The organism is Pseudomonas sp. RIT-PI-o, from assembly GCF_001297215.1.
GTDB classification, from domain to species: domain Bacteria; phylum Pseudomonadota; class Gammaproteobacteria; order Pseudomonadales; family Pseudomonadaceae; genus Aquipseudomonas; species Aquipseudomonas moraviensis_A.
In genome coordinates this window covers 399,947-608,615 of the sequence record NZ_LHPA01000011.1, presented here as the reverse complement: position 1 = coordinate 608,615, position 208,669 = coordinate 399,947, and the positions used below count along the sequence as shown (strand labels likewise).

Annotated in this window: 168 protein-coding genes and 4 pseudogenes (1 of these 172 only partly in view); 80 read left to right on the top strand and 92 right to left on the bottom strand. The window is 61.0% G+C overall.

The genetic code is table 11. The features are described 5' to 3' along the window. From AEQ63_RS27730 to AEQ63_RS05175, 7 genes and pseudogenes are all read right to left on the bottom strand, one after another. Window positions 1–68 (bottom strand): annotated as a pseudogene (locus AEQ63_RS27730) (Hcp family type VI secretion system effector); the annotation flags it as partial. A gap of 632 nt (window positions 69–700) precedes the next feature. Further along, complete coding sequence (gene hglS / locus AEQ63_RS05200; RefSeq protein ID WP_064362035.1) at window positions 701–2,089, bottom strand: 2-oxoadipate dioxygenase/decarboxylase HglS; 1,389 nt, start codon at window positions 2,087–2,089, stop codon at window positions 701–703. A gap of 88 nt (window positions 2,090–2,177) precedes the next feature. Beyond that, window positions 2,178–3,398 carry a glycolate oxidase subunit GlcF gene (gene glcF / locus AEQ63_RS05195; RefSeq protein WP_064362034.1) on the bottom strand — a complete coding sequence of 407 codons (1,221 nt, stop codon included), beginning with the start codon at window positions 3,396–3,398 and terminating at the stop codon, window positions 2,178–2,180. A gap of 2 nt (window positions 3,399–3,400) precedes the next feature. Further along, entirely contained in the window at window positions 3,401–4,450 is a 1,050-nt protein-coding gene (gene glcE, locus AEQ63_RS05190) for a glycolate oxidase subunit GlcE (RefSeq protein ID WP_064362033.1), read from the bottom strand. Then, complete coding sequence (glcD, locus tag AEQ63_RS05185) at window positions 4,450–5,949, bottom strand: glycolate oxidase subunit GlcD (protein ID WP_064362032.1); 1,500 nt, start codon at window positions 5,947–5,949, stop codon at window positions 4,450–4,452. Before glcD ends, glcE begins: the two co-directional genes overlap by 1 nt. Before the next feature lie 169 nt (window positions 5,950–6,118). Next, complete coding sequence (locus AEQ63_RS05180) at window positions 6,119–7,045, bottom strand: alpha/beta fold hydrolase (RefSeq protein ID WP_064362031.1); 927 nt, start codon at window positions 7,043–7,045, stop codon at window positions 6,119–6,121. Window positions 7,046–7,066: 21 nt separating this feature from the next. Continuing rightward, entirely contained in the window at window positions 7,067–8,521 is a 1,455-nt protein-coding gene (locus AEQ63_RS05175) for a flavin-containing monooxygenase (protein WP_064362030.1), read from the bottom strand. Window positions 8,522–8,709: 188 nt separating this feature from the next. Between AEQ63_RS05175 and AEQ63_RS05170 the strand changes: the two genes are divergently transcribed. The 3 genes and pseudogenes from AEQ63_RS05170 to AEQ63_RS05160 all read left to right on the top strand — a co-directional run. Beyond that, the gene (locus AEQ63_RS05170) at window positions 8,710–9,783 is read left to right on the top strand and encodes a diguanylate cyclase (RefSeq protein WP_064362029.1); all 1,074 of its coding nucleotides are present in this window, start codon (window positions 8,710–8,712) and stop codon (window positions 9,781–9,783) included. Window positions 9,784–9,996: 213 nt separating this feature from the next. Next, on the top strand, window positions 9,997–11,232 hold the full coding sequence (locus AEQ63_RS05165) for a M20/M25/M40 family metallo-hydrolase (RefSeq protein WP_064362028.1): 1,236 nt from the start codon (window positions 9,997–9,999) through the stop codon (window positions 11,230–11,232). A 450-nt stretch (window positions 11,233–11,682) separates the two neighbouring features. Then, window positions 11,683–11,886, top strand: a pseudogene (locus tag AEQ63_RS05160) (hypothetical protein); the annotation flags it as partial. A gap of 105 nt (window positions 11,887–11,991) precedes the next feature. On the opposite strand, the gene AEQ63_RS05155 reads toward AEQ63_RS05160, so the two are convergent. From AEQ63_RS05155 to AEQ63_RS05120, 8 genes are all read right to left on the bottom strand, one after another. Further along, window positions 11,992–12,861 carry an isocitrate lyase/PEP mutase family protein gene (locus AEQ63_RS05155; protein WP_024012471.1) on the bottom strand — a complete coding sequence of 290 codons (870 nt, stop codon included), beginning with the start codon at window positions 12,859–12,861 and terminating at the stop codon, window positions 11,992–11,994. Window positions 12,862–13,014: 153 nt separating this feature from the next. Beyond that, window positions 13,015–14,049 (bottom strand): arginine N-succinyltransferase, encoded by a 1,035-nt coding sequence (gene astA, locus AEQ63_RS05150; RefSeq protein ID WP_042609520.1) that lies wholly within the window; start codon window positions 14,047–14,049, stop codon window positions 13,015–13,017. Window positions 14,050–14,098: 49 nt separating this feature from the next. Beyond that, on the bottom strand, window positions 14,099–15,115 hold the full coding sequence (locus AEQ63_RS05145; protein WP_064362027.1) for an arginine N-succinyltransferase: 1,017 nt from the start codon (window positions 15,113–15,115) through the stop codon (window positions 14,099–14,101). A 118-nt stretch (window positions 15,116–15,233) separates the two neighbouring features. Further along, on the bottom strand, window positions 15,234–16,583 hold the full coding sequence (locus AEQ63_RS05140; RefSeq protein ID WP_042609522.1) for an APC family permease: 1,350 nt from the start codon (window positions 16,581–16,583) through the stop codon (window positions 15,234–15,236). 68 nt (window positions 16,584–16,651) lie between these two features. Further along, the gene (locus tag AEQ63_RS05135; RefSeq protein WP_064362026.1) at window positions 16,652–17,404 is read right to left on the bottom strand and encodes an N-formylglutamate amidohydrolase; all 753 of its coding nucleotides are present in this window, start codon (window positions 17,402–17,404) and stop codon (window positions 16,652–16,654) included. After that, window positions 17,388–18,719 (bottom strand): glutamine synthetase, encoded by a 1,332-nt coding sequence (locus AEQ63_RS05130; RefSeq protein ID WP_064362025.1) that lies wholly within the window; start codon window positions 18,717–18,719, stop codon window positions 17,388–17,390. The genes AEQ63_RS05135 and AEQ63_RS05130 overlap by 17 nt, the downstream gene beginning before the upstream one ends. Beyond that, window positions 18,716–19,360: an isochorismatase family cysteine hydrolase gene (locus tag AEQ63_RS05125; RefSeq protein ID WP_064362024.1), complete on the bottom strand. Its 645-nt coding sequence runs from the start codon at window positions 19,358–19,360 to the stop codon at window positions 18,716–18,718. Before AEQ63_RS05125 ends, AEQ63_RS05130 begins: the two co-directional genes overlap by 4 nt. Window positions 19,361–19,362: 2 nt before the next feature. Next, a complete protein-coding gene (locus AEQ63_RS05120) occupies window positions 19,363–20,217 on the bottom strand; it encodes a MurR/RpiR family transcriptional regulator (protein WP_042609526.1) in 855 nt (284 codons plus the stop codon). 320 nt (window positions 20,218–20,537) lie between these two features. Between AEQ63_RS05120 and AEQ63_RS05115 the strand changes: the two genes are divergently transcribed. Beyond that, a complete protein-coding gene (locus AEQ63_RS05115) occupies window positions 20,538–21,107 on the top strand; it encodes a histidine phosphatase family protein (protein ID WP_064362023.1) in 570 nt (189 codons plus the stop codon). Beyond that, window positions 21,107–21,862 carry a precorrin-6A synthase (deacetylating) gene (cobF, locus tag AEQ63_RS05110; protein WP_064362022.1) on the top strand — a complete coding sequence of 252 codons (756 nt, stop codon included), beginning with the start codon at window positions 21,107–21,109 and terminating at the stop codon, window positions 21,860–21,862. Before AEQ63_RS05115 ends, cobF begins: the two co-directional genes overlap by 1 nt. 220 nt (window positions 21,863–22,082) lie before the next feature. Here the strand turns inward: cobF and AEQ63_RS05105 are convergent, their stop codons facing one another. From AEQ63_RS05105 to AEQ63_RS05095, 3 genes are read right to left on the bottom strand one after another with little or no spacing between them, the layout of a single operon-like run. Next, complete coding sequence (locus AEQ63_RS05105) at window positions 22,083–23,264, bottom strand: acetyl-CoA C-acetyltransferase (RefSeq protein WP_042609529.1); 1,182 nt, start codon at window positions 23,262–23,264, stop codon at window positions 22,083–22,085. 11 nt (window positions 23,265–23,275) lie between these two features. Beyond that, entirely contained in the window at window positions 23,276–23,941 is a 666-nt protein-coding gene (locus AEQ63_RS05100) for a CoA transferase subunit B (RefSeq protein WP_039762320.1), read from the bottom strand. Window positions 23,942–23,965: 24 nt separating this feature from the next. After that, on the bottom strand, window positions 23,966–24,664 hold the full coding sequence (locus AEQ63_RS05095) for a CoA transferase subunit A (RefSeq protein ID WP_042609530.1): 699 nt from the start codon (window positions 24,662–24,664) through the stop codon (window positions 23,966–23,968). A gap of 299 nt (window positions 24,665–24,963) precedes the next feature. Here AEQ63_RS05095 and AEQ63_RS05090 point away from each other — a divergent pair, with 299 nt between their 5' ends. Beyond that, entirely contained in the window at window positions 24,964–25,884 is a 921-nt protein-coding gene (locus tag AEQ63_RS05090; protein WP_064362021.1) for a LysR family transcriptional regulator, read from the top strand. A gap of 59 nt (window positions 25,885–25,943) precedes the next feature. On the opposite strand, the gene AEQ63_RS05085 is transcribed toward AEQ63_RS05090, so the two are convergent. Continuing rightward, window positions 25,944–26,561 (bottom strand): DNA-3-methyladenine glycosylase family protein, encoded by a 618-nt coding sequence (locus tag AEQ63_RS05085; protein WP_042609532.1) that lies wholly within the window; start codon window positions 26,559–26,561, stop codon window positions 25,944–25,946. Window positions 26,562–26,619: 58 nt separating this feature from the next. Then, window positions 26,620–27,702, bottom strand: a complete 1,083-nt coding sequence (locus AEQ63_RS05080; RefSeq protein WP_042609533.1) for a bifunctional transcriptional activator/DNA repair enzyme AdaA — start codon at window positions 27,700–27,702, stop codon at window positions 26,620–26,622. 109 nt (window positions 27,703–27,811) lie between these two features. Between AEQ63_RS05080 and AEQ63_RS05075 the strand changes: the two genes are divergently transcribed. Further along, the gene (locus AEQ63_RS05075) at window positions 27,812–28,243 is read left to right on the top strand and encodes a VOC family protein (protein ID WP_064362020.1); all 432 of its coding nucleotides are present in this window, start codon (window positions 27,812–27,814) and stop codon (window positions 28,241–28,243) included. Here AEQ63_RS05075 and AEQ63_RS05070 read toward each other — a convergent pair. Next, the gene (locus tag AEQ63_RS05070) at window positions 28,225–29,343 is read right to left on the bottom strand and encodes a carboxylate-amine ligase (RefSeq protein ID WP_064362056.1); all 1,119 of its coding nucleotides are present in this window, start codon (window positions 29,341–29,343) and stop codon (window positions 28,225–28,227) included. The genes AEQ63_RS05075 and AEQ63_RS05070 overlap by 19 nt on opposite strands. Window positions 29,344–29,502: 159 nt before the next feature. Here AEQ63_RS05070 and AEQ63_RS28730 point away from each other — a divergent pair, with 159 nt between their 5' ends. The 4 genes from AEQ63_RS28730 to AEQ63_RS05050 all read left to right on the top strand — a co-directional run bounded on the left by AEQ63_RS28730 (window position 29,503) and on the right by AEQ63_RS05050 (window position 33,708). Further along, entirely contained in the window at window positions 29,503–29,781 is a 279-nt protein-coding gene (locus AEQ63_RS28730; RefSeq protein ID WP_064362019.1) for a hypothetical protein, read from the top strand. 196 nt (window positions 29,782–29,977) lie between these two features. After that, window positions 29,978–30,583 (top strand): biliverdin-producing heme oxygenase, encoded by a 606-nt coding sequence (locus AEQ63_RS05060; protein WP_064362018.1) that lies wholly within the window; start codon window positions 29,978–29,980, stop codon window positions 30,581–30,583. Then, entirely contained in the window at window positions 30,580–32,817 is a 2,238-nt protein-coding gene (locus tag AEQ63_RS05055; RefSeq protein ID WP_064362017.1) for an ATP-binding protein, read from the top strand. Before AEQ63_RS05060 ends, AEQ63_RS05055 begins: the two co-directional genes overlap by 4 nt. Window positions 32,818–33,120: 303 nt before the next feature. Beyond that, entirely contained in the window at window positions 33,121–33,708 is a 588-nt protein-coding gene (locus AEQ63_RS05050; protein ID WP_064362016.1) for a LysE family translocator, read from the top strand. 141 nt (window positions 33,709–33,849) lie between these two features. Here the strand turns inward: AEQ63_RS05050 and AEQ63_RS05045 are convergent, their stop codons facing one another. Then, window positions 33,850–34,683, bottom strand: a complete 834-nt coding sequence (locus AEQ63_RS05045) for a helix-turn-helix transcriptional regulator (protein WP_064362015.1) — start codon at window positions 34,681–34,683, stop codon at window positions 33,850–33,852. Between the two features lie 218 nt (window positions 34,684–34,901). Here AEQ63_RS05045 and AEQ63_RS05040 point away from each other — a divergent pair, with 218 nt between their 5' ends. Next, window positions 34,902–35,294 (top strand): GFA family protein, encoded by a 393-nt coding sequence (locus tag AEQ63_RS05040; protein WP_064362014.1) that lies wholly within the window; start codon window positions 34,902–34,904, stop codon window positions 35,292–35,294. 148 nt (window positions 35,295–35,442) lie between these two features. Here AEQ63_RS05040 and AEQ63_RS05035 read toward each other — a convergent pair whose 3' ends face one another. Continuing rightward, window positions 35,443–36,273, bottom strand: a complete 831-nt coding sequence (locus AEQ63_RS05035; RefSeq protein WP_039763251.1) for an alpha/beta fold hydrolase — start codon at window positions 36,271–36,273, stop codon at window positions 35,443–35,445. A gap of 248 nt (window positions 36,274–36,521) precedes the next feature. Between AEQ63_RS05035 and AEQ63_RS05030 the strand changes: the two genes are divergently transcribed. From AEQ63_RS05030 to AEQ63_RS05015, 4 genes are read left to right on the top strand one after another with little or no spacing between them, the layout of a single operon-like run. Next, on the top strand, window positions 36,522–36,977 hold the full coding sequence (locus tag AEQ63_RS05030; RefSeq protein WP_042609542.1) for a (2Fe-2S)-binding protein: 456 nt from the start codon (window positions 36,522–36,524) through the stop codon (window positions 36,975–36,977). 22 nt (window positions 36,978–36,999) lie between these two features. Next, the gene (locus tag AEQ63_RS05025; RefSeq protein WP_064362013.1) at window positions 37,000–39,162 is read left to right on the top strand and encodes a xanthine dehydrogenase family protein molybdopterin-binding subunit; all 2,163 of its coding nucleotides are present in this window, start codon (window positions 37,000–37,002) and stop codon (window positions 39,160–39,162) included. A 1-nt stretch (window position 39,163) separates the two neighbouring features. Then, window positions 39,164–39,742: a hypothetical protein gene (locus AEQ63_RS05020; protein WP_064362012.1), complete on the top strand. Its 579-nt coding sequence runs from the start codon at window positions 39,164–39,166 to the stop codon at window positions 39,740–39,742. Window positions 39,743–39,796: 54 nt separating this feature from the next. Further along, complete coding sequence (locus tag AEQ63_RS05015) at window positions 39,797–40,759, top strand: sensor domain-containing diguanylate cyclase (RefSeq protein ID WP_064362011.1); 963 nt, start codon at window positions 39,797–39,799, stop codon at window positions 40,757–40,759. A gap of 147 nt (window positions 40,760–40,906) precedes the next feature. Here AEQ63_RS05015 and AEQ63_RS05010 read toward each other — a convergent pair whose 3' ends face one another. From AEQ63_RS05010 to gloB, 9 genes are all read right to left on the bottom strand, one after another. Continuing rightward, window positions 40,907–43,708, bottom strand: coding sequence for a hypothetical protein (locus AEQ63_RS05010; protein ID WP_161806064.1), 2,802 nt, complete (start codon window positions 43,706–43,708; stop codon window positions 40,907–40,909). Window positions 43,709–44,178: 470 nt separating this feature from the next. After that, window positions 44,179–44,973 (bottom strand): enoyl-ACP reductase FabI, encoded by a 795-nt coding sequence (gene fabI / locus AEQ63_RS05005; RefSeq protein WP_003202751.1) that lies wholly within the window; start codon window positions 44,971–44,973, stop codon window positions 44,179–44,181. Window positions 44,974–44,992: 19 nt separating this feature from the next. Next, window positions 44,993–46,603 carry an ABC transporter ATP-binding protein gene (locus AEQ63_RS05000; protein ID WP_042609547.1) on the bottom strand — a complete coding sequence of 537 codons (1,611 nt, stop codon included), beginning with the start codon at window positions 46,601–46,603 and terminating at the stop codon, window positions 44,993–44,995. Between the two features lies 1 nt (window position 46,604). Next, window positions 46,605–47,624: an ABC transporter permease gene (locus AEQ63_RS04995; protein ID WP_042609548.1), complete on the bottom strand. Its 1,020-nt coding sequence runs from the start codon at window positions 47,622–47,624 to the stop codon at window positions 46,605–46,607. Window position 47,625: 1 nt separating this feature from the next. Beyond that, window positions 47,626–48,699 (bottom strand): microcin C ABC transporter permease YejB, encoded by a 1,074-nt coding sequence (locus AEQ63_RS04990; protein WP_016774154.1) that lies wholly within the window; start codon window positions 48,697–48,699, stop codon window positions 47,626–47,628. A gap of 4 nt (window positions 48,700–48,703) precedes the next feature. Beyond that, window positions 48,704–50,545 carry an extracellular solute-binding protein gene (locus tag AEQ63_RS04985; RefSeq protein WP_064362009.1) on the bottom strand — a complete coding sequence of 614 codons (1,842 nt, stop codon included), beginning with the start codon at window positions 50,543–50,545 and terminating at the stop codon, window positions 48,704–48,706. After that, window positions 50,542–52,374: an extracellular solute-binding protein gene (locus tag AEQ63_RS04980; RefSeq protein WP_064362008.1), complete on the bottom strand. Its 1,833-nt coding sequence runs from the start codon at window positions 52,372–52,374 to the stop codon at window positions 50,542–50,544. The genes AEQ63_RS04985 and AEQ63_RS04980 overlap by 4 nt, the downstream gene beginning before the upstream one ends. A gap of 312 nt (window positions 52,375–52,686) precedes the next feature. Next, window positions 52,687–54,150 carry a transglycosylase SLT domain-containing protein gene (locus tag AEQ63_RS04975; RefSeq protein WP_041480626.1) on the bottom strand — a complete coding sequence of 488 codons (1,464 nt, stop codon included), beginning with the start codon at window positions 54,148–54,150 and terminating at the stop codon, window positions 52,687–52,689. 99 nt (window positions 54,151–54,249) lie between these two features. Next, window positions 54,250–55,017: a hydroxyacylglutathione hydrolase gene (gloB, locus tag AEQ63_RS04970; protein WP_064362055.1), complete on the bottom strand. Its 768-nt coding sequence runs from the start codon at window positions 55,015–55,017 to the stop codon at window positions 54,250–54,252. Between the two features lie 66 nt (window positions 55,018–55,083). On the opposite strand from gloB, the gene AEQ63_RS04965 reads away from it, so the two are divergent. The 4 genes from AEQ63_RS04965 to AEQ63_RS04950 all read left to right on the top strand — a co-directional run bounded on the left by AEQ63_RS04965 (window position 55,084) and on the right by AEQ63_RS04950 (window position 58,288). Further along, the gene (locus AEQ63_RS04965) at window positions 55,084–55,842 is read left to right on the top strand and encodes a class I SAM-dependent methyltransferase (protein ID WP_064362007.1); all 759 of its coding nucleotides are present in this window, start codon (window positions 55,084–55,086) and stop codon (window positions 55,840–55,842) included. An 88-nt stretch (window positions 55,843–55,930) separates the two neighbouring features. Further along, window positions 55,931–56,401, top strand: coding sequence for a ribonuclease HI (gene rnhA, locus AEQ63_RS04960; protein ID WP_007910572.1), 471 nt, complete (start codon window positions 55,931–55,933; stop codon window positions 56,399–56,401). Window positions 56,402–56,605: 204 nt separating this feature from the next. After that, complete coding sequence (gene dnaQ, locus AEQ63_RS04955) at window positions 56,606–57,364, top strand: DNA polymerase III subunit epsilon (RefSeq protein ID WP_064362006.1); 759 nt, start codon at window positions 56,606–56,608, stop codon at window positions 57,362–57,364. A 309-nt stretch (window positions 57,365–57,673) separates the two neighbouring features. Then, window positions 57,674–58,288 carry a GNAT family N-acetyltransferase gene (locus tag AEQ63_RS04950; RefSeq protein WP_064362005.1) on the top strand — a complete coding sequence of 205 codons (615 nt, stop codon included), beginning with the start codon at window positions 57,674–57,676 and terminating at the stop codon, window positions 58,286–58,288. On the opposite strand, the gene AEQ63_RS04945 is transcribed toward AEQ63_RS04950, so the two are convergent. Beyond that, entirely contained in the window at window positions 58,254–59,147 is an 894-nt protein-coding gene (locus tag AEQ63_RS04945) for a LysR family transcriptional regulator (protein WP_064362004.1), read from the bottom strand. The two genes, AEQ63_RS04950 and AEQ63_RS04945, sit on opposite strands and share 35 nt — an antisense overlap. A gap of 85 nt (window positions 59,148–59,232) precedes the next feature. After that, window positions 59,233–59,463: a hypothetical protein gene (locus tag AEQ63_RS04940; protein ID WP_042609555.1), complete on the bottom strand. Its 231-nt coding sequence runs from the start codon at window positions 59,461–59,463 to the stop codon at window positions 59,233–59,235. A 183-nt stretch (window positions 59,464–59,646) separates the two neighbouring features. Here AEQ63_RS04940 and AEQ63_RS04935 point away from each other — a divergent pair, with 183 nt between their 5' ends. Together AEQ63_RS04935 and AEQ63_RS04930 are read left to right on the top strand one after the other, a co-directional pair. Further along, window positions 59,647–60,204: an NADPH-dependent FMN reductase gene (locus AEQ63_RS04935; RefSeq protein ID WP_042609556.1), complete on the top strand. Its 558-nt coding sequence runs from the start codon at window positions 59,647–59,649 to the stop codon at window positions 60,202–60,204. Between the two features lie 144 nt (window positions 60,205–60,348). Then, a complete protein-coding gene (locus AEQ63_RS04930) occupies window positions 60,349–61,632 on the top strand; it encodes an arsenic transporter (protein ID WP_064362003.1) in 1,284 nt (427 codons plus the stop codon). A gap of 106 nt (window positions 61,633–61,738) precedes the next feature. On the opposite strand, the gene AEQ63_RS04925 is transcribed toward AEQ63_RS04930, so the two are convergent. Next, window positions 61,739–62,689, bottom strand: coding sequence for a DUF1853 family protein (locus AEQ63_RS04925; protein ID WP_064362002.1), 951 nt, complete (start codon window positions 62,687–62,689; stop codon window positions 61,739–61,741). Between the two features lie 114 nt (window positions 62,690–62,803). Between AEQ63_RS04925 and AEQ63_RS04920 the strand changes: the two genes are divergently transcribed. From AEQ63_RS04920 to pepN, 6 genes are read left to right on the top strand one after another with little or no spacing between them, the layout of a single operon-like run. Beyond that, entirely contained in the window at window positions 62,804–63,694 is an 891-nt protein-coding gene (locus tag AEQ63_RS04920; RefSeq protein WP_041480619.1) for an NAD(+) kinase, read from the top strand. After that, on the top strand, window positions 63,694–64,665 hold the full coding sequence (locus tag AEQ63_RS04915; RefSeq protein WP_064362001.1) for a metallophosphoesterase: 972 nt from the start codon (window positions 63,694–63,696) through the stop codon (window positions 64,663–64,665). Before AEQ63_RS04920 ends, AEQ63_RS04915 begins: the two co-directional genes overlap by 1 nt. Continuing rightward, window positions 64,662–65,531, top strand: coding sequence for a rhomboid family intramembrane serine protease (locus AEQ63_RS04910; RefSeq protein ID WP_064362000.1), 870 nt, complete (start codon window positions 64,662–64,664; stop codon window positions 65,529–65,531). Before AEQ63_RS04915 ends, AEQ63_RS04910 begins: the two co-directional genes overlap by 4 nt. Before the next feature lie 34 nt (window positions 65,532–65,565). Then, window positions 65,566–65,826: a YeaC family protein gene (locus AEQ63_RS04905; RefSeq protein ID WP_064361999.1), complete on the top strand. Its 261-nt coding sequence runs from the start codon at window positions 65,566–65,568 to the stop codon at window positions 65,824–65,826. Next, window positions 65,823–66,653: a DUF2797 domain-containing protein gene (locus tag AEQ63_RS04900; protein ID WP_064361998.1), complete on the top strand. Its 831-nt coding sequence runs from the start codon at window positions 65,823–65,825 to the stop codon at window positions 66,651–66,653. Before AEQ63_RS04905 ends, AEQ63_RS04900 begins: the two co-directional genes overlap by 4 nt. Before the next feature lie 10 nt (window positions 66,654–66,663). Next, window positions 66,664–69,321, top strand: a complete 2,658-nt coding sequence (gene pepN / locus AEQ63_RS04895) for an aminopeptidase N (protein WP_064361997.1) — start codon at window positions 66,664–66,666, stop codon at window positions 69,319–69,321. Between the two features lie 264 nt (window positions 69,322–69,585). Here pepN and katG read toward each other — a convergent pair whose 3' ends face one another. Together katG and AEQ63_RS04885 are read right to left on the bottom strand one after the other, a co-directional pair. Further along, the gene (katG, locus tag AEQ63_RS04890) at window positions 69,586–71,862 is read right to left on the bottom strand and encodes a catalase/peroxidase HPI (protein WP_064361996.1); all 2,277 of its coding nucleotides are present in this window, start codon (window positions 71,860–71,862) and stop codon (window positions 69,586–69,588) included. Window positions 71,863–72,082: 220 nt separating this feature from the next. Beyond that, complete coding sequence (locus AEQ63_RS04885; RefSeq protein WP_064362054.1) at window positions 72,083–74,293, bottom strand: LTA synthase family protein; 2,211 nt, start codon at window positions 74,291–74,293, stop codon at window positions 72,083–72,085. A 328-nt stretch (window positions 74,294–74,621) separates the two neighbouring features. On the opposite strand from AEQ63_RS04885, the gene AEQ63_RS04880 reads away from it, so the two are divergent. Further along, window positions 74,622–75,638: an ABC transporter substrate-binding protein gene (locus AEQ63_RS04880; RefSeq protein WP_064361995.1), complete on the top strand. Its 1,017-nt coding sequence runs from the start codon at window positions 74,622–74,624 to the stop codon at window positions 75,636–75,638. Window positions 75,639–76,055: 417 nt separating this feature from the next. Here AEQ63_RS04880 and AEQ63_RS04875 read toward each other — a convergent pair whose 3' ends face one another. The 4 genes from AEQ63_RS04875 to AEQ63_RS04860 all read right to left on the bottom strand — a co-directional run bounded on the left by AEQ63_RS04875 (window position 76,056) and on the right by AEQ63_RS04860 (window position 79,527). Beyond that, window positions 76,056–76,535 (bottom strand): copper chaperone PCu(A)C, encoded by a 480-nt coding sequence (locus AEQ63_RS04875; RefSeq protein ID WP_064361994.1) that lies wholly within the window; start codon window positions 76,533–76,535, stop codon window positions 76,056–76,058. Further along, window positions 76,535–77,140, bottom strand: a complete 606-nt coding sequence (locus tag AEQ63_RS04870) for an SCO family protein (RefSeq protein ID WP_016774221.1) — start codon at window positions 77,138–77,140, stop codon at window positions 76,535–76,537. Before AEQ63_RS04870 ends, AEQ63_RS04875 begins: the two co-directional genes overlap by 1 nt. A 156-nt stretch (window positions 77,141–77,296) precedes the next feature. Further along, window positions 77,297–78,709, bottom strand: coding sequence for an efflux transporter outer membrane subunit (locus AEQ63_RS04865; RefSeq protein ID WP_330219469.1), 1,413 nt, complete (start codon window positions 78,707–78,709; stop codon window positions 77,297–77,299). A 23-nt stretch (window positions 78,710–78,732) separates the two neighbouring features. Further along, entirely contained in the window at window positions 78,733–79,527 is a 795-nt protein-coding gene (locus AEQ63_RS04860; protein WP_064361992.1) for a helix-turn-helix transcriptional regulator, read from the bottom strand. 474 nt (window positions 79,528–80,001) lie between these two features. Here AEQ63_RS04860 and AEQ63_RS04855 point away from each other — a divergent pair, with 474 nt between their 5' ends. The 5 genes from AEQ63_RS04855 (at window position 80,002) to AEQ63_RS04835 (ending at window position 111,009) form a co-directional block, all read left to right on the top strand. Continuing rightward, on the top strand, window positions 80,002–86,412 hold the full coding sequence (locus AEQ63_RS04855; RefSeq protein WP_064361991.1) for a non-ribosomal peptide synthetase: 6,411 nt from the start codon (window positions 80,002–80,004) through the stop codon (window positions 86,410–86,412). Window positions 86,413–86,573: 161 nt separating this feature from the next. Further along, window positions 86,574–99,539: a non-ribosomal peptide synthetase gene (locus AEQ63_RS04850; RefSeq protein WP_064361990.1), complete on the top strand. Its 12,966-nt coding sequence runs from the start codon at window positions 86,574–86,576 to the stop codon at window positions 99,537–99,539. Beyond that, window positions 99,536–107,833, top strand: a complete 8,298-nt coding sequence (locus tag AEQ63_RS04845; protein WP_064361989.1) for a non-ribosomal peptide synthetase — start codon at window positions 99,536–99,538, stop codon at window positions 107,831–107,833. The genes AEQ63_RS04850 and AEQ63_RS04845 overlap by 4 nt, the downstream gene beginning before the upstream one ends. Window positions 107,834–107,899: 66 nt before the next feature. Beyond that, window positions 107,900–109,048: a macrolide transporter subunit MacA gene (gene macA, locus AEQ63_RS04840; protein ID WP_042609572.1), complete on the top strand. Its 1,149-nt coding sequence runs from the start codon at window positions 107,900–107,902 to the stop codon at window positions 109,046–109,048. 2 nt (window positions 109,049–109,050) lie between these two features. Beyond that, window positions 109,051–111,009, top strand: coding sequence for a MacB family efflux pump subunit (locus tag AEQ63_RS04835; protein ID WP_064361988.1), 1,959 nt, complete (start codon window positions 109,051–109,053; stop codon window positions 111,007–111,009). A gap of 16 nt (window positions 111,010–111,025) precedes the next feature. Here the strand turns inward: AEQ63_RS04835 and AEQ63_RS27065 are convergent. Next, a pseudogene (locus AEQ63_RS27065) lies at window positions 111,026–111,742 on the bottom strand (helix-turn-helix transcriptional regulator); the annotation flags it as partial. 248 nt (window positions 111,743–111,990) lie between these two features. Here AEQ63_RS27065 and AEQ63_RS04830 point away from each other — a divergent pair. After that, window positions 111,991–112,917, top strand: a complete 927-nt coding sequence (locus AEQ63_RS04830) for a Gfo/Idh/MocA family protein (protein ID WP_064361987.1) — start codon at window positions 111,991–111,993, stop codon at window positions 112,915–112,917. A 130-nt stretch (window positions 112,918–113,047) separates the two neighbouring features. Beyond that, window positions 113,048–113,677: an isochorismate family cysteine hydrolase YcaC gene (ycaC, locus tag AEQ63_RS04825; protein WP_064361986.1), complete on the top strand. Its 630-nt coding sequence runs from the start codon at window positions 113,048–113,050 to the stop codon at window positions 113,675–113,677. Between the two features lie 47 nt (window positions 113,678–113,724). Here ycaC (AEQ63_RS04825) and AEQ63_RS04820 read toward each other — a convergent pair whose 3' ends face one another. Then, window positions 113,725–114,462, bottom strand: a complete 738-nt coding sequence (locus AEQ63_RS04820; RefSeq protein WP_064361985.1) for a Fic family protein — start codon at window positions 114,460–114,462, stop codon at window positions 113,725–113,727. Beyond that, window positions 114,459–114,722: a hypothetical protein gene (locus AEQ63_RS04815; protein ID WP_064361984.1), complete on the bottom strand. Its 264-nt coding sequence runs from the start codon at window positions 114,720–114,722 to the stop codon at window positions 114,459–114,461. Before AEQ63_RS04815 ends, AEQ63_RS04820 begins: the two co-directional genes overlap by 4 nt. Before the next feature lie 205 nt (window positions 114,723–114,927). Between AEQ63_RS04815 and ycaC (AEQ63_RS04810) the strand changes: the two genes are divergently transcribed. Next, window positions 114,928–115,557 carry an isochorismate family cysteine hydrolase YcaC gene (ycaC, locus tag AEQ63_RS04810; RefSeq protein ID WP_016774235.1) on the top strand — a complete coding sequence of 210 codons (630 nt, stop codon included), beginning with the start codon at window positions 114,928–114,930 and terminating at the stop codon, window positions 115,555–115,557. A gap of 151 nt (window positions 115,558–115,708) precedes the next feature. After that, complete coding sequence (locus AEQ63_RS04805; protein WP_016774226.1) at window positions 115,709–115,909, top strand: hypothetical protein; 201 nt, start codon at window positions 115,709–115,711, stop codon at window positions 115,907–115,909. A 34-nt stretch (window positions 115,910–115,943) separates the two neighbouring features. On the opposite strand, the gene AEQ63_RS04800 is transcribed toward AEQ63_RS04805, so the two are convergent. After that, the gene (locus AEQ63_RS04800) at window positions 115,944–116,570 is read right to left on the bottom strand and encodes a helix-turn-helix domain-containing protein (protein WP_064361983.1); all 627 of its coding nucleotides are present in this window, start codon (window positions 116,568–116,570) and stop codon (window positions 115,944–115,946) included. 46 nt (window positions 116,571–116,616) lie between these two features. On the opposite strand from AEQ63_RS04800, the gene AEQ63_RS04795 reads away from it, so the two are divergent. Next, window positions 116,617–117,312, top strand: a complete 696-nt coding sequence (locus tag AEQ63_RS04795) for a B3/B4 domain-containing protein (RefSeq protein ID WP_064361982.1) — start codon at window positions 116,617–116,619, stop codon at window positions 117,310–117,312. A 164-nt stretch (window positions 117,313–117,476) separates the two neighbouring features. On the opposite strand, the gene AEQ63_RS04790 is transcribed toward AEQ63_RS04795, so the two are convergent. After that, the gene (locus AEQ63_RS04790) at window positions 117,477–118,214 is read right to left on the bottom strand and encodes an SDR family oxidoreductase (protein ID WP_064361981.1); all 738 of its coding nucleotides are present in this window, start codon (window positions 118,212–118,214) and stop codon (window positions 117,477–117,479) included. Between the two features lie 127 nt (window positions 118,215–118,341). Next, a complete protein-coding gene (locus AEQ63_RS04785) occupies window positions 118,342–119,223 on the bottom strand; it encodes a helix-turn-helix domain-containing protein (protein ID WP_123418794.1) in 882 nt (293 codons plus the stop codon). Window positions 119,224–119,481: 258 nt separating this feature from the next. On the opposite strand from AEQ63_RS04785, the gene AEQ63_RS04780 reads away from it, so the two are divergent. Both AEQ63_RS04780 and AEQ63_RS04775 read left to right on the top strand, forming a co-directional pair. Then, window positions 119,482–120,246, top strand: coding sequence for an SDR family NAD(P)-dependent oxidoreductase (locus tag AEQ63_RS04780; RefSeq protein WP_064361979.1), 765 nt, complete (start codon window positions 119,482–119,484; stop codon window positions 120,244–120,246). A 174-nt stretch (window positions 120,247–120,420) separates the two neighbouring features. Further along, the gene (locus AEQ63_RS04775; RefSeq protein ID WP_064361978.1) at window positions 120,421–121,338 is read left to right on the top strand and encodes an AraC family transcriptional regulator; all 918 of its coding nucleotides are present in this window, start codon (window positions 120,421–120,423) and stop codon (window positions 121,336–121,338) included. A gap of 16 nt (window positions 121,339–121,354) precedes the next feature. Here the strand turns inward: AEQ63_RS04775 and AEQ63_RS04770 are convergent, their stop codons facing one another. Both AEQ63_RS04770 and AEQ63_RS04765 read right to left on the bottom strand, forming a co-directional pair. Beyond that, on the bottom strand, window positions 121,355–122,284 hold the full coding sequence (locus AEQ63_RS04770; RefSeq protein WP_064361977.1) for a LysR family transcriptional regulator: 930 nt from the start codon (window positions 122,282–122,284) through the stop codon (window positions 121,355–121,357). A 94-nt stretch (window positions 122,285–122,378) separates the two neighbouring features. After that, window positions 122,379–123,089, bottom strand: a complete 711-nt coding sequence (locus AEQ63_RS04765; RefSeq protein ID WP_064361976.1) for an SDR family NAD(P)-dependent oxidoreductase — start codon at window positions 123,087–123,089, stop codon at window positions 122,379–122,381. 363 nt (window positions 123,090–123,452) lie between these two features. Between AEQ63_RS04765 and ycaC (AEQ63_RS04760) the strand changes: the two genes are divergently transcribed. Further along, the gene (ycaC, locus tag AEQ63_RS04760; protein ID WP_064361975.1) at window positions 123,453–124,082 is read left to right on the top strand and encodes an isochorismate family cysteine hydrolase YcaC; all 630 of its coding nucleotides are present in this window, start codon (window positions 123,453–123,455) and stop codon (window positions 124,080–124,082) included. A 212-nt stretch (window positions 124,083–124,294) separates the two neighbouring features. On the opposite strand, the gene AEQ63_RS04755 is transcribed toward ycaC (AEQ63_RS04760), so the two are convergent. From AEQ63_RS04755 to AEQ63_RS04745, 3 genes are all read right to left on the bottom strand, one after another. Further along, on the bottom strand, window positions 124,295–124,993 hold the full coding sequence (locus AEQ63_RS04755) for a tRNA (adenine(22)-N(1))-methyltransferase (protein ID WP_042609584.1): 699 nt from the start codon (window positions 124,991–124,993) through the stop codon (window positions 124,295–124,297). Window positions 124,994–125,123: 130 nt separating this feature from the next. Continuing rightward, a complete protein-coding gene (locus AEQ63_RS04750) occupies window positions 125,124–126,173 on the bottom strand; it encodes an NAD(P)-dependent alcohol dehydrogenase (protein WP_064361973.1) in 1,050 nt (349 codons plus the stop codon). A 148-nt stretch (window positions 126,174–126,321) separates the two neighbouring features. After that, window positions 126,322–126,549 (bottom strand): hypothetical protein, encoded by a 228-nt coding sequence (locus tag AEQ63_RS04745; protein ID WP_042609586.1) that lies wholly within the window; start codon window positions 126,547–126,549, stop codon window positions 126,322–126,324. 165 nt (window positions 126,550–126,714) lie between these two features. Between AEQ63_RS04745 and AEQ63_RS04740 the strand changes: the two genes are divergently transcribed. Continuing rightward, window positions 126,715–126,924 (top strand): DUF2945 domain-containing protein, encoded by a 210-nt coding sequence (locus AEQ63_RS04740; RefSeq protein WP_064361972.1) that lies wholly within the window; start codon window positions 126,715–126,717, stop codon window positions 126,922–126,924. On the opposite strand, the gene AEQ63_RS04735 is transcribed toward AEQ63_RS04740, so the two are convergent. From AEQ63_RS04735 to AEQ63_RS04715, 5 genes are all read right to left on the bottom strand, one after another. Next, on the bottom strand, window positions 126,921–128,174 hold the full coding sequence (locus AEQ63_RS04735) for an NAD(P)/FAD-dependent oxidoreductase (RefSeq protein WP_064361971.1): 1,254 nt from the start codon (window positions 128,172–128,174) through the stop codon (window positions 126,921–126,923). The two genes, AEQ63_RS04740 and AEQ63_RS04735, sit on opposite strands and share 4 nt — an antisense overlap. Next, on the bottom strand, window positions 128,164–129,756 hold the full coding sequence (locus AEQ63_RS04730) for an aldehyde dehydrogenase (NADP(+)) (protein ID WP_064361970.1): 1,593 nt from the start codon (window positions 129,754–129,756) through the stop codon (window positions 128,164–128,166). The genes AEQ63_RS04735 and AEQ63_RS04730 overlap by 11 nt, the downstream gene beginning before the upstream one ends. A gap of 63 nt (window positions 129,757–129,819) precedes the next feature. Beyond that, on the bottom strand, window positions 129,820–130,767 hold the full coding sequence (locus AEQ63_RS04725) for a dihydrodipicolinate synthase family protein (protein ID WP_064361969.1): 948 nt from the start codon (window positions 130,765–130,767) through the stop codon (window positions 129,820–129,822). A gap of 54 nt (window positions 130,768–130,821) precedes the next feature. Beyond that, window positions 130,822–131,748: a 4-hydroxyproline epimerase gene (locus AEQ63_RS04720; RefSeq protein ID WP_064361968.1), complete on the bottom strand. Its 927-nt coding sequence runs from the start codon at window positions 131,746–131,748 to the stop codon at window positions 130,822–130,824. Between the two features lie 22 nt (window positions 131,749–131,770). Beyond that, entirely contained in the window at window positions 131,771–133,396 is a 1,626-nt protein-coding gene (locus tag AEQ63_RS04715) for an APC family permease (protein ID WP_064361967.1), read from the bottom strand. Window positions 133,397–133,618: 222 nt separating this feature from the next. Here AEQ63_RS04715 and AEQ63_RS04710 point away from each other — a divergent pair, with 222 nt between their 5' ends. Then, the gene (locus tag AEQ63_RS04710) at window positions 133,619–134,389 is read left to right on the top strand and encodes an AraC family transcriptional regulator (RefSeq protein WP_064361966.1); all 771 of its coding nucleotides are present in this window, start codon (window positions 133,619–133,621) and stop codon (window positions 134,387–134,389) included. Here the strand turns inward: AEQ63_RS04710 and AEQ63_RS04705 are convergent. Together AEQ63_RS04705 and AEQ63_RS04700 are read right to left on the bottom strand one after the other, a co-directional pair. Then, window positions 134,386–134,982 carry a LysE family translocator gene (locus AEQ63_RS04705; protein WP_064361965.1) on the bottom strand — a complete coding sequence of 199 codons (597 nt, stop codon included), beginning with the start codon at window positions 134,980–134,982 and terminating at the stop codon, window positions 134,386–134,388. The two genes, AEQ63_RS04710 and AEQ63_RS04705, sit on opposite strands and share 4 nt — an antisense overlap. 54 nt (window positions 134,983–135,036) lie before the next feature. Continuing rightward, window positions 135,037–135,873, bottom strand: a complete 837-nt coding sequence (locus tag AEQ63_RS04700; RefSeq protein WP_042609595.1) for an AraC family transcriptional regulator — start codon at window positions 135,871–135,873, stop codon at window positions 135,037–135,039. A 1,033-nt stretch (window positions 135,874–136,906) separates the two neighbouring features. Here AEQ63_RS04700 and AEQ63_RS04695 point away from each other — a divergent pair. Continuing rightward, a complete protein-coding gene (locus AEQ63_RS04695) occupies window positions 136,907–137,203 on the top strand; it encodes a hypothetical protein (protein WP_042609596.1) in 297 nt (98 codons plus the stop codon). 75 nt (window positions 137,204–137,278) lie between these two features. Here the strand turns inward: AEQ63_RS04695 and AEQ63_RS04690 are convergent, their stop codons facing one another. Genes AEQ63_RS04690 through AEQ63_RS04680 form a run of 3 tightly spaced genes read right to left on the bottom strand, consistent with a single transcriptional unit; the run spans window position 137,279 to window position 140,823 of the window. Continuing rightward, the gene (locus tag AEQ63_RS04690; RefSeq protein ID WP_064361964.1) at window positions 137,279–138,517 is read right to left on the bottom strand and encodes a nucleoside permease; all 1,239 of its coding nucleotides are present in this window, start codon (window positions 138,515–138,517) and stop codon (window positions 137,279–137,281) included. Between the two features lie 43 nt (window positions 138,518–138,560). After that, window positions 138,561–139,643 carry a sugar phosphate isomerase/epimerase family protein gene (locus AEQ63_RS04685; RefSeq protein WP_064361963.1) on the bottom strand — a complete coding sequence of 361 codons (1,083 nt, stop codon included), beginning with the start codon at window positions 139,641–139,643 and terminating at the stop codon, window positions 138,561–138,563. Continuing rightward, a complete protein-coding gene (locus AEQ63_RS04680; protein ID WP_064361962.1) occupies window positions 139,633–140,823 on the bottom strand; it encodes a Gfo/Idh/MocA family protein in 1,191 nt (396 codons plus the stop codon). The genes AEQ63_RS04685 and AEQ63_RS04680 overlap by 11 nt, the downstream gene beginning before the upstream one ends. Window positions 140,824–141,001: 178 nt before the next feature. Between AEQ63_RS04680 and AEQ63_RS04675 the strand changes: the two genes are divergently transcribed. From AEQ63_RS04675 to AEQ63_RS04630, 10 genes are all read left to right on the top strand, one after another. After that, window positions 141,002–142,024 (top strand): LacI family DNA-binding transcriptional regulator, encoded by a 1,023-nt coding sequence (locus AEQ63_RS04675; RefSeq protein WP_064362053.1) that lies wholly within the window; start codon window positions 141,002–141,004, stop codon window positions 142,022–142,024. Window positions 142,025–142,181: 157 nt separating this feature from the next. Then, window positions 142,182–143,228 (top strand): isopenicillin N synthase family dioxygenase, encoded by a 1,047-nt coding sequence (locus AEQ63_RS04670; protein ID WP_064361961.1) that lies wholly within the window; start codon window positions 142,182–142,184, stop codon window positions 143,226–143,228. A 27-nt stretch (window positions 143,229–143,255) separates the two neighbouring features. Next, window positions 143,256–144,065 (top strand): MetQ/NlpA family ABC transporter substrate-binding protein, encoded by an 810-nt coding sequence (locus tag AEQ63_RS04665; RefSeq protein ID WP_064361960.1) that lies wholly within the window; start codon window positions 143,256–143,258, stop codon window positions 144,063–144,065. Continuing rightward, window positions 144,062–144,862, top strand: coding sequence for a methionine ABC transporter ATP-binding protein (locus AEQ63_RS04660; RefSeq protein WP_123418523.1), 801 nt, complete (start codon window positions 144,062–144,064; stop codon window positions 144,860–144,862). Before AEQ63_RS04665 ends, AEQ63_RS04660 begins: the two co-directional genes overlap by 4 nt. Then, on the top strand, window positions 144,859–145,530 hold the full coding sequence (locus AEQ63_RS27705) for a methionine ABC transporter permease (RefSeq protein ID WP_042609673.1): 672 nt from the start codon (window positions 144,859–144,861) through the stop codon (window positions 145,528–145,530). Before AEQ63_RS04660 ends, AEQ63_RS27705 begins: the two co-directional genes overlap by 4 nt. Beyond that, window positions 145,527–147,095, top strand: coding sequence for a sugar ABC transporter ATP-binding protein (locus AEQ63_RS04650; protein WP_064361959.1), 1,569 nt, complete (start codon window positions 145,527–145,529; stop codon window positions 147,093–147,095). Before AEQ63_RS27705 ends, AEQ63_RS04650 begins: the two co-directional genes overlap by 4 nt. Further along, window positions 147,088–148,113, top strand: coding sequence for an ABC transporter permease (locus AEQ63_RS04645; protein WP_064361958.1), 1,026 nt, complete (start codon window positions 147,088–147,090; stop codon window positions 148,111–148,113). The genes AEQ63_RS04650 and AEQ63_RS04645 overlap by 8 nt, the downstream gene beginning before the upstream one ends. A 24-nt stretch (window positions 148,114–148,137) precedes the next feature. Further along, complete coding sequence (locus AEQ63_RS04640; protein ID WP_064361957.1) at window positions 148,138–149,193, top strand: substrate-binding domain-containing protein; 1,056 nt, start codon at window positions 148,138–148,140, stop codon at window positions 149,191–149,193. 81 nt (window positions 149,194–149,274) lie between these two features. Next, window positions 149,275–149,940, top strand: a complete 666-nt coding sequence (locus tag AEQ63_RS04635) for a sulfite oxidase-like oxidoreductase (RefSeq protein ID WP_064361956.1) — start codon at window positions 149,275–149,277, stop codon at window positions 149,938–149,940. A gap of 259 nt (window positions 149,941–150,199) precedes the next feature. Beyond that, window positions 150,200–152,581 carry a TonB-dependent receptor plug domain-containing protein gene (locus AEQ63_RS04630; RefSeq protein ID WP_064361955.1) on the top strand — a complete coding sequence of 794 codons (2,382 nt, stop codon included), beginning with the start codon at window positions 150,200–150,202 and terminating at the stop codon, window positions 152,579–152,581. A 227-nt stretch (window positions 152,582–152,808) separates the two neighbouring features. Here AEQ63_RS04630 and AEQ63_RS04625 read toward each other — a convergent pair whose 3' ends face one another. Next, window positions 152,809–153,270 (bottom strand): DUF3574 domain-containing protein, encoded by a 462-nt coding sequence (locus AEQ63_RS04625; protein WP_064361954.1) that lies wholly within the window; start codon window positions 153,268–153,270, stop codon window positions 152,809–152,811. A gap of 108 nt (window positions 153,271–153,378) precedes the next feature. Next, window positions 153,379–155,763, bottom strand: a complete 2,385-nt coding sequence (locus AEQ63_RS04620; protein ID WP_064361953.1) for a DUF3772 domain-containing protein — start codon at window positions 155,761–155,763, stop codon at window positions 153,379–153,381. Window positions 155,764–155,928: 165 nt separating this feature from the next. Between AEQ63_RS04620 and AEQ63_RS04615 the strand changes: the two genes are divergently transcribed. The 3 genes from AEQ63_RS04615 to AEQ63_RS04610 are packed head-to-tail and all read left to right on the top strand — an operon-like array spanning window position 155,929 to window position 156,891. Further along, window positions 155,929–156,438, top strand: a complete 510-nt coding sequence (locus tag AEQ63_RS04615) for a CinA family protein (RefSeq protein ID WP_064361952.1) — start codon at window positions 155,929–155,931, stop codon at window positions 156,436–156,438. Next, window positions 156,435–156,722 (top strand): hypothetical protein, encoded by a 288-nt coding sequence (locus AEQ63_RS27700; RefSeq protein ID WP_152972325.1) that lies wholly within the window; start codon window positions 156,435–156,437, stop codon window positions 156,720–156,722. Before AEQ63_RS04615 ends, AEQ63_RS27700 begins: the two co-directional genes overlap by 4 nt. Further along, the gene (locus tag AEQ63_RS04610; RefSeq protein WP_042609610.1) at window positions 156,664–156,891 is read left to right on the top strand and encodes a PLD nuclease N-terminal domain-containing protein; all 228 of its coding nucleotides are present in this window, start codon (window positions 156,664–156,666) and stop codon (window positions 156,889–156,891) included. Before AEQ63_RS27700 ends, AEQ63_RS04610 begins: the two co-directional genes overlap by 59 nt. Window positions 156,892–157,141: 250 nt before the next feature. Here AEQ63_RS04610 and AEQ63_RS04605 read toward each other — a convergent pair whose 3' ends face one another. From AEQ63_RS04605 to AEQ63_RS04565, 9 genes are all read right to left on the bottom strand, one after another. Next, on the bottom strand, window positions 157,142–158,323 hold the full coding sequence (locus AEQ63_RS04605) for an MFS transporter (protein ID WP_064361951.1): 1,182 nt from the start codon (window positions 158,321–158,323) through the stop codon (window positions 157,142–157,144). 109 nt (window positions 158,324–158,432) lie between these two features. Further along, on the bottom strand, window positions 158,433–159,782 hold the full coding sequence (locus AEQ63_RS04600) for an aminotransferase class V-fold PLP-dependent enzyme (protein ID WP_236705235.1): 1,350 nt from the start codon (window positions 159,780–159,782) through the stop codon (window positions 158,433–158,435). A 17-nt stretch (window positions 159,783–159,799) separates the two neighbouring features. Next, window positions 159,800–160,696 (bottom strand): EamA family transporter, encoded by an 897-nt coding sequence (locus AEQ63_RS04595; protein WP_064361950.1) that lies wholly within the window; start codon window positions 160,694–160,696, stop codon window positions 159,800–159,802. A 31-nt stretch (window positions 160,697–160,727) separates the two neighbouring features. Beyond that, window positions 160,728–161,954: an ATP-grasp domain-containing protein gene (locus AEQ63_RS04590; RefSeq protein WP_064361949.1), complete on the bottom strand. Its 1,227-nt coding sequence runs from the start codon at window positions 161,952–161,954 to the stop codon at window positions 160,728–160,730. 30 nt (window positions 161,955–161,984) lie between these two features. After that, window positions 161,985–163,316 carry an ATP-grasp domain-containing protein gene (locus AEQ63_RS04585; protein WP_064361948.1) on the bottom strand — a complete coding sequence of 444 codons (1,332 nt, stop codon included), beginning with the start codon at window positions 163,314–163,316 and terminating at the stop codon, window positions 161,985–161,987. Window positions 163,317–163,387: 71 nt separating this feature from the next. Continuing rightward, entirely contained in the window at window positions 163,388–164,728 is a 1,341-nt protein-coding gene (locus tag AEQ63_RS04580) for an ATP-grasp domain-containing protein (protein WP_064361947.1), read from the bottom strand. Between the two features lie 15 nt (window positions 164,729–164,743). Next, complete coding sequence (locus AEQ63_RS04575) at window positions 164,744–165,496, bottom strand: hypothetical protein (protein ID WP_042609616.1); 753 nt, start codon at window positions 165,494–165,496, stop codon at window positions 164,744–164,746. Between the two features lie 62 nt (window positions 165,497–165,558). Next, the gene (locus AEQ63_RS04570; RefSeq protein WP_042609617.1) at window positions 165,559–165,867 is read right to left on the bottom strand and encodes a 2Fe-2S iron-sulfur cluster-binding protein; all 309 of its coding nucleotides are present in this window, start codon (window positions 165,865–165,867) and stop codon (window positions 165,559–165,561) included. A gap of 97 nt (window positions 165,868–165,964) precedes the next feature. Beyond that, entirely contained in the window at window positions 165,965–167,221 is a 1,257-nt protein-coding gene (locus AEQ63_RS04565) for an MFS transporter (RefSeq protein WP_042609618.1), read from the bottom strand. A gap of 145 nt (window positions 167,222–167,366) precedes the next feature. Here AEQ63_RS04565 and AEQ63_RS04560 point away from each other — a divergent pair, with 145 nt between their 5' ends. Beyond that, window positions 167,367–167,822: a winged helix-turn-helix transcriptional regulator gene (locus tag AEQ63_RS04560; protein ID WP_064361946.1), complete on the top strand. Its 456-nt coding sequence runs from the start codon at window positions 167,367–167,369 to the stop codon at window positions 167,820–167,822. Window positions 167,823–167,945: 123 nt separating this feature from the next. On the opposite strand, the gene AEQ63_RS04555 is transcribed toward AEQ63_RS04560, so the two are convergent. Beyond that, a complete protein-coding gene (locus tag AEQ63_RS04555) occupies window positions 167,946–168,860 on the bottom strand; it encodes a LysR family transcriptional regulator (protein WP_064361945.1) in 915 nt (304 codons plus the stop codon). 201 nt (window positions 168,861–169,061) lie between these two features. On the opposite strand from AEQ63_RS04555, the gene AEQ63_RS04550 reads away from it, so the two are divergent. Both AEQ63_RS04550 and AEQ63_RS04545 read left to right on the top strand, forming a co-directional pair. Continuing rightward, window positions 169,062–170,402 (top strand): nucleobase:cation symporter-2 family protein, encoded by a 1,341-nt coding sequence (locus AEQ63_RS04550; RefSeq protein WP_064361944.1) that lies wholly within the window; start codon window positions 169,062–169,064, stop codon window positions 170,400–170,402. 33 nt (window positions 170,403–170,435) lie between these two features. Beyond that, window positions 170,436–170,945, top strand: coding sequence for a nucleoside deaminase (locus AEQ63_RS04545; protein WP_064361943.1), 510 nt, complete (start codon window positions 170,436–170,438; stop codon window positions 170,943–170,945). Window positions 170,946–171,090: 145 nt separating this feature from the next. On the opposite strand, the gene AEQ63_RS04540 is transcribed toward AEQ63_RS04545, so the two are convergent. The 6 genes from AEQ63_RS04540 to AEQ63_RS04520 form a co-directional block, all read right to left on the bottom strand. Beyond that, the gene (locus tag AEQ63_RS04540) at window positions 171,091–171,339 is read right to left on the bottom strand and encodes a DUF6555 family protein (protein ID WP_064361942.1); all 249 of its coding nucleotides are present in this window, start codon (window positions 171,337–171,339) and stop codon (window positions 171,091–171,093) included. A 16-nt stretch (window positions 171,340–171,355) separates the two neighbouring features. Then, a complete protein-coding gene (locus AEQ63_RS28590) occupies window positions 171,356–171,520 on the bottom strand; it encodes a hypothetical protein (protein ID WP_161806063.1) in 165 nt (54 codons plus the stop codon). Between the two features lie 53 nt (window positions 171,521–171,573). Continuing rightward, window positions 171,574–172,506, bottom strand: coding sequence for an MBL fold metallo-hydrolase (locus AEQ63_RS04535; RefSeq protein WP_064361941.1), 933 nt, complete (start codon window positions 172,504–172,506; stop codon window positions 171,574–171,576). A 40-nt stretch (window positions 172,507–172,546) separates the two neighbouring features. After that, window positions 172,547–173,749: an NAD(P)/FAD-dependent oxidoreductase gene (locus AEQ63_RS04530; RefSeq protein ID WP_064361940.1), complete on the bottom strand. Its 1,203-nt coding sequence runs from the start codon at window positions 173,747–173,749 to the stop codon at window positions 172,547–172,549. Between the two features lie 301 nt (window positions 173,750–174,050). Then, window positions 174,051–174,410 (bottom strand): DUF6124 family protein, encoded by a 360-nt coding sequence (locus AEQ63_RS04525; RefSeq protein ID WP_042609627.1) that lies wholly within the window; start codon window positions 174,408–174,410, stop codon window positions 174,051–174,053. Between the two features lie 113 nt (window positions 174,411–174,523). Next, entirely contained in the window at window positions 174,524–174,889 is a 366-nt protein-coding gene (locus AEQ63_RS04520; RefSeq protein WP_064361939.1) for a DUF6124 family protein, read from the bottom strand. Between the two features lie 1,143 nt (window positions 174,890–176,032). Between AEQ63_RS04520 and AEQ63_RS04515 the strand changes: the two genes are divergently transcribed. Continuing rightward, the gene (locus AEQ63_RS04515) at window positions 176,033–176,944 is read left to right on the top strand and encodes a hypothetical protein (RefSeq protein ID WP_064361938.1); all 912 of its coding nucleotides are present in this window, start codon (window positions 176,033–176,035) and stop codon (window positions 176,942–176,944) included. A gap of 144 nt (window positions 176,945–177,088) precedes the next feature. Here the strand turns inward: AEQ63_RS04515 and AEQ63_RS27690 are convergent, their stop codons facing one another. After that, the gene (locus tag AEQ63_RS27690) at window positions 177,089–178,393 is read right to left on the bottom strand and encodes a hypothetical protein (RefSeq protein ID WP_152972323.1); all 1,305 of its coding nucleotides are present in this window, start codon (window positions 178,391–178,393) and stop codon (window positions 177,089–177,091) included. Window positions 178,394–178,956: 563 nt separating this feature from the next. Between AEQ63_RS27690 and AEQ63_RS28915 the strand changes: the two genes are divergently transcribed. Further along, the gene (locus tag AEQ63_RS28915; RefSeq protein ID WP_236705234.1) at window positions 178,957–179,304 is read left to right on the top strand and encodes an abortive infection family protein; all 348 of its coding nucleotides are present in this window, start codon (window positions 178,957–178,959) and stop codon (window positions 179,302–179,304) included. A gap of 35 nt (window positions 179,305–179,339) precedes the next feature. After that, window positions 179,340–180,206, top strand: coding sequence for a hypothetical protein (locus tag AEQ63_RS04510; RefSeq protein WP_064361937.1), 867 nt, complete (start codon window positions 179,340–179,342; stop codon window positions 180,204–180,206). 68 nt (window positions 180,207–180,274) lie between these two features. Here the strand turns inward: AEQ63_RS04510 and AEQ63_RS04505 are convergent, their stop codons facing one another. The 3 genes from AEQ63_RS04505 to AEQ63_RS04495 all read right to left on the bottom strand — a co-directional run bounded on the left by AEQ63_RS04505 (window position 180,275) and on the right by AEQ63_RS04495 (window position 182,479). Next, window positions 180,275–180,799, bottom strand: a complete 525-nt coding sequence (locus AEQ63_RS04505) for a phage major tail tube protein (RefSeq protein WP_064361936.1) — start codon at window positions 180,797–180,799, stop codon at window positions 180,275–180,277. A gap of 84 nt (window positions 180,800–180,883) precedes the next feature. Then, window positions 180,884–181,270 (bottom strand): phage tail sheath C-terminal domain-containing protein, encoded by a 387-nt coding sequence (locus AEQ63_RS28845; protein ID WP_064361935.1) that lies wholly within the window; start codon window positions 181,268–181,270, stop codon window positions 180,884–180,886. A gap of 117 nt (window positions 181,271–181,387) precedes the next feature. Next, the gene (locus tag AEQ63_RS04495) at window positions 181,388–182,479 is read right to left on the bottom strand and encodes a hypothetical protein (protein ID WP_236705233.1); all 1,092 of its coding nucleotides are present in this window, start codon (window positions 182,477–182,479) and stop codon (window positions 181,388–181,390) included. Window positions 182,480–182,734: 255 nt separating this feature from the next. Here AEQ63_RS04495 and AEQ63_RS04490 point away from each other — a divergent pair, with 255 nt between their 5' ends. Further along, window positions 182,735–183,409 carry a hypothetical protein gene (locus AEQ63_RS04490; RefSeq protein WP_064361933.1) on the top strand — a complete coding sequence of 225 codons (675 nt, stop codon included), beginning with the start codon at window positions 182,735–182,737 and terminating at the stop codon, window positions 183,407–183,409. A 61-nt stretch (window positions 183,410–183,470) separates the two neighbouring features. Here AEQ63_RS04490 and AEQ63_RS04485 read toward each other — a convergent pair whose 3' ends face one another. The 4 genes from AEQ63_RS04485 to AEQ63_RS04470 form a co-directional block, all read right to left on the bottom strand. Beyond that, window positions 183,471–183,809: a DUF6572 domain-containing protein gene (locus AEQ63_RS04485; RefSeq protein WP_064361932.1), complete on the bottom strand. Its 339-nt coding sequence runs from the start codon at window positions 183,807–183,809 to the stop codon at window positions 183,471–183,473. An 18-nt stretch (window positions 183,810–183,827) separates the two neighbouring features. Next, window positions 183,828–185,024 carry an S-type pyocin domain-containing protein gene (locus tag AEQ63_RS04480; RefSeq protein WP_064361931.1) on the bottom strand — a complete coding sequence of 399 codons (1,197 nt, stop codon included), beginning with the start codon at window positions 185,022–185,024 and terminating at the stop codon, window positions 183,828–183,830. 298 nt (window positions 185,025–185,322) lie between these two features. Continuing rightward, entirely contained in the window at window positions 185,323–185,703 is a 381-nt protein-coding gene (locus AEQ63_RS04475; protein WP_064361930.1) for a response regulator transcription factor, read from the bottom strand. 97 nt (window positions 185,704–185,800) lie between these two features. Then, window positions 185,801–186,805, bottom strand: a complete 1,005-nt coding sequence (locus AEQ63_RS04470) for a GlxA family transcriptional regulator (protein WP_064361929.1) — start codon at window positions 186,803–186,805, stop codon at window positions 185,801–185,803. A gap of 199 nt (window positions 186,806–187,004) precedes the next feature. On the opposite strand from AEQ63_RS04470, the gene AEQ63_RS04465 reads away from it, so the two are divergent. Beyond that, window positions 187,005–187,676 carry a response regulator transcription factor gene (locus AEQ63_RS04465; RefSeq protein WP_064361928.1) on the top strand — a complete coding sequence of 224 codons (672 nt, stop codon included), beginning with the start codon at window positions 187,005–187,007 and terminating at the stop codon, window positions 187,674–187,676. Between the two features lie 77 nt (window positions 187,677–187,753). Then, window positions 187,754–193,222 (top strand): trifunctional serine/threonine-protein kinase/ATP-binding protein/sensor histidine kinase, encoded by a 5,469-nt coding sequence (locus tag AEQ63_RS04460; protein WP_064361927.1) that lies wholly within the window; start codon window positions 187,754–187,756, stop codon window positions 193,220–193,222. Window positions 193,223–193,324: 102 nt separating this feature from the next. On the opposite strand, the gene AEQ63_RS04455 is transcribed toward AEQ63_RS04460, so the two are convergent. Then, a complete protein-coding gene (locus AEQ63_RS04455) occupies window positions 193,325–194,092 on the bottom strand; it encodes a sulfite exporter TauE/SafE family protein (protein WP_064361926.1) in 768 nt (255 codons plus the stop codon). A 154-nt stretch (window positions 194,093–194,246) separates the two neighbouring features. On the opposite strand from AEQ63_RS04455, the gene AEQ63_RS04450 reads away from it, so the two are divergent. The 5 genes and pseudogenes from AEQ63_RS04450 (at window position 194,247) to AEQ63_RS04430 (ending at window position 199,030) form a co-directional block, all read left to right on the top strand. After that, window positions 194,247–195,113, top strand: coding sequence for a LysR family transcriptional regulator (locus AEQ63_RS04450; RefSeq protein ID WP_042609638.1), 867 nt, complete (start codon window positions 194,247–194,249; stop codon window positions 195,111–195,113). 183 nt (window positions 195,114–195,296) lie between these two features. Beyond that, window positions 195,297–195,857, top strand: a complete 561-nt coding sequence (locus AEQ63_RS04445; RefSeq protein ID WP_152972329.1) for a nucleotidyltransferase family protein — start codon at window positions 195,297–195,299, stop codon at window positions 195,855–195,857. A 478-nt stretch (window positions 195,858–196,335) separates the two neighbouring features. Continuing rightward, the gene (locus AEQ63_RS04440) at window positions 196,336–196,695 is read left to right on the top strand and encodes a DUF6124 family protein (RefSeq protein ID WP_064361925.1); all 360 of its coding nucleotides are present in this window, start codon (window positions 196,336–196,338) and stop codon (window positions 196,693–196,695) included. 138 nt (window positions 196,696–196,833) lie between these two features. After that, window positions 196,834–198,374: pseudogene (locus AEQ63_RS04435) on the top strand (T6SS phospholipase effector Tle1-like catalytic domain-containing protein). Continuing rightward, window positions 198,374–199,030 (top strand): DUF2931 family protein, encoded by a 657-nt coding sequence (locus tag AEQ63_RS04430; RefSeq protein WP_064361924.1) that lies wholly within the window; start codon window positions 198,374–198,376, stop codon window positions 199,028–199,030. Before AEQ63_RS04435 ends, AEQ63_RS04430 begins: the two are co-directional and overlap by 1 nt. Window positions 199,031–199,144: 114 nt before the next feature. Here the strand turns inward: AEQ63_RS04430 and AEQ63_RS04425 are convergent, their stop codons facing one another. Together AEQ63_RS04425 and AEQ63_RS04420 are read right to left on the bottom strand one after the other, a co-directional pair. Then, window positions 199,145–200,104, bottom strand: coding sequence for an EamA family transporter (locus tag AEQ63_RS04425; RefSeq protein ID WP_064361923.1), 960 nt, complete (start codon window positions 200,102–200,104; stop codon window positions 199,145–199,147). Window positions 200,105–200,272: 168 nt separating this feature from the next. After that, window positions 200,273–201,199, bottom strand: a complete 927-nt coding sequence (locus tag AEQ63_RS04420; protein ID WP_064361922.1) for a LysR family transcriptional regulator — start codon at window positions 201,197–201,199, stop codon at window positions 200,273–200,275. A 106-nt stretch (window positions 201,200–201,305) separates the two neighbouring features. Here AEQ63_RS04420 and AEQ63_RS04415 point away from each other — a divergent pair, with 106 nt between their 5' ends. From AEQ63_RS04415 to AEQ63_RS04395, 5 genes are all read left to right on the top strand, one after another. Continuing rightward, complete coding sequence (locus AEQ63_RS04415; protein ID WP_064361921.1) at window positions 201,306–201,899, top strand: NADPH-dependent F420 reductase; 594 nt, start codon at window positions 201,306–201,308, stop codon at window positions 201,897–201,899. Between the two features lie 134 nt (window positions 201,900–202,033). After that, complete coding sequence (locus AEQ63_RS04410) at window positions 202,034–202,336, top strand: ArsR/SmtB family transcription factor (RefSeq protein ID WP_024012559.1); 303 nt, start codon at window positions 202,034–202,036, stop codon at window positions 202,334–202,336. A 63-nt stretch (window positions 202,337–202,399) separates the two neighbouring features. Then, window positions 202,400–203,374: a zinc-dependent alcohol dehydrogenase family protein gene (locus tag AEQ63_RS04405; protein WP_064361920.1), complete on the top strand. Its 975-nt coding sequence runs from the start codon at window positions 202,400–202,402 to the stop codon at window positions 203,372–203,374. A gap of 29 nt (window positions 203,375–203,403) precedes the next feature. Further along, a complete protein-coding gene (locus tag AEQ63_RS04400) occupies window positions 203,404–203,754 on the top strand; it encodes an antibiotic biosynthesis monooxygenase family protein (RefSeq protein WP_064361919.1) in 351 nt (116 codons plus the stop codon). A gap of 170 nt (window positions 203,755–203,924) precedes the next feature. Then, window positions 203,925–205,070 carry a sensor histidine kinase gene (locus tag AEQ63_RS04395; protein WP_064361918.1) on the top strand — a complete coding sequence of 382 codons (1,146 nt, stop codon included), beginning with the start codon at window positions 203,925–203,927 and terminating at the stop codon, window positions 205,068–205,070. A gap of 39 nt (window positions 205,071–205,109) precedes the next feature. Here the strand turns inward: AEQ63_RS04395 and AEQ63_RS04390 are convergent, their stop codons facing one another. Further along, window positions 205,110–206,966, bottom strand: a complete 1,857-nt coding sequence (locus AEQ63_RS04390; RefSeq protein WP_042609649.1) for an ABC transporter ATP-binding protein — start codon at window positions 206,964–206,966, stop codon at window positions 205,110–205,112. A gap of 298 nt (window positions 206,967–207,264) precedes the next feature. Here AEQ63_RS04390 and AEQ63_RS04385 point away from each other — a divergent pair, with 298 nt between their 5' ends. The 3 genes in view from AEQ63_RS04385 to AEQ63_RS04375 are tightly spaced (each overlapping or abutting the next) and all read left to right on the top strand, a layout consistent with a single transcriptional unit that may run on beyond the window. Further along, window positions 207,265–207,915 carry a hypothetical protein gene (locus AEQ63_RS04385; protein WP_064361917.1) on the top strand — a complete coding sequence of 217 codons (651 nt, stop codon included), beginning with the start codon at window positions 207,265–207,267 and terminating at the stop codon, window positions 207,913–207,915. Next, window positions 207,915–208,343: a phage holin family protein gene (locus AEQ63_RS04380; protein ID WP_042609651.1), complete on the top strand. Its 429-nt coding sequence runs from the start codon at window positions 207,915–207,917 to the stop codon at window positions 208,341–208,343. The genes AEQ63_RS04385 and AEQ63_RS04380 overlap by 1 nt, the downstream gene beginning before the upstream one ends. After that, window positions 208,340–208,669, top strand: partial view of a DUF3618 domain-containing protein gene (locus tag AEQ63_RS04375; RefSeq protein WP_064361916.1) — the 5' portion only. It continues 483 nt past the right edge of the window; 330 of the gene's 813 nt are visible here — the first part of the coding sequence; its start codon is at window positions 208,340–208,342; the stop codon falls past the right edge of the window. Before AEQ63_RS04380 ends, AEQ63_RS04375 begins: the two co-directional genes overlap by 4 nt.

Below are 208,669 nucleotides of genomic sequence, written 5' to 3'. Positions count from 1 at the left end.
GTGAACGCGCCGGCAGTGATCAGGCCTTGTTTTTCGCCGGTAACCGACATGTACGCTGGTGTTGCCATGGGGTGCTCTCCTTGCGGATAAATTGAGGGTGCCCGGAGGCGAAATCGCCCGGTGGGTGACTGAGGGATATCAAGGAGCGTGCCAGGTTTGGAGAGGTGCCCGGGTGGCGGGGGCGCCATGGTGGTCGGTCATCTTTCGGGGCGATTTTCAGCGGAATAATCAGGAGAAAGTGCGCAAGAAGTTGCGCAGTACTGCGCAACTTCTTGCGCACTTGGCTGCAGGGCTTGCAGCGCCTGGGCTGCAGAGAATTTACCCCCTGAAATATTACGACCAACTGCGCAACTTCTTGCGCAGTTGGGGATTTGCCGGATCCGAGGTGTTGGCTTCGCGAGCAGGCTCGCTCCCACATGGAATTCGTGGATCGCCCTAAGGCTTGGGCCTACACCGAACCGGTGGGAGCGAGCCTGCTCGCGAAGGCGGCTGTTCAGGCAAATCATTGGCGACTGACATACCGCTATCGCGAGCAGGCTCGCTCCTACAGGGGGATAAGTGGTTTGCCCCGAAGTCGTGTTCATGCGCGAAACCTGTGGGAGCGAGCCTGCTCGCGAAGGCGGCTGTTCAGGCAAATCATTGGCGACTGACACACCGCTATCGCGAGCAGGCTCGCTCCTACAGGAGAGCGGCGTAAAACTCAGGTCAGGTTGATACCCAAAGTTTCGGCACATTCTTCAAGCGAACGCCGCTGCGTCTCGGCATACAACTCCAACTCATCAATGGTCGAGCGCCCCAGCGCCTGTTCGAATGCCTGGCGATTGGAATGTTCGGCGTAATGCGTCTGCGCAGAATCACCAAGGTTCGACTGAAAAATCCCCGCCGCGCTCACCGGCAGGAAATCTTCGTACACCAGCGGCTCCGCTTTCACGTAGCCATCGCGCAGCAAGTCCTCCAAGGACGACTCACCAAGTCCTCCAGCGGCCAAACCCTTTTCCGTGGCGAAATAACGAAAGTACGCCAGCCCCTGTTCGCGCATGCCCTCGACGCTGTCAGGAAATTCCGCAAAGTGTTGAGTCATCAGCGCGTTGTAACGTGCAGCATTGGCTTCGTTGGGAAAATCGCCCAGTTCATCGCGGGCGGCGTTCAGCAGGCGGTCATACAGCGCGCGCCCCTTGGGCGTCAGGGCAGCGCCGCGTTGTTCGATTTCGCCGAACCGGGCGCTGTGGCTGCCAAGGGTTTCAGGCTGGTCGGTGAAGGCGATCGGCTCGTCCAGCGCCTTGAAGCTGGTCTGGCGCAGCAGGATCGGGCACTTGCGGCGCGGTGGGCCTTCAATCACCGCTTTGGGGGTGATGCCATGGGCGGGCATCTGCTCCTGCACGGTGTCGATGTCCAGCGTACGTGGCGTAAGGTGATTGATGTGCGGGCCTTTGAACGCAACGACGTCGGCTACCAAGCGGTGCTGGGCGCTTAGTTTCTGGTACTGCGCGCCAGTGACGGTGGCGCTGTGGTGCCAGCGAAAAGTCTCCAGTGCCTGTCGGACAAATTCTGCGGCGTCAGCTTCGTTCAGCCCGCCCGCTGTTTCCGCCTGTTCAATCAGGCGCAACGCGGAGTCGGTAAAAATCGAACGACGGGCCAGCACCGACTCGGCAAAAGAACGCAGTTCAGGGGCTTCAATCAGCTCCAGGCGCAGAAACGAGGTGAACACACGAAACGGGCTGATTCGCAGCGCCTCCTCATGCACCGCGCGAAACGCCGTCGAATGCACCGGCACGCCCGCCGGCGTCAGGTCGTAATAACCCACCGGCTGCATGCCCATCACCGCGAACAGGCGGGCGAGGGTGGCCAGTTCGCTCGCCGTGCCGACGCGAATGGCACCGTGGCGTTCCATGTCCAGCCGCTCGATTTCGCCGGTGCGCCTGAGGTGCCCGGCAATCTCAGGCTGACGTGCCAGCACCTCGCGGTTGGTGTTCTCTACCAGTTCCATCAGCGCGCCGTACAGCGGCACCTCTTCGCGGTACATGTCGGACATCGCTCGGGAGAAGCGTTGGCGGATCAGGTCGGGGCTGACGAACGGCTGCACGGTCATGAAAAAAATTCCTGCCACGGTCACGGAATGGATGCCGGAAAAGATCGCAGCCTTCGCCCACGCGGGCAAACGAAGAATCCTACGAACTTCATTCTGCCAACGACTGATCCACCAGCTCGATCCAATGCTTGACCGCCGTGCGCCCGGCGCTGGCCAGATGGCTCTGACAACCGACGTTGGACGTGACGATCAATTCCGGCCGGCCACTTTCGAGCGCGTTGAGGCGCTGGTCGCGCAGTTGCCGCGCCAGCACGGGTTGGGTCAGCGAGTAAGTGCCCGCCGAGCCGCAGCACAAATGCCCGTCCGCTACCTGAGTGAGGTTGAAACCGAGGCGGGTCAGCACTGCTTCCACCGCGCCGCCGAGTTTCAGTGCGTGCTGCAAAGTGCACGGGCAATGCACGGCGATGCGCCGTTCGCTGGCGGCGCACACCTGTTCCAGCGGTTCCGCCGCGATGACTTGCACCAGATCCCGAGTCATTTCGCTGATCCGCCGTGCTTTCAACGCATAGACCGGATCGCCCGCCAGCAAATGCCCGTAATCCTTGATGAACGCGCCACAGCCACTGGCTGTCTGCACGATGGCTTCGGCACCGTTCTGCAGATGCGGCCACCAGGCATCGATGTTCTGTCGAGCGCGGTCGAGGCCTTTGGCCTGGGCGTCGAGGTGATAGTCGAGTGCGCCGCAACAACCGGCCTCGCTCACCGGCGTCACGCTGATGCCCAGACGATCGAGGACCCGCGCCGTCGCGTCATTGGTGTTCGGCGACAGCCCCGGTTGCACGCAACCTTCAAGCAACAACACCCGGCGCGCATGCCGTGGAGCGGGGCGCGTACTCGTAATGGCGGCGTGCTGCGGCAGTTTGCTTTCCAGCAGGCGTGGCAGCAGCGGTCGAAAGGTCGCGCCCATTCGCAGCAAGCCCTTGAACAAACCCGGATTCGGCGCCAGCGCGCGCAAGCCTTCGCGCAGCAAGCGCTGGGCTGCCGGGCGCGGCACCGCGTGATCAACCACCGCGCGGCCAATGTCGAGCAGGTTGTGATAATCGACCCCGGACGGACAGGTAGTTTCGCAGTTGCGGCACGACAGGCAGCGGTCCAGATGCAGCTGCGTCTGCTCGGTGGCCGGCGCGCCTTCCAGCACTTGCTTGATCAGATAAATGCGCCCGCGCGGCCCGTCGAGCTCATCGCCGAGCAATTGATAGGTCGGGCACGTCGCGTTGCAGAAGCCGCAATGCACGCAGGTGCGCAGGATTTTTTCCGCCTCGGCGGCGCGGGGTAATTGGCGCGATTGCTCGCTGAGCGTGGTTTGCATGGCTAGACCTCCGCGTACATTCGCCCGGGGTTGAACAGCCCTTGCGGGTCGAGTTGTGCCTTGAGTTGCCGGTGGTAGCGGAGCAAGGTCGGCGCCAAAGGTTGAAACGGCGAATCGGTGGCGCCGTGCGTAAAGCACGTCGCATGACCGCCAAAGGACTGGGCGAGGGCGTGAATCTCGGTGCTATCGGATTTGAGCCAGCGTTGTGCGCCCGCCCAGTCGATCAGTTGCTCGCCGGGCAGCTCGAGCGGGCCGAGATTGTTTGGCAATGACAGGCGCCACAGCGGCAAGCCTTCGTCGAAAAACCTCAGGCGCTGTTCGTTGTGATCGCGCCAGAAAACCGAATCCAGCGGTTCGCCGCCGAGGCGTTGATGCGCCGCCGTCACCGATCCTTCGCCACCTTCCAGGCGCAAATACAGACTTTGGCCGTCGTGACACGCGGCGCTGATCGGCAGCGGTTGCTGACCCCACTCGGCGAGTTTGCTCAAAGCGCGAACACACTCGATGTCGAGGCGAATGCTCAGGCACTGGCGTGGTTTCGGCAGGACTTTCAGCGACACTTCGGTCAGCACGCCGAGGCAGCCGAAACTCCCGGCCATCAGTCGCGACAGGTCGTAACCGGCGACGTTTTTCATCACTTCGCCGCCGAAGCGCAGATGCTGACCGAGACCGGTGATCACCCGCGTGCCGAGGACGAAATCGCGTACCGAACCGGACCACGGCCGGCGTGGCCCGGACAACCCTGCGGCGATCATGCCGCCGACCGTGGCACTGTCAGCGAAGGACGGCGGTTCGCAGGGCAGCATTTGCCCGGCGTCATCCAGCGCCGCGAGCAGCTCGGACAATGGCGTGCCGGCGCGCACCGTGACCACCAGTTCCGTCGGATCGTACTGGACGATGCCGCGATGGGCGCGGCTGTCGAGCACTTCGCCGGCCACCTCGCGGCCGAGAAACGCCTTGCTGTTGCCGCCCTGAATCTTCAGCGGCGTGGCATTGGCCCGCGCAGCATTCACTTGGTCGAGCAGGGCCTCGGCGGCATCGAAATCAGCCATCAGAATCGCTCCAGCTCGGGGAAGGGCAGTTGCCCGGCGTGGATGTGCATGGCGCCAAATTCGGCGCAGCGGTGCAGGGTCGGAATGTTCTTGCCGGGGTTGAGCAGGCCCTGCGGATCGAATGCGGCTTTGACCGCATGAAACAGCAGCAACTCGTCGCTGTTGAACTGCGCGCACATCTGATTGATTTTCTCGCGCCCGACGCCGTGCTCACCGGTAATGCTGCCGCCGACCTTCACGCACAGTTCGAGGATCTTGCCGCCCAATGCCTCGGCGCGATGCAGCTCGCCCGGCTGGTTGGCGTCGAACAGGATCAGCGGGTGCATGTTGCCGTCACCAGCGTGGAAAACGTTGGCCACGCGCAGGCCAAATTCCTCGCCGAGGCTGGCGATACCTTGCAGCACAGCGGGCAGTTCGCGGCGCGGGATGGTGCCGTCCATGCAGTAATAATCCGGCGACAACCGACCGATCGCCGGGAAGGCATTTTTGCGCCCGGCCCAGAAACGCACGCGTTCGGCCTCGTCCTGAGCCTGGCGTACCTCAGTGGCCCCGGCTGCTGTCATCACTTCGCGCACCCGCAGGCAATCGTCGTGCACGTCGGCTTCGACGCCGTCGAGTTCGCACAGCAGAATCGCCTCGGCATTGACCGGGTAACCGGCGTGGATAAAATCTTCGGCGGCGCGAATGGCCAGGTTGTCCATCATTTCCAGACCACCCGGGATGATCCCGGCGGCGATGATTTCGGCAACCGCTCGGCCGGCCTTCTCGACTGAATCGAAACTGCCGAGCAGGACCTTGGCGACTTGCGGTTTGGGCAATAACTTCACCGTGACTTCGGTGATGATCCCCAGCAGGCCCTCGGAGCCGGTAAACAAGGCGAGCAGGTCAAAACCGGCTGAATCGAGCGCCTCGGAGCCCAGTGTCAGGCGTTCGCCCTCGATGGTCAGCACTTCGATTTTCAGCACGTTGTGCACGGTCAGGCCGTACTTGAGGCAATGCACGCCACCTGCGTTTTCCGCGACGTTGCCGCCGATCGAACAGGCGATCTGCGATGACGGATCGGGCGCGTAATACAGGCCGAACGAAGCTGCGGCCTGGGAGATGGCGAGGTTGCGCACGCCGGGTTGAACCCGCGCGATACGTGCGGCGGGGTCGATATGCAGGATGTTGTTGAAGCGCGCCATCACCAGCAACAGGCCTTTTTCCAGTGGCAGCGCGCCGCCGGACAATCCCGTGCCGGCACCCCGGGCGACCACCGGCACATTGTTCCGATGGCAAAGTTTCAGCAGGGTTTGCACTTGCTCGATTCGCCGGGGCAGGGCGACCAGCATCGGCGTGGTGCGGTAGGCGGAGAGGCCGTCGCATTCGTAGGGCTTGAGTTCATCCTCGCGCCAGAGAATGTCCAGATCCGGCAGGGCCTGCTGCAGGGCCTTGAGCAGTTCGGCCTTGTCCACTTCGGGCAATGGACCGTCGAGGCGTTCGTCGTAAAGGATGTTCATCGCCCACCGCCGATGTCCTGTAGAAATACCCACCTGTGGTGAGGGTGCTTGCTCCCGCTGGGGCGCGAAGCGGCCCCTCTGCTACCAATGCGCGTCTGATTCAACGCGCCGGGATTGGGTCTGCTGCGCAGCCCAGCGGGAGCAAGCTCCCTCGCCACGAGGTAAGCGTTCATTTTTGCGATCCCAGGAATTGCTGATACCGCCGCGCCGTGTTCGCCGGCTGTTCGACCATCGGCATGTGCCCGACGTGATCCCACACATCCACTTCAAGGTTGGCAATGCCCTTGCTCCAGACCGGCACGCTGCTGACGTCGATCAAGCGATCCTTGCGCCCCCACAGCAGCAGCGCTGGACATTTGATGTCGGCCAGTTTCGGCTCCATCGGCGGGCTGGCATGGAAGTCGCGGAAGATTTCTTCGAGCTCGTCACGTTGTTGCTCGTAGCGCTGGGCGACGGCGTCCAGCACCAGTTTCGGCACCCACGGCGGCGACTCCATGGTCATGGCGTAGAAACGCTGGAATTCTTCGCGGGAGTTGATCAGGAACGGATTGTGCCCGCGTGCCAGGTGGCGCTCCATGTCGCTCGGCTCTGGTGCGGTGACGCCGGCCGGGTCGATCAAGGCCAGCGAAGCGATCCGCTCGGGATAGCTCGCCGCGAGCCACGCAGCGATGTAGCCGCCCATGGAGTTGCCGATCACATGGACTTTTTCCACGCCGCAGACATCGAGTAGCTGAATCATGCGTTTGGCCTGAACCGCGATGTCATACCCGCCTCCGGCCTTGAAGCCGGTTTCGCCGTGGCCGGCCAGATCCGGGATGATCACCCGATACTCGCGCACGAAATGCCGGGCGCAGCGCAGCCAGAGATTTTTGTCGGCGCTGAAGCCGTGCAGCATCAGAATCGTGCTGGACGCCTCGTATGGCCCGCCTTGCCAGGTCGACACGGTCATCTCGGCGATCGGCACTTCGATCTTGTGCAGTTTGTACAACCTGGCCTCGATGGCCATGGCCAGGTCGTACAGCCAATGGCCGACCGCTGGGTAACTCAACCAGCTCCAGGCCACGAAAACCGCGAGGGCGACAAACAGCAAAAGCATCGACGTCTTCCTTATACGTGTTCAGGACAAAATATGGTCGGCCGGTTTCAGCGCTCGGGTCAGCAGGTGATAGCTGAAACTGAAGCCGGGAAACATCGCGATCACATGGCCGCTCTTGCTCTGGTACCAACTGTGGCAACCGCCGGACTTCCACACGGTGCGCTGCATTTCCCGGTGGATCATTGCAGTGTAGGTACGTTCCGCGTCATGACGCACTTCGATGCTGCGCAGGCCTTTGGCCTGCACGGTGCGAATGCAGTCAAGGATGTAGTTCATCTGCGATTCGATGATGAACAGCGCCGAAGTGTGGCCAATGCCGGTGTTCGGCCCGGTGACGATAAACAGATTGGGGAAATCCGGCAGGCTGGTGCCTAGGTAGGCGCGCGGATATTCGGCCCAGACATCTCTGAGTTGCACCGCGTTCTTGCCGCTGACCGGGTAGGAAATCACCCCGTCGGTGGCGTCGTAACCGGTCGACCAGACGATCAGATCAACATCGACATGCTCGCCGTCCACCGTGTTGATCCCGCTTTCGTCGATCGACGCGATGCCATGCTCGCGACTGTGCAGCGTGACGTTGGCGCGGCTCAGCGCCGGGTAATACGTGCTGGACACCAGCACCCGCTTGCAGCCGATGGTGAAATCCGGGGTGAGTTGCTGCCGCAGTACCGGGTCTGGAACCTGGCGCTTGAGGAACCGCAGCGCATGTTGCTGGACCAGGTGAATCGCCGGTTTCGAGTATTTGAAGGCGATCACCCGGGTTTCGAATTGCCAGTAGATCAGCCAGCGCAGCAGCTTGTACGCCGGCTTCAAGCCGAGCAGCCAACGCTGGAAGCGGCCGAATTTGCGATCGGCACGTGGCAGCACCCAATGCGGCGTGCGCTGGAACACATGCAGGTGTTCGACCTGGGGCGCAATTGCCGGAATCACCTGGGCCGCGCTGGCACCGCTGCCGACAATCGCCACGCGTTTACCGCGATAGTCGTAGCTGTGATCCCAATGGTTTGTATGAAACGTCTTGCCTTGAAAGCGATCCATCCCGGGGAAGTGTGGGATGACCGGCTGACTTAACGGACCGGAGGCGTTGATCAGGAACTGCGCGTGAAAGATGCCTCTGGCACGGGTGTACACCGTCCAGCATTTATCCGCTTCGTCCCATTCGACGCGCTCGACATCGGCTTGCAGCTCCACGCGGTCGCGCAAACCGAACTGCTCGATCACCTGCTCGGTGTAGCGCTGCAGTTCTGCCTGTCCGGCAAACATCTGCGACCAGCGGTAGGGTGCGAACGAGAGCGAATACAGCGGCGACGGCACGTCCACCGCTGCCCCGGGGTAGGTGTTCTGGCACCAGGTGCCGCCGAAAAAGTCGCGTCGCTCCAGTATGCGAAAGTCATCGATCCCGGCCTTGAGCAGGTTGACCGCCGCGCACTGGCCGCCAAAACCGCTGCCGATGATCAACACATGGTAGGTGTGCATGGGTCCCCTTTTTATAGTTGTTTTTCCTTTTCCCTGTTTCATTTATAGCCAACTCTGGGCTTCGTGTGCGGCGCTGATAGCGCTCTATTCAGGCCGCTGGCCGGTGATGGCTATTTAGCGGCGCCCTGATAGACTCCGAACACATCCGTGTCGGGGTGAAACCATTGCAGCGCGCGGTCGAGGCCCTTATGGGAAATACGCGGGGAAAGGGACTTTCACTGGCCAGGAGGCTGTACAGGTCGCGGGTGTTCGGGCTGCTGCTCGGGCTCATGTGCGTCAGCGTGGCGATGTATTCCCTCGATCCGCCGCTGTGGGTGTGGGGCCTGATGCTGTTCAATGGCCTGATCTGGCCGCATCTGGCGTTTCAATGGGCGCGCCGCTCGAGCGTGCCGTTCCGCGCCGAACACCGCAACTTGCTGATCGATGCATTCATGGGCGGCTTCTGGGTCGCTGCCATGCAGTTCAATCCGCTGCCCAGCGCAACTACGATTTCGATGATGGCGATGAACAATGTCGCCATTGGCGGTGGCCGATTCCTGCTCGCCGGGACGGCGGCACAGCTATTGGGTATCGGCGTCGGGCTGGTGGTGTTCGCACCGGCGTTCATCCCGCCGACTTCGCCATTGCAGCTTTACGCCTGTTTGCCTTTGTTGTTGCTGTATCCGCTGGCGCTGGGCTGGATCTGCTTTCGTCAGGCCTCCACCCTGGGCCGGCACAAGCGTGAGCTGTTGGCGTTGAGTCGCACCGACAGCCTGACCGGGCTGCTCAATCACGGCGCGTGGAAGGATCAACTGAACCTCGCATTCCAGCGCTGTAAACGCCAGCAGCAAGGCGCGGCGATTGCGTTGATCGACATCGATCACTTCAAGGCGATCAATGACACCTACGGCCATGTCGCCGGCGATATCGTCCTGCGCCAGTTGAGCAAACTGCTCAAGCAGAATCTGCGCGCCACCGATGTCGCCGGGCGCTACGGCGGGGATGAGTTCTGCGTGATTCTGCCGGAACTGCCGCTGTTCAATGCCGCTCAGGCCATGGAAGCCTTGCGCGAACGCTTCGTGACGCTGGGCTATGAGCAGAATCCGGCGTTGAAGGTCAGTCTGAGCATTGGCCTGGCCGCGTATGACCCGAGCCATGCCGACGCCACGCGTTGGCTGGACGATGCCGATCAGGCCTTGTACGAAGCCAAGGCGGGTGGGCGCAATCGGGTCATCTGCAACAGCGACAACAAGCCGAGGCAGGCGCTGCTGGATTCGGTCTGAGGGACACCCCGCCGATTGAAACTGTAGGAGTGAGCCTGCTCGCGATAGCAATCTGTCAGTGATTTAAATGCTGACTGATACAACGCTATCGCGAGCAGGCTCACTCCTACAGGTTTGTTCGGTGTCGGTCTGGAGAGTGTCGCATTCGCTATAGAGCCTTGCGTCAATGTCGGTTACGGTTGAATCCCTCCGACACGAAACAAGGACTGCTTCATGACGTTCTCATTTCCCCGCTCTCTGCTGGCCGCCAGCCTCGGTCTGTCCCTCGCATTCTCGGCCGCAAACGCCGCCGAACCGCACAAACAAGTGCTAGCCGATGCCGAGCAGTATCAGCCCGAAGCCCTGAAATTGTTGGAGCGACTGGTCAATATCGACTCCGGCTCAGGTTATGAGCCGGGCCTGAAACAGGTCAGCGACATTGCCATCGATGAACTGAAAAAACTCGGCGCCACCATCGAACTGGTGCCCAACACCCCGGAAAAATCCAGCCACGTGCTGGCCACGCTCAAAGGCACCGGCAAAGCGAAGATCCTCCTGATGGCGCACATGGACACGGTGTTCAAGGAAGGCTCCGCCGCCGAGCGGCCTTTCCACATCAAGGACGGCCGCGCCTACGGGCCGGGTGTAATGGACGACAAGGGCGGCATCGTCGCCGGCATCTACGCATTGAAAGTGCTGAAGAACCTCGACTTCAAGGATTACGCGCAGATCACCTTCCTGCTCGACGCCAGCGAAGAAACCGGCTCGGACGTCGCCACCGACCTGATCAAGAAAACCGCCAAACAGCACGACGTCACCCTCAACCTCGAACCGGGGCGCCCGGCCGATGGCCTGGTGGTGTGGCGCAAGGGCAGTGCGACGGCGCTGGTCGAAGTCAAAGGCAAAGCTGCCCACGCCGGGGTCGCGCCAGAATTGGGCCGGAACGCGGCGATGGAAGCGGCGCACCAGATTCTGCAACTGGGCAAGCTCGGCGATGAGGCGAAGAAGACCACCATCAACTTTACCGTGCTCAAGGCCGGTGATCGCACCAACGTAATCCCGGACCAGGCCACGGCCAAGGCTGACGTGCGCGCGGCGGTGCCGGAAGAGTTCGATCGCATCGAGAAGGATCTGGCGCGGGTCTCGCAGGACAAGTTGATTGCCGAGACCGAGGTGAAAACCTCTCTGCAGCGCGGATTGCCGCCGATGCCGCAGACCGCTGAGTCCGATCGCTTGATGGCCATGGCTCAAGGCATTTACGGCGAAATTGGCCGCAAGCTCACCGAGGAGGGCAGTGGCGGCGCGGCGGATGCCAGTCTGTCCGCAGGCGTAGGGACGCCGACGCTGGATGGCTTCGGGATCGTCGGCGGCAATATTCACACGCCGGAGGAATATGCCGAAGTGGCGAGCGTGGCGCCGCGGATTTATCTGTTGTCGCGGATGATCATGGAGTTGGCGAAGCCGCGGTGATGGAATTGGTGGTGTGAATGTTTGGGGCGGGGTGTCAGTTGACTCGCCCCTCACCCTAGCCCTCTCCCCCAGGAGAGGGGACTGACCGCGTTGTTTTTAGTCAATGCGGCAAGCTTGAGATTTTCTGCTGAATTCAATTTCGCATTCAACACGGTCCACCACGTCGGCGCAGATCCTGAGCATCCCCAATCGGTTCCCTCTCCCCCAGGAGATGGGACTGACCGTGTTGTTTGTAGTCAATGCGGCAAGCTTGAGATTTTCTGCTGAATTCAATTTCGCATTCAACACGGTCCACCACGTCGGCGCAGATCCTGAGCATCCCCCAATCGGTTCCCTCTCCCTCCGGGAGAGGGCTAGGGTGAGGGGCTTTTATAGTCTCGGTTCGCAGATAACTCTGCGACGATGTTGGCCGGTCGAATACAGAACCTGACCTTTCTGGAGTGAACTCGGGCCGCCTGTGCGATGCACCGGTTTGTGGTCGTGCGGGATCTGGCCGATACCTTTGCCAGCCTTAACCTCAAGGGCATTTCCGATTGTGATCTGACGCGGGTGACCAGCGCGGTTCATCTGCTGATGCGCGAGGGCTGCGCGACTCTGAATGTGATTCAGGCGCGGGCGGCGCAGCGGGAGGAGGGGTATAAGACGCCGGTTTAGCGGTGCCGCAATAGACGCTTTCGCGAGCAGGCTCGCTCCCACAGGGGACCGCATTTCAACTGTGGGAGCGAGCCTGCTCGCGAAGGGGCCGGTGCAGCGTGTGCATCACTCCTTGACGCTCATGTACTCCTTGGCCCAGAGAATGTATTCCTCCGGCTGGGTATAGGTGTGCGTCAATTCGGTCGCGCTCAGGTCGGCGGCCTGGGTGAAGATCTGCCGCTGTTCGCGCAGGCTGTCGTAAGTCGCTTTGATCGCAGCGAAGTAGGCGCCGTGGCCGTCGATGGTCACGCGTACGCCGAGTTCGGCCAGGCGTTTGTCGTCGCGCAGGGCCGGGTTGCCGTAAGTGACCAGCATCAGCGGCACGGTGAGATGCTCGGCGATCTGTTCCAGTTGATCGAAGTCCTGCACGCCGACCATGCAGATACCGTCAGCGCCCGCCGCCTGATATTGGCGGGTGCGGCTGATGATTTCCTGGTTCGGCAGAATGCCGGCGTTGGTGCGGGCGATGATCGCCATTTCCGTGTCGACCCGCGCTTCCAGCGCCGCGCGGATCTTGCCGACGCCTTCGGCGACGGTGATCAGGTCGGTGGATTTGCGCCCGAATTGTGCGGGCAGCAGGGTGTCTTCGATGGTCAGTGCCGCGACGCCAGCGCGTTCCAGTTCGACGATGGTGCGCATGACGTTAAGAGCGTTACCGTAGCCGTGATCGGCGTCGGCGATCACTGGCAATTGGGCGACGCGGCCGATGCGCGTGGCCTGTTCGGCGAATTCGCTGAGGGTGATCAGGGCGAAGTCCGGGGCGCCGAGCACCTGCAGGGAGGCCACGGAACCGCCGAGGATACCCACTTCAAAACCCAGGTCAGCGGCGATGCGGGCGGACATCGGGTCGAACACCGAAGCCGTGTGATAGCAGGTGTCGGAGGCCAGCAACTGACGGAAATTACGGCGCAAATCTTGATGGGAAAGCCTGGTCATACGAGTTCCACCAATACATAAGGAATGGAGAGGCTTGAGCAAAGGTGTCAACGCCGAAGAATGAAAAGGCTATCACGCGAATGGGTCAGGAATCATGACGAATTTGCGCGGCAGGACTGGCGGCTGAAAGGTTAATCTCTCGCGCTGGGCATATCAGGCCGCCACGGCGTGTTGCTGTTGATGGGGCAGGAGCACCGCACGCACCGAATTACCCGGCTGAAGTTGCAGGCGTTTGGCGGTGAGACGATCGACCATCAGGCTGTTGCCCACCAGTCGCCCGGGGGCCACGGTGATGCGGCAGTTTTCCAGGCGACGGTTGTGAATCAGCCACAACGGCGCCTGCTCGTCCGGGATGCCGAGGCTCAGGGTCAGTTCGAGACTGTCACGCACCGTGCGAATGCTGCGGATCGGCGCTTCGATGACCGGGCCACCGTCGAAAATGTCGATGTAACCCTGGTGCGCAAAACCTTCAGCCTGAAGGATTTTCAATGCCGGTTGGGTATTCGGGTGAGTCTGGCCGATCGCCGCCTGTGCCTGTTCGGTCAGCAGGCAGGTGTACAGCGGCTGACGTGGCATCAGTTCGGCGATAAAGGCTTTGTTGCCCAGCCCCGACAAGTGATCGGCGTGGGTGAAATCCATCTGGAAAAAGTGTCGGCCAAGGCTGTCCCAGAACGGCGAGCAACCGTTTTCATCGGCACTGCCGCGCAGTTCGGCGATCATCTTCTCGCCAAACAGATGCGGAAACTCGGCGACAAACAGCAGGCGCCCCAGCGACAACAGGCGACCATTGCTGCCGCTGCGCTGGTCATGGCGCAGAAACAGCGAGCACAGTTCTGATTGTCCGGTCAGTTCATTGTTGAGGAACAACGTCGGAATCTGCCGCTGAATGCCCAGGTCCGGCGCCGAACTGACGGTCACGCCGAGCCGGTAGTTGTACCAGGGTTCGCGCAGGCCAACGGCGCCAGCCATCGCGCTGACACCGACCACGCGCTGCTCATCATCCTCGAGGACAAACAGATAATCGGCATCGGCCCGTTCCACCTGTTCGGCGAACGCCCGTTGCGCCCAACGCACCCGGTGCGCGAGGCGGTCCTCATTGGCCGGAAGGGTGGTGAAGCCCGGCCCGGCCTGTTCGACGAGAGTCATCAAGGCAGGCAGGTCGCTGACTTTTACCGGACGGACAATCATGCTCCAACTCCTTCTGCGTACCGATTCAGGCACCAACGGCGAATGCGCCTCACAGAGCGACCAACCGTATCGGGCTGCCCTCGCTGACCTTCAGTGCCGCGCAGAGAGCGGGCGTCAGGGGCAGCGGTTGATCGGGCTGGTAGTCGAGCTCGGTGACAATGGCGCGGTAGTCATGCAAGGCGTCGTTGCTCACCAGGTAACGGCCTCGGGCGTCTGTCGACGCCTGTTGCCGGACAGTGGCAGTCTGGCTGCCAACGATCGAGCGAATGTTTGCGGTACGCGCATACAACGTAGGGCCGGCGTCGAACAGGTCGATGTAGCTGTTGGTTTCGAAGCCTTCACGCTCGAGGATGTCGAACGCCTCCTGGCCGTCCGGGTGCACGCGGCCGATGCAGTCCTGCGCCGCTTGCGGCAGCATCGGTACGTATATCGGATATTGCGGCATCAGTTCGGCGAGGAACGTGCGGCTCTGCAACCCGCACAGACGCTCGGCTTCGGCGTAGGGCAGGTCGAAGAAATGCTTGCCCAGTGCATCCCAGAATGGCGAGTGGCCGTGCTCATCGCTGTAGCCGACGATCTCGGTAATCACCGCCTCGGAGAACCGCTGCGCATGGGCGGCAATGAACAGCAGGCGCGCCCGCGACAACAGTTCGGAAAACGGCGTGCGCACCAGCGTGGCGTCGATGTGGAACCCGCGCAGCAGGGTGTGCCCGCTAAGGTCATGGCACAGCGACAACGCCGGCACGCCATGCTCGATGTTCAACTCCCGCGAGGCGCTGGTGAAATGGCGATTGCGCAAGCTGTAGAACGGTTCCTTGAAGCCGGCGGTGGCAAGAATTTCCGAGCAGCCGAGCAGTTGCTGGCGTTCGAGGTCTTCCAGCACAAAGAAATAGTTCTCCGGCCCCTGCGCCGTGGCGGCGCTGTCGAACGAGGCGCGCGACCCGGCGATTTTCTCGCGCAGGTGCTCGCTGTCATCCGGCAGCGAGGTCACGCCGATCAGGCTCTCGCGGGCCAGGCGCTGTAGCTGGGGCAGATCATTCTGCTCGACTGGGCGTAAGACCAGCATGGATGTACTCCTGTATCAAAAGGTTCGGCCCGTTCGCCGAACCTGACTATCACTGTCGGTTTCCACGCGTTAAATCGGCGGTCGCCTGATTTGTTGTCAGACGCCGCTCTTTTTCTTGTCAGCCATTGCTCGGGTCGGGCAACACCGTGCTGGCGCCGAGCTTGTTGAGGAAGAACAGATAAACCAGACCCAGGGCAATCCAGATCAGGCCGAGTTTCTGCGCATCGACGCCCATGTTGTACATGATGGCCGCGACGATGATGAAGCCGATCACCGGGCAGAGCAGATGGCGCACAACCTGTCCCGACTTCTGCCGACGCCAGTAGTGGTTGATCACGGTCAGGTGCAGGAGCATGAATCCGCTCAGGGCGCCGAAGTTGATCAGCGAGGTGAGGATGTCGACCGCCTCGATGAACAGGTAGCAGATCAGCAGCGACAGCACCGCCACCAGATAGATGCTCAGGTACGGCGTGTTGTGTTTCGGATGGACCTTGGCCAGCACCTTCGGCAATTTGCCGTCGCGGGCCATGCCGAACAGCAGGCGCGACACGGCGGCCTGCGAGGTGATCGCCACTGCCACGCCCCAGGCCAGCGCGGTCGCCACTGCGGTCAGGGTCGCGAGCCAGCTGCCGGCGGCGATTTCAGCGATTTCATAGAACGCGGTGTCGGCGGATTTGAAGCCCATGCCCGCTGCCAGATCGGTGGCAATCCACGTCTGCACCACGAAAATCGTGCCCATTACCGCCAGGGTGATCAGCGCCGCTCTGCCGACGCTGCGGCCCGGGTCTTCCTTGATTTCTTCGGCAAGGGTCGAGATCGCATCGAAGCCGAGGAACGACAGCACGGCGATCGACACCGCTTGCATCAACAAGGCGAAGTTGAAGGTCTCGGGGTGATACAGCGGCGCCAGTGTCAACTCGCCGTTGCCGCCGCCGTTGTGCAAGGCATTCCAGGCGTAGAACAGGAAGATGCCCAGTACCACCAGTTGCGCCAGCAGGAACAGGATGTTCATCCGCGCGGTAAAGGTGATGCCGCGCAGGTTGACGAACGTTGCGCTGACCAGGAACGCCAGGATGAAGCCAACCTTGGGAATATCCGGGTACAAATGGTTGAGCGCCATCGCCGCATACAGGTACAGCAGCGGCGGAATCAGCAGGTAGTCGAGTAGCATCAGCCAGCCAGCGATGAAACCGACGTGTTGATTAAGGCCGCGTTGCGCGTAGGAATACACCGAACCGGCAATCGGAAACGCCTTGGCCATGCTGCCGTAACTCAGCGCGGTGAACAGCATCGCCACCATGCCGATGATGTAGGCCAGCGGCACCATCCCGGGTGCCTCGGCGTTGACGTAGCCATACACACCGAACGGGGCGATGGGGATCATGAAAATCATCCCGTATACCACCAGATCGGTCAGCGTCAGGCTACGTTTCAACTCTTGCTTGTAGCCGAATTCTTCAATTTCCATGAAGCGCAACTCCTTGTCAGCCATCGGTCGTTTTAGTTGTTCTGTCGGTCGATCATTTACCGCGATTCTTACAGCAAAGGTGCCAGGTAGCCGGCCCAGCGCGAAACCGCTTCGGGGCTGCGCAGCAAGTCATTGCGCACTTCGATCAGTACCGCCTCGAGGCCTCGGGCATCGCCGTGCACCGGTACGGTCATGTCGCCCAGCGGATCGATTCTGTACGGCTGGTTGCCCGCGACTTTCAAAGGATGCGCTTGCAGTCCGTCGAGCAGGCGCTGGGCATAGGCTTTGGCCTGGCCGAACAACACGCCGATTTCCAGTGCTCGCGGCTGGCCGTAGTACACCGGGGTAAAACTGTGAATGCCGACCACGCGCACCGCTTGGCCCTGGGCAATACGCTCGTCGATCAGCGTCTGCAAACGTGCATGAAACGGCTTGAACAGGGTCTGCCGACGATACTCGCGAGCCGCCTCATCCAGCTCGCGGTTGCCGGGAATCTGGTAGATCTCGCTTTGCACCGGGATGCTGTCCGGTGCATGGCGCGGGCGGTTGAGATCGATCAACAGCCGTGAGTAATTGGCGCTGAGCAGGGTGGCACCGAGCTGTTCCGACAACTGTTCGGCCAGTTGCAGCGCGCCGATGTCCCAGGCGATGTGTTCCCGCGCGGCGGCCTCGTCCAGGCCCAGATTGTTCAGGGCATCGGGGATGTAACGACTGGCGTGTTCGCACACGAGGATCAACGGGTTCGTCGAGTCCTCGCGGCTGAGGTTGTAGACCGGGCGGTTGAACAACCCCAGTTCGGCGGATTCAGTACAGGCGTGCATAGTGCTCACACAGGTCAGCGGGCGAGAGCTGTTCCGTCAGCGCCAGTTCCTCGGTTTTCAGGGCGTACCAAGTGTCGAGCAGCGGCTTGGGCAGCCATTCATTGAAGGCTGCACTGTCGCGCAGGCAATCCAGCGCCTGCGCCAGCGAGGCGGGCAGGGCGACAATGCCTCGGGCCTTGCGTTGCTCGTCATTGAGTGAATCGGGAATTTCATCGGTGATCGCGTTCAGCGCCAGACGCTGTTCGATGCCCAGTCGCCCGGCGATCAGCAGCGCCGCCATGGCCAGGTGTGGCGAGGCGGTGGCGTCCATGGCGCGGAATTCCAGGTTGAACTGCTGCGCGGCAGACTTGCCGCCCAGGATTACGGTCGGGCAGATGCGCAGCGCCGCTTCACGATTCTGCTGTCCCAGGCACGCATAGGACGCGCTCCAGTGGTGCGGCTGCAAACGCTGGTACGAGAGCGGCGTCGGCGCAGTGAACGCGCAGAGCGCCGGCAAATAGTGCAGGACTCCGGCAGCCCAGTGCTGACCGATACTCGACAGGCCGTTGCTGGTGCCGGCGTCATACAGCATGGGCTGGCCGGCCAGATCGAGCAGGCTGACGTGCAGATGCACACCGTTGCACACCGCCTCGGGAGCGGTCTTCGGCGCGAAACTCAGCGCCAGGCCCATCTGCCGGGCGATTTCCCGGGTGATTTCACGCACATTGACCGCACGATCCGCCGCCGCCACGCCAAGGGTCGGGCGGCAGGTGATTTCGTATTGGTGCTTGCCGTATTCCGGCAGGAACATTTCCGGCTCGACCCCGCCGGCGCGCAGGGCGCTGAGCAGCCAGCCGGCGAATTCGGCGCCCTGACGCTGCGCTTCGAGAGAGAACGCTGCATGTTCGGCCTCGCCAGCGTGCAGGTTGAATTCATGTTCGAACGCGGCATTGACCTGCAAACCGAGCTCATCGTGATAGCGCTCGATTTCATCACGCAGCAATGTGCGTGGGCAGGCGCCCCACGCCTGGCCGTCGGTCTCGCGGATATCGGCGTGGATGAAATCCAGCGCCGGCGCGTTCGCGTCCGGGCCGTTGCCGACGGTGACGCGGCTGTTCAGATCGGGGATCAGCCGCAGGTCGCCGTACGCGCCCCACGGATTGCTCGAGGCGATGATGTCTTGTGGCGTCAGCGCGCTGTTGGCCGGGACCCAGCCGCAACCCGCTGCCTGATAGTGCTCAAGCTCGTCGGTAGGGAACGAGCGGCCACGGGTGATGCCGATCAGGTCAGTGGTCACCAGAGTGGTCATCGGCAGAGGCGTCAGGCGTGCGCTCATGGCTGCATCTCCTGCAAACGACCGAGCACGGTGTCGGTGTCGGTGATCCAGCAGTAACCCTTGATTGCATTGAGGCAGGCGTGGTGGCGTTCGGCTGTGTAAGTGGCGCAGGCGTCCTCCACCAGCGTCACCAGATAGCCCCGGTCGGCGGCATCGCGCACGGCCATGTCCACGCACTGATCGGTGACGATGCCAGCGATGATCAGATGACGGGTCTGCAAGTTGCGCAGCACGTAGTCGATGTTGGTCGAGTTGAATACCCCGGAGGAGGTCTTGGGCAGCACGATTTCGTTCTCGGCCGGGGTCAGTTCAGCAATCACCTGAGCTTGCGCGCTGCCCTTGGGCAGGTGCATGTCGGACAGCTTGTGATCCAGCGAGCGGTCGCGACCGTCGGCGGTCAGGCTTTCGATGATCGTGTGCAGCACGTTTTGCCGGGCCTGACGAAAGGCGCCAAGCAGCCGTTGCTGATTGGGCACCACCTGGCTGCGCGCACGCTGGAGGAAATACTCGGCATCCGGACCGCTCAGGTGCGGGTCGAATTGCGGCTCGAGCCAGGCGCGCTGCATGTCCACCAGCAACAATGCGGTGTGATCGAACACAAACGGCAGGTCCCGTGGCGAGCGGTGGGGAAGGCTGAACATCCTTATTTTTCCTCCAGCAGGTGAGTCGCAAAGTCGTTGCGCAGGGCATCGATGCCTTCCAGGCGATCGGCAGGGTCGGGCACGCGCAAGGTCAGGCAGGCGATCAGCGCCTCGACCTGCGCCAGCGCCGGCACCATGGTGTCGAACGGCGACGCCGATTCCACCGGGGCGCTGATGATCAGGTCGGCCATCTCGCGCAGCGGCGAGGCGTAGACATCGGTGAACAGCACCACCCGCGCGTTGTTGTTCTTCGCCGCGGTGGCGACGCGCAAGGCTTGGGTCTGGTAGCGCCGATAGTCGAACACCAGCACCACGTCCTGGCGTTGCAGATCGTACAGACGGTCAGGCAACAGGGCGTTGTCTTCCAGGGCGAAGCAGCCGGGGCGCAGCAGGCGCAGGTGGTTAAGCAGGTAATTGGCCAGCAGGATGCTGAAACGGCCTCCGAAGCAGTAGATCTGATGGCGGCTGTCGAGCAGCCATTCCACGAGGATCCGTACGTCTTCGGGTTGGGTCAGGGCTTGAGTGTCGACCAGCAAGCGATGGCTGTCGGCCAGATAATGGGCCCAGGCATCGTTCTTGTTCTGCTGCGAGCGCGGCTGCAATAGCGTGCGTGGTGAACGCAGGCGATGGTCCATGTCGCTGAGCAGGGCTTCCTGGAAATCGGCGTAACCGCCAAAACCGAGCTTTTTCACCAGACGCACGATGGTCGGATCGCTGACACCCGCATGTTCGGCAAGGCGCGCCATCGGCCCCAGACCGTTGCGGGGATACTGATCGAGCAGGGCGCGGACGACTTTGCGCTCTGACGGCGTCAGATCCAGGCCGGGGTCAGTGATCAGGTCTCTGAGAGGGGGCATCCGGGCTCCTGCTGGATGGGGGTGTCGAATTCATTTCACAATCCGTTAAAAGAGTATTTATGTAATGTGTGCTACATGTCTAGCGAATTTTTGTACAGGTTTGCCAGGCACCAAAAGTGTGCAAGGCGTCCGTGTAACAAGGGCTACGCCGAAGTAGCGTCGGCTTGTAGTCCTTTGCCTGTCACAGTGTCAGACATTGCCTATCCAAGGTTCAGCGGCTGGCGAGCGGGCAATCCTGAAAAATCCGGTTTTACGGCACAATGGGCCGATAATGAATTTCGAACCGTTGCTTTTAATATCTTTCGTCCGAGTACCTGCCTGTGCCAAGTAGCCGTTTGATACTGGTTTGCCATGCGCGAACCATCGCACAAAAATTGGCGCGTTTTCCTACGAATGAGCCTGTTGAAGAGTTGCCCGTGGCGTCTGACGCCATCCGGTCGCGATTCCCGGCGACGCGGCGCCTGGTATGCGGGCCGGAGCTGCGAACCCGGCAAACAGCAGCGTGGTTGGGTGCCGATGGCGAAATCGACCCGGCCCTGGGTGATTGTGACTGGGGGCGCTGGCACGGCCAGTCGATCAAGGAATTGCAAGCCCACCACGCCGACGCGTTGTCAGCCTGGCTGGCTGATCCAGACGCGGCGCCCCATGGCGGCGAATCGGTCGGCCAACTGACACAGCGGGTGGCGCAGTGGCTGGCTACAGTCGCCGCGACGCCCGGGCATGTGGTGGCAGTCACCCATCCGTTTGTCATGCGTGCTGCATTGATGCAGGTGCTGCAGGGCAACGCGTTCAATGCGATCGATGTCGAGCCGCTGTCGGTGATCGAGCTGCGCTTCAACGGCATCTGGCGTCTACGCTTGCCGGGCATGGACCTTGAAGAGGAATTCTGATGAAACAGCTGCTGGTCATCGGCATTGGCGCCGGCAATCCGGACTACATCACGATGCAGGCAGTGAAAGCGCTGAATCGGGTCGATGTGTTCTTTCTGCTGGATAAAGGCCAGAGCAAACAGACGCTGATCGATCTGCGCCGCGAGATCTGTGAGCGCTACATCACCGATCACGCTTATCGCTTTATCGAAGCCAGCAGTCCTGAGCGCGAGCGGGGCGATGTCGACTACACGGCAAGTGTCGATGCACTGAACCGCGCCAAGCAGCAGACCTTCGAGCGGCTGATCAATGAGGAATTGCCCGACGGTCAGTGCGGCGGTTTCCTGGTGTGGGGCGATCCGGCGTTGTACGACAGCACGCTGCGCATCCTTCAGGCGATTCAGTCATCAGGCCGCTGTGAATTTGAGTACGAAGTGATACCGGGGATTACCAGCGTTCAGGCCCTGGCTGCGCAGCACAAGATACCGTTGAACACGATCGGCGGTTCGGTGGAAATCACCACGGGACGGCGATTGGCAGCAGGGCAGGTGAGTGAAGCGGACAGTCTGGTGGTGATGCTCGATGCCGAGGATTCGTACCAGCAGGTGACGGATCGCCAGACCGAGATTTTCTGGGGCGCTTACCTGGGCACACCGGACCAGATTCTGCTCAGCGGAAGACTGGCGGATGTCGCCGATGAGATCGAACGGGTGCGCAAAGCGGCGCGGGCGGAGCATGGGTGGATTATGGATACCTATCTGCTGCGCAAGCCTTGAACGGTTGGCGCCTGAACAGGCCCCCTTCGCGAGCAGGCTCGCTCCCACATTTGGAATGCGTCCCCCCTGTAGGAGTGAGCCTGCTCGCGATGACGGTGGTACATCCAATACGAATTTCGGACAGGCAAAAAGAAACCCGGTACACCGCAAGGCGCACCGGGTTTTTTGTTGCCGGCCAACGGCGGATGTCGTGGATCCGCCGTCAACCTTGAACTCCGTATCAGGCGCGTTCCAGCGCCAGCGCTACACCCTGGCCGCCGCCAATGCACAAGGTCGCCAGACCTTTTTTCGCATCGCGCTTGAGCATTTCGTGCAGCAATGTCACCAGCACGCGGCAACCCGATGCGCCGATCGGGTGACCAAGAGCGATGGCGCCGCCGTTGACGTTGACCTTGTCCAGGTCCCATTGCAGGTCCTTGGCGACGGCCAGCGATTGCGCGGCGAACGCTTCGTTGGCTTCGATCAGGTCGAGCTGGTCGATGCTCCAGCCGGCCTTGTCGAGGCAGCGGCGGGTGGCAGATACCGGGCCGATGCCCATGATCGCCGGATCGACGCCCGCGTTGGCGTAGGCAGCGATTCTGGCCAGAACCGGCAGGCCCAGGGCTTTGGCTTTCTCGCCACTCATCAGAATCACGGCGGCGGCACCGTCGTTCAGCGATGAAGCGTTGCCAGCGGTGACGCTGCCGTCCTTTTTGAACGCCGGGCGCAGCTTCGCCAGGGATTCGGCGCTGGTGTCGCCGCGTGGCTGCTCGTCGATCTTGAAGGCGACCGGATCGCCCTTGCGCTGGGGAATCAGGATCGGGGTGATTTCATCGACGAAGCGCCCGGCTTCAATGGCGGCGGCAGCTTTCTGCTGGGAAGCGGCAGCGAAGGCGTCCTGCTGTTCGCGGGTGATCTGGTATTTATCGACCAGATTTTCCGCGGTGATGCCCATGTGGTAATCGTTGAACGCATCCCACAGGCCGTCGCTGATCATGGTGTCGACGATTTGCGCGTGACCCATGCGCAGACCGGTGCGGGCGCCCGGCATGATGTAGTTGGACAGGCTCATGTTTTCCTGGCCGCCGGCAATGATCACCTCGGCGTCGCCGCAACGGATCGCCTGCGCGCCGAGATGCAGAGCTTTCAGGCCCGAACCGCAGACCTTGTTCAGGGTCATCGCCGGTACCGCGTGGGGCAGGCCGGCCTTGATCGCGGCCTGACGCGCCGGGTTCTGTCCGGCGCCGGCGGTCAACACCTGGCCCATGATCACTTCATCGACCTGCGCACCGTCCAGACCGGTCTGCTCGAGCAACTGGCGGATCACCGCTGCGCCCAGATCTACCGCGGATACGTTGGCCAGGGAGCCCTGAAAACTGCCGATCGCGGTACGCGTGGCGGCAACAATGACGACGTCTTGCATTTTCGAATTCCTCACTCGGCAGCGAATTGCATTTCCGGTACGTGATCCGGGACGATCAGTTTACCAGCGGTTTTGGCGACGATTTCTTCAACGCTGACGCCAGGTGCGCGTTCCTTGAGGACAAAAGCGCCATTTTCAATTTCCAGATAGGCGAGGTCGGTCAGCACGCGCTTGATGCAGCCGGCGCCGGTCAGCGGCAGGCTGCATTTGGCGAGCAGCTTGGATTCACCGTCCTTGGACGCGTGGGTCATGATGACAATGATGTTGTCGGCACCGGCCACCAGGTCCATGGCGCCGCCCATGCCCTTGACCAGTTTGCCGGGGATCATCCACGAGGCAATATTGCCTTCGACGTCGACTTCGAACGCGCCGAGCACGGTCAGGTCGACATGGCCGCCGCGGATCATCGCAAAGGATTCGGCGGAGTTGAAAATCGATGCGCCGATCCGCGCGGTCACCGTTTGTTTGCCGGCGTTGATCATGTCGGCATCGATGGTTTCTTCGGTCGGAAAAGGTCCCATGCCGAGCAGGCCGTTTTCCGATTGCAGCATGACTTCCATGCCTTCGGGGATGTAGTTGGCGACCAGGGTCGGAATGCCGATACCGAGGTTGACGTAGTAGCCGTCCTGCATTTCGCGGGCGACGCGCTGAGCCATTTGTTCGCGGGTAAGTGCCATGTTGTTGTTCTCCGTAGGCCTGAATTATTTGCGGATGGTGCGTTGTTCGATGCGTTTTTCGAACGTGCCGCAAATGACCCGGTCGACGTAGATGCCCGGGGTGTGGATCTGCGTCGGATCGAGTTCGCCGGGTTCGACGATTTCTTCGACTTCGACCACGGTGATCTTGCCGGCGGTGGCCGCCAGCGGGTTGAAGTTCTGCGCGGTGTGGCGGTAAACGACGTTGCCGAAATGGTCGGCCTTCCAGCCTTTGACGATGGCGAAGTCGCCAGTGATGGATTCTTCCATCAGGTACTTGCGACCTTTGAATTCACGCACTTCCTTGCCCTCGGCGACTGGGGTGCCGACGCCGGTGGCGGTGAAGAATGCCGGAATGCCGGCGCCGCCCGCGCGCATCTTCTCGGCGAGGGTGCCTTGCGGGGTGAGGATGACTTCGATGTCGCCCTTGAGCAGTTGCTCTTCGAACAGTTTGTTTTCGCCGACGTACGAGGCGATGACTTTGCTGATCTGGCGGTCGGTGAGCAGCACGCCAAGGCCGAATCCGTCGACGCCGCAGTTGTTGGAGACGACGGTGAGGTCGCGGGTGCCCTTGCGCTTGATCTCGGCGATCAGGTTTTCCGGAATGCCGCACAGACCGAAGCCACCGGCGATGACGGTCATGCCGTCTTCCAGCCCGGCCATCGCTTCCTCGTAGGAACTCACACGCTTGTCGAAACCTGCCATAGGCACCTCTTTTATTATTTGCGGGCGGCTGGCTAGCCGAATGACTGGAGTGTCTCTCCGTGGAATATATTTGTTAAGTTGATTTTTACGGTTGATTGATTGATAAACATCAATAATCAATGTTTCGGCGATCTCCTGTAGGAGCTGCCGAAGGCTGCGATCTTTTGCCGTTGATTTTCAAGATCAAAAGATCGCAGCCTTCGGCAGCGCCTACAGAGGGCAATCACATCACGGCTTGCAGCTTGCAGCTTGCAGCTTGCAGCTTGCAGCTCGCCGCTCGCAACTGGAGCAAAGCGACCATGACCATCAAACAGATTCGTGCCTTTCTCGCCGTGGCCCATAACCTGAGTTTCGCCGTTGCATGCGAGCGCCTGCACCTGTCCCAGTCAGCGTTGAGCCTGACCATCAAGGCGCTGGAGGAGGGCCTGGGCGGGCGGCTGTTCAGCCGCAATACCCGGAATGTCGCGCTGACCCCGGAGGGCGAATCCCTGCTGCCGCTGGCGCGCCGGTTGATCGCCGACTGGGACAACGCTGAAGACGAGATGCGTCAGCGTTTCAGCCTGCAACGCGGGCGCGTGACGCTGGCGGCGATGCCGTCGTTTGCCGGCAATCTGCTGCCGCCGATTCTCAAGAGCTTTCGCGCGCGCTATCCGAACGTCAACGTCACGGTCAACGACGTGATCAACGAGCAAGTGCTGGAAATGGTCCGCGACCGGCAGGTGGAACTCGGCGTGGCGTTCGCGCCGATGCAGAGCACGTCGATGACGTTCACGCCTCTGTATGTCGATCGCTTTGTCGCGGTGGTGCCAGCGGATTCAGCGCTGGCCGGCCGCGCCGACATCGATTGGCAGACCTTGCTGGAGCAACCGTTCATCACCCTGCAGCGGCCGTCGACGGTACGGGTGATGCTGGAAGAGCATTTGCACGCGCGCGGGATGAAGTTGCCGGTGGAGTTCGAGAGCCATCAATTGGCGACGGTCGGCCGCATGGTCGCCAGCGGGCTCGGAGTCAGCGCGGTGCCGGCGTTGTGTGCGGGGCAGATGCGCGAGCTGGGTGCGCATTGCCTGACCTTGAACGATTCGGTCGAGCGGGCAATCGGTGTGCTGACCGAGCCGGGCAATGAACTGTCGGCGGCGGCGCAGGCGTTGTTCGAGATTCTCAAGGCTGAAGATCTGCAGCGCCAGTTCGATCTCCCCCTCAGCCCGGAAGCGCGGGAATAGAGGGCCGAACACTGATTCAGTGTGGGAGCGAGCCTGCTCGCGAAAAACGATAACGCGGTCTAGACCTTGGCCACCCGCCACAGATACCAGGCCGCCACCGTCCGATACGGGCTCCACGCCCGGCCGATCTCGATCATCTGTTTGCGCGTCGGCTGCACGTCCAGTCCCTTCAAACGCCGGTAACCCTCACGCACACCGAAGTCATCAGCCGGCAGGATGTCCATGCGTTCCAGGCTGTAGATCAGCAGCATCTCCACGGTCCAGCGACCGACGCCGCGCAGGCTGGTCAGACGTTCGATCAGGGTTTCATCGTCCATGGCCCGCGCAGTCGGGTAATCCGGCACCACGCCGTCCAGCGTCGCCTGGGCAATCCCCTGGATCGTCGCGATCTTGCTGGCTGAAAATCCGCAAGCGCGCAGTCGCTCGACCTCAGTCGCCAGAATCTGTTCCGGACGCGGAAATGCCTGTCCGGGAAACAACCCCACCAGACGTCCGAGAATCGCATCGCCAGCCTTGGCGTGCAGTTGCTGATAGGCAATCGCGCGCACCAGCGACTCATACGGATCGCGCGCCGGGTGCGGCTGATGCAGGCAGGGGCCGACGGCGCGGATATGGCGCTGCCAGTCAGCGTCTATTACGGCCAGAAAGGCGCTGGCCGCGTCGTACACGTCAGTCATGCGGCCGTGAGTCGAGCGTAATCATCGAAATCCCTTCTCGCTGGCTGAGTTGCATGTTTCAGAAAGCCAATTGTTGAGTCATTTGCAGCGCAGCGTTCTCCAACCGCAGCAGAAACGCCTTGCGCGGTTGCCCGCCACCATAACCGGTCAGCGAACCGTCTGCGCCGATCACTCGGTGGCAGGGCACTACGATCGATAGCCGATTGTGCCCGTTGGCCAGACCCACCGCACGACTGGCGCCGGGTTTGCCCAGTCCCGCGGCGATGGCGCCGTAGGTGCTGGTGTGGCCGTAGGGGATTTGCAGCAGCGCCGCCCACACCTCGCGGGCAAAAGCGCTGCCGGGCAGGTGCAACGGCACGCTGAACTGAGTGAGTCTGCCGGCAAAGTACTCCGCGAGTTGCACCTCGATCTGCTGTAAGTGCGCGTTGTGTCCCGGCGCGACGGCGTAGCCATAACGGTTCTGCAGTGCTTCGACTTCACGGGTCAGTGCCGGGCGATCAAGGAACTCCAACAGCACCAGCCCACGGCGCTCGGCCATGGCGATCATCGGCCCCAGCGGCGTGGTCAGGCGGGTGAACAGCAGCGGCTCACTGTTGGCGGCGCGGCCCGGGGTAATGTGGAAGGATTTCTGAAAAGCGTCGCGAAAACCGCTGAGCGACTCGTAGCCGGAGTCGAACGCGGCGTGATCGATCGACGCGCCTTGCCTGATTCCGCCCAGGGCCATGCCGAGGCGACGGGTGCGCAGCCAGGCATGGAAAGTCATGCCGAAATGCTGTTTGAACCAGCGCCGCAGCTTCAATGGTTCGATGCCTTCAGCGAGCAATTGTGCATCGCTCCAGCGCCGTTCGGGATCGGCGTCTACCGCGTTGAGCAGGCGCTGCACCCAGTCCGGGGCGATCGCCGCGGCGTCCAGCGGTTTGCAGCGCAGGCAGGCGCGGTAACCGGCGCACAGGCATTCGTCGGCATGGGCAAAGAATTCGACGTTCTCCGGTTTCGGCTTGCGCGCCGTGCAACTGGGGCGGCAGAAGATCCCGGTGGTTTTCACCGCCGTGAAGAACACGCCTTCATAGGCAGTGTCGCGTTCGAGCATGGCGCGAACCATTTCGGCGTGGGGTGGCAGGACAGCGGCTGGTATGTTCATGGGCTGAGAGTAAATCCGCTTTGTCGATGGCTCCACCGAAAAATCGACAGTGAATTTTTTCGCTGGTGCAGCACAATGAGCGGGTCGCCGCTTTCAAGGAAGCTCACCCATGCATCCGTTTTCCATTCAGCGCATCGATCATGTCGTCCTGCGCGTAGCCGACCTGCAACGCAGCATCGATTTCTACGGCAAAGTGTTCGGCGCCGAAGTGGTCAGGCATAACCCGCCGCTGGGGCTGGTGCATTTGCGGGCCGGCACCTCGATGATCGATCTCGTCGACCTTGCAGGCGAACTCGGGCGCAAGGGCGGCGGCGCGGCTGAGGCGCAGAAACGCAATGTCGACCACTTTTGCCTGCGCATCGAGCCGTTCGATGAAGCGGCGCTTGTCGCTCATCTGGAATCGTTTGGTTTGATGGTGGAGCAAGCCGCCAGACGTTTCGGCGCCGAGGGCTACGGCCTGTCGCTGTATTGTTTCGATCCGGACGGCAATCAGGTCGAACTCAAAGGCCCGTCCGAAGGCGCTCAGCCAGACGTTTCCTGAAGCAACAGCTCGGTCACTTGCGCCAGCGCCAGATGGCCGTTTTGCGGTTGCTCAGAGGCCAGGTTGAACAGCGCCAGTTGCCGATCGGCGCTGTTGCCGCTGTCAATGATCGCCCGCGCACGTTCGAACAACTGCGCCGCGCCTAACGCCTGCGCGGTCTCGGCAAAACGCTGCTCGGCAAGTTCAAGCCACTGCGCGATCGAACAGTCGCCGTCGATGCCCTCGACCAGAAAGCGCGCATGAGTGCCCAGGCGTTTGGCGCGCCAGCGATTTTCTTCCAGCATCGAGCGCGCGGTCTGGTCATACAGCAGACCGGGGCGCCGCTGTGCACTGGCATGAGCCACCAATACGCGAAAAAACGCCGCGAGCGTCAGCGCATCATCGACCCGAGGGCAGGCGTCAGTCATGCGCAGCTCGAGCGTCGGAAAGCGCGCCGCCGGGCGCACACCCCACCAACACTCGCTCGGCTCAGTGATCGCGCCGATGCGCGTGAGAAACGCCAGGTGATCGTCGTAATGGCGCTGATCGGCAAACAGCGGCGGGATGCCCATGCGTGGCCACTCGTCACACGCTGTCTGCCGGTAACTCATGAAGCCGCTGGCGGCGCCATCCCAGATTGGCGACGAACAGCTCAGCGCCAGCAGGAGGGGCGTCCACGGCAGCACTTCGTTCATCACCGCAATGCGATCCAGCGGCTCGATCACTTCGACGTGCACATGCAGGCCTGACAGCACGCTGCGCCGCGCGACATGGCCGTAGCGTTGGAACAGATATTGGAAATGTTCCTCGTCGGTCGGCACCTGCTCGCGCCAGTCGGCCAGCGGATGGCTGCCGGCGCTGAGCAGGGCCAGGCCAAACGGTTCGAGGGCTGCCCCCAGGGCCTGACGGCTGCCGCGGAGAAAATCGCCGGCGTGCAGAAAGTCGCTGAACACCGGCGAGGCCACCTCGATCTGCCCTTGAAACATCTCTGTGGCAAACCACACGCCCAGCGCCGCCCGGCATGCCTCGATCGCCTGGGGTGGCGGGCTGCCGACCATGCTCAAGGTCTGCCGATCAGTGAGGAAATACTCTTCCTCGATACCGAATCGCGGATGGCTCATGGCGGTGCTCGAGTGAGTGTTTCTCTTCAGAACCCCCCGCAGCAACGGTGGTTCAAGCCAGGCGACCAGTGCCGCGAATGCACCGTTGGTCTTGTCCATTGCACTTGGGCGGCTAGGGCGTTTCCAAACAAGTCCGATCAACGTTTTCTGGAGGCAGACATGAGCAACCCATCCAGCAACGACAAGGCCCTCAATGAGACCGGCAATCCCAACGACGACGGCTTCGCCATCGGCACGGCCGGGCGTGATGAAGATCCCAACGCCACCACCGACTGGGACGTCAGCCGTGACAGCGAAGATGTCATGACACCGGACGATACTCGCGGTTTGCCCGGTTACCCTGGCGCCGAACACAGTAACCCGTCAAAACGCGTTCCCGACACCAGCGTGCCAGCCAACGGTGATCCATCCGTGCAGAACGACAGCGGCGCTGACTGAGGCGGTGGAGGATGGCAGGATAATGGCGTCGGTCGAACTTTTTCGATCCGGCGCCGCTCTGAACGTGTCATAGGGTCGAGGTTCGGCAGAAAAAACGCTTCGGCAGTCAGAAAAAGCTGCGTGGCGTGATAAATTCCCACTCCACGCCGTGCCCACCCAGAATGGCCCCTGCCGGGTCCCACCAAGAGCGATCTACATGCAAGCAAAGGCCCGTGAGGTTTATGTGCCACCGGTGCTGCAAGATCTGCGGGCCGGCACAGCCGAACTGCACATCGCACTGGAAAAACGCCTTCCTTTTTTCTCCGACTCCCTCGATAACCGCGCTTTCGAACGCTTGATGGCGGCCTATTACGGTTTCTATCAGCCGCTGGAACGGGCGTTGCTGGCCAGCGGGGCGGTGCCGGACGATTTCAATCTGACGCCTCGTCTGAAGGCCGAAACCTTGCACGCCGACCTGCGCGCGCTGGGCGCGAGCGCCAATGACTTGCCGCTGTGCGAGGACTTGCCGGTGATCGACTCCAGCGCTGCCAGCCTTGGCGTTCTGTACGTGCTCGAAGGCGCCACCCTTGGCGGGCAGATCCTGCGCCGGGAAATCGCCGCGCGGCTGAATCTGGATGCCGACAACGGTGCCGCGTTCCTGGATGTCTATGGCGCTGCCACCGGGCGGCGCTGGCGCGAGTTCATCGAATACCTGAGCAACCGGCCCATGGATGCCAGCGAACGCGCGGCCGTGGTCAGCGCAGCACAAACCACATTCAGCTGTTTCGAGCAGTGGCTCGAGCGCCAGGAGGTACTGGCATGAACCTGCAAGACCAACAAGCCTTTGAAGAACTGCTGGCCAACTGTGCCGACGAGCCGATCCGCTTTCCCGGCGCGATTCAGCCCCATGGTTTGCTGCTGACCCTGAGCGAGCCGGCGCTGCAGATCATTCAGGTCAGTGCCAACGTCGAAACCCTGCTGGCCCGCGCGCCGGAATCGTTGATCGGCCAGCCGCTGCACAGCCTGATCGGCGCCGAACACACCGCGCAAGTGCAGGAAGCCTTGCAGCAGGCGACGTTCTCCGAGGCGGCGCCGCTGCGTTTCGAGCTCAACGGCACCTCGTTCGAAGGTTTGCTGCATCGCCATCAGGGTGTGCTGATTCTTGAGCTTGAGATCCACGTCAAGAATTTCCAGCCGCGCAACGTTGCCGGGGTCAACACCCATCTGGGTCGCATGCTCCAGCGCCTGCAAGCGGCGACCACGCTGCAGGCCTTGTACGACATCAGCGTCAAGGAAATCCAGGCGATGACCGGTTACGACCGGGTGCTGATCTACCGCTTCGAGGAGGAGGGCCACGGCCAGGTCATCGCCGAGGCGTCCGACCCGTCGATGGAAGTGTTCAATGGTCTGTTCTTCCCGGCGTCGGACATCCCCGAGCAGGCGCGCGAGCTGTATCGCACCAACTGGCTGCGGATCATCCCCAACGCCGATTACCAGCCGGTGCCGCTGGTGCCGAAGTTGCGCCCCGACACGCAAACGCCGCTGGACCTGAGTTTCGCCACCCTGCGCAGCGTCTCGCCGATCCACTGCCAGTACATGAAGAACATGGGCGTGCTGTCGTCGATGAGCATTTCCCTGCTCAAGGGCGACAAACTCTGGGGCCTGATCAGCTGCGGCAACCGCCAACCGCTGCACGTGCCGCATGAGTTGCGCATGGCCTGCCAGACCATCGGTCAGGTCTTGTCGTTGCAGATCAGTGCGATGGAAACCCTGGAACTGACTCGCCAGCGCGAGGAGAAGGTCGAAGCGCTGGCGCGGCTCAATCAGGCGATGATCGATTCGCCGCAAAACGTGTTCGACGGCCTCTCCCAGCAGCCGGCGACGCTGATGGCGCTGGTCAATGCCGGCGGCATCGCGATCATCGAAGACAAGCAATTGCACCGTTACGGCAACTGCCCGGCGCCGGAAGAAATTCGCGCCCTGCACAAATGGTTGCAGGAGCGCGGCGAGCCGGTGTTCGCCAGTCATCATCTGTCCAGCGTTTATCCGCCGGCGGCACAGTATCAGTCGGTGGCCAGCGGTGTGCTCGCCATGAGCCTGCCCAAACCGGTGGACAATGGCTTGCTGTGGTTCCGTCCGGAAGTGAAGGAAAACATCAACTGGAGCGGCGACCCGCGCAAACCGCTGGACCTGGAAAACTCCGACGCCGGCCTGCGCCTGCGTCCGCGCACCTCGTTCGAGATCTGGAAAGTCGAGATGGCCGGGATCTCCACTAAGTGGAGCCACGGTGATCGGTTCGCTGCCAATGATCTGCGTCGCTCGGCGCTGGAAAACGATCTGGCCCGCCAGGTACGGCGCGAGCAGGAGGCCGTGCGGGCGCGAGACGAACTGGTGGCGGTGGTCTCCCATGATCTGCGCAACCCGATGACTGTGATCTCCATGCTGTGCGGCATGATGCAGAAAGCCTTCAGCTCTGAGGGGGCGCACACCTCGCGGCGCATTTCCACGGCGATCGATACCATGCAACAGGCCACGGCACGCATGAACACGCTGCTCGAAGACCTGCTCGACACCTCGAAAATCGACGCCGGGCGCTATTCCATTACCCCGCAGGCGCTGGACGTCGGTCTTATCTTCGAAGAAGCGCAATCGCTGCTGTCGCCGCTGGCCCATGACAAGGACATCAGCATTTCCTTCCAGGCCGATCCTGACCTGCGCATCCACGCCGACCCAGAGCGGCTGTTTCAGGTGCTGTCCAATCTGGTCGGCAACGCAATCAAATTCACCCCGCGCATGGGCACCGTAGGTGTGCACGCCAAGTCGGTGGGCGATGAGATTGTGTTCATCGTGCGTGACAGTGGCGAAGGGATTCCCAAGGAACATTTGCCGCATGTGTTTGATCGCTACTGGACAGTGAAGGAAGGCAATCCGACCGGTACCGGCCTTGGTTTGTACATCACCCAAGGCATCGTCGAAGCCCACGGCGGACAGATCGTCGCCGAGAGCGAGCCGGGGCAGGGTAGCGAGTTCCGCTTTACCGTGCCGCGCCTGGCCTGAGTGCCCTGTAGGAGTGAGCCTGCTCGCGATGGCGTCCGTCCCGTCAGCGCTGTTCTGACTGATCCACCGTTATCGCGAGCAGGCTCACTCCTACAGGTCTTGCGGTGGGCTCTGCAATTTGGTTTCACACAAAACCCTGTGGGAGCGAGCCTGCTCGCGAAGACGTCAGCCCAGCCAACACTGGGCTGAGTGACCCACCGCTCTCACAGAAGATTCGCATCCTCAGGGTCATTTTCTTCAATACCGCAAATCCCCCGCTCGTTACCGTAGCCACCTCGTTCCTCGATTTGAAGCAGGTGTGCAATGAGTCTGATTCTTTCCATGGCGGCGTTTGCCCTGGCCGCTTCCATCACCCCTGGGCCGGTCAATATCGTCGCCTTGAGCTCTGGCGCGCAGTACGGCTTTCGTGCCAGTCAGCGACATGTTGCAGGGGCGACGCTGGGGTTTGTGCTGTTGCTGGTGCTGATGGGGCTGGGCCTGCATGAAGTCCTGCAATTGTGGCCGTTCATGACTCGCGTGGTGCAGTGGGCCGGGGTGGCGTTTCTGCTGTTCATGGCGTGGAAACTCGCCAGCGATGACGGCCAGTTGCACGCCAGCGAGTCCGGCCGCGCGCCGTCGATGCTCTATGGCGCGGTGATGCAATGGCTTAATCCCAAGGCCTGGCTTGCTTGCGTGGCCGGCATGGGCGCCTTTGTCGCCGACGGCGAGGCGCGGCTGGTCTGGCAATTTGCGGCGGTGTATCTGGTGATCTGCTATCTGTCGGTGGGGTGCTGGGTGTATGCCGGGACGTTCTTGCGTGGCTATCTGAGCAACGCGGCGGGGATGCGCTGGTTCAATCGCTTGATGGCGTTGTTGCTGGCGTTGAGCGCGGTTTATCTCCTGATCACCTGATTGACCTGTCGATCACAAGACCCTGTAGGAGTGAGCCTGCTCGCGATAGCGGTGGATCAGTCAATGCAGTGCTGGATGGCACACCGCTATCGCGAGCAGGCTCACTCCTACAGGGGATTTGTGTGTTAGCAGAGATTGGGTTCAGCCGCGATACTGGCCCGGCGTTGCCGCCAGATGCTGTTTGAACGCTCGCTGAAAATGCGCCTGATCGGCAAATCCGGCCTGGAGCGCGACATCGGCAATCAACTGGCCGCGGCGCAAGCGTTCGCGGGCGAACTGGATGCGCTGATTGACCAAAAAGGCATGGGGTGTCATTCCGTAACGCTGCTTGAACGCGCGAATCAGGTACGACGGCGACAACTGCGCCGCCGCGCAAATCGCCTCGAGGCTGAGCACTTCGGTGCAATGTGCACGAATGAAATCAGCGGCGCGTTCCAGCTTGAAGTTCGGCTCACGTACAGGCTGATCAGCCGGATTCAGGCGCAGTTGCAAATCACCGAAAAACTCCACCGCCGCGCTGTGTTTCGCCAGCGCCTCCAACTGTTCGTCGACCAACACCTCATACAACCCCATCAACCTGCCGAACAGCTCGGCATCAGCCAGGTGCGTGTCCGAAAAACGCCGGAATTCCAGCTCCGCCGCAAACCCCAACTGGTGCTGCAAATCCGTCAGCCACGGCGTTTCGACATACAACATCACATACGACCACGGCTGATCGTCGATCGGATTACAGGCATGCACATCGCCGGGATTCATCAGCACCACGGTGCCGGCCGCCACCGCGAACTGCGCTTGCTCATGCACATAGGTGCTGCGCCCGGCGGTGATCGCGCCGATGGAAAAGTGCGCGTGGGAATGCCGCGCATAACAGACCTCGCGACCATCAGCGATGGCTCGCGCCTCAATGAAAGGCAGGGCGTCGTCGCGCCAGAAACGCGGGGCTTTCTCGGGGTTCTTCGCAGCAGCGTGTTTCATCGTGATCGTCCCGGCAGGTCAGCGCTTGAGTGTATTAGCTCTGGCCGGCGAATGCCCGTCGCGATTTGCGCGTTGTCCGTATCTTGCGACATCTGCAGCAATCCCCCTCGGCAGGTCGAAAGCAATGATGCAAGCTGCAATAGGCTGGATGGCGTAACACTGCGGTTCTTCGAAGCCTATCTGGATTGTGTTTATCAAAAGTGCGAAGGAGCTAAACCATGAAGACATTCACTGGCGGCTGCCTGTGCGGCGCTGTGCGTTTTCAGGTCACGGGCGAGCCTTATCGCGTCGGGCTGTGCCATTGCCTTGACTGTCGCAAGGTGCACGGCGCGTTGTTTCATGCCTCGGCGATTTTTCCTCAAGACGCGGTGACGATTACCGGCGAAACCCATGACTACCAGGGGCGGCACTTTTGCCCGCGCTGTGGCTCGTCGGTGTTCAATCGCAGTGGTGATGAGGTCGAGGTCAACCTCGGCGCGCTGGATGCGCCGGATCAGTTAAAGCCGACCTATGAGAGCTGGATTGTGCGGCGTGAATCATGGCTGCCGGATTTTCCGTTGGCCAGGCACTACCGTGGTGATCGTGAAGGCAAGGGGCGCGGAGAGGGGTAGAGGACTTATCCCCATCTCGCGCACACCGACGATCCCTGTAGGAGTGAGCCTGCTCGCGATAGCGGTGGATCAGTCAATTCGATAGTGACTGGCATACCGCTATCGCGAGCAGGCTCACTCCTACAGGGGATCGCGTACGTTCGTGATATTACCCGCGGATAAACGCCAGCAAATCCGCATTGATGGTCTCAGCCTGCGTCGTCGGCATGCCATGCGGAAAACCCGGATACGACTTCAGCGTGCCGTTGGGCAGCAGTTTCGCCGACAACGGTCCGGAGTTGGCATAAGGCACGATCTGGTCGTCCTCGCCATGCATCACCAGAACCGGCACCGTGACTTTTTTCAGATCCTCGGTGAAGTCGGTTTGCGAAAAGGCGACGATGCCGTCGTAGTGCGCCTTGGCGCCGCCGATCATGCCTTGCCGCCACCAGTTGGCGATGATCCCTTCCGACGGCTCGGCCCCGGGGCGGTTATAGCCATAAAAAGGCCCGCTCGGCACATCGCGATAAAACTGCGCGCGATTCGCCGCCAACTGCGCCTGAAAGCCGTCGAACACCGATTTCGGCAAGCCACCCGGGTTGCTTTCGGTCTGCACCATCAACGGTGGCACCGCGCTGATCAACACCGCTTTGCTGACCTTGTCCTGACCATGCCGGGCGATGTAATGGATGACCTCGCCGCCGCCGGTGGAATGGCCGACGTGGACAACGTTGCTCGTACCCAGATGATTGACCACGGCCAGCACATCGTCGGCGTAGTGGTCCATGTCGTGGCCGTCCCAGACCTGACTTGAGCGCCCGTGTCCCCGCCGATCATGGGCAATCACCCGAAAGCCCTGCGCGAGAAAAAACAGCATCTGCGCGTCCCAGTCGTCCGAGCTGAGCGGCCAGCCATGGTGGAAGTGGATCACCGGGGCGTCGCGCGGGCCCCAGTCCTTGTAGAAGATGTCGACGCCGTCTCGAGTGGTGACAAAGCCCATATTCGTTACTCCTGACCTGTGATGGACAACCGCGAGGCTCGCGGACCGGTTGCGCAGAGATACGTCGACTGAGTGCGAGCCGTTATCAACTGTAGGAGCAACGCCACGGTCTGCATGACCGCTGGTCATAACGTCTGGCTTCAAGCGTAATTTAGGCTTTGCTGAAAGGGATAAGCGCGGGCGTGCGCAGGTTTCTGCGGCCACAGCGATGCCCCTGCGCAACACCATAAGCCTGAGGAAATCACCCGATGCTGACCTTGAATATCAATGGCAAGGATCAGGAGCTCGATGTCCCCGCCGACATGCCGCTGCTCTGGGTTCTGCGCGATGTCGCGCACCTGACCGGCACCAAGTTCGGCTGTGGCATGGCCCAGTGCGGCGCGTGCACCGTGCACGTTGACGGCGCGCCATTACGCTCCTGTATCACCCCGGCGACTGCCGTCGCCCACGGGCAGAAAATCCTCACCATCGAAGGCTTGTCCACCGATGGTTCGCACCCGGTGCAGCAGGCCTGGGCAGAACTCGACGTGGTCCAGTGCGGTTACTGCCAGTCCGGGCAGATCATGTCCGCCGCCGCGTTGCTGGCGAAAATTCCCAACCCCACCGACAGCGATATCGATCAGGCGCTCTCCGGCAATATCTGCCGCTGCGGCACCTATCCGCGCATTCGCGCAGCGGTCAAACGCGCCGCCGAAATCGGCTGATCCATTCTGTGGGAGATGAACGATGAACAGTCCGCTATCGCGTAGGGGATTTCTCAAGGGCAGCGCCGTGCTGGGTGGCGGCCTGATGGTGGCGTTTGTGGTGCCCGGGGCCAATCGCTTCGCCCGCGCAGCAGAGGATCAGAACAAGACATTCGCGCCCAATGCGTTCCTGCGCATCGCGGCGGACAACAGCGTTACGGTGCTGCTGGGCCATTCGGAAATGGGCCAGGGCATCTGGACCGGCCTGACCATGCTGATTGCCGAGGAACTGGACGCCGATTGGTCGAAAATTCGCGTCGAGCACTCGCCAGCCTCGGCGGCGGATTACGGTTTGCCGGCGTTCGGCGGCATGCAGATCACCGGTGGCTCGACCTCGACCTGGATGGAATTCGACCGCTACCGACTGGCCGGGGCGACGGCGCGGCAGATGCTGGTGGAAGCGGCGGCGAAACGCTTCGACGTCGCGCCTTCGACGATTCGCACTGAGTCCGGCGTGGTGATCGCCGGGGACCAGCGCGCGACCTATGGCGAACTGGCCGATGCCGCCGGGCAGCTGCCGGTGCCGGATCCGAAAACCATCACCTTCAAGGAGGCCAAGGACTGGAAGGTCATCGGTAAACCGACCAAGCGGCTCGACACCCCGGAAAAAATCACCGGCCGCGCCAAGTTCGGCATGGATGTGCAGTTCGAGGGCCTGATGACCGCGATGGTCGCCCGCGCGCCGGTGTTCGGCGCCACGGTCAAATCCTTCGAAGGCGCCGCAGCGCTGGCGGTTCCCGGTGTGCACAAGGTGCTGCAGGTGCCCAGCGGGGTGGCGGTGGTGGCCGAGCATTTCTGGGCGGCGAAGCTGGGGCGCGATGCGCTGAAGGTCGATTGGGATTTGGGCCCGCTGGCCGACATGAGCAGCGAAAAACTGCTGGAAAGCTTCCGCAAACTCGCGGCAACCCCGGGCACTTCCGCCACGCAGGCCGGGGACGCCAAGGCCAATTTCGCCAAGGCAGCGAAGAAAATCGAGGTCGAGTACAGCGTGCCGTATCTGGCCCACGCGCCGATGGAACCGCTCAACTGCACGGTGAAAATCAGCGCCGGCAAGTGCGAAAGCTGGACCGGCACGCAGTTCCAGACCCTCGACCAGATGGTCGCCAGCAAGATCACCGGGCTCAAGCCTGAGCAGGTCGAGATTCACACGGAATTCCTCGGCGGTGGCTTCGGTCGCCGCGCCAATCCGACCTCGGACTTCGTCGCCGAAGCCGTGCAAGTCGCCAAAGCGGCAGGCCTGCCGGTGAAAACCGTGTGGGCGCGCGAGGATGACATTCGCGGCGGCTATTACCGCTCGATGTACTTGCACAAGGCTCAGGTCGGGCTGGGTGCCGATGGCCTGCCGCTGAGCTGGCAGCATGTGCTGGTCGGGCAATCGATCATGACCGGAACGATGCTCGAGGCGGCAATGGTCAAGAATGGCATCGATGCGACCTCGGTCGAGGGTGTGGCTGACAGTCCGTACATCAAGGATCTGCCTCATCACCAGGTCGACCTGCATTCGCCGCAGACCGGCATCAACGTGCTGTGGCTGCGTTCGGTGGGCCACACCCACACGGGGTTCGTCATGGAATCGCTGATCGATGAACTGGCCACGGCGGCAGGCAAGGATCCGGTGGAGTACCGGCGAACGCTGCTCAAGGCGCATCCGCGGCATCTCGGCGTGCTCAACCTGGCGGTGGAGAAGGCCAACTGGGGCGCGGCGCTACCCGCCGGGCATGCCCTCGGCGTGGCGGTGCACGAGTCGTTCGGCAGCTACGTGGCGCAGGTTGCCGAGGTGTCGCAGGACAATCTGGCGATCCGCGTGCATCGGGTGGTCTGCGCGGTGGACTGCGGCATTGCAGTGAATCCGCAGAGCATCGCCGCGCAGATGGAATCGTGCATCACCTTCGGCCTCGGCATGGCCCTGCACAGCAAGCTCACCGTGAAGGACGGCGGCGTCGTGCAGTCCAACTACCACGATTATCAGGTGTTGCGGCTCAACGAAATGCCGGTGGTCGAAGTGCACATCGTCTCCAGCAGCGAAAAACCCGGCGGCATCGGCGAGCCCGGCGTGCCACCGACCGCGCCGGCGGTGGCCAACGCGGTGTTTGCCCTGACCGGGCAACGTCTGCGCGAACTGCCACTGCAACTGTCGGGGGTGTGAGATGAAACGACATCTGGTGTTGGGCACCGTCGTTTTACTGGGCCTTGGTGGCTACGCCTCGGACCTGTTTGCCGAGGGTCAGCAGGCATTGAAAGCGTTCGGCACGGTGCAGAAAGTCTTCCAGAGCCCGCGCTGCCAGAACTGTCACATTCCCGGCGATTCGCCGTTGCAGTTCGACGCCGGTCTCCCTCACGCGATGAATGTGGTGCGCGGCATGGACGGCAAGGGCGCCGCCGGTTTGCCTTGCGCCACCTGCCATGCCGAAAGCAATCCGCCGGCCAGTTACGGCCCCCATGCACCGCCAGGCGCGCCGCACTGGAGCCTGCCACCGGCGGCACACAAAATGGCCTGGATTGGCCTGCCGTCAGACAAGCTCTGCGCGATGATCAAGGACCGCGCGAGCAACGGCGATCGCGATTTCGCCGCCCTGTTAAAACACGTCAGCGAAGACAAACTGGTGCTCTGGGGCTGGAATCCCGGAGCAGGGCGCGCACCGGTGCCGGTGCCGCACGATATTTTCGTCGAGCAATTCAAGCTCTGGGCTGATGCCGGCGGACCGTGTCCGGTGGCGCAAATGTGAAGCCCCGGCGATTTAGCGCTACGCTGAGGGCAAGTCTGTCTACGGAGTGTGCGCATGCTGGTGCCCGGAAAACCTGCCAATGAAGCTGCACGGATCGACGCGCTGCACGGCCTCAACCTCGACGCGGCGCCTGAAGAGCGTTTCGATCGCCTGACGCGTCTGGCCAAGCGCTTGTTCAATGTGCCGATTGCTCTGGTCACGCTGATCGACAAGGATCGCCAGTGGTTCAAGTCCTGTGTGGGGCTGGATGTCAGCGAGACGTCGCGCGATGTCTCGTTCTGCGGCCATGCGATTTTGCAGAACGAACTGATGCTGGTGCCCGATGCGCGGGAAGATCTGCGTTTTCATGACAATCCGCTGGTCACCGGCGCGCCGAATATTCGCTTTTACGCCGGTTATCCGCTGACCGTGCCGGACGGCAACAAGTTGGGCACCTTGTGCCTGATCGATACCAAACCCCGCAACCTCGACGACGAGGAGCGCGCCTTGTTGCGCGACCTTGCGGAGATGGCCGAGCAAGAGCTGACGGCGGTGCAGATGGCGAGCATGGATGAGTTGACGTTGCTGTCCAATCGCCGCGGTTTCAAGCAACTGGCCCAGCATGCGCTGGATGCATGTGTGCGTCTGAACCGGCCGGCGACGCTGCTGTTTTTCGACCTGAATGACTTCAAGCAGATCAATGACCTGTATGGCCATGCCGAAGGCGACAGCGCGCTGAAAACCTTCGCCGATGTGTTGCGCATTGCCTTTCGCGAAAGCGATGTGGTCGGGCGCCTGGGTGGCGATGAGTTCGTCGCGTTGCTGACCGGATCGAGTCACGTCGAAACCACACGCATCATGGCGCGGCTCAAGGAAATCCTTGAAGAGCGCAACGCCACGCTGCACCGCGGTTATGCGATTCGCTTCAGCGTCGGCCAGATCGAATACGATCCCGCGCGACACGAAACCGTGGACCGGCTGCTGGCCGATGCGGATGGCGCGATGTATGCGCACAAGCAGGCGTTGAAAGGCTGTTAGCGCGGGCGCAATTCATCTGTCGGAGTGAGCCTGCTCGCGATAGCGGTGTGCCAGGCAGCGTGTGCAGTCACAGACAGAACGCTATCGCGAGCGGGCTCACTCCTACAGGATTTGCTGGTGTTGAGTTTCCGCAACGCCCGCCAGGACTCAGCGTTTCGGTGGGCTCAGCTTCTGATAAAACCCCAGCCATTTCTCGTGGCAGGCTTCAGCATCCTTGAGATCAGGTGCAACGAGCGCCTCTTGCAAGGCTGTCGCTTCATAAGCTTCGAACAGGTGACGTACTGCCGTCCTGGCGATGGCGTCGACCTTGTTCGACGAAAACGTATCGGGCACTGCGGTGCGTGGTTGTTCTTCCAGCGGTGCGCCTTGGATTTCGAGGCGGGTGAGAAATGCTTTGCAGGTGGCATTTGCGCGGGGCAGGGTACCGTTCCGGTAGGCTTCGGCATCGAGGGGCAGCGATTTCGCCGCCTCTTTTGCCAGCGATGGCTTGAGCAGGCTGATATCGATATCACGGCGCAACACCACTTCATCCCTGCAGGTGAAGATCTCGAATACCCTGGCTGGCCGGCCATGCAGCAGCGCCAGCACGCCGAACGCTGCGGTTTTGGCGACATCAGGCTTGTCCGTGGCCGCCGATACCGGCCGCACGGCAAGCAATTCCAGCTCGTGGTCCTCGATGTCGACTCGTTGCGCGAACGGTAAACGACAAAACGCCTCCTTCAGAAACGCGATATGCGCATCCTTCATTTGCTTCAAGCGCGCAGTCAGTGCCGCATGGAAGAAGCTGGCTACGTTGTGCAGCCTGGGCAACGACGCAATCATGGGCGCCAATTGCAGCTGCTGATTGCTCGATTGCCATTCCTGCATGTCGCCTGTCAGCTTGCCGGCGATATGCAGATCGCTCAGGGAGTAATGCGTTACCGATGTTTCAGCGTTCAAAGCGGGGACGAACAGCACCTTCGCGGTCAGGTGTGGGTTATCAGCGAAGGCCTTGCGCAGATCCGTCAGGGCAATAGTGGCGGGCGTAGGCGCTGTCGACAGGAAGGCCCGGCGATAAAAACCCGATAGCAGACGATTGTGATTGCGAAAGACCACATCGGCCTGCTTCAGCGTCGCGCTGTCATAAACGGTCACTGCGCATTCCTCATCACGCTGGATCGCACCTCTTGCGACCGCCCAGTCGACAACGACCGAGGCACAGGAGTCCTCGCGCAGAAACGTGTAGAAGTCCGCCGGTGCCGGGCCTTTCGTCAGTTGGCTCAGTTGCTCGTAGGTCATCAAGCGTGCCACGCCCGGCAGGCGGCTTTCGATATACAGCACGACTTGCTTGAACCTTACCCACTCCAGACAACTCATGTAAGAAAGTGACCCCGGAATGTCACGTATCAGAAACTCCGGCGCTATACCGGACAGTAACAGGTGGGTCGCCAGTGTCTTGTTCTTGACCCCGACGAGTTGGGGCTGGCGATCAATGAACCGGCGCACTTCCTCATAACTGTCGCCCCAGAAATCATGGCCTTCCAGACGCTGGGCGACGATTCGGTTCAAGTCCTCGCCGGCGCTCGGCTCCAGGCTGAGAATCAATGCTGCGAGCAACAGACGGTCGCGGTTGGTGGCCAGAAGGCGTTTCTTGTGCGCCGCTGCCCCCAGGCTCTTTACTAATTGATTGCCCAGCGTCCGGGCGCGTGGCGTGATCAGGATGCAACCGATCAAGTAGTCGGCTTTTGCCTTGAGCGTATTGAGCGGCAGATCGGTGTCGATTCCCTCACTGAGGTAATCGATCAACGGCGGCGAGCCCTCGGGCAAATACGATTGCGTGGTGTCGATGATGCTTTGACGTTGTTGCGCCGTGAACCGCTCCGTTTGAGTCCAGGGCTGACCTAACAGGTACCAGTGGTTCATAAGCCCGGGACTCATGTGCAGATTGACTCTGTACCATTTCGCCAGGGCGAGGGCTTGCTCGACAGTTTTCGGCAAAGGGAGATCGTAGAAGCGCAGTATCTGCCCGAGCGTGACGTTGCCGTCCGAGCGCAAGACCCCGCCAGCTTTGCTTGCCTTGGCTTTGAGCTGGTCGCGATAGAGCTTCAGATCCGAGTGCTTTTCCACCTGTGCGGTGAGCGTTACCCAGCCTTGCGGGCTGGCCGTGCCGACGTGACCGGATTCGCTCAAGAGCAGTGGACTGTCGATGGGCAGGCCTTGCTGCCGCAGGATGGCCTGAAAATCAGGGTTGGCACTCAAGACCTGCAATCCACGCTGGCCGAGCGCAATCCACTCTGCCAGCGCAGAGTCCGGATGGGGCTCGCTGAATTCCTCGTAATCGATTCGGGCCGTGGGTGCCTTGTTCCAGCTCAGCGCTATCAGGCGCCGAACGATATGCCTGCCGTCTTCGAGATCGGCAAAGCTTTCGCGATAGCTGCGAATGGGGTCGCCGGTCTGCACATAATCACTGACATAGGGCAACGCGGGCCATGTGTGCCGGCGCAAATCCTGCGCCAGTGAGCGGGCGTCGGCCGCATTCTCCGGAACTGGCATGCCATAGCGCGTCAACAGCTCGCCGATTTTGAGCGCCGCACCGGCGGAGGTAGAGGAAGCGGAGGAGGACTTGAGCGATACCAGCGCATCGGCAAGACCTCGTTGCTCGAACGGATCGCTGTCGGTTACCACCTCATCGATTTTCGTCGCGATGCGCTGGAAATCTTCCAGTTGCCCGTTGCGTTCGCTGACGACCGCTGAGGTGGTATGGCCTTGCTCATCCATTGCGGGCAAGCCACGGGTCTTCAACTCGGCGACGATCACTTTTGCCTGCGCCTGGTTCTGCGGTTCCGGATAGCCGTAAAACGCCAGGACCACTTCACGAGGGAATCGGTACAGCGGGTTGGCAGACTTGCCACCTATGTAAGGCAGACCCAGGCCTGACGAATCGATGCGCTGTGAGATCGACAGCAGCAATGGCGCCATTTGCCACCAGCCGGAATCATCGTCCAGGGTGAATGTACGCACGCGGGTGGCGCCGTTCGATTGTGTGCTCGCCTGCAGTGTGTCGCCCTTCAGACGCAGCGTATCCAGATCGATGTGGAAACGGCTGGCCCAGTCGAGAAATTCCGGGCGTTCGAGGGCTGTCCAGTACAGCTCCATCCATTCGCGCAGCAGGCAGCCGCGGGGGACTTCGAGGGTGCGCGACGGGGTCTCGGGCGTGACCACCGGGACTTCAGTCAACTCGGCAATAAGGTTCTGGATCAGCGTCTGTATATGTACCGGTGTGTCGTTCATCTGCGCCTCCCAGGCGGTTGATAAGCATCAAGCGACGAGTATCGAAGGAGGGGCGCGGTGGCTGGCGGTACATATGTAGTGCGATGAGTTTTTCCGCAGGCATAAAAAAACCCGCCGGATGCGGCGGGTTTTTCCTGACTACACGAAGATCACTCTTCGATGTTGCCCATGGCGGTGGTGTTGAAACCGCCGTCGACGTACATGATTTCACCGCTGATGCCCGACGCCAGGTCGGAGCACAGGAAGGCGCCCGCGTTGCCGACTTCTTCGATGGTGACGTTGCGGCGCAGCGGAGTCTGCGCTTCGTTGGCGGCCAGCATCTTGCGGAAGTTCTTGATGCCGGAAGCGGCCAGGGTGCGAATCGGGCCAGCCGACACGCAGTTGACGCGGGTGCCGTCCGGGCCCAGGGAACCGGCCAGGTAACGGACGCCGGCTTCCAGCGAAGCCTTGGCCATGCCCATCACGTTGTAGTTCGGCATGGTGCGCTCGGCGCCCAGGTACGACAGGGTCAGCAGGCTGCCGTTGCGGCCTTTCATCATTTCGCGACCGGCCTTGGCCAGCGCCACGAAGCTGTAGGCGCTGATGTCGTGAGCGATGCGGAAACCTTCACGGGTGGTGGCTTCGGTGAAGTCGCCGTCCAGTTGGTCGCCCGGTGCGAAGCCGACGGAATGCACGATGCAGTCCAGGCCGTCCCACTTCTTGCTCAGTTCTTCGAAGACCTTGGCGATTTCTTCATCGCTGGCCACGTCGCACGGGAAGCACAGCTCAGGGCTCGAACCCCAGCCTTGTGCGAATTCTTCGACGCGACCCTTGAGTTTGTCGTTCTGATAAGTGAAGGCAAGCTCAGCGCCCTCGCGATGCATGGCGGCAGCGATGCCGGATGCGATGGACAGCTTGCTGGCGACACCGACGATCAGTACGCGCTTACCGGCGAGAAAACCCATGTGTTGCTCCTCTTTCAGGTTATTGCGCAGTGGCTGGTGCCAGAAAAGCGGCTTCCAGCAACTGCTGTGTATACGGATGTCGGGGGGCGGCAAAGATACTTTGCGCGTCTCCCTGTTCGACCACTTGGCCATGCTTGACCACCATCAGCTGGTGGCTCAGCGCTTTGACGACAGCCAGATCATGGCTGATGAACAAATACGTCAGGTTGTACTTGGCTTGCAGTGAACGCAACAGCTCCACCACTTGCCGCTGCACCGTCCGGTCGAGCGCCGAAGTCGGCTCGTCCAGCAGGATCAGCGCCGGTTTCAGCACCAAAGCCCGGGCAATGGCGATTCGCTGCCGTTGCCCACCGGAGAATTCGTGGGGGTAGCGGTGCCGGGTTTCCGGATCCAGACCTACCTCCTTCAATGCCGCGATGATCGCCGCTTCCTGTTCGGCGGCGGTGCCCATCTTGTGTATCCGCAGGCCTTCGCCAACGATGTCATTGACGCACATGCGCGGGCTCAGGCTGCCAAACGGGTCCTGAAACACCACCTGCATTTCCCGGCGCAGCGGACGAACCTCGCTTTGCGTCAGGCAGTCTAGCTGCTTGCCTTCAAAGCGGATCGCGCCCTGGCTGCCGATCAGGCGCAAAATTGCCAGACCGAGGGTGGATTTGCCGGAACCGCTCTCGCCGACAATCCCCAGGGTCTGACCCTGAGGCAGGCTGAAATTGATGCCGTCCACTGCCTTGACGTAATCCACCGTGCGCTTGAGCAGGCCTTTCTTGATCGGGAACCAGACTTTCAGGTCCTCGACTTCGAGCAGCGGCGCACCGATTGCATTGGTTGCCGGGCCGCCGCTGGGCTCCGCGCCGAGCAGTTCCCGAGTGTACGGATGCTGCGGCGAACGGAACAGCTCTGCGCACGATGCCTGTTCGACGATGCAACCGCGCTGCATGACACATACGCGATGCGCAATTCTTCGCACCAGGTTCAAATCGTGACTGATCAGGAGCAGCGACATGCCCAATCGAGCCTGAAGATCCTTGAGCAAATCGAGGATTTTCAGCTGAACGGTCACGTCCAGCGCGGTGGTCGGTTCGTCGGCAATCAGCAATTCCGGCTCATTGGCCAGGGCCATGGCGATCATCACGCGCTGGCGCTGGCCGCCGGACAATTCATGGGGCAGGGCCTTGAGGCGCTTGTGCGGCTCGGGAATGCCGACCATTTCCAGCAGCTCAAGGGTGCGTCTGGTCGCAACTTTGCCGCTCAGGCCCTTGTGAATGCCGAGAATCTCGTTGATCTGCTTCTCGATCGAGTGCAGCGGATTCAGCGAGGTCATCGGTTCCTGAAAAATCATCGCGATGCGGTTGCCACGAATGTGGCGGATGGTCTTTTCGCTCAGATCCAGCAGGTTCTGCCCGGCATAGTTGATGCTGCCGGCCGGATGCCGCGCCATGGGGTAGGGCAGCAGGCGCAGGATCGAGTGTGCGGTCACCGATTTGCCCGAGCCCGATTCGCCGACCAGCGCCAGGGTTTCGCCACGCTTGATGTCGAAGCTCACGCCCTCGACCACACGATGCACCCGCTCGCCGAAACCGAATTCGACGGCGAGGTCGCGCACTTCGATCAGATTGTCCTGATTCATTTCACTTCCTCGGGTCGAAGGCATCGCGAGCGGACTCGCCGATGAACACCAGCAAACTCAACATCAATGCCAGCACGGCAAACGCGCTCATGCCCAGCCACGGCGCCTGCAGGTTGGATTTGCCCTGGGCGACCAGTTCGCCCAGCGACGGGCTGCCCGCCGGCAAGCCGAAACCGAGGAAATCCAGCGCGGTGAGGGTGCCGATAGCGCCGGTGAGAATGAACGGCATGAAGGTCATGGTCGAGACCATGGCGTTGGGCAGGATGTGGCGGAACATGATCGCGCCGTTCTGCATGCCCAGCGCCCGCGCGGCGCGCACGTACTCCAGATTGCGCCCGCGCAGGAACTCGGCGCGCACCACGTCGACCAGGCTCATCCACGAGAACAGCAGCATGATCCCCAGCAGCCACCAGAAATTCGGCTGGACGAAACTGGCGAGGATGATCAGCAGATACAGCACCGGCAAACCCGACCAGATCTCCAGAAAACGCTGCCCGGCCAGATCGACCCAGCCGCCATAAAACCCCTGCAACGCGCCGGCAATCACGCCGATGATCGAGCTCAGCACTGTCAACGTCAGCGCAAACAGCACGGAGATGCGGAAACCGTAGATCACCCGCGCCAACACGTCGCGGCCCTGATCGTCGGTGCCCAGCAGGTTGTCCGCAGAGGGCGGCGCCGGCGCCGGGACTTTCAGGTCGTAGTTGATGCTCTGGTAGCTGTAGGGGATCGGTGCCCACAGAATCCACGCGTCCCTGGCCTTGAGCAGCTCACGGATGTACGGGCTCTTGTAGTTGGCCTCCAGCGGGAATTCGCCACCGAAGGCGGTTTCCGGGTAGCGCTTGATCGCCGGGAAGTACCAGTTGTTGTCGTAATGCACGACCAGCGGTTTGTCGTTGGCAATCAGCTCGGCGCCCAGACTCAGGCCGAACAGGATCAGAAACAGCCACAGCGACCACCAGCCACGCTTGTTGGCCTTGAACAGTTCGAAGCGCCGACGGTTGAGAGGGGACAGGTTCATCTCAATGCTCCCGGCTTGCGAAGTCGATGCGCGGATCGACAAAGGTGTAGGTCAGGTCGCCGATCAGTTTCACCACCAGCCCGAGCAGGGTGAAGATGAACAGCGTGCCGAACACCACCGGGTAATCACGGTTGATCGCCGCTTCGAAACTCATCAGGCCGAGGCCGTCGAGGGAGAAAATCACTTCCACCAGCAGGGAGCCGGTGAAGAAGATGCCGATGAACGCCGACGGGAAACCGGCAATCACCAACAGCATGGCGTTGCGGAACACGTGGCCGTAGAGCACGCGATGGCGAGTCAGGCCCTTGGCCTTGGCGGTGACCACGTACTGTTTGTTGATTTCATCGAGGAAGCTGTTTTTGGTCAGCAGGGTCATGGTCGCGAAGTTGCCGATCACCAGCGCGGTTACCGGCAATGCCAGGTGCCAGAAATAATCGAGGATCTTGCCACCCAGGCTCAGCTCATCGAAGTTGTTCGAGGTCAGGCCGCGCAGGGGGAACCAGTCGAGATAACTGCCGCCGGCAAACACCACGATCAGCAGGATCGCAAACAGAAACGCCGGGATCGCATAGCCGACGATGATCGCCGAACTGGTCCAGACGTCGAAGTGGCTGCCGTGCCGCGTGGCCTTGGCGATGCCCAGCGGAATCGACACCAGGTACATGATCAGCGTGCTCCACAGCCCCAGCGAGATCGACACCGGCATCTTTTCCTTGATCAGGTCGATGACCTTGGCGTCGCGGAAGAAACTGTCGCCGAAATCCAGCTGCGCGTAGTTCTTGACCATGATCCACAAGCGTTCCGGGGCCGACTTGTCGAACCCGTACATGTGCTCGATTTCCTTGATCAGCGCCGGGTCCAGCCCTTGCGCGCCACGATAGGACGAGCCGGCCACGGCCACCTCGGCACCGCCGCCGGCAATCCGGCTGGTAGCGCCTTCGAAGCCTTCGAGCTTGGCGATCATCTGCTCGACCGGCCCGCCGGGCGCGGCCTGGATGATCACGAAGTTGATCAGCAGGATGCCGAACAGGGTCGGAATGATCAGCAGCAGTCGCCGAAAGATATACGCCAGCATCTGATTACTCCGTGCCCGCAGGGTCGGCTTGCAGTTGGGTTTCGACTTCTACGGCCGGTTTGGCGTCAGGCTTGACCCACCAGGTGTTGATGCCGATGTCGTACTTGGGCGAGGTTTTCGGGTGGCCGATGTGGTTCCAGTAGGCCACGCGCCAGCTCTTGATGTGCCAGTTCGGCACCACGTAGTAGCCCCATTGCAGTACGCGATCCAGCGCGCGGGCGTGGGCCACCAGGCTTTTGCGCGAGTCGGCGTTGATCAGGCTTTCCACCAGTTGGTCAACGGTCGCATCCTTCAGGCCCATGCTGTTGCGGCTGCTCGGTTTGTCGGCGGCGGCGCTCATCCAGTACTCGCGCTGTTCGTTGCCCGGCGAGTTGGACTGCGGAAAGCTGCCGACCATCATGTCGAAATCCCGCGAACGCACGCGGTTGATGTACTGCGAGACGTCGACGCGGCGGATCACAAGATCAATGCCGAGGTCGCTGAGGTTTCGCTTGAACGGCAGCAGCACCCGTTCGAATTCGGTCTGGGCGAGGAGGAATTCGATTACCACCGGTTTGCCGGCGCCATCGACCATTTTGTCATCGACGATCTTCCAGCCGGCCTCTTGCAGCAGTTGATACGCCTCGCGCTGCTGGGTGCGGATCATGCCGCTGGCGTCGGTCTGCGGATTTTCAAAGGCTTCGCTGAACACCTGGGCCGGCAGTTTGCTGCGGAACGGCTCGAGGATGGCCCGCTGATCGGCATCGGGCAGACCGGTGGCGGCCATTTCCGAGTTTTCGAAATAACTGCGGGTGCGCACGTAGGCGCCGTTGAACAGTTGCTTGTTGGTCCATTCGAAGTCGAACAGCAGCCCGAGCGCCTGACGCACGCGCACATCCTGGAACAGCGGGCGGCGCAGGTTGAAGACGAAGCCCTGCATGCCGGTCGGGTTGCTGTTGGGGATCAGTTCCTTGATCAAACGGCCCTCGGTGACCGCCGGAACGTTATAGGCGCTGGCCCAGTTCTTCGCGGTCATCTCCAGCCAGTAATCGAATTGCCCGGCCTTCAGCGCTTCGAGGGCGACGGTGTTGTCGCGGTAGTAATCGGTGGTCATCGTGTCGAAGTTGTAGAAGCCACGGTTGACCGGCAAGTCCTTGCCCCAGTAATCCTTGACCCGCTCGTAACGTACCGAGCGTCCGGCCTTCACTTGGGTGACCTTGTACGGGCCGCTGCCCAGCGGGATTTCCAGATTGCCCTTGTTGAAGTCGCGACTGGCCCACCAGTGTTTCGGCAGGACCGGCAATTGGCCGAGGATCAGCGGCAGTTCGCGGTTGTTGCTGTGTTTGAACTTGAACAGCACTTTCAACGGGTCTTCGACGATGGCTTCGGCGACGTCGTTGTAATAGCCGCGAAACATCGGCGAGCCTTCCTTGGTCAGCGTCTCGAAGCTGAACACCACGTCTTCGGCGCGCACCGGGTGGCCGTCGTGGAAACGCGCTTCCGGGCGCAGATAGAAGCGCACCCAGCTGTTGTCGTCGGCTTTCTCGATCTTGCTGGCGATCAGGCCGTATTCGGTGAACGGCTCGTCGAGGCTGTGTTTGGTCAGGGTGTCGTAGATCTGCCCGATGTCATCGGCGGGCACGCCTTTGTTGATGAACGGGTTGAGGCTGTCGAAGCCGCCGAAACCGGCCTGACGAAACACGCCGCCCTTGGGCGCATCGGGATTCACATAGTCGAAGTGCTTGAAGTCGGCCGGATATTTCGGCGGCTCGTTGTACAGGGTCACGGCGTGTTGCGGGGCAGCACAGGCCAGCCCGGCGAACAGCAAGCCGCTGGCCTGCACGAGCAGGGTGCGAACAGGGTTCATCGATCTTTCTCCGAAGACTTCAGCCACCACGCGCTCAGGCCCAGGGTGTAGGGCGGCGTGGTGACAAAGGCCAACCGGTTGCGGTAGGCCAGACGGTGATAATTGAGGTACCAGTTGGGAATGCTGTAGTGCTGCCAGAGCAGCACGCGGTCGAGCGCCTTGCCGGCGGCGACCTGCTCGTCGCGTGTGCGCGCGGCGAGCAATTGTTCAAGCAGATGATCGACCACCGGATTGGCGATGCCCGCGTAATTCTTGCTGCCCTTGACGTTCACCTGACTGGAGTGGAAGTACTGCCACTGCTCGAGGCCCGGGCTCAAGGTCTGGCCCAGTGTCATCGAGATCATGTCGAAATCGAATTGATCGAGGCGCTGTTTGTACTGCGCGCGATCGACGGTGCGAAGGCGCGCGTCGATGCCGATACTGTTGAGGTTCTCGATATACGGCTGGTAGAGACGCTCCAGGCTCGGATTGACCAGCAGCAGTTCTAAGCGCAGCGGTTGGCCTTGGGCGTTCTGCAAGCGCTGACCATTGAGCTTCCAGCCGGCGTCCGCGAGCAATGCCAATGCCTTGCGCATGGTTTCCCGGGGAATGCCGCGACCGTCGGTTTGCGGCAGGGTGAATGGCTCGGTGAACAGCCTTGCCGGAAGCTGATCCTTGTACGGCTTGAGCATCAGCCATTCGTGCCCGACCGGCAGGCCCGAGGCGGTGAATTCGCTGTTGGGGTAGTAACTGGTGGCGCGCTTGTAGGCGTCGCTGAACAGCGCGCGGTTGGTCCACTCGAAGTCGAACATCAGGCCCAGCGCTTCGCGAGTCTTTACGTCGGCGAACGTCGCGCGGCGGGTGTTCATGAACAGGCCCTGAGTCTGAGTCGGGATCTGATGCGGGATCTGCGCCTTGATCACCTCGCCACGCCGTACGGCAGGGAAGTTGTAACCGTTGAGCCAGTTCTTCGCCTGATGCTCGATGTAGACGTCGAACTCACCGGCCTTGAACGCTTCGAAAGCCACATCGCTGTCGCGGTAGAACTCGACTTCCATGCGATCGAAATTGTACTTGCCGCGGTTGACCGGCAGGTCCTTGCCCCAGTAATCCTTGACCCGTTCGAAGATCAACTGCCGCCCCGGCGTGACCGAAGTTATGCGGTACGGCCCGCTGCCCAGCGGTGGTTCGAAGGTGGTGGCCTTGAAGTCGCGATCTTTCCAGTAATGCTGCGGCAGCACCGGCAATTCGCCCAGGCGCAGGATCAGCAGCGGATTGCCCGAGCGCTTGAACACGAAGCGAATGCGCTGCTTGTTGAGGATGTCGACCCGCAGCACTTCCTGCAGCGCCGTGCGATACAGCGGATGGCCTTCCTTGAGCAGCAGGCGATAGGAGAATGCTACGTCGTAGGCGGTAATCGGCGCGCCGTCATGGAAGCGCGCCTCGGGGCGCAGATTGAAGACGACCCAGCTGCGATCTTCGCTGTACTCCACCGATTGTGCGATCAAACCGTAGCTCGACGCCGGCTCGTCGCCGGACGGCGAATACTGCCCGGTGCCGACCATCAGCGGCTCGTTCAGCTCGTTGATGCCGTACTGGAGGAAGTTCGCTGTGGTGACCGGGCTGGTGCCCTTGAAGGTGTAAGGATTGACCGTATCGAAGGTGCCGAATGCCATCACCCGCAACGTGCCGCCCTTGGGCGCTTGCGGGTTGACCCAGTCGAAGTGGGTAAATCTGGCCGGGTACTTGAGCGTGCCGAACTGCGCATAACCATGACTTTCGGTAATCGTCGCGCTTGCGGTAGAGCTCAAGGCCAGGCTGATCAGGAGCAGGGAGAGGGCACGCTTCAAGTCAGATCCGATCCAGCGGCTTGGGCTTTGTGGGCCGTACAGTAACAGCTTGTCTGGACAGGAAAAAGATGCGGGTTAAAGAGCCCCTCACCCTAACCCTCTCCCGGAGGGAGAGGGGACTGATCATGGTGTCTGGGCAAATTGCACCGACGTGCGATACCGAGTCGAACTCAGATTTTGAAAAGCCTGGAGATCGGCTCCCTTTCCCCCTCGCCCCCTTGGGGGAGAGGGCTGGGGTGAGGGGGATGGATCTTCAGGGCGCCACAAAACTTCATCCAAAAAAAAGCCCCCGAAATCTCAGGGGCTCTTCTGTCAGTGCGGCTGATAAACCGTGAGCATCTGCCCAGGCTTGAGTGCCTTGCCCGCACCCGGGTTCCAGCGCTTGAGATGTTGCATCTCGACGTTGAAGCGCTTGGCCACCACATACAGGGTGTCGCCGCGCTTGACCTTGTACTGGGTCTGCTGCTTGCTCTCGTCCTTGCCTTTGGTCTTGGTATTCGCCGCGACCACGGTGTTTACCCGACCGGACTTGCGCGCCGGTGCACGTTTGGTGTTGTCCTGCATGACCAGGGTCTGGCCGACCTTGAGGTTCTTGCCGGTCAGCTTGTTCCAGCGCTGCAGATCCTTCACCTCGACCTTGTTGGCTTTGGCGATGGAGCCGAGGTTGTCGCCACGCTTGACCCGATAAGCGCGCTTGAGTTGCGCCACTTCAGACGGATCGGCGCCTTCGAATACCGGCTTCAGCGAGCGCGGGCTGATCAGCTCGTCCGGGCGCATGGTCTGCAGACTCGCGGTCAGCAGTTGCGCCTTGGACGTCGGCACCAGCAAATGCTGCGGGCCATCGATGGTGGTGCGCTGTTTGAAGGCCGGGTTGAGCTGGAACAGCTCGTCTTCGTCGATGTTCGCCACCGCAGCGACCTTGGACAGGTCCATGCGCTGGTTGATTTCGACGACCTGGAAGTACGGTTCGTTGGCGATCGGGTTGAGGTTGACGCCGTAGGCTTCCGGCGCCAGTACCACCTGCGACAGTGCCAGCAGTTTCGGCACGTAGGCCTGGGTTTCCGCTGGCAGCGGCAGGTTCCAGTAGTCGGTGGGCAGGCCGAGCTTTTCGTTGCGCTCGATCGCCCGGCTGACCGTGCCTTCCCCGGCGTTATAGGCCGCCAGAGCCAGCAGCCAGTCACCGTTGAACATGTCGTGCAGACGGGTCAGGTAGTCCATCGCCGCTGTGGTTGAAGCGGTGATGTCGCGACGGCCATCGTAGAAACGCGTCTGGCGCAGGTTGAAGTAACGCCCGGTGGACGGAATGAATTGCCACAGGCCCACGGCATCGGCACGGGAATAGGCCATCGGGTTGTAGGCGCTCTCGATCACTGGCAGCAGGGCCAGTTCCAGCGGCATGTTGCGTTCTTCGAGGCGTTCGACGATGTAATGAATATAGAGGCTGCCGCGTTCGCCGGCATTCTCGAGGAAAGAGGGGTTACTGGCGAACCACAGGCGTTGTTGCTCAATGCGCGGATTGACGCCAAGGCCTTCCTGCAACTGGAAGCCCTGGCGCATGCGTTCCCAGATGTCCTGGGGCGCCACGGGAGTGGGCTTCTCGGTCAGCCAGATCGGCTTCTGCTTGGCTCGCGCAGCAATGTTCGGCGTGTGCGTCGCTTCAGTCTGCGGAGCGTGGCTGGAACAACCCGCCAGCGTGGCGGACACAGCCACCGCGATGGCTTGCGCCAGGCGGGTCAAAGCATCTGAATTGACGGACTTACGTATGGATGACGACATTGGCTGGAAGTAAGTTCCGGGCAAAAATGTCGGGCGATTCTAGAAAGCGCACCCCCTGCGGTCAACCATTGAGAATTTCCGTGCCCGCCAGCCACTTGCTCAGAACGTGTCTTTCCAGGCTCGCAACACTGCAAACACCTCGCTCGGCGCCCGGTTTTGAGCGCCTTCCCGTTCGTCCACTTTTTGTGTAACCAATGTTTCAGAAGTGCGTAAAAACGGATTGGTCAGCTTTTCCAGGGCCAGCGTCGACGGCACCGTCATCACGCCGTTCTGCCGTTGCTGAATAACCTTTTCCAGACGAGCGGCAGTGTGCGGATTGCCTGGCTCGACGGCGGCGGCAAATTTGAGATTGCTCAAAGTGTATTCATGGGTGCAGTAGACCAGCGTATCTTCCGGCAGGGCCGCGAGACGGCTGAGCGAGTGATACATCTGCTCGGGTGTGCCTTCGAACAGCCGGCCGCAACCGGCGGCGAACAGGGTGTCGCCGCAGAACAGCAGACCATGGTGGTAATAGGCGATGTGCCCCAGGGTGTGGCCGGGCACCGCATAGACATCGAAGTCCCAGCCGAGCACGCTGACGCTGTCGTTGTCTTTCAGCGCTACGTCGCGCGCCGGGATGCGTTCGCTGGCCGGGCCGTAGACTTTGGCACCGGTCGCCGCTTTCAGGCGCTCGACACCGCCGACATGATCATGGTGATGGTGGGTAATCAGGATGTCGCTGAGCACCCAGCCCGGATGCGCGTCGAGCCACGCCTGCACCGGGGCGGCGTCGCCCGGATCGACCACCGCACAGCGCTGGGTCTGATGATCCTGTAACAACCAGATGTAGTTGTCGGTGAAGGCGGGCAGGGCACTGATCTGTATCATCGTCGGAATTCGCCAAGCGGAAAACATTGGCGCATCTTAGTAGTTCCTGGCGCGTTGGAGAATGACATGACCGATAAAGCGTTCGCTCAGGCCGATCCCGACTGGCTGGCATTGATCAGCGCCGCCCGCGAATGGCTGTCGGGGCCGCTCGGGCAATTTCTGCTGGATGAAGAACGGCGCATGCTCGATGACGAGCTCGGCCGGTTCTTCGGCGGTTATCTGGTGCATTACGGCCCGTCCGCCGAAACCCCGCCCGCGGCGCCGCAAGGGCAGCGCAACGTGCGGCTCCGGGCGCCGTTGCCCGGGGGCGAGATCGGTTGCGAAGAGCAGGCCTGGCCGTTGAGCGAGCACGCCGCCGACGTGGTGGTGATGCAGCATGGCCTGGATTTCTGCCTGTCGCCCCACGGTTTGCTGCGTGAAGCAGCGAGCAGCGTGCGCCCCGGCGGGCATCTGCTGATCATCGGCATCAACCCCTGGAGCACGTGGGGCCTGCGGCATTTCTTCGCCAACGATGCCCTGCGCAAGGCGCGCTGCATATCGCCGTCGCGGGTCGCCGACTGGCTCAATCTGCTGGGCTTCGCGCTGGAGAAACGCCGCTTCGGATGCTATCGTCCGCCGCTCGCGTCGCCCAAGTGGCAGAACCGTCTGGCCGGTTGGGAACGCAAGGCCGGTGACTGGCAATTGTCCGGCGGTGGCTTCTATTTGCTGGTGGCGCGCAAGATCGTGGTGGGGCTCAGGCCGTTGCGTCAGGAGCGCCGCGAGCCGATGGGCAAGCTGATTCCGCTGCCGATGGCCAAGGTCAACCGCCGCCGCATCGAACCGTAAACCCTCTTTTATTTGGCCGGGCTTGTCCCGGCCGCGGTCATTGTCGATCCGAGATTGGCAGGACAGGCATTTTTCTGGAAAGACTGGCATGAGCGAAAGCGTGGAAAGCGTCGACACCGTAGAACTGTTCACCGACGGCGCCTGCAAGGGCAATCCCGGCCCGGGTGGCTGGGGCGCTCTGCTGGTGTGCAAGGGCGTTGAAAAGGAACTGTGGGGCGGCGAGGCCAACACCACCAACAACCGCATGGAACTGCTCGGCGCGATCCGCGGCCTCGAAGCACTCAAGCGTCCCTGCGAAGTGCTGCTGGTGACTGACTCGCAATACGTGATGAAAGGCATCAACGAGTGGATGGCCAACTGGAAGAAGCGCGGCTGGAAAACTGCCGCGAAAGAACCGGTGAAGAACGCCGATCTGTGGAAAGAACTGGACGAGCAGGTCAACCGCCACAAAGTCACCTGGAAATGGGTGCGTGGGCACATCGGCCATCACGGTAACGAGCGGGCGGACCAGTTGGCCAATCGTGGCGTGGATGAGGTTCGTGGGTACAAACAGTCCTGAGTTTTCCTGATAGTCCGTGGTGCGCTCATTCGCGAGCAGGCTCGCTCCCACGGGGAAATGTATTCCAGACCTTGAATTGGAATACATTCCAATGTGGGAGCGAGCCTGCTCGCGAAGGGCTCACCACGGTCTGACTGAAACACCCCACCGAGCGTGTTAACATCCGCGCCTTTGCACGATTGACCCGTTGAGAGCTGAGCACTGATGGCCACCAGATCCGTTGTACTCGATACCGAAACCACCGGCATGCCGGTGACCGATGGTCACCGGATCATTGAAATCGGTTGCGTCGAACTGATCGGTCGGCGCCTGACGGGCCGGCACTTTCACGTTTATCTGCAGCCGGATCGCGAGAGCGACGAGGGCGCGATCGGTGTGCACGGCATCACCAATGAGTTCCTCGTCGGCAAGCCGCGCTTTGCCGAGGTCGCCGACGAGTTCTTCGAATTCATCAAAGGCGCGCAGCTGATCATCCACAACGCGGCGTTCGACGTTGGCTTCATCAACAACGAATTCGCCTTGATGGGCCAGCACGATCGCGCTGACATCACCCAGCACTGCACGATCCTCGACACCCTGATGATGGCCCGGGAACGTCACCCGGGACAGCGCAACAGCCTCGATGCGTTGTGCAAACGTTACGGCGTCGACAACTCCGGCCGTGAACTGCACGGCGCCTTGCTCGACTCGGAGATTCTCGCCGACGTCTACCTGACCATGACCGGCGGCCAGACCAGTCTGTCGCTGGCCGGCAACGCCTCCGACGGCAACGGCACGGGTGAGGGCGCGGATAATTCGGCCACGGAAATCCGCCGTCTGCCAGTCGATCGCCAGCCAGCACGCATCATCCGCGCGACCGAAGACGAACTGGCGGCGCATCTGGTGCGGTTGGAAATCATCGCCAAATCGGCGGGAGCGCCGGCGGTGTGGACGCAGATTGCCGAGGCTGATGCGCAGGCCTGAATGATCGAAAAATCAAAAGAACTGAAGATCAAAAGATCGTAGCCTTCGGCAGCTCCTACGGGGATTGCATTCCAGAGTTGAGAGACGAGGAAGGCTGCGATTTTTTGCGCTTGGCGACATGAAGCCAAGTTGCCACCCTCGCCACATTCGCTGCAACCCTCTACCCTGAGTGCATTGGCGGGTGCAGATCTGCCGCCTCAGGACACTGAGCCTCATGTACAAACAGTTGAAATTTGCGCTGGCAATCATCCATCGCGACATCAAGGTCGACAGCGTCGGCTGCGTCAAGGAATGAGGACCTTTCCCAGTATGCAACCGGTCATGAATCCGAAATACCCAGGGTTGTCGGTGCGCGTCGCCGACGAAGGTTTTGCGCCGTATATCTGGGGCAGCGACTTCAGTTTCGAGGTCGCTGCCTATGGCGCCGCCGTGATCGGCAAACCGGTCGCACAATGGCCGGTGACGCCGATCGTGCCGTACCGCAAGTGCTACGGCATCGATCCGGAGGAGTTCAGCGCCTTTCACAACGCGCCCGACAGCGCAATTTTCATGGCGTATCTGGACGACGAACCGGTCGGCCATCTGGTGATCAGCACCAACTGGAACGGCTTCGCCCACATTGATGAACTGGCGGTGCACGCCCCGGCCCGGCGCCCCGGGGTGGCCAAGGCGCTGCTCGATGTGGCGCAGTTCTGGAGTCGCAAGAAAAAGCTGCCGGGCATCATGCTCGAAACCCAGAACAACAACCTCGGCGCCTGTCGGCTGTATGAGCGCTGCGGTTACGTGATTGGCGGCATCGATCAACTGCGCTATCGCGGCATCGATCCACACACCGCCGAAGTCGCGTTGTTCTGGTATCGCCTGTTCGACAACCCGTTGGAAAAACCCCTCAGCTCGACAGCATCGCCTCGGCTTGTTCCGTGATGATTGCCAGCAGCGACTGAATCGCCGCTGACGGCGTGGCGTGCTTGAAGGTCAGGGCGTAGAGGCTGATCGGCACCGCCGGTGACAGCGGGCAAACGTCCAGCCCACTGGCGCGAGCGCCCAAAGCGGTGAACGGATCGACGATGGCCAGGCCTTCGCCGGCCTCGACCATGCTGCGCATCATCTGATGGGTCTGCACGCGGGTCTGAATGCTCGGTGCCGGGCGCAACGCCTGCAGCTTGTTTTCCAGTGCCGGACTCAGCGGATCCTGACCTTCGAGACCGACCATGGCCTGACCGGCCAGGTCTGCCAGAGAGATATATTTCTGTTTCGGTTGCAGCCAGCCGTGCGGCGCAAGCAATTGCAGCTTGCCCTGGGCCAGTGGCTGACAGTGGATGTCGGGGTGTTCGGGATCGTGCAGGCTCAGGCCCAGATCGCTTTCGCGCAGCAACAGGCTGCGGACGATGTCGCGTGTCGGCGCGCTGAGCAGGCTGCAAGGTGCGTCGGGCAAGCGTCGGCGCAGAGTCGCAAGACTTTGTGGCAGTAATTGTTGGGCCAGCGGCGGGGTGCCAATGATGCGCAAGGGCGGGGCGAGGTATTGCTTGAGGCTGCTGGCCAGACGCTGCACCGGCTCCAGCGCTTCATAGACGTGTGCGATTTCCACCTGCAGAGCGCGCGCTTCGGGCGTCGATTGCAGGCGCCCGCGAACGCTGGCAAACAGCATGAACCCCAGCTGACTTTCGGCTTCGCGCAAACGCTCTTCGACCTCGGTCACGGGCAATTGCAGCCATTCGGCGGCGGTGCCCAGGTGACCGGTCTGCAAGAGCGCCTGAATCACTTCGATGTGGCGTAAACGCATGCGTGAAGTCCATGTTCAGCAGGTGGGGTGAGACGCTGAATCCTACCCCAAGTCTGCACGCATGACTTCTGCTCATAACGCAGGGTTATTGAGCGACGGTTGGCTCAGGTTCGCGGATCAGGGTAATGCCTGATTGAACCAGGAGAAACTCGCTGTCACTGACCTTGTTGACGCGATCGCCAATGGCCAGTCTGTAAATGGGCTCCGAGCCAGTGGATCCGCCTGCAGACGGGTTCGATTCCTGGAATTCATGCACGGAATAAACACGGCCTTCCGCGTCTCTTGCATGAAACTGACCGACGAGTACTGCTGCCATCTGCTTAGAACCTCTGGAGATAAAACGCTTGATTTGCGGCTTTGTAGACCGTCACCAAGCTCGGTAAGTTTTCTTACAGGAAAAAAATATTCTTAGCGCAGGAAAAACCAATGATCACTGGTGAAAGCGTCACTGGATCATCTATAACTAGCGACTCTTCCCACAGACCATCGAGAGTCTTCCATGAGCAATGTCTACAACGTCGCTGTAGTGGTCGGTAGCCTGCGCAAAGCATCGATCAATCGCAAAGTCGCACTGGCCCTCGCCGAACTGGCACCGGCCAATCTCAAGCTCGAGATTGTCGAAATCGGTGAACTGCCGTTGTACAACGAGGACATCGACGGCGATTCTCCGCCCGCAGCCTACAGCACTTTCCGTCAGAAAGTGGCGTCATCCGACGCGGTGCTGTTTGTCACCCCAGAATACAACCGCTCGATCCCGGCACCGTTGAAGAACGCCATCGACGTCGGCTCCCGTCCTTATGGCCAGAGCGCGTGGAGCGGCAAGCCCGGCGCGGTGATCAGCGTATCGCCAGGCGCCATCGGCGGTTTCGGCGCCAACCAGCACCTGCGCCAGACCTTTGTTTTCCTCGATATCCATTGCCTGCAACAGCCGGAAGCGTATCTGGGCGGTGCGGGCAATGCGTTTGACGAAGCGGGCAAGCTGAGCGAATCGGTGAAGCCGTTCCTGCAGAAATTCATCGATGCCTACGGCCAGTTCGTAGAGCAACACAAGAAGTAATCTCGTACACGGTCCCATGTAGGAGTGAGCCTGCTCGCGATAGCGGTCTTTCAGCTGACAATAATGCTGACTGATACACCGCCATCGCGAGCAGGCTCACTCCTACAGTTTTGTCTATCAGACTTTTCATGAAGGCTTCTGCGAATGCTCGCTGCGTCACTGATTTTCCTGCTGACCATCACCCTCGTCATCTGGCAACCCAAAGGCCTCGGCGTCGGCTGGAGTGCAACGCTGGGCGCCGTGCTGGCGTTGATCTTCGGCGTCGTTCATCTCACGGATATTCCGCTGGTCTGGCAGATCATCTGGAACGCCACCGGCACCTTCGTCGCACTGATCATCATCAGCCTGCTGCTTGACGAGGCCGGCTTTTTCAATTGGGCGGCGCTGCATGTGGCGCGTTGGGGGCGGGGCAGTGGGCGCAAGCTGTTTGCCTTCATGGTGCTGCTCGGCGCGCTGGTCTCGGCGCTGTTCGCCAATGACGGCGCGGCGCTGATTCTCACGCCGATCGTGATTTCAATGCTGCTGGCGCTGCGATTTTCGCCAGCGGCGACCCTGGCCTTCGTCATGGGCGCCGGATTTATCGCCGATACGGCGAGCCTGCCGCTGGTGGTGTCGAACCTGGTCAACATCGTTTCCGCGGACTTCTTCCACATCGGCTTCAACCGCTATGCCGCGGTGATGGTGCCGGTCAACTTCGTCAGCGTTGCGGCGACGTTGGGCATGTTGCTGTGGTTCTTTCGCCGCGACATTCCTGCGTCTTACGACCCTGAACAACTGGAAAACCCGAGCACTGCGATCCACGACAAGGCGACGTTCCAAGCCGGTTGGGCGGTGCTGGTGATCCTCTTGATCGGCTGCTTCGCCCTCGAACCGCTGGGCATTCCGATCAGCGCCATTTCCGCGGTGTGCGCCGCGCTGCTGCTGGGTATCGCCGCGCGCGGCCACAAGATCTCCACGCGCAAAGTGATGAAAGAAGCGCCGTGGCAGATCGTGATTTTCTCGCTGGGCATGTACCTGGTGGTCTACGGCCTGCGCAATGCCGGACTCACCAGTTACCTCGCCGGGTGGCTGGACGTATTCGCCGGCCACGGCGTGTGGGGTGCGGCCATGGGCACCGGGGTTTTGACGGCGCTGTTGTCGTCGATCATGAACAACCTGCCGACCGTGCTGATCGGCTTGCTGTCGATCGACGCGAGTCAGGCCAGCGGGGTGATCAAGGAGGCGATGATCTATGCCAACGTGATTGGCAGCGACTTGGGGCCGAAGATCACCCCGATCGGCAGTCTGGCGACCTTGTTGTGGCTGCATGTGCTGGAGCGCAAGGGCATCCATATTGGCTGGGGCTATTACTTTCGTGTCGGAATTGTGTTGACCGTACCGGTGTTGCTGGTGACGTTGGCGGCGCTGGCTTTGCGGCTTTCGCTGTAGACCGGGCTGACCCCAATCGCGAGCAGGCTCACTCCTACAATTTGAAATGCGTTCCCCTGTAGGAGTGAGCCTGCTCGCGATGACGGTGGCACAGACACCACAGATCTCAGGCTTGGCCGGGCACATTCGGCCAGAGATCCGCCACCAGAAACAACCGCTCCGCCTCTTCCCATTCCCCTTGGGCATTCTCGGTCAGGCGCACCATCAATTGCGCCGGGGCCAGCGCTGGCAGGTCTTGCAGCCACAAACGCAAATGCTCATCCGCCCAGACCTGATCCGCCGGGTAGTGCGCCGGCGCCAGCCAGGCGTGGCGGGGCAGGGGTTGCCAGCGTCCTGGTGGACGTTGCGCGACAAACGCCGGCCAGTCCTGCTGATGCAGCCAACTGCCACGCAGATGTTGCGGATGGGCGCCGTTCGGTGAGTCGGCCTGCCCCGGCCACGGATACAGCAGATAACCGCCCAGCCACAATTGCGCACTGAAGGTTTCGATATCCAGCGCCGCCAGCACTTCGCGGCTTTCCGGGCGCGCCGAGATCGGTAATTGATGCTCGGCCAGATGCGCCAGTTTGCGATCCAGCCGGTCATGGCAACCTGGCCCGAGCCACTGCGCCGGATCGCGGCCATCGCCAGCCTGCGGTCCGAGGTAGAGCTTGATCGCCAGTTCCAGATGGTGCACGCCGTCGCGGTCACGCAGCAGCATGTCGAGTTCGCCGAGGGTGTGCCCGGCGCGGCGGATCGGCAGGTTGGCGGCGATCAGGTCGATGCCCGGTGCGTGCTCCACGGCGAACTGCCACAGGCGTTCGTAATACAGGCCCAGACGCCGGGTGCGCGCCTGGGACAGCCATTGCAGCAGGCCGTAACTGTCGCGGTCGAGCTGACGCAACCAGTGTTCGAGACGCTGCGGGTCGTGCACCCAGTCGCTGCCGGCCAGCGGATGACGCTGCGGCCACGGCGTGTCGGCGAGCATCGGCGGCGCGAGGATCACCCACGCCAGGTCCCGCACTTCGGGATGGCGTAATTGATGGGGCAGCTGAAGCAAATCGGGAAACAGGATCATCTTGCGAGCATAGCCTTAAACCTGAGCCCACCCTTGAGGCTGAAAGGATTTTGTCTATCTGGCGCTTTCGCCCATAATCGGGTTTTCGCGTTTTCGATTGTCCGCAGAGGTCCCATGGAGCAATTTCGTAATATCGGCATCATCGGTCGCCTGGGCAGTTCCCAGGTGCTGGATACCGTCCGCCGACTGAAACGCTTTCTGCTCGACCGTCACCTGCATGTGATCCTCGAAGACACCATTGCTGAAGTCCTGCCGGGCCACGGCCTGCAAACCTCGTCGCGTAAGATGCTCGGCGAAGTCTGCGACATGGTCATCGTCGTCGGCGGTGACGGCAGCCTGCTCGGCGCCGCGCGGGCGCTGGCCAGGCACAATATTCCGGTGCTGGGCATCAACCGTGGCAGCCTTGGCTTCCTCACTGATATTCGCCCGGACGAGCTGGAAATCAAGGTCGCCGAAGTGCTCGACGGCCACTATCTGGTGGAAAACCGCTTCCTGCTGCAAGCCGAAGTGCGTCGCCATGGCGAGGCCATCGGGCAGGGCGATGCCCTCAACGATGTGGTGCTGCACCCGGGCAAATCGACGCGGATGATCGAGTTCGAGTTGTACATCGACGGCCAGTTCGTCTGCAGCCAGAAGGCCGACGGCCTGATCGTCGCCACGCCCACCGGGTCCACTGCCTACGCGTTGTCTGCCGGCGGGCCGATCATGCATCCCAAGCTCGACGCTATTGTGATTGTGCCGATGTACCCCCATACCTTGTCGGGACGGCCAATTGTGGTCGATGGCAACAGTGAGCTGAAAATCGTCGTGTCCAAAGATATGCAGATCTACCCGCAGGTCTCCTGCGACGGCCAGAACCACTTCACCTGCGCACCGGGCGACACCATTACCGTGAGCAAGAAAGCGCAGAAACTGCGCCTGATTCATCCGCTCGATCACAATTACTACGAGGTGTGCCGGACCAAGCTTGGCTGGGGCAGCAAGCTGGGGGGTGGAGGCGACTGATGCTCGATCCCGCGCGCAGTTACGACCTGATCGGTGACGTGCACGGATGCGCTCTGACCCTCGAACACTTGCTGGACCGTCTCGGTTATCACAAGCAGGGCGGGGTCTGGCGCCATCCTTCACGCATGGCGGTGTTCGTCGGCGACATCATCGACCGTGGCCCGCGGATTCGCGAGGCGCTGCATATCGTCCACGACATGGTCGAGGCGGGGCAGGCGCTGTGCATCATGGGCAACCATGAATTCAACGCGCTCGGTTGGGTGACTCCGGCGCCACCGGGCAGCGGCAAGCAGTTCGTGCGCGAACACACCAAGCGCCATGCGCGCCTGCTGCAGGAAACCCTGACGCAATTCGAAAACCATCCGGGCGACTGGCATGACTTCCAGCAGTGGTTCTACGAGCTGCCGCTGTTCGTCGATGCCGGACGCTTCCGCGTCGTCCACGCCTGCTGGGATGCCGGCTTGATCGAGCCGCTGCAGGCGTTGTTCCCCGACGGCTGCGTCGATGAGCATTTCCTCCAGGCGTCGGCGGTTCCCGGCAGTTTCGCCTGCACCGTGTTCGACCGCTTGCTGCGTGGCACAGATATGCGCCTGCCGGGCGGCCTGACCATGACCAGCGGCGACGGTCTGGTGCGTTCGTTCTTCCGCACCAAGTTCTGGGAAGACGACCCCAAAACCTACGGCGATATCGTGTTCCAGCCAGATGCGTTGCCGGAACCTGTCGCGCAAACGCCGTTGACGTCCATAGAAAAGAATTCCCTGCTGCGCTATGGCGTCGACGAACCGCTGCTGTTCGTCGGCCACTACTGGCGCAGCGGCAAACCGGCGCCGATCCGCCCGAACCTCGCGTGCCTGGATTACAGCGCCGTGCTCTACGGCAAACTGGTGGCCTATCGTCTGGATCAGGAAACGCGCCTGGATCCGCAAAAATTCGTCTGGGTCGATGTCGAGCGGCCGGAGGTGCTGCAATGAGTGCGGTAGCGGTATTGCGCCTGCCGTTGGCGGTGGATTTGAGCGGCTTCGTCAAGCTGCTGCAACGTATGCAAGTGCCCCATCGGGTCAGCGAAGAAGCGGGCGAGCAGGTGCTGTGGGCGCCGGAGGAAATCAGCGAGGACGTGCGTTCGCTGTACGAGCGCTTCCCGGCCGGCGACCCGGATCAGCAACTGGACATGCCTGTGGGCCAGACCTTCAAAAGGCCGAGTTTTGCCGAACAGCTGAAACATGCCAAAGCCACCGGATTCATTCTGCTGTTGAGCCTGATCGTCGGCGGTCTGACCTTTCTCGGCGAAAATCTGGAAACGTTGCGCTGGCTGACCTTCCTCGATTTCCGCGTGATCGGCGAGTACATCCACTTCACGCCGCTGGCCGACAGTCTGGCGGCAGGGCAGTGGTGGCGGCTGGTCACGCCGATGCTGATCCACTTCGGCATCCTCCATCTGGCCATGAACGGCATGTGGTACTGGGAGCTGGGGCGGCGCATCGAGTCGCGCCAGGGCAGCATCAACCTGATCGGCCTGACGCTGCTGTTCAGTCTGGTCTCCAACTATGCGCAGTTCGTCTGGAGCGGCCCGAGCCTGTTCGGTGGGCTGTCCGGCGTGCTCTACGGCTTGCTTGGGCATTGCTGGATCTTCCAGTTGCTGGCGCCGAACCCGGCCTATCGCCTGCCGCGCGGTGTGCTGGTGATGATGCTGGTGTGGCTGGTGGTGTGCATGTCCGGGCTGGTCTCGTTGATCGGTTTCGGCCAGATCGCCAACGCCGCGCACCTGAGCGGGTTACTCATCGGATGCTTCACCGGTTTGTTGGGCGGTTTGTATAACCGCCGTAAACTGGCCGTCTAAAATTTTTGCTTCAGTAAAGAGCACGGAGACCCTGATGTCCTCTTTCAACGACATGATCAGCAACATCACCCCGGACATCTACGAGAGCCTGAAACTGGCCGTGGAAATCGGCAAATGGTCGGACGGCAACAAACTCACCGCCGAACAGCGCGAGCTGTCGTTGCAGGCGATGATCGCCTGGGAAGTCCAGAACCTGCCGGAAGACCAGCGCACCGGTTACATGGGCCCGCAGGAATGTGCGTCGAAGTCGATCGAAGTGCCGAACATCCTGTTCAAGTCGGATGCCATCCATTGATCGAGATTGGCCGCGGTGCAATCAGCAAAATGTCGGCGCGCCTGGACGGGCCGAACGTGCAGTACGCGTTTCGTCTGGATGACGTCGAGGTGCCGGTCAATCCGTTGATCGGCAGCACGCTGCGTCTGGAGTTCCTGGGCGCGATCCATTGCAGCCATTGCGGGCGCAGGACCAAAACCAGTTTCAGTCAGGGCTATTGCTACCCGTGCATGACCAAACTGGCGCAATGCGACCTGTGCATCATGAGCCCCGAGCGCTGCCATTTCGACGCCGGCACCTGCCGCGATCCGGAGTGGGGCGAGAAATTCTGCATGACCGACCATGTGGTTTACCTGGCCAATTCGTCAGGCATCAAGGTTGGCATCACCCGTGCTACGCAGTTGCCGACCCGCTGGCTCGATCAGGGCGCGAGTCAGGCGCTGCCGATCATGCGCGTGTCGACACGCCAGCAATCGGGGTTTGTCGAAGACCTGTTCCGCAGTCAGGTGGCGGACAAGACCAACTGGCGCGCGCTGCTCAAAGGTGATGCGGCGGCGGTGGATCTGGCGCAGGTGCGCGATCAGTTGTTCGAAAGCTGCGCCGAAGGCCTGCAAGGTTTTCAGGAGCGATTCGGCCTACAGGCAATTCAGACGATTGCCGATGTCGAACCGCTGGAAATCCGCTATCCCGTCGAACAATACCCGGCGAAAATCGTCAGCTTCAACCTGGACAAGAACCCGATTGCCGAAGGCACGCTGCTGGGGATCAAGGGCCAGTACCTGATCTTCGACACCGGCGTGATCAACATTCGTAAATACACGGCCTACCAGCTCGCCGTGCATCAATAAGGATTCCAGCATGCGCACCGAACAACCGAAGATGATTTACCTCAAGGACTATCAGGCGCCCGAGTACCTGATCGACGAAACGCACCTGACCTTCGAGTTGTTCGAGGACCACAGCCTGGTTCACGCGCAACTGGTGATGCGCCGCAACCCCGAGCGCGGCGCCGGCCTGCCGCCGCTGGTGCTCGACGGCCAGCAACTGGAGCTGATCTCGGTGACGCTGGCGGACCAGGAGCTGAGCGCTGCCGACTATCAAGTCTCCGACAGCCACCTGACCCTGCAGCCAACCAGCGAGACGTTCACGCTCGACACCAGCGTGCGCATCCACCCGGAAACCAATACCGCGCTGGAAGGCCTGTACAAGTCCGGCACGATGTTCTGCACCCAGTGCGAGGCCGAAGGCTTCCGCAAGATCACCTATTACCTCGACCGCCCGGACGTGATGAGCAAGTTCACCACCACAGTGGTGGCCGAACAGCACAGCTACCCGGTGCTGCTCTCTAACGGTAACCCGATCGCTTCCGGCCCTGGCGAAGACGGCCGGCACTGGGCGACCTGGGAAGATCCGTTCAAGAAACCGGCGTACCTGTTTGCACTGGTCGCCGGTGATCTGTGGTGCGTCGAAGACACCTTCACCACCATGAGCCAGCGCAATGTCGCGCTGCGCATTTACGTCGAGCCGGAAAACATCGACAAGTGCCAGCACGCGATGAACAGCCTGAAGAAATCCATGCGCTGGGATGAAGAGGTCTACGGTCGCGAGTACGATCTGGACATCTTCATGATCGTCGCGGTCAACGATTTCAACATGGGCGCGATGGAGAACAAGGGCCTCAACATCTTCAACTCCAGCGCCGTGCTGGCCCGCGCCGAAACCGCCACCGACGCCGCGCATCAGCGGGTCGAGGCGATCGTAGCCCACGAATATTTCCACAACTGGTCGGGCAACCGCGTGACCTGCCGCGACTGGTTCCAGCTGTCGCTCAAGGAAGGCTTCACGGTGTTCCGCGACGCCGGTTTCTCCTCGGACATGAACTCGGCGACGGTCAAGCGCATTCAGGACGTGGCCTATCTGCGCACCCACCAGTTCGCCGAAGATGCCGGCCCCATGGCCCACGCCGTGCGCCCGGACAGCTTCATCGAGATTTCCAACTTCTACACCCTGACCGTGTACGAAAAGGGTTCGGAAGTGGTTGGCATGATCCACACCTTGCTCGGTGCCGAAGGTTTCCGTAAGGGCAGCGATCTGTATTTCGAACGCCACGATGGTCAGGCCGTGACCTGTGACGATTTCGTCAAGGCCATGGAAGACGCCAATGGCGTCGACCTCAGTCAGTTCAAGCGCTGGTACAGCCAGGCCGGCACGCCACGTCTGGCAGTGTCCGAGTCCTATGACGCCGCCGCGAAAACCTACAGCCTGACCTTCCGCCAGAGCTGCCCGCCGACTCCGGACAAGGTGGAAAAACTACCGTTCGTGATTCCGGTCGAGCTCGGCCTGCTCGACAGCCAGGGCAACGAAATCGCCCTGCGTCTGGCTGGTGAAGCCTCGGCACAAGGCACCACTCGGGTGATTTCGGTCACCGAAGCCGAACAGACCTTCACTTTCGTTGACATCAACGAACAGCCGCTGCCGTCGCTGCTGCGTGGCTTCTCGGCGCCGGTGAAACTGAGCTTCCCGTATAACCGCGATCAACTGATGTTCCTCATGCAGCACGACAGCGACGGCTTCAACCGCTGGGATGCCGGTCAGCAATTGTCGGTGCAAGTGCTGCAGGAACTGATCGCTCAGCATCAGAAGGGCGAGAGCCTGACGCTCGATCCGCGTCTGGTGTCGGCGCTGCGCACGGTGCTGTCCGACGAGTCGCTGGATCAGGCGATGGTTGCCGAAATGCTCTCGTTGCCGGGTGAGGCTTATCTGACCGAGATCAGCGAAGTGGCCGACGTCGAGGCGATTCATGTCGCGCGCGAATTTGCCCGCAAGCAACTGGCCGAAGGCTTGTTCGAAGCGCTGTGGCTGCGTTATCAGGCCAACCGCGATCTGTCGAAAAAGACTCCGTACGTAGCCGAGGCCGAGCACTTCGCCCGACGCGCGCTGCAGAATATTGCCCTGTCGTACCTGATGCTCAGCGGCAAGCCGGAAGTCCTGGCGGCGGCGCTGGAGCAGTTCGAGACGGCCGACAACATGACCGAGCGCCTGACCGCGCTGGCGGTGCTGGTCAACTCGCCGTTCGAAGAGCAGAAGGCCGCGGCTTTGGCCAGTTTCGCCGAGCACTTCAAGGACAATCCGCTGGTCATGGATCAGTGGTTCAGCGTGCAGGCCGGCAGCACCTTGCCAGGCGGGCTGGAGCGCGTGAAGGCATTGATGCAGCACCCGGCGTTCAACATCAAGAACCCGAACAAGGTGCGCGCACTGATCGGCGCCTTCGCCGGGCAGAACCTGATCAACTTCCACGCGGCGGACGGCTCCGGCTATCGCTTCCTCGCCGATCTGGTGATCGAACTGAACGGCTTCAACCCACAGATCGCTTCACGCCAACTGGCGCCGCTGACCCGCTGGCGCAAATACGACAGCGCGCGTCAGGCGCTGATGAAGGGTGAGCTGGAGCGGATCCTGGCGTCCGGAGCGTTGTCCAGCGACGTGTATGAAGTGGTAAGCAAAAGCCTGGCGTAACCCGATCCTGTAGGAGCTGTCGAGTGAAACGAGGCTGCGATCTTTTGATTTTGATGATCACCGCCCCTCACCCTAACCCTCTCCCAGAGGGAGAGGGGACTGACCGAGGTGCCTTTTTCTATCCGCCGACCTGAATTACCGAGTCGAACTCAGGATCTGGAAAGCCCTCGATCGGCTCCCTTTCCCCCTCTCCCATTGGAAGAGGGCAAAGCAGACACAAAAATGCCGCTCAACGAGCGGCATTTTCATTGGCACAACAACCAGCTATTTACGCAGATCAAACCGGTCCAGATTCATCACCTTCGTCCATGCCTTGACGAAATCGTTGACGAACTGCGTCTTCGCGTCGGAACTGGCATACACCTCGGCCAAGGCGCGCAATTGCGCATTCGAGCCGAACACCAGATCCACCCGCGTCGCCGTCCATTTCGCCGCTCCGGTCTGGCGATCACGACCCTCGAACTCGTCGGCATCCCGCGAGGTCGGCGTCCACTCCACACCCATGTCCAGCAGGTGGGTGAAGAAGTCATTGCTCAGCGCTTCGGTTTGGTCGGTGAACACGCCATGCCGGGTCTGCCCGACGTTGGTGTTCAACACCCGCAGACCACCCACCAGTACGGTCATTTCCGGCGCGGTGAGGGTGAGCAATTGCGCCTTGTCGATCAGCAGGGTTTCCGCCGCAACCGTGTATTTGCCTTTGCTGTAATTGCGGAAACCGTCGGCGATCGGTTCGAGGAAGCCGAACGATTCGACATCGGTCTGCTCCTGCGAAGCATCGACGCGGCCCGGTGAGAACGGCACCGACACCGAATGCCCGGCGTTTTGCGCGGCTTTCTCCACCCCGGCATTGCCGGCCAGCACAATCAAGTCGGCCAGCGAGATCTTCTTGCCACCGGCCGCGCCGTTGTTGAAGTCGTTCTGAATGCCTTCGAGTGTGCTCAGCACCTTGTCCAGTTGCTCCGGCTGGTTGGCCTGCCAGAACTTCTGTGGGGCCAGACGCAAGCGCCCGCCGTTGGCACCGCCGCGCTTGTCCGAGCCGCGGAAGGTCGACGCTGCCGCCCACGCGGTGGAGACCAGTTGCGAGACCGACAGTCCTGAATCCAGCACCTTGTTCTTCAGCGCCGTGGCGTCGCTGTCATCGATCAGCGCATGCGTTACGTCGGGCAGCGGATCTTGCCAGAGCAACTCCTCTTGCGGCAGTTCCGGGCCGAGGTAGCGAGAGAGTGGCCCCATGTCGCGATGGATCAGCTTGTACCAGGCGCGGGCGAACGCGTCGGCGAGCTGATCGGGATTGGCCAGGAAGCGTCGCGAGATCTGCTCATAGGCTGGATCGAAACGCAGCGCCAGGTCGGAGGTGAGCATGGTCGGCGAGAGCTTCTTGTTCGGATCGTGAGCGTGGGGAACGGTGCCGGCACCGGCGCCGTTTTTCGGTTGCCACTGATTGGCGCCCGCCGGGCTTTTGCTCAGCTCCCATTCGAAGCCGAACAGGTTTTCCAGATAGTTGTTGCTCCACTGTGTTGGCGTGGTGGTCCAGGTGACTTCCAGGCCGCTGGTGATGGTGTCGGCGCCTTTCCCGGTGCCGAAAGCGTTTTTCCAGCCCAGACCTTGTTGTTCAAGGCCGGCCGCTTCCGGTTCGGCACCGACATTGTCGGCAGGGCCGGCGCCGTGGGTCTTGCCGAACGCATGACCGCCGGCGATCAGCGCCACGGTTTCTTCGTCGTTCATGGCCATGCGGCCGAAGGTTTCGCGAATGTCCTTGGCCGAGGCCACCGGGTCCGGGTTGCCTTCAGGACCTTCCGGGTTCACGTAGATCAAGCCCATCTGCACGGCGGCGAGGGGATTTTCCAGATTGCGTTCGCCCTGATCGGTGCGGCTTTCTTCGCGGCCATGCAAGTCGGGCTCAGCCACCAGTGTGCCGTCGCCGGGTTCCTGCACCGGGCCGTTGCTTTTGCCATAACGGTTGTCGCCGCCGAGCCACTCGGTTTCCGAGCCCCAATAAACGTCTTCATCCGGTTCCCAGACATCCGCGCGGCCGCCGGAGAAACCGAAGGTCTTGAAGCCCATGGATTCCAGGGCGACGTTGCCGGTGAGCACGATCAGGTCGGCCCAGGAAATATTGCGTCCGTATTTTTGCTTGATCGGCCAGAGCAGGCGGCGGGCCTTGTCGAGGCTGACGTTGTCCGGCCAGCTGTTGAGCGGCGCAAAGCGTTGCTGACCGGAACCGGCACCACCCCGGCCATCGGCGGTGCGATAGGTCCCGGCGCTGTGCCAGGCCATGCGCACGAACAACGGACCGTAATGGCCGAAGTCGGCTGGCCACCAGTCCTGGGAGTCGGTCATCAGCGCTTTGATGTCTTGTTTCAGAGCCTGGAAGTCGAGGCTTTTGAAGGCTTTGGCGTAGTCGAAGTCCTGGCCCAGCGGATCGGACTTGGGTGAATGCTGGCTGAGGATCTTGAGGTTGAGTTGGTTCGGCCACCAGTCACGGTTCGTCGTACCGCCACCGGCGGCGTGGTTGAACGGGCATTTCGATTCGTTTGCCATGTTCGTATCCCTATCAGGTCTGCGGCCGGCTCGTGCCGACTTCGGACTGGTAAGGCTAGACCCGAGTTGGCAACTCGGCTAATAGCCCGACTATTGGACACTGATAGGCAAACTCTTTCGCCGCACATGCAGGAGCTGCCGAAGGCTGCGTTTTTTTGATCTTGTTGTTCACCGATAAATCAAAAGCAAAGATCGCAGCCTTCGGCAGCTCCTACAGGGGTTAGCTCGATTGCGCGGTCTCGTCCTCCGGCACGTCGTCGAGGATGTCGTCCTGGCCAGGCAATTCGGTGATGACGCTGAAGTCGCTGACTTCGACCGCGCCATTCCCATACCCCAACAAATGAAACGAAAAGGCCTTGCGCGGTTGTGGGTTGTCGAAACTGAAATCCATCTCCAGTGGCTGATCCGCCGTGGCGACCATTTCTGCCGGCAGACCCAGTTGCACGTCCTGTTCGAATTCCTTGGCCTTGAGCTGAATGTACGCCGCCTGCTGCGGGTCGACCGAACGCACGGTGAGGCGTACGCGGGTGTGTGAGCCTTTGGGCATTTCCAGGTACTGCGCGCCGATCAGGTTGTCGGCCCAGTCATCCTTTATCTGCGCTTGCAGAGGGATGATGTTGTTGCTGCCGAACTGGTAGCGATGGTTGAGCGGCGTGCGCAGCAAGGACAGGTCCAGGGCGTCGGCGCGCGCGGCGATCTGCCGGGCCGGGTGGCCGCTGTAGGTGCCTTTGTAGGTGGCGCTTTCGGCGATGAAGCCGGGGCTTTGGTAATAGCGGCAGCGGCGCGGCAGGTCGCACTCGGAGAAAATGCCCTGACCGTTGTGGTAGCGCAGTTTGCCGTTAGTGAACGACATGATTTCGCGCCCGGAATCGTAGTCGCGAAACAGCGACCGGCCGCTCAGCGCCGTCGGCACCGGCAGGTCGAAATAGTCGAGGATCGAAGTGCTCAGATCGACGTGGCCGTACACCCCGGCATTCAGGCGCGGCAGTTGCGCCTGTTCCGGTGCCAGTGTCAGATTGAAACCCCATGAAGAGGCCAGCCGCACGCCGTCGATGCCGTGGGATTCATCCGAGGTGATCACCACCAGTGTGTCTTTCAGAATGCCCTGGCGTTCCAGCCCCGAAAGAAACTGATCCAGCGCATCGTCGAGGTAACCGACGGCGGCCTGCTTCGGCGTCTCATAGCGCTGCAGGTAATCGTCCGGTGCGGAGTAGGGCTGGTGGGTGCCGACTGTCAGCAGCGTGAGCATCCACGGCTGTTTGTGCTTTTTCAGTTGGCCGACGTAATCCAGCGCGCCTTCGAAAAACGCCTTGTCATCCTTGCCCCACGGGAACTCCAGATAGTTGCTGTTGCTGAACCATTCCAGGCCATGGGTTGCATCGAAACCGATGTGCGGCATGATCTTGTCTTTGGCCATGAAACGCAGTCCGGCGCCCTGTAAATAGTGGGTGCTGAAACCGTGCTCGCGCAGCTGCGCCGGCAGGCAGGCCTGATTGCGCTCGTTGAGAGTGAGCATTTCCACGCCCTTGGGCGTGCCGTTGTTGAGCTTGTCGTAGTCACCGCAGAGCATGGCGTACAGACCGCGAATGGTCTGATGGGTGTGCAGCACGTAATCCGGCGTGTTCATGCCGCGCTCGGCCCAGCGGCTGAGGTTGGGCATCAGGTCTTCCTGATAATGACTGCCGATCGCCTCGCGGTTGGCACGGATGTAGGCGCCGGGAATGCCTTCCAGGGCGATGATCAACACGTTGCGCGCCTGACCCGGCGCGGTCAGCAGCTTCTGGCCATTGAGGTCGACGTCGGTGAGCCCCGCCATTGCGGGCGTCGGCTCTTCGAGGTCACCGTCCAGCCATTCCTCGGCCTGGATCTGCAGGTCGGCGACTTCACTGGCGAGCAGTTGATGCGGCAGGTTGTACAGGCGCCATGCGTCGCCGTCGTTCGGCCACAGGTTTTGCGCAGCCCAGTGTGCGGCGAACAACACCATTGGCGCTGCCCAGAACGCGCGCGGCAGTGCCGGACGAGACAGACCACGTCCGGCCACTTGAGTGAGCAGCCAGAAACTCAATGCCCCCAACAAAGCGAAAGCCAGGGCAGGGTGCGCAAGTCCGCCGCCGGTGGAATTCTCGACGAACTGCGGGTCGATCAAATAGTGAATATCCGAAGGCGTCGGCAGGCGGCCGACGGCGCTGACCAGTTCTGCGGTGGCGATCGCCAGCAGCGCCCAGAACACCAGCACCGGCAAGGCCAGCCAACATGCGCGACGATGCAGTGCTACCACCAGCAGACTGCCGACGGCCAGGTCCGATAAAAAGCCCAGCGGTGTCGACCAGCCCAACGCCGCGCGCAGGCACACCGGCACGATCAGTACCAGAACGATCAGGGAAAGGAGGCGAGCATTCGGCCGCCGCAGCCAGTTGAAAAGAGCACTCACAAAAAAGGCCTGCATGTCATCAAAGGGTCAGAAAAGTGTGGGTGATGATACCAAGGACAGGCCGGCTGATCGGCTTTTTAAACCTGCGGCTGGCGATCCTTTAAATGTCGTGGACCCAGATCGGGCAAGGGTTCTGGACGTATTGCCGCTTTACAGTCAGCGCAGTTTTTTGTTTCAGACTGTTGTAAGTACGTCCGCCTGTCGCGATATCCACGCAACAGACAGCAAACCGCTCAGTGCTATCGATATGCGATAAAGATATTTAATTTCTATTTTTTATAGCTATAAAGTCAGGCCTTTCAGCCCACCCCCATGCTGCGAGGTTGTCATGGCCACACCGTTCAAACGTTCTGCGCTGACTCTGTTGGCCGCCACTCTGGCAGCGGGTGCGCTGTTTAGTAGCGGCGCTCAGGCCGAAGGCAAAATCAGCATCGCCCAGCAATTCGGCATTGGTTACCTGATTCTCGACGTCGTGCGCGATCAACAACTGATCGAGAAACACGGCAAGGCCCAAGGCCTGGAGATCAAGGTCGACTGGAACAGCATTTCCGGCGCCACGGCGATGAACGAGGCGCTGCTGACCGGGGCGCTGGACGTGGTCTCGGCCGGCGTGCCGCCGATGCTCACCGTGTGGGACCGCACCAAGGGCAAACAGAACGTCAAAGCCATCGCCGCGCTGGGCTCGATGCCCAATTATCTGCTGACCAACAACCCGAACATCAAAACCCTGAAGGACTTCAGCGACAAGGATCGCATCGCCGTGCCAGCCGCGGGCGTAGGCTTCCAGTCGCGCACGCTGCAGATCGAAACCGCCAAGGAATTCGGCGACGACCAGTTCAAGAAATTCGATAACATTTCGGTCAGCCTGCCGCACCCGGACGCCACCGCCGCGCTGATCGCCGGCGGCTCGGAAATCAACTCGCATTTCTCCAGCCCACCGTTTCAGTATCAGGCGCTGCAAAACCCTAACGTGCACAAAGTGCTGAGTTCCTACGACATCCTCGGCGGCCCGGCGACGTTCAACGTGCTCTACACCACAGAAAAATTTCACGACGAAAACCCGAAAACCTACAAGGCGTTCTACGACGCACTGACTGAAGCCGAGAAGATCATCAAGGCCGACAAACCCGCCGCCGCCCAGGCCTATATCCGCGTAGAACAATCGAAACTGCCGCTGGCCCTGGTCGAGCAAATCGTCAAAGACCCGGAAATCGACTTCACCGTCGTACCGCAACGCACGTTCATCTATGCCGAGAAATTGCAGGAACTGGGTGTGTTGAAAAACAAGGCGGCGAGCTGGAAGGATTACTTCTTTGAAGAGGCGCATGGTGGCGCGGGGAGTTGAGGAATCGGCCATCACCCGGAACTACTGTAGGAGTGAGCCTGCTCGCGAAAGCGTCAGGTCATTCGACATTTTCGTGACTGACGCACCGTGATCGCGAGCAGGCTCGCTCCTACAGGGGATTTGTGGCGGATGCGAAATGGGGCATCACCCGGAACTAGTGTAGGAGCGAGCCTGCTCGCGATGGCGACAGGTCATTCGACATTTTCGTGACTGACACACCGTGATCGCGAGCAGGCTCGCTCCTACAGGGGATTTGTGGCGGATGCGAAATGGGGCATCACCCGGCACTACTGTGGGAGCGAGCCTGCTCGCGAAAGCGGAGTTTCAGCCACAGGTGATTTGCCTGACCTGACGCCATCGCGAGCAAGCTCGCTCCCACAGGTTTTTCTGCCAGGCGAACAGCATGTCCGTCAGCGATCAATGCGTCTTGCTGTGATCGTGGCCGCCCATGTTGGTCAGCGCGCGAACCGGTGCTTTGACCTCAATGATTTCTTTCTCGCCCTTGGCGTTTTCCACGGTCAGGGTCAGCGGCACGCTTTCGCCTTCCTTCAACTGACCGGTCAGGCCCATCAGCATGACGTGGTAGCCGTTCGGGTCGAAGCTCACGGCTTTGCCGGCGGGCAGGTCAACCGACTTCACCGGGCCCATGGTCATGACGTCGTTCTTCATGCTCATCTCATGAATCTGCACGTCCTTGGCCAGTGGCGAGGCGACGCTGAGCAGCTTGCTGTCGCTGTCGGCAGTGACGGTCATGAACGCGCCGCTGGCGGACTGGGTCGGCACGGTTGCACGGACCCAGGCGTCGTCGACTTTGGTCTGCGCGGACGCCTGGAAGGCCAGACCGAGCAGGGACAGTGCACATACGGTGCGTTTGAGGTGATTCAGAACGGGATGCATCAGCAGACCTCCATAACAGTAAGCAAATCTTCCGTGCACTCTTGGGCTGTCAGCGAAGTGGACAGGCCCAGGCGCAACTCACCACGCGAGTCGTAGACGTAGCTGGTGGACGTATGGGAGATGGTGTAGGTGTCGCCGGCCGGGACTTTTTCGTAGAACACGTCGAATTCCTTGGCGGTGGCCTTGGTTTCCTCAAGCGTGCCGTACAGCGCGACGAAGCTCGGGTCGAAGGCTTTGACGTAGGCGTCGAGGATCTGCGGCGTGTCGCGTTCGGGATCGAGGGTGATGAACACCACTTGCAGGCGGTCGCCGTCGCGGCCCATGAGTTTCTTGATCTGCGCGGCGCGGGCCAGGGTGGTGGGGCAAACGGCCGGGCATTGGGTGAAGCCGAAAAAGATCATCGGCATCATCCCGCGAAAGCTCGACAGCGACATGGTTTCGCCTTCAGGGTTCTTCAGCTTGAAGGTGCGTCCGAGGATCTTGTCGCTCAGATCCTTGCCGTACTTGTACGACAGTTGGCCACGGGTATCGCAACCGGCGAGCAGGCCGAGCCCGAGCACGCCCATTCCCGCAAGTACCTTGCGGCGAGTCAACAAAGCCGTCATCTAATACCGCCTTTTGCAGCCCGCAAGTCGGCAGGACTGGCGGGGGGTTAACCGTAAAAGCGCCGCATGATAGCAAACTGAGGCTGATCGCCGGCCGCCGATCGCCGCGCGGTGCCGGATCGGGCGACAAAAGGTGTAAGAAGAAATGACCGAAGATCAGCGCAGCGCCGGCTCCTCCGTCTGCCAGCCACCGCCCAGCGCGGTGTACAGATTGACCTCTGCAACCAGTTGCGCGAGGCGGTCGCTGATCAAGGCTTGTTGCGAAGTGAACAGCGAACGCTGCGCATCGAGAAAGGTCAGGCTGCTGTCGACGCCGTTGCGATAACGGTTCTGCGCCAGGTTGTAGTAGTCCTGCGTGGCTTGCACCAGATCGCGCTGGGCCTGCAGTTGCTGCGCATAGGTGCTGCGCGCCGCCAGTCCGTCGGCGACTTCCTGAAACGCCGTCTGGATCGACTTTTCATACTCGGCGACGGCCACGTCTTTTTGCAGCCGCGCGTAGTCCAGACTCGCCCGCAGGCTGCCGGCATTGAAGATCGGCAGGCTGATCTGCGGCTGGAACGTCCACGCGCCGGAGCCTGCGCTGAACAACCCGGAGAGATCGCGACTGGCGGTGCCGGCACTGGCGGTCAGGCTCACGCTGGGGAAAAACGCTGCGCGCGCCGCGCCGATGTTGGCGTTGGCGGCTTTGAGCCGGTATTCGGCCTGGAGAATGTCCGGGCGCCGTTGCAACAGATCCGACGGCAGCCCGGCCGGCAGCGGCGATACCAGCTCACTGGCCAGTGGCAGCGCCGGCAATTGCTCGGGTACCGGCGCACCCACCAGTAAGGTCAGGCTGTTCAGGTCCTGGGCGACCAGACGCTGATAGCGCGCCAGATTGCCCCGCGAACTGTCGACGCTGGTCCGCGCCTGCGCCTGTTCCAGCGCCGAAGACTTGCCAGCCTCACGGTTGCGCGTGGTCAGGTGCAGGCTCTGCTCGTCCGCGGCGAGGGTGTCGCGGCTCAATTCCAGCAATTGCTCATCGGCGCGCCAGGTCAGATAGGCGCTGGCAACGTTGGCCACCAGACTCAGCTCGGCACTGCGTCGCGCCTGCTCAGTGGCGAGCCAGCTCTGCAACGCTTGTTCGCTGAGGCTGCGCACCCGACCGAACAGATCCAGCTCATAAGCACTGATGCCCAGATTGACCGTGTACGCCGAGGTGATTTGCGCCGGGCCGCCGGTGACGCTGGACGGCAGGCGCTGGCGCAACTCGTTGGCGTTGGCCGACACCGCCGGCAGCAGGTCGGCGCGCTGAATGCGGTATTGCGCCTGAAACGCCTGAACATTCAGCGCTGCCACGCGCAGGTCGCGATTATTGCTCAGCGCGGTTTCGATCAGTTGCTTGAGGGCCGGGTCGTTGAACAGCGTGTGCCAGTCTTCGCGGTTCGTGGTCGGCTGGGTCGCCACCGGGTACTGCGCGGCGCTTGGCGACGGCGGTCGCTCATAATCAGGGATCAGCGAACACCCGGCCATGAGTAGAGCCGTGCACAGTAGGGGAAGGCGTAAGCTCGAACACCTGCGTTTCGGCTGCACATGCGGTAAAGGTCGAGAAGGGTTCAAGCGCCGGCCATCCATTTTGCCAGGCCATGTCGCCCGCTGACACCCAGTTTGGCGGCAGCGCGCTTGAGATACGTCTCGATCGAGCTGTTCTTGACCCGCAGTTTTTCCGCCATTTGCGGCACGGTGGCGCCGGTCAGCAGACCCAGACAGACTTCCTTCTCGCGGGCCGACAGGACAATGGTGCTCAACGCCAGCCGCTCATCGAAGACCTGCGCCAGCGGCGCCTGCTCCAGCTCGGCCAGCGCCGGGCGAGGCAAGCGGGCGAGGCTTTGTCGGGTCATTTGCGCGTGCCGCTCGATCAGCGGCAGCAAGGTGTCGGACAGGCTTTTCAGAAACGCCAGCTCCGGCAGGGAGAACACCCGCTGGGTATGCGGCCGGTACACCGAGATCACACACCGGCGATTGGACGTGCGTGACACCAGATTGCATTGATGCACGCCGTGTTGCGGATGGCGTGGCAGCAAGGAGGCTTTCAACTGGATCAGCAGTGAGTCGTTCATCTCGATCATTTTCTGCAACAGCGGATGATCGTCCGGGCGCTCGATCGCTGCATGGCATTCGCCAGCCGAAGACAGGCCCGCACAGCCCAGCGGTTTGATCTCGACCACGCTGGCCTGACGCTCATCCAGCGTCCACTCACTGAGGTCGAGGCGGTTGACCGGCACCAATGTGTCGACCAACTGGAACATGTTGCTGGCGAAATGATCGTCGCCGGTGCTGGCTATCAACTCTCCAAGTTGCCAGTAGAAGTGCGGGTTTTCCATGTTGCGAATACTGCCGGTCAGATTCATATCCTTCTCATCCCTGGTTCAGAGTCATCACCGCTTCGTCTACCGTTCATGCACACGTCACCGCGCAATCATTTCTCCTTGAACTGAGCTGCAGCGGAATTTAATCCTATGCATTTGTCCTGCGTCTGTAGGGGAAAACAGGGACACAAAGTGCCACTATTTCCGCTGAGATGCTGATGGCAGGCGGCTGCGCTCAATCGGCGTGCGTGACTGATGAGTCATGCCGAACGCCCGGATTATCGGCAGATGAAGTCTTCCCGGCGTCGACTGCCCAGCGAAAAGCGCTACCGCGAAATGGTGTTTTTCCTACAGATTTTTCAGTCGTTGCTTCAGCAAGCAGGGCGCGGCGCGCCTGAGTTCGGGGGGGGCAGGGCGAGTGGGGCAGGGAAGCGTTGCGCTTGTCCGGGTTTCAGGTGTCATCCCGTAAACGGGGCCGATGCTTGAATATCCGGCAAATCACATGAGATGGATCTTATGCAGCCTACTTCTGCTCCCGCAGCGGACGATCTGTCCGTGCCTCGCGAAACCTTTGCGCTGACCGCCGCCCAACGAGATATCTGGCTCGATCAACTCAGTCGCGGTGATTCGCCGCTGTACAACATTGGCGGATACGTAGAGCTAAATGGCCCGCTAGACCCAGCGGTCATGCAGGCAGCGCTGCAATCGCTGGTCGCCAACAATGATGCGTTACGCACCGTCCTGTTGCCGGGCGCCGGCGCCGATGGCATGCCCCTGCAAACTTTCGCCTCGACGATGCCGGTGGCCGTTCCGCTGTTTGATCTATCGGCGCTGGACGATGCGCAAGCGGCGGCGCAGGCGTTGGTAAAGCAGCAAATGCAGCAGGTCTATCGCCTGGACGGCGAGCCGTTGTTCCGTTTCTGTCTGATTCGTCTGGACGAAGAGCGTCATTGGCTGGCGACCCAGGCCCATCACCTGATTCTCGACGGTTGGGGCTTTGGCCAGATGCTCAAGTCGCTGGGCGAGATCTACAGTGCACTGAGCGAGGGACAACCAGCGACCCTTTCGGCGCCGTCCTATGTCGATTTCATTGCCGACGACGCGCGCTATCAGGGTTCGGATCGGCACGCCCGCGATCGCGCCTATTGGCTGGACAAGTACCGGACGCCGCCGGAGCCGTTGCTCCTGCCGCGCCATCGTCAGGATTCCGGCCAAGTGTCGCGAGCGGCGCAGGCACATGTGCAAGTCATGCCCGAGTTGCTGCATCAGCGCATGCAGCAAGCGGCGCGACAGCATGGCGCTTCGGCGTTTCATGTTTTCTTGGCGGCCTTGCACGTGTATTTCAGCCGCACCGCGCAACGCGACGATTGGGTGGCGGGCCTGCCGATTCTCAACCGCTCCGGTGCGCATTTCAAAACCACCCTCGGCCTGTTCGCCCAGGTCAGCGCGGTGCGCCTGGATTTTGCTCGGGACTTGCCATTTGCGCAGTTGGTGCAAGCCATCGCCGCGCAGCTGAAACAGGATCTGCGCCATCAGCGGTTTTCCCTGAGTGAAATGAATCGCGCGCTCGGCTTGCTGCGCGAGGACCGCGCCCAATTGTTCGAAGTATCGGTGTCCTACGAGCAGGACGACCACGATTACCGCTACGGCGCGGCCTCGGCGCGCACCGTCAAAGTCTCCAACGGCCACGAAGCCACACCGCTGGCGATCCATCTGCGCAGCAATCGCTTCGACGCTCAGGCCTGGCTGCATCTGGTCTACGACCAGGCGTACTTCGATGCCCAGGAAGTTGAAGCGCTGGGCGCACGGTTGCTGTTGATCCTCGAGCAGGGGCTGGAGCAACCGGCGGTGTCGACGGCAGAGTTCGGTCTGAGCACCGCAGACGAAGCGCAGCTGTTGCAGCAATGGAACGACACGCGGATGGATTTTCCGCAGGGCCAGACCATTGCCCAGCGTTTCAGCGCGCAAGCAGACCAGCGCCCTGACGCCATCGCTGCTGTTTATCAAGGGCAGCAACTTACCTATGGCCAACTCAACAGCCAAGCCAATGACCTCGCCCGACATCTGCTTGAACTCGGGGTAAAACCCGATGATCGCGTCGCCGTGGTCGCCCGGCGCGGGCTCGATACGCTGGCGGGACTGCTCGCTGTGCTCAAGGCCGGCGCCGCTTATGTGCCGATCGACCCGGCGCAGCCGCGCGAGCGTTTGAGCTATTTGCTGACGGACAGCGCACCGCTGGCCGTGCTGATCCACAGTGATTTGCGCGCTCGCTTGCCCCTGCTGCAGGTGCCGGTGATTGCCCTTGATCAACCTGATTGGCCGACCGCCAACGAGGCCGACCCGGTAGTGGCGGGATTGACCGTGGCCAACCTCGCCTACGTGATTTACACCTCCGGCTCCACCGGCCTGCCCAAAGGCGTAATGGTCGAGCATCGCACGTTGGGCAATCTGATCGACTGGCATTGTGAGGCCTTCAGCCTCGGCCCCGGCCAGCACACCTCCAGCCTCGCCGGATTCGGCTTCGACGCGATGGCCTGGGAAATCTGGCCGGCCCTGTGTGCTGGCGCGACCCTGCATCTGGCACCGGCCCGTGAAGGCAGCGAAGACATCGATGCGCTGCTGACTTGGTGGCGTTCGCAACCGCTGGATGTGAGTTTCCTGCCCACGCCCGTCGCCGAATATGTCTTCAGCCGCAAAATCAAGCATCCGACCCTGCGCACCCTGTTGATCGGCGGCGATCGTCTACGCCAGTTCAATCGTGCGCAGTCATTCGAGGTGATCAACAACTACGGCCCGACCGAGGCCACTGTGGTCGCGACGTTCGGCAGAATCGAGCCAGGACGAGCGCTGCATATCGGCCGACCAGTGAGCAACGCCACGGTGCATGTCCTCGACCAACAGCAGCGGCCACTGCCGATCGGCGTTACCGGCGAGCTGTACATCGGCGGCGCCGGTATTGCCCGGGGATACCTGAATCGCCCGGAGCTGACCGCCGAACGCTTTCTGCGCGACCCGTTCAGTACTGACCCGGCGGCGCGCCTGTATCGCAGCGGCGATCTGGTGCGCTGGCGCGCCGACGGCACCCTTGAATATCAGGGGCGCAGCGATGATCAGGTGAAAATCCGTGGTGTGCGTGTGGAACCGGGCGAAGTCGAGGCCGCGCTGAGTCGCCATGACGCGGTTCAGGAGGCAGTGGTGCTGGCGCGGGACGGCCAGTTGCTGGCGTGGTTCAGCGAACGCCGACCGGTGCAAGTCCTTGAGTTGCACACCTTTCTGCAAGCGCATTTGGCCAGTGCCCTGCTGCCGCAGGCGTACGTGCGTGTGCCGGCGATGCCGCTGACCGCCAATGGCAAAATCGACCGCAAGGCCTTGCCGGCCCCGGGCGCTGAAGCGTTGATACGCCGTGAATATGAAGCGCCGCAGGGCGAAGTGGAAAGCGCATTGGCGCAGATCTGGGCCGAGGTTTTGCAAGTAGCGCGAGTCGGGCGCCACGATCATTTCTTCGAACTGGGCGGGCACTCGCTGCTGGCAGTGAGCCTGATCGAACGTATGCGTCAGCTCGGCATGACTTGTGATGTGCGCGTGTTGTTTGGCCAACCGACGCTCGCCGCACTGGCGGCGGCCGTTGGCAGTGGACGAGAAATCGAAGTGCCGGCCAATCGCATTGCCGCCGGTTGCACCGCGATCAGCCCCGACATGCTGGCGCTGATCGAGCTGGATCAGGCCACTCTCGATCGCGTTGTCGCCAGCGTGCCCGGCGGCGCGGCCAACGTGCAGGATATCTACCCGCTGGCGCCGTTGCAGGACGGCATCCTTTATCACCACATCACCGCCGCGCAGGGCGATCCGTACCTGCTGCAATCACATCTGGCGTTTGCCAGTCTGGAGCGCGTCGAGGCCTTCGCCGACGCTTTGCGTGCGGTCATGGCGCGCCACGACATTCTGCGCACCGCGGTGGTCTGGGAGGGGCTGGTCACGCCAGTGCAAGTGGTGCTGCGCCACGCCGAACTGCCGCTGCAGGAGATCGAAATCGATCCTGCCCAAGGCGACGTTCTTGAGCAATTGCATCAGCGCTTCGATGCCCGACGCTATCGCCTCGACGTCAGTCAGGCACCGCTGCTGCGCTTGCTGTTTGCCCATGATCCCGCCAACTCGCGGCTGGTCGGCGTGTTGCTGTTCCATCACCTCGCGCTCGATCACATAGCCCTTGAAGTACTGCGCGCAGAAATGTCCGCCAGCCTCGCCGGACTGCGCGAGCCTCCGCCGCCGGCGGTGCCGTACCGCAATTATGTGGCGCAAGCGCGGCTGGGCGTCAGCGAAGCGGAACATGAGGACTTCTTCCGTGAAATGCTCGGCGATATCGATGAGCCGACCTTGCCGTTCGGTTTGCACGACGTACAAGGCGATGGCCGGGGTATCGAAGAATCGCAGCAACATCTGGCCAGCGAACTGGATGGCCGACTGCGCCAGCAGGCGCGCCGACTCGGTGTCAGCGTCGCCAGCCTGATTCATCTGGCCTGGGCGCGGGTACTGGCGGCAACCTCGGGGCAGGAGCGCGTGGTGTTCGGCACGGTGTTGATGGGCCGCATGCAGGGCGGCGCCGGCGCTGATCGTGCGTTGGGGGTGTTCATCAATTCCTTGCCGTTGCGCGTCGATGTCGACGCTGCGGCGCGAACCGCCGTGCAGGCGACCCACCGGCGCTTGACCGGTTTGCTCGGGCACGAACACGCATCGCTGGCACTGGCCCAGCGCTGCAGCGGCGTGGTCGCGCCGATGCCGCTGTTCAGCGCACTGCTCAACTATCGCCACAGCGAGCGGCAGCTCGGCCAGGCAGAAGGGCCGCAGTGGCAGGGCATCGAAACCCTCGCCAACGAAGAACGCACCAACTACCCGCTGACCCTGAGCGTCGACGATTTTGGCGATGGTTTGCAGTTGACCGCCAGAGCCGTGACCAGCATCGGCGCGCGCCGCATCGGCGACTACATGCACACGGCCCTGGGCGGGCTGATCGAGGCACTGGAGCATGACTCGGATCTGCCGCTGAGCCGACTGCCGATTCTGTCACCGGCAGAGCGCGACCAGTTGCTGACCCGCTTCAACGCCACCGCAGTTGACTGCCCACTCGAGCAACCGCTCCACGTTTTGTTCGAGCAGCAGGTGCAACGCCGGCCGGATGCAATCGCGTTGCAGGCCGGCGATGCACAACTGAGCTGGCGGGAACTCAACGAACAGGCCAACCGTCTGGCCCGTCACCTGCGTGAGCAAGGCGTGGGACCCGATGCGCGGGTGGCGATCTGTGTCGAGCGCAGTCTCGAACTGGTGATCGGCCTGCTGGCGATTCTCAAGGCCGGTGGCGCCTACGTGCCGCTGGACCCGGATTATCCGCTGGCGCGTCTTGAATTCATGCTGCGCGACAGTGCTCCGGCAGCAGTGCTGCTGCATGCAGCGACCCGCGACCTGCTGCGTGACACGGATGTAACCGTGGTCGACCTCGACCGCAGCACCTGGGACGAGGCATCAAGCGACAATCTGCAGGTGGCGGACCTGAGTGCGGCGAATCTGGCTTACATGATCTATACCTCGGGCTCCACCGGCACGCCCAAGGGCGTGATGATCGAGCATCGCAGTGTCTGCAACCTGATGCACTGGGGCTCGCAGATCCGCCCGCCAACCGAGGACGGCGCGCTGTTGCAAAAGGCGCCGTTCAGTTTCGACAGTTCGGTATGGGAGATTTTCTGGCCGTTGAGCGCCGGTCTGCGCCTGGTGCTGGCGCGCCCCGACGGCAACCGCGATTCGGCCTACGTCACGCAAGTGATTCGTGAACAGCGCATCAGCGTGGTCAAGTTCGTCCCGGCGTTGTTGCAGCAGTTCCTCGAGCAGGAAGACGTCAGCAGCTGCACCAGCCTCACCGACGTGTTCTGCGGCGGCGGCGACCTGACCATCGCCATGGTCCGTGCCGTGCGCGACCGCTTGCCGTGGGTGCGCCTGCACAATGTGTACGGCCCGACCGAAACCACGGTCGACAGCAGCGCCTGGACCCTCGAACCCCATGAACCGCTGCCCGAGCGGGTCATCCCGATCGGCAAGGCACTGTGCAACACGCGGCTGTATGTGCTCGATCGCAACGATCAGCCGGTGCCACTGGGCGTCAGCGGCGAGTTGCACATCGCAGGCGTTGGCGTCGCCCGCGGTTATCACCAGTTGCCGCAGGTCCAGGCCGAACGCTTCATCGACAGCCCATTTGTGGCGGGTGATCGCTTGTATCGCAGCGGTGATCGGGTGCGCTATCAGGCAGACGGCAATCTCGAGTTTCTCGGCCGCACCGACTTCCAGCTGAAACTGCGCGGCCTGCGTCTGGAACCGGGAGAAATCGAAGCGCGGCTGCTCGAGCATGCTGCCGTGCGCCAGGCCGTGGTGCTGGTGCGCGATGAGCGCCTGGTCGCCTATTTCACCGTGGGCGAAGGCCACCCGGCGCCTGCCATCGAAGCGCTGCGTGAGCATGTCTTGCAGCAATTGCCCGAGTACATGGTGCCAGCCGCCTTCGTGCTGCTGGCGGCGATGCCACTGACGCCGAATGACAAGGTTGATCGCAAGGCCTTGCCGGCCCCCGGCGCCGAACACCTGCTCAGCCGCGCCTACGTGGCGCCCGAGGGCGACCTCGAACAGGCCGTGGCGCGGGTCTGGGCCGAGACGCTGGGCATCGAGCAGATCGGGCGCAACGACAATTTCTTCGAGTTGGGCGGGCATTCGTTGCTGGCGGTGAGTCTGGTGGCACGCATGCGTCAGGCCGGGCTGCACGTCGACGCCCGCACGCTGTTCAGCCAGCCGACGCTGGCGGCACTGGCGGCGCAGACCTCGCGGCAGACGCACAAGGTCGACATCGCGCCCACCACCATTCCGCAGCTCAACCGCAAGCGGCGGATCTGACCGCGCCAGGGCGTCTGCGCTGCTGTGCGGAGCGGGGCTTGTCCCGGCTTCCCATGTCAGACAGCGCCGCGCCGATGTTTTAGTTTTTCCGGGCTGCGCGCGGTGAGCACGGACTCGCTGCTGCGTGCGCCTTTTTTCTTGTCTTTACAGCAGGTTATCCCATGCATTTCAGCGAACTGATGGCAGTTATTTCGACCCATGCGATCCGCCTTCAACAGGAAGATGAAGACCTGGTCATTCTGGGCAGTGACGACGCGCTGGATGATGCGTTGTGGGACAGCCTCGCCGCTCACAAGGCACAACTGCTGGAACTGGTCGCGCAGCACAACGGTGACTGGTTGAGTCCGGCTTATCGCATCACCCCGGACATGCTGCCGCTGGTGGCGCTCGATCAGGTCAGCCTCGACCGCATTGTCGCCGGTGTGCCGGGCGGTGCGGCGAATGTGCAGGACATCTACCCCTTGGCGCCCTTGCAAGAGGGCATGCTTTATCTGCATCTGGCGGCAGCGGCGGGCGACCCGTACGTGTCGCAGGCGCGCTTTGCCTTTGTCAATCGTGAGCGCCTGCATGCCTTTTCCGATGCGCTGCAATGGATGATCGGCCGCCACGACATCCTGCGCACTTCGTTTGTCTGGGAGCGCCTGGACGAACCGTTGCAAGTGGTCCAGCGCAAGGCTGCGCTGCACTGCGAAGAGCTCGAATTGAACGGCAATGGCGAGGTGCTCGAGCAACTGTTGCAGCGCCACGACCCGCAGCATTTCCGTCTCGATGTGCGGCAGGCACCGCTGCTGCGCCTGGTGTTTGCCGACGATCCGGGCAATGGCCGCGTGGTTGCCTTGTTGCTGTTCCATCACCTGATCATGGATCACCTGGCGCTGGACGTGATCCGTCGCGAAGCCCAGGCGTTTCTGCTCGGGCACAGCGCGCAAGTGGCGGCGCCAGTGCCGTATCGCGATCATCTGGCGCGGGCGCGGCTGGCCGCAAATGAATCGGCCCACGAGGCATTTTTCCGCGAGATGCTCGCCGACATCGACGAGCCGACGCTGCCCTGCGGCTTGCGCGATGTGCAGGGCGACGGCCACTCGATCGAAGAAGTCTCGCTGCTGCTCGACGGCGCCCTGAGTCGCCAATTGCGCGAGCAGGCGCGGCAACTGGGGGTGAGCGTGGCCAGTGTCATGCACCTGGCCCTGGCGCGGGTTCTCGGCGAATTGTCCGGGCGCACGGCGGTGGTGTTCGGCACCGTGCTGCTCGGGCGCATGGCGGCCGGCGAGGGTGGTGAACACGCGCTGGGGATGTTCATCAACACCTTGCCACTGCGGGTCGATGTCGGCGCCGACGACGTGCGCGCCGGCGTGCTGTTGACCCATCGCCGCCTGACCGCGCTGCTCGGCCATGAGCAAGCCTCGCTGGCGCTGGCGCAACGTTGCAGTGCGGTGGCAGTGCCGACGCCGCTGTTCAGCGCGATCCTCAACTACCGTCACAGCAGCGTCGATGAAGTCGCCGAAATCATCGAGATCGCCCCGGGCGTGCAAGTGCTGGGCGCGCGCGAACGTACCAATTATCCGCTGACCGTCAACATCGATGACCTGGGCGAAGACTTGCGTATCACCGCACTCGCGGAGTCGAGTCTGGGCGCGCAACGCATCGCCGATTATCTGCAGACCACCCTGCAAGGCCTGGTCGATGCGTTGCAGACGAGCACGCCGACGCCGCTGCACAGCGTCCGGATTCTGCCGGCCGCCGAGCGCGAACGGCTCTTGCACGGCGCCCATGCAGCGCTTGCGCATTTCCCCGATACGCCATTGATTCATCAGCAGTTCGAAGCGCACGCCCAGGCCCGGCCGGATGCCACCGCGTTGCTGTTCGACGGGCAGAGCCTCAGCTACGGCGAACTCAATCACCGTGCCAACCAAGTCGCTCATCATCTGCTGGGGCTGGGAATTCGCCCGGATGATCGCGTGGCGATCTGCGTCGAGCGTGGCCCGCAAATGCTCATCGGCCTGCTCGGTGTGCTCAAGGCCGGCGCCGCGTATGTGCCGATCGACCCGGCCTATCCGCAGGAGCGAATCGCTTTCACCCTGCAGGACAGCGCCCCGGTGGCACTGCTGCTGCAAGCCGCCACCCGAGAGCGGGTCGGCGCGCTGCCAGTGCCGCTGATCGATCTCGACGATCACACTCTGCGCGGCGAATCCGAGCGCGATCCGCAGATCGCCGGGCTCACTCCGGCGAGTCTGGCCTATGTGATCTACACCTCCGGCTCCACCGGTTTGCCCAAGGGCGTCATGGTCGAGCATCGCAACGTGGCGCGGCTGTTTTGCGCCACAGCGCACTGGTTTCAGTTCAATGAGCGCGACGTCTGGGCGCTGTTCCACTCGTTCGCCTTTGATTTCTCGGTGTGGGAAATCTGGGGGGCGCTGGCCTTCGGCGGGCAACTGTTGCTGGTTCCACAAACCGTCAGTCGTGCGCCCGATGAATGCTATGCGCTGCTGTGCCGCAGCGGCGTCACCGTGCTCAATCAGACCCCTGGCGCGTTCCGCCAGTTGATCGCCGCGCAGGGCCGCAGTGGGTTGCAGCATTCGCTGCGTGAAGTGATTTTCGGCGGCGAGGCACTTGAGCCGGGACTGCTCAAACCGTGGTACGCCCGGGTCGGCAACGCCGGCACGCGGTTGGTGAACATGTACGGCATCACCGAAACCACCGTGCACGTGACCTATCGGCCGCTGCAGGCCGCCGATGCGCAATTGGTCGGTGTCAGCCCGATCGGCGGGCCGATTGCCGACCTGCAACTGTATGTGCTCGATCCTCAAGGCGAACCGGTGCCGGTCGGTGTGACCGGCGAGTTGTATGTCGGTGGCGCGGGCGTGGCGCGCGGATATCTCAACCGTCCTGAGCTGACCGCCGAGCGCTTCATTCGTGATCCGTTCAGCCGCGCCGCCGATGCGCGCCTGTACAAAACCGGGGATCTGGCGCGCTGGGCCGCCGACGGCAGTCTCGACTATCTGGGGCGCAACGATGATCAGGTGAAGATCCGCGGTTTTCGCATTGAGCTCGGCGAGATCCAGGCACGCCTGTCGGCCTGCGCCGGTGTGCGCGACGCCGTGGTCATCGCCCGCGAAGACAGCCCCGGCGACACGCGACTGGTGGCGTACTGGACCGCTGCCGAAGGCGAAGAACCGAGCGTGGCGCAGCTGCGCGATACGCTGCTCGACTCGCTGGCGGACTACATGGTGCCCAGCGCCTTTGTGCGCCTCGACGCCTTGCCGCTGACCGCCAACGGCAAACTCGACCGCAAGGCACTGCCGGCGCCGGACAGTGATGCGTTTGCGCGACGCGGATTCGAGACGCCGCAAGGCGCGGTGGAAAGCCTGATTGCCGGCATTTGGCAGAGCCTGCTCGGGGTCGAGCAGGTGGGTCGGCATGACAACTTTTTCGAGCTCGGCGGGCATTCCCTGCTGGCGGTGAAGCTGATCGAACGCATGCGTCAACACGACTTGCACTGCGATGTGCGGGTGCTGTTCGGCCAGCCAAGCGTGGCGGCGCTGGCGGCTACCCTCGGCGCGACACAAGTGCATGCCGTACCGGCCAATCGTATCGGAGCCGGTTGCACGGCGATCACCCCGGAGCAATTGCCGTTGGCCGATCTCGATCAGGCTGGCATCGACACAGTGATCGCCAGTGTGCCCGGCGGTGTCGGCAATGTTCAGGACATCTACGCACTGGCACCGTTGCAGGCGGGCATTCTCTACCACCACCTCGCCAGCCACAGCGGCGATCCCTACGTGCTGCAGGCGCAATTTGCCTTTGCCGGCCTGGCGCAGATCAAGGACTTCGTGCGCGCCTTGAACAGCGTGATTACCCGTCATGACATTCTGCGCACCAGCGTGGTCTGGGAGGGGCTGGAGGCGCCGGTGCAAGTGGTCTGGCGCGAGGCGCCGCTGAATCTTGAGCGGGTCGATGCCGACGAGCTTGCCGGCGACGCACTGGAGCAGATGCAGGCGCGTTTCGATCCGCGTCACTATCGCCTCGATCTGACCCAGGCGCCGCTGATGCGTTTTGCCTATACCGAAGACCAGGCCAATCAGCGCTGGGTCGGCATCCTGCTGATGCATCACATCGTCCTCGACCACACCGCACTCGAAGTGCTGGTGGCGGAAATGAACGACCTGCTGCTCGGGCGCACGGATGATCTGCCGCCAGCCGTGCAATACCGCAATTACGTGGCCCAGGCCCGCGCCGGCGCCGATGACGAAGCGCACGCGGAGTTCTTTCGCGACATGCTCGGCGACATCAGCGAGCCGACACTGGCGTTCGGTGTGCAGGATGTGCTCGGCGACGGCAGCGCCATCGTTGACAGCCAATTGGCCCTCGACGACGGCCTCGGACAACGTTTGCGCGGGGTGTCGCGGCGCCTCGGCATCAGCATCGCCAGTCTCGTGCATCAGGCCTGGGCACAGGTGCTGGCGCAGGTTTCCGGTCAGCAGGACGTGGTCTTCGGCACCGTTCTGCTGGGGCGCATGCAGGGCGGCGCTGGCGCCGATCGTGCGTTGGGCATGTTCATCAACACCTTGCCATTGCGCGTCACTGTCGGCGCCGAATCGGTGCAGGACAGCGTGCGTGTCACCCACCAACGCCTGGCGCAGTTGCTCGGCCACGAGCAGGCGTCACTGGCGTTGGCCCAGCGCTGCAGCGGTGTCGCCGCGACGTCGCCGCTGTTCAGCACGCTGCTCAATTACCGTCACAGTCAGGCGGACGCGGCTGCAGTGGAATGGGACGGCATCGACATTCTCTGCTCCCGCGAGCGCAGCAATTATCCGCTGGTGGTCAGCGTCGATGACCTCGGCGATGGTTTCCTGCTGAACGTGCAGGCGGTGCCGCAGGTGGACGGCGTGCGGGTTTGCGATTATCTGCAAACCGCACTGCACAGTCTGGTGAACGCCCTCGAATACTCGCCGACGCTGCCCGTGCAACAGTTGTCGATTGTTTCGCCGGGCGAACGCCAACAAGTGTTGTTCGGCTTCAACGACACCACGCAACCATTCCCGCCCGCGCAGACCGTGCAGCGCCTGGTCGAAGCGCAAGCGCTGGCGAATCCCGACGCCTGGGCGGCGGTGCAGGGCGAGCAGCGTCTGAGTTACGCGCAGCTGAACCAGCGCGCCAATCGTCTGGCCCAGCACCTGATCGGCCTCGGCGTGCAGCCGGACGATCGTGTCGCCGTATGCCTGCGCCGCAGCCCGCAGATGCTCGTCGCGTTGCTGGCAATTCTCAAGGCCGGCGCGGCTTACGTGCCGGTCGATCCGGCCCATCCCCGCGAGCGCATCGCCTATCTGCTGCAGGACTGCGATCCGCTGGCAGTGCTGGCCGAGGCCTCGACCCGCGACTTGCTCGGCACGGTGCCGCTGATCGATCTGGACAATAACGGCTGGGCAAATTTGTCCGACGCCAACCCGCAATTGCCGGCGCTGACCCCGGCCCATCTCGCCTATGTGATCTACACCTCCGGCTCTACCGGCCAGCCAAAAGGCGTAATGGTCGAACACCGCACCCTGGAAAACCTGGTGCACTGGCACGCCGCCGCCTTCGATCTGCATGCCGGCAGCCATACCGCCAGCGTCGCCGGGTTCGGTTTCGACGCCATGGCCTGGGAGGTCTGGCCGGCCTTGTGCGTGGGCGCGACCCTGCACTTGCCACCGGCATCGATCGGCAATGAACACCTCGATGAATTGCTCGAATGGTGGCGCGCGCAGCCATTGCAAGTGAGCTTCCTGCCGACCCCAGTGGCCGAGTACGCGTTCAGCCGCGAGTTGGGCCATCCGACCCTGCGCACGTTGTTGATCGGCGGCGACAAGCTCCGGCAGTTCCCGCGTAACCAGACCTTCGACGTGATCAACAACTACGGGCCGACCGAAGCCACGGTGGTGGCGACGTCCGGGCGCATTGAGGCGGGGCAGGCGTTGCACATCGGTCGGCCGATCGCCAATGCCAAAATCTATCTGCTCGACAGTCAGCAACAACCGGTGCCAGTGGGCGTGCAGGGCGAACTGTATGTGGGTGGCGCCGGGGTCGCTCGTGGCTACCTGAATCGCCCGGCACTGAGTGCCGACATGTTCCTCGAAGATCCGTTCAGCGATGAGCCCCATGGGCGCATGTATCGCACTGGCGATCTTGCCCGTTGGCGCGCCGACGGCACGCTCGAATATCTGGGGCGCAATGACGATCAGGTGAAACTGCGCGGCGTGCGTATCGAGCCGGGGGAAATCGAAGCTGCGCTGAGTACGCACAGCGCCGTGCAAGACGTAGTAGTGCTGGTGCGTGACGGGCGCTTGCTGGCGTGGTTCAGCGAGCGCAGCGCGGTAGACATCGCTGATCTGCGCCGCCACTTGCAGAGCCGACTGCCCGAGGCACTGATTCCCGCCGCTTATGTCCGCGTCGAGGCGATGCCGCTGACCGCCAACGGCAAGCTTGACCGCAAAGCCTTGCCGGAGCCGGATCACAGCGCCTGGCTCAGCCACGAATACGCAGCGCCGCAAGGTCCATTGGAGCAGGCGTTGGCGCAGATCTGGAGCGATCTGCTCAAAGTCGCGCAGGTCGGTCGGCATGACAATTTCTTCGAACTGGGCGGGCATTCGTTGCTCGCCGTCAGCCTGATCGAGCGCCTGCGCCAGCTCGGCCTGAGCGCCGATGTGCGGGTGCTGTTCAGCCAGCCGACCCTCGCCGCACTGGCGGCGGCGCTGGGCAGCGGTCGCGAAATCGAGGTGCCGGCCAATCGCATTACCGATGACTGCCGCCACATCACCGCGGACATGTTGAGCCTGAGCGAACTGGACCAGGCCAGTGTCGAACGCATCGTCGCCACGGTGCCGGGCGGCGCGGCCAACGTGCAGGACATTTATCCGCTGGCGCCGTTGCAAGAGGGCATTCTTTATCACCACATCAGCGCCGGCGCGGGCGATCCGTATCTGCTGCAATCGAGTCTGGCCTTTGCCGACATCGACCGCCTGTATGCCTTCGCCAAAGCCCTGCAGGGCATTATCGAGCGCCACGACATTCTGCGCACCAGCGTGGTCTGGGAGGGATTGCCGAGCCCGCAGCAAGTGGTCTGGCGACGGGCGCCGTTAGCGGTCGACGGTGTGGCGCTGGACCCGGCAGAAGGTGATGTGCTTGCCCAGTTGCAAGGGCGTTTCGCCGCCCGGCACTGGCGCCTCGACCTCGGTCAGGCGCCGCTGATGCGCCTGGTGTATGCCGATGACCCTGAGCACAAACGGGTCGTCGCCATGTTGCTGTTCCATCACATCGCCCTCGATCACACGGCGCTGGAGGTGGTGCGGCAGGAGATGCAGGCCGGCTTGCTCGGCAACAGCGAGCCACTGCCCGCAGCAGCGCCGTATCGCAATTACGTGGCGCAGGCTCGCCACGGCGTCAGCGAGCAGGAACACGAGATATTCTTCCGCGAGATGCTCGGCGACGTCGACGAGCCGACCCTGCCGTTCGGTTTGCGTGAAGTTGAAAATGACGGCAGGGACATCGAAGGGCATGTCAGCGCAATGCCGCTTGAGTTAAGCAGGCGTTTGCGGGCGCAGGCGCGCAGTTTCGGGGTCAGCGCGGCCAGTCTGTTCCACCTCGCCTGGGCGCAGGTGCTGGCGGCCACCGCCGGGCAGCCCCGCGTGGTGTTCGGTAGCGTGTTGCTCGGTCGCCTGCAGGGCGGTGCGGGGGCCGATCGGGCACTGGGGATGTTCATCAATACCTTGCCGTTGCGTGTCGACGTCGATGAGGCCAGCGTCGGTGCGACACTGCGCGGCGTGCATCAGCGGCTGGCTGCGCTGCTCGGTCACGAACACGCTTCACTCGCGCTCGCTCAGCGTTGCAGTGCGCTTGCCGCACCGTTGCCGCTGTTCAGTTCGGTGCTGAATTATCGCCACAGCGCCTCGCGCCAGTCTGACGGGGAGGCGTGGCAGGGGATCGAGTTTCTTGCTCATGAGGGGCGCAGCCATTATCCACTGACGCTGAGCATCAACGATCTCGGCGAGGGCTTCGATTTGTCGGTGCTGACGCCCGCCGAGGTTGGTGCGCAACGGGTCTGCGAGCTGATGCACAGCGCGCTGGCAGTGCTGGTGGCGGCGCTGGAGCAGGATCCCGAACAGGCACTGGATCGGCTGGCGATCCTGCCGCCATCCGAGCGCGAACGAGTGCTCACACAGTTCAACGCCAGCGCTGTGGCCTTCCCGCCAGCGCAGACGGTGCAGCGCCTGTTCGAGGCGCAAGCGCTGCTCAACCCGCACGCGCTGGCGCTGCACGCGGGCGAACACCAGCTGACCTATGCGCAGCTCAATCAACAGGCCAATCGCCTCGCGCATTACCTGCTTGAGCTGGGCGTTCGGCCCGACGCGCGGGTGGCGATTTCCACCCGGCGTGGCCCGCACATGCTGCTGGCCATGCTCGCTGTGCTCAAGGCTGGCGCGGCCTATGTGCCGATCGACCCGGCACATCCGGCCGAACGCATTGCCTATCTGCTGGCCGACAGCGCACCGCTGGCGCTGCTGGTGTCCGGCGTGGAACCGGGCAGGGTGGCGGTGCCGGTGATCGATCTTGGCGACGAGCGTTGGCATGACCGGCCGGACCGCAATCCTGAAGTCGGCGGTTTGACGGCCGATCATCTCGCCTACGTGATCTACACCTCGGGCTCCACTGGCCAGCCAAAAGGCGTAATGGTCGAACACCGCACCCTGGAAAACCTGGTGCAATGGCACGCCGCAGCCTTCGATCTGCGCGCCGGCAGCCATACCGCCAGTGTCGCCGGATTCGGTTTCGACGCCATGGCCTGGGAGGTCTGGCCGGCCTTGTGCGTGGGCGCGACGTTGCACCTGCCGCCGGCGTCGATCGGCAATGAACACCTCGATGAGTTGCTCGAATGGTGGCGCGCGCAGCCGTTGCAGGTGAGCTTCCTGCCGACGCCAGTGGCGGAATATGCCTTCAGCCGCGAGCTGGGCCATCCGACCTTGCGCACGCTGTTGATCGGCGGCGACAAGCTCAGGCAATTCCCGCGTGACCAGAGTTTCGAAGTGATCAACAACTACGGCCCGACCGAGGCAACGGTGGTGGCTACCTCGGGGCGCATCGCGGCCGGGCAGGCGTTGCATATTGGCCGACCGATTGCAAATGCCAGGGTGTATGTCCTCGATGGCCGGCAGCAGCTGTTGCCGGTTGGGGTCAGAGGCGAGTTGTACGTCGCCGGCGCAGGCGTGGCCAGGGGGTACCTGAACCGCGATGAGTTGACCGCCGAGCGCTTCCTCGCCGACCCGTTCAGCCATGAGCCTGGGGCGCGCATGTATCGCACCGGCGACCTTGTGCGCTGGCGCACCGACGGCACGCTGGAGTATCTGGGGCGCAATGACGATCAGGTCAAACTGCGCGGCGTGCGCGTGGAACTCGGCGAAATCGAAGCGGCGCTGGCCAGTCATCCGGCGCTGCAGGACGCTGTGGCACAAGTGCGCGACGGGCAGTTGCTGGCGTGGTTCACCGCGCGTGGGCCGCTCGATCTCGAGGACCTGCGTGAGCATTTGCAATCGCGCTTGCCGCAAGCGTTGCTGCCGGCGGCCTACGTGCGCCTCGACGCCTTGCCGTTGACCGCCAACGGCAAACTCGACCGCAAGGCCTTGCCGGAACCGGAGCAAAGCGCCTGGCTCAGCCGTCAGTACCAAGCGCCGCAAGGACCGGTGGAAACCGCGCTGGCGCAGATCTGGAGCGAGGTGCTCAGGGTTGCGCAGGTTGGCCGCCACGATAACTTCTTCGAGCTCGGCGGGCACTCGTTGCTGGCGGTCAGCGTCATCGAACGCATGCGTCAGATCGACCTGACTACCGACGTGCGTGTGCTGTTCAACCAGCCGACACTGGCGGCGCTGGCGGCGGCGGTCGGCAGCGGCCGCGAGATTGTGGTGCCGGCCAACGGCATCGCCGCGCACTGCACCTACATCACGCCCGACATGCTCAGTCTGCTGCAACTGGATCAGGCCAGCATCGAGCGCATCGTCGCCACGGTGCCGGGCGGTGCGGCCAATGTGCAGGACATTTACCCGCTGGCGCCGTTGCAGGAAGGCATTCTCTACCACCACATCACCGCCGGGCAGAACGACCCGTACGTGCTGCATTCACGGTTGACGTTCGCCAGTGTCGAGCGCGTCGAGGCGTTCGCCAGTGCGTTGCGTCAGGTCATGGCGCGCCATGACATCCTGCGCACTTCGATCGTCTGGCAGGGCCTCGCCGCGCCGGTGCAAGTGGTGTGGCGCGAGGCGCAATTGCCGGTGGAGGAAGTCGCGTTCGAGCAACTGTCGACGCGTTCGCTGGATCTCGGCAAGGCGCCGCTGATCCGCTTGTTGTACGCCCGCGATCCGGCCACCGGACAAGTGGCCGGCCTGCTGTTGTTCCATCACATCGCCCTCGATCACACGGCACTGGAAGTCGTGCGCGAAGAAATGCAGATCAGCCTCGCTGGCGAACAGCGCTCGCTGCCCCCGGCGGCGCCGTACCGCAACTATGTAGCGCAGGCGCGGCTGGGCATCAGTGAGGCGGAGCACGAAGGGTTCTTCCGCGACATGCTCGGCGATGTCGATGAACCGACGCTGCCGTTCGGTCTGCATGAGGTCAATGCTGCGGCGGGTACTTATGAGGAAGCGGCGCTGGCACTGCCCGATGCGCTGGCACAGCGTCTGCGCAGTCAGGCGCGACAGCTGGGCATGAGCGTCGCCAGCGTGTTTCATCTGGCCTGGGCGCAAGTCCTGGGCGCCACCTCCGCCCAGCAGCGGGTGGTGTTCGGCACCGTGCTGATGGGCCGGATGCAGGGCGGGGCGGGGGCGGATCGCGGGCTCGGCATGTTCATCAATACCTTGCCGCTGCGCGTCGATTTGGGCGCGCAGACGGTGCGCGCGGCCCTGGCGGCCACCCATGAGCAACTCACCGGCCTGTTGGCGCATGAGCATGCTTCGCTGGCGCTGGCCCAGCGTTGCAGCCGGATCGCCGCACCGGCGCCGTTGTTCAGCGCGATGCTCAACTATCGCCATGGCAGCGCGACGCCAGCGCAAGCGCACCCGGCTTGGCAAGGCATCGAGACCTTGCACAGCGAGGAACGCACCAACTATCCGCTGAGCCTCAACGTCGACGACTTTGGCACGGGTTTCAGGCTCAGCGCGATCACCTCGGCGGAGGTCGGTGCGTTGCGCATCTGCCGCTATATGGAAACAGCGTTGCAGCGCTTGGTCGATGCCTTGGAACAGACGCCGCAGCAACCGATCGAGCAGTTATCGGTGTTGCCGGATGCCGAGCGCCAGCGCTTGCTGTTCGACTTCAACGCGACGGCGGTCGATTACGACTTGCAGGAAACCCTGCACGGCCTGTTCGAAGCTCAAGTGCTGCGCACGCCGCAGGCCGTCGCCGTGCAGATGGCTGATCAACGGGTGGATTTCCAACAACTCAACGAGCGCGCCAATCGTCTGGCCCACCACCTGATCGGACTCGGGGTGCAGGCGGACTCGCGGGTGGCGATCTGCGTCGAACGCAGTGTCGCCATGGTTGTTGGCCTGTTGGCGATCCTCAAGGCTGGCGGCGCTTACGTACCGCTGGACCCGGACTACCCGGCCGAACGCATCGCCTACATGCTTGCCGACAGCGCACCGCTGGCGCTGCTGGTGCAAGGCAGCACGGCCGCGCTGGCCGGTGCACTGGCAGTGCCGGTGATCAATCTGGAGCAGGAGACCTGGCGCGATTTGCCGGCGAGCAATCCGCCGGTCAGCGGCCTGACGTCGGCGAATCTGGCCTATGTGATCTACACCTCTGGCTCGACCGGTCAACCGAAAGGCGTGGCCAACGAGCACGGCGCAGTGGTCAACCGTTTGCTGTGGATGCAGGATGCCTGCGCGCTGACGGCGGCGGACACCGTGCTGCAAAAAACGCCATTCAGTTTCGACGTATCGGTCTGGGAGTTTTTCTGGCCGCTGATGACCGGCACACGCCTGCTGCTGGCGCGTCCTGGCGGGCACAAGGAACCGGTCTACCTGAGCGAGCTGATCGAGCGCGAACAGGTCACGACTGTGCATTTTGTGCCATCGATGCTCGACGTGTTCCTCGCCCACGGCCAGACCGAGCGCTGTGCCGGGTTGCGCCAGGTGATGTGCAGCGGTGAGGCGTTGCCCGGCAGTCTGGTGCGGCGTTTCAAACAGCAGTTGCCCGCCAGTCAGTTGCACAACCTGTATGGCCCGACCGAAGCGGCGGTGGACGTCACCGCGTGGAATTGCGCCGGGCCGCTGCTGGACACGCCGGACAATACGCCGATCGGCAAACCGATCGCCAACACGCGGATGTACATCCTCGACGCGCAGCAACAACCGGTGCCGCAAGGCGTTGTCGGCGAGCTGTATATCGGTGGCGTGCAGGTGGCGCGCGGCTATCTGAACCGCGCCGAGCTCAGCGCCGAACGCTTCCTGCGCGACCCGTTCAGCGCCCAGGCGCAAGCGCGTATGTACCGCACCGGCGATATCGCTCGCTATCGTGCCGACGGCAATATCGAATACCTCGGGCGCAATGACGATCAGGTGAAGATTCGCGGCCTGCGCATCGAACTGGGTGAAATCCAGGCCTGCCTGAGCCGGATCGACGGCGTCCAGGAGGCGGCGGTAGTGGCCCGCGAAGACGTGCCGGGGGACAAACGCCTGGTGGCGTACTACACCGGCTCGCGGCTGGACATCGACATCCTGCGTGCGACGTTACTGCACGGTTTGCCGGACTATATGGTCCCGGCGACCTTCGTTCATCTCGATCGGTTGCCGCTCAGCCCCAACGGCAAACTCGATCGCAAGGCGTTGCCCGCACCGAACCAGGATGCGCTGATCAGCCGGCCGTATGAGGCGCCGGTCGGCGAGGTGGAAATCACCCTGGCGCGGCTGTGGTGCGAGTTGCTCAATGTCGAACGGGTAGGGCGGCATGACCACTTTTTCGAGCTGGGCGGGCATTCGTTGCTGGCGGTGAGTCTGGTCGGCCGGCTGCAACAGGAAGGCATGGAGGCTGACGTGCGGGCGTTGTTCGAACAACCGACGCTGGCCGGTTACGCAGCAATCACGGAAAGAATGGAGATCGTCCTGTGAACCTCAATCCCTTGTTGGCGACACTCAAAGCCCGCGACATCCAGTTGACGGTCACGGACGACCAGTTGCGCGTCAATGGCAACAAGCAAGCGCTGGGCGATCCGGCATTGCTGGCTTCGTTGCGCGAACACAAGGCGGCGCTGATCGAGCTGATCAAGGCCGGCGAATATTCAGCGGCCAGGGTCGGCCAGGTCGAGGTGCCGGCCAATGGTATTGCGGCCGGCTGCACCCACATCACCCCGGCAATGCTGACCCTCGCGCAACTGAGCCAGGAGAGCCTCGATCAGCTTCTCCAAGGCATTCCCGGCGGCGCTGCCAACGTGCAGGACATCTATCCGCTGACGCCGTTGCAGGAAGGCATTCTCTATCACCACGTCAGCGCGCAACACGGCGACCCCTACGTCATGCAGGCGCATTTCGCGTTCAGCGGGGCGCAGCGTTTGCAGGCATTCGTCGATGCCTTGCAGACGGTCATTGACCGCCACGACATCCTGCGCACCGCAGTGTTCTGGGAAGGTCTCGATACGCCGTTGCAAGTGGTCATGCGTGAGGCGCGCCTGCCGCTGGAAGAAGTGCGGCTGGAGGCCGATGGCGGCGATGCGTTGGCACAATTGCACGCCCGTTTCGACGCCCGCGAGTTTCGCCTCGACGTCACCCGCGCGCCGCTGCTGCGGCTGGCGCATGCCTGGGATGAACGCGAGCAACGCATCGTCGCCATGCTGCTGTTTCATCACATGGCGATGGACCACTCGGCACTGGCGGTGGTCAGCGAGGAACTGCAGGCTTGCCTGAGCGGGCACGCCGCGCGGTTGGGCGCGCCGGTGCCGTTTCGCAATTACGTGGCGCAGGCGCGTCTGGGCATCAGCGAGGCGCAACACGAAGCGTTTTTCCGCGACATGCTGGCTGACATCGACCAGCCGACGCTGCCCTACGGCTTGCAGAGTGTGCACGGCGACGGCAGTGACATCGTCGAATTCAGTCAGGCGCTCGAGCCGCCACTGGAGCGTCGCTTGCGCGCGCAGGCACGCCGCCAGGGCGTCAGCGTCGCCAGCCTGTTCCACCTCGGTTGGGGCCAGGTGCTGAGCGCCCTCACCGGGCAAGCGAGCGTGGTGTTCGGCACGGTGCTGATGGGGCGCATGCACAACGCCGAAGGCACCGAACGAGCGCTGGGCATCTTCATCAACACCTTGCCGCTGCGGGTCGACATCACGGCGCTGGCGGTCAGTGAGGCGATCAAGGCCACCCACGCGCGGCTGACCACGCTGATGCGTCACGAACATGCGCCGCTGGCATTGGCGCAGCGTTGCAGTGGCGTGGTCGCGTCGTCGCCGTTGTTCAGCACGCTGCTCAACTATCGGCACAGCGCTTCCAGCGGCAGTGCCAGCTCCGAAGCACTTGCCGCGTGGGAAGGCATCAGCGTGCTGCGTTCGGAAGAACGCACCAATTATCCGCTGACCCTGAGCATCGATGACTTCGGCGACCGCTTCAGCCTGACCTTGCTGGCCACTCGCGCCGTTGAGGGTGAACGTCTCTGCGCCTATCTGCTGCACGCAGTGGAACAAGTGCTGTCGGCGCTGGAACACGCGCCGGAGACGCCGCTGAATCGGTTGTCGGTACTGCCCGCCGCCGAACGCGAGCAACTGTTGCACGGGTTCAATGCCAGTCAGGTCGATTACCCGGCGGCGCTGCCGATCCAGCAGCGTTTCGAAGCGCAAGTGCTGGCGCGGCCGGATGCGCTGGCGGCAGTGCATCTGGGCGAGTCGCTGACGTTTGCCGAGTTGAACCACCGGGCCAATGCGCTGGCGCACCAGTTGATCGACTTGGGCGTGCAGCCTGATGACCGCGTTGCCATCGTCGCGCGCCGCGGGGTGCACGCGCTGGTGGGTTTGCTGGCGATCCTCAAGGCCGGCGCCGGTTATGTGCCGGTCGATCCGGCGCACCCGGCCGAACGCCTGCTGCATCTGCTGCGCGACAGTGCCCCGGTCGCGGTGTTGACCAGCGCCGATCTGCGCGACCGCTTGCCGCTGCTGGCGGTGCCGGTGCTCAATCTCGACCCGCGCACCTGGCCGCTGGGCATCACCCGCAACCCGCAGCTGCCGAATCTGCAGGCCAGCCATCTGGCCTACGTGATCTACACCTCCGGCTCGACCGGTTTGCCCAAGGGCGTGATGGTTGAACACCACACCCTGTCCAACCTCGTCGATTGGCACTGTGCGGCCTTTGACCTGTGTGCCGGCCGCCACACTTCGAGCCTTGCCGGATTCGGTTTCGATGCCATGGCCTGGGAGGTCTGGCCGGCGCTGTGCGCGGGGGCGACCTTGCACATTGCGCCGGCCCATGACGGCAGCGAAGACATCGACGTCTTGCTCGACTGGTGGCGCGCGCAGCCGCTGGACGTGAGTTTCCTGCCCACGCCGGTGGCCGAATACGCCTTCAGCCAACACCTGGAACACCCGACCTTGCGCACGCTGCTGATCGGCGGCGACCGCTTGCGCCAGTTCTCGCGCAACCAGCGTTTCGACGTGATCAACAATTACGGCCCGACCGAGACCACGGTGGTCGCCACTTCCGGGCGCATCGACAGCGCTGATGCGTTGCACATCGGCAAACCGGTGAGCAATGCCACGGTGTATCTGCTCGACGAGCAACAGCGCCCGGTGCCGATCGGCGCGGTCGGCGAGTTGTATATCGGCGGCAGCGGCGTCGCCCGGGGTTATCTGAACCAGCCGCAGCTGACCGCCGAACGCTTTCTGCGCGATCCATTCAGCAGTGCGCCGCATGCACGCATGTACCGCTCCGGCGACCTTGCGCGCTGGCGCTGCGACGGCACTCTGGAGTACCTCGGGCGCAACGACGATCAGGTGAAAATTCGCGGCGTGCGCATCGAACCGGGAGAGATCGAAAACCGCCTCAATCAGCTGCCCGGAATTCAGCAAGCGGTGGTCGTGGCCCGTGAGGATCAGCCGGGGCAGCCGCGGCTGGTGGCGTATTTCACCGAGCAGGCTCAGGTGCAGGCACTGGCCGTGGCTGAACTGCGCGCGCTGCTGCTGAGCCAACTGCCGGAATACATGGTGCCGTCCGCCCTGGTCAAACTCGACGAACTGCCGCTGACCGCCAACGGCAAACTCGACCGCAGGGCCCTGCCGAAACCCGAACGCTCGGCGCTGTTCGCCCGCGAATACGCCGCGCCGCAGGGCGAAGTGGAGACCGCACTGGCGGACATCTGGGCCGAGGTGTTGCAGGTCGAGCGGGTAGGGCGCGAGGATCATTTCTTCGAACTGGGCGGGCATTCGCTGCTGGCCATGCGCATGGTCGCGCAGGTCAGGCAGCGACTGGGCGTCGAGCTGGTGCTCAGCGACCTGTTTGCCAACGCCGAGCTGGCGGCGGTGGCGCAGGTGTTGACCGAGGCCGGGCGCTGCACGCAACCGCCGATCCTGCCGGTACCACGTGAAACGGCGCTGCCGCTGTCGTTTTCGCAGCAGCGCTTCTGGTTTCTGACGCAGATGGAGGGCGCCAACACCGCCTACAACATCCCGATCGCCCTGCGCTTGCGCGGTGCCCTCGACGCCGCTGCCCTGCAACGCGCGCTGGCGCGTATCGTCGCGCGCCACGAGACATTGCGCAGCCGCTTCGCTCCGCTGGATGGCGACGCTCAGGTGCTGATCGCGCCGGTCGACAGCGGCCTGCTGTTGCGCGTCGAGGATCTGCGCCAGCACTCGCAGGCGGACGAGGCGTTGCAGGCGCTGATTCAGGGCGAAGCCTCGGGGCCGTTCGATCTGCTTGATGACCCGCTGATACGCGGGCGTCTGGTGCGTCTGGCCGATGATCATCACGTGCTGCTGCTGACCTTGCACCACATCATTTCCGACGGTTGGTCGATGGGTGTGCTGACCCGTGAACTGATGGCGTTGTATCAGGCGTTCAGTCAGGGCGAAGACGATCCGTTGCCGGCGCTGACCCTGCAATACAGTGACTACGCGGTGTGGCAGCGGCGCTGGTTGAGCGGGGAGGTATTGCAGCGTCAGAGCGAATACTGGCAACGCGCCCTGCGCGAGGTGCCGGCCTTGCTCACCCTGCCCACCGATCGGCCGCGACCGGCGCAGCAGGACTACGCCGGCAGCAGCATTGACCTGCAACTGGATGAGCGTTTGAGCGCCGGGCTCAAGGCCTTGAGCCAGCGCCACGGCGTGACGTTGTACATGACCCTGCTCAGCGCCTGGGCAGTATTGCTCGGGCGTCTGGCCGGGCAGACCGATGTGGTCGTCGGCTCGCCGGTGGCCAACCGCAATCGGGTCGAAGTCGAGGGCATGATCGGCCTGTTCGTCAACACCCTGGCGCTGCGCATCGACACCTCCGGCGAGTTGACCGGCGCAGCGCTGCTAGCGCGGGTCAAGGCGCTGACGTTGCAAGCCCAGGCGCATCAGGATCTGCCGTTCGAACAAGTGGTGGAAATCACCCGGCCGGTGCGAAGTCTGGCGCACAGTCCGTTGTTCCAGACCATGTTCAATTGGCGCAACGGCGACGGCCCGGCGCTGGCCCTGGGCGATCTGACCCTGGAAGCGGTGGCCGAGCCGAGTCACTTTGCCAAGTTCGACCTGACCTTGACCCTCGGCGACACGCCCGAGGGCATTGGCGGCTGGCTGGAATACGCCACGGCGCTGTTCGATGAAGCCACGGTGCAGCGTTTCGTCGGTTACCTGCGGCAATTGCTGCAGGCCATGGTTGCCAACGATCAGGCGCTGCTCGATCAGGTGCCGCTGGTGCAGGACGAAGAACGCCAGCGCTTGCTGGTGGACTTCAATGACACCGAGCGCGAGTACCCGCAGAACGACACGGTGCAGCGGTTGTTCGAAGCACTGGCCTTGCAACAACCCGACGCTGTCGCCGCGCTGCATGGCGAGCAGACGCTAAGCTATGCCGAGTTGAACCGCAGGGCCAATCGGCTGGCGCATCATTTGCTCGGCGAGGGCGTGAAACCCGGCGATGCGGTGGCGATCCTGTTGCCGCGCTCGCTGGATCTGCTGATCGCGCAACTGGCGATCGGCAAGTGCGCGGCAGCGTGGGTGCCGCTGGATATTCATGCACCGAGCGAGCGTCTGGCGTTCATGGTCCAGGATTGCCAGGCGGCCGCGCTGCTGAGCCACAGCACAACCACGCTGACGTTTGCCGCACGGCGCATCGATCTCGATCGGCTGGCGCTCGGCGCTCAGCCCAGCCACAACCCGGATCTGCCGCAGTCGGCAGAGTCGCTGGCGTACATCATGTACACCTCCGGCTCCACCGGCATGCCCAAAGGCGTGATGGTCCCGCACCGGGCGATCACGCGGCTGGTGATCAACAACGGCTACGCCGATTTCAATCGGCAGGACTGCGTGGCATTCGCCTCCAACCCGGCATTCGACGCGAGCACCATGGACGTCTGGGGCGCACTGCTCAACGGCGCGCGGGTGGCGATCATCGAGCATGCCACCTTGCTCGATCCGCAGGCGTTCGGCGCCGAACTCAAGCGCAGCGGCGCGAGCATCCTGTTCGTCACCACCGCGCTGTTCAACCAGTATGTGCAGCTGATTCCCGACGCCCTCAAGGGCTTGCGCATTCTGCTCTGCGGCGGCGAGCGCGGCGATCCGGCGGCGTTTCGCAAGTTGCGCGCCGAGGCGCCGGAGCTGCGTCTGGTGCATTGCTACGGGCCAACGGAAACCACCACTTACGCCACCACGTTTGCCGTGCAGAGCGTCGCCGAGGATGCCGACAGCGTGTCGATCGGCGGGCCGATTTCCAACACTCAGGTGTATGTGCTTGATGGCTGTCAGCAACCGGTACCGTTCGGCGTTACCGGTGAGTTGTACATCGGCGGGCAGGGCGTTGCCCTGGGTTACCTCAATCGTCCCGAGCTGACGGCGGAGAAATTCCTCCACGACCCGTTCAGCCGCCGGCCCGAAGCGATGATGTACCGCACCGGCGATCTGGTGCGCTGGCTCGCGCCGGGGCAACTTGAGTGCATCGGTCGCAATGACGATCAGGTGAAGATTCGCGGTTTCCGCATCGAGCTGGGCGAGATCGAAAACCGCCTGCTCAGTTGCCCCGGCGTTAAAGAGGCGGTGGTACTGGCGCGGCGAGACGGCACGCAAACACGCTTGGTCGCTTATTACAGCGCCGCCGATGCCGAGCTGCAAAGCGCCACGCTGCGCGCGTTGTTGCAGGCCCGGCTGCCGGAATACATGGTGCCGTCAGCGTGGGTGCGACTGGCGACGTTGCCGCTGAACAACAACGGCAAAATTGATCGCAAGGCCCTGCCGGCACCGACGCAAGAGGCAATGCTCAATCGTGTGTACGAGGCGCCGGGCAATGCCGTGGAAAGCCGCCTCGCCGAGTTGTGGCGCGAGGTTCTCCAGGTTGAACGGGTGGGTCGCCACGACAACTTCTTCGAACTGGGCGGGCATTCGTTGCTGGCAGTGAGGCTGGTCAACGAGATGCAGCAGGCCGGTCTGCCGATGACCCTGGCCGAGCTGTTCCAGCACCCGAGCATCGAGGCGGCGGCTGCGCTGCTCGCTGAACGTGACGGCGTTATCGAGGAGGAACCGGGGCTGATCGTGGTACGCGCTGGCGATCACGGCACGCCGTTGTTTCTGGTGCATGAATTCAGCGGTCGCGATGTGTATTTCCCGGCGCTGGGACGGCACATCGATGGGAGTTTTCCGATTTACGGTTTGCCCGGCATCGAGTTCGGCCAGACGCAACTGCGCACCCTCGAATGCCTGGCCACACGCATGGTCGGGATCATTCGTCGCAGACAGCCCCACGGGCCTTATCGATTGGCAGGCTGGTCGTTTGGCGGGGTGCTGGCTTATGAAGTCGCCCAGCAATTGCTGGGGCTGGACGAAAGGGTCGAGTTCATCGGCCTGATCGACAGCTATGTGCCGCGCCTGGCCGATCCGCACAAGGCTCGCTGGAACGATGCCCACGTGCACAAGCGCCAATTGCTTCTGCATTGCACCGCGCACTGGCTTGGCCTTGGCGACGATGGCCAGCGCGGGTTGACGGCGCTGACAGCGTTGCAAGCCGAACTGGAAAGCCTGACCTTCGCCGAACTGCTCGAGCGCTGCCAACAGCAGCAATTGCTCCATCCCGAGTTGTCGGTTGCCTCGGCAGCGGATGCCTGGCATTACCTTGATCGCGAAGTGGCGCACGGACATGCGCTGGCGCATTACCGCATCAGTCCGCTGCCGGTGCCGCTGCATGTGTTCCGCGCGCAGCAACGTTCGGCGGCAATGGCGCCGCTCAGCCCGACCCTCGGCTGGGCCGAAGATCTGCCAGATGCCGAGTTGCACTGCATCGATGTGCCCGGCGATCACCAGAGCATGATGAAAGCGCCGCATATTCAAGCGCTGGGTCAGGCCATCGGTCAGGCACTGGAGGCGGCCCAGGCGCCGGCATTGCCGGTCTATCAACCGTTGGTGACCATCCAGACTGGCGACAGTGCCCGGGCGCCGATCTTCTGCGTGCCGGGTGCCGGCGACAGTGTCACCGGTTTCATTCATCTGAGCGAAGCCCTCGGTTCCGAGTGGCCGATCCATGGTCTGCAACCGCGCGGGCTGGACGGCGGCGCGGTGCCGCACAGTCAGGTCGAGGTGGCGGCGCGGTTTTACCTGCGCGCTATTGAGCGACTCTATCCGCACGGGCCGTTGCACTTGATCGGGCATTCCTTCGGCGGCTGGGTGGCGCATGCCATGGCCGCGCAATTGCAGGCCGAGGGGCGCGAAGTGGCGTCATTGACGCTGATCGACAGCGAATCCCCCGGCGGCAACGGGGTGATCGGCAAACCCTACACCGCGACCGCTGCATTGCAGCGGCTGATCGAGGCGTTGCAACTGTCGTCAGGCACCTCCCTGGGCATCGATGCCGAGGTTTTCTCCGAGGCCGATGACTCCACGCAATTGCGTTTGTTGCACGAAGGCATGGTGCGTGCGGGGGTGCTGTCGGCGCGGACAACGCCGCAGTCCTTGCTTGGCTCGACGCGCACCTTCGCCAGCGCCCTGCGCACGGTTTATCAACCGCGTCAGCGTTACAGCGGCCCGGTGCGCCTGGCGCTGGTTGACGATCCGACACTGGATGCGGCGGGCAATCAGCGCGAGCAGGCGGCGATGATCGAAGGCTGGCGTCGCGAGGTGACGGATCTGACGGTGTGGTACGGCCCGGGCAACCATTTCACGTTGCTCAAGGCACCCAACGTATTGAATTTCGCCGCGTGGTGGCACGAGGGTCTGAAACGGCCGGCCAAGGCAATGCTCTCCTGATTGATGTGGACGTCTTGCAGCCCGGTCGCTGGCCGGGCTCAACCCTGAACGGATTTGTGGTCATTTATGGAAAAGTCGAAGTTGCGCAAAGTCGCTATGGGTGTGGCGCTGACGGCGGTGGCCGGGTTGTTGTTGTACGCGGTGCAGGCACCGGCGGAGGCGCCGCAGTATCTGACCGCGACGGTGGAGCGCGGTGATATCGAGAACGCGGTACTCGCCACCGGGTTGCTCGAGGGCATCAAGCAGGTCGATGTCGGCGCGCAGGTGTCGGGGCAACTGAAGTCGCTCAAGGTCAAGGTCGGCGACAAAGTGAAGAAGGGCCAGTGGCTGGCGGAAATCGATCCACTGGTACTGCAGAACACACTGCGTCAGGCCCAGGTCGACGAAGAGAACCTGCAAGCGCAGAAGCGTGCGACCCAGGCCCAGTTGCGCCAGACCAAGGCGTTGTTCGAGCGTTATCGGAATTTGCAGGAGGACGCTTCGATCTCCCGTCAGGATTTCGAAACCGCGCAATCGAATTACGAAGTGCAGCAGGCCAACCTGTTGTCGCTGGACGCGCAGATCAAGAGTGCGCACATTCAGATCGACACCGCCAAGGTCAATCTGGCCTATACGCGAATCATTGCGCCCATCGACGGCGATGTGGTCGGTATCGTCACCCAGGAAGGCCAGACTGTCATCGCTAACCAGTTGGCGCCGATCCTGCTCAAACTGGCTGATCTGGACACCATGACTGTCAAGGCGCAGGTCTCGGAAGCGGATGTGATTCACATCGCGCCGGGGCAGGAGGTGTATTTCACCATTCTTGGCGAGGACAAGCGTTACTACGGCAAGCTGCGCGGCACTGAACCGGCACCGCAGAACTTCCTCGAAACGCCTCCGGCCGGGACGCCGAAGCAGAACACGGCGGTGTTTTACAACGCACTGTTCGAGGTGCCGAACCCGGATCATCGCCTGCGCATTTCCATGACTGCGCAAGTCCGCGTGGTGCTCGACACCGCCAAGTCCGTGCTGACCATTCCGGTGGCGGCGCTCGGTGCGCGCAACAGTGACGGCAGCTATCCGGTGCGGGTGCTCGACGCCAAGGGCCAGGCCCAGGTTCGCACGGTGCAGGTCGGGATCAACAACAACGTCAAGGTGCAGATCAACGACGGCCTGGCGGAAGGCGACCGCGTGGTGATCGGTGATCCGGTGTCCGCCGTGGCGGGGTCCTGACCATGGCCGAAGCCCTGCTGCAACTGAGCGGCATCACCCGCAGCTTTACAGCGGGCGACCGCGAATTCCTGGCGCTGAAAAACATCGATTTGACGATCCACGCCGGGGAAATGGTGGCGATCATCGGTGCGTCTGGCTCTGGCAAGTCGACCCTGATGAATATTCTCGGTTGCCTGGATTACGCCACCGCGGGCAGTTACAAAATCAACGGCCGGGAAACCCGCGACCTCGACAGCGAGGCGCAGGCGGAACTGCGCCGCGATTACTTCGGGTTCATCTTCCAGCGTTATCACTTGCTGCCGCACCTCAGCGCCATGCACAACGTCGAGATTCCGGCGATCTACGCCGGAACACCGGAGCCGCAACGCCATGCCCGCGCCCGTGAGCTGTTGGCGCGGCTGGGTCTGGAGCGACATCTGACGCATCGGCCGAGCCAGCTCTCCGGGGGGCAGCAGCAGCGCGTGAGCATTGCCCGCGCGTTGATGAACGGCGGTGAAGTGATCCTCGCCGATGAACCGACCGGCGCCCTCGACACCACCAGCGGCAAGGAGGTCATGCACATTCTGCAAGAGCTGCACGCCGCCGGGCACACGGTGATCCTGGTGACCCACGACCCGAAAGTCGCGGCGAATGCCGAGCGGATCATTGAGGTCAGCGACGGCGAAATCCTCAGCGACCGCCGTAATGTGCCGGACAGTGACGCGTCGGCGAACGACGATCGGCTCGCGCCGCACGCGACCGCAGCGCGGCGTCTGGTCGCCAGCCTCGGGCTGTTCAAGGAAGCCTTCAAGATGGCCTGGGTCGCGTTGATTTCTCATCGCATGCGCACCTTGCTGACCATGCTCGGCATCGTCATCGGTATCACTTCGGTGGTATCGATCTCGGCGATCGGCGAGGGCGCCAAGCGTTACGTGCTCAAGGACATTCAGGCGATCGGCAGCAACACCATCGATATCTATTCCGGGACCAGTTTCGGCGACAGCCGATCCGCCGCCATCGAAACCCTGGTGCCCGCCGATGTTGCAGCGCTCAATCAGCTGTATTACGTCGACAGTGCGACGCCAGTGGTCGGGCGCAATCTGCTGTTGCGTTACCGCAATATCGATGTCGATGCGCAGGTCAATGGCGTCAGCGATCTGTACTTCCAGGTGCGCGGGATCAAGATGGCCGCGGGCATTCACTTCAGCGAAAGCGATGCGCGGCGGCAGGCCCAAGTGGTGGTCATCGATCACAAGACCCGCCAGCGCCTGTTCGGCGAGCAGGTCGATCCGCTGGGGCAGGTGATCCTGATCGGCAATCTGCCGTGCACGGTGATCGGTGTGGCGGCGGAGAACAAGAACCTGTTTGCCGCGAGCAAATCGCTTAACGTCTGGGTGCCCTACGAAACCGCTGCCGGGCGCCTGCTGGGCCAGCGTTATCTGGACAGCATCAGCGTGCGCATCAAGGATGGCCAGCCGAGCAAAGTGGTGGAAGACAACGTCAACAAACTGATGCTGCAGCGTCACGGCACCAAGGATTTCTTCACCAACAACCTCGACAGCATCATGCAGACCGTGCAGAAGACCAGCCGCTCGCTGGCGTTGCTGCTGTCACTGATCGCAGTGATTTCGCTGGTGGTCGGTGGCATCGGGGTGATGAACATCATGCTGGTGTCGGTGACCGAACGCACTCGCGAGATTGGTATTCGGATGGCGGTCGGCGCCCGGCAATCGGACATTCGTCAGCAGTTTCTGGTGGAAGCGGTAATGGTCTGTCTGATCGGTGGCGCGATCGGCATTTCCCTGTCGTATGCCATCGGCCATCTGTTTTCGCTGTTCATCAAGGAATGGGAGATGGTGTTTTCAATGGCCTCGGTAATGACGGCGGTGTTCTGTTCGACCCTGATCGGTGTGGTGTTCGGCTTCGTACCCGCGCGCAACGCTTCGCGGCTCGACCCGATCGAAGCGCTGGCGCGGGACTGACCTCCCGTGGGCAGGGGGAGGCCGGGCTGTCCTGCGGCGAATACATCCACTTCATCAGCGAGTGCCGGCCGCTGATGCCCAGTTTGATCGCGGCGCGCTTGAGGTAACTCTCGACGGTGTTGACCTTCAGCTGCAACTGCGCGGCCAGTTCCGGCGCGGTGTGCCCGGCGAGCAGGCCGATGCACACTTCGCTTTCGCGGTTCGACAGTTTCAGCCCCAACTGCTGCAAACGCTCGTTGAAGCGCAGGCGCAGGGTCTCCAGCCCGCTGGTTTCGCTGGCTGGCGCCAGACTTTGCGCATCGACTTCAAGCGGCTGCACAGCGTTGATGTGTTTTTCCACCATCGGCAGCAGCACCGGGGAGATGTCCTGCAACAGGCTGCGTTCCTGAGCGGAAAAACGTTCCGACTGATCGTTGCGGTACACCGAAATCACGTAGCGGTAACCGTCCTTGCGCCGGGTCAGGTGCAATTGCGTGGCGTCGGCTGCGGTCGAGGATGGCTCGGGTGGCGGTCGGTCGCTGTGCTCGCTGAACAGGGTATCGGCTCGCAGCGCCTCGTCCTTCATCGGCTCGGGTTCGCAGCGCTGCGTCACCGGTTCGACGCGCATCTGGCGGATATGTGTGGCATCCACCGCCAGTTGCGTGCGGATCAAGTCATGCAGCATGCGCGGGAAATGGCGGCTGCCGGTGCTGGCGATGACCTTGCCGATGTGCGGGAACAGGTGTGAGTTCATGTCTTCATCCGTGAGTGGCATTGGGCGGGGCGTGTTTCTGCGGCACCCGGCGTAGAGCTCCTTGGCCGGAAAAAATCTGCAGGTTTGGATCCTATCCTAGTACAACGTTTCAACTTGCGTTTAATCAAGCGCCAATGTGTGCGTTGCGATGATGCGCGATTTAAATAGTATGACGATTGGAGGCTAGCGCAGAAACACGTACTCTTGCCGCTGCGCTGCAAAGACCAAAACAACAACAGGAGTCTGTAATGCAACCGATTCGTCTCGGCCTGGTGGGCTACGGCAAGATCGCCCAGGATCAACACGTCCCCGCCATCCTCGCCAACCCGGCATTCCAGCTGGTGGCGGTCGCCACCCAGGGCAAACCTTGCGCCGGGGTGGAAAATTTCCAGTCGCTGGGCGAGCTGCTCGAGAACGGCCCGACCGTCGATGCGATTGCGTTCTGCACGCCGCCGCAGGGGCGCTTCGCGCTGGTGCAACAGGCATTGGCGGCCGGCAAGCACGCGCTGGTGGAAAAACCGCCGTGTGCGACATTGGGCGAGGCCATGGCCTTGGTCGATCAAGTCGCCGGGCAAGGCGTCAGCGCTCTGTTCGCCTGGCACTCGCGCTATGCGCCGGGCATCGCCGCCGCCCGTGACTGGCTCGCCAGCCGCACCCTGCAAAGCGTGCAGATCGACTGGAAAGAAGACGTACGCAAGTGGCATCCGGGTCAAGCGTGGATCTGGCAACCGGGCGGCCTGGGTGTGTTCGATCCGGGCATCAACGCCTTGTCGATCATCACCCACCTGCTGGCACTGCCGCTGTTCGTCGAAGCCGCCGAACTGCGCGTGCCGAGCAACTGCCAGTCGCCGATTGCCGCCTCGATCAAAATGTCCGATGCGCGTCGGCTCGACGTGCGCGCCGAGTTCGATTTCGACCATGGTCATGACGAACTGTGGAGCATCGAAATCCGCTGCGCCGAAGGCGTCCTGCGCTTGGACAACGGCGGTGCCGTCCTGAGCATCGACGGCGTCCGGCAAAGCGTATCGGAAGAGGGCGAGTACGCAGCGGTCTACCGCCACTTCCAGCAACTGATCGGCGACAAGGCCAGCGACCTGGATCTGCAACCGTTGCGCCTGGTGGCGGACAGTTTCTTTGTCGGCAGCCGGGCGTTGGTTGAGCCCTTTTACGATTAAGGCTCGATTGTCCGGTTTGAGTGGACGGTGAAACGCTTTTCAGCCGATTTATCCCTTTGCTGTGCGTCAGTAATCTGTACCCAACTTGAACGCAACAACAAAACTTCAAACTTGAAAAGGGACGTACACCATGACCACTCCAACCTACAACCGCCTGAACAAAGACGACGCTATCGTGCTGCTGGTTGACCACCAGACCGGTCTGATCTCGCTGGTGCAGGATTTCTCGCCGAACGAGTTCAAGAACAACGTGCTGGCGCTGGCGGATCTAGCGAAGTTCTTCGACCTGCCGACGATCCTCACCACCAGCTTCGAACAAGGTCCGAACGGCCCGCTGGTACCGGAGCTGAAAGAGATGTTCCCGGACGCGCCGTACATCGCTCGCCCTGGTCAGATCAACGCTTGGGACAACGAAGATTTCGTCAAGGCAATCAAGGCCACCGGGCGCAAGCAGATCATCATTGCCGGTGTGGTCACGGATGTGTGCGTAGCGTTCCCGACCCTGTCGGCGCTGGCGGAAGGTTTTGATGTGTTTGTGGTGACTGACGCGTCCGGCACCTTCAACACCACTGTTCAGCAAGCTGCGTGGAGCCGCATGACTCAGGCTGGCGCGCAGATGATGAACTGGTTCTCGGTGGCCTGTGAGCTGCACCGCGACTGGCGCAACGACATTGAAGGCCTGGGTAATCTGCTGTCGCACCGCATCCCCAACTACCGCAACCTGATGAACAGCTACTCGGCGCTGACGCAGCAGAAGTGAGTCATCGCTAACTAAAAAGCCTGCTTTGAAAGCAGGCTTTTGCGTTTTCACTCGATTGGCTGCGTTCTGTAAGTTTTATACAGTTGCTGAATGTCGGGGTTGTCGAGATTCGCGTAAATGATTCCTTCCTTATCCAGACCGTCTAGCCCTTTGATACCGCCAATCACTCCGGGCCATTCCTCACGGCTTGAGATTTCTACGACGTGGGGCTTCAGATATTCGTCCAAGTGACCTCTGAAGGGATCGCGGATCTCGTCGCTGAGCGCTCGCAAATATGCATCTTTGTTGGTCTTCGACCAATCGATGGCAAACCTGGCCCGATAGCACAGCTCCATGTAAACGAGCAGGATAGTCCGTCCGTTTCCATCCAGAAACGGATGAGCCGAAGCCAATTGCCCCATCACCTCGCCGGGGCGATCACGGAAGCGTTTTTTGTTTGCAGCGAGCTCCAGCGCATATTCGATGGATCTTTTGATCAGCTCTGGACGCTCGAATGGTGTGTGATGCGGATCGTCTAGCGATCCTTTGAAAACCGCCAGATGGGGAACCAGCTCATTTCTGTCTTTACCTGACCACGGGTAGAAACCGGCGAACAGGATTTCATGAGTCTTGAGTACCGCTTGATAGTTGATGGGTCTTCTTTTTGCCAGATAGGCAAGCGCTTCTTCGATACTGGCCTCGAATGAGAGATGTTCCGATTCCTTGACTTCAACCGGGTCCTTCAGCTTGAGCGAGTTGCGAAGGTAGCCCTCAGTTTCGAAATCGCCGAAGGGGTCGAACGTCATGCGCTGAGCTGCTTCTTCGAATGCCTTTTTTCCTGAAGATAACGTCCTTGCAAGGCCATGATTTCAGCCTTGTTCAAGACACCCTTTCGCTTCAGGTTGACCAGCAGTTGCTCCACACTGTCCAGTTCAACGGTATCACCGGCCAGCCGCGTTATCGTCACCGCCATGCGACTCACTCCGTCACGCTCGGTACCTACCCTGTGTTTTTCCGCGAGCTTGCGAACTTCGCTCGCGACGCTGTCAGTGGCTGATTCGCTCATCTTCTAACCCCTCGTTGTCTCTGTCGGAGCATAGCATGGCGTCCTTCTGGGGGATTAACCGTCAAGCATGTCGACTTTTGGCATTGTCCGGTTTGAGTGGACGGTGAAACGCTTTTCAGCCGATTTATCCCTTTGCTGTGCGTCAGTAATCTGTACCCAACTTGAACGCAACAACAAACTTCAAAATTGAAAAGGGACGCACACCATGACCACTCCAACCTACAACCGCCTGAACAAAGACGACGCTATCGTGCTGCTGGTTGACCACCAGACCGGTCTGATCTCGCTGGTGCAGGACTTCTCGCCGAACGAGTTCAAGAACAACGTGTTGGCGCTGGCGGATCTGGCGAAGTTCTTCGACCTGCCGACCATCCTCACCACCAGCTTCGAACAAGGCCCGAACGGCCCGCTGGTACCGGAGCTGAAAGAGATGTTCCCGGACGCGCCGTACATCGCTCGCCCTGGTCAGATCAACGCTTGGGACAACGAAGATTTCGTCAAGGCAATCAAGGCCACCGGCCGTAAGCAGATCATCATTGCCGGTGTGGTCACGGATGTGTGCGTAGCGTTCCCGACCCTGTCGGCACTGGCGGAAGGTTTTGATGTGTTTGTGGTGACTGATGCGTCCGGCACCTTCAACACCACCGTGCAGCAAGCCGCGTGGAGCCGCATGACTCAGGCCGGCGCACAAATGATGAACTGGTTCTCGGTGGCCTGTGAGCTGCACCGCGACTGGCGCAACGACATTGAAGGTCTGGGTAACCTGCTGTCGCAGCGCATCCCCAACTACCGCAACCTGATGAACAGCTACTCGGCGCTGACGCAGCAGAAGTGAGTCATCGCTAACTAAAAAGCCTGCTTTGAAAGCAGGCTTTTTGCGTTCATGACCGCCAGGCCAGCCACCGTTCGTCCATTGTCGGGCACTTGTCATGCGCTGGCATTTCACACGTTCAGGTACCTATCGCTGAATCACATCGGAGACCGACATGGACATTGACGAAAACGCACCGGGCAACCAGTCGCAACAAGCCGTGACGCGCACCACCGACAACGAGACCGGGCACGATCCCAAGCGGGAAAATCCCGAGGTGCCCTTGCCGCCGGACGATGAAGCGCCGGTTGAGGAAGACATGTCGGATGTGGATGCGGCCAACTCGGTTTCGACCGAGCATCCGCCATCACGCTGATCGAGCGATTTGATCGATGCCTCCCACTCTGGAATTAGAGTGAGAGGCTCTCCCGCGCACCCTGATGCAATTCAGTCACCGACATGGTGAAGACCAGTTTCGACCGGCCATGGTTGGCATACCCATGCGCCACATCCGTCCGCGCTACCGCCGAACACCCAGGCCCGACAATCAGTTCGGCATCGCCAACCGTCAAATGCAACGTGCCTTTCTCGACGTGAAACAACTCGGTGGTGCCGTTCGGGTGACCGGCTGAAGCAAACGACTCACCGGGAAACAACTCCCATCGCCACAACTCGAGCATGTTCGGGCCGCTGGTGCCGGCCAGCAATCGTGCCGAACCGCCCAGCTCGCCGCTCCATAGCGTAGGGATGTCCTGACTGGCGATCAGGTGCGCCGCCGGGGTCGCGGCGACATTGACGAAGTCCGCCACGGACAAGCCCAGCGCCGCGGCGATCTTGCACAAGGTGGCGATGCTCGGGTTGGCCGAGCCTTTCTCGATCTCGACCACCATGCCTTTGCTCACGCCCGAGCGTCGGGACAGTTCGTCGAGCGTGATGCTCTGCTGTTTGCGTGCCTGTTTGAGCGTGCGGGAAACCGCTGCGCTGACGGTCTGGACGTCGGCGCCGGCCTCGGTCGATATATTGACGTTCTTGGTCATTGATAGCTAGCATCGTCGGAAATTCGGGTTTGAGGGGGATTCTGGGATGCTGTCTGTCGTGCCGTCAATCGATCCGGGTGTGGCGCAACTGGCGCCGGGCTTCAGAGCGCTGAGTATTGTCGTGCAAGCCGCACCGATTCTTGACGCTGAGGTGGCAGGTGTTGCGCTGGCCAGAGCCTGCCAGGCCGTCGCCGCGGGTGGCCCGCAGTGGGCGCCTGCGCATTTGCAGGCCTGGGCCGACGTGTTCCGCCAGTTCGGCGCCAAGCCGCAGCGTACGCCTTGCTCGGCCGAAGCACTGCGCAAACGCGTATTGCGCGACGGCAACTTGCCGAGCATCGATCCGGTGGTCGACCTGTACAACGCCATCAGCCTCGAATATGCGATTCCAGTAGGCGGCGAAAATGCTCAAGCCTACGTCGGCTCACCGCGCCTGGTCGTGGCCGATGGCAGCGAACCGTTCGACACGATGAAGGAAGGCCAGCCCGCGCATGAGTTCCCGGACGCTGGGGAAGTGGTCTGGCGCGATGACCAGGGCGTGACCTGCCGGCGCTGGAACTGGCGCCAGGGTGTGCGAACCCGCCTTGACGCCCAGGCCCAGCACATGTGGTTCATCCTCGAAAGCCTGCCGGCTATGCCGCTGGAAGCGCTGACCGAGGCCGGCGACAGGCTGATCGAAGGTTTGCAGCAAATGATGCCCGGCGCCGAGATCGAAAGCATGTTGATCGGGCCCGGGGCGCGGTAGGTTCGATAATGTCACTGAATCTTCAGGCTGGCAGAGTTCCCTTGTAGGAGTGAGCCTGCTCGCGATCGCGTCAGGCCAGTCAACATCTTCATTGACTGGCGTGACGCTATCGCGAGCAGGCTCACTCCTACAGTTGATTGGGTTTTTTCAGGAGGAATGTAGCCTCAGTAAGGGCTGGCTGTTGGGCGCACGATCAGTTCGCTGACGTCGACATCTGCCGGTTGTTCTACGGCGTAGGCAATCGCGCGGGCGATGGCTTCGGCGGGGATGGCGATCTTGCGGAAGGACTTCATCTCGGCGCGGCCGCCTTCGTCGGAGATGCTGTCGGCCAGTTCCGATTCGGTCACGCCCGGTGCAATGACGGTGACGCGGATATCGCCACCGACTTCCTGGCGCAAGCCTTCGGAGATCGCCCGTACCGCGTATTTGGTCGCGCAGTACACCGCCGCGGTAGGGCTGACCGCGTAGGCGCCGATCGAGGCGATGTTGATGATCTGCCCGGCGCGCTGGCGCTGCATCAACGGCAGGCTGGCGGCGATGCCGTGGAGCACGCCACGGATGTTGACGTCGATCATGCGGTTCCACTCATCGACCTTCAGGGCGTCCAGCCGCGACAACGGCATGACCCCGGCATTGTTGACCAGCACATCGACGCGGCCGTAATGCTCCACGGCGAAATCGACGAAGCGCTGCACATCCTGCTGATCGGTGACGTCCAGCGCGCGGTACTGCGCGTGGCCACCGGTGCCGTTGATTTCCTCGGCGATCAGCGCCAGACGCTCGGTGCGCCGCGCGCCCAATACCACTTTGGCGCCACGGCTGGCGAGCAGGCGTGCGGTGGCTTCGCCGATGCCGCTGCTGGCGCCGGTAATCACGATCACTTTGTCTTGAATGTTCAGCATGATGTCTTCCTCTTCGCGGTGCCCGGGAGTGGGCTTGGAAGAAGGTTAAGCGCGGCGGCTCACAGGCTATTAATCGATTCCTCCACGGGATTTGCCCAATTCTGCTGCATCGCTTTTCGACAGGTTTTCAGGCCCCGCGTGGCGCATCGCGGTAGGCACTCGGGGTGACCCCGACTTCACGGCGGAACACCTGGGAAAAATGGCTGGGACTGGAATAGCCAACCTCCAGGCCGATGTCGATCACGCTGCGCGCGGTCTCCAGTAACAGATGACGCGCGCGGCTCATGCGCAGGCGGATGAAATATTGCGAAGGCGACAAGCCGGTGGCGCGCTTGAAGGTGCGGCTGAAGTGGTAGTCGCTCAGCTCGGCGATGGCCGCCAGATGACCGAGGCTGAAATCTTCCGCCAGATTCGCATTCATCGCTTCAAGCACCCGGCGCAGTTTGTAGGCGGGCAGGGCATTGTCGCGACGCGGGTTGCTGTTCGGGTCGAGATAACGACGCAGCAGATGGATCGCCAATGCCTGGGCCAGGCTGTGCACCAGCAGTGCGCTGGGCTGGCGTTGCTCGGTCAGTTCGATGCGCAGTTGTTCAAGGATGAAGCTGACCTGCTCGTCACGCGCACCGGACACGTCGATGAACGTCACTGTACCGGCCTGTTCGCCGAACGCTTCCCGCGCCGCTTGTTCGATCAGGCCCAGACCGAGGTACAGGTGCATGACTTCGAAAACCTCACAGCCTTCGGTCTGCCAGCGCATTTCGTAGGGTTCGCGGGTGTTGGTCAGGAAGAAATCGCCGGCCGTGACCTGGCTCGCCTGCCATTCGCCACCCAACGAACGTTCCTCGACCCGCGCGGTGCCGGCCAATACCAGCACCAGCAGCGGTTCGGCCACGCATGGCACGCGAATCGGTTCGAGCAGGGTTTGATGGCGGAACAGTTGCACCACTGCATCCTTGATCTGCGGGCGCGGCGTGGTGGTTTCCGCAACACCGGGCAAATGCTCTGGCATGGCCTCGGCGGCGATGCGCGCGGGCTGGCTGATTGTCGGTGTAGCGGGGCTGGCAGAGGGCACAGGACGCTCCATGAAAAGCTTCGGCTGCGGATGATTTCGAAGGTTAGGGCGGGCGAACGAGAAACTCCAGCGCAAAACTCCGACAGTCCCGGCAATCGCCCGAAAGCCCGGCGGCGGACAGTGCGCGACAGTGAAGCCGTGTTAACGACCGCGCCATCAGGCGCAACACCGATTCGCTATCGAGGAGTTAAAACCATGACTGATTTCAATCACACCCTGCCACAAGAAGTCGCCGGTAAAGTTGCCCTGGTCACTGGCGCGGCCAGTGGCATCGGCAAGGCGATTGCGCTGATGCTGCACGCTCGCGGCGCCAAGGTAATTGCCGAAGATCTCAACCCGGCTGTTGAAGAGCTGGCTCGTCCCGATCTGCTGCCGCTGGTGGCGGACATCACCGAGGACGGCGCCGCCGAACGCGCAGTAGGCCTTGCCGTCGAGAAGTTCGGTCGCCTGGATATTCTGGTCAACAACGCCGGGATCATCATCAACAAAGCGGTGATCGACATGAGTCGCGACGATTGGGAAAAAATCCAGGCAGTGAATGCCACGGCGGCCTTCCTGCACTGCCGCGAAGCGGTCAAGGCGATGATCCCGAACAAGTCCGGCGCGATCGTCAATATCGCTTCCTATGCCTCGTACTTCGCGTTCCCGACGATTGCCGCCTACACCGCCTCGAAAGGTGCGCTGGCACAACTGACCCGCACGCTGGCGCTGGAAGTCATCGAGCATGGCATTCGCGTCAATGCCATCGGTGTCGGCGATGTGGTGACCAATATTCTCAATGATGTAGTCGAGGACGGCCCGGGATTCCTTGCGCAACACGGTGAAGCGGCACCGATCGGTCGGGCGGCGCAGCCGGAAGAGATCGCCGAAATCGTCACCTTTCTCGCTTCCGAGCGCGCCAGTTTCATGGTCGGCTCGGTGGTCATGGCCGATGGCGGCATGACGGTAACCGCAGGCTGATAGCGGGGCGGCAAGCCATGGGCACGTGCGATCACCTGCCCATGGCTTTACCAGAATCTGACCGACGCAGAATCAGGCAAATCTGCAGCATCTTTGATCTAGTCGTCGCTGGGTAAAACTGGCTACTCTTCCTCCGCAGTTGACCCACCTTCGTCTGCTTTCGAGGCCCTATGCATGGATAACCGCGACGCTTCCATCCTCCACGACACGGCGGTCTACCGCGCCGAACTGGTGCGCTTGCTGACCCAGCGCTTCGACGCGCCGGGCACCTACGAAACGGCGATTGCGCCGCTGCACGTGATCCGTCTCGATGGGCCGTCCGAGCTGATCCATGTCGTGCACCGTCCGGCGCTGTGCCTGATCGTGCAGGGGCGCAAGGAAGTCGGGCTGGGCGACGAACGTTTCCTGTATGACCCGCTGAATTACCTGGTGGTGTCGGTGACGTTGCCGGTATCGGGCCGGGTGATCGAAGCCTCGCCCGAGGCACCGTATTTTTGCGTTCGGCTGGATTTCGATCCGGCGCAACTGACACAACTGATTGCCGAATCGCCGCCGACCGGGGTGCCGCAGGAAGCCGGGCGCGGCATGTTTCTCGACAAGATCGACGTGACCCTGCTCGACACCATGCTGCGTCTGGTGCGCCTGCTGGATAACCCGCGCGACATCGGCATGCTCGCGCCAATGGCGTTGCGTGAGCTGTATTACCGCCTGCTGCGCGGTCAGCACGGGCATCTGCTGTATGAAATCGCGGTCAGCGATTCGCAGACCCACCGGGTCACCCGAGCCATCGACTGGCTGAACAGGAATTTCACCGAGCCGTTGCGCATCGACGCGCTGGCGCAGGTGGCCAACCTGAGCAATTCGGCGCTGCACCATCGCTTCAAAGCCGTCACCGCGATGAGCCCGCTGCAGTATCAAAAACAGCTGCGCCTGCAAGAGGCGCGTCGGCTGATCATCAACGAAGGGCTGGACGTCTCGAGCGCCTGCTACCGCGTCGGCTACGAAAGTGCCTCGCAGTTCAGCCGCGAATACAACCGCCAGTTCGGCTGCCCGCCATCGAAAGAACTCAGCCGCCTGCGCCAGACCGGTTGACGGCCTGACGCGCTGTTTAACGCGCGGGTTCCGCCCTCTCGTCACGAAACCCCAGGAGAAAATCCACAAATGCCCGCACCCGCTGTGGGACATAGCGGCCGTGCGGGTAGAGCAGGGTATACGGCCGCGAACGGCCGGTGTACGGCTGCAGCACTTCAATCAGGCGGCCATCCGCCAGTTCCTGTTCGACGATGAAGCGGTACGTCTGAAACAGCCCGGCGCCGTGCTTGGCCAGCGTCACACCGCCGAGCACATCGTCGGAGCAGGAGTAGCCACCGTCGGAGATCACTTCGCGGTCCCGGCCGTCTTCCTGAAACAGCCAGGAAATCCTCCGGCCACTGCTGGGTAGTTCGAACTGGATGCACTCATGCTCGATCAGATCGTCGAGGGTTTGCGGCGTGCCGGCTCTCTGCAGATATTCAGGGGAGGCGACCACCACCAGGCTGGCGTCTTCCAGCAGGCGAGCGATCAGGGTCGAGTCCGGTTGCGCGCGTACGCGTATCGCCAGGTCGTAGCCTTCCTCGACGAAGTCGATATTGCGATTGCCCAAGTGCACGTCCACCGTAACCTCGGGGTACAACGCCCGAAACTTCGGCAGCAGCGGCAGGATGCGGTGATGCCCGTAAGTGGTTGGCAGGCTGATGCGCAGTCGCCCCGACGGCGAAGTCTGCGCGCCCATGACTTCCTGCTGCGCTTCGACCAGTTGCGTCAGGGCCTGGCTGCATTGTTCGAAGAAGCTGCGGCCGGCGTCGGTGAGGCGGATGCTGCGCGTGGTGCGTGCGAACAGGCGTGAACCCAGGCGTTGCTCCAGACGCAGAATCGACCGGCTGACAGCCGCAGGCGTGACCCCGGCCAGTTGCGCGGCGGCGGTGAAGCTACCGGCTTCGGCAGCCAGGCAGAACAGTTCGATACTGCCTAATTGCAAGTCTTCAAAATGGCGTTTCATTGTGGCTCGCACCGAAGATCGACGGACGTTCATCCTCTGTGTACCACAACCCACGACGCCGCCGGTATCCACCGGCGGCGTCGCTGGGTTTCGATCAATGGCCGGCGCTCTGGCCACCGTCGACATGCAGGATCTCGCCAGTGACGAACTTCGCGCTGTCGAGGTAGAGGATCGCTTGCACGATGTCGTCGATTTCACCCATGTGGCCGACCGGGTGCAGGCTGCCCAGCGCCTGATGGGTTTCCTCGGCGTGCATCGGCGTCTTGATGATGCCCGGCGACACCGCGTTGACCCGAATGCCGCGCTTGGCGTACTCGATAGCCAGGGATTTGGTCGCCGCGTTGATGCCGCCCTTGGTCAGCGATGCCAATACCGAAGGCACGCCATCAACCGCATGATCGACCAGACTGGTGGTCACGCTGACGACGTGGCCGCTGCCGTGCTTTTCCATCTCGCCGATGGCCAGTTGCGAGATATGAAAGAAGCCACTCATGTTGGTCGCCACGACCTGGGCGTAGTCCGCCTGGCTGTAAGCGGTGAACGGCTTGGCCAGAAAGATCCCGGCATTGTTGACCAGCGTATCGACGCGACCGAACCGGGCCACTGCCGCGCTAATCACTCGCTCAGCGGTTTGTGGATCGGCGATGTCACCGGCGACGGCCAGAATATCCGGGTCGCTCGATTCTTTGATCGAACGCGAGGTCGCGACCACTTGATGGCCAAGGGCGCGAAAGCCTTCGACCAGACCTGCGCCAATGCCTTGCGAGGCGCCGGTGATGACAACTACTTTTTTCGATGTGCTCATGATGGTTTCCTCTGTCGCTTGCCCGTCGGGATGGCGGGTGGCTGTTGGAGGAGACTTTAGGAAGTTGCGAGGAGTTGATAAATGGGGGCGGAGGTACTTCATTTGTACTTCGGTGTATCTAATCGGGGATGCGTTTGTAGGAGTGAGCCTGCTCGCGATGGCGTCATTTCAATCGATAGAAATGTTGGCTGACATGACGCTATCGCGAGCAGGCTCACTCCTACAGGGGGCATCTTTCGATTGTCCTGTTCAGGTGGACGGTGAAACGCTTTTCAGCCGATTTATCCCTTTGCTGTGCGTCAGTAATCTGTACCCAACTTGAACGCAACAACAAAACTTCAAACTTGAAAAGGGACGCACACCATGACCACTCCAACCTACAACCGCCTGAACAAAGACGACGCTATCGTGCTGCTGGTTGACCACCAGACCGGTCTGATCTCGCTGGTACATGACTTCTCGCCGAACGAGTTCAAGAACAACGTGCTGGCGCTGGCGGATCTGGCCAAGTTCTTCGACCTGCCGACGATCCTCACCACCAGCTTCGAACAAGGCCCGAACGGCCCGCTGGTACCGGAGCTGAAAGAGATGTTCCCGGACGCGCCGTACATCGCTCGCCCTGGTCAGATCAACGCTTGGGACAACGAAGATTTCGTCAAGGCAATCAAGGCCACCGGCCGTAAGCAGATCATCATTGCCGGTGTGGTCACGGATGTGTGCGTAGCGTTCCCGACCCTGTCGGCACTGGCGGAAGGTTTTGATGTGTTTGTGGTGACTGATGCGTCCGGCACCTTCAACACCACCGTGCAGCAAGCCGCGTGGAGCCGCATGACTCAGGCCGGCGCACAAATGATGAACTGGTTCTCGGTGGCCTGTGAGCTGCACCGCGACTGGCGCAACGACATTGAAGGCCTGGGTAACCTGCTGTCGCAGCGCATCCCCAACTACCGCAACCTGATGAACAGCTACTCGGCGCTGACGCAGCAGAAGTGAGTCATCGCTAACTAAAAAGCCTGCTTGGAAAGCAGGCTTTTTTGCGTTCGCGAAATGAAACGTGGTCACTGTAGGTGTGAGCCTGCTCGCGATTGCATCCACACATTCAACATCTTCATTGACTGGTGTACCGCTATCGCGAGCAGGCTCACTCCTACAGGAAAACACCTTCAACTGTGGGAGCGAGCCTGCTCGCGAAGACGGCGGCACAGTCACCCGAGCAATTCGCTGATCCACTGCACCTCTTGCTTCAACGCGCGGATTTTGTCCTGCGGCAACACCTGTTGCGCTCTCGTAAACTGCCCCAACGTCTTCTGCCGCTGATTCAGCCTGCGTCGCCACTTTTGCACAAAGGCAGAGCTTTGCGTCTGCAGATGCAGCGGTCCGAAAAACAATTCCCGGGCATCGTAAGTCACCGGCTCAGAGGCTCGTTCGGCAACGATGATTTCGTAGTCGAAGCGGTTCTCGTGCAGCACCTCTTCACAGATGATCCGGTAGCCGTTGTCCATCAGCCACCGGCGCAACGCCTGCTCGCCGCCGTTGGGCTGCAGGATCAGCCGTTCGTTGCCATTAAGGTGGGATTTGCCGCCATCGAAAATATCGCGAATGGTTTCGCCGCCCATACCACAGAGGGTGATGGCGGTGACTGCATCGTCGGGTCTGATCGCCGCCAGACCGTCGGCCAGGCGCACGCTGATCTGGCCGTGCAGGTCGTTGTCATTGACGGTGCGCTGCGCCGCGAGGAACGGCGTGCGCGCGACCTCGCCAGCCACCGCCGTAGCAATCAGGCCTCGACGCATCAGGGCTACCGGCAGATAAGCGTGGTCGGAGCCGATATCGGCCAGCCGTGCACCGAGCGGCACGTGGGCGGCGACGCGTTCAAGGCGCATGGACAATGTCTGTTGGTTCAACGGCGACCCCTGTTCACCCGACGGTGGAAAAAGGGGTGCGACTCTGGGGAGCAACGCTGGCGCTGTCAAATCGCGCCGATGGAATTCCCCGAGCCATCGGCAGCACAGCGCTGCCGATGGTGGCCTGCGTTTAGCCGGCGAGGGTTGCGTTGTCGATGACGAAGCGATATTTCACATCGCCCTTGAGCATGCGCTCGTAGGACTCGTTGATCTGGTCGGCGCGGATCAGTTCGATGTCGGAAACGATGCCGTGCTCGGCGCAGAAATCCAGCATTTCCTGGGTTTCAGGGATGCCGCCGATCATCGAACCGGCGATGGTGCGGCGCTTCATGATCAGGTTGAACACATTGGGCGATGGGTGCGGCGAGGCGGGCGCGCCGACCAGGGTCAGGGCACCGTCGCGCTTGAGCAGGACGAGGAAGGCGTCGAGATCGTGCGGCGCGGCGACGGTATTGAGGATCATGTCGAAGCTCTTGGCGTGTGCCGCCATTTCCTCGGCATTGCGCGACACCACCACTTCGTCCGCGCCCAGCGCCCTGGCCGCTTCGCGCTTGGATTCGGAGGTGGTGAAGGCGACGACATGGGCGCCCATGGCGTGAGCCAGTTTGATGCCCATGTGGCCCAGGCCACCGATGCCGACCACGCCGACTTTCTTGCCGGGGCCGGCGTTCCACTGACGCAGCGGCGAGTACGTGGTGATACCGGCGCAGAGCAGCGGAGCGACGGCGGCCAGTTGCGCTTCGGGGTGACGGATGCGCAACACATAGCGCTCGTGCACGACGATGTTTTGCGAGTAACCGCCGAGGGTCCAGCCCGGTGCGTCAGGGGTCGGAAAGTTGTAGGTGCCGATCATGCCGTCGCAGTAGTTTCCCAGGCCGGACTCGCAGTCATCGCGGTGTTTGCAGCTGTCGACGATGCAACCGACCCCGACCAGATCGCCAACCTTGTAGTCTTTGACGTGATCGCCAACCGCCGAGACGCGGCCGACGATTTCGTGGCCGGGCACGCAGGGGAATTGCGTGCCGGCCCATTCCGCGCGCACCTGGTGCAGGTCGGAATGGCAGATGCCGCAGAAGGCGATATCGATCTGCACGTCATGCGCCGCCGGCGCGCGGCGGTTGATCTGCATGGGCTCGAGGGGTTGGTCGCCAGCGTGGGCGCCGTAGGCTTGTACAAGCATGAAAGCATCCTCCATGGTTGGTTCGGACGCCCATTGTTGCGCCCGGGTCCGAACGCGAAGTAGTGCATTTCTGTGAAATGCTTGCCTGATTCTGCCGTTGACTGCAGGACCGAAAGGCAGCCGTATGGCGACGGCTGCCTGTTCAGGCTCAACGCGGATTGGGCTGATCGTCCATCTCGGCGTTATCGGTTTCCTGACGTACGCGTTCGGGATCCAGCCCGGCATCGTCATCATCCAGCGGGATTTCGCCTTCGTTGTCGGGCAGTTCGTCGATGCCGCGCTCCTTCATCGGATCGACCTCGGTGCGCCCTGGACTCAGCGGATCCGGTGTAGTTGGGAGCGGATCGTCACCTTGCTTGCCTTGATCATTATTCATCTCACACCTCGCTTTGGCCGTTTTCTACGGCGTGTGCAGGTTGGAGGTGCGGGCGATTTTCACCGTTCGATTTTTTTGCCTGCCGGTGGTCGCCTCGCAAAAAAGCGGAATTTCTCCGACGCGTGTGGCTCCATACAGCAACAAGCCAGAGGTGAGGAGGCAATGATGAGCAGCTCATTCAAGGTCGGTGACGCGGTGCGCTGGAATTCCGAGGCCGGCGAGATTCAAGGCAAAGTGGTCAAGGTGCACACCCGTGACACCGAGTTCATGGGCCGCCACCGCCCGGCCTCGAAAGACGCGCCGCAATACGAGGTCAAGAGCGACAAGACCGGCCACCTCGCCATGCATCACGGCGACGCGCTGAAGCACGCTTAAAAACGTTCCAGTCGGTAGGGCTCAATGTCGGGCAACGCGACGGTGGCGCCCGAGACCATCTGCCCGATCATCTCCGCCGTCACCGCCGCCTGGGTCAGCCCCAGATGTTGGTGACCGAAAGCAAGCAACACCTTGCCGTCGCAGACCTGATCGATCACCGGCAGCGAATCCGGTAGCGACGGGCGAAAGCCCATCCACGGTGTTGCGCCATCAGCGTTCAGGTCATGGCGAAACAGACCTTGGCTCAAGCGCTGCAACTGCCAGGCGCGCGCCATGTTGGCTGGTCGCTCCAGTCCGGCGAACTCGACCGTGCCGGCCAGGCGCAGGCCTTCGCGCATCGGCGTCATGATGAATTTGCGTTCCAGCGAGGTGACAGGGAAGGGCAGGCGATCATGCTCGTGCGGCAGCATCAGGTGATAGCCACGTTCGGTGTCCAGCGGCACCTGTTTGCCGGTCAACGCGGCGGTGAGTTTCGCCGAATGCGCGCCGCAGGCGAGCAGTACGCGGCGCGCCGTTACACCACCATTGCCGGTCACCAACAAAACACCGTTTTCCTGCACGTAGCCGCCCTGAACCTGCTGCCGGAGAAAACTCACGCCGCTGCTGCGAGCCGCCTCGACCAGTGCGCACACCACCCGATAGGGATCGAGGAAATGCCCGGTACGCGGGAAAAACAGTCCGCCCTGAAGCTGCTCGCTGAGCTGCGGCGCCGTCTCGCGGATTGCTCCGGCCTGCCAGTAATCCATCGGCACTTGCTGCAGCTTCAGGCGTGACTGCAAGGCTTCGATGGCCTGCCGGGATTCAGGCTTTTCAAACACCAGCAACGAGCCGTCAACCTTGAGCAGATCCGGGCGCTGGATATCACTCAGCAAGCGCTGCCACGCATCCAGGCTGCTTTCATTGAGCGCACGCAAACCTGCAACGGTTTGCTGAAAAGGCTCAGGCCGCAGGTTCAGCAACAATCGGGTAAACCACGGCAGGGCGCGCGGCAGGTACTTCCAGTCCAGACGCAACGGCCCCATCGGGTCCATCAACATGGCCGGCAAGCGCTTGAGGATCGACACGTCAGCGATTGGGAATACCTGCTCGGTGGCCAGATGCCCGGCGTTGCCGAACGAAGCGCCATGGCCCGGTTCCTGCTGATCGATGACCACCACGCGCAGGCCCTGGCGCGCCAGACGCACTGCGCAAGCGACGCCGATGATCCCCGCGCCGACCACGGCGATGTCGTGCGAAGGATTATTCGCCATGGCGTGTCGTTTCCCGTTGACCATCGAGCAGCCGCCGCAGGTGCAGCGGATTGGTCTGTTGCAGTTCCGTCGGCAGCAGGCTGTCGGGGAAATCCTGATAGCACACCGGCCGTAGGAAACGCAGGATCGCTGCGGTGCCCACCGAGGTGCTGCGCGCATCCGAGGTCGCCGGGTAAGGCCCGCCATGCACCATCGCCTCGCAGACTTCCACGCCGGTCGGCCAGCCGTTGACCAGCAGGCGTCCGGCCTTGCGCTCCAGGGTTGGCAGCAACGCGCGCGCCAGTGCAAGGTCGGCGTCGTCCACGTGCAGGGTCGCGGTCAGTTGGCCTTCGAGGTGTGCGCAGACCTCACGGATTTCTTCGTCGCTGCTGCATTGCACGATCAGCGATGCAGCGCCGAACACCTCAGCCTGCAAACGTTGATCGGCAAGAAAATCCGCCGCCTCGGTGCTGAACACCTGTGCCTGACATTGATTCGGGCCGTTGCCGATCTCTCCAGCCGCCACGGCGCGTGCACGGGGATTGTCTTGCAACGCCGTCACGCCTGCTTGGTAAGCGCTGAAGATGCCGGGCGTCAGCATGGTTTGCACCGGACTGCTTGCGATCAGCTTCGCAACGGCGCCGAGAAACCTGTCGAGCGCCGGACCTTTGCGGGCAATCAGCAACCCTGGGTTGGTGCAGAACTGCCCGGCGCCCAGCGTCAGCGACGCGACAAACCCTTCGGCCAGCGCCTGCGTGCGATTTTCCAGCGCAGCAGGAAACAGCAATACCGGGTTGATCGAACTCATTTCCGCATACACCGGAATCGGCTCCGGCCGCGCCTGCGCGGCTTTCATCAAGGCCAGACCGCCATTGCGTGAACCGGTGAAACCAGCGGCTTTGATGCGCCAGTCGCTGACCAGTGCAATACCCACTTCATAGCCCGAATCGAACAACAACGAAAACACGCCTTCGGGCAAATTGCAGGCCTTGACCGCTTGCGCCACCGCGCGGCCGACCAGTTCGCTGGTGCCTGGATGCGCACTGTGCGCTTTGACGATCACCGGGCAACCGCCCGCCAGTGCCGCAGCGGTATCGCCGCCGGCGACGGAAAATGCCAGCGGGAAGTTGCTCGAACCAAACACCGCGACCGGCCCCAAGGCAATCTGTCGCTGGCGCAGGTCCGAACGCGGCAGCGGTTGGCGTTGCGGTTGCGCAGTGTCGACGCGCACGTCCAGCCATTCACCGGCGCGCACCGTGCGGGCGAACAGGCGCAATTGCGAGCAGGTGCGGCCGCGTTCGCCCTGGAGGCGTGCGCGCGGCAATCCGGTTTCTGCGTGGGCGCGTTCGATCAGTTCATCGCCAAGTTTTTCGATGTGCTCGGCAATGCATTCGAGAAATGCTGCGCGGTCACGCAGGCTGGTTTCGCGATATTCGTCTTGTGCTGCCCAGGCCAGGGCGCAGGCCTGTTCCACCTGCTCGGCCGACGCGCCGGCGTACTCTGGTTCAAGTGCCTGGTTGGTCGCCGGATTGATCCCGCGAAAGGCTGGACGATTGCCCGCCACGGACTGTTGGCCGATCAGCATGTTGCCCGTCAGAGTCATGGTGTCTTCCTGTGAAATGAGCGAGGCCTGCCGCGAGTCGTGTCGATCCGCGGCAGGTGGCGGTCAGGCGAAGTTCTGCTCGGCGGACCAGTTTTCATACCAGTGACGGAACAGCGAATACTGCTTCTCGGCATAGCGGCGTTGCGAGTCGCTCAGCACATCGGTTTCGTTGAAGTGCAGGGTGTATTCCTTGTCGCCGTTGAGCACCATGAGGTGTTTGTAATACAGCACCAGATCACAGCCTTCGTCGAATGACGACAGCACCGCCAGCGCCGATTCCAGCTCCCGCGCCTGACGCCGAGCCTTGGCATCGCCCTGCGCCGCCTGCTTGCTCAGCGCCACCAGTTGCAGCACTTCGCGGGGCAGGGCGTTGCCGATGCCGGTGATGGCGCCGGTGGCGTTGCAGTTGACGAAACCATGGACGACTTGCGTATCGACGCCGACCATCAACGTCACGTCATCGTCCTTGGAGGTGATGTTCTCGGCTGCATAGCGCAGGTCCGCGCCGCCGCCGAACTCCTTGAAGCCGATCAGGTTCGGGTATTCTCGACGCAATTCGAAAAACAGCTCGGCGCGGGTGGCGAAGCCGGAGTAAGGACTGTTGTAGATCACCGCCGGCAGATTCGGCGCGGCTTGCAGGATGGCGGCGAAGTGCGCCTTTTGCGCGGTCGCCGAGGCGCCTCGGGACAGTACGCGCGGAATGACCATCAGGCCTTGCGCGCCGACTTTCGCCGCGTGTGCTGCGTGGGAAACCGCCTCACGGGAGTTCACCGCACCGGTGCCGACAATGGTCGGAACCCCGGCAGCGACCAGCCGTGCCACGCCTTCCTGGCGCTCGGCTTCGGTGAGCAGCGGCCAGTCGCCCATCGAGCCGCAATAGACCACGGCGCTCATGCCGATATCGATCAGCTCGCGCCCCTTGGCCACCAGCGCATCGAAGTCCGGTTTGCGCTGGGCGGTGCACGGGGTCATCAGGGCCGGCATGCAACCGGTGAAGATATTGTCGCTCATGGTTCAACTCCTTGGCATTGCGTTTGATTCGGGGTGGAAAATCGGCGTGGCGGCTCAGATGCCCCACGCGAACGGGTCGCTGTCATCGATCAGCAGGGTGCTGTCGGCGGTCATGTAGGCGCGGCCGGTGATGAACGGGCGAATGCGTTCACCTTCCCATTCGAAACGGCCTCCGAACTGGCTGCCGGTGATGCTCGCCTGGATCCACGGCGCGCCGGGTTGCAATTTTTCGTCGGCGGCCAGACAGGCGAGTTTGGCGCTGGTGCCGGTGCCGCACGGCGATCGGTCGTAAGCTTTGCCGGGGCACATGACGAAGTTGCGGCTGTCGGCATTGGCGTCGTCGGCGAACAGTTCAATGTGGTCGATGACCGCGCCGTCTTCGCCAAAGATGCCCTGATCTTCCAGCGCTTTGAGCATCGCCCAGGTGTACGCCGTAAGGTGTTCGACGTTGTCCATGGTCAGTGTCTGGCCATGTTCGGAGACGAGGTAAAACCAGTTGCCGCCATAGGCGATATCACCGACTACGCGACCAAAACCGGGCACGTCCACCGGCACCTGCTTGCGGTACCGGTAAGCGGGTACGTTGCCGAGGGTGACCGAGCCATCGTCGTGCAGCGTCGCGCTGACTTGCCCCACCGGGGTGTCGATCTTGTGCACGCCCGGCTGGATTTTTCCCAGATGCTGCAACGAATTGATCAGGCCAATGGTGCCGTGGCCGCACATGCCCAGATATCCGGCATTGTTGAAGAAAATCACCCCGCAGGTGGCGTCCGTCGACACCGGCGGGCAATACAGCGCGCCGACCAACACATCGTTACCGCGCGGTTCGAGCAGACAGGCGCGCCGCCACTGGTCGTGCTGGCTGCGCAGGGCATCGCGTTTCTCGGCCATGCTGTTGCCGGACAGCTCGGGGAAGCCGCTCATCACCAGCCGCGTCGGTTCGCCGCCGGTGTGGGAGTCAATGACGTGTACTCGTTTCATGAAGAGATCCCGTTGGATGATTTCAGTAGGCGCCGGCAGGGCGGGCGTTGACGGTGGGCGAGGGTGCAGGGCTTTCGCTTTCCTCGTCCTCGTCGTCCAGACGCAGCAGATGCGCCGGCACGCCGGTCGCCGCGCCCCAGTAGTAAATGCCCGTGGCGCAAGCGGCGACGACGATCGTGTCGAATGGGTGAGCGAGGATGCCCAGGCCGCCGAAGGTGCCGAGTTTCGACAGCACGATGGTCACCGCGTAGAACGCGATCAGCCACGCCGATGAACGCACCTGACGCGTCAGACTCAGGTGCGCCGTCGGCACGAAACGGCCGCAGAGCAGGTAGATGACAAACATCAGGATTTGCAGGCCGAGCAGCCACGACACGGTGTTCCAGCCCGACCAGTAGACGATCAGCGCGGCGATGATGAACGACACCGGCCCGAGCAGGCCCATGCTCTTGACCCGGAACGGGCGCGGCATGTCCGGCGCATTGCGACGTAGTGCAGCGACCGACACGGGCGCTACCGCATAACTCAATACCAGCGCCGCGGAGACCACGTTGATCAGCGCTTCCCACGATGGAAACGGCAGGGTCCAGAACACCGACAGGGCGAAGGTCAGCCACAGCGCCGGACGCGGAATGCCGGACTTTTCGTCGATGTGGGTGAAGACCTTGAAGAAGGTACCGGTTTGCGCCCAGCCGTAGATCACTCGCGGAGTGGCGTTCATGTAGATGTTGCCGCAGCCGCTCGGCGAGATCACCGCATCGGCGACCACCAGCCAGGCCAGCCAGCCAACACCGAGCGCCAGGGCGATGTCGCGATAAGGCAGGGCGAACTCCTTGCTGATGCCGGCCCAGCCGTTGGCGAGCATTTCCGTGGGAATGCTGCCGAGAAAGGCCATTTGCAGCAGCACGTAGATCAGGGTCGACAGCAGCACCGAGAGAATCAGTGCGATGGGAATGGTGCGCTGTGGATTCTTCACTTCGCTGGCCACGGAAATGATCGGCGTCAGGCCCAGGTAGGCAAAGATGATCCCGCCAGCGGAGACCGCCATCTCCACGCCAGACAGTCCGAACGGGGCGAATCCCTGAACCTGGAAATTCTCCGGTCTGAAGAAGGTGAACAGCACGCCGATCACCAGCAGCGGCACGATGAATTTGAACACGCTGACCAGATTGTTGGCCTTGGCGAAGGTCTTCACGCTGCGGTAGTTGAGCAGGAAAAACACGCAGAGCAGGCCGAACTGCACCAGCCAGCCGAGGATTGTCGGATCGCCGCTGCCAGCCTTGGTCAGGCCGGGAAACCACGCCGCCGCGTATTGGCGCGAGGCAACCACTTCGATCGCCACCAGACTGGAAAACGCGATCAGCGTGATGAAACCCATCAGGTAGCCGAGCAGCGGGCCGTGGGAGTAAACCGGGTAGCGCACCACCCCGCCGGCACGGGGCAATGCGGCGCCCAGTTCGCAGTAGACGATGCCCAGCAGCAACACGGCGAAACCGCCCAGCAACCAGGAGAAGATCCCCGCCGGACCGGCAATCGCCGAGACATGGCTGGCGGCGAACAACCAGCCGGAACCGAAGATTGCTCCGAGTCCGATAAAGGTGAGGTCGATCAATGAAAGCTGTTTTTTGAACTTGCCTTGGCCTGACATGGCATCGCCTTCTTGTGAGTTATTGGATAGGCAGTTGTGTCACGGGGGACGACCAGACTTTGCACCGGTCGACGGCGGCGGCGATTGATGTTTTTGCCGGTATCGATGACGAATTCAGCACAATGGCGCCAATGAATGCGCGGCCTCGACAGGGCCGCAACGTTGCTGCAATCTGCTCGCGAATGGCTTTTCTGGCGGTTCATTTCGAGGAGGAAGTCTTTGATGCAGTCTGCGTTTTCGATCCTGTGCCAGAGCACTGACGGCTTGCGTCCGCAGACGCTGGAAGAGATGGTCGCCGCTGCCGCGCAGCTGTTGCCGATACTCGATGTGATCCCCAATGCGGCGATCTTCATCAAGGACCTGCAAGCGCGCTATGTGCTGGCCAATCGCACGCTGGTGCAGCGTTGTGGCTTGAAGGACCTGCGCCCGTTGCTCGGCAAGACCAGTGCGCAGGTGTTCCCGGCGCAGTTGGGCCCGGGGTACACCGAGCAGGATCGCAAGGTGCTGGAGGAAGGTTTCGTGCTGGAGGATCAGCTCGAACTGCACCTGTACGGCAGTCGCGAACCGGGCTGGTGCCTGACCCACAAACGACCCATCTACGATCGCGAAGGGCTGATCATCGGCCTGGTGGGGATCTCGGTGGATTTGCAGTCAGCCAGCGAAACCCACCCGGCGTTCGAGCGCCTGGCGGCTGTAGACGAATACATTCGTGGCAACTTCCATCGGCGGGTGACGCTGGCTGAACTGACGCGGATCGCCGGGATTTCCGTGGCGCAACTGGAGCGCTACTGCAAGCGGGTTTTTCACCTGACGCCACGGCAGATGATTCAGAAAGTCCGCCTGGAACACGCGCATCGCTTGTTGCACAGCGACTTGCCGATCACTGAGGTTGCGCTGCAATGCGGTTATACCGATCACAGCGCTTTTACCCGCCAGTTCAAGGCCTCGACCGGGTTTACCCCGCGCGAATTCCGTCAGGCGACCGGGCATTAGACCAACACCGTCAGCCAGGCCGAGAGCAGCAGGAGAAAGGCCAGTGCCGCGTTCATCCGCTTGAATGCCTGCGGTGAACCGAGCAGCCGTGCGCTGCCGACGCCGAGCAACGCCCAGAGAGTCATGCACGGCAACGACACCAGCAGAAACGCCACTGACAACACCAGCAGGCGCAACGTCTTGTCGCCGCCGCCTACAAATACGCTGACCACGGCCACCGCCATCATCCACACCTTGGGATTGACCAGTTGCAGCAGCGCCGCGCCGAATACGCTCAAGCCTTGTTCTTGTGGCGCATTCGGGTCCAGCGACGGCGGCGGACTGCGAAAGATCTGCCACGCCAGCCAGCTCAACCAGAGCACACCCGCCCAGGCCATCGCTTGCTGCACACGGGGAAAGCGCAACAGGGTTTCGCCAGCGCCCAGCCCGACCACCAGGACGATCAACGCCGCCGCCCCACAGGCGCCAAAAATGATCGGCAACGTCGCGATCAGCCCACGTCGAGAGCTGTGGCTCAACACCAGAATATTGGTCGGCCCCGGCGTGATCGAGGCGACGAAAGCAAACAGCAGAAAGGGCAGTAAAGAAGCCATGGTGCAGATTCCTGAAAGTCGAAACAGGACACCATGATCGTCAGGGGCGGAGCATCAGTCTGGAAGATTTGAGCAGCGTTTGCGGTAGTCCGCCGGGGTCAGTTGATAGGCGCGGCGGAACCAGCGCCCCAAGTGACTCTGGTCGGCAAAACCGAGCACGCTGGCGACCTGCGCCGGGGTCTCACCGCGTGCAAGCAATTGCCGCGCCTTGGCCAGTCGCAACTGGATCAGGTAAGCGTGGGGGGCCAGGCCGAAAGCGGCCTTGAATGCGCGGGTCAGGCGAAAACGGTCTACGCCACAGGCTTGCGCAAGATCATCGAGGCCGATGTCTTCATAGGTGTGGGCATGCAGATAGTCCCGCGCGACCTGTGCAACCAGTGGCAGGCGCGGATCGAAGGCCTGACGCTTGCGCCAGTCGAGGTGGCGGGTGAGGGACGCCAGCAGGCCATCGATGGCGGTCTGGCGGACGATGCGCAGGTCACCGTCGTGCAATGCGTGGAAGGCTTGTCCGATCGCAGTCGATAGGCGCGGGTCGTGGCTCAAGGTGTCGGCAAAGCCTGGCTGACTGTCGGCGGGCGCCTCTTCGAACAGCGCGTGCAGTTCGCGCTCCAGCCAGCACGGATCGAGGTACAGCATCGAGTAGGTAAAGCCATCGTCGGTCGGTGCGTGGCCATCGTGGATTTCACCCGGTTCGAGCAGGAACACATGCCCCGGCGTGCTGCGATGACGCACACGGCGACAATTGAATTGCTGCACGCCTTGCTCGGTGACCCCGACGAGAAAGCTGTCATGCCAGTGCGGATCGTAGGCATGCCCACGGAAATGCGCACGAATCGACTCGATCCCGGTATCGACATCCTGGGACAGGGAGATCCAGTTGCGTTTGTCCATGGGAGTACTCCAGGGGCGGTTGAGCAGGGGCGTTTTTACAATACCGCGCGGGGGAGGAGAAGGTTTAGAAGATTTGTGCAAGTGAGGAGGGGGTTCGGTTCAGACAGGGTGTCTTGAATCGGGCGTTACCAGAAAATGCAGGCGAAAAAAAAACCGCCTTCGCGGGGCGGTTTTTTTGTAGGCCTCGGTTTGCGATCGAAGCCATGTGCTTCACCAGCCACCCTAACCAGGATTGCAATGGTATGGAGTTTTACCGTTCCTTGCAACGGTTGAACAGACGTTAGAAACAAGCGCGTCTTCAGCCCTGCTAAGAAATTCGTATGTTTATGTTTGTTGAAGTTAACTGGCAGAAATAACATTTAACAAAGGCGTACCGATGTTTGATGAATAACGGTGTGAGTGGCGTTTTTGTCTTGGGGTTTTCAGGTTAACATGGCCGCGCTCAACTGATAGAGCGGCTGAGAGGTTTGACCGGGGGCGCAAAAGGTTTTACGCCCTTCGACGCGGATTCGCACCCGTGCCGGAATGATGTCTCGAAGGGACTTCAACCGGCCGCCTCATCCGCCACCCTAACCAGTCGGCTGAAGGCACGCATGGTCCGGTAAGTTTGCTGGAGGTTTGGCCGCCAGCCTGGAGGCCAAAACGTATGAAGCTTTTGCTGCGTACGCTGAGCCTTGTATGGAGATTGTTGAAAGCCTTGCGCTTTTACGAGTTCCTGCGAGACCACTTTGACGACCTGAAATAAGGGTCGTCTGAGTGGGGAAAGACCCGTTTCGGTTTTGATCGATTCGGGTCTTTTTTTGCTTGCGTAAAGCTGTCAGAAATACGATTTGTCAGTCTTGCGCTATCGACGTTGTAGGGCGTTTCGCTTGAACACGTAAGCAGCAGCTTGTCGGGTGGGTAAACAATGGCCTTCCTTTCTTTAATCATTGATCGCGTCAATAACAACCATTAAGTCAATGAAGTTCTCATATCCGCGGCGCGGCGTAAGATCGGCTCCATACCCAACCACTGCACCTCGGAGCACATCATCATGAAACGCCAGACTATCCTCGGTATCGCTTTCTCGGTTTTTGCACTGAATGCCTTCGCCGCCACTGAAACCGACCCGCTGTTCAGCGACGCGGTCGCCGCTACTCAAACCGACCGTCTGTTCAGCGACGCCGTTGCGGCCACCGAAACTGACCCGTTGTTCAGCGACGCCGTAGCTGCTACCGAAACCGATCCACTGTTCAGCGACGCAGTAGCCTCTGACGGTTCCGATCATCTGCAAGGCAATCGGGTCGCTGAAGGCGGTGCCGATCGCTTGCTAGAACGCCGCACTGCTTGAGCGCAACAATGAGCGTCGACAGCGAATGCCGCCTCAACTACGGGCGGCATTCGTATTACTCAAGCACACCCTCAGTCAAACCGCCGTCGGCAGCACAGCTTTGTCGCGATCGCGGCCCCTGAATGTCGCCCAGAAACACAGCAGCACCGCCACAGAAAAACCGGCGGGAAACAGCCAGATACTTGTCCAGTCATGACCCGCACTTGAAGTGAAGTGGTCAGTGATCCGCCCTGCAATCCAGAACCCGATCAACATGCCCAATCCGTACGTGGCCAAGGTGATCAGCCCTTGCGCCGAACTGCGGAAGCGTTCCGGTGCCTTGGCATCGGTGTAGATCTGTCCGGAAACGAAGAAGAAGTCATAGCAGACACCGTGCAGGGCAATACCGATCAGCAGCATGAACGCTTGATCATCGTTATTGCCGAAGGCAAACAGCACGTACCGCAGCGCCCAGGCAGCCATGCCCACCAGCAGGGCGATCTTGATGCCGAAACGATGAATGAATAGTGGTAACAGCAGCATGAACAGCACTTCCGAGACCTGACCGATGGCCATCTTCGCCGTCGGGTTGGTCACGCCAATCTCAGCCAGAAACGGGTTGGCATTCTGGTAATAGAAAGCCAGCGGAATGCAGATCAGGATCGAGGCGAGGAAGAACACCAGATAGCTGCGATCCTTGAGCAATGCCAACGCATCGACGCCGAGCATCTGTTTCAGGCTAGATGCCCCTGCTGCAGTTTTCAGCGGCGCAGTGTTCGGCAGGCTGAAGCTGTAAAGCCCCAACAGCAGCGACGCCACAGCGGACATCAGAAACGTATTGCGCAAGCCACCCGCCGCGATGCTTTGTTGCGAGTCCCAGGCAAACACGAAGCTGATAACCACGCCGGCGACAATCCAGCCCACCGTGCCCCACACGCGAATGCGCGAGAACTCCAGCGCCGGGTCTTTGATCTGCCGGAACGCTACGGCGTTGACCAATGCCAGCGTCGGCATGTAGGCCATCATGTAAGCGAGCACATAGGGATAAAACCCGCTGAAATCCGCCGCGCGATAAAGCTGATAAAGCAATACCGCGCCGAGCAGATGCAGCACCGCCAGAATGCGCTCGGCATTGAAGAATCGATCGGCAATCAGGCCGATGACAAATGGCGCCAGAATCGCGCCCCAGGATTGCGTGGCGAAGGCCATGCCGATCTGGCCACCGCTGGCAGCGAGCGTTGTCGCCAGAAAGGTGCCGAGGGTGACGAACCAGCCACCCCAGATAAAAAACTGCAAAAACATCATCACGCTGAGTCGCGCATTCATTACGTTCATTTCAGATCACCGTATTGTTTTTATGTCGGTAACGCGGATGAAATCAGTCGTCAGCCAGACCGAGCAGGTGTCGGTTGGAAGCAACATCGGCGCTGACCCCGGCGAAATCGTCAAAGGCTTTGGTGGTCTTGCGGATCATGTGCCGCTCGATGAACGCCGCACCTTCGGCCGCACCCTGCGCGGCGTCTTTGAGGCAGCATTCCCATTCCAGCACCGCCCAGCCGTTGAAGTCGTATTGGCACAATTTGCTGAAGATCGATTTGAAATCGATCTGGCCGTCGCCCAGCGAGCGGAAGCGCCCCGGACGGTCGACCCAGCCCTGATAACCGCCATAGACGCCGGAGCGCGCATCGGGGCGGAACTCGGCGTCCTTGACGTGAAACATGCGGATGCGTTGGTGGTAGCGATCAATGAAGCCGAGGTAATCCATTTGCTGCAGGAGCAGATGACTCGGGTCATAGAGGATTGCCGCGCGAGGGTGATGATTCACCGCTTCGAGAAACTGCTCGAACGACGCGCCGTCATGCAGGTCTTCGCCAGGGTGGATTTCGTAGCACAGATCAACGCCAGCCTCTTCGAAGCAGTCGAGGATCGGCAACCAGCGCTTGCCCAGCTCGGCGAAGCCTTGCTCCACGAGCCCGGCAGGACGTTGCGGCCACGGATAGACGTACGGCCAGAGCAGGGCGCCGGAAAAGGTGGCGTGAGCGGTAAGGCCCAGACGCTGGCTGGCGCGGGCAGCAAGTTTCAACTGCTCAATGGCCCACTCGGTGCGCTCGCGCGGTTTGCCGCGCAGCGCGGGCGGGGCGAAGTCGTCGAACAGGCTGTCGAACGCCGGATGTACCGCGACCAGTTGGCCTTGCAGGTGCGTCGACAACTCGCTGATGACTACACCGGCGCGGGCGCAGACGGCGAGGAGTTCGTCGCAATATTCCTGGCTATGCGCCGCGCGCTGCAGATCGATGAAGCGGGTGCCGAGGGTCGGTAACTGAATAGCTTTGTAGCCTTGCGACGCGGCCCATTCGGCGATGTTGGCGAGCGAGTCGAATGGCGCCTCGTCGGCGATGAATTGCGCAAGGAAAATCCCCGGACCTTTCAGGCCTGTCGCGTTCTGCTGATTACTGTTCATTCTGCGGGGCTCCTGTGAGTTGGCCGGGGATCTCGCTCCACTTCTCGGTGCCAAGGTGATTGGCGATGGCAGTTTCGACAAACGCCATGCCGCGCAAGCCGATCTCGATGCCCGGCACGCCCGGAGCTTGATGACCGTGGGTGTCCTGGAGAATCGCCTCGGCGAGGTCGCCGTACAGATTGGCCATGGCTTCCAGATAACCCTCGGGATGCCCGGCGGGCAGGCGCATGCGCTGGTTTGCGGCGGCGCACAACCACGGCTGACCGACCCCGGATCGCAGAACGCGCATCGGCTCGTTCAACGGTCGATGAATCAGACTGGCCGGCTCCTCCTGACGCCATTCAAGCCCACCCTTGTCGCCGTAGACGCGAATCTTCAGCGGGTTCTCTTCACCGGCGCAGACCTGGCTGGCAAGCAATACACCGCTGGCGCCGTCGTTCATCTTGAACAACATCGCCACATCGTCATCCAGTTGCCGGCCCACGACATGCGCACCGAGCATTGCGCTGATGAACTGGATCGATTGCCCGGCGACGAACTCTGCGAGGGAAAACGCATGGGTGCCGATATCGCCGATGCAGCCGCCGATCCCGGATTGCGCCGGGTCGTCGCGCCAGCCGGCCTGTTTGTTGCCTAGCCCGGCAATGTCGGTGCTGAGCCAGCCTTGCGGATACTCGACGATGACTTTGCGCACGTGCCCGAGCACGCCGCTGGCGACCATCTCGCGGGCCTGCCAGACCATCGCGTAACCCAAGTAAGTGTGCGCAAGGCCATAAATGCGCTGACTGTTAACGACCACCGAATGCAGCGCCTGCACCTCGGCCAGGTTCAGCGCCGCGGGTTTCTCGCTGAACACATGAAAACCGGCGCTCAATGCCTCACGGGCAATCGATGCGTGCAGATGATTGGGCGTAACGATGATCAGCAGTTGCATGCGCTGCTCGGCAGGCAGGGCGGCCTCGCGGGCGAGCAGGGTTTGCCAATCGTCGTAACAGCGCTCGGTGGCCAGACCCAGCGCGGCCGCGGTGCGCTGATTGTTCTCGGAGTCGCGGCTGAACGCGCCGCAGACCAGTTCGAAGCGTCCATCGAGGCCGGCGGCTTGCCGGTGGGCGCGGGCGATGAAGGAGCCTTCACCGCCTCCGACAAAACCCATTCTTATTTTTTTTGCGGCAGCGTACATGGCAGTCGTCTCGGTTGCTGGGTGCAATTCTGATGAGTGATGTAACCGGTTACATCGTGGGCGAAATCTAGGCGTGAATTAGCCGAGTGTCAAATGCCAGCGGATGATCGACAGCGTTTCGATCCCTCGTCGCCTGCGGTAAGCTCCGCGGCTGATCGACATGAACAACGAGGTGGTTTTGTCCAATATTCGCGAAGTGGCTCGGCTCGCCGGCGTTTCCGTGGCGACGGTGTCTCGTACGTTGAAATCGCCCGAGCGCGTCCTCGCGCCAACCCGTGAGCGCGTCATGGCCGCCGTGGAGCAGGCCGGCTATCGGCCTAATCTGATGGCCGTGCAGTTCCGTTCGCGGCGCACCGGCAATCTGGTGATTCTGGTGCCGACCATCGCCAACACCTTTTTCGCCCGGGTCATCAGCGGCGCGCAGCAAGCGGCGCAGGCGGCCGGTTATCGCTTGCTGCTCTGCGACACCCAGGGCAGGGAAGAACTGGAGCGGCAATTCGCCGAGCTGGTCTACGCCTATCAGGCCGACGGCGTGATCCAGTTGCGCGCCTACGACCCGTTCGAAAACGCCCCGGCCGACGCCGATCTGCCGCCCATCGTCAACGCTTGCGAAGTGATCAAGGCCGGGCGTTATCCGACCATCAGCCTGGACAACGTCGCCGCTGCCAAAGCCATGACCGATCACCTGATTGCATTGGGACACCGACGCATCGGCCTGATCAAGGGCTCGAAGAACAGCCCGCTGACCCGAGATCGCCTGGCTGGCTACGAAGCGGCATTGCGCGAAGCCGATATCGCCTTCGACGAGGCACTGATCTGCCATGGCAACTTCACCCTCGAGGCCGGCTTCGCAGGCGCGGAAAAAATGCTCGCAATGGCTGAGCGACCCACGGCGCTGTTCTGTGAAAACGATGAAATGGCCATCGGTGCGCTCAAGCGCATCCGCCAAGCGGGATTGCGTGTGCCTGATGACATTTCCCTGGTGGGCTTCGACGACATTCCAATGGCTGCCTATTGCGATCCGCCGCTGACCACTATTTCGCAACCGGCCGAATCCTTCGGTGAGAAAGCCGTCGAGATGCTGATCGCCCTGATCGAAAAACAGCCGCTGCCAGAGAGGCATGTCATCCTGCCGTTCGAGCTGACACCTCGTGGCAGCACGGCGACTCTCGATGAACAGGGACAATCACTGAAGAACTAAGGTAATGCGAAAAAGATATTGGATCGGTTTTTTTAAGATCGTTTAGTTTTGTCTCTCGACGAATCAACGCATCAAACCGATTGACCCCCGATTGCCATGACGGCACACGCTGAATCGATCAAAGGCTCATCAGGTTTGGTTCACACGGGAGTGAATCATGCCGCATACCCTCGACATCAGCACATTGCCAACCCTCGACCTGTCCCTGTTCGAAGGCACAGCGCAACAGCGCTACGAATTTCTTGAAAGCCTGCGCCATGCCGCGCGTGACGTGGGTTTTTTCTATCTCACCGGCCACGGCATCGACAGTAGCTTGCTCAAGCAGGTACAGGCGCTCGCCCGGCAATTCTTTGCCTTGCCCGAGAGTGAAAAACACGCCGTCGGCATGCTCAATTCGCCGCACTTTCGCGGCTACAACCGCGCCGCTTCCGAGATCACCCGTGGCCAGCCCGATTTGCGCGAGCAGTTCGATCTGGGCGCCGAGCGCGAAGCCCTGCCGCTGACTGCCGACAGTCCATATTGGGCTCGTCTGCAAGGCCCCAACCAATGGCCGGCAGGGTTGCCCGAACTCAAGCCGTTGCTCCTCGAATGGCAGCAGGCGATGACCCGCATGTCCCTGCGTCTGTTGCGCGCATTTGCTCAGGCGTTGTCATTGCGCGCCGATGCGTTCGACCAGCTCTACGGTGACAAGCCCAACGAACACGTGAAGCTGATGCGCTACCCCGGCCAGGCCGCCGACGCCAGCCAGCAAGGTGTCGGAGCGCACAAAGATTCCGGCTTTCTCAGTTTTCTCCTGCAAGACCAGCAGGCCGGTCTGCAAGTCGAAATCGAGGAGGGGCGCTGGATCGACGCGCTACCCCGTGAGAACACCCTGGTGGTGAACATCGGCGAATTGCTTGAGCTGGCCAGCAACGGATATCTGCGCGCCACTGTGCATCGCGTAGTCAGTCCGCCCGAGGGCAGCGAGCGCCTGTCCATCGCCTTCTTTCTCGGTGCGCAACTCGACGCCGTGGTGCCGCTGTATCCGCTGCCCACCGCGCTGCTTCGCAAGGCGCGGGGGCCGGCCAGCGATCCGCTCAATCCGCTGTTTCGCGATGTCGGCTGGAACTACCTCAAGGGCCGTCTGCGCTCACATCCGGATGTTGCGCAAAAGTTCTACGCCGACGCGCTGCTGCCTCCCGCGGCGGTTCGCAAAACTGCCTGATGCACCCCTCGATCAAGGACTGCGCTCATGATTAAAAAAGCAAGTTTGACCCTGACCGTGCTCGGCGCGCTGATGACGTCATGGGGCGCTCAGGCGCTGGAACCGTTGCGGGTTGCCGTGGACCCGGTGCCTCATGCGCAGATTCTCGCCTACATCCAGAAAATCGATCCGCAGCTCAAGCTCGACATCATCGAAATTCCCAACGGCGTGAACTCCAACGAGTTGCTGGTGCACGGCGATGTCGACGCCAATTATTTCCAGCATCTGCCATATCTGAAATCCCAGGAACAGGCCCTTGGCGAAAAACTGGCGGTGGCCGCTACGGTGCATATCGAACCGCTGGGCATTTACTCTCGGCGGCATAAAAACTTCGCTGACGTGCCGGAGAAAGGCACGGTCGCCGTTCCCAACAACGTCACCAATCTCAGTCGCGCCCTGTACCTGTTGCAGGACAACGGATTGATCAGGCTCAAGCCCGGTTTCAGCGACCCCGCCGCCGACCAGGCCTCGCCCAAGGACATTGCCGAGAACCCGAAACAGCTGAAAATCCTCGAAATCGAATCGCCGCAACTGCCGCGCTCGCTCGACGATGTTGACCTCGCCGTGATCAACGGCAACTACGCGCTCGACGCCGGGCTGGTGCCGGCCAGGGATGCGCTGGGGTTGGAGAAGGCGGAGCACAATCCCTACGCCAATATTCTGGTGACCACGCCCAAGCTGCAGAACGATCCACGCATCGTGCAACTGGCCAAAGACCTGACCTCGCCGCAGGTCGCCAAATACATCACCGAGCACTTTGCCGGTTCGGTGATTCCGGTGGCGGGCGGCAAGCCATGATCGCCGTCGAGCAGTTGAGCAAAACCTACCCTTCGGCCTCGGCACCGGCGCTGGATCAGGTGTCGCTGAATATCCCCGACGGCGCGGTGTACGGCATTCTCGGACGCAGCGGCGCAGGCAAATCGACGTTGCTGCGCTGCCTCAATCTGCTCGAACGCCCGGACAGCGGGCGGGTTGTGCTGGATGGCGTGGATCTGCTGACGCTGTCCGATAGCGAACTGCGCCAGCAACGCCAGCGCATCGGCATGATATTTCAGGGTTTCAACCTGCTGCATTCGCGCACGGTATTCGACAACATCGCGGTGCCGCTGGAGATCGCCAAGGTCGGCAAACCGTGGCGGCATGTGCGGGTTCGCGAGCTGTTGGAACTGGTCGGCCTGAGCGACAAGGCGCAAGCGTTTCCTTCGCAATTGTCAGGCGGCCAGAAGCAGCGCGTCGGTATCGCCCGCGCCTTGGCAGCGGAGCCGGCCTATCTGCTATCGGACGAAGCGACCAGCGCCCTCGATCCGCAAACCACCGAGTCGATTCTTCAACTGCTGCGCGACATCAACCGCCAGTTGGGCGTGACCATCGTGCTGATCACCCACGAGCTGGAGGTGGTCAAAGCGATCTGCGACCACGCCGCCTACATGGCCAACGGGCGCATCGTCGAAGCCGGGCCGGTGCCGCGTCTGCTGGCGGATACGCAATCGTCTCTCGGTCAATCGCTACGCCCGACCTGTGGCTTGCCGCTGGGTCACGATGCGCCCGGGCTGAGCTTTCTCAGGCAATACGGCGTGCGGGCGGCCCAGTCATGAACCGCTCGATCAACTGGGATGAAATCCTTCAATTGCTGCTCACCGCCACGGGCGAAACGGTCTACATGGTCTTGCTCGCCGGGCTGTTCACGTTGCTGATCGGCTTGCCGCTGGGCGTGCTGCTGTTCATCAGCCGTCGCCACGGATTGATGCCGCTGCCGCGTTTCAATGCGGCGGTGAGCGGTCTGGTCAACCTTGGTCGTTCGTTGCCATTTGTGGTGATGCTGATCGCCTTGATCCCGCTGACCCGGTTGGTGGTCGGCACGACCCTGGGCAGCACCGCGGCCGTGGTGCCGATCACCATCGGTGCCTTTCCGTTTTTTGCACGTATCGTCGAGAACGCGCTGGACGAAGTCGACGGCGGGCGCATCGAAGCCATCCTCGCCATGGGCGGCGATATTCGCGACGTGATTTTCAAAGTGCTGCTGCCCGAAGCGTTGCCGGCCTTGCTCGCCGGCATCACCTTGACGCTGGTGATGCTGATCGGCTTTTCCTCCATGGCCGGGGTGATCGGTGGCGGCGGGCTGGGCGATCTGGCCATTCGTTATGGCTACCAGCGCTTCAACAACGAGGTGATGGTGGCGACGGTGGTGGTGCTGGTGATTCTGGTCCAGGGCGTGCAAAGCCTCGGTGATCGATGGGTGCGTTCGCTGGCGCATCGGCGATGAGCAAACACAGGAGTGAGCCGGTCGCCATGCTCCGTGAACCGCTGATTCGCGTGCGGGAATTGAGCAAGCGTTTTGGCGCGCAGCGCGCGCTGGATCGAGTCAGCCTCGATATCCATCCCGGCGAAGTGGTCGCCTTGCTCGGTGCCAACGGTGCGGGCAAGTCGACGCTGGTGAAAATACTCGCCGGCAGTCAGCCAGCGGACAGCGGCGAAATCCTCGTCGAGGGTGAACGGCGACAGTTCAGTTCACCGCTGTCGGCGCGGCGTGTCGGCATCGTTGCGGTGCATCAGCAGATCAACGAAGGCATTGCGCCGGGCTTGAGCGTGGCGGAGAACCTGCTGCTCGATGAGCTGTGCAGGCCTGAGACGGACTTCTGGCTCAATCGTCAGCGTCTGCTGACCCGCGCCGGGAACATTGCTGCAGGCCTCGGGCTGACATTGCCGCTGGAGCAGCCCGTCGAGCAACTCGGCCAGGCGGAACGGCAACTCGTAGTGTTGGCGCGGGCCTTTGCGTTACAGCCGCGCCTGCTGATTCTCGATGAACCGACGGCGGCGTTATCGGATGCGGAAGCGCAGCGACTGTTCGGGGTGATCGACACCTTGCGTGGTCGAGGCGTAGCGATCGTGTACATCTCCCATCGTCTTTCAGACCTGCAGCGGGTCGCCGATCGCGCCATTGTCTTGCGTGACGGGCGACTGGCCGGTGAGTTCACTGCGCAGCAGTTGCCCGCAGCGGTGCACGTCATGTTCGGTCAGGCGCTGGCTGCGCATCGCTACACCCCGCGTCTGCCGGGGCGCGCGGTGCTGGAAGTGCACGGGATGAAAATCCTCCCGCAGTCGCAACCCTTCGATCTGACCCTGCGCGAAAACGAAGTGGTGGTACTGAGCGGATTGCTGGGTGCCGGTAAAAGCGAGATCGCCGAGGTGTTATTCGGCCTGCGCAAACCGGCTGCGGGCGGGGTCAAGCTCAATGGTGCCGAGTGGCTGCCGCGCTCGCCCCGCGAGTCCATTCGCAGCGGCGTGTTTTACGCAGCCGAAGACCGTGCCAATCAATCGCTGGTGGCGGATTTTTCCTTGCGGCGCACGCTGACCCTGCCATTTCTCGAACGCTTCACTCGCGCCGGTTTCATCCGCAATCGCGCCGAAGCGGCCGCGGTGCAAGCGCAGGTCGCAGCGTTGGGCATCAATACCGTCGGCATCGACGTGCCGATGGCGGCGCTGTCCGGTGGCAACCAGCAGAAAGTCATCCTCGGTCGCTGGCTGATGGGCGAGGGCAGGGTATTGATCCTCGATGAGCCGTTTCAAGGCGTCGACGTGCGCGCTCGCCGCGAGATCGGCCAACTGCTGCGCGACAGCCCCCAGGGCAGGGCGACGCTGGTGATTTGCGCCGATGTCGATGAAGCGCTGGAAATCGCCGATCGCGTCCTGCTCGTGCGTGATCACACGGTGGTTGCCGAATACTCGCGAGCCGCTCTGAATCGCGCCACCCTGGTCGCCGCATTGGCCGGCTCCGGGATCCGTCAACATTCTCCTCAAACCGCGCCAAGGAGCACCGTCAGTGCCTGATCCACATTCACTGCTCGCGCACGCGCCGGCACCCGCCGAGCGCTTTTTACAAGCACTGATCCGCTATGGCCTGTTGTGGCTGCTCGCGCTGATCGTGGTGGTTTTCAGCGTCGCGGAGCCAGCGTTTCTACGGGTTGGCAATCTGTTCAGCATCCTGCAATCGGTATCGATCGTCGCGCTGCTGGCATTGGGTGTGACGTTGACCATGGCCGTCGGCGGACTGGATCTGTCGATCGGCGCAGTGGCCGCCATGAGTTTGATGATTGCCAGTTACGTCATGGTGGTGCTCGGCTGGGGGGCGCTGCCGGCAGTGCTGATCAGCCTGGCGGGCGGCGCGCTGGTCGGACTGCTCAACGGCTGGCTGATCGTCAGACTGCGGGTGCCGGACATTCTGGCGACGCTGGGCAGCATGTTTCTGGTGATCGGCGTGCAACTGATTCCCACTGGGGGGCGTTCTATTGCCGTGGGCATGACGCTTCCCAACGGTGCGGAAGCCGAAGGCAGCTTCAGTGCCGGGTTTCTCGCCTTGGGACGCGGACGTTTGTGGGAGGTGGTGCCGATTCCGGTGTTGATCAGCGCGCTGGTCGCACTGGCCGTCTGGCTGTTTCTCGAGCGCACGCGCATCGGTCGGCTGTTCTACGCCATCGGCGGCAACGAGCAGGCGGCGCGACTGGCGGGTGCGCCGGTGCAGCGGTTCAAACTGCTGGCGTACGTGCTCTCAGCGTTGCTGGCTGCGCTTGGCGGTCTGTTACTCGCGGCGCGGCTCGGGCGTGGCGATGTCAGCTCAGGCAATGGTTTGGTGCTCGATGCGCTGGGCGCCGCATTGATTGGTTTTGCCGTGCTCGGCGCGAAGAAGCCGAACGCTTTTGGCACCCTGGTCGGTGCGCTGCTGGTGGCCTCGCTGCTGAATGGCCTGACCATGCTCAACGCGCCGTATTACGCGCAGGATTTCGTCAAGGGCCTGGTGCTGGTGCTCGCCCTGATGTTCACTTTCGGCCTCGCGCATCGGGTGCGATGAGCCGCTTTCAGCCAAGGAAGTTGTATGCACGGTTCAATCACCCCATTCGTCCGCCGTTGCTTTGCCGTCGCTGTGTTTTCGGCGGTGACATTGAGCGCACAGGCCAAAGCCCTGCCCGGCGCACCGGCGCCGTTCGACCAGGGCCAGGTGCAGATCGCGCTGGTGGGTTATCTGTTTTCCGGGGATTTTCCTGAGGCCTATCTGCGTGGGGTGGAGCAGCAGAGCGCAGCGCTGGGCGCCAGTCTGCGGGTGTTCGATGCGCGGCAGCAGGCGGCGAGTCAGGGCGAGATGATCGATCAGGCGACGGCGCTGGGAGTCGACGGGATCATCGTCCAGCTCGGGTTGGCGGAGACCCTCAAGGCACCCATCGAGCGAGCCATTGCCAAGGGCATCAAGGTTGTTGCGTTCGATGTCGACCTGGACACACCGCAGGTGACTCAAGTCGAACAGGATCACCATGCACTGGCACGCCTGGCGCTGGATCAGGCGGTCAAGGACAACGGCACGCGCTTCGATGCCGGTTACGTCTACATCAGCGGCTTTACACCGATGGAGCGGCGCGACGAGATCTGGAGTCAGGTCAAAAAAGCCAATCCGGGCATCGTGGAAAAGGCCCGGTTCGGTACGTTGAATCCGCCGATTGCCAATTCCGTGGCGGATCAGGCCAGCGCCGTACTGCGCGCCAATCCAGACATCAGCGTGATCTTTGCGCCGTTCGACGAGTTCGCCAAGGGCGCGAAAATCGCCGTCGATGAAGCCGGGCTGGCCAGTCGAGTGAAGATCTACAGTGCCGACATTTCCACTGCCGACATCCAGATCATGAAAGAACCGGGCAGCGCCTGGGCGGCGACGGCAGCGGTCAATCCGCAGGTCGCCGGGGCGATCAGCGTACGCAGCCTGGCGATGCTGATCGCCGGTGAGGATCCGGGTCACCAGGTACTTGTGCCTCCGACGCTGATCACCCGCCAGCAGTTGCTGGATCTGGACGTGAACAATGTCCGTGATCTGGCGCAAAAGCTCCCGGCGTTCGGCGATACCGCGAATGTGGCGCGGGCGTCGTGGATTCCGGTCGCGAATTAGAACATCGCCGCCACATTGTTCTGGTGGCAGCGAGCCTGCTCGCTCCCACAGGGATGGGTGACCTTCGGACAAGGAGTGAAGATGCACACTAAGGCTTCACGCTTACGCAAAAGCCGTTCTCCGAAAGTGGATCCGGCGTCCGGCAATCGCCTGCCGCCGGGGCAGGTGCTGACGGAGCGCTTTCCGATTCTGCATGAAGGTGCGGTGCCCGAATACGATACGGGCGACTGGTCATTACGTCTGTTCGGCACGCTCGACCGGCCAATCGAATTGCGTTACGCCGATTTGCAGGCGCTGCCGCAACGGGTCTTGCGCTGCGATATCCATTGCGTGACGCGTTGGTCGAAGTTCGATACCGAGTGGGGCGGAGTACACCTGCAGGATTTGTTGCAGGCTTTCGATATCCAGCCGACGTCGTCGTATGTCATGGCCCATGCCGACCCCGATTACCAGACCAACTTGTTACTCGACGATTTATTGCACCCGCAAAGTTTGCTGGCCACCCACTACGCCGGCCAACCGCTGACTGCGCAACATGGCTGGCCACTGCGGCTGGTAATAGCGGGACGATACTTCTGGAAAAGCGCGAAATGGTTACGCGGCCTTGAATTTGTGGCGCAGGAACAACCGGGTTTTTGGGAACAAAACGGCTTTCATTTATATGCTGACCCGTTTGCCGAACAGCGTTTCAGTGGTGAAGAACTGGATATCGCCGAAGATGCCTGGCTGGAAAAGGAGTTCGATTAAGCATTATCCAACACAGATCGACATGTGGGCCTTCGCCTGCTGGGGATAGCGTTATATCTGTCGACATCATTGTCCGATTCTAGACCGCTATCGCGAGCAGGCTCACTCCTACACGGACATCTGCAATCAGAGACTGGTGTTTAGATAATTAACCGATGTAATAAAACCCAAACTACAGCAGCCATTACTACGCATTCATTGCCGTCCTTTTAGTGTCGGCAAACGGCCAGGTATTAACTGCAATTCAAGGAGCTGATACATGCATTACCGTTCCCGTTCATTACTGGCCGCTGCTGTTGTGACAGCGATCTGGCAACTTCCTGCTCAAGCTGAAGAGACTTCTGCCGAAGATGAATCCCGCCTCGGAACCGTGCTGGTCACCGGTACCCGCGGTACATCGCGTACGGTGCTGGATTCGCCGGTGCCGGTGGACGTGCTGACCGCCGAAGATCTCAAGTCCGCCGGCGCTGCGGGCGGTGAACTGGGGGCGGCATTGCAGACGCTGCTGCCGTCCTTCAGCCTGCCGCGTCAGTCCAACTCGGGCGGTGCTGACCACGTGCGCGCCGCGCAACTGCGAGGCATGAGCCCCGATCAGGTGCTTGTGCTGGTCAACGGCAAGCGTCGGCATACCTCGGCGGTGGTCAACGATTCGTCGAAAATCGGTCGTGGTACTGCGCCAGTGGATTTCAACTCGATTCCGCTCAGCGCGATCAAGCGCATCGAGGTACTGCGTGACGGTGCCGGTGCGCAGTACGGCTCCGATGCGATCGCCGGGGTGATCAACATCATCCTCGACGACGCCCCCGAAGGCGGCGAAGTCTCGACCAGTTACGGCGCTTATCACACCCGTCAGGACGCGATCGACAAAACCACCACCGACGGCCAGAACAGCGTGACCACGGCCAAGATCGGCACACGCCTGGGGGAGGAGGGCGGTTTCATTCGCGGCGGCACGGAATACAAGAATCGCAACCCGACCAACCGGGCCGGCTTCGATGGCTTCGCCGATACCCCGGGACAGCGCAACTATGTGATGGGCGACGGCCTCGCGCGCGACGTCAACGCCTGGTTCAACGGAGAACTGCCGCTGGCCGCTGGCAAGCTCTACAGCTTCGGTACCTACAACCAGCGCCACACCACGGGCGCCGCGTTCTATCGCTACCCGTACGAGCAACCGCAGTTCTACCCCAACGGTTACCTGCCGCAGTCGTTGGGCGACAACAAGGACATCTCTGCCACCGCCGGCTTCAAGGGCTTGATCGGGGAAGAATGGGACTTCGACAGCAGTGTCACCCATGGCCGCAACCGCTTCGAAGGCTCGACCCGGCGCACCCTCAACGTCAGCCTTGGCGAGGACTCGCCGACCAGGTTCGATACCGGCGACTACGAACTGCGCCAGACTACTGGCAACCTCGATTTCAGCCGTGAGTTGCGTCTTGGCGAGCGCTCGTTCGTCTTGGCAGTCGGTGGCGAATACCGCTACGAAAACTACCTGACCTACGCGGGTGATGCAGCATCCTATGTCGGTGCCGGCGCGGATGGTGCCAACGGTCTGCGCCCGAGCGAAGAGTCGGATCTGGATCGCAACGTGTTCGGCACCTATGCCGAATTGTCCGGCGATCTCACCGAGCGCTTCTTCATCGACGCTGCCACACGCTGGGAACATTACGATGACGCCGGCAGCAAATTGACCGGCAAGCTCAGTGGCCGCTACAAACTGACGCAACAGTGGGCCTTGCGTGGCGCAGTGTCGAACAACTTCCGCGCACCTTCGCTGGCGCAAAGTGGCTTCCAGCACACCACCAGCAACTTCGGCGATGGCGGTACGCTGACGGACATCCGCGTGCTCTCGGTCAACGACCCGATCGCCCGCGCCCTCGGCGCTGAAAAGCTTGATCCGGAAACCTCGAAGAACTTCAGCCTCGGTCTGACTTTTCAGTTGAACGAACGCTTCGACGCGTCGCTGGACGTGTTCCGCATCGACGTCAAAGACCGCATCACCCTGTCGCAGCGGATCGGCAACGATGCGCTTGAAAGTTACATCGACGACAACTTTGGCGTGGCCGGCGTCCACGACGTCAACTTCTTCACCAACGCCGCCGACACCCGCACCGATGGCGCCGAACTGGTGCTCAACTATCACCAGCCGTTGTATGAAGGGCAACTCGGCCTGACCACCGCGTATACCTACAACCACACCAAAGTCACCAGCACCAAGGGCACGCCGTCGCAACTGACCGCACTGGGCATCGGCAATGATGCTCTGGTTGGCGTCGAGGAGACCAACACCCTGACCGATGCCGCGCCGAAGGATCGCGTCGTGTTTTCCGCCAACTGGACAAGCGAACACTGGGGCCTGCTCGGACGCCTGACCCGCCAGGGCGAGACCACCCGCGTGTTCGATTTCGGTGATTCGCAACCCGAGCAGACCTACGGCGCGGTGTGGCAGCTGGATGCGGAGGTGGCATACAAATTCACCCCGACATTCAACCTCGCTGTGGGCGGCAACAACCTCACCGATAACTACCCTGAGCGCTCGGGCTCAGCGATCAATTATGGCGGCAACCTGCCGTACGACGTGCTGTCACCCATCGGTACCAACGGCGCGTATTACTACGCCCGGGTTACTTATGGTTTCTGATGCCGCCGGCTTGGGGCTCCAGCCTGAAATCGGCGTCAAACCCCGCCCCTCACCCCAGCCCTCTCCCAAAGGGAGAGGGGGCCGACCGAGGTTTCTTGCGTCATCCATCGACCTGAAGAACCGGGTCGATTGTGGATTCACTGAAGTCTTTTCAGGTCGGTGCAGATGCTGAATATCCCCCAATCAGTCCCCTCTCCCTCTGGGAGAGGGCTAGGGTGAGGGGCTTTTCAGAACGACACCTGTGCCGGTTGCGACAGCCGCAGTACCGACAAATCGCCAGTGATCCGCTTGTACGCCAACCTGATGGCTTCGATATCACTCGAACGCTTTGCGCTGTTCTCATGCAGGATCACGATCACCTTGGTGCTCAGCCGCTCTGGTTCCTTCGCGCCCTTGTCGCGCCATTGCCCGTATGCATCGAACACGCTGAAGCCATCAGGGAAGCGCGGCGTGACTTGCTGATCGAGAAACTCGCGCCAGCGCGCGGGGCTGACAGCGCCTTCCTGGCCCTCCAGCGAACCGACGGAAAAGTACAGTTCAGTGCGAATCCACTGTGCCTGCGCCGGCCGTGAGGCATCGCCTTGCAGGGTCGAACTGGCGGGATCGAACGTGTGGACGGACGCAGGAGGAGGGCTGGCGCAACCGCCGAGCGTGAGCAAAAGCGTCGCCATTAACAGACGTCGAGGCATGAAGCATCCTTATCGAAAGTGGGGTAAGCCGCTGGAGTATAAGGTTGCGGCCCAAGCGCCAATAAAGACCGAAAAAGCAGCTTGATAGGTGCGTGGGGAATAACCTGATCAAGACGCCGCCGGCGGCTTCGCCAGCGCAATGCCCGCAGCGCCCAGGCGCTTGAGCACTTCGAACAACAGATCACTTTTGGTCAGCCCGACGATCCTCGGACTGCCGACGTAACCGGTGACCGTGAGCGTTATGCCGTCCGGCGACAACTTGCTGAAGCGCACGAACGGCGCCGGTTTATCGAGGATGGTTTCATTTTCGTGATAAGCGTCGAGCAGCAGCTGTTTGACCTCCTCAGGATCGATATCCAGTGGAAACATCAGCTCCAGCGACGCCACGCCCTGAGCACTGCCGCCGAGGGTGACATTGCGCAGGTTCTGCGAGATCAACTGCGAGTTGGGCACGATCACGATCGAGCGGTCGCTGAGCTGGATTTCCGTGGCGCGCACGTTGATCCGGCGGATGTCGCCCTCCACGCCACTGATGCTGATCAAGTCGCCGACCTTGACCGGGCGCTCGGTGAGCAGAATCAGGCCGGAAACGAAGTTCTTGACGATCTCCTGCAGGCCAAAGCCAATGCCCACCGATAGCGCACTGACGATCCAGGCAAGGTTGGTCCACTGCACGCCCAACGACGACAGCGTCAGCAGAATCACAAAGGCGTAGCCGATATTGGAAAACAGCGTGCTCAGCGACGCGCACATCCCGGGATCCATGTCGGTCTTGGGCAGGAACTCTTCGTCGAGCCAGCGGCTCAATGCGCGGATCAGCCAGATGCCGATCATCAGCGCCAGCAGCGCGTTGAGCAGATGCCCCGGGACGATGTTCAGCTTGCGCAAACCGGCGCCGCCAAGGATCGACATGATGTTGGTCAGCAACTGGCCCAACGTGGTGCCGATGCCGCCGACGAACAACGAAATCAGCGCCATCAACATCAGTCCCGCGCGGCTGAAACCGGACAGCAGAATGGAAATCTGATCCAGACGCCGATCACTGATGCCGAGCAACTGCTTGAGCGCCTTGCCGCTGGCGTGTTTCGGTGAAAACAGGTGCTCGCAGGCGTCCTTGACCAACTGAATCAGCAGGTAGAAGCCCGACAGCACGATGTAGCTCCACACCAGTTCATAACTGATGAAGCGCGCCAGCGACACGTAACCGGCAAGCAGTGCAATGGCCGTGACAAACATCGAAACGCTGGCGACGCTGTAGATCAGCCCGGCGAACACGCTGTTTGTCGCCGAGGCGTCATTGGCCGCGACCAGTGCCTTGCGCACTTTGCCGACGCGCAACAGCAGGGTGCCGATGATCGCCAGCACCACGATTGAAATCACGCCGCGCCCGGCCATGACGATCTGGCTGCTCATGCCCGTGGCGTTGCCGACCTGCACCAGCGTTACCAACACCAGTAAGGAGCAGGCGAGAATTCGCGGATATGGCCTGAGGGCCAGCGCCACCGGATCGGCAATGCCCGGCAAGCGCCACGACGGATGCTCGGTCGACAGTAACGCCCGGCTGAGCCCGGTGATCAGCACGCAGGCATACACGACTTTTTCGAACTCTTCGGAGAAGGTTTCCAGCACCGGCGGCAGGGCGTCGTGGCGGGTGCAGGCGTAGAACAGCAGTTTCAGGGCGATGGCGGTGGTGATGAAGGTCGCGGCGGCCGAGGCGAACGCCAAGGCACTGCGGCGCAAGCGACCCTCCGCTACACGATGAATGCAAAACCAGGTCAGCCCGCGTTCAGCCAGACGCCGGCCGAACGTCCACACCAGCAGCGCCAACAGCACCAGCACGCAGGTGTAAAAACGCTCGCCCGGCGCCCAGACCGTGGCCCACACGTCACCTACCTGTGTAACGAACAGGCGCAGCCGCTGGCGGTCGTCCTCGCTCGGATTGACCAGCGGCGCCCAGAAATGCGGACTCAGTACGCTGCGGGTACTCAGGGTCAGTTCGCTTTCCAGCAATGTGCGGCGGATGCCGGCAATCTGCGTGATCAGATCGGCGGCGTTCTGTTTCAGTGCCGCGAGGCTTTTCAGGGTGCCATCGACCTTGCTTTTCTGCTCCGCCAGCGCGGCCCGCTGCGCGACTATATCGGCTTGCTCGGCGGCCACCTCGGCGTCTGGCGCCGTGCCCAGTACGCCCAGTTGCACCGCCAGTTGCGCCTGTTGCGGCAACAGCGCAGCCGACAACCGATCGACATCGAGAATGAACGCCTGGACCCGATCCTGCGGGCCTTCGAGCTGGTTGTAATTGTTCGCCGCCGAAATCTGCTGCTTGAGCCCGTCGAGCCGTTGTTGCAAGGCTTGCAGATCGCTTTGCGAAATCACCGGCAGCGGCGCCGCGCTTGATTGGGCCGGCGTCGGCAGGTCTGCCGCCCACAGCGAAGCACTGGCCGGAATCAGCAGCAGGAACAAGGCCAAAAACAACGACTTGAATGAACAGCGCATGACGGCGGCGGGCTCGAGTGGATCACACAGTCTATGAGGGTAGGTGATCGCGCCGAATGGGGCGGAAAACTTTCTCGGCGTGGACCATCTGCACACGCGTCAAATCCAGCGGAATGATCAGCGCAGCGCACGGTCAACCGGCAATAAAAGCTTCGAGAGCACGCCATGTCCATCGCCAACGATACGATTGAATCCCTGCGCCAACATTCATTGATCATCCCCACCGCCGAGTCCTGTACGGCGGGGGAAATCGTCATGCTGTTGTCGGCAGTGCCCGGCAGCGGCGAGCTGATCGAGTGCGGCTACGTGGTCTATTCGCCGCAGGCCAAGCAGCGCCTGCTGCACGTCCGCCCGGCGACCATGGAGACCTTCAACCTGACCAGCGTGGAAGTCGCCAGTGAAATGGCCATCGGTGCGCTGCGCGACAGTACCGCCAACGTCGCGGTCGCCACCACCGGGATTCTTGGCCCCGACGATATGGATGGGATCAAGGCCGGTACGGTGTGTTTCGCCTGGGCATTTCAGTTCGATGACCGGCATTTTCTGTTCAGTACGCAGCAATGGTTTCCCGGCTCGCGCTGCGAAGTGCAGACCCGCGCCTCGGAATTCGCCTTGCAGCAATTGCCTGATTTCCACCGTCGCGCCTTGCGCGGTGAAGGAGGGTGGAGTCAATGAAGGATGATGCTGATCATCCCGATCTGCGCAGCAGGCAGTTCCCGGTACAGGAAGACATGGCCTATCAGCTGGAACTGGACATCGGCGGTGAAATGCTCGACAGCTTCAGCATTGAAACGATGCAACCGGCGCCCGTGCGTATGCGCAGCGCATGCGGTCGCAATTTTTTTGAACGCTCAAAAGGCGTCGCAGCCCAATGCTTACCAGTCATTGGAGGATCGCGAAATGAACGAGGCAGCGAGTTATTTTTCCATCGCCGTGGCGGTGATCATTCTGCTGGTTGACCTGTGGGCGATCGTCAGCGTGTTTCGCAGCAACAAAAGCGTCGGCGTCAAAGCCGCCTGGGCGATCGGCTTGATCGTGTTCCCGGTGCTCGGCCTGATCGTATGGGGCATCGCCGGCCCGCGCGGCATCAAGGAAGGGCCTTCGTCGCCGGAGCACAGCAAGGGCTGATATTTGATGCAACCTGACCACTGCTTTAAGGAGATCGTCATGAAATCTGTGTATGCCTTGGCTTCTGCTCAATGTTCCTGTTGCACGGCTGCTTCGATTCGAACAAAGCCACCAGCAAGGACGAAGACAACAGCAAGGCCTCCGTGCAAATGGAGCAGAAGAAGGCGGATTAACCCGAATAACACGACACACGCGAGCGAGCTTGCTCGCGAAGGCAGTCCATGGTGGACCGCCTCCTTACGCGCCGGTGTCAGGCCCCCACGGTTTCGATGGGGGCCTGCCCTCTGGCGAAGCGCGTGGCTGAAGTCTGGAGCAGCAGCCCCACGGATAGACACACCAATGCGAAGGGCAACAGCCAGGCGTTTTCGATAATCGCCAGTTGCAGCGTCAGTATCAGGAACAGCACGGGCGTCGCCAGCGCATTGGCCTTGCTGACGTAGAGTCCGACGGCGGCTTCACTGTATCGGCAGGCAATCGCAGCACGGATGTGTACCCGCGCGCCACCGAACGCCATCCCAAGAATCAACAGGCTCAGTGCTTTGAGTACGAGGGTGTCGGGCATCAGCACCCACATTGCGGTGGCGATCAGCGCCAGCGCAATCAGGGCAAACAGATACGCCAGCAGATTGCGCCCGGTGTTGGCAACGATCACCAGCACCCCGATCAGCGCCATGCCCAGGCCAAACACCGCGTCGAGTACGCCGAGCTCCAATAATGACCAGCCATGGTTGGATACATAAACCGGCAGCATGAAGTTGAACGCCCCGAGGATGGGCCAGATCAGCAGCATCGGCACAAACAGGGTCAGCGGCAGCGGGGCCGGAACTGCTCGCGTGCTGGCAGGCTCGATGACGGTCGGCACGCTGTCACGGGTATGGCAGATGCCGGCAACCAGGAGGAAGCCGCCGCTGAGCACCAGAGCAAAACCGATACCGCTCAAAATCGGCATCAGCCCCGCCGCGAGCAGCGGGCCGATCATCAATGCGGCCTGGCTGGTGGCGGTAGTGGCGCCACTGATGCGGCGCACGCTGACTTCGTTCATCCCCCGTTGCAGCTGGGTAAACCACATGTCCAGGCTGGCCTCCAGTGACATCACCATCAACCAGACGAAGAGGTTGGTGATCAGCAGCCCGACGGTGTAGTTCCTCGAAAGTCCGGAGATCATGGCAAGACCGGCCAGGCACAGAATGAACAAGCTGCTCATCTGCCGGCCATTCATCTTGCGCGACAGGCGTTTGATCATCATCGGGGTGATGAAAGCGGGTATGAACGAGCAGAAGATCGCCAGTGCCAACGGCAGGTAATCGTCGTTGCTCTGTTTGAGAATTGTCCAGGTCAGCGACACCAGCAATGCCCCGGAAAACAGCCGGTAGACCGTCGAGCAGAACAGGAAAATCGCCAGTTCTCCGGGAGTCTCGTTGTTTTTATTCATGTCATTGTTCCTGCCCATGGAAAGGCGCGCTTCAATCATTCGAATAGCCGAGGTCAGCCGCAGCCTGCGCAAAAAACCTGGCTGGAGGCTGACTTCGGTCCAGGCCGGTTCAGGCGAAAGTGCGCATGACCCTGAGGGTTTGCTCGATGTCCTGCGGGGTGTTGATAATCCCTGCGGAGAATCGAACCGTGGAGTGCCGATACGGTGTGGCACTGGCGATGATGTTCTGCGTTTTCAACTTCGCCACCACATCCTTCGGCGTCCAGCCCTGGACATCGCAACAGACGATGCCGGCGGAGAACTCGGCGGAGCGGGGCGTGTGCAGGTGCACGTTGGGCAGCTTCGCCAGGCCTTCTTTCAATTGTCCGTTGAGTTCGGCGACACGATCGGCAATGCGCTTGCGGCCGATTTTCTTGATGAAGTCGAAGGCTTCGATCACACCCCACTGGTTTTCAAATGCGAGGAAGCCGCCGGGACTGACCCAGGCTGCTTGCGTTTGTCCTTGCGGGTCGCGCTCCTGGCGCCAGGCGTTGGCGGGCTCGGCAGCCATGATGGTCGGTATGGTCGGAATCACCTGTGGCCACTGACCCTCGCGAGCCCAGACCAGCCCGGTGCCATGAGGGCCAAGAATCCATTTGTGTGTTCCGGCGCTGAAAAAGTCGCAACCCAGGCTGGCGACTTGCGCCTCGGAACAGCCGAAGCCGTGCACACCATCGATCACATAGATGATCCGGTCAGCCTCTGAGCGGTCCCGGTTGAGGCGCGTGACCAAAGCGCCGATGTCCTTGACCGGCAAGCGCACGCCTGTGCCGGAATGCACCCAGGTCATGGCGAGGATGCGGGTCGATGGCCGGATGGCGGCTTCGATGCGCGAGACAATGGCATCGGTACTGACATCCTCGGGACCCTGGTAGAGGTCGATGCGGCGGATGCTGCCGCCCCACTTGAGCACCGCCAGGCGCATGGCCTCGTCGTGGGTATACCATTCGTGATGGGTGGTGAGGATTTCCTGGTCCGGTGTCAGTTTGAGGCCGTTGTAGACCATCGCCAGACCCTGCGTGGTGCTGGTGGTCAGGGCGATGTCTTCGGCTCGGCCACCGGTATAGTCCGCCGCAGCGGCGCAGACTTTGCGCCAGACCATGTCCTCGGGCCTGGCAAACATGTTGTCCTCGAGATAAGTGTAGGGATTTTCATCGAAAGCCTGACGGTGACGGGCCATCGCCTCGCGCACGGGTCTGGGATTGGATGCCAGAAAAAAGTTGGAAATGTGCACGAACTGCGGCGCCAGATTGAACTGCGCACGCACCGATGCCCAGTCGCCCGGATCAAATATCGCCGCGGTTTCATCCTGCGCGGGAGCTTGCCCCGCCTGTGCACTGGCAATCCCTGCAATCATGCTGCCTCCAATCAGGGTCGCTCCTACAGTGGCGCCCATGAAATCACGTCTTCCCAGACCCATACCGATTCCCTGTCGATTCATAGTGAAGTGCGCGCAGGGCGCGCGAACATAGCATTGAAAATCCGCTGACCATAGAGGCCGACCGCCAGACCGACCACGATCAGTACCACCGCCAGCACTTTGTTCAGTGGCACGCTTTCGTTGAACACCACGACCGAGCCGAGCATGCCGAAAATCGGCACCAGCAACGACAGCGGAGCGACGGTCGAAACCGGATAGGTCTTGAGCAACGAGTTCCAGATCCAGTACGCGAACAACGTATTGGGGTAGACCTGGAACAGGATCGACAAGACAGCCGTGGTATCGATCTGATTGACCAGTGTGGTGTAACCGACGCTACCGTTGACGGCGTAATCCAGCGCAAACAGCGGGATCGGTGCGAAAGCGCTCGACCAGACCAGAAAACCGAAGACATCACGGGTGCTGGCTTTCTTGTTGATGATGTTGGCAACGCTCCACGACGCCGCACCCACCAGGACCAGCAATACCCCGGAAAGGCTTACCGATCCGTCGCTGATGCTGATGATGCACAGCAGGCCGGCCAGCGCGATCAACATTCCCAGAACCTGAAAGCGCGTCAGGGCTTCCTTGAACACCCAGCCACCGAGCAGGATGGTGAAGAACGCGCTGAACTGCAGCACCAGCGAAGCGATGCCCGCAGACAGCCCCGCCTTGATGCCCAGGTTGACCACGCCCCACAGTCCGATGCCGAACACCAGGCCGTAGCCGATGATGTAGCGCCACGGGACATCGGGTTTGCGAATGAAAAAGATCGCCGGCAAGGCGCACAGGCTGAAGCGGATACCCGCCAGAATGAACGGATCTACCGTCGCCAGCCCCAGTTTTATCACCGAGAAATTCACACCCCAGATCGCCGTTATCAATACAGCCAACACTACGTGCAGTGGTTTCATGGTTATTTGCCTTGTGGAGAAGTAGGTCGGCTCACGCTACGGAAGTCAGGTTGCGGGCGAGGCTCACGCGGTCGAACAACGTGCGCATCCAGTCTCGGGTCTGTTGCGGTTCGCTTGTCTTGACGATACCGGCCAGCGGCGCCTCGAACGCGGAGTAGGTCACATGCTCGGGCAGCAAGGCACCTGGCGGCAGTTCGTTCCATTGCACGATGAACGGGCTCGCGCGTAATTCCTCGGCACCGTCCAGCCCTTGATACAACCGCTGTGAATGCGTGTGACCGGGGAAAACGAACCAGCCGTAGCCCAGATCCGGCTGGCGGTCGGGCAGATGCGCAGTGTTCAATTCGCCGTCCACATGAATACGCAGTTCCAGCGATGGCAGGTGAATGCCGGTGGCCAGTTCATAGGTCGCCACCACGTCAGCGCCGCCGACGCGATTACCCACCTCCAGGAACACCGGTTCGTCAGCATCCATGATCGCTTCCAGATGGAATGCGCCGTTGTGAATCTGCACGGCCTGCAACGCCGTGCTGACCCAGGCCTGCATCCCGGCGCTGACCTGCAGGTGCCAGGAACCGAGTGGATGTCCGCGCTCCATGTAATCCAGACAGGTGCCGACGTACTCGCTGGCCAGCAGGGTGACGATTTGCCCGTTCAGCACCAGTCCGTCGAAATGACGAATAGAGCCGCTGATGTATTCCTCAACCTGAAAGTCCGCGATGGGCAATGAGAGGTCGCTGATCGTTTGCCGGATCGCATCAAAGGCGCCCGCTGCTGGGTGGATGCTGACATCCATGCTGGACGCGCCGCTGTGGGGTTTGAGCACGGTCGCACCGTTCCAGGGAACCCGGCCCTGAAATGCCAGATAACGCTCAAGCGACATGAAGCGCGGCACGCGCAACCCACTGGCCTGAACGGCCGCTTTCATCGCCAGCTTGTTGCGCGCCAGGGTGACCGCTTGCAGCGAGGCCCCTTCGACATTCAGCGCTTCACGCAGGCGCGCCGCGTCGAGCAGTTCGTATTCGGACATGGAAATGATCCGATCGAACTTTTGCGGATATTGCGCCAGCCAGGCCAGTGTCTCCTCGAATGCGCTGCCCAGTCCGGCCCTCGTTACGGCTGTGCAACGCAGGTCTGCAGGCAGCGTATCGATGGCCGATTGTTTGCCCAGATACGTGACCTCATGCAGATCGTGATCGATGCCGCGGTGATATTCGATGCGTGGATAGGGCACACGGTGAAGGATGAGAATTTTCATGCCAGAGTCTCGAAGCGAATAAGTGAGGGGTCAGGAGGCGACCTTGAGTGGCTGCGCGGCGGCCAGATGACCCTGCAGAATCTCAAGCCATTGTTCGCGCAGGACCGTCACCAGATCGCGGATGTCCACGCTGGCGTCATGCAAGGCAACGCAGGCGTGGGCAACAAAGTCGCTGTTGTCTCTGGGAATCGCGTGGATGAGGCGCGAGTGTCCGGCGATCCATGCACACTCAAGCAGCACGAGGTCTTTCCTGACGAGGTCGAGCGCGTGGGCCGTTCGAGCCAGCGTCTCGTCGACCATGCTGTGGATCTCGCCGAGGTCAGCCACATCCAGAGTCATGTCATGGGGCACGCCGAACATGACGGTCGCGGCACTGCAGGTCGCGGGCGGCAAATCGGCCGGGATTGTTGCGGCAAACACCGAATCGACCCACGCGGCATACAGGTCCAGGCCATGAACGGCCTGCGCCAGGGTCCATATTTTCATGCCACCGGGGCGGCGATTGGGTTCGATCACGGCGGTGCGGCAGTCGCTGTCACTGAGCTTGATCTCATTATGAAATGGCCCGATGCGCTGGCCGACGAGGCGATTGACCTGCTCGCCAGCCAGGCGAATGGCCTGACGTTCGTGCTCGTCGAGGCGAGCGGGCAGGATCTGTGCCACCTCCACCGGATAACGCCCGGTGGCGCTGACTTTCTCAGTGATGAACCACAGCTCGCCCAGCCCGTCATAGGAGTATTCGCGAGTGAAGGTAATGAATGCCTCTGCCAGCACACCCCCGTCCAGGTAGGGCGCCACTTCGTTGAATGCCTGCTCGCAGTCGCCTCCGGGCGTGACCATGACCACACCGCGATTGTTACCTTCACACGCTGGTTTGATGACGAAACCACGCTCCTGACGCACGGCAAAATTGCGCACATCGTTGAGGCATTCGATGGCCTGGAAGTCTGGAAGCATGACGCCCGACTGGTTGAGGAGGGCGCGCTGTTCGTCCTCGGCGATGCGGTACGCCAGTTTGTCAAAAGCGCCCAGTGCCAGTTCGGCATCATCCACGGGCAGCCCGAGACGTTCGAGCAACGCGGCGCCGCTGGCTACCGCGTTATCGGAAAAAACCATCCCGGCACTGATTCTGGCGGCGTCGTCACCCAGCTGTGCCAACGCCTGGCGTATGAAATCATCTGCCAGAGGATCGGCATCGATCACCCGGTCACTGATCGCCAGGTCATGATCCTGAGGATCGCTGCGTACCAGCCACGTCTCGGCACCCCAACGCGCGCGAGCGTAGTTGCGCATGTGCAGAACGTCACCGATCCGGCTCAGGTTGTAATCCACTATCAACAATACAGGCGCACGCTGCGGCATGTCGGACATCCTCGAATACTTGCAGTTGTTCAGAGAGGCAAGGCTGTTTCAGGCAGTGGTTCGGCGGCCGCTCAAGGGCTTTCCGGCTGATACTGAATGTCCAGCGCCGTGGCGCTGAGTTGGGCCAGTTGGTGCAATTGCGCCGCCTGATCGGCGCGCTCGAAGGTCCACAGCAACTGGCCGAGGAACACCTCACGCGCATGCGCGGGCACTACGTCGCCGGCCTTGAGCAGGATGTGCTGAACCACCGGTGCGAGCGGTAACGCGTTCAAGGTGACGGAACTCAGCGTTCCCGGCCTGGCGAAATACACGCGAAAAAAAGTCGCCGCCGACTGCGTGCTCGTGCCGTCCGATCGCCAGCCGTAATCAACCAGTCGCTGCACCAGTAACGCACGGGTCGAGGTATCGTCCTGACTGGCCAACAGCAGATCGATCCACAGCGACAGCATGCTGTGCCCGCCAGTGACGGCCTCGACGCTGTGGGAAATCAGGCTGCCACCGACCCGCGGGTTGATCTCGATCAGGTCCCAGTACTGGCCAGTGAACCGCGCTTCGACGTGGTAGCAGCCCCATTTGAGCGCCATGCGCCCCAGCACTTTTTCCAGCCATTGCAGGCCCGCCGCGATCTGTGCCTGATCAAGGCTGGCTGGCGGGGTGGTGCAGCTGTCTTCCAGCACCGTGTCGGCGGTCTCGGTGACTTCATATTTCTCGTGAATGGCCACGACATGCATTTCGCCATCCACCAACAACGTTTCGAAACTGAATTCCTGGCCCGGGATGTAATCTTCAGCCATGAACTGCAGGCCGTCGTGGAATGCCGAGGCATAGACGGTGTCTTCGGTCGAGGCCAGACGCAATGCCTCCAGCGCCTGCCAGTCCGTGTCCTGGCGCATCGGAAATGCAGCATAGGAAGCGATGCCGTGGATCGGTTTGATGAAGTAGCGTTGGCTGCTGGCCTTCAGTGTTTCGAGGACAGGGGCGGTCAGCGCATGGGCCTGGGCGCTGGACAGGCCCGCCTCGGCAAGCTGGTTGCGCACATTGAGCTTGTTGCGCAGTGCCAGCGCCTGCCGGGCATCAATGTCATAGGTGCCGAGTGATGCGTTGGCTGCCGCCATCAAGTGCCGGTAACCTTCCCAGACGCTGATGCAGCAGGTGACCTGCTCACCGGACTTGCGCAGGGTCTGCAGCGCATTGCTCACATCCTCCTGCTTCAACTGGTGCGAGTCGGAAATGTACAACCGGTCCGCCCAGGTCTGGATCTGCTCCAGGCGGGCCGGCACATGTTCTGGAAGCGGCAATGAAGACAGCACGAAACAGCGAAGCTGGCGTCGCTGCAGCTCCTCCTTCAGGTCTTCCAGGAAAGAAAAGCCGCAGTGGCTCAGGATCAGAACACCGGGTCGGTTTGACTTCATTGCCTGCTCCATGGCTTAAGCAGCCTTGTCTTGCGGCTTGGCCAGGGTGTCGATGTACAGCTCGCTGAAATACATGGCGAGAATTTTCTGATGCTCGGCCAGGTAGCGTTTCAGCGCGCTGATGTCCTGCTCACCCTTGATCAGGAAACGCAGGGCCGCCCAGACTTCACCCGGATGGTCATCGTTGATGTCAGTGTGAGAGTGGGAGATCTGCCCGACAATTTTGGTCTCGCCAACCGAAGTCTTCAGCGCTTCTAGTTTGCGCGGCTCAAGCTTCACGTTCACGTACTCGACCAGATAGGAGTAGGCGATGACGCCCAGCGGGCCTTCGTGGTCCAGCAGGTAGGAGAAGAAGCCGGTCAGCAGTTTGGTGGACAGGTACGGTTCGGTGGCGAGGAACTCTTCGCGGCTGACGCCGACACGCTCCAGATCCTGAATGAACAGATCGTCGTGGAGCATTTCTTCCTGCTCGTAATGCGCCCAGATCTGTGCCGCTTCCGGACTGACCTTGGCCACTTCGACCAGTGCTTTGGCTTCCGCTACGCGCAGCAGGCGGATGCGCCATGCGGTTTCGATCAGGTGACGCTTGTAATAGGCACTGTTGACGTCTTTGCCTTCCAGGTGCGCGGCCTGAGGTACGGTTTCGTACCACTGCTCTACTTGAGCGTCGATTATCCGATCGATTTCTCCACGCAGATTCAGCGAAGCGGCAGCGTTGAGAAAAGGAGTGCGGTCACCATAGCCAACATTCTTTACACGGTTCAGCATATCAAGCCTCTTTTTTGGGTTTGTTTTAACGCGTTGTTTATCAGTGGATTCAATTGCAACTATCAGCCAATAACTTCAATGGCCAATTCACCTCTTATCAAACACTGGCAGGCCAGGCGATATTCTTCGCCGGTGTAACCCAGTACTTCGATAAACGCTTGTTCATCGTCATCCCGAGGATTCAAGGCCTCGAGACCTGATTCAACCTTGATCAGGCAAGCGCCGCAGGCACCTACACGGCAGCCCAGCGGGATCAGATTCTTGCCGCCGGCTTCCCATTCGATATCGGTAATCGCAGAGTTGCTCGGTAGTTGGAACTCATGCGCAGAGTCAGACTTTTGCGAAGTAATGGTGAGTGTGTGCAACGCCATACTTACCTCGATTCCTTATTAAAGTTTGTGTGGCAGGCACACAGTTGCACGCTGCGTATCACTACGCACTCGAGCAGTTAGTTTGTCTGGCGGTAAGTTATCTGCTGGTCAGTTGAAGATATAACCAATAGAGCAGGGCGACGACGCTGATGCCTGCGCCCAATAGGCACACGGCAACCCAGCCGAAGTGCGCGTAGGTATAAGTAGCCGCGATCGCACCCAGGCCGCTGCCCACCGAGTAGAAACACATGTAGGCACCGACGAGGCGGCTTTGGGCATCGGGTCGTGCGGCAAAGATCAGACTCTGGTTGGTCACATGCACCGCCTGCACGGCGAAATCCAGCAGGACGACCCCGACGACCATCGCCAGCAGCGAGCTTTCGACGAACGCGGTGGGCAACCAGGACAGCGTCAACAGCGCCAGCGCTACGCCCGTGGTGCGATTACCCAGTCCTTGATCCGCCAGGCGTCCCGCCCGGGCCGCCGCCAGTGCTCCCGCTACGCCGGCCAGGCCGAACAGCCCGATCTGCGTGTGCGAAAGCGACAGGGGCGGAGCGCTCAGCGGCAAGACCATCGACGTCCACAACACGCTGAAAGCGGCGAAGATCAGCAGCGCGAAAGTGCCTCTGACACGCAGTGTGCGCTCAGTCAGATACAGCTCGAACACCGACCCCAGCAGTTTCCAGTAGCTGCCTTGCGCAGGCGGCTTGGCCGAGGCGGGCATGGTTCGAAACAGCACCAGGGCCATCGCCACCATCAATGCTGCCGAGACGAAGTAAACGCCGCGCCAGCCCGCCAGATCGGCAACGGCTCCGGAAACGAAGCGAGCCAGCAGGATACCCAGCACGACACCACTGGTGACGGTGCCGACGGCTTCGCCGCGTTGTTCGGGGCTGGCCAAAGTAGCAGCGTAGGCGACCACCACTTGCACGACGACGGCCATCAATCCGACCAGGACCATCGCGCCGAGCAGCATGCCCCAATCCTGAGCAAGGCCAACAGCGCACAGCGCCACGGCTGAAAGCAACATTTGTGTAAGGATAAGTTTCTTGCGATTCAGCAGGTCGCCGAGGGGCACGATGAACAGCAAACCGACCGCATAACCGGCCTGAGTGGCGGTGACGACAATGCCGATCGTGCCGGGTGATACAGAAAGGCTGGCCGCCATGGACTCCAGCAAAGGCTGGGCGAAGTAGACGTTTGCTACCGCCATGGCGCAGGTAATTGCAAAGAGAAAAGTCTGGTAGCGGCTTAAAGTCGAAGGCGCTGTACCTGGAGACGTCCGGGTGTAGCCACCGGCCGCTTTGTCGCCCTCGACGTCCATTTTTACCGGGGCATGAGGCTTGTACGGCATCATTCCATCCTTGGATTGTGGTTTCGAATAGAAACCGATGCGTTGATTTTTAGCAAATCAGGTTGTTAAATACAACCACATTTCAAAAACATTTTCGTCTGACGTTAGATCATTCTATTCATCAGACTTGCAGCCCTGGAGAGACATGGCCAGACAGCAACTACTGGCACAGAGCGAATGCCCCGTGGCCCGTACACTCGAGGCAATCGGCGATCGCTGGGTTCTGATGATCATTCGTGACGCGTTTGATGATGTTCGTCGCTTCAGTGAGTTTCAGAAGCGCCTTGGCCTGGCCAAGAACATCCTGACGGTCAAACTCAAGATGCTGGTCGAACTGGGTGTATTCGAAATACAGCCCGCGTCCGACGGCAGCGCTTACAAGGAATACGTCCTGACCGAGATGGGACGCGCGGTGTTTCCTATCGTTATCAGCATGCGCCAGTGGGGCGAGCGCTACCTGTTCCGCAAGGGCGAGAGTTATTCGGTGTTGCTGGATAACGAAGAGTCGGCACCTGTCGAGACCATCGTCGTGCGCTCCCGAGCGGGCAAGGTACTGACCCCCGCCGATTGCCATCGCCGGGTGGTCACGCGGGAAAGCTGACGACCGATCGGGCAGAGCCTGCTTGAACATACCCGAGCCAGCGTGGGGCGCTGATCAACCGGCATGGCGGTTGAAGTCATTCGCCCGCACTTGCTGATCGAAAGACAGCTGCTCGCCAGATCATCACAGCGTGGTGATCTGCCCATTGCGATCACGCTCATACACTTTGTTGGCCTGCAGCTTTTCTTTCAGCCAGCGCTCGGCCGTGCCCAGCGGCCGTTGGCGTGCCCACACCAGATCGACGCCGATCTGCCAGTCGGTGTGGGGATATGCAGACAGCTGCAGTTCGACCAGTTCGCCGTTGCCCAATTCGCGCTGGATCAGTTGGCGCGGCAGGGTCGCCCAGCCGAGGCCGGCGCGGACCATTTCCAGCAGGGCCAGATAACTTTCCGCTTGCCACAGCTGCGTCGCCCGCAGGTACTCGCTGCTTGGCAGTTTGCTGGCATGCGCACTGAACGCCAGGCGCCGGTGCACGTGCAAATCGTCGAATGTGACATTGTCCAGCTGTGCCAGCGGATGCTCGGGGTGGCAGACGTGCAGCATGATCAGCTTGCCCAGTTGCTGGAACGCCAGTTCCTTGGGATAGCCCGGCTGCGAAAACGCCACGCCCAGCACCGCTTCGCCACTGCTGACCAGTTCGCTGACATCGCCGTGCACTGGGTGACGAATGATCAGATCGACAAACGGAAAGGCCTGCTCGAACGCTTGCAGCACCGGCATGATCGGGCCGTACGGCGTTTCAATCGCCAGGGTCAGGCTCGGTTCGACGTTGTCCGAGAGGCAATCGGCGTGGGCCTCGAAGGTCATGCAGCGCTCCAGTACCGCCTCTGCCTGCACCAGCAATTTATGGCCGCTGGCGGTGAGGGCGGGGCTGCGATTGCTGCGGTCGAACAGCTCGACGCCGAGATCGGTTTCCAGGTTGGCAATCGCCGCGCTGATGGTCGACTGGGTCTTGCCCAGCTTGCGCCCGGCGGCGGAGAACGAGCCGCTTTTCACTACCTGGACGAACATCAGCAATTGATCGAGTGAGAAGCGCACGCGGTGTACTCCGGGTTGAAGGTAAGGGCGATTGTGCCCCGTGTTAGCCATCGAAAAAAGCGATGGTTGCCAATTTGTTTCATCGCTAGAAACATTCAAGGATGACCTCGCGTCTTCAAACGCCGGGGCTGATCCTCTCTGTGCATCTGCCCCTGAGCGCCAACGGTTACCACCCACGCTGCCCCCTCAGGAGCTTGTGCCATGACTACACAACGCGTTCACCCGGTGGACGAAGTGCTGCCGCTGCGGCAGCTGTTCACCTTCGGCCTGCAGCATGTTCTGGTGATGTATGCCGGAGCGGTGGCGGTGCCGCTGATTCTCGGCAGTGCGATGGGGCTGACATCGGCCCAAGTGGTTTTACTGATCAATGCCAACTTGTTGACGTCGGGTGTGGCGACGCTGATTCAGACCCTTGGCTTCTGGAAATTTGGCGCGCGTTTGCCATTGATTCAGGGCTGCTCGTTCATTGCCTTGGCGCCGATGATCATGATCGGCAAGGAGTTCGGTCTCAGCCAGATCTTTGGTGCGGTGATTGCTGCCGGTTTTCTCACCATTGCGCTGGCGCCGGTATTCAGCCGCTTGCTGCGATTCTTTCCGCCCGTGGTGATTGGCAGCCTGATCACCATCATCGGCATTTCACTGATGCCGGCGGCGGCGATCTGGCTCGGTGGTGGCAATCCCGATTCGCCCGACTTCGGCCGTCCGGCCAACCTGCTGCTGGGCCTGGCCACGGTCAGTGTGACGCTGGTGATCTACGCCAGATTCAGCGGTTTCATCGGCAATCTCAGCGTGCTCATCGGCTTGTTGGTCGGCAGCCTGATCGCTGCCGCCTGCGGCATGACGCACTTCAGTCGGGTCAGCGAAGCAGCGTGGTTCGAGTTCAGCGCACCGATGGCGTTCGGTGCGCCGGAATTCTCTCTGATGCCAATTCTGATCATGACCCTGGCGATGCTGGTGATCATGGCCGAGACCACCGGCAACTGCCTGGCCATTGGCAAACTGGTTGGCAAACCGACTACCCAGCAGACCCTCGGCAATGCTTTCCGCGCCGACGGGCTGTCGACCATGCTCGGCGGCCTGTTCAACAGTTTTCCGTACAACGCCTTCACGCAAAACACCGGCCTGATTGCGCTTTCCAGCATCAAGAGCCGCTTCGTCGTCGCCGCTGCTGGCGCGATCATGGTGTTGATGGGCTTGTTTCCCAAGCTCGGCGCGCTGATTGCAGCAGTGCCGACGCCGGTGCTGGGGGGCTGCGCGGTCGTCATGTTCGGCATGACCACGGTAGCGGGCATTCAGGTGCTGTCACGGGTGCAGTTCGAAGGCACACGCAACGCCATTATTGTTGCGGTGTCGGTCAGCGTCGGCGTCCTGCCGATGTCCTTTCCGGCGCTGTTCGAACACGTCGGCCCAACGCTGAAACTGGTGCTCGACAGCGGGATTTTCCTCGGCGCGATCACCGCCATCCTGCTCAATCTACTGCTCAACAAACAAAAAACATCGACCGACGCCGTCGGCGCATCGGCGGCCGAACTGGCCGACTGACCTTTGTCTTTTCTCACTGCCCAGGAGTTACCCATGAATCAATTCACTCAGCCTGTTCCGGCCGCCGTCAGCGAACTGGACCTTGCATTGCTGCGCCAGACCATCGCTCTGTCGCAAGCGTCGAAGCAGCGTGGCCGGCATCCGTTTGCAGCGCTGGTGGCGGACCGCGACGGCAAGGTCATCGCCGAGGCGGGCAACAATTCGATGCCGCCGGAAGGTGATCCCACCCAGCACGCCGAACTGGTCGCGGTGGCTGCGGCGGCGAAGCTGTTGTCACCCACGGAGCTGGAGGCCTGCACGCTGTACACCAGCGCCGAGCCTTGCTGCATGTGTGCCGGCGCGGTGTATTGGACCGGGGTAGGGCGGGTGGTGTATGCGTTGTCGGAGCATGCATTGCTCGGATTGACCGGCGATCATCCGGAGAACCCGACGTTCTCGCTGCCGTGTCGTGAAGTCTTTGCCAGAGGGCAACGCACGGTCAGTGTTTTCGGGCCGATGCTGGAGGCGGAGGCGGCTGAGCCGCATAAAGGGTTCTGGTCGTAAACCTGGGCTGACTTGATCGTTCCCACGCTCCCCTGAGGCTCTGCGTCACAGCGAAAGCAGGGCGTGGGAACGAGCAGTTTCACGCGGTCAGAACCTTTTTGCTTTCCGGCCAATTCGACAAAATCAGTTGAACAATTCGGTTTGTCTAAGCCTCCGTCCAGTCCAGCGCTGCCGTCTCGCGCCACTTCACCTCAGTAATCCCATAGCGCTCGGCTTGGGGTTTGGAGACGACCTTCAACGGTGGTTTGCCCGGTTTTGGAATCGGCGCAATACCGGCGTCACAGCTCGCCCAATGCCATGCGTCGGCGTTGCGCATACTCTTGGCGCGGATGACGAATGATTTTGGCTGGTCGTGCAGTTTGTATTCGATGACGAAAATATCGGTGCTACGCATGAGTTCCTCCTTACGCTCATACGTAAATGATTTTGTCCGACAAAAAAAATTCAAAGGATTTTCTGGCCAGATGATCAGCGACACGCAGCGCTCTGGAACGCGGTTCTTCGAGGTTCATCAGGTACAGGCGAACCTGCGGCATGATCAGCGTATAAGCGCCGACGCGAACGAACCAGATCACCCCCCAACAGCTTCGCCCGACAATTGCCGGGCGAAGGCTTTTCAAGCGCGCAATCAGTAGTCCCAGATCGCCGGAATCCAGCGGAAAGCCTCGCCGTTGACGGCGACCCGACCCACCGAAGGGAAGGCCAGATGGGTGGCGACGAACAGCTCGCCGCTGGCGGCGGCTTCCTTGAGCAGGCGTACGCGCACCTCCACCGATTTGGCCGGGTCGTGTTCGAAACCGTTGTGCCAATCAGGATGATCGAACGCGACCGGGAACAGCGCATCGCCGGCAAAGGTCAGGCGCTCGCCGCCAGAGTCGACGTAGACCACGCAGTGTCCTGGCGTATGCCCGCCGGTGAGTCTGGCGACCACGCCGGATGCCACCTGACATTCGTCGTCGAAGATCCGCAGCTTGCTTTCATAGTGATCGATGAACGCGTTGGCGGTGCTGCGCAGGACGTCTGGCACCGGCGCTGGCATGTCGGTGTAAGTGAAATCCGGCGTGGTCCAGAAATTCACTTCGGCGGCGGTGACGTGGATGCGCACGTCGTCGCGCAAACGGCTTTTCACCGAGTCGACCAGCAGGCCGCCGATGTGGTCCATGTGCATGTGGGTGATGACGATGTCGGTGATGTCGGCGAGGTCGACACCGGCAGCGGCCAGGCGCTTGGGGAACTGCCCGGCGCGCGGGAAACCGGGGAATTGGCCACCGAGTCCAGCGTCGACGAGGATGACTTGCTCGCCGCTGCGCACCACCAGCACGTTGAGCGCCCAGTCGAAGGCATCGGGGCCCAGGTACATGTCCTTGAACCAGGCGGCACGGTCGGCGGGATCGGCGTTGGTCGACATGGTCTGGGTCGGCAGCGGCAAAACGCCGTCGCTGATCACCATCACATCGATGTCGCCCAGGCGCAGGGCGTAGCGCGACGGCACCAGTTCTTCGCTGGGGGTTGGCAGGGTCACGCCGCGATTGGCGGTGAAGGAATCCAGATGCAGGGTCATGGTGTTCTCCTTGTTCTCAGGGCAAAAGCGGAGGGCGAAATCAGGCTACCGGGATCAACGGGTCGGCGGCCGCGAGGGCGGTGCGACGATCGGCGGCCGGCGGGTAGATCCACACGGTGTTGATCTGCGTCTTCAGCTCTTTGGCTTCGGCCTTGACCAGCTTCAGCTGACGATCCCAACCCTCGGTGTACACCGCGCCCCAGGCACCGAGATCCAGGCAAGTCACATACTTCGGCTGGCGATACATTGTCGGAGCGACGCCGAGCAGATCGGCGGCGGCGTTGTTGCCGGCGTAGCGACCGAGGCTGATCGCGTGCTGGCAGGACATTGCCGCGTAGTTGCCGAGGTCATCAGTGGCGGCGCGAGCGACATCACCGGCGGCAAATACATGATCGATGCCTTGTACTTTGAGATTGCCGTCGACATGCAGGCGGCCCTGAGTATCGCGTTCGGCGTCGAGCTGTTCAGTGAGCGGGCTGGCGCGGAAACCCACGGTCCAGATGACGGTGTGGCTTTCGATGTGGCGGCCATCGGCGAGGGTGACGCCATTGGCATCCACGGCGGCAACGCTGGCGTCGACGATCCATTCGATACCCAGTTCGTTTGACGCTTCGATGATCGATGGACGAATGCCGTCGCCCATGGTCGCGGCGATGTCCTTGCTGCGATCAACAATGACCACGCGCAGGTCTTGATCCTCTCCGAGAATTGCGCGAAGACGGGCCGGCATTTCCGTCGCAGTTTCAATCCCGGTGAAACCGCCACCGGCGACCACCACGGTGTTGCGCCCAACGCTGGTCGGTTGGTTGGCGAGCGCGATGAGATGGCGTTCCAGACGCGCCGAGGATTCGATCTGATCGACGTCGAACGCATGCTCCTTGAGGCCGGGGACCGGAGGCCGGGCAAGCTGGCTGCCGCTGGCGAGAATCAGCCGATCGTAAGCCAGTTCACCCGGACGCCCGGCCTCGTCGCGATAACCGACGCGGCGCGCCGCAGCATCGATGCTTTCAGCAGTGCCTTTGACGAAACGCACGCCCACCGCATCGAACAACGCGTCCAGCGGCGCGTACATGCTGTGCACGTCCGGCTCATAAAAGCGCGGACGAATGCGCAGTTCAGCTTGCGGGGCGAGCAGTGTGATCTCCACGTCCTGACGGTCATGCATGTCCAGCAAACGCGCGGCGCTCAACGCACTCCACAGCCCGCCGAACCCCGCACCGATCACCAATAATTGCTGTTTCATAATGTGCTCCCTGACGCTGATGGATGGATGACACCCGAGCCCGATCCGGACTCGCGCGTGACGATCACTGGCCGCCGCACCTGCTTGCCGTACTGCCTGGCGCTCAATCGTTCGCTGTCGAAAGCCATGCTAGGGCGCGGAGGCTGCGGGCGCAGTTGTCCATCGGTGTACGTGGGGTACGCATGGGTGGGAGGGGGGTATACGAAGGTATGGGGTTAACGTGGGAATATCGGGCCAGGTGTTGTTCGAAACGAACATCGCCGCGCAGGGTGCCAGCACGCCTGCACGGCCGATGGGTTGTTCAGTCGGTGGGCACTACGTTATCCAACGCTTTATTCACGGCCAATTCCCCCAGCATGACCACCTGCGCGATGCCCAACAGGGTATTGCGCCGTGAGCCCTCCAGCATTCCGGCGAAATCACCGAGCATCACCGTGGCCGAGGCCAGGGATTCGCAGGCATTGACCAGCAGGGATTCGGTGTCGGATTCCGGGTTGACCATAAACAGGGTGTTTGGACTGTAGGGCGCGGCATTAACCTTGGCCGGCGCGAGGTAATGATCGAGCGCGCGCTCTGCGGCGTCGTGCAGTTTTTTTGAATTAAAGGATTCGTAAGGCGAAACCGGGTCGGTGACCGGCGGATGGGACGGTGTCTGTGACATCAGCTGAAACTCCGATGAGCGCCGCTTGAGCGTCTGAGTATGAGAATGCCGCGCCACGGCTGTGGCGCGTCCGCTGGCAGAGGGAGCGTGCCCCCTTCTGCCTGGGTTGCCGGCTAGTTCGACACGCGTCGGCTGTCGAGCACGCGATTGACGATCAGCTCACTCAACATGATCACCTGCTGCAACATCAGCAGCGATCGACGCTGTGGGTGGTCGATCACCCCACTGATTTCGCGGGCCATGTCGTTGGCGGCGGCCAGCGATTCACAGGCTTCGACGAGCAGCGTTTCCTCGTCCACCGTGGGATCGATGAGAAAGATCTTGCCCGGCTGGCGCTTGGGAATGGTGGTTTTGAGCGTCTGAGGGTCGAGGTAAAAGTTGATGGCACGAGCGGCCGCATCTTTTATTCGCTGGGGTTCCAGAGCGGGGTCGTACGGGATTGAATCGGCTTCTGGCGGGTTTGGCGTTACTTTGAACATTGATGAAGCTCCTAACACATTTAAGGGAGGCTTCACCCTTTCGCTACCAAACGAAGGGTGGCGGCCATGCACAGGTTGGTAGACCGGGTGTTAGGATCCGGCGCGCCCTAGGACGCCCTATACATGGCCACCGCAAATCCGAGACAGAAATCTCGACGGCAGACCTGTATATCTAACACTGCGGGCTACCAAACCCGATCACCTATTTCAGTGACCGACAAACGATAGGACCCGCAGCCTAGACGCACAAGCCGGCGGATTCTGAAGTACCCGTAGGCAGCGGCGCAAGGCGTTGTAGGCTTTTTGGAGTAACAGTCGGTGTAATTTAAACGTGATTGCCAAGTCGTGTTTATGCCCTGCACGCCCCTGACTCATCTCATCTCTTTGGGATGTAGCAGATTCCAGATCTTGCGGCTGTCGAGTCGCGTTGTTGCGGGCGCGTATGAACGCAGGGGATGAGCAAAAAAGTTCGCCGTTCGGCCAAGAAAACGGGAGCTGAATGCCCGCGGGGGGGCCTTGATGAGTTGGCCGTTTGATGACCGATTATGAAAGGCGGCAGCTGCGCGCAGGTTAGTAGGCCGGCAGGAATTAGGGAGACCGGCGCGCCCGAAAGCGCCCTGCGCACAGCCACCAAACACGGAAGTGACCGAAAAGAGGCAACTGCAAACCAACGATCAAGCCTCGGATCTGCTCAATCCGAAGGCCTTCACATCGGCCAGCAATCGCCATAAAGGTCAGTCAGGGACAACCTGTTCAATCAGGAGGTCGAATCTTGACGCCACAGGTTGCCCTGCCTGGTCACATGGGCGGTGACAGGACATACGATACCGCTGAGCTGACAGATGCGCTGCAGGGGGATTCGCCATTAACTGTAGGCAATGTGGATAGGGTCTGTAGCCCTGCTCACTCGTATCACACCCAATCTTGCGTTGTTGCAAAAAAATTAATGAGCAAAATTGTTGTGGTGCCTTTGCCAAATGGGGACCTAGCTCTCCATTTAAGCTCACAACGAACCGCAGAGCATCAAGGCTACGGTCCTTCCCAGCTGCGCTGGGTTGCCTAAAACTCACGAAATCAAAGATCAAGTCGATACTTTTCTGAGCTTTGAAAAAATCCTGTCTCTACCTCGCATAGATGTGATCAATGAAAACAGTTATTTCCTCCCTTGAGTCTACTGCCGAAAGCCTTCTGAAGCTTGCCGGCGTTGCGCTTAAATTCAGTATTGGCCTAGGCAGTGCGTGCGTAATAATTTACGCACTGCGCGTTGGTCACTTCCCCCAAGGCTTAACCCTTGGCGATGGGCTTTTATTTCTTCTAGCAGCGAGTTGCTTTGGTGTTGTGTACGCGATGTTTGTAGGTTGCTTGGTTTCCTTGGGAGTATGCTTCGCGATAGTGATACGTCCTGTTTTCAATTTTATTTATAGTTTTGTAAAAAGAAAAACAGGCTCTAAAAAAAACATGCCATACGAGTTGGCCGCATTCCATTGGGGAGCAATCCCTTTTGCATTACTGGCCGCTCTATTGATTTGGGGATTGGGCCGCCACGATAACGTGGCTTACTGGAATCTACCGCTACTCTCCGTTGTATTGTATTTCTTCTATTCTGTGGTGAAGGATGCAGGCGCTAAGTACCGGAGCCATGAGCGCTTTCTGAATACGGTAATTGAGACCCCGGAAAAGGATGCATTACGTCGTTCAGGCGACGCAGGGAAGGCCAAAAACGCTTACCTTATTTGCCTTTCATTAGTGATGGTGACACCTCTGTTGATGGGTGGTGTTTCAGGGCAACTCATGGACGGTGCAATGCGCATGGCTCAGGTCCGTATTGAACATGCTACGGTTTATATTAAATCGCCCTACAATGCCCTCATGCCTGACGCTTCCATAGCGAAGGAAATAAAAGCGCCGGACGGTTTTAAAGCATATTCTGATGTAATCGTCCAATTTAAAGGTTTCGGCAGTACGACTGTTATTGCTTTCATGGATGCCAAGCTAAGGCGTCAACTAGACATACCTAATGATCACATTATTGTAGAAAAAGATATTAACAAATAGTGCCATATCCAAAATTCAGCGCCGCGAGCTTTTTGGCTGATGCATATTAGAGTTCGGTTAGCTGCCGGCGCACGTAAGGTACCGTACCGAGCAAGCCATACTTCGCTCTCGGCACGGTTATGGATGGCGAACGGCTGGACCGCTTTAGAAATTAAGTGTTACGTTGAGCGTGTATGCACTTTCAGAATGCTCTGAAACTTGCCAGACACATTGCTCAAACGTCTGTAGCCTACCGAGCAGGCTTAGATGTGGATGCTTATCACGTCCAGTGGCGGCGCAGGCGATCATTACAGAGCCTTTCATCCTTGTGATGACATCGTTATGTATGCTTGTATTGCTTCCATGATGAGGCAAAGTAAAAACCTCGACTTCGTCAAGTAAATAATGAAATCTCGTTAACCATGGTGTCCTTGTTCTGAGTTTTTTCAGATTCGCGTCTCCGGTACAGAGCCAAGCTGCGCCTTTGTTAGGGTATGAAGCGCCTAGAGGTGGAAGTCTAAAATGTGGAGAGTGCAGAAAAGGCCAATGGCGTTCATCAGTACGTGAAATATGCCTTGTTCCAGATAGAGCCGGATTGGGGCCGGAGTACAAGCTTAATGAGGGCTTGTTGTTGTCCTTGGATAAAAGCGCATAGCAAGATTTAAGAGTGTCACGTGTCGACTCGTCACGCAGCAGTTCAAGAAGCTTCCTCGCAAACACTTTTGATGCCATGTCGCGACTGGCGAAGTTCGATGAGAACACTCTTCCTGCAGCCTTACGAAATAACGCTACATCTTCGCTTGGAAAAGGGTGAACATAAGGAAGCAAGAACCAACCTGTCTTTCGTTTTGCGTTGCCGACTAAAATCGATGAGTGCTCACCGATTGTATTTATAATGACAGTCCCCGATCTTATTGTTTTCGCCTCACCAACTCTTTCGCTAATAATAGTATAAGGGCGTCTTTCATTATCATCACCTCCATCTTGTACGATCTCGTTTCCGTTTGACTGGTCTTGATCCGGAACGAATGGTTGAGTCTCAGCTTCGCTATCACCTCGTTGCACATGAAATATTCGTTTAACGCCGCGATCAGCTAACCAAGCCGAGGAATCTGCTAGGAATGACTGCACTGACATCCGGACGCCAGCATCACCGACCGCTTCGCAAGCGATCATCGTCATATGCAATGCATCCAAACACGGTAGAATGACAGTGTCGATCTGCGTATGTGCAGCGAGTGCGTCGATACCGTTGATATGGTCTGCATCTAAGTGAGAAATGAACAATATATCGATCTTTCCCGGAGAACAAAAAGTCAAGCCCTGTTCAAAATGCTCGCGATTCACTGACCCGCAATCGAACGCGTAAGTAAACACTTCAGAATATTCATTCGTAATCGTTCCGATTAGGAACCCACCCTGCCCAACAGGGATCTGTTTGATGGATGCACGCAGCGTGTTTTTTTTCAAAAGCTTATTCCTTGTCTTTTGGTGCCGAACAAAATAGATGTTATCGTCCAGATGTGGCACATTGACACGATGAGCCGAGCAAGTAAATCCTAACTCTAGGGCAGCCCAGCAGCGGGATCACTTTCCGACCACCCAGCGAGCTAATCGATAAACTGTATAGGTTGAACGATGCATCCACTATCCGAAGAAGCAGAAGCACTCCAAGGAATTTTGGTATCTCAGGCCACTGGTGGTAACGAGGATGACGTCGCTTATCTCAGGCTACGACAACTGATCATGGCTGACCCTACACTCGCTGCGCTCCTTCCACGTTTTGTCCGAACCTGTAGAAGTCTGAGTCAATTTTGGCAATTCATTAAGGGCAAGTACGGGACGTATGCGGAGCGTCGAACCTACATTTGGGACGAATTTCGACCTTTATTAGATTATGCAGAAAAAATGACCTATCGCCGGCCGATCAAGCTATTACTGGCGCTATAGTCAGGTTCGATTCTGAGCATGTGCGAGTTGCTTGGACTAAGTCTTTGGATCGACGAGCAACTGATCCCGAGGGAGCAATAACAATGGCCAGGACTTTATTGGAATCGGTCTGCAAACACATCCTTGAGGCTGCCGGATCTGAATTTTCAGACAGTCCAGATTTAAATAAACTTTATCGCCAAACGGCGGAATTATTGAATCTCGCACCGTCTCAGCACACTGAGCCAGTCTTCAAGCAAATATTAGGTGGTTGCACTGCGGTCGTTGAAGGCCTCGGTGCGCTGCGAAATCGTCTTAGCGATTCTCACGGCACCGGCAAATCCGCTATTAAACCCGCGCCGCGACACGCGGAACTGGCCGTGAATCTTGCCGGTGCACTTTCTCTGTATCTACTCGATACATGGGAAGCTAAATCCGGCGTTAAGTCATAATCGCGAACCGTATATAAAAATATTTGGGAGAACCTATGGCAATTAAAAAAAACGCGGCGGATACGTCTTGCCTTCCGCAATATGCTCTTTCAGAAGCATTCATGGAGCGCTTTTTAGATGCAGCTCATGATAAGGACGCTTCGATTGTTCGAAGTGCAAATAGCGAAGCATTTAAATTGGTGGATGCGAGTGAGCTTGAATTGGATTTCCTGCGCTATTTTTTCGACAATCAAGATGCGTTTCGCGCAGAATTTACTAGTGACGTTTTAGAAAGTGTGCCTATTGGAGCGTTCAATGATTTTTGCGACGTACTTCGTACTGAGTGGATTGATGGTAAGGGAAAGCGCAATAGCGGACGCTGCCTTAGACTAAAACGCTCCATTCATGAATATCTCATATCATCAGATGACTATTGTGCGGAGTTTGCCCCACCTGCTGATACTGTCGATGTAGAGCCATTGATCAGCGTTGAAGAGCTTTCCGCGATTTTAACCGTTAATAATTATATGATAGTCCGGCATATCGAAGCGTGGAAGCAAAACCATCCTAATCACGATCTAATCAGCGACAGCGATATTTTTCTTCGCAGAGGTTTGTCGGTTAGTGAATCCTTCAACAAGGAACAATACGTCGAGCATGATTTTTTGAGTTCCTACTCTCTTGCTTTCAGTGTGCCAGAAAAATTTACTCAGATTGCAAGAGAAACGCCTGCGTTGATAAATGGCGAGTTAACGTTGTTCGTCGATCGCGTTCTGTTTTTTTCCCCGTTCATTCCTAGAATGAAGTCTGCGCAATTGGAATTTGGAGTTATTCCATCCAGCAAACCGCTGCCATTATATCACCAAGGAAGCCATGGTGGAGTTGATGAATACATTCTTGATCCAGCGCCATTCCACAAGTAGCGTGGAATTTTGCACCCAAAAATTCACCCCAGTTCTAGCTTCGTTACATTAGCGAAGCTATTGGGTTACTACGAAATCCCCAAATTCCTGTTATATCGTCCCAACTGATCCTCCCCACCCACCCGATAAATATTCGCCAAATAATCCAGCAACACCACCTCTTCACCATTGATCATCTGCCGCACGTACGTCGCAGAAAATGGCGTTTCATACTTCGTCGGGTCCCGTGGTTTATGCGTGCCCAACTGGTACTCCTTACCCGTGATCGTCATGGTCGTCACCAACGGCACCTCATTCACCAGCCCGCCGTTATTGAACACCTGCACGTTCGAGCGGCACTGCAACTGCACGCTCTTGAATGGGGTGACAAGCTTCCTCGCTGCTTCGATGTAGAGGCTGTTCCAGGTGATCTTGCCTTCCAGCTTGTCGATGCCATCGGGCAGTTCGATCAACCCGACCATGCCCAATCCCCGGAAGTCACTCATGACGGTTTTGATCGTGCCCAGATCGATCTCTTCGCACTTGCCGAAGAAGCTGGCGCCGTCCAGGTAGAGGTTGGCGTTGGAGATGCGGTGTGCGCTAAAGCCTGCCATTTATAGAGCCCCCAGGTTGACGAGGTAGTCGCCGGTGATTTCGGTTTCGAAGGTGCCGCGTTCGAACGGTGGCGGCACGCTGAGTTAGTAGTTGAACAGTGCGTGCCCCTGCGCCAGTTGGGTGCTGAGGTTGCGCGCCGGGTCGTACCAGCATTCGCCGCCGAGCAAGGCGCCGTCGCCGATGAGTTTGCGCAGGAACAGGTTGACGCTTTCGGTGACGCTGGTGATCAGCGCGGTGGTGATCGGCTGGTCAACAAATTGCAGCGCGCTGTAGCGGATGGATTCGTCGACGACGTCTTTGGTGCGGCGTACGTTTTCGAAGTTGCGCAGGTGGGTGACGCTGGGCCATGCGGCGGTGCGATTGCCCCACAGGCGCAGGCCGGTGCCGAAGGCGTTGGAGACGGTGGTGATGCCGTTTTCGTTGAGCAGGTTGGGCGCAGTTTGGGGTGGTGGTTTTGATGAGGCTTTCAATCGGGTTTAGGTAGTTGTGCGTATTGGTCGCGCTATGTGAAAGCTGAATGGGTAGGAGCGCCTCTATCGAGGTCAACCCATCCAGCTATGGCTACGATTTCAAGTTATCCCTGTTGGTCAGATGGTGTAGTTCACAGGTGCGAACTCTGCTCTGACGAAATATGTTTTCTCTTCGGTCCCGAGGTTGGAGATTCCAGCTTGGGCGCCAACTTCTACCATTTTCGCCCTTACAGACAGCTCGAAGTCTTTATCGGAAGAGAAGGAAGTATTCTCTTTGATCTCGAGTGACGCTGTCAGGCAGCCGCCGACTTCGCGGGCGAATACGACCGCTTTCCAAGAAGGCTCGTAGGAAAGCCAGTAGAAATTTTTGCGGTCGACTTTGCTGTCTGTGTTCCAAGGCTTTCCGGATAGCACGAATTCACGAGTGTCCAGCGTATCTGCGTCGCGCTCAGTTTTGCCTGTGTAACTGACGTCGCCCCCGCCCATTGGGCCTACTTGCATCGACGCCTCTGCGGTAACGGTGCTGCGGGTTTTATCGGAGGCTTTCTTGGTGATGCTGATTTTGGTCGCGCCGAGATGAACCAATAGCTTGATCAGTTCCGACTCGCGCTCTTCCAAAAGGATTGCATCATAGCTATCGCTTGGGATGTAGAGGTTGCCGTTATCTGGCGTTGAATGCTCGGACAGTGGATGCCGGCGGTAGGCCTTGCCAACGACTGGATGGCCTGGTTGGAACCGGTAACCTGCTTCTTTCGCTTGGCGGGGCGACAAGGAGTGGTGTTGTAGATAGGCCGTTAATAATCGCGCCTCTTCTGCAACAACCGGGGCCGCAGAGTTGGGTTCGTCGGAGGCGGGGCTGCGGTCCTTCGCAGCGAATGTCGCACCAACTCCCGCAGCGCTGGCGGCAACCGCAGCGCCAGCGACAACAGCAAACGGAAGAAAAGGAATGAAGAGCGAAGCTGCCGTTGCAGCCGCAGTCATTGCGACTCCAGGTACCGTAGATTTGGCGATAGCAGTTGATGCGTCTTGGCCTGCAATCACGAAATTTGGCGTATAGCCGTTGTCATCTATCGTGGAGGGGCCTGGTGTAAGACGGTCTTCGACGATATAGATAAGATCCAGCATTGGTAACGCTCCTTGTAGGCCAGACGCTCGATTGCCAAGCCGTAATTGTTCATCGTTTTTTGTTGCGCCAGCGAGTTCATTCATCTGTGTCGGCTTTGCGCAGCGAATCTTGATGTTGTTGCCGCAGGAACTGATTTACGCGACCTCGGGAGATGGATGTCGAGGGAGAGCATGGCCATGCACGGTGACCTATCTATAAGCAGTGCTCTAGCAGGATTTATAAAACGTTTAGAGCTCGCATCATGGATCCGCGCCAACCTACGTGAGGACTGATGTTCAATCCTCGGAGGTCGAGCTAATAGGATCGCCCCCTTGAGAAAATATAGGAGCTTGATTGGTATGGATTTAGGAAGCACAGATGCTTACATCAGTTTGGCGACAGGTCTTGTAGGTGCATTGATTGGTGGACTATTTACGTTACGCGGGACGACCAGAGCCCATGGATTGGCGTTGAAAAAGGAGGAAGCCGCGGACAGGGAAAGAATGATCACGACGTTAATGCTACTGCGCCTCGAGATTGTCGGTTCATGGGAACTGTTCGATGAAGAATGCGGCGATGACTTGTTAGCGCAATCTGAGGGCAGCCCATTTTTAAACATTTTGCCAATCGGCTCGAATCCATTCCCTATCTATGACTCCGGGCCGCCAGCGCTGAACCTTTTGCCGCGGGAGCTTGCAAAGGATGTAGTTCACTTTTACATGCGCGCAAAGGGATTGGTCGCTGCGATTGAGATGAACAACCGCGATTATGAGCAAGCGCTTCAACATGCTCGAGCACGGTTACTTAGCCAAGCAGAGCGTGCTCACGAAGCTGGAGAAACGCTCTCTGATGAAGCACACGACGAGGTGTTTAGTCATAGCGTGGACTTTATGGCCGGCCAACTGGGGATGGGCGATACCGCTGACTCTATCAGGTCGCTCGCACAGGAACTGGCACCTATCGTTCAGCGCATCACGAAGCAGGTCGATGAGCTCTTTATCCCTGTTTTGGATAAAAGCAAGCGGTTGAGCTGATGGTCCAAACTCCTTTTGATGCGGCTTCGCGTTAGCAAGGTAGATTGTCATGAGCGCTTTATTAATCTTGCTTGAGTACGAATTCGAATCCTATGCCCACTTCCTTCAGCGTCTCGGCAACGCGATCAACGAATATTTCGCCTTGCTCTGGCAATTCGTACTTGCCGTGCACTCGGATAACGGGTGATTTACCGAGGGCACCGGGGATCTCGGTGTAGATCTCACCGCTTTCGATGAAGGCAATGTAGGTGTTTATCTTCTCTTGAAGTGTTAGCAGGTGTTCACCTTGTTCGGCTTTGTCACCCCATTCAAGATGATCAGCGATACCCAAGATGATCTTATTGGGATCCCACTTCGGAATGCCCCACATGTCGATGATTTTGGCGTCTGTTACGGACATTTCAGTTCCTTGGTTTCGTTATTTTTGCGGCGGCCGCAAGATTTCCACTCGGGTGGGCGGGATTTGGGTGCCGCCGGGGAAGCCGGGTTTGCCCTTGCCCATGATTCGGCCACCGCTCTGTTCGATTTCCGGAAACGCGCGCTTCTGATTCCGGGTCAGCGGTGCCGTTTCAGAGGCTTTGCATTCGACGCATGCGATGTCGCCATTTGCGTCTCGGCCTATCATATCGAGACGGGTTCGAGTGCCGCTCTGTGTTTTTATCGTGACTTGTTGGCCGGACTCTTCCATCTCTTCGGAAAAGCCGCTGTACGCTACTTCCTCGAAGGCGGCGCCCGCCGCCTTGTTCTTCTCTAGCTGCGTGCTGAGCACGATGTAGATGGGCTCAACCCCCGCATCCTCCGGGAACCAGATGATCGCATCCTGGAACTCAGGTGGGTGCGCGGGGTTGACCAGCAACGTGTCCGACTGTGGTGTCGGCGGATAGACCCAGACGGGAGGTAGCTGAGGTGCACCTTCCAGCGCAGGGATCCCCAGCACTCCATCGGGACTCGCACCCGGTGTCCAGGTCAGACCGATGCCGTTGCCGATGTCGGCGATGAATTTTTCGCCGTCTTTCTGCGCTTTGATGACCGGTACATTTTCCCAGTCCTTCTTGCCGCCGGTGTAAAAGCCGTAGGCGTTCACGGAGCCGTCCGGCAACGTTTTTACGTTGACACGAACACGCGTTCGGCCGGTTTCAAGCGTGGCGTATTGCTCGTCCTTATAGAAGGCACTGTCCGGGGCGATGCTGGTGTTGGGCATCAATAGCGCGACGGTGCCCACGGCAGCGCCTGCTGCAACGGCGCCTGCACCGTCGAGTAGGCCTAGCGCGAGTGAGCCGCCCAGCCGTTGGGCAACGGCACTGCCAGTTGCGGAGCCGCCGACAAACTGGAGGGACGTGCCTTCGGCGCTAATCGCTGCGCCAGTGGCCAAAACGGCCCATAGCCCGTAGTCCGCCAGTTTTTCAACGGGGACGAACCCTGTCGGGTTGCTGTGGTTGATTTCGCCATCGGGCAGGTTGCAGCTTTTGGCGAAGACGCAGCCCTTGAGGTCGGGTTTTGCGTCTGGCGCGGGCGAGAGTTCTTTATATTGCGCCCAGTGCTGGGCGTTCAGGTCAATGGGTTCGACGCCGGTGTTGCGGTAACCCTTGGGTGGGTTTGGGACGTAGCCGCTCAATCCTTGGTTCCTTGTTCTGGTCCTTTTGAACGGGGAGAAGGGTGACAGGCGGAGTTTGCAGTGGCAATTAGTGGCGCTTTGATTCTAGATTTTGAGGTGCCTCTCATTTCCGTGTGATCAAGTCAGCGCTGGAGGGAAACGGGATAGCTCAACTACTTCGGTCATCTCTGAGCTTCCCCTCTCCCCAACGAGAGGGAGCCGACCGTGTTGTCTTCTGTCAGACATCGACATGATCGACCAAGTCGATTATGGGTCGATAAATCCAGGCGACAGGCAATTCAATGCGCTGACGGCCTTATCAAGTGTTTTCAGATTTACGCAGTGCAACCTCGACCCAGGCAATTAACTCGTGCGCCGCAAAGGGTTTACGCAGGCAGGCAACGACATCAGTCGCTCGGGACTTGTCGCAAGGCAAATCGCCCGCATGCGCCGACACGAAAATCACCGGCATCCTCCAGCCTTGCGCCCGCAGTGCATCCAGCATCTGCAAACCCGTCATGCCCGGCATCTGAATATCGGAAATCAGACAATCAGTCTGCTCCGGCCCATCCGATTCAAGGTAATCCGACGGCCCCGCATAGCCGAGCACTCGATAACCCGACGCTCGCAGCAAACTGCTCAGCGACGTGCGCATGGCCTCGTCGTCGTCCACCACCGCGATGACATACGTCTTGTGCATAACGCTCCCGGGCCGGGCGGCCGAGCTGGGTGACTCCTGTCGTTCTTGCACCATACGCCAATGGCCAGCGGGCAAAACTATACCTAGGTATAGCGGTTCAGCCTTCGCGGCTGAATCGGCTGCGGTAGTCGCGGGGGGAAATCGACAGATGGCGCTGGAAGCAGGCGCGCAGACGTTCTTCGTCGCTGAAGCCGCAGAGGCGGGCGATTCGATCGATTTTGTGCGGGGAGTTTTCCAGCAGGCGTTTGGCGGCTTCGAGGCGGAACAGTTCAAGCGCTTTCGACGGTGTGCGCCCGGTGCGTGCTTTGTAGACCCGCGTGAAGTTGCGCAGGCTCATCGCGGCTTGCTCGGCCAGACGTTGCACGGTCAGGTTGGGATCGCCGAGGCGGTCCATCAGCCACAGATGCAGATCATCGAACAGCGAACCGTCCTGCGCCTGCGATTGCAGCAGCGTGCTGTATTGCGCCTGACCGCCGGGGCGTTTGATGTAAACCACTAACTCGCGCGCTACTTGCAAGGTCACTTCGCGGCCACAATCGGCCTCGACCAGCGCCAGGGCGAGATCGATCCCGGCGGTGACTCCGGCGGAGGTCCAGACCTGGCCTTGCTGAATGAAAATCGCATCGGCATCCACCTCGATCGCTGGGAATCGATCACGCAAGGCATCGCACATCGCCCAGTGGGTGGCGGCGCGACGGCCATCGAGCAAACCGGCTTGGGCCAGCAGAAACGCACCGCTGCACACCGAAACCACGCGGCGGGCGAGGTGGGCATGATCCCGTAGCCAGTCGCTCAGTTCGCGGTGCTCGTCGAGGCTCTGGCAGATGTCCGGCGCGCCAGGCACGACCAGCGTGTCCAGTGCGGCGGTGTTCAGTGTGCTCAACGCCCGGGTATCGATGGGCAGGCCTTCGACAGTTTGGGTCAAGCCGCCGGTGAGGCTAGAGGTGTGCAGTTGATAACCGGGCTGCCCGCGTTCAGCCAAGGCTTTGCCCGCCGCCCAGAACACGGTCTGCGCACCGCTGAGATCGAGCAGGCTCAGGCGTGGGTAGGCGATGAACACCACGTCGCGCGGGGCAGAGGGAAAAGCGGGAAGGGTGGACATCGCGGGCCTGCCTGTTTGCAGTGCTGAAGGCGGGACTGCCTCAGCCTGGCCGATTTTCAGGGGTTTCTGGCCGGCCGGCAATGGCGACGACTGTTAGCCTGATCGCTGACCGTCCGGCCGGTGTCTGGCTGCGGTCGGCATCCTGAACTAGATTTATTGACCAGCCCAATGCGTGCTGCGATCTCGCCGAGGAGACACCATGACCCTGTGGTCGCAATCCAGTCCTGCGCAAAGTTCCGGTGTGCCCAGCGAACCGGTGGTGTATGTGGTCGATGACGATGCCTCGATGCGCCAGGCCCTCGACAGCTTGCTGCGTTCGATCGGCCTGCGAGTGCAGACCTTCGACAGTGCCGCGGATTTCCTCGCGCAAGCGCAACGTGAGGTACCCGGTTGTCTGGTGCTCGACGTGCGCCTGCGCGGCGAAAGCGGCCTGACCTTTCAGGAGCAGATGGAAAAAAACGGTTTGCGCATCCCCGTGGTGTTCATGACCGGCCACGGTGACATCGCCATGAGCGTCAAGGCGATGAAGGCCGGTGCGGTGGATTTTCTGGCCAAGCCGTTTCGCGATCAGGACATGCTCGATGCGGTGGCCAGTGCGTTGGCCCGCGACCGCGCGCGGCTGGCCGCCGAACACTCCGGCGCCGTCCTGCGTCGCGCTTACGAAACCCTGACCACCCGTGAGCGCGAAGTGCTCGGCTTCGTCATTGCCGGGCTGATGAACAAGCAGATTGCCGGACAACTCAACCTCAGCGAGGTCACGGTCAAGGTCCATCGCGGCCAGGTCAAGCGCAAACTGGCTGCGCGTTCGGTGGCCGATCTGGTGCGTATCGCTGAAGCGCTGGGCATCGAACCCGTGTTGCGCAGCCCCTGAGCATCACACGCATCGTTTGAGCAACCGCAGGTCTTGCCACCGTGCGGCAGAAAAAACCTTGAGCAGTGTCGACGCAGATGGCCAGCAAAAAACAGATTTTGTGGGACGACGGCGAGCGGGTGTTTTGCCGCGAGCGCGGGTCGGGAGAGGGCAGCGTACTGGCGATGCGTCCGGCGCTGGGTCAGCCTTCGCCGGCGACCCTGGAGCGGCTCGCGCACGAATACAGCCTCAGGGAAGACCTCGATCCTGCCTGGGCATTGCGGCCGACTGCTTTCGAGCGCGCGGGCACGCGGGTTCGTCTGCTGTTCGATGATCCGGGCGGCGAGCCGTTGTCGCGATTGCTGGTCGCACCACTGGCTATCGAAACCTGCCTGGAAATGGCCGTGAACATTGCCAAAGCGCTGGGCCATCTGCATCAGCGTGGTCTGGTGCACAAAGACCTGAAACCGCAGCACATCTTAGTCCTTTGCCGAGATGGCGCCGCGCGGTTGACCGGCTTCGGCCTGACCTCGCGCGTGCCCCGCGAACGGCAGGCACCCACGCCGCCGGAGACCATCGCCGGCACGCTGGCCTACATGGCCCCGGAGCAGACCGGGCGGATGAACCGTTCGATCGATTCGCGCAGCGACCTGTATGCCTTTGGCGTGAGCCTTTACCAGATGCTCACCGGCTCGCTGCCGTTCAGCGCCAATGAGCCGATGGAGTGGGTGCATTGCCACATCGCACGGCTGCCGATGCCGGCGTGTGAACGCGTGGCGACGGTGCCGCCGATGCTGTCGCGAGTGGTCATGAAGTTGCTGGCCAAGACCGCCGAGGAACGCTATCAGACGGCGGCCGGCGTCGAGCATGACTTGCGCCGGTGCCTCGACGACTGGCGCCGGGCAGGGCTGATCGAGACGTTTACGCTGAACGAGCAGGGCGCCTTCGAGCGCTTGCTGATCCCGGAAAAACTCTACGGCCGCGAACACGAAGTGCAAACGTTGATCGATGCCTTCACCGGCGTGGTGCAAACAGGCACTCCGGCGCTGGTGCTGGTTTCAGGGTACTCCGGCATCGGCAAATCGTCGGTGGTCAGTGAACTGCACAAAGTGCTGGTGCCGACCCGTGGTTTGTTTGCCGCCGGCAAGTTCGACCAGTACCAGCGCGACGTGCCTTATTCGACGCTGGTCCAGGCCTTTCAGGGGCTGGTGCGCACGCTTTTGGGCAAGCGTGCCGAAGTGCTGGCGCAATGGCGCGAAGCGCTATTGCGGGCGCTGGAACCGAATGCGCGGCTGATCACCGACCTGATCCCCGAACTGAAGCTGATCATCGGCGAGCCGCCAGCCGTGCCAGAGCTGGAACCGCAGCAGGCGCAGCAACGGTTCCTGCTGGTCTTGCAGCGGTTCATCGGTGTGTTCGCCCAAGCCGAGCATCCGCTGGCGCTGTTCCTTGACGACCTGCAGTGGCTCGACGCGGCCACCCTCGATCTGCTCGAAAACTTGCTGACCCGTGCCGAGATTCCTCATCTGCTGCTGGTAGGCGCCTATCGCGACAACGAGGTGGATCGCGATCATCCACTCAGCCGTACCCTCAACACGCTGTGTAGCGCTGGCGTACGGATTGACGAGATTCGCCTCGCACCCCTGGCCGGCGCGCACATCGAACAACTGATCAGCGAGTCACTGCGCTGCCCGCCGGCGAGCATCGTCGCGCTGGCGCGGCTGGTGCTGGACAAGACTGCCGGCAATCCGTTTTTCGTCATCCAGTTTCTCCACGCCCTGGCCGAGGAAAAGCTGCTGACCTACGAGCCGGCGCGCAATCGCTGGCGCTGGGATGTGCACCTGATCAACGGCAAGGGCTATACCGACAATGTCGTCGATTTGATGGTTGGCAAACTGGCGCGGCTGCCGCTGCAAACGCGCCAGGCGCTGCAACAACTCGCCTGTTTGGGTAACGTTGCACGTTTCGACACGCTGGCGACTGTCCTCGGTGTGCCGGTGCCTCACGTCCACGCGGCGGTATGGCCGGCAGTGCGGTTGGAGCTGGTCGAGCGTCAGGACGGTGCCTACCGGTTTGTGCATGACCGCATCCATGAAGCGGCGTATTCGCTGATCGCTGAGACCGAACGGGCGCAAATGCATCTGCGCATCGGCCGGCTGCTCGCGCTGCAAACCCAGGGTGAGCGGCGCGAGGAAGCGATCTTCGAAATTGTCGGCCAGCTCAATCGCGGCGCGCACCTGATCAGCTTGCGCGCCGAACGTGAGCAACTTGCCGAATTCAACCTGCTCGCTGGTCAGCGCGCCAAGGCCTCGACCGCCTACACCTCGGCGCTGACCTACCTGGGGGCCGGGGCGGAGTTGTTGGGCGAGCAGGGCTATGACAGTCGGCATGAACTGGGTTTTGCGCTGGAGCTGAACCGCGCCGAATGCGAGTTTCTCACTGGCCAACTGGCGCAGGCCGACACGCGCCTGGCCGCATTGGCCGAGCGCGCCGTGACCACCGTCGAGCGCGCGGCGGTGGCGTGCCTGCAAATGGATGTCTATCTGCTGCTCGATCGCAGTGACCGTGCGGTGGCAGTATGTCTGGCCTATCTGCGTCGGGTCGGCATCGATTGGCCAGCGCATCCGAACGATGCCCAGGTGCGCGACGAATATCAGCAGGTCTGGACCAACCTGCGCGGGCGCACCATTGAGCAGATGATCGACTTGCCGCCAATGGAAGACCCCGCCGCACGGGTGACCCTCGATGCGCTGGGCAAACTCTTCGCGCCGGCTGTGCAATCGAACTTGAACCTCGCCAGCCTGACCATCTGCAAAGCGATCAGCCTGAGCCTGCAATATGGCAACTGCGACGCTTCCTGCTTGCTCTACGCCAACTTCGGACGCGTGTCGGGCCCACGTTTTGGCGACTATGCCGCCGGTTATCGGTTTGGCCGCCTGGGCTGCGATCTGGTTGATCGACGCGGCCTCACGCGTTACGAGGCGAGCACCTATCTGTGCTTTTCGATCTTCGTGGTGCGCTGGATGCGGCCCGTACGCGAGTGCCGCGAACTGCTGCGTCGGGCGCTCAACGCGGCCCATCGCACCGGGGATCTGCCGTATGCGGCGTTTGCCGGTAACAGCCTGATTTCCGATCTGCTATTTATCGGCGAGCCGTTGGCAGAGGTGCAGGCGCAAACCGAATCAGGCCTGGGCTATGCAGAGAAGGTCGGTTTCGGTCTGGTGGCCGATTTCATGCGCTGCCAGTTGGCGCTGATCCGCATGCTGCGTGGACAGACGCCGCAGTTTGGCTGTCTCAACGACGACGGATTCGACGAGACAGCTGTCGAGGCGCATTTGACCAGCTCGCCGGACCTGGCGCTGGCACGCGGCAAGTATTGGGTGCGCAAGTTGCAGGCGCGCTATCTGGCGGGGGATTACGCGGGCGCCGCTGAATGCGCGACCCAAGTTCAGGGATTGTTGTGGGTGATTTCGGCATTTTTCGAGGAGGCCGAATACCATTTTTATGCGGCGTTGACCTTGGCCGCTCACGGCGAAACCGATGTCGATGCGTTGCAGCGCCTGGGCCAACACCACGCGCAATTGCAGACGTGGGCGCGCTTGTGTGCGGAAACCTTCGCCAGTCAGGTGGCGCTGGTCACGGCGGAAATGGCGCGCGTCACTGGCCAGTTACTTGAGGCCGAATCGCTGTACGAACAGGCCATTCAATTGGCCCAGGACAACGATTTGGTCCATATAGAGGCGCTGGCCAACGAACTGGCCGCGCAGTTCTATCGTGCTCGCGGTCTTGCCAAGATCGCCCGTGTTTATCTGCGTGACGCGCGTTATGCCTATGTGCGTTGGGGCGCCGATGGCAAGGTGCGGGAGCTGGATCGCAAACATCGTTTTCTGCGCTCCGAAGTCGCGCAGCCAGAGCCGACCGCCACCCTCGTTACGGCGGTTGAACACCTGGATCTGACGACGGTGCTCAAGGTCTCTCAAGCAGTCTCCGGCGAAATCGTCCTCGACCGCTTGATTGAAACGGTCATGCGCACCGCGATCGAACAGGCCGGAGCCGAACAGGGCCTGCTCATCCTGCTCAATGCCGACACACCGTATATCGCCGCGCAAACCCGCATTGGCGACGATGCCACGCAGCTGTGCAACGAGCCGTTGCACGCGGTGGCGCTGGCCGAGTCGGTGCTGTATCAGACGCTGCGCACCGGCGTCCACCTGTGTTTGGACGACGCCGCGGCCGATCCGCTGTTCGTCGCTGATCCGTACATCCAGCAGCGTGGCGCGCGCTCGATCCTGTGCCTGGCGCTGATGAACCAGGCGCGGGTGGTCGGGGCGTTGTATCTGGAAAACAACCTGTCCGCCGGGGTGTTCAGCCCCGCGCGTCTGGCCGTGCTGCGGCTGGTGGCGTCGCAGGCAGCGATCTCGCTGGACAACGCGCGCCTGTACCGCGACCTCGCCGAGCGCGAAGCGAAGATCCGTCGGCTGGTCGATGCGAACATTATCGGCATCATCGTGTGGAGCGCGGAGGGGAAAATCATCGAGGCCAACGACGCGTTCCTGCGCATGGTCGGTTACGCCCGTGATGAGCTGCTATCGGGCCTCGTACACTGGCGCGACATGACCCCGTCGTCGATGCGCGCCAACAGCGACGCCGCACTGGCAACCGCCATCCGCACCGGCCGCGCGCAGCCATTCGAAAAGGAATACATCCGCAAGGACGGCAGTCGGCTGCCGGTGATCGTCGGTCTGGCTGCATTCGAAGCCAGTCAGCAGCAGGGCCTGGCCTTCGTGCTGGATATCAGCGAACGCAAGCTCGCCGAAGAGCAAGTGCGCGAAGGCGAGCGCCGTTATCGCCAGGTGCAAACGGAACTGGCCCACGCCAATCGCGTGGCAACCATGGGCCAGTTGGCGGCGTCGATCGCTCACGAAGTCAATCAACCGATCGCCGCCACGGTCACCAATGCCAACGCCGCGCTACGCTGGCTCGGTGCGCAGCCGCCGAACCTCGACGAGGTGGAGCAGGGCCTGCGGCATATCATTGTCGATGGCAACCGGGCGGCAGACGTTCTCGGACGCATCCGCGCGCTGATTCACAAAACCCCACCGCAGCGCCAGCCTGTCAGCCTCAATCCACTGATCGAAGAAATGGTCGGTTTCAGCCGTGGCGAAGCGCTCAAGCACGGCGCCGAGGTCAGCGTTGAGCTGGCGGCAGATTTGCCTTTAGTAGTGGCGGACAGGGTCGAACTGCAGCAGGTGTTGCTCAATCTGATCATCAACAGCCTCGAAGCCATGACGATCATGGCAGAGGGGCAGCGACGTCTGCTGATTCGCAGTGAAGCGCTGGGCGATAACGTGCACATCAGCGTCAGCGATTCGGGGCCAGGCTTTGCCTGCGAGCGGGCGGAGCAAGTGTTCACAGCGTTCTACACGACCAAATCCACCGGGCTGGGCATGGGCCTGTCGATTTGCCGCACGATCATTGAAGGACACGGCGGCAAATTGTGGGCCGAGCGCAATGAGCCGAGCGGGGCGCGGGTGGTGTTCCAGTTGCCGTGTTTTGAATCTGCGTGATCAGTAACAAAGCTACCCGGGTATCGAACCCGGGTGTTGTTGTCGGTGAGTTCACGCCACTTGGATGGGATTCTGCAGCAGTGACAAGTTGAACTGCTCAATCTACGAAAAAAAATTGAGCCCCATCCTGCCTATCAGGAATACGAGCAGGATCAGGAAAAAAACTCTGATGAAGCTGCTTCCATAACGTAATGCCAGAAAGACACCGGTCAAAGCGCCGGCCATATTGCATAAAGCAACTATGCCGCCAATCGCCCACAAGACATTACCGGAGGGGATAAAAAATATGAGCGCAGCGCTGAACGTCCCCAGATTGACCAGTTTTGCAGAGGCTGACGCATTGAGGAAATCAAAGCCAAAGACCTTGACGAAGATAAACAGCAACAGGCTGCCACTGCCCGGGCCGAACACACCATCGTAAAAACCGATCAGGCTGCCAAAGAAAACTCCAAGGCAAATGTCTTTCGTTCCGAAGTGGCGGTCTTTGCCTGCCAAACCAAGTTTTTTATTCATAAAGGTGTAGATAGTCATGACTATCAATATGAAAAAGACAACGATCTCCATCAATCTTTTAGGGACAAGGGATACTGAGAGCGCTCCGAGAAAAGAAAATAAAAAAGCGGCGAGCATGGTCGGAAGCATTAAATTCCAGCGGATTTTAATGCGCTTCAGGTAACCCGATATTGATGAAATATTGCCCGCCAGAACAGCTAGTTTATTGGTGCCGAAAATGGTGGCAAGGCTGTACTGGGGTAGAGCATGTAGAAGTGCAGGCACCTGTACCAGGCCTCCGCCCCCGACCGCAGCATCTATCAGGCCACCACAAAACGCGAAGAAACCCAGTGCAAGAACAGCGTGTTCAACATCCATGCATTGAATCCTCGTAGAACTTCGATTTTTTGGGGGTGAAGGCATGGTTGCTCATAGGGCGCAGGCGACGACCAGTCAGGAAAATAAACCTCATTGAGGGCATACAACAACTGATTTACATTGATTCGATTGTTCACTTTCAATGAGTATTGGGATGGAATTGTCGCAGCTCGTCATGTTCAAAAAGGTCGCTGATCGAGGCAGTATTATTCGTGCTTCTGAAGAGCTGCACTGTGTGCCGTCCAATATCACCAATCGAATCAGACTATTGGAGCGAGAACTCGGGGTTGATCTTTTTATAAGGAAAGGCAGGGGATTGATCATCAGCCCCTCCGGTCGGATTTTTCTCGGCTATACCAACAAAATCCTGTCTTTGTGCGAGGAGTCGCACCGAGCGCTTGATCCGTCGTCAGCGCCGTCGGGAGATCTCAGGATTGGTGCCATAGAATCGTCTGCTACGGGCAGATTACCCAAGCTGTTGTCCAGGTATCATCAACTTTACCCAGCAGTGCAGATGCAATTCAGCACTGGCGACTGGTCGCAATTATCCGCTGAGGTAGTCAGTCATAAACTGGATGGGGCAATCATTGCCGTGAGGCCGGAACACCCGGATATTGAGAGTATCGAGATCTATGAGGAGGATCTGGTCCTGATTGCTTCGCCGTCCGCAGGGCCGCTAAACCATCCAGAAGATTTGCATGGCGTGGATTTATTCATGTGGCCTGAAGGATGCCCCTACAGGAGGGCGTTGGTTGCCTGGCTGGAGCGGCACAACCTATCCAGCCCGATAACAAGCATAGCCAGTTATGGCACCATCCTTGGGTGCGTCAGTGCGGGCGCGGGGGTATCGTTGGTGCCGAAAGGGATATTTGAACAGTTCCAGCAAATCGGCGGTATTCAAGGATTCTTTTTCAAAGATCTAACGCCCGTGCAAAATTATTTTATCTGGAACAAGCACGTTGAATCTCATCGTGCAAAAGACAAGTTTGCCGATTTGCTCAAGGAAGAGTTCAAGGTTTGAGCAGTGAGCGGCAGTTGGCACTTTCCTGCAAAGCTCGCCTGCGCGAGTCATTCATCACAAGGGACTTGTCCGGATAGCGAATTGTGGGCGACGGAGTGAGGAAGCAGGGCAACGCCGGCGTCGCTGAGCTCTTACCGAGACGCCTGATAGGCTCTTGCAATCAAAGGCAATGGATTGAACAAATTGAATCTTGAAGCGCAACTGCGGGATCTTATTACTCGAGATCCCCTCCGGATGCACATCCTGCGCACAGTCAGGGATCTGAACTTGCCGGACAGCTGGGTTGCCGCCGGTTTTGTGCGCAGCCTGGTCTGGGATCATCTGCACCAGCGCGAACCCTCGCGATTGCCCGGGGACATTGATCTCATCTGGTTCGACAAAACACGTCACAGTGCGCAAACGGACTTCGCCTTGGAGGCCGAGCTTGCAACACGGTGCAGTGGCCTGAACTGGTCGGTGAAGAACCAGGCTCGCATGCACAAGCGAAACGCCGATGCACCTTATCAATCTTCTGCCGACGCCATGACCCGTTGGCCCGAGACAGCTACGGCGGTTGGGGTCAGGCTTGATCAGCAGGGTGCTATAGAGGTTTCGGCGCCGTTGGGACTGGAGGATTTGTTTGCGCTGAAAGTGCGACCAACCGCCCGATTTGAGAGTGATAGATACGCGGTGTTTGTGGAACGCGTTCAGTCGAAGAGATGGCTCGAGATTTGGCCGCGGTTGACGCTTGTTACGCAGGGTTGATATCCCAAGGGCAGCGAGCTGCCAGGCGACTTGGGTGGCCCAAACACCAGTGATCTTGGACTAGCCCCCAATCCTTGTAGGAGTGAGCCTGCTCGCGATGACCCCAGCCCATTCACCACCACATAAACAGAAAGCACCCAGCCCGTTTAAACAGTTATTCAAGACACAAGCAAACGGCTACAACGCCTTGCGCCATTCCCTACGACTACGCCAGAATCCGCCGACTTGTGCGTCTAGGTCGCGGGTTCTATCGTCTGTCGGTCGCTGCAGAACAGCGATCGGGTTTGGTAGCCCGCCATAACTAGTCGCATCGCGCGCCGTTCGCGGACCTGCTTCAGGTCTCTGCTCAATGGTGGCCATGCGCAGGACACCTTAGGGTGTGCCGGTTCCTAGTTACCGGTCTACCAACCCGCGTATGGCCGCCACCTTCGTTTGGTAGCGACTGTGAAGGCTCCTTTTCCTAACTAGGAGTTTCACCATGTTCAAAGTCACACCCAATCCGCCAGCCACCGACCCCGCATCGCCCTACGAATCCAGCGCCTCGAAAAAACTCCACGAAGCCGCCGAACGCGCCCTCGATCACTACCTCGGCCCGGCGGACATACTGGCCAGCACCAACATCCCGGAACAGATGTTCCTCGCCAACCCGAAATACGACACCGAATCTCTGCTGGCCAACGCGAGCGAATCCCTCGGCTCGGCCACCACCATGCTCTACGACTTCGCCGCGCTGCTCGACAACCCGCGCCGCAAAACCCTGCTGGGCATCGCCCAGGTCGTCATGCTCGGCGAAATCGCCGTGAACCAAGCTTTGGATAAAGTCGAAATAGCCAAATAACCCCCAACGCGACGAGAGCTAAACCTCGTCGCATCCCACGGTCGTGCCATGGCTGGCACACCGCCACGGCTTGCACCACCCGGCCCCGACTGTCACCCTTCGGGCCGTTCTTCAAGGATCAGAACAAGGAATCAAGGATTGAGTGGCTACGTTCCAAACCCGCCGAAAAACTACCGCTACGAACAAGCCAAACCCGTCGACATACACGCCCAGCACTGGGCCGAGTATGAGAAGCATGGGAAGGAGCCTGCGCGCGAGCCAGAGAAGATTGGCATCGCGTTGAGGATCGGGGTGTTCTTTGATGGCACGGGCAACAATGCCAATAACTCTGCTGCGGGGTTGTTGTGTGGTGCTCAGCATCCGATTGCGCCGGAGGACATTCCAGCTAGCTGTATCCTTACATGAGTGATCCGGACAGTAGTTATGGTAACGATGTAAGCAATGTGAAAAAGCTGAGTGACCTGTACGACGCCATGCCTGGGGCAGTAGGAGAGGGCGCTCATAAGAGCGCTTCTCGCGTCGTTTATGTCGAGGGTATCGGAACGCGGTCCGGCGAAGAAGACAGCAAGTTCGGTGCAGGCACTGGTCGGGGAGAAACCGGTGTAGCCAACAGAGTCGAATCCACATTCCCGAGCATTCAACAAGCGATCAGCCGAGCTCTGTTCGATAATCCAGGCAGTGAAATCACATCTTTGAAATTTGATGTGTTTGGCTTCAGTCGCGGCGCGGCTGCTGCGCGCCATTTTGCCAATGAGGTCGTCCGCACTAGCCGCGGCCCACTTGGCACTGTTCTAAGAAACCTGCCACGGGCTTTCAGTCCAAAATTCAACGACCGATACCAAGGCGACATCGATATAGGCTTCATTGGCTTGTTCGACACAGTCCCGTCGATAGCTGGTTGGTCCAATCTCGGAAACATCAAGAGCCCAATCGCGACCGGCATAAAACTCTATCTCGACCGTCGTTTCTTTACCGATGTCGTCCAACTATCAGCGCGCGATGAATGCAGGGCTAACTTCGCGCTGAGTCGTGTCAAAGCTGATCATTTGGAAATTACGCTACCCGGGGTACATTCGGATATCGGCGGAGGCTATCTCGAGAGCGCCCAAGAGTGTGTACTGGTAAGCCCCATGCAAACGCTCGTTGTGTCCTTGAGCACTGACGTCAAAGCGACTTCAATCTATCGCGATGCACTTGATGCACAAAGCCAATGGGTGGCCAAAGGTTGGCCTAAAGACATGCTGGAAATAGTAACGCCTGAAGCCTCATTCATCCCTGATGAACCACAAGATCGGCTCAGTCGTAATCAAAAGCGTGTTTACGCTGCTCTTCAGCTTAAGCGCCCGGTGAGCGGCATGCTGTCCAGGGTTTACCTGCGGCTGATGCATCGCTTGGCTAAAGAAAAGGGTGCTCGCTTCAACGACATTCCAGATACTCCTGATTTAACGATTCCGGCAGAGCTACAAGCCATGTGCGATAGATTTCTCGCTGGAAACTACAGCGTCACGCCGCAGGAGAACGAGTTGCTGAAATTGAAATACATTCACACATCCGCCAACTGGAACCATCCATTAGGACGAGCAGACGGAAGCGGAATAAAAGCTGTGTACATCAACGCACCAACTCAAGACTCCATCCGAGTGCAACATCCACACGTACCTGACTGGACGCTTTGGTAATGAAGATTTTCGTGACCATCTTGCTTGCACTGTTTATGTCAGGCTGCCAATCCGCTGATCCGCTGTCCGCCGGTTCCGACCCCAGATCGGGTTCATGGGAGCTCGCATTCACCGAACCCTACTACATGAAGGTATGGGTTGAAGACAGCGCCGTTGAAGACATCAACGGCAAGCTATTCAGGCGCACCGGATCAGGAACAGCAGCGGGCGGTGAGCCGGAAACCGGTGAAGAGTCCGCGCGAGGCTGGCATGCGGTTGGCGCTGCTGCAAAACCGGTGATTGGTGCCGACTTGCCCAAGCGCATTTATGTGCGCTGGCAATCTATCGCTGAATCACAGACATATCGCGTCTGGATAGACGTACCGGAAGAAGCCAGACAGCTGATGTTGGCATCGGTTAATCAGAGGTGCCCCGAAACTCCGGATGAACAAGCCAGCTATAGCGCCTCCATTTATTTGGGACTGGCTCCCGGAGGCGTGGTGCAGGTGTTTGTGCGCGATTCCTGTCACCGTCCCGTCAAAGTAGCCAGAGCCAAGGCTGAGATTGAGCCGTTGGGGCCTGGCCAAGGGAAGAACCAAGGACGCTATGCCTATCCGGTGAGTGAAAAGGCAAAACGGTATATCGACAAGTTCGGCATCCCGTACGGTAGTTGGTAAGTGGCGTGCCTTGGAGTGCAATTGCCACTCAAGCAGCCAATTCGATCTGCTGGCCCGGCATCGAGGGGGAGCGCTAGTCGGGGCGTCCTCCTATAACTCACGCTACCACAACCCTCAAACCTCAGCCTTCACCCCAACCTTCACCGCCGCTTTCCGATACGTCAGCAAAACAATCCCGCTCACCACAATCACGCCACCTACGATCTGCCCCCTGCTGAGCATCTGATCCAGCACAATCCAGCCCATCAGCAACGTCGCCAGTGGCTCGATATTCATCACCGGTGCGTTGCGCGGCATGTCCAGTCGGGGCACGGAGATGAACAGGACGATGAAACCGGTGCCGTACAGCACGACCAGCGTGGCGAGGGCCAGCCAGCCGGTTGAGGTGGCGGGGAGGTTGAGTCCGCCGGGCAGGGCGCCGGTCATTCCGGCAAGGTTGACGCTGCTGAACACGATGAAGATGGTCAGCAGGCTGCGCACCGAGCCGCGCACTTGCGACAGTTTGTGGTCGGTGATCCACAGCGCGCAGGCGAAGACGCTGGCGGCGCAGAAGGCGAGTGCGACGCCCATTAGCCATTCCGGGCCGACGCTGGCGCTGTCTGACAGACGTCCGGGGACATCCAGCACAAACACCAGCCCGACAAGGATCAACCCCATCAACATGGCGGTTCGAGCGCTCGGTCGTGGCCCGCCCAACACCCAGGTCAGCAAGGCGAGCAGGATCGGAAATACGTTGGCTACCAGCAGCGCCAAAGCGACCGGCACCCGTGCGACAGCGGAGTACAGACACAGGCTCTGCGCGGTAATCAGCAGGCCCAACAACAATTGCCAGCGCCAGGCGCCTGCTGGCAGACGCAAACTCTGCCGTTGCCACAGCACCAGAATGGCCAGCACCAGCAAGGTCCCGCCAGAACGCATCAGGATCGCCAGCAGCACACCCGCGCCGTCATCAAAAGCCACCCGCGCCGCGACGTGGTTGCCGGCGAACGCACAACCCATGCACAACAGAATGATCACGGCGAGATAGCGAGGGAAGGGCGGCGGTACGGTTGGGGCAAATTCAGGGCGGGACATGGCAGATCTCAAAAATGATAGCCACTCAGGGTGGCTCAGGTTTTTATTATGTTGTCGTACAACTGCCCGATTTGTACCGTAATCGAGCAGGAGCGGCAAGCTTGAAAGGCTTCATAAAGCGCTTAGGCATGATGCTGATTAAGTTTAAGAGGTCGTATAACTTGTTTACTAAGCCCGAGCGCCGAGTCGAGTCGCCCATCCATCCTCTCGAGCCTGACCCACCAGAAAATCCACAAAAGCCCGGGTTTTCGCCGGCAACAGCTTCTGACTGGAAAAATACAAATAGATCTGCCCCGCATCGACATACCACTCCGGCAATACCCTCTCCAGCGTGCCGTCCTGCAGATACGGCAGCACATCCGGAACTGCCAACAGCGCAACCCCCAATCCCAGCCGCGCGCACTGACACAGCGCTTGCGGATCGTTGACCAACAGGCGCGGCGCCAACTCCAGCGGTGCTCGTTGTCCATCGGGCCCTTGCAGCATCCAGCTGCGCACCTTGCCGGTCTGTACCGAGCGCATGGCCAGATGATCCAGCGTCGACAGCTCTTCAATGCGCCGGATGCGCTTGTGTCCCGAGAGATATTCCTTCGATGCCACCAGAATCAGATGCGCCGGCGCGATGGCTCTGGCGACCACGCCCTGCGCCAGCTCGATGCCGCCGCCGATGGCCGCATCAAATCCATCCGCGATGAGATCGACCTGGCGATTATCGAGGTGCCATTCGGGGATTACGGCGGGGTATCGCTTAAGAAACTCGGGCATCAGCGGCAACAGAAAATCCCTAGCGAACCCTGGCGCTGCGTTCAGACGCAGAACGCCTGAAGGCTCGCCAGCGTTGCCCGCGACATCGGCGATTGCCGCCTGAACGGTTTCCAGTCCCGAACCGACGTTGGCCAGAAAGCGCTCTCCAGCCTCGGTGAGGGTGAGTTTGCGTGTGCTGCGCTGGAACAAACGCACGCCGAGGTTGGCCTCCAGTTGCGCGACATTGCGGCTGACCGCCGCGGGCGTAAGGCCCAGGCGTCGCGCGGCGGCAGAGAAGCTGCCCGCCTCGGCGCTGCGCACGAATGACAGCAAATTGCCTAACGTCTCCATCTGCGCACCTTCAACGAATGATTGAAAGTGATTCTATTGGTCTTCCACTACTGGTGGAAGATCAAAAAGCGTCTCATGGCCTCATCAACTACTTGAGGAAACAGACATGAACATCAGCATCATTGGTACAGGCTCCATCGGCACCGCCATCGCTCGGTTGCTCGTCAACGCTGGCCTTTCGGTCAGCCTGGCCAACAGTCGTGGGCCGCAGAGCCTTGCCGATCTGGTCGGCGAATTGGGCCCACTCGCGCAAGCCGTAACTGCTCAGCAGGCGAGTCAGGCGGACATCGTCTTTCTGGCGGTGAACTGGTCGAAAATTCCCGATGCCGTGCGCGATCTCGGGCCTTGGGAGGGGCGTATCGTGATCGACGCCAACAACCCGATTGAGGCGCCATTGTTCAAACCGGTCGATCTGGGCGGCCAGCCGTCTTCACAATTGTTGGCGCAGATGCTGCCCGGCGCGCACGTGGTCAAGGCCTTCAATCATTTGCTCGCGGCTCTGCTGACCGATCCCACCACCGAGGGCGGCAAGCGTGTGCTGTTTTATTCCGGTGAGGATGCGGCCAGCAAAGCCAGGGTTGCAGAGCTGATAGACCGATTGGGTTTTTACGGCATCGATCTGGGCGGTGTGCAGCAGGGCGTGCTTGCGCAATTCCCGGGCGGACCGTTGCCGGCATTGAATCTCGTGAAACATGGCTGACGAATGAGTCCGGGAAGCACAACGTGAGTAGGGCGGACGGGTCGCAGATCCTGATGTCCTGCCGCCCGTCGCCGACTGCGAATCGCCTCAATATCGCGCATTGACATATCTAAGAATCTCGATATCCTCGGCGCATGGAACTGATCGAAATCTTCAAAGCCCTCTCGAACCCGACGCGCCTCAAGATCCTTGAAGGCCTGAAGGATCCCGTCAAGAACTTCCCCCCGCAGGATGAGGGTGACGTTCTCGTTGAGGGTGTCTGCGTCAGCAGCATCCAGGAAGGCATCGGCCTGTCGCAGTCGACGGTGTCGAGTTATCTGGCCACGTTGCAGCGGGTGGGGCTGGTTGAAGTGCGGCGCATCGGTCAATGGACCTACTACAAACGCAATGAGGCTGCTATCAGCGCGCTTGCAGAGATCATAGGGAAAGAGCTGTAAATTTTTTTACCGCAGGATATCGATAAATCTCGATATCCCTCTTTATCGATACGAGGTGTTCCCATGAAAGCGATGATTCTGAAATCTTTCGGCGGTCCTGATTCGTTCGAACTGAGCGACGTTGCCAAACCGGTTCCGCAAGCGGGCCAGGTGCTGGTCCGGGTGCACGCCACTTCCATCAATCCCCTGGATTACCAGGTGCGCCGCGGTGACTATCCCGATCTAGTGCCGCTGCCAGCCATTACCGGTCACGACGTATCGGGCGTGGTTGAAGCTGTCGGGCCGGGCGTCAGCGCCTTCGCGCCGGGCGACGAAGTCTGGTACACCCCGCAGATATTCGACGGGCAGGGCAGTTATGCCGAGTACCACGTCGCAGCCGAAAGCATCATCGCCCGAAAGCCTTCCTCGCTGAGTCACCTCGAGGCGGCGAGTCTGAGTCTGGTCGGCGGTACGGTGTGGGAAGCGCTGACCGTGCGCGCTGTGCTGCGAGTCGGCGAGAGCATTCTGATCCACGGCGGCGCGGGCGGTGTCGGCCATGTGGCGATTCAGGTGGCGAAAGCCATGGGCGCCAGGGTGTTCACCACCGTGCGCGAAGACAACGCCGAGTTCGCCCGCAGCCTGGGCGCCGATGTGGTGATCGATTACACCCAAGAGGATTACGTTGAAGCGATCATGCGCGAAACCGCCGGGCATGGCGTTGATGTGGTGTTCGACACCATCGGTGGCGATACCCTGTCTCGCAGTGCCGACGCGCTCGCCCAGCTTGGCCGCGTTGTCTCGATCGTCGACATCGCGCAGCCACAAAACCTCGTCCAGGCCTGGGGCAAGAACGCCAGCTATCACTTCGTCTTTACCCGGCAGAACCGCGGCAAGCTCGATGAACTGACCGCGCTGGTCGAGCGCGGCCAGCTGCGGCCGCATGTTGGCGCCGTCTATTCGCTCGCCGACATCCCGCTCGCCCACGCAAGACTGGAGAGTGCCAACAACGGACTCATAGGAAAAATCGCCATCGCCGTTGAGCCTTCGCTCATCGTCTGAACGCGTTCAACTCATTCTGGAGAAACGTCATGGTTTATGAAATCGCTGTCCTGCCCGTTCACCCGCAACAGACTGAAGCCTTCCGACGCGCATTTGCCGAAGTCGAACCGCTGCTCACCCGCGCCAAGGGATACGGCGGGCACTTGCTGGCGCAAGGTATCGAAACGCCCGAGCAATTCAATTTGATCGTGCGCTGGCGCTCGCTTGAGGATCACTCGCCGGGGTTTGAGGAGAGTGACGACCACCAGCGGTTCATGCTGGGGCTGGAGGATTATTTTTCCGCAGAACCGAAGGTCTACCACATTGAGGGTGGTGCTTTTCCGGATGGCGACTTGAGCGTTCCGGGCAGCAGCGCAAGCACAGGTAGTCAAGTGTTCTGATGGCTTTCGTCACAAGCGGCTGTTGCCGATTTTCCTCCGGCGTTGAACCACCGCATTGATGGTAGGCTGCACGAGGTCAGCCGTACCTTCTGTACTCCTGAGTTTGTTCTTTCACTGTCTGCGCCGGCTCGCCTGCCGGCGCAGATGGATTTCCTCTATGGACTACAGCCATGCGCCTGCCAGATTTCATTCTCGAAAACCTAGAGCCGATCCTGCAGGCCTGGGAAGATTTCGCCCGCACCATCGAGACGCCGGGGGTGGAGCTCGATAACGTCGCGCTGCGCGATCACGCCGAGCAGATGTTGCGCGCCATTGTCATCGATCTGCGGACCAAGCAGACCATGAGCGAACAAATCGCCAAAGCCCAGGGCCAAGCGCCGCGCGACGATGAAGAAACGGCTGCGGAAACCCACGCGGTGACGCGATTGATGGCCGGTTTCACCATTGATCAGATGGTTTCCGAATACCGCGCGCTACGCACCAGTGTGCTGAGCCAGTGGCTGCGTCAGGTCAAGGATGGCAAATCGGTGAATGTCGACGACATGACGCGTTTTCACGAAGCCATCGATCAGGCGCTGGCGGAGTCGATTGCCAGCTATTCACGCGCGGTTGAGGCTTCGCGCAATGTGTTTCTGGGAATTCTCGGCCACGACTTGCGCACGCCGCTGGGGGCGATTCTGCTCGGTGCCGACAGGTTGCGCCGTACGGAATCCACCGACCCGCATACCGGCAAAGTGGCCCGGCAGATCTACGCCAGCGTGCAGCGCGCCACTCAGATCGTTGGCGACCTGCTCGATCTCACGCGGTGCCAGATGGGCCCGGGCATTCCGGTGAAAAAAGCCCTTATCGATCTCAGCCCCTTGTGCGAGCGGGTTATCGAGGAAATCCGCGCCTTTCACCCGCAGGCCAACGTTGTGTTCGAGGCGAAGCAGCCGGTGATGGGAGCGTTCGATGGCGCCAGAATGGAACAGGTCTTTTCCAACATCATCAGCAATGCGGTGACCCACGGCGACAATCAGTTTCCGGTCACGGTCGAGTTGCAGGCGTTGGAGGAGGGTGCGGTCTTTACGGTACACAACGGCGGTGAGCCGATCCCGGAGGATGTACTGCCGTTCATTTTCAACCCAATGGGGCGTTTCTCTCAGCGCTCCGTGGTGGATCACGGGCCCGTCGCTGGGCTTGGACTCGGCCTGTTTATCGCCTCGGAAATCGTCGCCTCGCATGCCGGCTCCATTGAGGTGAGCTCTGATCTGCCAGGCGGAACCGTATTTTGCGTCAAGCTTCCGGTGGATGCCGACAGCCTCTTCACCCTGTAGGCGAATCGATGAAGGGCCGGCTCCGGCCCTCCAGCCTGATTACTCCTCCATCACCTCAACCAAACCGCGATCCTCACCGAGGAACCCGCCGCTCTGGTGCTGCCACAGCCGCGCGTAGGTGCCGTTCTTCTCAAGCAATTGCGCGTGGGTGCCTTGTTCGATGATGCGGCCTTCGTCCATGACGATCAGGCGGTCCATTGCCGCGATGGTCGACAAGCGGTGGGCGATGGCGATCACGGTTTTGCCCTGCATCATTTCGTCGAGGCTTTCCTGGATCGCCACTTCGACTTCGGAATCCAGCGCGCTGGTGGCTTCGTCGAGCAGCAGGATCGGCGCGTTCTTCAGCATCACCCGGGCGATGGCGATGCGTTGGCGCTGGCCGCCGGAGAGTTTGATGCCGCGTTCGCCGACCAGCGTGTCGTAGCCGCTGTGGCCCTGCTTGTCGCTCAACTGGCTGATGAAACCATCGGCCTGGGCGTTCACCGCGGCGCGGTGGATGTCCGCGTCGGTGGCGTCCGGTCGACCGTAGGCGATGTTGTCGCGAATCGAGCGGTGCAGCAGCGACGTATCCTGAGTGACCATGCCGATCACACTGCGCAGGCTGTCCTGCGTGACCTTGGCGATGTTCTGCCCATCGATGCGAATCTCGCCGCGATCGACGTCATAGAAACGCAGCAGCAGGTTGATCAGCGTCGACTTGCCCGCACCGGAGCGGCCAACCAGGCCGATTTTTTCGCCGGGGCGAATGTGCAGCGTCAGGCCGTCGAGCACCTGGCGCTCGCCGTTGTAATTGAAGCTGACATTGTCGAAAACCACTTCGCCGCCGGCCGGCTCCAGCACTTTGGCATCCGGCGCGTCCTGGACTTTCGGGCCACTGGTCAGGGTCGCCATGCCGTCCTGCACGGTGCCGATGTTTTCGAACAGTGAGGTCATCTGCCACATGATCCAGTGCGACATGCCATTGATGCGCAACGCCATCGCAGTGATCGCCGCAACAGCACCGGTGCCGACCTCGCCCTGATGCCACAGCCACAACGCATAACCACCGGCACCGAGAATCAGCGCGACCACCAGCGCCTGGTTGACGATTTCGAACTGGCTGACCAGACGCATCTGGCGGAAGCCGGTGAGCTTGAAATCTTCCATCGCCGCGCGAGCAAAATGCGCCTCACGCTTGGAGTGCGAGAACAGTTTGACCGTGGTGATGTTGGTGTAGGCGTCGGCAATCCGTCCGGTCATCGACGAGCGTGCATCGGCCTGCTCCTGGCCGACCTTGCCCAGACGCGGGACGAAATACACCATTGCCAGCCCGAACAGAACGATCCACGCCAGAAACGGCAGCATCAGCTTCAGCGCAAAGCCACCGGCCAGCGCAATGATGGCGATGAAGTAGACGCCGATGCCGGGGAGGATTTCGATCAGGGTGAACAGCACTTCACGCACCGACAACGCGGTTTGCATGACTTTGGTGGTGACCCGGCCGGAGAATTCATCGGAGAAGAACGACAGGCTTTGCCGCAGCATCAGCCGATGGAAGTCCCAGCGCAGCCGCAGCGGCAGATTGATCGCGAGGATCTGGTGCTGGACCATGGTGCGCAGCGCCACCAGGCCAATGCTGACCACCAGCACAATGCCGATGCCCCACAATACGCGGCTTTCCTCGGCACCGGCGGCGCCCCCGGATTGCCAGGTCGAAAGCAGATCCACCACTTGCCCGAGGAAGGAAAACAGCCACGCCTCGTAGATCGACACGCTGGCGCTGAGCAACGCAAAGGCAAGGATGTAACCGCGTGCGCCTCGGGTGCAGGCCCACAGGAATCGCATGAGGCCGACTGGCGGTGGCGGCGCCTCATCGGGTGGGAAAGGGTCGAGCCTTTGTTCGAACAGGCGAAGCATTGCGGTCTCCGAAGTGATCAGGGTAGGGGGATTCTGCCATCTATCGGCGGCGTTGCGGGTTTCACTGGCGTGATCAGGATGAACCCCCGTGCCATGTCTTGACCGCAGACAGGCGCAGAAGCTCAACGCAATCTCTCAAGGCGCAACCTTTCGTCGGTGATCCCGGCCATACGTTGCACGCTCATCAACCTCTTTGAACTCTCGCGCAAGCCGCTCCGTCCTCATCTATGTGGGGGCTCGAGGCATTGTTGCCGTGTAGTCCCGTTTTTGCGTTTTCAGTGAGAAGGCGAGGGGCGACATGAATACGTCAGACAGCAGGGCAGGGTATGAATCAGGTGATCCAAACGGCAAGCCTGAGCAAGGTTTCGATCATCTGAAAGACAACGTCAGCGAAGCATTGGGCGGCGCGCGCGAACAGGCCGATGCGCAATTCGGTCAGTATCGCGACACGGCGGCCGAGCAGATCGAAGCGTTGGCGCAAGGCGCGAAAAGCTTCGTTTCGGAACTGCAGGACAAAGACACGTTAGGCATGTCCGATTACATCAACGACATGGCGGAATCCATGACCGGGCTGGCGGACAATCTGCGCGGCAAGAGTGCCGAACAGTTGCTGCACGATGCGGCGGATCTGGCGCGCAACAATCCGGGCCTGTTTATCGCCGGCAGCATTGCCATCGGTTTCGGCCTGTCGCGGTTTCTCAAGGCAGGCACGGCTGCGGCGGCAACTGTCAGCGCCGAACACGATCCAGCGGCAGGCACGACTTCGACGCCACCATCAGGCGATTACGGTGCGCAGCGACCCTATGAATCGTCAGTGCCGTCCTCGTCCCCAACCAATCCGGGACTGGCCACTGGCATCACTCCCACCTCACCTAATGAGCATGATCACCCCTCTGATTTCGCAGCGGCTTCCGTACCGCATGCACCCGACGCCAAAGGAGAACTGTGATGAACAGAGATGAATCTGATCTGAGCGGGGCAAGGCCCCTCGGCCAAACGGATGATGCTTCGGTGGTGGGCTTGTTGCGGCAGCTGTCCCGCGAAGTACCGGCGTTGTTCACCAAGGAATTGGCGCTGGCCAAAGCCGAATTGCACAACAGCCTCAGCACGCTGAAGGCTGGCATCGGCGCGGTGGCCGGCGGTGCGATTGTGTTCCTCGCCGGCTTCATCATTCTGCTGATGTCGGCGGTCTATGGCTTGAGCCTGTTCATGGCGCCGTGGCTGGCCGCGTTGATCGTTGGCGTGGTGGTAATGATCATCGGCTTCGCCATGCTGCAATCCGGGAAAAAGCAATTCGAGCCGTCTCACTTCAAACCTGATCGCACCCTCGACGCCTTGAACAAGGATCAGGAAGCGCTGCGGAGGAAAGTCTCATGAAAAGCGAACTGGATATCGAAGCGGAAAAAAGCCCGGAACAGATCGAGCGCGAAATCGATGCGCAACGCGCGAGCATCGGCAATATCGTCGATCAACTGGAGAGCAAATTCACCCCCGGGCAGATGATTGATCAGGCCTGGGGGATGATGCAGAGCAATGGCTCGACGTTCTTCACCAACCTCGGCACCAGCGTGCGCAATAACCCGGTGCCGGCGGTGCTGACATCGGTGGGCCTGCTCTGGCTGATGATCAGCCAGAATCGCCCGCCCGTGCCGCAACCGACCTATCGCAGCGGACCGGATCAGGACAAGGCCGGCGAGTGGGCC

Bases quoted from the DNA above. Each gene is read 5' to 3' on its own strand.
- AEQ63_RS04415 (WP_064361921.1), top strand. From the start codon at position 201,306: ATGAACATCAGCATCATTGGTACAGGCTCCATCGGCACCGCCATCGCT.
- AEQ63_RS04715 (WP_064361967.1), bottom strand. From the start codon at position 133,396: ATGTCAGGCCAAGGCAAGTTCAAAAAACAGCTTTCATTGATCGACCTC.
- AEQ63_RS05120 (WP_042609526.1), bottom strand. From the start codon at position 20,217: ATGCCCCCTCTCAGAGACCTGATCACTGACCCCGGCCTGGATCTGACG.
- pepN (WP_064361997.1), top strand. From the start codon at position 66,664: ATGCGCACCGAACAACCGAAGATGATTTACCTCAAGGACTATCAGGCG.
- AEQ63_RS04855 (WP_064361991.1), top strand. From the start codon at position 80,002: ATGCAGCCTACTTCTGCTCCCGCAGCGGACGATCTGTCCGTGCCTCGC.
- AEQ63_RS04780 (WP_064361979.1), top strand. From the start codon at position 119,482: ATGACTGATTTCAATCACACCCTGCCACAAGAAGTCGCCGGTAAAGTT.
- AEQ63_RS05035 (WP_039763251.1), bottom strand. From the start codon at position 36,273: ATGGGCTTTGTCACCACTCGAGACGGCGTCGACATCTTCTACAAGGAC.
- glcD (WP_064362032.1), bottom strand. From the start codon at position 5,949: ATGAACATCCTTTACGACGAACGCCTCGACGGTCCATTGCCCGAAGTG.
- AEQ63_RS04820 (WP_064361985.1), bottom strand. From the start codon at position 114,462: ATGACGTTCGACCCCTTCGGCGATTTCGAAACTGAGGGCTACCTTCGC.
- fabI (WP_003202751.1), bottom strand. From the start codon at position 44,973: ATGGGTTTTCTCGCCGGTAAGCGCGTACTGATCGTCGGTGTCGCCAGC.
- AEQ63_RS04965 (WP_064362007.1), top strand. From the start codon at position 55,084: ATGACCGATAAAGCGTTCGCTCAGGCCGATCCCGACTGGCTGGCATTG.
- AEQ63_RS04785 (WP_123418794.1), bottom strand. From the start codon at position 119,223: ATGCCAGAGCATTTGCCCGGTGTTGCGGAAACCACCACGCCGCGCCCG.
- AEQ63_RS04770 (WP_064361977.1), bottom strand. From the start codon at position 122,284: ATGAAACGCCATTTTGAAGACTTGCAATTAGGCAGTATCGAACTGTTC.
- AEQ63_RS04690 (WP_064361964.1), bottom strand. From the start codon at position 138,517: ATGAACGTAATGAATGCGCGACTCAGCGTGATGATGTTTTTGCAGTTT.
- AEQ63_RS04750 (WP_064361973.1), bottom strand. From the start codon at position 126,173: ATGCTTGTACAAGCCTACGGCGCCCACGCTGGCGACCAACCCCTCGAG.
- AEQ63_RS04620 (WP_064361953.1), bottom strand. From the start codon at position 155,763: ATGCGCTGTTCATTCAAGTCGTTGTTTTTGGCCTTGTTCCTGCTGCTG.
- AEQ63_RS04515 (WP_064361938.1), top strand. From the start codon at position 176,033: ATGAAAACAGTTATTTCCTCCCTTGAGTCTACTGCCGAAAGCCTTCTG.
- AEQ63_RS04935 (WP_042609556.1), top strand. From the start codon at position 59,647: ATGAGCAATGTCTACAACGTCGCTGTAGTGGTCGGTAGCCTGCGCAAA.
- AEQ63_RS04990 (WP_016774154.1), bottom strand. From the start codon at position 48,699: ATGCTGGCGTATATCTTTCGGCGACTGCTGCTGATCATTCCGACCCTG.
- AEQ63_RS04525 (WP_042609627.1), bottom strand. From the start codon at position 174,410: ATGTCACAGACACCGTCCCATCCGCCGGTCACCGACCCGGTTTCGCCT.
- AEQ63_RS04485 (WP_064361932.1), bottom strand. From the start codon at position 183,809: ATGTCCGTAACAGACGCCAAAATCATCGACATGTGGGGCATTCCGAAG.
- AEQ63_RS27700 (WP_152972325.1), top strand. From the start codon at position 156,435: ATGAAGGATGATGCTGATCATCCCGATCTGCGCAGCAGGCAGTTCCCG.
- AEQ63_RS05080 (WP_042609533.1), bottom strand. From the start codon at position 27,702: ATGAACATACCAGCCGCTGTCCTGCCACCCCACGCCGAAATGGTTCGC.
- ycaC (WP_064361986.1), top strand. From the start codon at position 113,048: ATGACCACTCCAACCTACAACCGCCTGAACAAAGACGACGCTATCGTG.
- AEQ63_RS04535 (WP_064361941.1), bottom strand. From the start codon at position 172,506: ATGACCCTGCATCTGGATTCCTTCACCGCCAATCGCGGCGTGACCCTG.
- AEQ63_RS04985 (WP_064362009.1), bottom strand. From the start codon at position 50,545: ATGAACCCTGTTCGCACCCTGCTCGTGCAGGCCAGCGGCTTGCTGTTC.
- astA (WP_042609520.1), bottom strand. From the start codon at position 14,049: ATGATTGTCCGTCCGGTAAAAGTCAGCGACCTGCCTGCCTTGATGACT.
- AEQ63_RS04560 (WP_064361946.1), top strand. From the start codon at position 167,367: ATGGCCAGACAGCAACTACTGGCACAGAGCGAATGCCCCGTGGCCCGT.
- AEQ63_RS04470 (WP_064361929.1), bottom strand. From the start codon at position 186,805: ATGTCCACCCTTCCCGCTTTTCCCTCTGCCCCGCGCGACGTGGTGTTC.
- AEQ63_RS04700 (WP_042609595.1), bottom strand. From the start codon at position 135,873: ATGGACAAACGCAACTGGATCTCCCTGTCCCAGGATGTCGATACCGGG.
- AEQ63_RS04695 (WP_042609596.1), top strand. From the start codon at position 136,907: ATGAAACGCCAGACTATCCTCGGTATCGCTTTCTCGGTTTTTGCACTG.
- AEQ63_RS04765 (WP_064361976.1), bottom strand. From the start codon at position 123,089: ATGAGCACATCGAAAAAAGTAGTTGTCATCACCGGCGCCTCGCAAGGC.
- AEQ63_RS04495 (WP_236705233.1), bottom strand. From the start codon at position 182,479: ATGAATGAACTCGCTGGCGCAACAAAAAACGATGAACAATTACGGCTT.
- AEQ63_RS04725 (WP_064361969.1), bottom strand. From the start codon at position 130,767: ATGAGCGACAATATCTTCACCGGTTGCATGCCGGCCCTGATGACCCCG.
- AEQ63_RS04925 (WP_064362002.1), bottom strand. From the start codon at position 62,689: ATGATCCTGTTTCCCGATTTGCTTCAGCTGCCCCATCAATTACGCCAT.
- AEQ63_RS05000 (WP_042609547.1), bottom strand. From the start codon at position 46,603: ATGAATCAGGACAATCTGATCGAAGTGCGCGACCTCGCCGTCGAATTC.
- AEQ63_RS05095 (WP_042609530.1), bottom strand. From the start codon at position 24,664: ATGGCAGGTTTCGACAAGCGTGTGAGTTCCTACGAGGAAGCGATGGCC.
- AEQ63_RS04520 (WP_064361939.1), bottom strand. From the start codon at position 174,889: ATGTTCAAAGTAACGCCAAACCCGCCAGAAGCCGATTCAATCCCGTAC.
- hglS (WP_064362035.1), bottom strand. From the start codon at position 2,089: ATGACCGTGCAGCCGTTCGTCAGCCCCGACCTGATCCGCCAACGCTTC.
- AEQ63_RS05025 (WP_064362013.1), top strand. From the start codon at position 37,000: ATGAACAGTCCGCTATCGCGTAGGGGATTTCTCAAGGGCAGCGCCGTG.
- AEQ63_RS04450 (WP_042609638.1), top strand. From the start codon at position 194,247: ATGGAATTGTCGCAGCTCGTCATGTTCAAAAAGGTCGCTGATCGAGGC.
- AEQ63_RS04635 (WP_064361956.1), top strand. From the start codon at position 149,275: ATGCACACTAAGGCTTCACGCTTACGCAAAAGCCGTTCTCCGAAAGTG.
- AEQ63_RS04830 (WP_064361987.1), top strand. From the start codon at position 111,991: ATGCAACCGATTCGTCTCGGCCTGGTGGGCTACGGCAAGATCGCCCAG.
- AEQ63_RS05170 (WP_064362029.1), top strand. From the start codon at position 8,710: ATGGGAAATACGCGGGGAAAGGGACTTTCACTGGCCAGGAGGCTGTAC.
- AEQ63_RS04440 (WP_064361925.1), top strand. From the start codon at position 196,336: ATGTTCAAAGTCACACCCAATCCGCCAGCCACCGACCCCGCATCGCCC.
- AEQ63_RS04570 (WP_042609617.1), bottom strand. From the start codon at position 165,867: ATGGCGTTGCACACACTCACCATTACTTCGCAAAAGTCTGACTCTGCG.
- AEQ63_RS04425 (WP_064361923.1), bottom strand. From the start codon at position 200,104: ATGTCCCGCCCTGAATTTGCCCCAACCGTACCGCCGCCCTTCCCTCGC.
- AEQ63_RS04565 (WP_042609618.1), bottom strand. From the start codon at position 167,221: ATGCCGTACAAGCCTCATGCCCCGGTAAAAATGGACGTCGAGGGCGAC.
- AEQ63_RS05075 (WP_064362020.1), top strand. From the start codon at position 27,812: ATGCATCCGTTTTCCATTCAGCGCATCGATCATGTCGTCCTGCGCGTA.
- AEQ63_RS05145 (WP_064362027.1), bottom strand. From the start codon at position 15,115: ATGCTGGTCTTACGCCCAGTCGAGCAGAATGATCTGCCCCAGCTACAG.
- AEQ63_RS04745 (WP_042609586.1), bottom strand. From the start codon at position 126,549: ATGAATAATGATCAAGGCAAGCAAGGTGACGATCCGCTCCCAACTACA.
- AEQ63_RS04740 (WP_064361972.1), top strand. From the start codon at position 126,715: ATGAGCAGCTCATTCAAGGTCGGTGACGCGGTGCGCTGGAATTCCGAG.
- AEQ63_RS04665 (WP_064361960.1), top strand. From the start codon at position 143,256: ATGATTAAAAAAGCAAGTTTGACCCTGACCGTGCTCGGCGCGCTGATG.
- AEQ63_RS04880 (WP_064361995.1), top strand. From the start codon at position 74,622: ATGGCCACACCGTTCAAACGTTCTGCGCTGACTCTGTTGGCCGCCACT.
- AEQ63_RS04680 (WP_064361962.1), bottom strand. From the start codon at position 140,823: ATGTACGCTGCCGCAAAAAAAATAAGAATGGGTTTTGTCGGAGGCGGT.
- macA (WP_042609572.1), top strand. From the start codon at position 107,900: ATGGAAAAGTCGAAGTTGCGCAAAGTCGCTATGGGTGTGGCGCTGACG.
- ycaC (WP_064361975.1), top strand. From the start codon at position 123,453: ATGACCACTCCAACCTACAACCGCCTGAACAAAGACGACGCTATCGTG.
- AEQ63_RS04795 (WP_064361982.1), top strand. From the start codon at position 116,617: ATGCTGTCTGTCGTGCCGTCAATCGATCCGGGTGTGGCGCAACTGGCG.
- AEQ63_RS04460 (WP_064361927.1), top strand. From the start codon at position 187,754: ATGGCCAGCAAAAAACAGATTTTGTGGGACGACGGCGAGCGGGTGTTT.
- AEQ63_RS04420 (WP_064361922.1), bottom strand. From the start codon at position 201,199: ATGGAGACGTTAGGCAATTTGCTGTCATTCGTGCGCAGCGCCGAGGCG.
- AEQ63_RS05140 (WP_042609522.1), bottom strand. From the start codon at position 16,583: ATGGAAATTGAAGAATTCGGCTACAAGCAAGAGTTGAAACGTAGCCTG.
- AEQ63_RS04790 (WP_064361981.1), bottom strand. From the start codon at position 118,214: ATGCTGAACATTCAAGACAAAGTGATCGTGATTACCGGCGCCAGCAGC.
- ycaC (WP_016774235.1), top strand. From the start codon at position 114,928: ATGACCACTCCAACCTACAACCGCCTGAACAAAGACGACGCTATCGTG.
- AEQ63_RS05015 (WP_064362011.1), top strand. From the start codon at position 39,797: ATGCTGGTGCCCGGAAAACCTGCCAATGAAGCTGCACGGATCGACGCG.
- AEQ63_RS05100 (WP_039762320.1), bottom strand. From the start codon at position 23,941: ATGGCACTTACCCGCGAACAAATGGCTCAGCGCGTCGCCCGCGAAATG.
- AEQ63_RS05050 (WP_064362016.1), top strand. From the start codon at position 33,121: ATGAGTCTGATTCTTTCCATGGCGGCGTTTGCCCTGGCCGCTTCCATC.
- AEQ63_RS05125 (WP_064362024.1), bottom strand. From the start codon at position 19,360: ATGTTCAGCCTTCCCCACCGCTCGCCACGGGACCTGCCGTTTGTGTTC.
- AEQ63_RS04705 (WP_064361965.1), bottom strand. From the start codon at position 134,982: ATGGCTTCTTTACTGCCCTTTCTGCTGTTTGCTTTCGTCGCCTCGATC.
- AEQ63_RS04720 (WP_064361968.1), bottom strand. From the start codon at position 131,748: ATGAAACGAGTACACGTCATTGACTCCCACACCGGCGGCGAACCGACG.
- AEQ63_RS04710 (WP_064361966.1), top strand. From the start codon at position 133,619: ATGCAGTCTGCGTTTTCGATCCTGTGCCAGAGCACTGACGGCTTGCGT.
- AEQ63_RS05135 (WP_064362026.1), bottom strand. From the start codon at position 17,404: ATGCACGCCTGTACTGAATCCGCCGAACTGGGGTTGTTCAACCGCCCG.
- AEQ63_RS04545 (WP_064361943.1), top strand. From the start codon at position 170,436: ATGAATCAATTCACTCAGCCTGTTCCGGCCGCCGTCAGCGAACTGGAC.
- AEQ63_RS04735 (WP_064361971.1), bottom strand. From the start codon at position 128,174: ATGGCGAATAATCCTTCGCACGACATCGCCGTGGTCGGCGCGGGGATC.
- AEQ63_RS05055 (WP_064362017.1), top strand. From the start codon at position 30,580: ATGAACCTGCAAGACCAACAAGCCTTTGAAGAACTGCTGGCCAACTGT.
- AEQ63_RS04910 (WP_064362000.1), top strand. From the start codon at position 64,662: ATGAGTGCGGTAGCGGTATTGCGCCTGCCGTTGGCGGTGGATTTGAGC.
- AEQ63_RS04465 (WP_064361928.1), top strand. From the start codon at position 187,005: ATGACCCTGTGGTCGCAATCCAGTCCTGCGCAAAGTTCCGGTGTGCCC.
- AEQ63_RS04400 (WP_064361919.1), top strand. From the start codon at position 203,404: ATGGTTTATGAAATCGCTGTCCTGCCCGTTCACCCGCAACAGACTGAA.
- AEQ63_RS05070 (WP_064362056.1), bottom strand. From the start codon at position 29,343: ATGAGCCATCCGCGATTCGGTATCGAGGAAGAGTATTTCCTCACTGAT.
- AEQ63_RS04995 (WP_042609548.1), bottom strand. From the start codon at position 47,624: ATGAACCTGTCCCCTCTCAACCGTCGGCGCTTCGAACTGTTCAAGGCC.
- AEQ63_RS04800 (WP_064361983.1), bottom strand. From the start codon at position 116,570: ATGACCAAGAACGTCAATATATCGACCGAGGCCGGCGCCGACGTCCAG.
- AEQ63_RS04580 (WP_064361947.1), bottom strand. From the start codon at position 164,728: ATGAAGTCAAACCGACCCGGTGTTCTGATCCTGAGCCACTGCGGCTTT.
- AEQ63_RS04975 (WP_041480626.1), bottom strand. From the start codon at position 54,150: ATGTCGTCATCCATACGTAAGTCCGTCAATTCAGATGCTTTGACCCGC.
- AEQ63_RS05030 (WP_042609542.1), top strand. From the start codon at position 36,522: ATGCTGACCTTGAATATCAATGGCAAGGATCAGGAGCTCGATGTCCCC.
- AEQ63_RS04915 (WP_064362001.1), top strand. From the start codon at position 63,694: ATGCTCGATCCCGCGCGCAGTTACGACCTGATCGGTGACGTGCACGGA.
- glcF (WP_064362034.1), bottom strand. From the start codon at position 3,398: ATGCAAACCACGCTCAGCGAGCAATCGCGCCAATTACCCCGCGCCGCC.
- AEQ63_RS05040 (WP_064362014.1), top strand. From the start codon at position 34,902: ATGAAGACATTCACTGGCGGCTGCCTGTGCGGCGCTGTGCGTTTTCAG.
- AEQ63_RS04815 (WP_064361984.1), bottom strand. From the start codon at position 114,722: ATGAGCGAATCAGCCACTGACAGCGTCGCGAGCGAAGTTCGCAAGCTC.
- AEQ63_RS04660 (WP_123418523.1), top strand. From the start codon at position 144,062: ATGATCGCCGTCGAGCAGTTGAGCAAAACCTACCCTTCGGCCTCGGCA.
- AEQ63_RS04585 (WP_064361948.1), bottom strand. From the start codon at position 163,316: ATGCCGCAGCGTGCGCCTGTATTGTTGATAGTGGATTACAACCTGAGC.
- AEQ63_RS04575 (WP_042609616.1), bottom strand. From the start codon at position 165,496: ATGCTGAACCGTGTAAAGAATGTTGGCTATGGTGACCGCACTCCTTTT.
- AEQ63_RS04405 (WP_064361920.1), top strand. From the start codon at position 202,400: ATGAAAGCGATGATTCTGAAATCTTTCGGCGGTCCTGATTCGTTCGAA.
- AEQ63_RS04610 (WP_042609610.1), top strand. From the start codon at position 156,664: ATGAACGAGGCAGCGAGTTATTTTTCCATCGCCGTGGCGGTGATCATT.
- AEQ63_RS28915 (WP_236705234.1), top strand. From the start codon at position 178,957: ATGGCCAGGACTTTATTGGAATCGGTCTGCAAACACATCCTTGAGGCT.
- AEQ63_RS04905 (WP_064361999.1), top strand. From the start codon at position 65,566: ATGTCCTCTTTCAACGACATGATCAGCAACATCACCCCGGACATCTAC.
- AEQ63_RS27705 (WP_042609673.1), top strand. From the start codon at position 144,859: ATGAACCGCTCGATCAACTGGGATGAAATCCTTCAATTGCTGCTCACC.
- AEQ63_RS04395 (WP_064361918.1), top strand. From the start codon at position 203,925: ATGCGCCTGCCAGATTTCATTCTCGAAAACCTAGAGCCGATCCTGCAG.
- AEQ63_RS04600 (WP_236705235.1), bottom strand. From the start codon at position 159,782: ATGGGTCTGGGAAGACGTGATTTCATGGGCGCCACTGTAGGAGCGACC.
- AEQ63_RS04505 (WP_064361936.1), bottom strand. From the start codon at position 180,799: ATGGCAGGCTTTAGCGCACACCGCATCTCCAACGCCAACCTCTACCTG.
- AEQ63_RS04540 (WP_064361942.1), bottom strand. From the start codon at position 171,339: ATGCGTAGCACCGATATTTTCGTCATCGAATACAAACTGCACGACCAG.
- gloB (WP_064362055.1), bottom strand. From the start codon at position 55,017: ATGATACAGATCAGTGCCCTGCCCGCCTTCACCGACAACTACATCTGG.
- AEQ63_RS04490 (WP_064361933.1), top strand. From the start codon at position 182,735: ATGGATTTAGGAAGCACAGATGCTTACATCAGTTTGGCGACAGGTCTT.
- AEQ63_RS05060 (WP_064362018.1), top strand. From the start codon at position 29,978: ATGCAAGCAAAGGCCCGTGAGGTTTATGTGCCACCGGTGCTGCAAGAT.
- AEQ63_RS04875 (WP_064361994.1), bottom strand. From the start codon at position 76,535: ATGCATCCCGTTCTGAATCACCTCAAACGCACCGTATGTGCACTGTCC.
- AEQ63_RS04835 (WP_064361988.1), top strand. From the start codon at position 109,051: ATGGCCGAAGCCCTGCTGCAACTGAGCGGCATCACCCGCAGCTTTACA.
- AEQ63_RS04380 (WP_042609651.1), top strand. From the start codon at position 207,915: ATGAACAGAGATGAATCTGATCTGAGCGGGGCAAGGCCCCTCGGCCAA.
- cobF (WP_064362022.1), top strand. From the start codon at position 21,107: ATGAAACAGCTGCTGGTCATCGGCATTGGCGCCGGCAATCCGGACTAC.
- AEQ63_RS04410 (WP_024012559.1), top strand. From the start codon at position 202,034: ATGGAACTGATCGAAATCTTCAAAGCCCTCTCGAACCCGACGCGCCTC.
- AEQ63_RS04385 (WP_064361917.1), top strand. From the start codon at position 207,265: ATGAATACGTCAGACAGCAGGGCAGGGTATGAATCAGGTGATCCAAAC.
- AEQ63_RS04650 (WP_064361959.1), top strand. From the start codon at position 145,527: ATGAGCAAACACAGGAGTGAGCCGGTCGCCATGCTCCGTGAACCGCTG.
- AEQ63_RS05020 (WP_064362012.1), top strand. From the start codon at position 39,164: ATGAAACGACATCTGGTGTTGGGCACCGTCGTTTTACTGGGCCTTGGT.
- AEQ63_RS04595 (WP_064361950.1), bottom strand. From the start codon at position 160,696: ATGAAACCACTGCACGTAGTGTTGGCTGTATTGATAACGGCGATCTGG.
- AEQ63_RS04455 (WP_064361926.1), bottom strand. From the start codon at position 194,092: ATGGATGTTGAACACGCTGTTCTTGCACTGGGTTTCTTCGCGTTTTGT.
- AEQ63_RS04590 (WP_064361949.1), bottom strand. From the start codon at position 161,954: ATGAAAATTCTCATCCTTCACCGTGTGCCCTATCCACGCATCGAATAT.
- AEQ63_RS04870 (WP_016774221.1), bottom strand. From the start codon at position 77,140: ATGACGGCTTTGTTGACTCGCCGCAAGGTACTTGCGGGAATGGGCGTG.
- AEQ63_RS04940 (WP_042609555.1), bottom strand. From the start codon at position 59,463: ATGGCAGCAGTACTCGTCGGTCAGTTTCATGCAAGAGACGCGGAAGGC.
- AEQ63_RS04430 (WP_064361924.1), top strand. From the start codon at position 198,374: ATGAAGATTTTCGTGACCATCTTGCTTGCACTGTTTATGTCAGGCTGC.
- katG (WP_064361996.1), bottom strand. From the start codon at position 71,862: ATGGCAAACGAATCGAAATGCCCGTTCAACCACGCCGCCGGTGGCGGT.
- AEQ63_RS04670 (WP_064361961.1), top strand. From the start codon at position 142,182: ATGCCGCATACCCTCGACATCAGCACATTGCCAACCCTCGACCTGTCC.
- AEQ63_RS05175 (WP_064362030.1), bottom strand. From the start codon at position 8,521: ATGCACACCTACCATGTGTTGATCATCGGCAGCGGTTTTGGCGGCCAG.
- AEQ63_RS04510 (WP_064361937.1), top strand. From the start codon at position 179,340: ATGGCAATTAAAAAAAACGCGGCGGATACGTCTTGCCTTCCGCAATAT.
- AEQ63_RS05165 (WP_064362028.1), top strand. From the start codon at position 9,997: ATGACGTTCTCATTTCCCCGCTCTCTGCTGGCCGCCAGCCTCGGTCTG.
- dnaQ (WP_064362006.1), top strand. From the start codon at position 56,606: ATGGCCACCAGATCCGTTGTACTCGATACCGAAACCACCGGCATGCCG.
- AEQ63_RS04530 (WP_064361940.1), bottom strand. From the start codon at position 173,749: ATGAAACAGCAATTATTGGTGATCGGTGCGGGGTTCGGCGGGCTGTGG.
- AEQ63_RS04475 (WP_064361930.1), bottom strand. From the start codon at position 185,703: ATGCACAAGACGTATGTCATCGCGGTGGTGGACGACGACGAGGCCATG.
- AEQ63_RS04775 (WP_064361978.1), top strand. From the start codon at position 120,421: ATGGATAACCGCGACGCTTCCATCCTCCACGACACGGCGGTCTACCGC.
- AEQ63_RS04605 (WP_064361951.1), bottom strand. From the start codon at position 158,323: ATGAATAAAAACAACGAGACTCCCGGAGAACTGGCGATTTTCCTGTTC.
- AEQ63_RS04615 (WP_064361952.1), top strand. From the start codon at position 155,929: ATGTCCATCGCCAACGATACGATTGAATCCCTGCGCCAACATTCATTG.
- AEQ63_RS05090 (WP_064362021.1), top strand. From the start codon at position 24,964: ATGACCATCAAACAGATTCGTGCCTTTCTCGCCGTGGCCCATAACCTG.
- AEQ63_RS05155 (WP_024012471.1), bottom strand. From the start codon at position 12,861: ATGACCAGGCTTTCCCATCAAGATTTGCGCCGTAATTTCCGTCAGTTG.
- AEQ63_RS04920 (WP_041480619.1), top strand. From the start codon at position 62,804: ATGGAGCAATTTCGTAATATCGGCATCATCGGTCGCCTGGGCAGTTCC.
- AEQ63_RS04625 (WP_064361954.1), bottom strand. From the start codon at position 153,270: ATGCCTCGACGTCTGTTAATGGCGACGCTTTTGCTCACGCTCGGCGGT.
- AEQ63_RS04850 (WP_064361990.1), top strand. From the start codon at position 86,574: ATGCATTTCAGCGAACTGATGGCAGTTATTTCGACCCATGCGATCCGC.
- AEQ63_RS04805 (WP_016774226.1), top strand. From the start codon at position 115,709: ATGGACATTGACGAAAACGCACCGGGCAACCAGTCGCAACAAGCCGTG.
- AEQ63_RS04685 (WP_064361963.1), bottom strand. From the start codon at position 139,643: ATGAACAGTAATCAGCAGAACGCGACAGGCCTGAAAGGTCCGGGGATT.
- AEQ63_RS05180 (WP_064362031.1), bottom strand. From the start codon at position 7,045: ATGCTTTTGCTGTTTGTCGCCCTCGCGGTTTTCGTGGCCTGGAGCTGG.
- AEQ63_RS05105 (WP_042609529.1), bottom strand. From the start codon at position 23,264: ATGCAAGACGTCGTCATTGTTGCCGCCACGCGTACCGCGATCGGCAGT.
- glcE (WP_064362033.1), bottom strand. From the start codon at position 4,450: ATGGCTGATTTCGATGCCGCCGAGGCCCTGCTCGACCAAGTGAATGCT.
- AEQ63_RS04550 (WP_064361944.1), top strand. From the start codon at position 169,062: ATGACTACACAACGCGTTCACCCGGTGGACGAAGTGCTGCCGCTGCGG.
- AEQ63_RS05085 (WP_042609532.1), bottom strand. From the start codon at position 26,561: ATGACTGACGTGTACGACGCGGCCAGCGCCTTTCTGGCCGTAATAGAC.
- rnhA (WP_007910572.1), top strand. From the start codon at position 55,931: ATGAGCGAAAGCGTGGAAAGCGTCGACACCGTAGAACTGTTCACCGAC.
- AEQ63_RS04730 (WP_064361970.1), bottom strand. From the start codon at position 129,756: ATGACTCTGACGGGCAACATGCTGATCGGCCAACAGTCCGTGGCGGGC.
- AEQ63_RS04390 (WP_042609649.1), bottom strand. From the start codon at position 206,966: ATGCTTCGCCTGTTCGAACAAAGGCTCGACCCTTTCCCACCCGATGAG.
- AEQ63_RS04945 (WP_064362004.1), bottom strand. From the start codon at position 59,147: ATGCGTTTACGCCACATCGAAGTGATTCAGGCGCTCTTGCAGACCGGT.
- AEQ63_RS04860 (WP_064361992.1), bottom strand. From the start codon at position 79,527: ATGAATCTGACCGGCAGTATTCGCAACATGGAAAACCCGCACTTCTAC.
- AEQ63_RS05045 (WP_064362015.1), bottom strand. From the start codon at position 34,683: ATGAAACACGCTGCTGCGAAGAACCCCGAGAAAGCCCCGCGTTTCTGG.
- AEQ63_RS04640 (WP_064361957.1), top strand. From the start codon at position 148,138: ATGCACGGTTCAATCACCCCATTCGTCCGCCGTTGCTTTGCCGTCGCT.
- AEQ63_RS28730 (WP_064362019.1), top strand. From the start codon at position 29,503: ATGAGCAACCCATCCAGCAACGACAAGGCCCTCAATGAGACCGGCAAT.
- AEQ63_RS05130 (WP_064362025.1), bottom strand. From the start codon at position 18,719: ATGAGCGCACGCCTGACGCCTCTGCCGATGACCACTCTGGTGACCACT.
- AEQ63_RS04930 (WP_064362003.1), top strand. From the start codon at position 60,349: ATGCTCGCTGCGTCACTGATTTTCCTGCTGACCATCACCCTCGTCATC.
- AEQ63_RS04630 (WP_064361955.1), top strand. From the start codon at position 150,200: ATGCATTACCGTTCCCGTTCATTACTGGCCGCTGCTGTTGTGACAGCG.
- AEQ63_RS04950 (WP_064362005.1), top strand. From the start codon at position 57,674: ATGCAACCGGTCATGAATCCGAAATACCCAGGGTTGTCGGTGCGCGTC.